Genomic DNA, 230686 nt, shown 5'->3' with positions numbered 1-230686 from the left:
TCTGGCAGCATCGTAACGGTTTAATTGACCCCGCTACCCGCGCGCGCCTGCAAAACGGCGGCGAGGCGCAGGCGCAATGGATCCTCTCACAGCTCTATTCGGCATTTTCCGGCGTCAGCGGCAAAGAACTGCAAAACGATCCGCTGATGCTGATGCGCGGCTCGCAGCTGGCGATGGCGAAAGGCGGCCAGCGGATGCAACTGCAGGATGGCTGGCTGGTGACCAAAGATGCCCAGGGCAACCTCTGGTATCTGTTGCATGGCGAACTGGCGGGTTCCTCATTCGATATGCAGCAGACGCACCGGCTGGTCACTACGCTCGGCGAGCTGGAGAAGCAGTGGAAAACGCAGCATCCGCAGGCGCAGCTGCTGTCGCGCGGCACCGTGTTCTATAGCGATTACGCCAGTCAGCAGGCGAAGCACGATATTTCTACACTCGGCGCGGCGACGCTGTTCGGCGTGATCCTGCTGATCGTCGTGACGTTTCGTTCGCTGCGCCCGCTGCTGCTGTGCCTGATTTCCATCGCCATCGGCGCGCTGGCCGGCACCGTCGTCACGCTGCTGCTATTTGGCGAACTGCATCTGATGACCCTGGTGATGAGCATGAGCATCATCGGCATCTCCGCCGACTATACGCTCTATTATCTGACCGAACGGATGGTGCATGGCGCGGAATCAACCCCGTGGCAAAGCCTCGCCAAAGTGCGTCATGCGTTGCTGCTGGCGCTACTTACTACCGTGGCGGCTTATCTGATTATGATGCTGGCCCCCTTTCCGGCGATTCGCCAGATGGCGCTCTTCGCGGCGGTCGGCCTGAGCGCCTCGTGTCTGACGGTAATTTTCTGGCATCCATGGTTGTGCCGTGGACTTCCCGTGCGCCCGGTTCCGGCGATGGCATTGTTGTTACGCTGGCTTGCCGCCTGGCGACGCCATAAAAAGCTGTCCATCGGCCTCCCCGTCGCGCTGGCCCTGTTCTCGCTGGCGGGTCTCGCGACGCTGCGGGTGGATGATGATATTTCGCAGCTCCAGGCGTTGCCGCAGGATATCCTGGCCCAGGAAAAAGCCATCACCGCGCTCACCGGGCAAAGCGTCGATCAAAAGTGGTTTGTGATTTACGGCAAAACGGCCCAGCAGACGCTGCAGCGCCTGGAGGCATTTATGCCCGCGCTGACGCAGGCGCAAAGCGACGGCCTGCTCGGCGGATATCGCGCTATCCCCCTGAATTCACTCGCTCGCCAACAGCAGGATCTTGCCCTGCTGCAACGCGCCGCGCCCACCGTCAGTAACGTGCTGAACCACGCCGGACTGGCAACGATCAATCCCGATCTCAACCCGATGCCAGTGACCGTCGACGTCTGGCTTGCCAGCCCGGCCAGCGAAGGTTGGCGACTGCTGTGGCTGACGCTGCCGGATGGTGAAAGCGGCGTACTGGTCCCGGTGAGCGGCGTGAAAGACAGCGCGGCGCTAAAAACGCTTAGTACACAACAGGCTGGCGTTGCGTGGGTCGATCGCAAAAACGATTTCGACCAGTTGTTCGCGCTCTACCGCCACATTCTAACCGGCCTGCTGGGCGTTGCGCTGGCGGTGATTGCCTGCGGCGCTATGCTCCGCCTTGGCTGGCGCAAAGGGCTGGTTAGCCTGGTGCCGTCGGTATTGTCGCTGGGATGCGGGCTGGCGATGCTGGCATTTAGCGGCCACGCGGTTAACCTGTTCTCCTTGCTGGCGCTGGTGCTGGTACTGGGCATCGGCATTAACTACACGCTGTTTTTCAGCAACCCGCGCGGTACGCCGCTGACATCGCTGCTGGCGGTCACCCTGGCGATGATGACCACCTTATTGACGCTCGGCATGCTGGTATTTAGCGCCACGCAGGCCATTAGCAGTTTTGGTATTGTTTTGGTAAGCGGCATTTTCGCCGCCTTCCTGCTTTCGCCGTTAGCGATGCCGACCAAAAAAGAGAAAAAAAGACGATGAGAAGACCATCATTCTGGCGCGCCTTCGCGCTACTCGCCGCCTTATTGCTGGCCGGCTGCAGCCGTTCGCAGCCGGAGCCGCAAGGCCGCCCGCAGGCGTGGCTGGAACCGGGTACCCGCGTCACGTTACCGCCGCCTGGTATCTCGCCGGCTATCAGCTCGCAACAGTTGCTCACCGGCAGCTTCAACGGCCAAACCCAGTCGCTGCTGGTCATGCTCAATGCCGATGATAAAAAGCTCACGCTGGCGGGTCTGTCGTCCGTCGGTATCCGCCTGTTCCTGGTGACCTATGATGAAAGAGGGCTGCGCGCTGAACAGTCGATGGTGGTTCCGCAACTGCCGCCAGCCAGCCAGGTGCTGGCCGATGTGATGCTCAGCCACTGGCCGGTTAGCGCATGGCTGCCGCAGTTGCCAAAAAGGTGGACGTTGACCGAGCGCGGCGACAAACGCGAACTACGTAACGCGCGCGGGAAGCTGGTCACCGAAATCACCTATATCAACCGCAAAGGCCAGCGCGTGCCGATCAGCATCGAACAGCACGTCTTTAAATACCACATCACCATTCAATACCTGGGTGACTGAGATGATCTACATTTCCGCCGTCGGCATGATTAACGCGCTGGGCCGCGATAACGATGAAATCGCCGCCAATTTGGCTCGCGGTATTGCGCCCGGCATGCGTCCGCGCGAGGGGTGGCTACAGGGGCATCCGCAGGCGGTGTTCGCGGGCGTGGACGGCGAATTGCCCGCCATTCCCGATACCTTTAGCGCCCATCGTTCGCGCAATAATCAGCTGCTGCTGGCGGCGCTGGCGCAAATTCAGCCGCAGGTGGATCGCGCCATCGCCCAATACGGACGAGAGCGCGTGGCCGTAGTGCTCGGCACCAGCACCTCGGGGCTGGATGAGGGTGACGCGCATGTCACCCTGACGCTTGGCGGCAAGGAAAGCGCGGCCTGGCAATATCCGCAACAGGAGCTGGGCGACCCATCGCGTTTTCTCAGCCACTGGCTGGCGCTGGATGGCCCGGCATTTACGCTGTCAACCGCCTGCTCCTCCAGTGCCAGAGCGATTATCAGCGGACGCCGACTAATTGAAGCCGGTCTGGCGGATGTGGCGATCGTCGGCGGCGCGGACACCCTCAGCCGAATGCCGATCAACGGCTTTCACAGTCTGGAATCGCTCTCCACGACGCAGTGCCAGCCATTTGCCCGCGACCGTAACGGTATCACTATCGGCGAAGGGGCGGCGCTGATGCTGTTGACCCGCGAACCGCAGCCAGTCGCGCTACTGGGTATCGGCGAGTCCAGCGACGCCTGGCATATTTCCGCCCCGCATCCTGAAGGAGAGGGGGCGATCCGCGCCATCCAGCAGGCGCTGGGGGATGCGGGCATCGCCCCTGAACAAGTGGGTTATATCAACCTGCACGGCACCGCCACGCCGCTTAACGATAGAATAGAGTCTCACGTCATCAACGCGCTATTTGGCGTTCGGGTACCCTGTAGTTCAACGAAACACCTGACCGGACACACGCTGGGCGCCGCGGGGATCACCGAAGCCGCCATCGGCATGCTGATTCTGCAGCGAAACCTGCCGCTGCCAGCGCAGGATTTCAGCCAGTCGCCGCGCGATGAAACACTACCGCCATGCGGGATCATCGAACATCTCCAGCCGCTGCCGCGACCGATTATCCTGTCGAACTCTTTTGCTTTTGGCGGTAACAACGCCAGCATCCTGCTCGGGAGCATTCAATGAACCACTATTTATCGCCCGGCGACTATCTACCGCACGATGCACCGATGCTGCTGCTGGAAGAGGTCGTCAATGTGACCGACGAAACCGCGACCTGCCGGGTCACGGTCTCGCCCCATAGCGTCCTGGCGCCATTTCTCGATGCCGAGGGCAATCTCCCCGGTTGGTTCGCCCTTGAATTAATGGCGCAAACCGTCGGCGTCTGGTCCGGCTGGCACCGCCTGCAAAAAGGGCAAGCGTCCATCTCATTAGGTATGGTGCTTGGCGCGCGAGAATTAGTCTGCGCGGCCGGCTCCCTGCCGCGCGGCAAAGCACTGTCCATTACCGTTAAACTGCTCATGCAGGACGAGCGTTTCGCTAGCTTCGAAGGCGCCGTGATGGCGGACGATGACCTGCTGGCCAGCGGAAGGGTTAATACCTTCCAGCCAACGCCAACAGAACTTAACACCCTATTTCAACAAGGAGCGTCAGAATGAGTCGTTCAGTTTTGGTTACCGGCGCCAGCAAAGGTATCGGTCGCGCCATTGCCTGCCAGCTGGCGGCGGACGGTTTTATGGTAGGCGTCCACTATCATCGCGACACGTCAGGCGCGCAGCAGACGCTGGAGGCGATTACCGCCGCCGGCGGCGCGGGGCGTCTGCTGAGCTTTGACGTCGCCAATCGCACGCAGTGCCGCGAAGTCCTTGAGCAAGATATGGCCGAACACGGCGCGTGGTACGGCATTGTCAGCAACGCCGGCATCGCCCGCGACGGCGCCTTCCCGGCGCTCGGCGAAGACGACTGGGACGCGGTGATCCACACCAACCTCGACAGCTTCTACAACGTCATTCACCCATGCATCATGCCGATGATTAGCGCACGCCAGGGCGGGCGCATCATCACGCTCTCTTCCGTTTCCGGCGTGATGGGCAACCGCGGTCAGGTCAACTATAGCGCCGCCAAGGCGGGGATCATCGGCGCCACCAAAGCGCTGGCGATTGAACTGGCGAAGCGCAAAATCACCGTGAACTGCATCGCCCCCGGGCTTATCGACACCGGGATGATCGAAATGGAAGAGGCCGCGTTGAAAGAGGCGATGTCGATGATCCCAATGAAACGCATGGGACAGGCGGAAGAAGTGGCGGGGCTGGCGAGTTATTTAATGTCGGATGTGGCGGGTTATGTCACCCGGCAGGTCATTTCCATCAATGGAGGGATGTTATGACACGCCGTGTGGTCATTACCGGGATGGGTGGCGTCACCGCATTTGGCGAAAAATGGCAGGATGTCTCGGCGGGGCTGAAGAGATATAAAAACGCCGTACGCGCCATGCCGGAGTGGCGTATTTACGACGGGCTGCATACGCTGCTGGGCGCGCCGATCGATGATTTCACCCTGCCCGACCACTATACCCGCAAGCGCATTCGCGCGATGGGGCGCGTATCGTTGCTCTCCACCCGCGCCACTGAACTGGCGCTGGAGCAGGCCGGGCTAATCGACGATGCCATACTGAGTAACGGCGAAACCGGCATCGCCTACGGTTCATCAACCGGCAGTACCGCCCCGATGAGCGAATTCGCCACCATGTTGACGGAAAAGCACACCAATAATATTACTGCTACCACCTACGTGCAGATGATGCCGCATACCACCGCCGTCAATACGGGCCTGTTTTTTGGCCTGCGCGGCCGCGTGATCCCGACGTCCAGCGCCTGTACCTCCGGAAGCCAGGCGATTGGTTACGCCTGGGAAGCGATTCGCCACGGCTATCAAACGGTGATGGTCGCCGGCGGCGCGGAAGAGCTTTGCCCGTCGGAGGCCGCGGTATTCGATACTCTGTTTGCCACCAGCCAGCGCAATGAGCAGCCCGACATTACCCCCTCCCCCTTTGATGTGCTGCGCGATGGGCTGGTGATTGGCGAAGGGGCCGGTACTCTCATTCTGGAAGAACTGGAGCACGCCAAAGCACGCGGGGCGACCATTTACGGCGAAATCATCGGCTTCGCCACCAACTGCGATGCTGCGCATATCACTCAACCGCAGCGTGAAACCATGCAGATCTGCATGGAACAATCATTAAAAATAGCGGGCCTGAGCGCCCGGGATATCGGCTACATTTCGGCCCACGGCACCGCGACCGACCGCGGCGATATCGCCGAAAGCCAGGCGACGGCGGCGATTTACGGCGATAGCGTGCCGATCTCCTCGCTGAAAAGCTATTTCGGCCATACCCTTGGCGCCTGCGGGGCGCTGGAAGCGTGGATGAGTCTGCAGATGATGCGCGAGGGCTGGTTCGCGCCAACGCTGAATTTGCATAATCCGGACGCCAATTGCGGAGAACTGGATTACATCATGGGCGAAGCGCGCCAGATTGATTGTGAATTCCTGCAGAGTAACAACTTCGCCTTCGGCGGTATTAACACCTCAATGATTATTCAGCGCTGGTCCTGAAATGTATCAGCTTATCCTTGGCCAAATCTCAACGCTTAGCGCCCTGCCGTTACCGACTGGGTTAGCGGCCCAGGCCCCTGATGGCCCGCGGCGGGCAAGCTGGCTTGCCGGGCGCGCGCTGCTGGCGCATGCGGTGGCCCCGCTGGTGGATATTGCGTATGGCGAGCAGGGCAAACCGGCCTTCCCGCCCGGCTGCGGGCGGTGGTTTAACCTTAGCCACAGCGGCGACCAAATTGCCCTGCTGCTGAGCGATGAAGGCGAGGTTGGCTGCGATATCGAAGTCATTCGCCCGCGCAACGGCTGGCAGCGGTTGGCTAACGCCCTGTTTAGCGAGGGCGAGCATCAGGAACTGGAGCGCGAACCGCCGGAGGGGCAGCTAGCCGCCTTTTGGCGAATCTGGACGCGCAAAGAAGCGCTGGTAAAGCAACGCGGCGGCAGCGCCTGGCAGATGGCCTCTGTTGACAGCGCCTTTCGCGGCGCGCTGTCATTAAGCCAGATTCAGTATCAAGGGTTAAGTATTGCGGTCTGTACGCCAACGCCGTTCTCGCTGACGGCGGCGCACATTCAATGTTTCAACGGCGCGGCTTGAACGGCCAGAAGATAGTCAGCACGCCGGCGATAATAATCAGCACGCCCAGCAGCGATTGCCAGTAAAACGGCTCGTGCCAGCCGGGCAGCCAGATGGCGGCGGCCCACACCAGAATGTAGCTCAGGCTGAGCAGCGCGTAAGCTTTGGCCAGCGGTAAGCGGTGTAGCGCGAAATACCAGCAGACCATCGACAGCAGATAGCCAACCAGGCCGAAACCCAGGCTGAAGGTACCGGTGCGCAAATGCAGTAGATGATTGAGAAAGGTCAGGATATCGGTCAATGGCGGCAGCTCGACCATCGCGCTGCGCAGTAACAGCTGCGCGCCGCTGACCAGCCCGACGCTCAATAACGCCCAGATTAACCCCATCAGACGCTACTCCCCAGAACGGCGATGCCGACGACGATCAGCCCGACGCCAAGCCAGTGGCGGCGCGCCACCGGCTCGCGCCAGATACCCCATGCCGCCAGCGTTACCCAGACAAAATTGAGGCTCAGCATCGGATAAGCGATACCGACCGGGATCGCCTGCAGCACCCCCAGCCACAGCAGCATACCGCCGCCGAGCGCCAACAGGGCTAAGCCCAGCCACAGCAAAATATGCCGCCCGCGCCGCCCGCTACGGGACGGCCGGGTCGCCTGCTTCTGGCACAGCTGACCGGCGCAGCTAAGCAGGCTGGCGAGTATCAGACAGAACCAGACACTCATTGCGGCAGATACTGAATAAACACCACGCGCCCCAGCTCGTAGGAGTTATCAGGTTTCGGTAACGCCAGTTCGTTCATCGTTTCACCTTTATCCATCCGCAGCACCAGTGAGATCGGTCCCTGCTGGCGGTGCGCCGCCAGCCAATCAGCAAAAGCTTGAGTCGCCACGAATTTGCTCTGCGCATCCGGCCATCCGAGGCCATATTTTAGCTCCCCCTGCCTTTCATACAGGATGATGTCGTCACGCTTGAGCTCCCACGCCAGCCCCGCGCCGATACCGACGCTGTTGGTCAGTACATAGCGGCTTGGCGCCAGCGATTCGCTAACAATATCCACCAGAAACTGCGGCTGTTTGCTGTCGATAACCCGATCCGGGATAGCGAAGCCCACCAGCAGCGCCACTCCCAGCGGACAGATAGCGGCCAGCGTCCAGCGACGACCGTTGTCTTTTATCGCCAGCCAGCCCATCAGCGCCCATACGGCAAAGGCAATCGCCGCCAGCAGACATTTATACAACTCTATCCTGGTCCACACCGGCTTATGCATGACGCCCAACGGTGAGACCACCAGCACGGCGACCAGGCCGACCAGACCAAAACCGAGGTTGATCATGCCGTTGATGCGCAGCGCTTTCGCCCCCGCCTTCGCGGCATCCAGCGCGTAGCGGGCCATCAAAATCGACAGCGGCATAAAGCACGGCAGAATGTAGGTCGGCAGTTTTCCCTTGGCGATGCTGAAGAACAGGAACGGCATCGCTATCCAGCCTAACAGATACAGCGCGCCTCGGGCATCATCGCGCTCGCTCCAGCCGCGCTTCAGCGCGCCCGGTAACAGCGCCAACCACGGCAGGCTGCCGGCAATCAGGAACGGAATGTAGTACCAGAACGGCGCTTTATGCTGCGCGTCTTTCTCAGCGAAACGCTGAATATGCTCGACCCAGAAGAAATAGCGCCAGAAATCGGGTTCGCGATTGGCAATAGCCAATCCCCACGGCAGCACCACCAACGTACAGACCGCCACCGCCAGCCAGCCGTAGGTCAGCACTTCGCGCCAGCGTTTACGCGCCATCACCCACGGCAGCACGCCAACCACCGGTACCGCCAGCGCGAGGAAGCCCTTGGTCATCACCCCCATACCGCAGGCGACTCCCAGCAGGACATAACCCAACATCTTCCCGCTGCGGCTCTGCGCCTGGGAGGCTCCCCAGAAGCTGCACATCGCCAGCGCCAGCCACATGGTGATCATCGGATCCAGCACCGCATAGGTTCCAATACCGTATACCAGCATCGCGGTCAGGAAGATAACCGGCGACAGGATCGCCACGCGTTTATCGCGGAAAATACGCCACGCCAGCCACGCCACCAGCAACGCGCTGACGGTAATGGCGAAGACCGAACCGAAACGCACGCCAAAGTTATTATGACCAAATAGCCACTGGCCAATACTGTTAATCCAGTAACCGGCAATCGGCTTTTCAAAGTAACGCAGGCCCAGCAGATGCGGCACCACCCAGTCGCCGGAGGCCAGCATTTCACGACTGATCTCGGCATAGCGGGTTTCATCAGGCTGCCACAGCAAACGGAAATTTAACGGCAATAAGTAATACAGCGCAAAGAGTACAACCAGAGAGATGCCATAACGAATGCTTTTCATACACCCGAGCCCAGTAATTGTTCACGTCCAAGCCAACCTTCCCGGCCAGCCAGCTCACCACGGACCACTTTGCCTGACGGCAGCTCGCTAAAGTCAGCGGGCAGCAGCTGGCTCAGTGGGCAAAATTGTATTTCTTCTTCCTCCGCCATGGTCAGCAGCGCATCGAACTGATCGGCACAGGCAATGCCTTCCACTTCGGCGTGGATGGTATAGACCGGCGTTCCCTTGTCACGATGAATGCAGTCCAGCAGATAGCGGTTGAAGCCAGCGGTATCGACGGCGCTACCGACGACTTCATCCCAGGTGGGAAGCGTCACCGGAATTTGTACGGTGCCGGAGGCCCCGCCGCCAAGCTGCGGCAGGAATGGCCGCGTGCCGCGACAATCGCTGTTGTAGAGGAAATCGAAGGATTCTTTCGCTTTTACCACCCGCTGGTCGGCACGCCAGCCGGCGACGGCGGAGCAGGTCACCGGGCGGCCGATAATGCGTTCCAGTTCGAGCAGACCGCGTTCAATTTCCAGCGTCAGACGTTCCTGCGGCCAGACGCCGCTCCACGCTTGCCAGCTGTAGTGGTCCCAGGCGTGCAGGCCCACTTCATGGATGTGCGCGGCGGCGCGAATAACCTCTTCGTTACCCGCGCCAATCCTGCGCCCCGGCCACGCGGTGCCGGCCAGCAGAATATCCCAGCCATACAGCGAGGCCGCGTTGGAGCGCAGCATTTTCCACAGAAACTTCGGTTTTACCAGGCGCCATAAATGGCGCCCCATATTGTCCGGCCCGACGCTGAAAAAGAAGCTTGCCTGAATCCCGTGCTTGCCCAGCAGGGCCAGCAGCCGTGGTACGCCATCACGCGTCCCGCGAAAGGTATCGACATCTATGCGTAAGCCGACTTGTTTCATGAGTTTTTATCGTCCGTGAGCTCAACGGTGCGCAGGAAGAAGTCCAGAGTGTGTTCAACGGTCTCTTCCATCTCGACGGTCGGTTCCCAGTTCAGGCAGCGTTTCGCGTTGCGAATGCTCGGTTTACGATGCTCAACGTCCTGGTAGCCTTTACCGTAGTAATCGCTGCTTTCCACTTCGCGGAAGCCGGCGAACGGCGGGAAGCGATCGCGCAGCGGATGGCGCTCGAAGCAGGCGAGCAGCATTTCCGCCAGCTCTTTGATGCTAGCTTCGTTTTCCGGGTTACCGATGTTGATGATCTGACCATCGCAGCGACCATCTTTGTTCTCAATGATGCGGAACAACGCTTCGATACCGTCGCTGATATCGGTGAAGCAGCGCTTCTGTTTGCCGCCTTCGATAAGCTTAATCGGCGAACCTTCCACCAGGTTGAGGATCAGCTGAGTGATGGCGCGGGAGCTACCGATACGTGCGGCATTAAGGTTATCCAGACGCGGCCCCATCCAGTTGAACGGACGGAACAGGGTGAACTTGAGGCCGTTCTTATCGCCATAGGCCCAGATCACGCGGTCCAGCAGCTGTTTAGAAACCGAGTAGATCCAACGCTGTTTGTTGATCGGCCCGACCACCAGATTGGAATTATCTTCGTCGAAGTTTTTGTCGGTGCACATGCCGTACACTTCCGAGGTCGACGGGAAGATAATGCGCTTATTGTATTTCACGCAGTCACGGATGATCTTCAGGTTCTCTTCGAAATCCAGTTCGAACACGCGCAGCGGGTTACGGGTGTATTCGATAGGCGTCGCGATAGCGACCAGCGGCAGTACCACGTCGCATTTCTTAATATGGTATTCGATCCACTCGGAGTGAATGCTGATATCGCCTTCAACAAAGTGGAAACGCGGGCAGTCAAGGAAACGGCTGATGGCGTCGGAGCCGATATCCAGGCCGTAAATCTCATAGTTGTCGTCCTGCAACAGGCGCTCGGTCAGGTGGTTACCGATAAAGCCGTTAACGCCGAGGATCAGCACGCGGGTACGGCGCTTCACCGCCACCACCGGTTTGCTGCTCAGCACCGCGCTGGTCACCAGCCCCAGCGCCTGCGCCAGCTGGGCGCCCTGCATGTAAACGCCGCGTTCGGTCTGGCCGGTGACGATTTCCAGCGCCCCCTGCTGACAGGCAACCACTAGCGGCGCGGCGGAGATAACGGTGCCGGGCTTCGCCGCCGGCAGATCGGCGCGCACGCGGGATTTCCAGACGATAAATTTGTTCGCGCCGGCATAGGCGAAGGCGCCCGGCCACGGATCGGATACCGCGCGCACCAGGTTGTGCAGAGTCTGCGCCGGTTTATCCCAATCGAGACGTCCGTCTTCCGGGGTACGACGGCCAACGTAGGTCGCCTGGCTGTGGTCCTGCGCCCGCTCCTCAGTCTTACCCTCACGAATAGCCGGCAGCGCCTGGCCAAGCAGATCGGAGGCGGCGGCGCACAGCTTACGGTGCAGCGCCAGCGCCGCGTCATCCGGGCCGATAGCCACAGCTTGTTGAGCGACGATATCGCCCGCGTCGGCGCGGTTAACCATTCGGTGCAGGGTCACGCCGGTTTCGCTTTCGCCGTTGACCAGTACCCAATTCAGCGGCGCGCGACCGCGGTATTTCGGCAGCAGAGAACCATGCAGGTTGAAAGCCCCCTTCGGCGCGATATTCAGGATCTCATCGCACAGCAGGTTGCGGTAGTAGAACGAGAACAGCACATCCGGCTTCATCTCGCGAATACGTTCAATCCACAGCGGATGGTTAACATCTTCCGGCGCCCATACCGGGATACCTTGCTCGGCGGCAATACGGGCTACGGAACCAAAGAATTGGTTTTCGCCAGGGTTATCCGGATGGGTGAAAATAGCGGCGATGTCATACCCGGCATCCAGCAGTGACTGAATACCTGCGCAACCCATATCGTGATAAGCGAAGACTACTGCTTTCATGAACGATCTTCCTCTTGAGACGCCGTTTCCGGCTGGCGAACAACACGTTGAATAAAGTAACGGGGACGGGCGCGAACATCGTTATAGATGCGGCCGATATACTCCCCGAGCAGGCCCATACCGACAAACTGGGCGCCGATGAACATGAACAGCACGGCGAAGAGCATAAACACCCCTTCCGCCGCCCATTGCGGACCGAAGGCCAGACGCAGCACCACCAGCAGCAGGCCGAAGGCGAAGCCCAACAGGGCTATCACGCTGCCGAAAATACTCAGTAAACGCAGCGGGGTGGTGGTCAGACAGGTCACCAGGTCATACATCAGGTTAATCAGACGCATGAAGCTATATTTGGAGTCGCCGAATTCGCGCTCGGCGTGCATCACCGGGATCTCGACCGCCCGGCGGGCGAAGGTATTCGCCAGAATCGGGATAAAGGTGCTGCGCTCATGGCAGTTGAGCATGGCGTCGATGATATGGCGGCGATAGGCACGCAACATGCAGCCGTAATCGCCCATGGCTTTACCGGTGGTTCGCTGAATCAGGCGGTTAATCATCTTCGAGGCAGATTTACGGAAGATGCTGTCCTGACGGTTCTGGCGCACGGTACCGACCACGTCATAGCCTTCATCGGCTTTTGCCACCAGCCGCGGGATCTCTTCCGGCGGGTTTTGCAAGTCGGCATCGAGGGTGATGATCAGATCGCCGGTGACATGGCTGAAACCGGCCATAATCGCCGAGTGCTGGCCGTAGTTGCGGTTCAACAGCACCGCCACCACGTGGCTGCCTTCGGCTTCGGCGGCCTCGGTCAGCATGCGCGCGGAATCGTCGCTGCTGCCGTCGTCGATTAGCAGAATTTCATATTGGCGCCCTAGCGTCGCACAGGCGGCGTCGGTCCGACGCAGCAGCTCCGGCAGACTATCCTGTTCGTTATAAACCGGGATCACCACCGAGACTTTTTTTACGGGAGGATAAGTAAGCATATCAACGTCCTGACAACTGATGCAGCGCGGTAATGACGCGGGTGACATCGTCGTCGGTCATATCCGGGAACAGCGGGATAGAACAAATGCGCGCGCTGTTCCATTCGGTATTCGGTAACGAAACTTCAGGAAAACGCTCGCGGTAATACTTTTGCGTATGGGCCGCGCGGAAGTGCAGACCGGTGCCTATGCCCATGGCTTTGAGTTTTTCCATCAGGACATCGCGGCTGATGCCGCAGGCCGCTTCATCAACGCGGATAATAAACAGGTGCCAGGCGTGTTGGTGATCCCATGCCGGAATGGTCAGCGGCTTAAAGGGGGTATCCGCCAGCTCGCGCAGGTAGCGTTGGGCGATTTCAGCGCGACGTTGATTCGCCTGCGCCAGCTTATCCAGCTGCACCAGCGCCAGCGCGGCGTTGATATCGGCCAGATTGTATTTGAAGCCGGGGGTAATCACTTCCGCCTGCGGTGCGCGGCCGTGGGTCTGGCGGTCGTAGGCGTCAACGCCCAGGCCGTGGAATTTGAGGCTGCGGATGCGGGAAGCCAGCTCGTCATCATCGGTGACGATAAGCCCCCCTTCGGCGCAGGTCATATTTTTGATCGCGTGGAACGAGAAAATCGCGGTGCCGCGCCAGCCGACGTGGCGGCCTTTATAGTGCGTCCCCGCGGCATGCGCGGCATCTTCGATAACCGGAATACCGTGGCGCTCGCCAACGGCGCGGATCGCGTCGATATCCGCAGGCGCGCCCGCGTAGTGGACGGGTATAATCGCTTTCGTCCGCGAAGTGATCGCTGCTTCCACCGCCTCAGGGGTAATCATCAAATTGTCGTGGTCGACATCGATCATCACCGGCGTAGCGCCCAGCAGACAGATCATATTCAGCGTCGAGACCCAGGTTTGCGAAGGGGTGATCACTTCGTCGCCAGGGCCAATGCCCATCGCCATTAGCGTAACGTGCATACCGCCGGTAGCGGAGCTGACGGCGATGGCGTGGCGGTTGCCGGTCAGTTGGCAAAACGCCTCTTCCAGCACCTGGTTTTTAGGACCGGTAGTGATCCATCCTGATTGCAAAACTTCACGCAGCGCAGCCAGCTCTGCGTCGCCCATCGACGGGCGCGAAAACGGCAGAAATTCGCTCATCTTTTTCCTGTTCTATTAATAGCCCACTAAAAAAGGGGGCCGGTAGAAAGAAATATCCTGCGCCAGCAGACTTAAACAAAATGAAAATGAAGTCGGTTCACCGCCACATTTCATTCCAGGGTATTTCGACGGTTTTAAATCTAGTCGCTGTTGCTTAGGATAATATTAAGAAATTAATATTTTTCGTGAGAATAGTAATATATCCATGAAAATCATATAGATATAATTCATTATAGCAGGAGATAACAGCAAGAAGCCCCAGTTTCATAGAGAAAACTGGGGCTTAACGGATGAAAGTAAACGAATCGTCAACCATCCCGTAATAAATATTTTTTTACGTTTTAATCTAGCGGAAAAATTAGCGTTAGATCACAGAATTATTTCTGCTGTATTACAAGTTTGCAGGAAAATCTGCGGGTAATTCATTAGCCGGGCAATTAATTACATCGTTATTATCCGCGCCGCAATCACGAACAAAAGTGATAGTCGCGAATTCATCAATCACTTCGGTCGGGTAGGCCGGGCCGGCGTCACGATAGGCGTTCATTAACGGAATATGATCGTTCTGGAAGCAGACGGTTTTTTCCGGGTTATTCATGATCCAGCGGGGGAAGAAAATGGTGCCGTGGAACAGTTTGTCGCCCAGGTTGACGATCAGGCTGACGTCGGTACCGGTTGGTTCAGTCCAGGAAATTTTATAAATGCTTTCGCCTACCCGCACGATGTACGCATGCTGGTCTTTCACCCAACGATTAGCAACGATACCGCTGTGAATACGATAGTCCAGAGTGGTGCCATTTTTAACGTAAATTTCGTAGTTCCAGCCGTTGTCGTAGGTATAAACCAGATGTTTACCGATAAAGCCGCTGAGGTCATGTTTGTCAAAAGTGCTCATTATTTATTCTCCTCTGTTTCGTTGAGGTAAGAATACGGCTTTAAAAATTGAATGAATAACGCTATGTTTGGATGAAAATAATCTAATTTTTAGATGAATTATGCACAAGACCACGCTGGAACAATGGGCGCTATTGGAAAAGGTGATTGAGCTGGGCAGCTTTGCCAAAGCCGCGGAAGAGACCAACCGCAGCCAGTCTTCGGTGAGCTATAACCTGGCGCTGCTGCAGGAACGTTTAGGGGTGGCGCTGCTGGCGCCGTCCGGGCGACGGGCGGTGCTGACGCCCGCTGGCGAACTGCTGCTTAATCAGGTGAAACCGCTACTGAAGGCCTTTTCGTGGGTTGAGACCCACGCCGCGACGCTGCGCAACGGCGCGCGCACCCGCCTGGATCTGGTCGTCGACAGCATTTTTCCCCGCCAGCGGCTCTTCGCCATTCTGCGTCAGTTTCAGCAACGCTACCCGCAAACTCAGGTTCGGCTGACCGAAGTGCTGGAAAACGTCGATGAGGCTACCGCCGCCCGCAGCGAGGCCGATGTGATGGTCTTAACCCGTCGCCAGGATATTACCGGACGCGGCGAATGGCTGATGAATATCGATTTTATTGCGGTCGCCCATCGCGACCATCCGCTGTCGCAATTGGAAGAACCGCTGGACGACAACGCGCTGGCCCCCTGGCCGCTGATCCGCATTGCCGACCGTAGCGGCGACGCCTCATCCACCCGAGATGCCTGGACCTTTTCTACCATTGATGCCGCCATTGATGCGGTGCTGTATCAGGTGGGATTCGGCTGGTTGCCGGAAGAGCGGATACGCGCACACCTGGAACAGGGCGTGCTGAAAGCGCTGCCGCTGAGCCATGGCGCTCGCCGCGCCACGCCGCTGCATTTGATAGTGAAGCGGGACCTGGCGCCGCTCGATGAACAGGTCACCACCCTGCTGGATTTGTTCAGACAATCGTAATCTTACGCTACATATGATTTTGTTATGGTTTTCTCCCATCATATTGATCCAGGTTACTCCTTAAGTATGACAAATTATTAAAATCGTCATACTTTTCGTTCCTTCTGGATGTAAACCTTGTCTATTTTCCGCACCACCTTGCTGGCGCTCTGCGCCTGCATTCCTCTGCTCGCGCCCGCCGCCATGCATGAAATCGCCATCGCCTGGCCGGTTAACGTCGGTCCTCTCAATCCACATCTGTATACGCCGAACCAAATGTTCGCCCAAAGTATGGTGTATGAGCCGTTAGTCAAATATCAGGCCGATGGCCGGGTTACACCCTGGCTGGCTACCCGCTGGCTTCACTCAGCCGATGGTAAAATCTGGCGTTTCACCCTGCGCGATGATGTCTACTTCTCCAACGGCGAACCGTTTAACGCCCAGGCCGCAGTGGCCAATTTCCAGGCGGTGCTGGCCAACCGCCAGCGGCACGCCTGGCTGGAGTTGACCAATCAGATAACCGACGTTCAAGCGCTCAGCGATAACGAACTACAAATCACCCTGAAAAGCGCCTACTACCCGTTCCTGCAGGAACTCGCCCTTCCCCGCCCGTTTCGTTTTATCGCCCCCTCGCAGTTTGTTGACGGTAGTACGCAGCGAGGCATCAAAGCGCCCATCGGCACCGGTCCGTGGATGCTGTCCAGTTCGCAGCTTAATCAGCAGGATGTGCTGGTACGCAACCCGCGCTACTGGGGCAAAAAACCGGCGCTTGAGAAAGTCACCGTGAAAGTGATCCCCGACGCCACCAGCCGGGCGGTCGCCTTTGAAACCGGTGAAGTTGATCTGCTGTACGGTGATGAAGGGCTACTACCGCTGGATACGTTCGCCCGTTTTCGCCAGCAGGACGAGTATCGCACGCGTCTTTCCGCCCCGACGCAAACCGTGATGCTGGCGCTCAATACGCTGCAAGCGCCCACGAATGATTTAGCGGTACGCGAGGCGCTTAACTATGCCGTCAATAAACAGGCGCTTATTGACGGCGTGCTGTACGGCACCCAACAGGTCGCCGACACGCTTTTCGCGCCCTCGGTACCTTACGCGCCGGATGACCTGCCGCCGCGCCACTTCAATCCGGATAAGGCCCGTACTCTGCTGGAAAACGCCGGCTGGACGCTAACGCCCGGCAAGGATATTCGTGAAAAAGACGGGCGCCCGTTGCGACTTGAACTGGCTTTTATCGGCACCGATGCGCTGGCTAAGTCGATGGCGGAAATCATCCAGGCCGATCTGCGCCAGGTAGGTATCGATGTCGGGCTGGTCGGCGAAGAGGAGAGCAGTATCTATGCCCGCCAGCACGATGGCCGCTTCACGATGATCTTCAACCATACCTGGGGCGCGCCGTTCGACCCGCACGCGTTTATGAGCTCAATGCGCGTCGCTTCGCACGCCGACTATCAGGCGCAGCGCGGACTGCCGGATAAAGCAGAGATTGATAAAGAGATCGGCGAGGTCCTGACTACCACCGACGAGGGCCGCCGTCGCGAACTGTATCGCGATATCCTCACCCGTCTGCACAACGAAGCGGTCTATCTGCCGATAAGCTACGTCTCGCTGATGTCCGTCGCCCGCAAAACGCTGGGCGAAGTGCCCTTCGCGCCGGTGACCACCGATCTGCCGTTAGAGCTGATTACGCCGGTGGCGCCATGATGCTGAAATATCTCCTTCGCCGCCTGCTCCCGCTGCCGTTGATGCTGCTTGCCGCCTCGGCGATCATCTTCCTGTTATTACGTCTTGGCGCCGGCGACCCGGCGCTGGACTATCTGCGTCTCTCCAACGTGCCGCCCACCAGCGAAATGATTGCCGCTACCCGCGAGCAGCTCGGGCTCAATCAGCCGCTGGCGCTGCAGTATCTACACTGGCTGTGGCGCGCGCTGCATCTCGATTTTGGCGTCTCCTACGCCAGCCAGCGCCCGGTGCTGGACGACCTGCTGCATTTTCTGCCCGCGACGCTGCAGCTCACCGGCGCGGCGCTGGTGATTATTCTGCTGACCTCGCTACCGCTGGGGATCTGGGCGGCGCGCCATCGCGACCGATTACCCGATTTCGCCGTACGATTGATTGCCTTCCTCGGCGTCTCAATGCCCAACTTCTGGCTGGCCTTTTTACTGGTAATGCTCTTTTCCGTCCATCTGCGCTGGCTACCGGCGATGGGCTACGGCGGCTGGCGACATCTGCTGCTACCGGCGTTTTCCATCGCCCTGATGTCGCTGGCGATCAATGCCCGTCTGCTGCGCGCCAGCATGCTGGAAGTGTCCAGCCAGCGCCACGTGGTCTGGGCGCGTCTGCGCGGGCTGAGCGAGGGTCAGGTGGAGCGGCGACACGTGCTGCGTAACGCGACGTTGCCGGTAGTGACGGCGCTGGGTATGCACATCGGCGAGCTGATCGGCGGGACGATGATCATCGAAAATATCTTCGCCTGGCCCGGCGTCGGTCGCTATGCGGTTTCCGCGATATTCAATCGCGACTACCCGGTGATCCAGTGCTTTACCCTGATGATGGTGGCGGTGTTCGTGCTGGCCAATCTGGCGGTCGACCTGCTTAACGCCGCGCTCGATCCGCGCCTGCGCCGCCATGAGGAGGCCGCCGTATGACGCTGTTCGCGACCTTCCGCTGGCCGGTAAAACTGGCGCTACTCATTATTGCGCTGCTGGCGGCAATCGCCATGAGCAGCGGCTGGTGGCTGCCCTATGACCCGGCGGCCATCGATCTCCATCAACGTCTGCTCTCTCCGGGCGACGCCCACTGGCTCGGCACCGATCATCTCGGGCGGGATATTTTCTCGCGCCTTCTCGCCGCCACCCGCGTCTCGCTGGGCGCGGTGATGGCCTGCCTGCTGCTGGTGCTGCTGATCGGCCTTACGGTGGGCGGCGCCGCCGGGATGGTGGGCGGACGTGTCGATCGCGGCCTGATGCGCCTGGCCGAGCTGTTTATGACCTTCCCGACTTCAATACTGTCATTCTTTATGGTCGGTGTACTCGGTACCGGTCTTAGCAACGTGATTATCGCCATTGCGCTGTCGCACTGGGCCTGGTACGCAAGGATGGTGCGCAATCTGGTGGTCTCTCTGCGCCAGCGCGAGTTTATTCTCGCCGCGCGCCTGAGCGGCGCGGGACATTGGCCATTGTTTCGTGACCATCTGGCCGGCGCGGTGATCCCTTCGTTGCTGGTGCTCGCCTCGCTGGATATCGGTCATATGATGCTCCACGTAGCCGGGATGTCATTCCTCGGCCTCGGCGTCAGCGCGCCGACGGCGGAATGGGGAGTGATGATCAACGACGCCCGCCAGTACATCTGGACGCAGCCGCTGCAAATGGTCTGGCCCGGACTGGCGCTGTTTATCAGCGTGATGGCTTTTAATCTGGTGGGCGACGCGCTGCGCGATCGTCTCGATCCTCAGCTGATCGCGGAGCATAACCACTGATGCCGCAAAAGATCCAACTGGAACAACTTTCGCTCGTCGCCGACCGTCCGCTGGTCAGCGACGTTTCCCTAACCCTGCGTCGCGGTCAGGTACTGGCGCTGCTCGGCAGTAGCGGCAGCGGTAAATCGCTGACCTGCGCCGCCACGCTCGGCATTTTACCGCCCGGCGTCAGGCAAACCACTGGCCGGGTGCTGCTCGACGGTATCCCGGTGTACGGCGAACAGCTGCGCGGCGCGACCATCGCCACCATTATGCAAAACCCGCGCAGCGCCTTTAATCCGCTGCACACCATGGCGGCGCATGCGCGGGAAACCTGCCGGGCAGCGGGCCACGAGGCTAATAACGTCGCGCTGCTGGCGGCGATGGAAGAGGTGGGGCTGGAAAATCCGCTCTCGCTACTCAAGCGCTATCCCTTCGAGATGAGCGGGGGCATGCTGCAAAGGATGATGGTGGCCCTGGCCCTGCTCAGTCGCGCGCCGTTTATCATCGCCGACGAGCCGACCACCGACCTTGATGCCGTCGCCCAGGCGCGCATTCTCGACCTGCTGGCGGATATCGTCGCCAACCGCGGGCAGGGGCTGCTGCTGGTGACCCATGATATGGGCGTTGTCGCCCGGCTGGCGCATGACGTGGCGGTGATGGAAAACGGTCGTCTTGTTGAACGCTGCGACGTTAACACGCTATTTAGCGCCCCACAGCACCCGCTCAGCCAGCGCCTGCTGGCCGCCCATCTGGCGCTATATGGCCTGGAGAAAACACCATGAATTTACTCAGCGTGAACGCAGTGAGCCACGATTATCCCCACCACGGTGCGGTATTGCGCGATATCCAGTTCGACATCGCCCTCGGTGAAACGGTGGCACTGCTCGGGCGCAGCGGCTGCGGCAAAAGTACCCTGGCGCGGATGCTGGTCGGTCTCGAAACGCCGCGGTATGGCGATGTCGCCTGGCGCGGCGCATCGCTGACCTCCCTGAAGGGGGAGGCGATCGGCGCCTTTCGCCGCGATATTCAGCTGGTGTTTCAGGATGCCATTAGCGCGGTGAATCCGCGCAAAACGGTGCGCGAAATTATCAGCGAGCCGCTGCGGCACCTGTTTAGTTTATCGCGTGAAGAGCGTACGCAGCGGGTGGAGGAGATGCTGCTGGCGGTTGACCTCGCCCCGGCACTGCTCGACAAGCGTCCGGCGCAGCTCAGCGGCGGACAGCTGCAGCGCGTGTGCCTGGCGCGGGCGCTGGTGGTCCGGCCGCAGCTATTAATTCTCGACGAAGCGGTATCGAATCTCGATCTGATGCTTCAGGCGGATATTATCGCCCTGCTCAAACGCCTGCAGGCGCAGTTCGCCACCGCCTGCCTGTTTATCACCCACGACCTGCGGCTGGTGGAGCGTTTTTGCCAACGGGTACTGGTGATGGATAGCGGACGCATCGTCGAAACCGCCGCGGTTAGTCTGCCGCTGCGCCTTACATCCGCTGCCGGACAGGCGCTACAACGCGCGGTACTCCCGCCCTTTCCCCGCACTCTGCTTAACGAGGCCATGCTATGCAGCGCGTAACCCTGACTCTGGATGATGATCTGCTGGCCGCGCTCGACGCGCACAGCGCCCACCGCGGGTACCACAACCGTTCGGAAGCGGTGCGCGATATTCTGCGTGACGCGCTCCACCACAATCCGCTACAGCAGCCGGCGCAACGCGGCTATGCGGTTCTGTCGTACGTGTATGAGCATGAAAAACGCGAACTGGCGAGCCGGCTGGTCGCCTCTTCGCATCAGCATCACGATCTCTCGGTCGCCACGTTACATGTCCACATCAATCATGATGACTGTCTGGAGATCGCGGTGCTAAAAGGCAACATGGACGAAGTACAGCATTTTGCCGACGAGGTGATTGCCCAGCGCGGCGTGCGGCATGGGCATTTGCAGTGTTTAGCGGATGATAATTAAAACGATGGCAATTTGATGCAGATTGTTTTAAGCCTGTTTGAGACGTTCATTGAGCGTCTCAAGGATCCAGGTATTTACGGAAACCTGCTCCTCTGCAGCGGCGGAGCTAAGACGCTCACCAAATGATTCAGGATAGCGCAATGTGAAGGTTTTCAGCTTTTCCGGCTGAGCATAAGGCTCGATGCCCGCTTCACGACAATCAGCAAGATATTCCTGTAATGATATCTCGCCCTCCTGTTGTAACCCTTGAATGCTATCGGAAACAAAATCGCAATATCCTGATAATCCCAGGAACTTACCGCGGAATGCATTGAGTTCAGGCACGTAGTTAATAACAGCAGGCTGCCCGGCAATCTCCATTGAATTTGGCGTTTTAGGTTTGATCATGGTTTTACCCCTATAGTGATTAACCAATCGCGCACGCTCTCCACGGCGCCTTTGTCAGTATCCGGCGAAGGGTGAGGCCTGTGAAAGCTGGCAATGCTGTGGTTCAACAAAAATTTACAGCGCGAGCCGCGTCCTTCTTTAATCTCCCCACCTAACGCTTTAATTAGCGATTCAATGTCGGCCCATTTAATACCCTGCGGCACGGGGGTTTTAAACAGCTGCTCCAGCGTGTTGCGCTGTTTTTTACGTAAAGATAAAACCTGCTGCTCCATCGCCTTGCTCCATGACTTCATCCATTGAAGTCAATATCATGATAGCACAAGATGAAGTCAAGCTGTGTCCTGATGAAGTTTGTTTATCAACAGTTGATAAACCACATAAACTATACGCTTTGTTAATTATCCCTGTTCGCCAATAATGGCGCCTCATTTAACGATCTCGTTATGGCGAGGCTCCTGCATAAATACAAGTTACCGCCCTGTTGGTATCGAGAGAGACCACTCAGGGAAATACAGGCTTCCATCGAATCAAGGTGTTGCCAAGGTAACTTCTGGCGGTATTAACCGTTCAGATACGTTATGCAGTGCTAAAACCAGGACGTAGGGATCTGCCTGCGCTAACCCTGTCTTGTTCGCCCCTATGAGTGATTTTTTATAGGGATTTTAATCATGTCTTCCATTCAACTCTGCGCCGCGCATCAGGCGACCTCTGGCTTCGACGGCGATGCGATCGCCCAGTACATGCGTACCGACTTTATTACGCTGCAGGAACATTTCAGCGTCCATGAGGCGCGTGAACACTTTATCTCGCAGCTCGCCAGCGACGATATTCCCGGCCAGGTATTTGTCGTCGCCGGTAACAAGCTGCGCGGCAGCTTATCAGTCAAAAAACTTTTGCAGGAGGCAGAGGTAGGCCAGTCTATTCGCTACCTGATGGACAGCTGTCTGTTTCGCGTCAAACCCGACGATGAGCGCCCTCAGGTGATTGCCGAACTCACCGAGCGCGGCCTCGATCTGGTGCCGGTTGTCGATAAAGGCGAGCTGGTCGGCTGCCTGATGGAAAAAGAAATTGCCCATCTGCTGGAGGATGACGTCACCGAAGACGCCCAGCTGCAGGGGGCGACGCTACCGCTGGAAAAACCGTATCTGGAAATCAGTCCGTGGACGCTGTGGAAGAAACGCTCGGTCTGGCTGCTACTGTTATTTGTTGCCGAAGCCTACACCAGCAGCGTGCTGCAGCATTTTGAAGAGGCGCTGGAATCGGCCATCGCACTGGCCTTCTTCATCCCGTTACTGATCGGCACCGGCGGCAACAGCGGAACTCAGATCACCTCAACGCTGGTGCGTTCGATGGCGCTGGGTGAAGTCCGTTTACGTGACATGGGACGGGTTATCCGCAAAGAGGTGTCGACCTCGTTTCTGATTGCCCTGACCCTGGGTCTGGCGGGCTGCCTGCGCGCCTGGATGATGGGGATTGGCATGGAAATCACGCTGATCGTCAGCCTGACGCTGGTCTGCATTACTTTGTGGAGCGCGGTGGTGTCTTCGGTTATTCCGATGCTGCTTAAGCGGATCGGTATCGACCCGGCGGTGGTTTCCGCGCCGTTTATCGCCACGCTGATAGATGGCACCGGGCTGATTATCTATTTCAAAATCGCCCAGTATTTTCTTGGGTTGAACTGATCGAAACAGCCCGGGCGCCAGGGTGCCCCGGGCTCTCTGATTAAGCTTCCGCCAGCGCCTGCGCGCAGGCCCAGGCGCTTGACCACGCCCACTGGAAGTTATAGCCGCCAAGCCAGCCGGTGACGTCCATCACTTCACCGATAAAGTAAAGCCCCGGCGCTTTGCGCGCCTCCATGGTGCGTGACGAAAGCTCATTGGTATCCACGCCGCCGAGGGTCACTTCCGCGGTACGATAACCTTCAGTTCCGTTCGGCTGCACGCGCCACGCGGTTAGCGTCTCCACCAGCGCCTGCTGATCGCGAACGTTCAGTTGCTTCAGTGTCACATCAGGTATCTGCCCAAGCTGCTGTAAACATTCGACCAGCCGCTTCGGCAGCTGCATCGCGAGGGTGTTTTTCAGGCTTTGGTTGGGATGAGCGCCCCGCTGCTCGTTGAAGAACGCCTCAAGATCGCAGTCCGGCAGCAGGTTGACGGTGACAAACTCGCCGGGCTGCCAGTAGCTGGAAATCTGCAGCACCGCCGGGCCGGAAAGGCCACGATGGGTAAATAGCAGGTTTTCGCGAAACAGCGTACCGTTCTCGGCTGTAATCGTAGAGGGCACCGAAACGCCGGAAAGCACCTGCAGCTGCTCAAGCAGCGGTTTATGCAGGGTAAACGGCACCAGACCCGCGCGGGTCGGCAGCACCTTCAGACCAAACTGTTCGGCCACCTTGTAACCAAACGGCGATGCTCCCAGCCCCGGCATCGACAGGCCGCCGGAAGCGATCACCAGCTTCTTCGCCGTCAGCATTTCGCCGTTCACCTGTAGCCGGTAGCCTTGTTCATCGCGTTCGACGATGAGAATTTCGCTGCGCAGACGGATCTGTACGCCGCCTTTTTCACATTCCGACAGCAGCAGATTGACGATTTGCTCCGCGGAATCATCGCAAAACAGCTGACCTAAGGTCTTCTCATGCCAGGCAATACCATATTTGCCAACCAGCTCGATAAAGTCCCACTGGGTATAGCGCGCCAGCGCAGATTTGCAAAAATGCGGGTTTTGGCTGAGATATGCCGCGGGTTCGACATACATGTTAGTAAAGTTGCAGCGGCCGCCGCCGGACATCAGGATTTTGCGCCCCGGCTTTTTGCCATTATCGAGCAGCAGCACCCGGCAGCCCAACTGCCCCGCCTGCGCCGCACAAAACATTCCCGCCGCACCGGCGCCGATCACAATGGCATCAAACCTTTCCACTCAACTTTCCTCATTCCCCAATTGTCGGGAATTGTAAATATTTCACTCTGGTCACACCAGCACGAAAAAAACAACATTCAGTTACGTCTTTGAAAGATATAGGATTACTCCCAACCGGGTAGAAACCAAACAGGAAGAAAATCAAAAAAAGTCTATATTTCACTTTGCCCGCGCCGCTAAAGTCACTGATAATGCGCCGCGTTCATGTCCTCAAAATGGCGTAACGTCCTATGCTACATTTATTTGCCGGTCTGGATTTACATACCGGACTATTATTATTGCTTGCTTTAGCTTTTGTACTGTTTTACGAAGCGATTAACGGTTTTCATGATACCGCAAACGCAGTTGCAACGGTGATTTACACTCGCGCAATGCGGTCGCAGCTTGCTGTTGCGATGGCGGCACTCTTCAACTTTTTCGGCGTTCTGCTGGGCGGTCTCAGCGTAGCCTATGCCATCGTGCATATGCTGCCAACGGACCTGCTGCTTAACATGGGTTCCGCACATGGCCTCGCCATGGTGTTCTCTATGCTGCTGGCGGCAATCATCTGGAACCTCGGAACCTGGTATTTCGGCCTACCGGCCTCCAGTTCTCACACCCTGATTGGCGCCATCATCGGTATTGGTTTAACCAATGCGCTGATGACCGGTACTTCAGTGGTGGATGCGCTGAATATCCCGAAAGTCATCGGCATTTTTGCCTCGCTTATCGTCTCGCCGATTGTTGGCCTGGTGGTAGCGGGCGGCCTGATTTTCATTCTGCGTCGTTACTGGAGCGGTACCAAAAAACGCGCTCGTATACACCTGACCCCAGCGGAACGCGAAAAGAAAGACGGTAAGAAAAAACCGCCGTTCTGGACCCGTATTGCGCTGATCCTGTCCGCTATCGGCGTGTCGTTCTCGCACGGCGCCAACGATGGGCAGAAAGGCATTGGTCTGGTCATGCTGGTACTGATTGGCGTCGCGCCGGCGGGCTTCGTGGTCAACATGAACGCGTCTGGTTACGAAATCACTCGTACCCGCGATGCAGTCAACAACGTGGAAACCTTCTTCCAACAGCGCCCTGAGCTGCTGAAGAAAGCCACCGGCGTTGATCAACTGGTTCCGTCACCGGAAACCAATACCGCGGCCAACGGCGAGTTTCACTGCCATCCGGCGAACACCATCAACGCGCTTGACCGCGTGAAGACAATGCTCACCGGTACGGAAAGCTACGATACGCTGTCAGTGGATCAGCGCGGCCAGCTGCGTCGCATTATGCTCTGCATCTCCGACACCACCGACAAAGTGGCCAAACTGCCGGATGTGAGCACTGACGACCAGCGCCTGCTGAAGAAACTGAAAACCGATATGCTGAGCACCATCGAGTACGCGCCAATCTGGATCATTATGGCGGTCGCGCTGGCGCTGGGTATTGGCACCATGATCGGCTGGCGCCGCGTGGCGACCACTATCGGCGAGAAGATTGGTAAGAAGGGTATGACCTACGCGCAAGGTATGTCCGCCCAGATGACCGCCGCGGTTTCTATCGGCCTTGCCAGCTACACCGGCATGCCGGTTTCCACCACCCACGTGCTCTCTTCCTCGGTTGCGGGGACGATGCTCGTTGATGGCGGCGGTCTGCAGAAGAAAACCGTCACCAGCATCCTGATGGCATGGGTACTCACCCTGCCGGCAGCCATTTTGCTGTCAGGCGTGCTGTACTGGCTGGCTCTGAAGCTTATCTAAGCAATAGCCATGCGAAAAATGGGTCAGGAAACTGGCCCATTTTTTTTGCACTCAATTCAGGCAGCTCAATGCCAGATAAGCAGTGCTATCATACTCACCAGCACCAGACCACACAGCGCGCTGGTCAGGATGAACTGCCGGCGAACACGCTCACAGCGACGAATAAACTCGTCATCATGATGATCGCGATATCGTTGGGCATAGATATACCAAACCAGCCGCATTTGTTTACTGGGCTGCCCATGCGAGGTGAAAAAACCTCCGCCATCAACATATTGATAGAGCAAGGGATCGCAACCACGTAGCACAACCAATAATGCACGCAACGATGAGAAGTAACGTGCCATATTCACCACACAAACGATACACAGGGCCCAAAACAGCGCAACAGTGCTGATCATACTTCCTCCCCGGCGACCCATCCACGGAGATCCCTCCGGGACTACCGCTCCCCAATATCATCCAACCCACCGTACAGTAAAAGAGTGCGATTCCGGTCACGTTTATTTATCCGACCGGCTCATTAAATAGTGTAGGAGATCAGTTAATTTTTTTACCACAAGGTTAATCGTTATCAATACGTAAGACGGAATAATTTGTTTAACTAACAGTGAACCAGGTGCATTGACGGAGTGCGAGGGGCGCTATATTGTAGAAATTATCTTCTACAATTAAGTCCTTAAAGGCTTACCCCCCGCGAATCTAGCTTGCAGGACGCGGGCGAATCGACAGCACAGGCTGTCTGGTCCAACGGTCATCGACAACTTATGGAAGGAGTAACACTATGGCTTACAAACACATTCTTATTGCAGTAGACCTTTCACCGGAAAGCAAAGTGCTGGTAGAGAAAGCGGTTTCTATGGCGCGTCCCTACAATGCGAAAGTTTCCCTGATTCACGTGGATGTGAATTACTCCGACCTCTACACCGGTCTTATCGATGTTAATCTGGGCGACATGCAGAAACGCATCTCTGAAGAGACGCACCACGCGCTGACCGAGCTTTCCACTAACGCTGGCTACCCGATTACCGAAACCCTGAGCGGCAGCGGCGATCTGGGACAGGTGCTGGTCGATGCGATTAAAAAATATGATATGGACCTGGTGGTCTGCGGTCACCATCAGGACTTCTGGAGCAAGCTGATGTCCTCCGCGCGTCAGCTGATCAACACCGTTCACGTTGATATGCTGATCGTACCGCTGCGCGACGAAGAAGACGAATAATCGCTTTTCCTCGCCAGCCAACGCCCGCGCCTGCGGGCGTTTTTGTTTTTATGCTGTATCCCGCCTGAAGCGCACCGACCCCATCAGGATATCAATCCAGATAATTAATATCGGTTAGTGTGATCAACCATTTATTAGAATTAATATCTATATAATAATCTATACATTCAGCCAATGGCCGAATCATTATGGGCCATCAGACTTTTTCGGCGCGTTTTGGCAGACGCGTTCATACTTTTTGGGATAGCACTAAAAGGCGAAGGAATATGAAAACAACTGCACCTACGGGTTTGCTACAGCAACCCCGTCCGTTCTTCATGATTTTTTTTGTAGAGTTATGGGAGCGTTTTGGCTATTACGGCGTCCAGGGCATCCTGGCGGTGTTCTTTGTTAAACAGCTTGGTTTCTCTCAGGAACAGGCATTTATCACCTTTGGCGCCTTTGCGGCGCTGGTCTACGGCCTCATTTCCATCGGCGGCTATGTCGGTGACCATCTGCTTGGAACCAAACGCACGCTGGTGCTCGGCGCCATCGTGTTGGCAATCGGCTATTTTATGACCGGCCTGTCGCTGCTCAAACCCGACCTTATCTTTATCGCGCTTGGCACTATCGCCGTCGGCAACGGGCTGTTTAAAGCCAATCCCGCGAGCCTGCTATCAAAATGCTATCCGCCTAAAGATGCCCGTCTCGACGGCGCCTTCACCCTGTTTTATATGTCGATTAACATCGGTTCGCTGCTCTCGCTGTCGCTGGCGCCGGTTATTGCCGATAAGTTCGGCTATGCGGTGACCTACAATCTGTGCGGCGCCGGGCTTATCGTCGCGCTGCTGGTCTACTTCGCCTGCCGCGGAATGGTGAAAGATATCGGTTCAACCCCGGATCATCAGCCGCTGAGTTTCCGTAATCTGCTGTACGTGCTGGTCGGCACCGTGGTGATGATTTTCCTCTGCGCCTGGCTGATGCATAACGTTAAAATCGCCAACCTGGTGCTGATCGTGCTGTCCATCGTGGTGACGATTTTCTTCTTCCGCGAAGCTTTCCGCCTCGATAAAACCGGCCGCAACAAGATGTTCGTCGCCTTCATCCTGATGCTCGAAGCGGTGGTGTTTTATATCCTGTATGCCCAGATGCCAACCTCGCTGAACTTCTTCGCCATCAATAACGTGCATCACGACATTCTCGGCATCGCAATTAACCCGGTGAGTTTCCAGGCATTGAACCCGTTCTGGGTGGTGGTCGCCAGCCCGGTACTGGCGGCTATCTACACCCGTCTTGGCAACAAAGGTAAAGACCTGACCATGCCGATGAAATTCACTCTCGGCATGTTCCTCTGCGCGCTGGGCTTCCTGACCGCCGCGGCGGCCGGGATGTGGTTTGCCGACCCGCAGGGGCTCACCTCGCCGTGGTTTATCGTGCTGGTTTATCTGTTCCAGAGTCTCGGCGAACTGCTGATTAGCGCCCTGGGCCTGGCGATGGTTGCCGCGCTGGTTCCGCAGCGGCTGATGGGCTTTATTCTGGGGATGTGGTTCCTGACTCAGGCCGCCGCGTTCCTGATGGGCGGCTATGTCGCGACCTTCACCGCGGTACCAGAAAATATAACCGACCCGCTGCAGACGCTGCCGATCTACACCAACGTGTTTAGTAAAATTGGCCTCGTGACCCTGGCGGTGACGGTGGTGATGGCCTTTATGGTGCCGTGGCTGAACCGGATGATTAATACCCCGACCAGCGCCGAGTAACCGTTTGAGATGGCCGATCCGCTGGCGCCGTTTGTTTAAATATTGCGGTTCCCGGCTCGCGCTACAATTTGGTAGCCCGGATAAGGCGCTTTGCGCCGCTATCCGGGTGATATCACAACGGCGAAAAATTACGCCGGCGTACCGGCGTAAATATCAAACCGATGTCCTTTGGTCACCACCGCGTTAGGCGTGGCGACATCCGCCAGCGGCGGCGCATAATCCGGGCGCTTGACCACCACTCGTTTGGTCGCCAGCTGTCGAGCCGGTGCCAACAGACCATCGGCGTCTAAATCCGGCCCCACCAGCGACTGAAATACCCGCATCTCTTTTTTGACCAGCGCGCTTTTCTGCTTATGGGGAAACATCGGATCCAGATACACCACCTGCGGGCGCGGGGTGATATCGGTCAACGCATTGAGGCTGGAGGCATGAATCAACTGTAAGCGCTCCTGCAGCCAGCCGCCGATCTCCGCATCGGCATAGCCACGTTTCAAACCATCGTCGAGCAGCGCGGCGACCACCGGGTTACGCTCAAGCATCCGCACGCGGCAGCCGACCGACGCCAGCACGAAGGCATCGCGCCCCAGGCCGGCGGTGGCGTCAACCACATCCGGCAGATAATCGCCTTTAATACCCACCGCTTTGGCTACCGCTTCACCGCGGCCGCCGCCAAACTTGCGGCGATGAGCCATCGCGCCGCCGACGAAATCGACAAAGATGCCGCCAAGTTTTGGCTCATCGCGCTTACGCAGCTCCAGATGCTCGTCCGTCAGCACCAGCGCCATCGGATTCTCTGCATCATGCTCCAGCCCCCAACGGGCGGCCAAAACAGATAAGGCGCCGTCACCGGCGCCTGTTTCATCAATTAAGCAGATTTTCACGTAGCAATCAGCCTTTGATCCCGTAATGCTCAAGCATCGCGTCCAGCTGCGGCTCGCGCCCGCGGAAGCGTTTGAACAGCTCCATCGGCTCTTCGGAACCGCCGCGGCTCAGGATATTGTCGAGGAATGATTGACCGGTTTCACGGTTGAAAATTCCCTCTTCTTCGAAGCGCGAGAAGGCATCCGCTGCCAACACATCGGCCCACAGGTAGCTGTAGTAGCCCGCCGCGTAACCACCCGCAAAGATGTGGCTGAACGCATGCGGGAAGCGGCCCCAGGTTGGGCCCGGCACCACGGCGACCTGCTTTTTAATCTCGGCCAGAGTCTCGAGGATTTTCGCCCCCTGCTCCGGCGAGTATTCCGCGTGTAGACGGAAATCGAACAGACCGAACTCCAGCTGGCGGAGAATAAACATCGCCGCCTGGTAGTTTTTCGCCGCCAGCATTTTCTCCAGCAGTTCCTGCGGCAGCGGTTCACCGGTTTCGTAATGCCCGGAGATAAACGCCAGCGCTTCCGGCTCCCAGCACCAGTTTTCCATAAACTGGCTCGGCAGCTCGACCGCATCCCACGGCACCCCGCTGATGCCGGAAACGCCAGCAGTATCAATGCGGGTCAGCATGTGGTGCAGACCATGGCCAAACTCGTGGAACAGGGTAATCACTTCATCGTGCGTGAACAGCGCCGGTTTGCCGTTTACCGGGCGGTTGAAGTTACAGGTCAGATAAGCGACCGGTTTTTGCAGGGAACCATCCAGCTTACGCATCTGGCCGACGCAGTCGTCCATCCACGCCCCGCCGCGTTTATGTTCGCGGGCATACAGGTCAAGATAGAAGCTGCCGCGCAGCTCATTATTTTCGTCATACAGCTCGAAGAAACGCACTTCCGGATGCCACACATCGACATCGGTACGCTCTTTGGCGGTAATGCCATAAATACGCTTAACCACTTCAAACAGGCCGTTAACGGCTTTGTTTTCCGGGAAATACGGGCGCAGTTGCTCATCGCTAATGCTGTAGAGATGCTGTTTCTGTTTTTCGCTGTAGTAAGCGATATCCCACGGCTGCAGTTCATCGACGCCAAACTCGGCTTTGGCGAAAGCACGCAGCTGAGCCAGCTCTTTTTCGCCCTGCGGACGCGCGCGTTTTGCCAGGTCGGTCAGGAAATCGAGGACCTGCTGCGGATTTTCAGCCATTTTGGTGGCCAGAGATTTAAAGGCGTAGCTGTCAAAGCCCAGTAGTTGCGCCAGCTCGTGACGCAGCGCGAGGATCTCCGCCATCACCGGGCTGTTATCCCATTTCCCGGCGTTCGGGCCCTGATCGGAGGCGCGGGTGGAATAGGCGCGATACATCTCTTCGCGCAGCGCCTGATTGTCGCAGTAGGTCATCACCGGCAGATAGCTCGGAATATCCAGCGTCAGCAGATATCCTTCCTGCTCTTTCGCCTGCGCCTGGGCCTGAGCGGCGGCCAGCGCGCTTTCCGGCATGCCTGCGAGATCGGCGACGTCGGTCACCAGCTTGTTCCAGCCCATGGTGGCATCAAGCACGTTGTTGCTGTACAGATTGCCAAGCTCAGAGAGGCGCGCGGCGATTTCACCGTAGCGTTTCTGCGCTTCTGCCGGCAGGCCAATCCCGGATAATTCAAAATCGCGCAGCGCGTTATCGACCGCCTTTTTCTGCGCGGTGTTCAACGTGGCGTAGTTATCGCCGTCGCGCAGGTCGCGGTAGGCTTTATACAGGCCTTCATGCTGGCCGACCCAGGTGCTGTACTCGGAGAGCAGCGGCAGCGTCTGTTCGTAGGCTTCACGCAGCTCCGGGCTGTTTTTTACCGAATTCAAATGGCTGATTGGCGAGAAGATGCGTCCCAGCACATCGTCCACTTCCGCCAGCGGCTGGCAAAGATTTTCCCAGCTATACGGCGCGCCGTGCGCCACCGCGCTTTCCACCGCGGCCCGGCAATCATCCAGCGCTTTGGTGACCGCAGGGACCACGTGCTCCGGTTTGATTGCAGAAAATGGCGGCAATGAAAAAGGCGTCAGTAATGGATTGGTCATATGCGCTGTCCTGTTGAAGAGGGTGAATGAAGCGCGCGTTCCGGCGCTTTTGCATGAGATCTAGAATGGGGGATAGTTGCGGGAATTTCAATGACAGGCGGTGCGACAGCGGCAATCCTGGGCGAACTGCGGTAAACTGTCGGTTAACTTGTTTATTTCCGGAATCTCTGCATCCATGCTCAGTTATCGCCACAGCTTTCACGCAGGCAACCACGCCGACGTCCTTAAACACACCGTTCAGAGTTTGATCATTGAATCGCTGAAAGAGAAAGAAAAACCGTTTCTCTACCTGGACACTCACGCCGGCGCGGGCCGCTATCAGCTGAGCGGCGAGCACGCCGAACGTACCGGCGAATACCTTGAAGGCATCGCCCGTATCTGGCAGCAGGACGATCTACCGACCGAGCTGGAGCCGTATATTTCGGTCGTCGAACACTTCAACCGCAGCGGCCAACTGCGTTACTACCCTGGTTCGCCGCTTATCGCGCGCCAACTGCTGCGCGAGCAGGACAGCCTGCAGATGACCGAACTGCACCCGAGCGATTTCCCGCTGCTGCGCGCCGAGTTCCAGAAAGACAGCCGCGCGCGCGTCGATAAAGCCGATGGCTATCAGCAGCTGAAGGCCAAGCTGCCGCCGGTTTCCCGTCGCGGTCTGATTCTTATCGACCCGCCGTACGAAATTAAAACCGATTATCAGGCGGTGGTCACCGGGATCAACGAAGGTTATAAACGCTTCGCCACCGGCACCTACGCGCTGTGGTATCCGGTGGTGCTGCGCGCGCAAATCAAACGCATGATCAAAGATTTAGAAGCCACAGGTATCCGCAAAATTCTGCAAATCGAGCTGGCGGTGCGTCCGGACAGCGACCAGCGCGGCATGACCGCCTCCGGGATGATCGTCATCAACCCGCCGTGGAAGCTGGAACAGCAGATGAATAACGTGCTGCCGTGGCTGCACAGCAAACTGGTTCCAGCCGGTACCGGTCACGCGACCGTGAGTTGGATCGTACCGGAGTAATCGCAACCATCGGTGGAACCTTTTAAGCCTCGCGCTACAATCGCGGCAATTAACGATTAAGGACATATGGGCATGAGCAAACATTATGATTACCTCGCCATCGGCGGCGGCAGCGGCGGTATCGCCTCGATTAACCGTGCGGCGATGTACGGCCAGAAGTGCGCGCTGATTGAAGCCAAAGAGCTGGGCGGCACCTGCGTTAACGTCGGCTGCGTGCCGAAAAAAGTGATGTGGCATGCGGCGCAGATCCGCGAAGCAATCCACCTGTATGGCCCGGATTACGGTTTCGATACCACCATCAACCATTTCGACTGGGATAAGCTGGTTGCCAGCCGCAGCGCCTATATCGACCGTATTCATACCTCTTACGACAACGTGCTGGGTAAGAATAAAGTTGATGTTATCAAAGGGTTCGCGCGCTTTGTCGATGCCCATACCGTGGAAGTCAACGGCGAGACCATTACCGCCGATCATATCCTAATCGCCACCGGCGGCCGCCCGAGCCACCCGAACATTCCAGGTGTGGAATACGGTATTGATTCCGACGGTTTCTTCGAACTGCCGGCGCTGCCGAAGCGCGTAGCGGTAGTCGGCGCGGGCTATATTGCCGTTGAACTGGCCGGCGTGATTAACGGCCTCGGCGCGGAAACCCACCTGTTCGTGCGTAAACACGCGCCGCTGCGCAGCTTCGATCCGCTGATCGTTGAGACTCTGGTGGAAGTGATGAACGCCGAAGGCCCACAGCTGCACACGAACGCAATTCCGAAGGCGGTAGTCAAGAATGCCGACGGCAGCCTGACTCTGGAGCTGGAAGATGGCCGCAGCCAGACCGTAGATTGCCTGATTTGGGCGATTGGCCGCGAACCGGCGACCGATAACTTCAACCTGGCGGTAACGGGCGTTAAAACCAACGATAAAGGCTACATCATCGTTGATAAGTTCCAGAACACCAACGTGCCGGGCATCTACGCGGTGGGCGATAATACCGGCGCCGTCGAGCTGACGCCGGTCGCCGTGGCCGCAGGCCGTCGTCTGTCCGAACGCCTGTTTAACAACAAGCCGGAAGAGCACCTCGACTACAGCAATATCCCGACCGTGGTCTTCAGCCACCCGCCAATCGGCACCGTCGGCTTAACCGAGCCGCAGGCGCGCGAGCAGTACGGCGATGACGCCGTGAAAGTGTACAAATCGTCCTTCACCGCAATGTATACCGCCGTGACCTCTCACCGCCAGCCGTGCCGCATGAAGCTGGTCTGCGTCGGCCCGGAAGAGAAGATTGTCGGTATTCACGGTATCGGCTTCGGAATGGATGAAATGCTGCAGGGCTTTGCGGTAGCGCTGAAAATGGGCGCCACCAAAAAAGACTTCGACAATACCGTCGCCATTCACCCGACCGCAGCGGAAGAGTTCGTCACCATGCGTTAATCCGTGCAGCCCCGTCTCAGGACGGGGCTTCATTTTGACTCCGTCACCAGATTACGTAGGATCTGATGGCCGATGTAGTTACTCCAGTTAAAGCTGTTTTGCAGCACCACCACCGCATTCTGATTCGCTTTATCGAAGCCGATATAGCTCGAATAGCCGCCGATGTATCCCACCTGATAAGTTAATCGCTGCCGACCAAATGTGTCGGTCACCCAGGCAATGTTCGCCGCTTCGACCCGCCGCGGATAATAATCAACGCTAACGTCTTTAAACGCCCGATCCAGTGCCGCCTGCCCCGTGGGGGCGAAGTGAGCGCGGGCATAGTTAATCAGATCGCCGGCGTCGCTGTACAGACTCGCCGCGCCAACCATATTATTCGTGAACTGCCAGTCCGGCGTCAGCGCGCCGCGCGGTTTAAACTTCGGCTGATCGCCTGCGTGTCCCAGCGCCCGCCACGGATATTCATGCAGCGTTTGCGGCAGGAAGCTGGTATTCCCCATCGCCAATGGCCGGAAGATCATCCGTGACGCCAGCGTCTCAATCGATTCGCCGGTTTGGTATTTGAGAAGATACCCAAGTATCGCAAAGCCCAGGTTGGAGTAACTCGGCTCGCGCTCCAGCGGCGCATTGAAGTTGCTCAGATAGCTCAGCACCCCGTCGGCGTCGAGCTCATGATAGAAATTCTCACCGTCGTTGAGATAGGCCAACAGATGCTCAAGCGACAGCATGTTCATCGGCTGACGCGGCAGCCCGGAGGTATGGGTGACCAGTTGCAGCAAGGTTATCTTGCGGGCGTCGTCGCTGAGCACGGTCCCCGGCGGCAGCAGGGTTTGCAGCGTATCGTTCCAGTGCAAACGCCCCTCGTTGACCAGCATCGTCACCACTTCAGCGGTAACACCTTTACTTAACGAACCGAGGGCAAAAAGCGTTTGCGGAGTTATCGGGTAGCGCTGCTTATCATCCGTCACGCCGAAGCAGTGAAACTCCGCCGGGCCGTTGTGATGAATAATCGCCACCACCACGCCGCTGACCTGCTTCTCGCGCATGTATTGGCTGACGAAAGTATCGACGGAAAGCCGCTGCCCGTTATGCCCCACCTGGCTGGTTTCATTGCTGGGAGGGCTCATTTGCGACAGCGTGCCGGCGCAGCCTGAAACCAACAGTAATGCCAATAGCACAAGGCCTAACCGCCTGTTCAAACTCCACCTACCTGCCGCGCGTTTTTGGGATGAGATAAAAAATAGACGCGGATCGTAGCGGCATTACCCCGCCGGCGCAAAGCGAATACGCTGAAAAATAAATAAGGCCGTCGGCACAGATAGCCGACGGCCCGGGCTTTATACCAGTCCGGTGGCGTAGTAAACGCCGATAATGAAAAAGGCACCGAGGATTTTAAACAACGTGATGCCGAGAATCGGTTTATAGGCCTGGCGATGCGTCAGTCCGGTCACCGCCAGCAAAGTGATAATCGCCCCATTGTGCGGCAATGTATCCATGCCGCCCGCCGCCATCGACGCCACACGGTGCATCACTTCCAGCGGGATCCCCGCAGCATGGGCCGACTCCACAAAGCGATCCGCCATCGCCGCCAGGGCAATACTCATTCCACCGGAGGATGAACCGGTGATCCCGGACAAAATATTGATCGTAATCGCCTGATTGAGTAAAGGGTTTGGGATCGCTTTTAGCGCATCGGCCACCTGAACAAAGCCCGGCAGCGCGGCAATCACCCCGCCAAAACCATACTCTGATGCAGTATTCAACGCCGCCAGCATCGCGCCGCCAACGGCGACTTTGCTACCGTCGGCCAGCTTACCCTTCAGGCTACGCCCGGCAAACAAGAAGATAGTGATAATTCCGCACAATAACGCCGCCATCACCGCCCAAATCGCCACCATCTTCTTCACGTCGCTTTCCATCGGCGCTTTCAGTCCCGGCAGGTCAATCAGGAAATGGCTACCGTACGCCTGAGGGATAAGCCAGGTAAACAGCAGGTTGGCGACGCCGACGATAATCAACGGCAGCAGCGCGATCACCGGGTGCGGCAAGTTAAGGTCTGCCGGGGTTTCAGGTTCATTTACCAACTCGCTTCCATAACCTTCTCCCCTGCGCTGCGCTTTACGGCGCATCGCCTCCAGATATAACCAGCCGCCAATAGCCACAAATGCGGAACCCAGTACCCCAAGCCAGGGCGCTGCCCAGGAGGTCGTACCGTAAAAAGTAGTCGGAATAATATTCTGAATCTGTGGCGAACCCGGTAGCGCATCCATCGTAAAAGTGAAGGCACCCAGCGCGATAGTCGCAGGCATTAGCCGTTTCGGAATTTGGCTCTGGCGGAACATCTCAGCGGCGAAGGGATAGACCGCAAATACCACCACGAATAGCGAAACCCCGCCATAGGTTAACAACGCGCAGACCAGAATAATCACCGGCATCGCCTTGTTTTGCCCCATCAGCCGGGTAACAGCACTCACGATTGACCGGGAGAATCCGGAAAACTCAATTAATTTCCCGAAGACCGCGCCCAGTAAAAATACCGGGAAATAGAGTTTTACGAACCCGACCAGCTTATCCATGAAAATATCGCTGAATACCGGGGCAACGGCGGCTGGCTGGGTGAGTAATACGGCGCCGAGCGCAACCAAAGGGGCAAAAAGGATCACGCTATAGCCGCGATAGGCGGCGAGCATCAGCAATCCTAACGCCAGTAAGGCAATCAATACGTCCATAGGGTTATCCGTCAGCATGGCCGCCGCTTATTTCCTTGTTATCGGGCGGCCGATGTTAAGTTGGGGAGCGTATCCCGCTTCCCGTTTCAGACCTTACGGGTTATTCAGGAATCCCAGCGTAAGGAACGTCTTTATTGCCGTAGCGGCGCACGCGGACGTTGGCCTGTTCACCATGGCCGGAGAAACCTTCGAGGGCGCACAGACGCGAACAGTACTCGCCGATCTGCGCGGAGGCGCTATCGGTAAGAACCTTTTGATAGGTGCAGGTTTTGATGAACTTCCCAACCCACAGCCCCCCGGTATAACGCGCGGCTTTACGCGTCGGCAGGGTATGGTTGGTGCCGATGACTTTATCGCCGTAGGCCACGTTAGTACGAGGTCCCAGGAACAATGCGCCAAAGTTCTGCATATTTTCGAGGAACCAGTCCGGGTCGCGGGTCATTACCTGCACATGTTCGAACGCCAGCTCATTGGCGATTTTCAGCATTTCTTCCCGGTCTTCAGCCACAATGATTTCGCCAAACTTCGCCCACGACTGGCGCGCGATTTCCGCGGTGGGCAGCACCGCCAGCAGACGATCGATTTCCGCCAGCGTTTCGCGCGCCAGCGTTTCCGAGGTCGTCAACAAAATCGCCGGGGAATCAGGACCATGCTCAGCCTGACCTAACAGGTCAGTGGCGCAGATTTCACCATCCACGCTTTCATCGGCAATGACCAGGGTCTCCGTCGGCCCGGCGAACAGATCGATACCGACGCGGCCAAACAGCTGACGTTTGGCTTCAGCGACAAAGGCGTTGCCCGGCCCCACCAGCATATCAACCGGTGCGATGCTCTCGGTACCGACGGCCATCGCCGCCACGGCCTGAATACCCCCCAGGCAGTAGATTTCGTCGGCCCCCGCCATATGCTGCGCCACCACAATCGCCGGCGCCGGTTTACCGTTAAACGGCGGCGCACAGGTGACAATGCGCGGCACACCTGCGACTTTCGCGGTGATAATCGACATATGCGCCGACGCCAGCAGCGGGTATTTCCCGCCCGGCACGTAGCAACCCGCCGCGCTGACCGGAATATTTTTGTGTCCCAGAATGACGCCCGGCAGCGTTTCAACCTCGATATCTTTCAGGCTGTCGCGCTGGTGCTGAGCGAAGTTACGCACCTGCTCCTGCGCAAAGCGGATATCAGCAATATCGCGATCCGACAGCTGAGCATAGCAGTCATCGATTTCCTGCTGCGACAGGCGGAAGTTTGCGCGATCGAGCTTATCGAACTTAATCGACAGCTCGCGCACCGCTGCGTCACCGCGCGCTTCAATATCCGCCAGGATTTTCTCTACCGCTTCACGAACCGTACGGTCGTGAGATTTCACTGCTTCAGATTCCGCACCGCGCTTGAGCCAGATAGCCATAACTTGCCTCACTATGATGTTAATGAAATGCTAATGCATTCGAATTCACTTGCATCCTGGCGTGAATAAAATGTTATGTGAAGCAGCAATGCATTCGAATGCAACGGAGATCGCAAAATTAGTGACAGGGGGGAAGATTCACGCATAATGGCGGGGCATGGGTCAGGAGAGGCAACGGAATGGCAGGTCAAAACAAACGAGCAGTCACCAGTTACGATGTCGCGAAAGCGGCTGGCGTCTCGCAATCTGCGGTATCCCGCGCCTTTACCGAAGGAGCGAAAATTTCGCCAGCCACCAAAGAAAAGGTGCGTAAGATCGCCGCCGAGCTGGGCTATCGTCCGAGCTTTATCGCCCAGTCGCTGATCACCCGCCGCTCAACGCTTATTGGTGTTGTCGTTCCGGGGTTGGTGAATCCCTTCTACGCCGCGGTTCTGGATGAACTGTCACAGGCGTTGAACCTGATGGGATACCGGGTACTGTTGTTTTCGATGTACCGCGATGATGACACTACCCCCATCATGGAAGAGATTCTGCGTCATCGTGTTGAAGCGCTAGTGCTGGTGTCCAGCAGCCTTTCTTCACACTTTGCTCATGAATGCCAGCAGCTCGGCCTGCCGGTGCTGCTGCTCAACCGCAAAAACGACAGCCGGTCGGTTTCCAGCGTCACCAGCGATAACCTGGCTGGCGGCGCCGCGATTGCCGATTTCCTGCTGGATCTCGGCCATCAGCAGCTGGCATTTGTTGCCGGTAGAGATACCTCCTCTACCAGCCGCGACCGTGAGACAGGCTTTCGACAGCGTCTGGAGGCCCGCGGCGCCCGCCCGATGCTGCGCGATAGCGGAATGTGGTCGATAGAAGAAGCGATGAACGCCACCCGCAGGCTGATGGCGCTACCAACGCCGCCGGACGCGCTATTTTGCGCCAACGATATGATGGCCATCGCCGCCCTCAATGTGGTTGTCGGCGAAATGGGCATGAAGGCGGGCGAAGATATCTCCATCGTCGGGTTCGATGATATCGCCATGGCCAGCTGGCCGCTGATAAATTTAACCACTTGGGTCCAGCCGCTATCGGAAATGGTGGATACCGCCATCGCCGTGCTGAAAACGCAGCTAGGCGCGGCTGAAACCAGCGCCGTTCAGCATGTCCTGCAAGGGAAGCTTATCGTCAGGGGCAGTACCCGCCCGCAACGCTAAATCAGCGGCTACGCCACACCGTTATTGCCGTGGCGTATAAATGCCGGGCGCTGGTTAAGGGCCATATACCAGCGTTCGACGTTTGCCATCTCCGGATGGGCGAACGGCGTCATTTTCCAGCGATGAACCGAAAGCCCCAGCACGATATCCGCCAGCGTAAACGTCTCGCCGGTCAGCCACGCGCCGGTGCGCTGTAGCTGGTTGTCGACAATCTGTACGCAGCGCGTCCACGCGGCAATACTCTCTTTAATTGCCGCCGGATCCTGAAAACGCGGATCTTTACGCACCAGCCCCGTGAACGCGTAGCGCCACGCGCTGTTAAACTCCGTCGCCTGCCAGTCCATCCAGTGTTCTACCTGCGCCGCGGCACGTAACTCAGAGGGCAGCAAATCGTCACGTCCGACCTTACGCGCCAGATAGCGGCAGATGCTGTTCGACTCCCAAAGGACAAAATCGTCATCCACCAGCACCGGCACTAACGCATTTGGATTCAGCGCCAAAAATTCCGGCGTATCAAGCGGGCTATAGCCGCTGCCATAATCTTCCTGCTGATACTCGATACCCGCCTCTTCGCAGGTCCAGAGGACTTTACGCACGTTAATAGACGAGCGTTTACCCAAGATTCTTATCATCGTCCGCAACCCTTTTTCGTAATATGGCAGACATGAAGCTTGCCGGATAATGTGTATAGTGGATTGCAGAATAATTATCCACTACAGGTACCCTTACACATGGTCACTCCCTTCAACATTTTAACGCCCGGCAATATCCGCTTTGGCCGCGGGCAGGCCCGCAGCGCCGCGCCGTGGCTGGCACAATATGATGCCCCGGTGCTGCTGGTTCACGGCGCGACCAAAAATCGCGCCCAATTTTTACTGAACGAACTGACCGCATTGCATCTTCAGGTCAGCACTGTTGCTATCGCCAATGAACCCACGCTGGACGATATTGAACGCGGCGTACGGCTGGCGCGCGAGCGCGGCGTCGGCGCGGTGGTCAGCCTCGGCGGCGGCGCGGTCATTGATGCCGGTAAAGCCATTGCCGCGCTGGTCCCGGCAAGCGGGCCTGCCATCGACTATCTGGAAGTCGTCGGAACGGGGAGAATACTGGAAGCCAGCCCGCTACCGTTTGTCGCTATTCCCACAACGTCCGGCACCGGCGCGGAGGTTACTAAAAACGCGGTCATCAACGTCCCCCAGCAGCAGCGCAAAGTCAGCCTGCGCGACGATCGCATGCTGCCGCAACTGGCGATTGTCGATCCGGCGTTAACGGATAACGCCCCCCGCGCCGTCACCCTCGGCTCCGGCCTTGATGCCTTAACTCAGGTTATCGAACCCTGGCTGTGCACCCGGGCGACGCCCTTCACCGATGCCCTGTGCCGGGAGGCGATCCCCCGCGGCATCGCCGCGTTAAAAACGCTGATGGAAAAAGAGTGTGCCGACAGCCGCGACGAGCTGGCCTGGGTCAGCCTGTGCGGCGGGCTGGCGCTCGCCAATGCCGGGCTGGGTGTGGTTCACGGTCTTGCGGGGCCGCTTGGCGGGCTAAGCGATGCCTCCCACGGCGCGCTCTGCGGCTGCCTGCTACCTTTTGGGCTGGAACTCAATGAGTCGCAGGTAACCAATCCGGCGCTGCGCCAGCGTTTCCTCGACGTGCGCCAGTGGATCGCCGCCGGACTCGGCGTCTCGCCGGATGACGCCTGGCAAAGCCTGCGCGAATGGAGCCAGCGCTCAGGGCTCGGCAATTTACGCGACCTCGGCGTGCCGCGTGAAGCGCTGGAACCCGCCGCGCTGGCGGCCAGTAGTTCATCATCGATGAAAGCCAATCCGGTCACGCTGGAGTCAGAGCAACTGCTGGAGATGCTGGAAGCCGCCTGGGAGTAAACGAACCAACCGCCTGCGTTTACCGGGGCGGTTCAAATTTTGTTGCATAATGAATGCTCCGAATTTCGTTTTCGCGCATCCACCACAGCGGTAAATATTCACCCTTTAATTTCAAATACCTGCTCGTCTTACCTGCCATTTTTATGCACTGAAAAGCGTGACCTGACGCACAGTTTATCTTCCGCAGACCGAAGCGAGTGTCTACGCTTATTAGAGAGCCCGGGCATGCCCGGCCCCTAAACTCACGCTATCCGGAGGCCTGTATCGCTATGTTCAGCCAGAAACTACGCAACGTTGATGACGACGAGTTGAGGATCGAAAACGATCCGTGCTACGAAGCCGATCCGTATGAGTTAAAACTGGATGAAATGTTCGACGCCGAACCGGAGCCGGAGATCATCGAAGGGCTACCGGCGTCTGACGCCCTGACCCCCGCCGACCGCTATCTCGAGTTGTTTACTAACGTACAAAAGTCGCGCATTTTTCTTGATAGCAAAACCTTTCCCGACTGCGCGCCGAAACACGATCCGCTGGATATCCTGATGCACTACCGGCGGGTTAAGCGTACGCCGGAGTTCGATTTGCGTCAGTTTGTGGAAGACAACTTCTGGCTACCGGATAGCCACGCCGATGATTACACCTCTGACCCGAAACTGACGCTAAAAGAGCATATTGATAAGCTATGGCCGGTGCTCACCCGTGAACCGCAGGATCATATTCCGTGGTCATCGCTGCTGGCGCTACCGCAGTCGTACATCGTCCCCGGCGGGCGTTTTAGCGAGACCTACTACTGGGATTCCTACTTCACCATGCTGGGTCTGGCGGAAAGCGGCCGTGAAGATTTGCTCAAATGTATGGCCGACAACTTCGCCTGGATGATTGAAACCTACGGTCACATTCCCAACGGCAACCGCACCTACTATCTCAGTCGCTCCCAGCCGCCGGTATTCGCCCTGATGGTGGAGCTGTTTGAGGAAGATGGCGTTCGCGGCGCGCGCCGCTATCTCGACCATCTCAAATTAGAGCACGCCTTCTGGATGGACGGCGCGGAATCGCTGATCCCTAACCAGGCCTACCGTCACGTGGTGCGTATGCCTGATGGTTCACTGCTTAACCGCTACTGGGACGACCGTGATACGCCGCGCGATGAATCCTGGCGAGAAGATGTCGAAACGGCGAAGCATTCCGGCCGGCCGCCAAACGAGGTCTATCGTGACCTGCGCGCCGGCGCGGCTTCCGGCTGGGACTACTCCAGCCGCTGGCTGCGCGATATCACCAGGCTGGCGAGTATCCGCACCACCCAGTTTATTCCCATCGACCTCAACGCTTTTCTGTTTAAGCTGGAAAATACCATCGCCAATCTTTCCGGCCTGAAGGGCGATCGCGAGGCTGAAGCCGAATTTCGCCGTAAAGCTAACGCTCGCCGGGAGGCGGTTACCCGCTACCTGTGGGATGAAGAGTGCGGCTGTTTTCGCGATTACGATTGGCGCCGTGAGCAGTTGGCCTTATTCTCCGCCGCCAGCATCGTCACGCTGTATGTCGGGATGGCGACCCACGCCCAGGCCGAACGGCTGGCGGATGCCGTACGCGCGCGTCTGCTCACCCCTGGCGGCATCATGGCGACGGAATATGAAAGCGGCGAACAGTGGGATAAACCCAACGGCTGGGCGCCGCTGCAGTGGATGGCGGTACAGGGATTCAAAATGTACGGCCACGACCCGCTTGGCGATGAAATCGCCCAGAGCTGGCTGCAGACGGTGAATCAATTTTATCTCAAACACCACAAGCTGATTGAGAAATATCATATCGCCAGCGGCGTACCACATGAGGGCGGCGGCGGGGAATATCCGCTGCAGGATGGCTTCGGCTGGACCAACGGCGTGGTGCGGCGGCTTATCAGCCTGTACGGCGAGCCGAGGTCTTCGTAAGGCACTTTCCGTCGGCAGGCTGTGCTGCTAAGGTTTTATTTTCCCTTTGCCAGAGCCGACAACATGCCCGAACTGCTTACGCCGCGGCTGCGCTGCTCGCCGCTGCAGCTTGACGACTGGTCTTTTTTTCTCAGCCTGCAACAGGATCCGCAGGTGATGCTCTATGTTGCGGATAACCGGCCCATCGCCGATATCCGCGCCGCGTTTGATGCACGCCTGCCGCTCTGGTCGCCTAAGTCCTCGCACTGGCTATGCCTGGTGGTTCGCGATCGGCAAAGCCATACGCCCCTTGGCCTGACCGGCTATTGCCATCACGATGATGATATCGCCGAAGTGGGCTTTCTCTTCGCCCCACAGGCGCAGGGGCTAGGCTATGGATATGAATCACTGTGTGCGCTATGTGATTGCGCATTTTCTACAGGCGGCATTCGTCGTCTTACCGCCAGCGTCACCGCCGGAAACCAGGCCTCAAGACAGCTGCTGCTAAAAACAGGATTTATACAGGAAGGAGAGCTACGCGAGAGCTACTGGTTACATGGCCGTTGGCACAATGACTGGCTGTTTGGCCTGATGCGCCACGATTATCAATAAGGCCCTGGGCCATCCGGCGAATGGGGGCGACCCCGCTTTTCCTCTACACTGCCGCCAACAATAGAGGAAAAGACCATGACTATCACCACGCTAAGCCTGGCGGGACTGCGATTTATTCAACAAACGCAAGGGCTGGCGCTACTGCCGTATCAGGACCAGTTTGGCCAATGGCGGGTCGGCTATGGCCACGCTATTGATGAAGATGAGAAAGAGACGCCCATCACCGCTGAACTGGCGATGATGCTATTGACGGTAGACCTGCTGCAGTGCCAACAGATTCTACAGCGCAGGTTGGTCGTGGAACTGACTCAGCCGCAGTACGATGCCCTGCTGGCGCTGGTATTCAGTTTAGATGGCAGCGCCCAGCCGCAGCTGGACGCTATTTTGCATTATCTTAACGGCCACAACATGACGCAGGCGCTGACGATATGGCGGAAAATTGACCGCGATAACGCCTTCCGCCTGCAGGAGTGCGAGTGGTTTTGTCAGGCCAGTTAGTTTTCACCGACGTTGTTAAACGCCATCGCCGCCTGGGTCCTGTTTTTCACATCCAGCCGCCGATATAACGACTCAAGATGCGCTTTCACGGTCCCGGCGCTGATATTTAACGTACGGCTAATTTCCTTATTAGAGCTGCCTTCCGCCAGCAGTTTTAAAATTTCCTGCTGGCGACGACTTAAATGTACAGCGTGCTTTCCGCGCTCCGCCGAAGTCATTAACCAGGTGCCAGGCAGACACATCATGCCCAACATGATGCTATTAATGATCTGGGCAAACATATCGGCGCTATCCTCACGCTGGGCAATGGCGCACACGTTCCACGCCAGCGCCCGTTGCAGCCAGCTTTTATTATCATCCGAAACCACTAATAATACTTTGGCATGCGGAAAACGCTGCTGCTTCTCCTGGAGCAACCAGCAACAAAATTCACAATTCAGGTCGCCATCAAGCATGAGGAGCGCCTGCGGATGAGCCGTGAGCAGTTGCCACAGCTGTTCTGCCTGACAGGTGCTATGAATATTAATTTCAGGAATACGTTGTTGTAAGCCGACCTTCATTCCATGAATAAATATTGACTGCCTGTCAAACATGATTACTTGCATGGACTGCTCTCCATCGAAAATACCCCTTTTAAAAGTGGGTGAAGGGTAATATCAGCCGACAAAAATAAGAACTCGCCGTATGACCTAAGCCATTTTACCGATGGAGGAGATGATATAAACATCATGATGATGAATAGTTACACGCCAGCGCGGAACGATTACTCATTCATAATATTTATTACATTTGATGTGAGGAATTCCTTAATTAAGCGGATAGATAACAGGATAATAATATTATTTATTCCAGTGTAATCGAGTCGCTGAAAATCAGCGATACGCATGATGCAAAAGAGTGTTACGGAATAATAAAAAGCACAATATGAAGGCGCCCTACGCTATTATGCGCAGGGCGTGATCATTATAAAAACATGCCGCCGGAAACCTCAACGCGCTGGGCGTTCATCCAGCCGAGCTCGTCACTCAGCAACGCGGCGATAGCATCGCCGATATCATCCGGCAGGCCGACGCGGCCTAGCGCCGTCTGGGCGGCAATATGCTGGTTAAGCGGGGCATTATCGCGCACCGCGCCGCCGCCAAAGTCGGTTTCAATTGCGCCGGGGGCAATGATATTAACCGATATTCCGCGAGCGCCGAGCTCCTTCGCCTGATAACGGGTTAACACCTCCATGGCACCTTTCATCGCCGCATAAGCGGAATAGCCCGGTAGTGCAAAGCGTGCCAGCCCGCTGGAGACGTTCAGAATGCGCCCACCGTCTTTAAGCAAAGGCAGCAGCTGCTGGGTAAGGAAGAACGGTCCCTTAAAGTGGATGTTCATCAACTCGTCAAACTGCCCTTCGCTGGTCTCGCTAAACGGCGCGGTCAACCCGATGCCGGCATTGTTCAATAAATAATCGAAGCTGTCGCGCTGCCACTTCTCCTTCAGACATTGCGTCAGCTGTTGTACAAAGCCTGCAAAACTGGCGGTATCGCCGACGTTCAGCGGCAATGCTGCCGCTTTCGCTCCTGTTTGCTCAATTTCGCGCACCACTTCCCGCGCCGCCTGCTGGTTGCTGTGGTAAGTAAGAATAATATCGGTTCCCTTCGCCGCCAGCTTCAGCGCCGCGTTTTTTCCCAGACCGCGGCTGCCGCCGGTTACTAAAGCGATACGTTGTGTCATCAGAAACCCCTTCGTCATTACGTGTGTGTGAATAAAGAGCTTATTAGCAGACGTATTAACAATAAATGGGCTAAATTACGTTTTACTGTTTCAGTATCAACAACAATAGGCAGTAAGCATGGATAAAATTCACGCAATGCAACTCTTTATTCGTGTCGCGGAACTGGAGAGTTTCTCTCGCGCCGCCGATACCCTTGGGTTGCCCAAAGGTAGCGTATCGCGACAGATCCAGGCGCTGGAGAGCCATCTCGGCGCTCGCCTGCTGCACCGCACCACCCGCCGGGTGCAGTTGACGCAGGACGGCATGGTCTATTACGAACGCGCCAAAGACCTGTTAAGTAATCTCGAAGAACTGGATGGTATGTTTCAGGGCGATCCGTCAAGCATTAGCGGCCGCCTGCGTGTCGATATGCCGATCAGCGTCGCCAAAAAACTGGTCATCCCGAAACTTCCCGCGTTTTTACAACAGTATCCCGGCATTGAAATCGAACTGAGCAGTAGCGACCGGCTGGTCGATGTGGTGCGCGAAGGCTTCGACTGCGTGATCCGGGTGGGTACGCTTAAAGACTCGGGACTCATCGCCCGCCCGCTCGGCAAACTCACGCAAATTAACTGCGCCAGTCCGCATTATCTGGCGCGCTTCGGCTACCCGGAAAGCCTCGACGATCTGGCGGATCATGCCTTGATCCACTACGCCAGCAACTTCGGCGCGCGGCAGTCAGGCTTTGAAGTCGTCAGCGACGGCGCCGTGCGCTGGGTGAAAACCGGCGGCGTGTTGACCGTCAATAGCACCGAAACCTACCAGGCCGCCTGCCAGGCCGGGCTCGGCATTATTCAGGTCCCGCGCATTGCCGTACGTGAACCGCTGCGTACCGGCGAGCTGGTTGAGATCCTGCCGCAGTACCGCGCCGAACCGATGCCGGTGTCGATTATCTATCCACATCGGCGCAATCTCTCCCGCCGCGTGCATCTCTTTATGGAGTGGCTGGGCGGATTGATGAAAGGTTATGTCGATTAATCGGCGCGGGTCGTCAACGCCCGTCGGGCCGATGGGCACCTGCAAGATGCGTCGTTTAAGGTATACTTTTGGCTGAATATCGCTGTAAAGAAAGGAAGAAATCACTTATGACGCCGGAAAACGACGATCGCCAACCGCCACAGGAAACGGGCCAGCAGCCGGAGAAAAACAAAAGTACGCTCGCCGCCATCAACGATTCCGCCGTTGGGCAGAAAGCTAACCAGGCGCTGAAAACGGTCACCGGAACGGCGGCCAAAGTTCAGCGCAATCCGGTAATAGCCCACCTGCTGCGCGCCGCCGAGCGGTTCAATGACAGGCTTGGCAATCAGTTTGGCGCAGCCATCACCTACTTCTCATTTTTGTCGATGATCCCCATTCTGATGGTCTCATTTGCTGCCGCTGGTTTCGTACTGGCCTGGCATCCGACCCTGCTGCAGGACATCTTCGATAAAATTCTGCAAAACGTCAGCGACCCGACGCTGGCGGCAACGCTTAAAAACACCATCAACACCGCCGTACAGCAGCGTACCGCCGTCGGACTGGTCGGCCTGTTGGTCGCGCTCTACTCCGGTATTAACTGGATGGGCAACCTGCGTGAAGCGATTCGCGCCCAGTCGCGCGACGTGTGGGAACGTACGCCGCAGGATCAGGAAAAAATCTGGGTAAAATACTTCCGCGATCTGATCTCGCTGATTGGCCTGCTGGTCGCGCTGGTTATCACGCTGTCGATTACCTCCGTTGCCGGATCCGCACAGCAGATGATCATCTCCGCGCTGTATCTCGATTATATAGAATGGCTGAAACCCGCATGGCGCCTGATTGGCCTGGCGATTTCCATCTTCGCGAACTATCTACTGTTTTTCTGGATCTTCTGGCGACTGCCGCGCCACCGTCCACGCCGCAAAGCGCTGTTCCGCGGTACGCTAATTGCGGCGATTGGCTTCGAGATTATTAAAATCGTGATGACCTGGACGCTGCCGGCGCTGGTGAAATCTCCATCCGGCGCCGCCTTTGGTTCCGTACTCGGGCTAATGGCCTTCTTCTACTTCTTCGCCCGTCTGACCCTCTTCTGCGCCGCATGGATTGCGACCGCGGAGTACAAAGACGATAAGCGGATGCCGGGCAAAGCCCACGATTAAAGTCATTATCGGGCTGAATAAAGACGCAAAATTCAGCCCGACCTATCATTTCAGCAGATAAATCCAGTGCGTAACTTTTATTTAACCTAAAACTGGTTTTATTCTCTAATATTTTAATTATGTGAAGCATTTCATAGAAGATATTTTCTCAGGGCGAAAATTATCCGCTTTTTGCCTGTTTTTTGCGCGATAGCGAGTTTTGTTACAGATTGAAATGTCTCTTTTGCTGTGGCTATATGGCTTTTCGTTCGCTCAAAAATAAGAAAGATCTATGCAAGCCACAGCCACTACTATCGACAACGCGCAAGACGCCACGCCGGTTAACTCGCGTAATAAAGTCGTCGTCGCCTCACTCATCGGCACCGCCATTGAGTTCTTCGACTTCTATATTTACGCCACCGCCGCGGTTATCGTCTTCCCCCATATCTTTTTCCCACAGGGTGATGCCGCCGCCGCGACGCTCCAGTCGCTGGCGACGTTCGCCATCGCCTTTGTCGCGCGCCCGATTGGCTCAGCGCTATTCGGCCACTTTGGCGACCGCGTAGGCCGTAAAGTCACACTCGTCGCCTCGCTGCTGACCATGGGCATCTCCACCGTGGTCATCGGCCTGCTGCCGGGCTATGAAAGCATTGGCATTCTGGCGCCGATGCTGCTGGCGCTGGCGCGCTTTGGTCAGGGTCTCGGCCTTGGTGGCGAATGGGGCGGGGCGGCCCTGCTGGCGACGGAAAACGCTCCGCCGCGCAAACGCGCGCTATATGGCTCCTTCCCACAACTGGGGGCGCCAATCGGCTTCTTCTTCGCCAACGGCACCTTCCTGTTGCTGTCGTGGCTGTTGAGCGACCAGCAGTTCATGGAATGGGGCTGGCGCGTGCCGTTCATCTTCTCTGCGGTACTGGTCATTATCGGTCTGTATGTTCGCGTGTCGCTGCATGAAACCCCGGTGTTCGCTAAGGTGGCGGCGGCGAAAAAACAGGTCAAAATCCCGCTTGGCACGCTGCTGACTAAGCACGTGCGCGTGACCGTGCTCGGCACCTTCATCATGCTGGCGACCTATACCCTGTTCTATATCATGACCGTTTACTCCATGACCTTCAGTACCGCTGCCGCGCCGATTGGCTTAGGTTTGCCGCGTAACGAAGTGCTGTGGATGCTGATGATGGCGGTCATTGGTTTTGGTGTGATGGTGCCGGTGGCGGGCCTGCTGGCGGATGCCTTTGGCCGTCGTAAAAGCATGATTATCATCACCACGATGATTATTCTGTTCGCGCTGTTCGCCTTTAAACCGCTGCTCGGTTCCGGCAACCCGATTCTGGTCTTCGCCTTCCTGCTGCTGGGCCTCAGCCTGATGGGGCTGACATTCGGCCCGATGGGCGCACTGCTGCCGGAGCTGTTCCCGACGGAAGTTCGTTATACTGGCGCCTCTTTCTCCTATAACGTGTCGTCGATCCTTGGCGCGTCGGTCGCACCGTATATTGCCGCCTGGCTGCAGGGCAATTACGGCCTGCCGGCTGTCGGTATCTACCTGGCGGCGATGGCGGCGCTGACGCTGATCGCCCTGCTGTTGACCCACGAAACCCGCCATCAATCGCTGTAAGTTGCAGGCCCTGACGCTGTTGCCGTCAGGGCCATCGCTCATCTCATCCTTACTTTTTCATCTGCGACAAAATCGTCCGGCACTGATTCGCCTCGCCTTCCGCCGGCGAGATCAGCGCCAGTAAAGCAGCCGCCGGCGTGACCAGCGTCGCTAACGCTGCCGCCACCGCGCCGCGGGCAATCAGCGGCCCGGCTTTCACCCCGGCATCCGGCGATTTAAAGGTACCGCGCACGTACAGCGGAGAACGCAGAGTAATCACCCGCAGGCCCTTACTTTCCGGGTCAACGGTCAGATCCAGCTGTTCAGAGGCAAAGCTGGCGGTGCCGGTAATGTTAATCAGCGCGTTCTCGGTATCGAAGGCGAAAATTTGCGGTCGCGCCACGCCGTTGACCACATCAATATTGGCCGCCGCGCAGTTCACCCGAACCTCCTCATCGCCAAAAATCTGCCCGATGATAAAGTTACCGACGTTTAAGCCGAGGATTTCCATCAGGTTGCGGCTAATCAGACCATCATTCATCAGCAGCTTAAGGTTGCCGTTGCTGTTGCCGAGCAGCGCCGCCACCGAATTACCGCTGCCGCGCAGTTGTACATCGCCGCTCATCTCACCGAGCGTTTTCTGCATCATTTCAACGTTCGGCATCAGCGCCTTAAGCTTGAGCCGCCGCGCCTGCAAATTGGCTTCGCCCTGTAGCGGTTTTTTATCGCCCTGCAGATGCACGCTGCCGGCAATCGAACCGTTGGCCAGGCCAAAGCGCACCGGTTGCAGACGCAGGTCGCCGCGTTCAAGAATAATGTGGGTCGCCAGGTCGCTGATGGGCAGAGTACCGCCGTGTTCGATTCGCCGCCCCTTGAAGCGCACATCGGCGTCCATCACCTGCCATTTATCCGTCTCAAAGCGATCGGCCGGCAGGACTTTTCCCGCTGGCTGTACGGCATCTCCCGCTTTACGTGATGAGGATTTCTTCGCCCCGCCGCCGGAATCAACGCCAATCAGCGGGCCGAGGTCCGCCAGCCGCAGCTGTTTAGACTCCAGATCGCCGGTGAGCTTCGGTCGCGGTTTGCCGGTGGTATAGGTCAACGAACCGTGGATATCGCTGTCGCCAATCCGGCCGTTAAAATCGCGATAGTCAAAACGCATGCCGTTTTTATGTTTAAAGTCGGCGCGCAGGCGGCCATCGGTGGAAAAGGACGGCGTTTCCGGCAGCAGAACGCCGGTCAGGTCGTAGAGGTCGCGCAACGAGTCGCCGGCGAATTTCAGCCGCAGATCGAGCCCGCCGACATTAAGCGGATCGCTGACCGTGCCGCTAAACGCTATCCGGGTATTACCAGAGTGAAAATCGCCTTGTAGCGGGAACGGGGTACTATCGCTACGTAGCGCCAGCATGCCGCCAATTTTTCCGCTGCCGCTCAGCGGCTGGCCTTTGTAGCGCCCCTTCACCGACAGGCCAAAGATATAATCGCCGGCTTTTGTCGCCTGCGCTTTGTTGCCCGCACCGGTGACTTCGCTAAACGGCAGCGCTTTGCCAAGCGGATCGACCACGATCGCGATATCGCTGCGGGTTACCTTATCGTCAATGCCGATGTTGCCGCGATCGAAGAGAATATTATCAAGGCGGAAAGACCAGGCCGATGGCGGGTTGGCTTTTTCGGATGCCGGGTCAGAAGCTAATTTAAAGGTCCAGTTATTGCTGTTTTCCGTCAGCCTTATCAGCCGGACGTCGGGCTGTTCGAGCTTAATCCACGGCAAGTAGACCGTTTTGCTCAGCAGCGCCAGCGGAGCCAGCGTCGCTTCCACGCGCGGCAGATGTACCATCGTCACTTGCGGAATGTCGGGCGGGTTGCCCAACACGATATCTTCGGCATGCACATGCGGCCACGGGATCCAGCTGCGCCAGCCGCGCTCCTCAGGCTGTCGCTCCCACACTACGCCCAGGTCGCCGCGAATGGCGAATGGCCGATTGAGCTCGGCGGAAACTTTCTGATTGATCGTCGGCTTGAGCCGGTTCCAGTCAAAGGTCGCCAACACGATGAAAAAAAGAACGATTAACAGCACAATCGTTCCCGAGATAATAGCAATCGTTTTACGGGTTCTGGTCATCCCCTCTCCGCTCCTTTTGCGTCTCGTCACTCCTCACTATAGTTGAAGAGCGCGGATTCATCCGCCAAATGCGCTTTTCGTCACATTTTGCGCGTCAGGTCAAAAAATAATGGAACGATGTTTTAATATGGTTGACCCTGCCGGGTGCCCAGCGCAAACTACCGTTAATTTCGATTCAATTTCAGGTCAGCACTATGTCTAAGAAAATTGCCGTGATTGGCGAATGCATGATTGAACTGTCAGAAAAAAACGCGGCGGTGAACCGCGGTTTCGGCGGCGATACCTTAAACACATCCGTCTACATCGCGCGCCAGACCAGCGCGGATGCCCTTAGCGTGCACTACGTGACCGCGCTGGGCACCGACACCTTCAGCCAGCAGATGCTGGAGTCCTGGCAGGGCGAACAGGTAAAAACCGATCTGATTCAGCGCATGGCTGACCGGCTGCCTGGCCTTTACTACATTGAAACGGACGAGACCGGCGAGCGAACCTTCTACTATTGGCGCAACGAAGCGGCGGCCAAATTCTGGCTCGAAAGCGAGCGCGCAGGCGCCATCTGCGAAGAGCTGGCTACCTTTGATTACCTCTATCTGAGCGGCATCAGCCTCGCCATCATCAGCCCGGCCAGCCGGGAAAAGTTGCTCACCCTGCTACGCGAATGCCGCGCCAACGGCGGGAAAGTGATTTTCGATAACAACTACCGTCCGCGCCTGTGGGCCAGCCAGCAAGAGACTCGCCAGGTGTACCAGCAAATGTTGGAATGTACCGACATCGCTTTTCTGACGCTGGATGATGAAGATGCGCTGTGGGGAGCGGTACCGGTTTCCGAAGTTATCGCCCGCACCCACGCCGCTGGCGTTGAAGAGGTGGTGGTGAAGCGCGGCGCCGACTCCTGCCTGGTGGCGATCGCCGGCCAGCCGCTGCTGGAGGTGCCCGCGGTGAAGCTGCCGAAAGAGAAAGTAGTGGATACCACGGCGGCGGGCGATTCGTTCAGCGCCGGCTATCTGGCGGTGCGCCTGACCGGCGGCGACGCGGAATCCGCGGCGAAACGCGGACATCTCACCGCCAGCACGGTTATCCAATATCGCGGGGCGATTATCCCGCGCGAAGCGATGCCGGACTAAGACCCTATTCCCCCTGCTTGCGCTGCGCTTAGCAGGGCTACCAAATCGTACAGTGCTGTAGCCCCGGTAAGCGGTAGCGCCACCGGGGATTTTGAGGCCACCAACACCGGCTATAAATTAAAGGCAAGTCGTACGAACCGTAGGCCGGATAAGGCGTAGCCGCCATCCGGCGCAAAAGCGGCTCCGCGCCCGCAGCCTGTGTTACTGCGCTGGGGGAATATCCGTCGCCTCGTTATGCGCATCAACCGTATCCGGCGTCGCGCTCACCGCCGCAGCGGGTGCTGGCGCCATCAGCTTTTCCCATGTCGCTTTCAGATCTTTCATGTTGTACTCCGGCTCGCCTTTCGGCTGCTGCAATACCAGCGCCATATCCTGCGACAGCTGCTGGCGCAGATATTGGTTCAACATGTCGACCGTCAGTGAGTTCAGGAACTCCTGGCGCAGTTTCTGATACTGCTCCGGCGCGATATCCACCACCTGATTTTGCAGCGAACGCATACGTTGGCTAATCAGGATATCGGTATCCGTGCGGGCATAGGTGGCGAACAGTTTTTGCAGTTCGAGATTCTTTTGCGCAATCAGTGCATCGAACTCTTCCTGTGGCAGACCATTGTCGCGTACCTTCGCCAGTTCGCGCGATACCGCGCTCAGGTTGGCGTTCAGGCGTTCGCCCGGCGAGTCGATATTGATCGCACACTGAGCGCGCTGGTACAGCACGCGGCAATCAAAACCGAGACCGATGTCTTTTACGTTGCTTTTGCTCAGGTTCTGCTGCACGTGCCAGAACAGCGCTTCCCGAGCCAGGTCATCGCGCCAGTAGCGCTGCAGCGCGGCGGAATCGCGGATTGGCTGCCATGGAGAATCCCACATGATCGACAGCTTATCCTGACGCACGGCATCGGTCATGATACTCACCGGTACAGCTGGCAGAGGCGATAGCGTTGGTACCGCCGCCGGGGTCTCGCGTTTACCTTTTAGTTCGCCGAAGATTTTGTTGATCTGCTCAGCGACGCTGCGGCTATCGACGTTACCGACAACAATCAGCGTCATCGCATCCGGGGTGTACCATTTCTGATAAAATTCTTTCAGCTGTTTAATATCAATCGGTTGCTTCAACGGCGCCGCCGGATCGTGACCGAGCATCGTTGAGCCCTTCAGGCGATAGCGCCACCAGCCTTCCTGGGTATCCAGCGGCCAGGTCGCCACCATATCGCTGCCCTGCAGGGCATGATTGACGGCTTGTTGGGTAATACTCAATTTACCGTTAGCGTCCGCCAGCCAGTTCAACGCCTCTTTAAGCAGGTCGTTGCGGTTGTTCGGCAAACTCAGATTAAACAAGGTGAAATCGTAAGAAACAATCGCCGGCGGCAGAGGACGCTTCGGGTCAATACTCTGCTGCCACAGCGAACGCGCCTGCATCGTCGGGAGGCTGCCGCTTTGGGTCAGCGCCAGGCGCGGAATGAAATGACTGAAGCCGCTCTGCTGAGTGCTTTCGCTCAGCGAGCCAATATTCACAGCCAGGCGGACTTCGACGCGATCGCTAGGGCGCTGCGGCGTGGAAAGTACCTGCCACGAAAAACCGTTCGCCAACGTCCCCTGTTGCCAGGCCGGGTCCGGCTGGAGCGCTTCTGCCTGCACAGAACCGGCCGTCGCTATCATCAGCAAACCACCGGTTAAGAGTCGAATTTTTGTGCCCTGCATGTGAACCCCTGATGAACATTCCTGGTTACATAGGCAACCCATCGCCGGGTTACCGAAAAAGGTGGTGAATCAAATACGTCGGTTAGACCACGCGTAGGCGAAAATGTCACATGAAGACGTAAAATAATCATGAGGTATCATTCCCCCAGAAGGGGAATGATACCTAATTTTGCGCAGGAGCCCATAGTCCATGGGCATAACTTGAGGAATTACGAGGATAATTCTTGCGATTTGTCCGCGGGAACGCGGTTATTCAACACATCATCGAGCTGTTTGGCATCGAGTTCTTTCACCCATTTCGCGACAACCACGGTCGCCACGCCGTTACCCACCAGGTTGGTCAACGCGCGCGCTTCGGACATAAAGCGGTCGATACCGAGAATCAGCGCCAGGCCCGCCACCGGCAGATGCCCTACCGCAGAGATGGTCGCCGCCAGCACGATAAATCCGCTCCCGGTGACGCCCGCGGCCCCTTTCGAAGAGAGCAGCAGCACCACCAGCAGGGTGATCTGATGGAAGATATCCATATGGCTATTGGTGGCCTGGGCGATGAACACTGCCGCCATCGTCAGGTAGATGGAGGTGCCATCGAGGTTAAAGGAGTAGCCGGTCGGTATCACCAGCCCCACCACTGATTTACGGCAACCCAACTTCTCCATCTTATCCAGCATTCGCGGCAGCGCGGATTCGGACGAAGAGGTCCCCAGTACAATCAGCAGCTCTTCGCGGATATAGCGAATGAATTTGAAGATACTAAATCCAGTGGCCCGCGCGATAGAACCCAGTACCAGCACCACGAACAGGATACAGGTGATGTAGAAGCAGATAATCAGTTGGCCCAGCTGTACCAGGGTACCGACGCCGTATTTACCGATGGTGAAGGCCATGGCCCCGAAAGCGCCGATCGGCGCCAGGCGCATAATCATGTTAATGATGCCGAAAATGACCTGCGAGAAGCTCTCAATGACGTTGAAAATCAGCTGGCCTTTGCTGCCTAAACGATGCAGCGCAAAGCCAAACAGGACGGCAAACATCAGCACCTGCAGAATATTACCGCTGGCGAAAGCGCCAATCACGCTGCCCGGAATAATATCGAGTAAGAAGGCGACAACACCCTGATCTTTAGCCTGCTCGGCGTAGACTGCCACCGCGTGCGCGTCCAGCGTCGCGGGATCGACGTTCATGCCCGCGCCGGGTTGCACTACGTTGACGATGATAAGACCGATAATCAACGCAATGGTACTCACCACTTCAAAGTAGAGTAGCGCCACCGCACCGGTACGACCGACGGCCTTCATGCTTTCCATCCCGGCAATCCCTGTTACAACGGTACAGAAGATAACCGGAGCAATGACCATTTTAATCAGTTTTACGAAGGCGTCGCCGAACGGTTTCATCTGCGCGCCAAGTTCCGGGTAGAAATGGCCCAGCAAAATACCGATAGCTATGGCCGATAAAACCTGGACATAGAGGCTTTTGAAGAGAGAGAGTTTCATAGGGTGTCCTTTGGGAATAACCACAGACAATGAAAGGTTATCTGTGTCTGTGGCTTAAAAATAACACCCTGGAAACATTTCAGAAATAAGTAAGCGCGAAGTTGCAACGGAATTGTTAAAATATTTGAGCTGACTCGCACAAACAAATAAAAATGTTACAAACTTGCATCGTCCTTATCGGCCTGCAGGAAGCGCTGCATAAAGCTTTCCAGCGGCAAGGCGCAACCAAACAGGTAACCCTGAGCGACATCCACGCCAGCCGCTTGCAACCATTTCAGCTGTTCTTCTTTTTCAACGCCCTCAGCAACGATCCGCAGCTTGAGCCCGCGTGCGAGTTGAATTATCGCCGGGACCATACTGGTATCATCCGGCAACATATCAATAAACGCCTTGTCGATTTTCAGGATATCAACCGGCAGCGATTTCATATGTTGCAACTGGCGCAACCCGGCATAACCCATGCCGAAATCATCCAGCGCAATACGCGTGCCGGCGTCGCGCAGCGGGCGCAGCAGGTCAATCACCGCCTGCGGATCGTCGAGACGGCAGCTTTCCGTCACCTCCAGCACCAGGGTGCCCGGGGCGATACGATAACGTTCAATGAGTGCCAGCAGCTCAACGCCGCGGTCAGGATGCAGCAACTGCAGTAACGAGACATTCACCGACAACGGCAACATGATCCCCTGCTGCTGCCAGGCTGCCAGCTGGCGGCAGGCTTCTTCCATCACCCAATAGCCTACCGGCACCATCAGCCCGCAGTTTTCAATACGCTCAATCAGATCGCACGGCAGCGACCAACCGCCATCGGCCTGTCGCTGGCGCAGCAGAACTTCCGCACCGCAAATATTGCCGCTGGCAATATCCACCTGCGGTTGAAACCAGATGGCGAACTGCTGATTCTCGAGCGCGGTGAGGATGTCGTGCTCTTCCATTAACCGACGCTGGGCTTTTTCCATCTGCTCGGGGTCAAAGAACTCGATCTGATTTTTGCCCTTGCGCCGCGCCGTCACCGCGGCGGAAACCGCCCGACGATAAAACTGTTCAGCGCTCAGTTCGCTATTAAACATCGCGATACCGACACTGGCGCAGGGCCGCAGCTGGACACCGTGCAGCGGCAATCGCTCGCTAATAGAAGTAAGCACTTGCTTACTTAACGACACCGCTTCCCACGGCTTGCTGAGTCCGGGGGCGAAAATAGCGAAATCGTAACCGCTCACCTGCGTCAGCACCATATTGGGTGGGATAACCGCTTTCAGCTTCTCAACCAGCGTCAGGAGCAGCATCTCGCGCTGGCTCTCTTTCAGGACGCCAGCGGCATCTTGCAAGGTCTCACAGGCTACCACCAGCAGCGTCGAGGGTTGTGGACGGGTTGTGGTCTGCTCCAGCATCGCCATCAAAAAGGCTTTGTTGGGGAGCTCAGACACCGGGAAACGGGTCGATTGCAGCGATAGCTCATCATGCTGACGCAGCAAAGACTGCTGGTTGCGATTGTAGCAACGCACCAGCATGCCGATTTCATCATCCTGGTGCAGTCGCGGCAGGCTCAGCTGATGTCCGAGCCGCTCCTGCGGCGGAATATCGTTAAGCTCGCGGGCGATGGCGCGCAGCGGGCGAACAATCAGCCGGTTAATGCACCAGGTAAGCGCCACCGTCAAAATAAGCACCAAAAGTAAGTAAGTAGTCACTAACGTCGCGAGCGCGCTCATGACGAATTTATACATGCGATAGGAATCCGCCTGCAGCACCAGATAGGCCAGCGGCTGCGGATTTGCCGGGCGTTCAAGCGAGTAAATCGGCAGGGATATCTGCACCGGTAGTTCAAACAGGCGGGTGATCATCACCGGCACCGGGCGTTCGGGAATAAAGCGCATCCGCAGCGCCTGAAATTGATTTGGTAGCACCACATCCGCCCGGCTGACGATCCCAGCAGGCTGAATGCGGCCCAGAATGGCTTCCGCTTCGGGAATATCGGCTTTCAAAATTGCCGCCGACAGGGGCTCGCGAACGGAACGGGCGATACTTTCTAATTGCGTGGCCGTGGTATAGCGACTCTGTTGCACAAAGTGAAACAGCAAAATAGAGCAAAAGACCAGGACAAACGCCATGGACACGCTCGCGACCATCGCCATCTGTTTAATTGTAAGTGAGCGGCTGACGCGCAACTGTGTTCTCCACTGAAACTGAACGACTATCCGGCAAGATCCATCGATACCGGTCGTTTTCAGGCTGATTATATACGCAAATGGTTCGCTCTCGCCCGCAAGGCGGGTTCTTCCCGAAAGCGGCGGGCGAGGTACGGCGAGTATACGCGAACAGCGCGGTGGATTGGCGATTAGCCGTAGAAATCAGGCTAATCTGCTACCAATCCGCATAAGGCACCAACGGCTGCGGCGGCATATCCATGTCGCCCTGCCAGCCGGAAGCAGAATAGCGCACGTACAACAGCGCGTGGCTCGGGGTGTAATCTTTAGCCTGCTGAATATCCACAGCCGCGCCGACAAACCAGTTGCCGGTGACTCGCCGTTCCACCAGAGCCCTTGCGGTATAACCGAAGCCCTGGCTGCTGCCGCCCTCTTCTTTTTGCTGGCTGGCATCGTAGCGATACTGTGAAGGAATCAAATTCAGCAACGGATAGCGCGCATGAGTTTGCGTACGCGAATGGGACCACGACACCGACCCGCCGAGTTCCCACGACCAGTTTTCGGTACGCTGACGCCAGATGACCGGCACCGAGAAGGAGAGATACTCCTGCGGGCTGTAGTAACCGCCCTGGCCCAGCGTGTAACCGCTGAGGTCTTTGTCGTAGTGCCAGATCATATTGGTCAGGCCGACGGTCACCCGGCGATTATTTTCATTGATCGCTTTATAGTAGTAACCGGTCATCCAGCGTACGCGCCAGTTGTCCTCGACGTTTTTGCCGGTGAGTTGGTCAGCCCCCAGCGATGACCAGATGCCGTTAGCCTCGCCTTTATCGTAGCTGAGGCTGATGCCGCCGCCGGCGGCGCGGACGCCGCCCCAGGTAGTGCCGGTATGGCCGTCGTTAGGATTATCTTTTTGCCCGCCGAAGGAGAGCAACGAGCTGGAAATGGGTCGCCGGTGGACGTTAACGGTATAGCCGACCGGGCCGGCATCGCCGCTATAACTCAGTCCCCCCACGACATCCACCACGTTAAAGCCCATCGGCGTGGTGCCGATATCGCCGCTCCAGGTGTCGTTCTTCCAGCCAACCGCTACGCTGGCGCCGCCATCGCTCTGATTTTTACTGCCGCCATAGCAGCTAATTTCACCACAGGTTCCCCAACTCGGCGAATAACCGCCATCGCTATTAGTGGAAAACGACCCGGCGTTCATATTCACCACATCGGTACGGAAGAACATCCGCCCGTCATACAACGGCGCGTCCACCTGCAACATGGTAGTGTGCGCTTTGAGGTCTGAATAACCGCCGGTGCCGCTCGATCCCCAATAGTCGTGCTCAAGGGTAACGTTAAGATCCTGCTGGCGATAAAGATCGGCGGCGTCGCTGCGGATCCCGCGCTTCAGCCAGTCATCCTGGCTATCGTTACGGGTCAGGCGGGTAAAAGTGTCATTATCCTGCGGGCGAACGCGGGTCACGCCAGCGGCCACCATCGCGTCTTTATAGCTTTCCAGGGCCTGCTGTGGTTGCTCGCTTTGCGTCTGGAAACGCGCGGCATCACGCAGCACCAGCGCGCTTTCCATCGACGGCGGCTGGCTTTTCGCCTGCGGCGCGATGCGGTCAAATATTTGTTGCGCGCCCGCGGTATCGTCAAATCCGGCGCGGGCCAGCGCTACCCGGCGCTGCATGTTGATCGATTCCGTATCCGCATCCTTCAACTGCGCGACCTGCGCGCGGGCGGCGTTTTTATCGCCCTCGGCGAGATAGACTTCCGCCAGGCCAAGGCGCGCATCGCCATTATCAGCCTGCTGGCTCAGCACCCGATGGTACTGGGCTATCGCCCCTGCGCTATCGCCGCGCTGCTGCGCCCAATCCGCCAACGCCAGATCGTAGCGGATCGATTCCGGCTGCTGTTTAATCAAGGCAATGGCCTGCGCTTCCTGCCCGCTATCGCGAAGTTGGTTGGCCTCGCGCATCACTTTGTCGCTTTGCAGACGCCCTTCCAGTTCACGAATATTATCGGTCCACTGTCCGCGCGGCAGCGCGTTAATTTGCGCCAGCGCCCTATCACCCTGATTATTACCGGACAAATAGAGGCCGTAGGCGTAAACCCGTTCGGCATCGCCCGGCTTGCGGTTGGCCATGTTACGCATCAGCGCGTCCGCTTCCGGCCGCTGGCCGGCGCTGACCAGATCTTTCGCCAACCGATAGGTTATCCACACGCTTTCAGGATCCAGAGCCAGACGCCGCCGCTGCACCTCCGCGGCCTGCGCCCAACTGCCCTGGCTTTCCAGCGCTTCGGCCTGTTTTTCCAGCCGATCGTTGGTAAGACTGCGTTCGATATCATCAATACTGCGCCGCTGGCTGGCGGGGAGGCTGGCAATATAGGCGCTGGCTTTTTCCGGCGATTCACGACGATAAACATTCGCCAGACCGCGTACGGCGAGATTATTGTCGCGATCCATGCGTAACGCCTGGCGATAGTAGCGCTCGGCGGCGGCGTCATCTTTGCGCGCCGCGGCGACATCGCCTAACCCCAGAACCGCGTAGCTGTCGGTGTTATCCACCCGCTGCGCCTGGGCGTACGCATTTTGCGCCTGCGCCAGTTGGCCTGCTTTCAGCGCGTTATCGCCCTGTTTAATCAACAACCAATAGCGGTTGGTCTTCAGCAAACTGTCCCACTTATCGCGATTCGGGCTTTTCGGATCCATCGCGATCGCTTTATTAAGCTGCGCCACCGCCCGCGCCCGATCGCCGCGCTGTGAGTAGGCGGCGCCCAGCGCGCCGACGGCATCGCTATCGCGGGCATCCGCGCGTACCGCCTGCTGCAGATCGGCCACCGCCTGCGCCGCATTACCGGATTTCACCGCCGCCAGCCCTTCGCTTTTGGCGCGGAAGGTTGGGTCTTGCAGTTGAGTTTGCTGCTGCGCCAGCAGCACCCGGGCGTTAGCGGCGGCGGAACCGGCGGGGAACTGGAGCAGGAATCGCTGTAGTGCCTGAACGCTGCCTCTGCTGACCGGCATACTTTTAATTTCGCCGAGCCACATATCAGCCGCAATTCCGCGGCCTGAAGCCGAACGCGCCATCTGTTCCAGATAGGCGAAGCCCTCCTGCGGCTTGTTATCTGAAAACATCTGCTTCGCCAGCGAGGTCAATAGCGTGACGTTATCCGGAGTACTGGCATTGAGTTTTTTCAGCTGGCTGACGCCTTCGCTATGGCGAGCGGGCAATCGCGCCACCAGCGTCCAGTATTCGATAGCGGCTTCGGTATCCGTTGGGACGCCGCCAAAGAGCTTTTCATAGGCGGCGACGGCTTCATCGACCTTCCCGGCAACGCCGAGCAATCGCGCCTGCTGCAACGCCTGGCGACCGCTACCGGTACTGATCTTCATCTCGTTGCGCGTCGCTTGTAGCGCCGACGATTCCGGGGCCAGCTTTGCCAGCAGATCGAGTTGCTTTTGCGCGCCGGCGGTGTCGCCCTGGCGCAGCAGATAGCGCGTCCGCGCGGCAAGATAATCGGGGTTATTCGGGTCGATCAGTTCCAGCCTATAAAGTGACTGACGCACCAGGTCCTCACGACTGCTGGCCTCGCCGAGACGCACTTGTTCCAGCAGATGCTGCTGCGCAGGGGTATTCTCCGCCTGCGCCAGCGGCAACAGGCCAAGGCCGACAGACAGCGTGATGAAGCTTAGTGAGAACTTGCGCATGCCTGGTTCCAGTCAGGTTGTAATTCGCCACCCGCGGCGAAACGAAAACGATGTTGATCCCACCCCTGGCCGAACAGCGTCAGCACCGCGCTGTAGTAGGCGTCCGCGTCGGGATAATGATCGGCGACCCGTTGGCGTTGTAGCGCGCGGGCGTCGTCATCTTGTAAAAACGGCAGCATGGCGGCGGAAAAGCCAACCGGCCCCTCGCCAGTCGTTTTCCCGCTGGCGATATTGGTTTTTTCCGGCGGTAATCCCTGTTTGATCGTCTGAACCGCCATCGGTTTGAAACGCGCCAATAGCGGCGCTTTTTGTTTATCGGCGTTATTGAGCATTCCGACCCACAGATAGACGCGGATAGCGTCATAGCTGCCAATAATCGGTTTATCGGTTTTCAACTGCCAGCCGCTACCTTTCTCATAGCGCACCCAGTCCGGCGAGAAGCCTTTTGGCGCCGTTTCCAGCAGCAGTCGCAGATTGCTGTCGCGGATCTTCGGCCACGGCGCGCCAAAGCGGGTAAAGTAGGTGGCGAGCTGCGGCGGCAGATAACTTGGATTAAAGCGCCAGCCCTTGTCGTCCGCGAAACCAACTTTCCCCGGCAGTACCGACGGCCCGAGCCCCGGAACATCACCGACTTCTTCATCGGCAATCCGCGCCAGCAGCGCTTTTCCTACCTCAGTATAGTTATCAACCTTCCACAGGCGTCCGGCTTCCAGCAGCGCCCAGGCAATCCACAAATCAGAATCCGCAGCCGAATTGCTGTCCAGCACCGTCCATTCATCCTCGCTCTTTTTCCCCCATAGCCATCCCGGCAGATGGGCGCGCAGATCGCCCTGCGCCAGGTTGTTCTGCGTCCACTGGAACAGCTTATCGAAGCCCTGGCGATCGTTGGCCGCGAGAGCGAAGAACAGCGCGTAGCTTTGCCCTTCGGAGGTGGTGATTTTGCGCGCATCGCTGGGGTCGATGACCCGCCCTTCGGCGCTGACATACGCTTTTTTAAACTGCTCCCAGGCGGGCCACTGGCAGGCGGCGCTAACCTGCCCCGCCGCCAGCATCAATACCGAGAGAAGTACCCCACGAAATGCGTTCATCAGCAATTACTCATCATCAGGGTCAAGACGGCGACGGCTGAGAATACGCAGCATGCGCCACAGCACCCACGCCAGCAGCACAATGCTGACGGCCGCCAGAATCGCCAACAGTATCGGATGGCTGGAGAGCGCAAACCAGATGCGCTCGAACCACGGCAGATGGCCGACATAATAGATATCGCCAACCCGCAGGCTATTGACGCCGGATTCGCGAATCACCGCCACCGAACCGAACATCGCCGCCCGTTTGCCGCTGTCATTTAAGGCGTTTGTAAGCAGCTCGTTGCCGCGTGGGCTATCGGCCATCAGGGCGATCACGCTGCGCTGGTCGTTGTATGGCGACTGGAAGCCGATAATCGCCGCCATTGGCCCGGAAGAGGTGATGTCGGTTCGCGTATGCGGCGTGCGGGCGTCATCGTCCGGGTAGATGCTGGCCAGGTCATAGTGACGCATCGGCGTTTTCACCCAGCTTTTGGTCGCCTCAACCAGCAGATTGATTTTGCTGTCGTCTTTCAGCGATGGCGGAATAGCGCCAATCAGCATCAGGTCGGCATCTTTGCCCTTAATCTGGTTACCGTCATCGGTCATCTGCAAGTTGATAGCCGCCAGCCCGCTCTGCGCGCCGATGCCACCTACCGCCTGCAGTAGCGTCTCCACCTGGCCCGCATCAGGCGTTTTCGGCACCACGATCAGCGTCTGAGAGAGATCGGCCATGCGGGTATACGGGAAACCGGCGTTGGCGAAGACGCGCAGATCCGGCATCGCCAGGAAGTGGTAATACTTCGAAAAATCGATGGTGGAGTCATCGCCGATGACCACGTGATTCTGCACCGGCTGGAAGGTAATGCAGTTATCGATGTTGCCGCCGGGCATCGGGTTCATGTACTGGAAATCGAAGCGCAACTGGTTCATCGCCCCCAGGCGCAGCGCGGGTATGGTCACCTGGTTCTGGCCGTCCAGTAACCCCTGCAGCACCGGCAGGCGTAAAATCAGCTTATTCACATCCTGCGAGCTATTGAGGCTGAACGACTGCAGGAACTGATCGTTTAGGCTGATATCCATCCGCGAGCTATCTTTGATCGGCGGCATGGTATAGCGATACTTCAGGTCCATATCGATGCCGTTAGCGCGCAGCAGATACAGATCCGGCGGCAGATTCAGCGCCACGTTAATCGAATCTGGCACCAGGCCGCTTGATTGCAGTTGCTGTTCATAGGTTTTCAGCTCGCCGAAAGTCACCGGCCTGTCGGTACGAACCCAGTTCGGCGCGTCATAGGGCTGGCGGGCCTTCAACTCTTTCACGCCATCCACGACGACACTATCGCCGCGGAACAAAATATTCCCCTGGGCAATGCCCTTGGCCGCCAACAGCAGGTCTTGATCGTTGCGACCGAAGATCACCAGCAGCTTGACGTACGGGTTGCTCGGATGGTTGACCATTTCGATAGTCGGCGCTTTCACCGGCGGATGGTCGCGCAGGAAGTCCGGACGCTTATCGTTGGTCGCGAAGATGATAGCGTTACGTTCCGGTATCTCATTGAAGTGGACCGGGAACTGCTGGCCGCGCCAGCCAGCCTTGCTGCCAAACCAGGAGGCGACAATCGCCGCCGCCTGCTGTTGTATGACGTCAGGCGCAGCAGCAAAAACCATCGGCAACGTCAGCGGACGGTTGTCGCGCGAGTCGTAGAACGGCACCGGGAAGTGGGAGAGATCGTTACGGACCTGCAGCGACTGATAGGTTAAATCCAGCGAGCTCTCACGACCGATATCAAGCCACAACGTACTGCTCGCCGGGTTTTCGCAAACGTCGCGATAGTGGCCGACGAACTCCAGCCGCACGCGGTTAAAATCGGTGATATACAGCGGATCGACGGGGATCTGGGCGCTCACTTTTTTACCCAGTTGCTCTTTGGTGACCGGCAGTACGCCCATCAGCTCGTCGTTAAGATAAACCTTCAGTTGAGACTGCACCGGCAGCAGCGATGGCGACGGCGTGTAGTCAAGATTGAGCAGCGCTTTGGCGACCACCTCATCGCTGCGCATACCGAACTCTACGGCGCCCTCAGGATGCGAACCGCGCAGCACCATGCTCCCCGGCGGCGGCGCGATTTGCGCAAAAGTCAGCTTCACATCGCGAGAGGGAATGTTGTCCGCCACCACCACCGGCGCGGCGGCAGAATCGATAACCGTCGCCGTTGGCTGGCCATCGTTAACGACCGGCGCTGGCTGAACAGCTCCCGCTGTCGCTGGAACTCCGGCAACCACGGCCTCCGGCGACGTCGCCGGAGCCGAAAATGTTGCGAAGGGGTACCAACTGCTCATTCCCACCGCCACTGCACAAATCAAGGAAAGTTTTCTTTTCATCGCATTATCATCATTGTTGAGCCATTGCCGGTTCTGCCGAAAGCACCGCCGCGGCGCGTTCGGGACGGCGCGGTAAAAACGATACAATCCAGGCCACCAGCGAGGTGAGCGAGCGGAAAATAACCTTCACCGACGGCGGCGAGAACTCCGCCAGGTGACGATATCCACGGAACCCCAGCTTGAGGATATCCAGCAGGCTTTCCATCGGCTTATCTTCCGGGAAGCTATCCTGCCAAAGCGCCCACGTATCAGCGCGGGCAAACGTACACTGCACAAAATCAATATGTTGCTGGTTTGTCAGCGGCAGCAATTGCAGACCGACTTCGCCGCCGTTCACCCGCGCGACGCGTACCGGGAAGTCATATTCTTGCTGTCCGCGTTTGAGCAGCAGATTCACGTGTTGCCCTTCCAGTACCCGCGCTTCACCGTGAATTTTTACCCCCAGGCCGCCGTCCGAGTAGTCATGAACGGTACAGGAGAACAGGTGGCCATCCGGGCGGGCAATCGCCGCCGGCATCGACATCTCTACGCGGTGCGAACGCCGCACCTGTTTGCTCTCCACCGACACCGCCACGGCGCCGCCGAGGATGATTAAGTTATAAAACACCCAGATGATACTGACCCAGACGGTCAAAATTTCGTTCTCGGGCCCGTACATAAAGCGCCAGATGCCGACCGCCACGCCCACCAGATTGAGCAACACCAGATAAATATAGGGGCGGGAGATAACCCAATCGACATACTCATCCTTCACCAGTCCGCCTTTGGCGGTGACGTTAAACTTGCCTTTATGCGGGTTAATCAGCGCGACGAAGGTCGGCGGCGCGATATACCAGGCCAACACCGTTTCGTAGATTTCACTCCAGAAAGAGTGGCGGTACTTGCCCTGGATCTTCGAGTTGGTCAGGCTGGCATGAATCATATGCGGCAGCACGAACAAGGCGATCATCAGCGCCGGCGCATAGATGATATAGGCGTGCAGTAGCAGGAAGGCCAGCGGCGCGGTGAGGAAGATAAGCCGCGGTATACCGGACAAAAAGTGCAACATCGCGTTGACGTAGCAGATACGCTGCGCCAGCTTCAACCCTTTACCGAATAAGGGGTTATCGAGACGGAAAATCTGCACCATCCCGCGCGCCCAGCGAATACGCTGGCCGATATGCGCCGACAAACTTTCCGTCGCCAGCCCCGCCGCCTGCGGGATGCGCATATAGGCGGAGGTATGGCCACGACGATGCAGGCGCAGTGAAGTGTGAGCATCCTCGGTGACCGTTTCAACGGCGATACCGCCGATTTCATCCAGCGGGCCGCGGCGAATTACCGCGCAGGAACCGCAGAAAAAGGTCGCATCCCACATGTCGTTGCCGTCCTGCACCAGGCCGTAAAACAGCGTCCCTTCATTTGGCGTTTTACGAAAACGGCCCAGGTTGCGTTCGAACGGATCCGGCGAGAAAAAGTGGTGCGGCGTCTGCATCATCGCCAGCTTTTTATCCTTCAGGAACCAGCCCATGGTCATCTGCAGAAACGAGCGGGTCGGCACGTGGTCACAGTCGAAAATAGAGACGAACTCGCCTTTCGCATACTTCAGCGCATTGTTGATATTGCCGGCCTTGGCATGTTCGTGACTGGTACGCGCGATGTAATGTACGCCGACATCTTTTGCGAACTGGCGAAACTCTTCGCGCCCGCCGTCATCAAGGATCCAGATATTGAGCTTATCCTTCGGCCAGTCGATACCCTGAGAAGCGTAGATGGTATTTTTTACTACGCTGAGATCTTCGTTGTAGGTCGGGACGAAGATATCCACCGTCGGCCATTCGTTCATATCTTCCGGTAGCGGCACCGGCTGGCGATTCAGCGGCCACACCACCTGGAAATAGCCCAGTACCAGCACAATCCAGGCGTAGGTTTCGGCAAACAGCAAAATCAGCCCGCACACCAGACTGACCGGATCGTTCCAGTTCAGCGTGGAGGTATAGCGCCACCAGATATAGCGACAAGAAACGGTCAATGACAACACGATCAACATCAGGGCGGAGAAACGCCCCGGAATACGCCGCACCAGCAGCGCGACGCCCCACAGTAACAGCAGGAAGATAAACTGCGACAGCGGGTTAAACGGCTGGGTGATACACAACAGCGCCAGAATCAGCGAGAAGAAGGTAATGGTGCCAAGCACCAGCCGCCGCAGCTGCGGATGCAGATGTTCAAGCTCTTTCTGTTTATCGAGGTGGCCGGTACGGGTGTTGACCTTCTCCGGTAATTTTTCCAGCCACTGCGCGTAGCGCCCGTGAACCCCTTCCAGCGCCGCCAGCGAGCGCCAGTTAATTTTTTTATCCGCTTCCGGCACCCGGGTCGCCAGCAGCCAGAGCGACTGCAGCAAATAGCGCAGCGGATCTAACGGGCGTGGGCGATGCGGATTAATATGCGGAAAATAGTCGCCATGGTGTTCGCGAATAGCTTGCCAGCGCGGCGTCTCAAGCGGCATGAATGCCCACGCCAGCGACGCCCACAGACAACCGAGAAAAGCCGAAAGCACCGACGCGCCATGCTGACGATAGTCATCATAACGTTCGCTCAAGCGCTCGCCCACCGGCGGCGCCAGCAGCAACGTACTCAGGCGGATCATGCCGCCCCCTCTCTGGCATAGTGCAGCAGGCACCAGTTGGCCAGCGTCAGCACCTCTTCCGCCGCCAGCGAATCCTGGCGATATTCGCCAAGCGGCTGTTTCGCCGCCAGACACTCCGCCATCGCTTCATCGCGGTGAATCGTGACCGGCAAAATACGCCGCTGGCTTTCCAGCCACAGTTGATAGAGATCCTCCTGCAGCTGGCTGCCGACGCGCAGGTCGTTAATCAAAATATCCGCGTTGGCAGGCAGCGCCTGCTGATGCAGACGTATATGGCTGTTGCCGTCGGGGTGCACAACCTGCAGCGCACGATCGCAGATGCTTAGCAATTCGCGGCTAAGCGGAGAGTAGCCTTCCGGAATATCAAGCAGCAGCCAGCGGTGGCTCCCCTGCTGATCGAGCAATTTGATTTGTTCCGCGATGGGTTCCAGGGTCGGGCTCAGTTTATCAACGTGTTCGCGTTCGCCGGGGGTCAGGCGGCCAAACGGCAGAAGATCGATATGCGCGGTGTAGCGCAGTCCGGCGTCGCGCCAGTCGCGACCGTCAATCAACGAGCGCGCCCAGCCGTTGCGATGGTCGAAATCAACGTTGAAAAAAAAGCGCAGCATATTGTCCGGGCTGGCATCGACCACCAGCACCGTTTCGCCGAGCAGCTGTAGCGCCCAGGCCAGTGCGGCGGTAATGGAGGTGGTGCCTACGCCGCCGCGTATGCCTTGTAATCCCAGAATCGCCATCGACGGCTTCCTTACTTTTTCTCTGCTAATTCGGCCAACAGCGGCCAGCGTTGCAACGCCGCGGCGAGCTGTTCGCGGCGGGAAATGTCGTGGTAATCAATATCCGGCAGGGAAAATGCCCGGCTTAATGCCAGGAAATCATTTTGGAAGGTATATCCCAGCGTCGCATCGCCAGGTACCGCAGGGTCTTTTTCCGGCATTTCTCTGTCCATTCGAAAAACACATTATAAAACCAGGAAGTGTAAACCGCTCATCCCTAAAATTACGTGTACATGCTAAAACTGATGTCCTTTAATTTCAATGTTAGGTTTACTCTCACGCTTTCGCTAGTAAACTAATCATTGTAAATAGGGCGCGCGAGGGACATCGTGGATATTGTATATACGTTGGGTATTTCATCGTTATGGGACGAAGTATGCCATATGCCCGTTGGCGGGGTGTGGTGGCTTAATGTCGACCGCTATGCCGACGCCGTCAGCCTGATGAATCAAACGCTGGAAAGCCAGGCTCAGGACAGCAAAGTCGCCGCCATAGTGATGGGAAAAAACCCTAAAGAAGTCATGTCATTAAAAAAAGATCGCGGCCCTAATAAAATCGCATTATTCACCATGCCCGATCGCCCGGAAGGCCTGAAGGAGTTGCACCGCGACCTACTTTGTTCGATGGAACCTGGCAATTATTTATTTATTCTGCTATGTACAGAAAATTCCTGGCAAAATATAAAAACAGAAGAATTACTCCATTGGGTAGAAAAATCGAATCGATGGGCCAAATATCATAACTGCTCTCTTATGATACTTAATTCTGCTAACGATACCGACAAACAACTTTCCCCGTTATTACGCCAGTATCGAGCCCTTTCCGGGCTGGCCAGCATTCGTTATCAGGGCGATAGCCATCTATTTGATATCGCATGGTGGGGCAGTGAGAAAGGTATTAGCGCGCAGCAGCAGTTGGTTATTTTACACGATGATGAGGGCTGGCGACTGGCGCAAAACGAAGAAGCGGTGGTACAGCCGCGCAGCGACGAAAAAATCGTCCTCAGTAATTTGCGCGTGCTGGAAGGGGCCCCCGCGCTTTCCGAATACTGGACGCTGTTCGAAACCAATGATGCCGTGTTTGAAGCCGGTCGTACCGCGCAAGCGGCCACCTTGCTATTTTCCATCACCCAGAACGAACAAATAGAGCAGCTCGGCCGCTATATCCATACCCTGCGTCGCCAGCGCGGCAGCGCCCTAAAAATCGTGGTACGTGAACAAACGCCGAGCCTGCGCGCCACCGATGAACGCTTGCTGCTAAGCAGCGGCGCCAACATGGTGATCCCCTGCAGCGCCGGGCTTTCACGCTGCCTGACGCTCATTGAAAGCGTGCAAAAGCAGAAATTTACTCGCCACGTTCCGGAAGACTTCAATACGCTGCTGACCTGGAGCCGGCCGCTTAAACTTCGCGGCTATCAAAAGTGGGACGCCTTCTGTGAAGCGGTCGGCAATATCATGGCCAACACGCTGCTGCCGCCGGATAGCAAAGGGGTGATGGTGGCGTTACGCCCTGCGCCGGGGCTACGCGTTGAACAGGCATTAACCCTGTGTAAACCCAACCGCATGGGCGATATCGTGACGATCGGCAATAATCGATTAGTGCTGTTCTTATCGTTTTGCCGGGTAAATGACCTCGACACCGCATTAAACCATATCTTCCCATTACCGACCGGAGACATTTTCTCTAACCGTATGATTTGGTTTGAAGACAAGCAAATTTCAGCGGAAATCCTGTTGATGCGGGGCCTCTCCCCGGACAACTGGAACACGCCGCTGCCAATTACCATAGGCAAAAACGAAGCCCTTAACGTTAAGCACGATGGGCGCCAGTGGCGGCGAATCCCGGAACCCTGGCGGCTCTCCACCGACGGAGAACCGCGGTCATGATGTCTATCGCCGATATCATTCAGCTGATCGTATTGTGCGCCCTGCTGTTTTTCCCGCTGGGATATCTAACGCGCCATTATCAGCGACGTATTCGCACGACATTGCGTTTGATGTTCTTTAAACCCCGTTATGTGAAACCAGCCGGCGTGCTGCGCCGGGATAATGCGACCAGGCAGGGCAAACTGAAAAAATGACCAAAGCAAAAACTACCGCTACGCCGCTTCCGCTATGGCAGTACTGGCGCGGCCTGTCTGGCTGGAACTTCTATTTTCTGGTGAAGTTTGCCCTGCTGTGGGCGGGGTACCTGAACTTCCATCCGATGCTTAACCTGGTGTTCCTCGCCTTTCTGCTGGTGCCGATCCCCCGAGAAAAACTGCACCGGGTACGCCACTGGATAGCGATTCCGCTCGGCTTTGCCCTGTTCTGGCATGATACCTGGTTACCGGGTCCGGAAAGCATCATGAGCCAGGGTTCGCAAATTGCCGGTTTCAGTGCCGATTACATCTGGGATCTGATCACCCGCTTTATTAACTGGAATATGGTCGGCGCCTTCTTTGTGCTGCTGGTGCTGTGGCTATTCATCAGCCAGTGGCTACGCGTTACCGTATTTGTTTCGGCTATCATGGTCTGGCTGGTTATCAGCCCGCTGCTGCCCTCCTTCACCTTATGGCCTGCCGGTCAGCCGACCACGGCAGCGGCCACGCCGGCGGCAACAACCGGTGGAACCACAACAGCCGCGGCATCCACCAGCGCTGCCGCCAGCGGCGATATCCCACCGCAGACCGAACCGCCAACCTCGGCTAACCTCAGCAACTGGCTGAAAACTTTCTATGCTGCTGAACAGAAAAGAAAAACGTCATTCCCCGCTCAGCTTCCTGAGGATGCGCAGCCGTTTGATCTGCTGGTGATCAACATCTGTTCCCTGTCATGGTCGGACATCGAGGCTGCCGGGCTGATGGATCACCCGCTGTGGAAACATTTCGATATTGTCTTCAAAAACTTCAACTCCGCGACCTCCTACAGCGGCCCGGCAGCGGTTCGCCTGCTGCGCGCCAGCTGCGGCCAGCTATCTCATAGCAACCTGTATCAGCCATCGGGCAGCGAGTGCTATCTGTTCGAAAATCTGGCGAAACTGGGCTTTACCCAACAGCTGATGCTGGGGCATAACGGCGTATTCGGCGACTTCCTCAAAGAGGTTCGCTCACTCGGCGGCATGCAAAGTCCATTGATGGATCAGAGCGGTTTGCCGGTTATCCTGCAAGGCTTCGACGGATCGCCGGTTTACGACGACCAGGCGACGCTCGATCGCTGGCTACAGTCCACCGAGAAGCTTAACACGCCGCGTACCGCGACCTTCTACAACACGCTGCCGCTGCACGATGGCAACCATTATCCCGGCCAAAGCAAAACGGCAGACTACAAAGCTCGCGCGCAGAAATTCTTTGATGAGCTGGACGCCTTCTTCACCGAACTGGAAAAATCGGGGCGTAAAGTGATGGTGGTGGTGGTGCCGGAACACGGCGCCGCGCTGAAGGGGGATAAGATGCAGGTTTCCGGGCTGCGCGATATCCCAAGCCCATCGATTACCAACGTCCCTGCGGCGGTGAAATTCTTCGGCATGAAGGCGCCGCACCAGGGCGCCGCGGTGGAAATCACACAGCCTTCCAGCTACCTCGCGGTTTCTGAACTGGTGGTGCGCGCCCTGGACGGCAAGATGTTTACCGAGGATAACGTCAACTGGCAGCAGTACACCGCTAACCTGCCGCAGACCGCGGCGGTATCGGAAAACTCCAACGCTATTGTTATTCAGTATCAGGGCAAACCCTACGTGCAACTCAACGGCGGCAGTTGGGTGCCATATCCGCAGTAAATACGAAAAAGGCCGCAGGAGGATTCCTGCGGCCTGTTCGGGCGCAAATTGCCAACGCAGCAGACTCACGCCCGCCGGTCCGTCACTTCTGGTTATGCATCCAGCTGACGATAATACTGACCACAATGCCAGCGATTATCGGCGCCGCCAGATCGTCCCATAAGATCAGACCCAACTGTGTGAGCGTCATAGAGCCGCCTGTATTGCAATGGCAACCGTTCGCGGCTATCTTTAACTTGTCTGGAGTTGTCGATAGCCCTCGTTCAGTTGCCTGGTTAATACCAGCAACGTGCGAGGGTTTTCTCTTTCCAGCAACTTATTTATGCCGCCGGGGTTCAAGCCCCCGCAACATTGCGCCTCACCGGGCGAACCCGGCTTGGCGTCGATTCTACTGCTCCATGTCATCGCCTTCACCACGCCCTTTGGCAATCTGCGAGGCGCATTCCAGCATCCAACCACATTCTGCGTGCCGCCAGGTAAAGACGAAAAAGGCCGCAGGAGAATTCCTGCGGCCTGTTCGGGCGCAAATTGCCAACGCAGCAGACTCACGCCCGCCGGTCCGTCACTTCTGGTTATGCATCCAGCTGACGATAATACTGACCACGATGCCAGCAATTATCGGCGCCGCCAGATCGTCCCATAAGATCAGACCTAACTGTGTGAGCGTCATAGAGCCGCCTGTATTGCAATGGCAACCGTTCGCGGCTATCTTTAACTTGTCTGGAGTTGTCGATAGCCCTCGTTCAGTTGCCTGGTTAACACCAGCAACGTGCGAGGGTTTTCTCTTTCCAGCAACTTATCTATGCCGCCGGGGTTCAAGCCCCCGCAACATTGCGCCTCACCGGGCGAACCCGGCTTGGCGTCGATTCTACTGCTCCGTGTCATCGCCTTCACCCCGCCCTTTGGCAATCTGCGAGGCGCATTCCAGCCATCTCCCGCCGAAATCATCACGCGACAACCCGCCTCCCATCACGCCCGCGCTTTCTCCGGATTCTCATCCTGATCAACGGCAAAGCAGGCCACCAGTTGGCCGCCGTAATCCTTAAGCTGCGGTTGAAGCTGGGTGCATGGGCCAAAGCGTCGGCGGCAACGCGCATTAAAGGCGCAGCCCGACGGCGGATTCAGCGGGCTCGGCAGTTCGCCGGTCAGCTTGATGCGCTCGCGCCGATCGTCCGGGTTCAGTCGCGGCGTCGCCGACAGCAGCGCCTGAGTATACGGATGACGCGGGTTATTAAAGATCTGATCCTTGGTCCCCTTCTCTACGCAGCGGCCAAGATACATCACCATGACTTCATCAGCGATGTGCTCGACGACCGACAGGTCGTGGGAGATAAACACGTAGGACAGCCCTAAATCCTGCTGCAAATCCATCATCAGGTTCAGCACCTGGGCGCGTACCGAAACATCCAGCGCCGAGACCGGCTCATCGGCAATCACCACATCCGGATCCAGCATCAGCCCGCGGGCAATGGCGATACGCTGGCGCTGACCGCCGGAGAACATATGCGGGTAGCGATCGTAATGCTCCGTTTTCAGGCCCACCTTCGCCATCATCGCCAGCGCCTTTTCACGCCGCTGCTCTTTGCTCAGGCTGCTGTTAATCAACAGCGGCTCTTCCAGAATCTGCCCCACTTTTTTACGCGGGTTCAGCGAACCATACGGGTTCTGGAACACAATCTGGATTTTTTGCCGCCGCAGCTTTTGCGCCTGCGGGTCGTGCTTGAGCAGATCCTGCCCCTGATAATACAACTCGCCGCCAGTGGGAATTTCAATCATCGTCAGCAAACGACCCAGCGTCGATTTACCGCAGCCCGACTCCCCCACTACCGCCAGCGTTTTACCGCGCTCAAGAGTAAAGGAGACGCCGTCCAGCGCTTTCACCAGCCGTTCCGGAGCGAACAGCCCCTTCTTCACCGGATAGTGTTTTTTCAGATCAATGGCCTGCAACAGCGGTTGTTGCGTGGCGGCCTTTTGCGTACTCATAATCCAGGCCTCCCGGCATCATCGAGTGGGTAGTGGCATTTTGACTGACGGTCGCCGTCGAGATCCGCAAGCGCGGGCTCTTCGCTCCGGCATTTATCCGTTGCGTAGGGGCAGCGCGGGTTCAGCAGGCAGCCGTTAGGACGATCGTATTTACCCGGCACCACACCCGGTAGCGAGGCCAGACGCGCCTTATCCTGGGCAAACTCCGGCAGCGCCCGCAGCAACGCTTGGGTGTAAGGATGACGCGGCGCGCGGAAGATATCTTTCGCATCACCGGTCTCCACCACCTGACCCGCGTACATGACGATAATTTTATGCGCGGCTTCCGCCACCAGCGCCAGATCGTGAGTAATCAGCACCAGCGCCATATTCTCTTGCTGCTGCAACTCCAGCAGTAGTTCGATAATCTGCGCCTGAATGGTCACATCCAGCGCGGTGGTCGGCTCATCGGCAATCAGCAGTTTTGGCCGGCAGGCGATCGCCATCGCGATCATCACGCGCTGGCTCATCCCACCGGAAAGCTGGTGCGGATAAACGTCCAGCCGCGAGGCCGGGTCAGGAATACCCACCAGGTTCAGCAGGTCGATCGCCCGCTGGCGGCGGGTTTGCTTATTGCCGCCCTGATGGACCTTAATCGCTTCCATAATCTGGTAGCCGACGGTAAAGCACGGGTTGAGGCTGGTCATCGGATCCTGGAAGATCATCGCCACTTCCGCCCCCACCAGCTGGCGCCGCTCTTTTTCCGAAATTCGCTGCAAATCGCGGCCGTTAAATTCCAGTTTGTCCGCCATCACCCGGCCGGGGTAATCAATCAGCCCCATAATCGCCAGCGAGCTCACCGACTTACCGGAACCCGATTCCCCCACGATGCCGACCACTTCGCCCTGCTTCACGCTATAGCTGATGCGGTCTACGGCACGGAACGGCGCATTCTCATCGCCGAAATGCACCGATAACTTATCTACATTTAATAACGCCATCTCGAACCTCTTACTGCTTCAGTTTGGGATCGAGCGCGTCACGCAGACCGTCACCCATCAGGTTAAATGCCAGCACCGTCATCAGGATCGCCACACCCGGGAAGGTCACTACCCACCAGGCGCTTTGCGCGAACTGCAATACGTCGGAAAGCATAGTGCCCCACTCAGGCGTCGGCGGCTGCGCGCCCATACCGAGGAACCCCAGCGCTGCCATGTCGAGAATGGCGTTAGAGAAGCCCAGCGACGCCTGAACAATCAGCGGCGCAAGACAGTTAGGGAGAATATTAACGAACATCTGGCGCATCGCGCCGGCGCCCGCCACGCGGGAAGCGGTAACGTAATCGCGGTGTACTTCCACCAGCACCGCCGCGCGCGTCAGACGCACATAGTGCGGTAGGGCAACGAAGGTGAGCGCCAGCGAAGCATTGACGATTGATGGTCCGAAGATAGCCACCAGCACCAACGCCAGCAGCAGGCTCGGCAGCGCCAGCATGATATCGACCACGCGCATGATGATGGAGTCCACCACCCCGCCGAAATAGCCTGCAACCAGCCCCAGCACCACGCCGAGGATCAGCGACAGCACCACCACCAGACAGCCCACCAGCAGCGACAGGCGCGCGCCGTACATCAGGCGTGAGAGAATATCGCGACCCACATCATCGGTGCCAAGCAGATGCGCCAGGCTGCCGCCATCCTGCCAGAACGGCGGCGCCAGCAGCGAATCACGGAACTGATCCGCCGGGTTATAAGGGGCGAGAAAGTTGGCAAATACCGCGATGATAATCATCACCGCCACGTACACCAACCCGACGACGGCACCCTTATTGCGTTTGAAATAGTGCCAGAACTCCTGCAGCGGGGTCATTGGCACCGGTGCGGCGACAACTTTATTTTCTGTAATTTGTGACATGATGGCCCCTTACTTCTTATGCCGGATACGCGGGTTCACCACGCCATACAGCAGGTCGACCAGCAGGTTGACGAGAATAATCATCGTCGCCACCAGCAGAACCCCGCCCTGCACAACTGGATAATCGCGGCGCTGTAGCGCATCGATAAGCCAGCGGCCTAAACCTGGCCACGAAAAAATGGTTTCGGTTAGAATGGCGCCCGCCAGCAGCGTGCCCACCTGGAGACCAATCACCGTCACCACCGGCAGCATCGCGTTGCGTAGCGCATGGATGACGATCACCCGCATGCGGGTCAACCCCTTAGCGCGTGCGGTACGGATGTAATCCTCGCCAAGCACTTCCAGCATTGATGAGCGGGTCATACGCACGATCACCGCCAGCGGAATCGTACCCAGCACGATGGCGGGTAGGATCATATGCATTAAGGCATCAATAAAGTCGCCCTGCTCGCCCCAGATGGCGGTGTCAATCAGCATAAAACCGGTCAGCGGCAGGGTATCGTCAAGGAATACCGTATCGCTGATACGCCCGGAGACCGGCGTCAGATTCAGCTGTACCGAAACCAGCATAATCAGCATCATGCCCCACCAGAAGATAGGCATCGAGTAGCCGGTCAGCGCCAGACCCACGGCAGTGTGGTCAAAAATGGAGCCGCGTTTTACCGCAGCCAGCACGCCCACCGGAATACCGACGGCGACGGCGAAAATCATCGCGCAGACGCCCAGTTCGAGGGTGGCCTTGAAGCGTGGCACAAACTCTTGCCACACGGGAATTCGGCTTTTCAGCGAGATCCCTAAATCACCGTGCAGTACGCCCCAAATATAATGGGCATATTGCTGCCACAGCGGCTTATCAAGGCCCATTTCGGCCAGCAACTGCGCGTGACGTTCGGGGGAAATACCACGTTCGCCCGCCATAATCATCACCGGATCGCCGGGGATCATATGAACGAAAGCAAAGGTGAGAAGGGTAATACCGATAAATGTCGGGATGACGAGTCCCAAACGTCGGAGAATAAACTGCAACATAACCCGGATTCTCTATAGTGACGCCAGGCCTGGTGACAAGGCGTCTGTATTGCTCACAAAAGTACTCCCCGAATAGCGGGAATATGCCCCCCGCCTCTCCCGCGCGGGGAGAGGGGGTCAGGCATCGTGCTTATTATTCGACAGAGACGTTATCGAAGTGGTGTTTGCCAAGCGGATCAACCACATAGCCTTTGACTTCTTTACGCACTGGCTCGTAAACGGTGGAGTGAGCAATGATCAGCGCCGGAGCCTGGTCATGCATCACTACCTGAGCCTGTTTGTACAGTTCAATACGCTTGTTGTGGTCGTCGGTGGCGCGTGCCGGTTGAATGAGGTCTTCAAACGGCTTATAGCACCAGCGAGAGTAGTTAGAGCCGTCTTTCGCCGCGGCGCAGCTGAACAGGGTCGCGAAGAAGTTATCCGGATCCCCGTTGTCGCCGGTCCAGCCCATCATCACGGTCTGATGCTCGCCCGCTTTCGCACGTTTCAGGTACTCGCCCCACTCGTAGGTGACTATCTTGGCCTGTACGCCGACTTTCGCCCAGTCGGCCTGGATCATTTCAGCCATACGGCGCGCGTTCGGGTTATACGGACGCTGTACCGGCATTGCCCACAGGTCGATGGTGAAGCCTTTTTCCATGCCCGCTTCTTTCAGCAGCTGCTTCGCCTTCTCAGGATCGTAGGTGTAGTCTTTAACATCATCGTTATAGCCCCACATGGTCGGCGGGATCAGGTTCTTCGCCGACTGGCCTGCGCCCTGGTAAACGGCTTTGATGATCGCTTCTTTGTTCACCGCGTAGGTCAGCGCCTGGCGAACTTTGACGTTATCCAGCGGTTTTTTCTCGGTGTTGAAGGAGAGATAACCCACGTTCAGACCCGGCTGTTCCAGCAGGTTGATGTTTTTATCTTCCTTCATGCGCGCGATGTCAGCTGGATTCGGATACGGCATCACCTGGCACTCGTTTTTCTGCAGCTTAGCGTAGCGTACGGAAGCGTCCGGAGTGATGGAGAAGACCAGACGATCGATCTGCGGCTTGGTGCCCCAGTAGCCCGGGAAGGCTTTATACAGAATGCGCGAGTCTTTCTGATACTGCAGCAGCTGGAATGGACCGGTACCGATTGGGTTAAGGTCTACTTTTTCCGGGGTGCCGGCTTTCAGCATGTTGTCGGCATACTCTTTCGACAGGATAGAAGCAAAGTCCATCGCCAGGTCAGCGAGGAACGGCGCTTCCGGGCGAGTCAGCACGAACTGGACGGTATTATCGTCCACTTTCTTCACTTCGCTAATCAGGTCCTGCAGGCCCATCCCTTCGAAGTACTCATAGCTGCCGCCAGAGACTTTATGGTACGGGTTTTTGTCATTTTTCTGGCGGTCAAAGGAGAACACCACGTCGTCGGCATTCAGCTCGCGCGTTGGTTTAAAGTCTTTATTATCCTGCCACTTCACGCCTTTACGCAGGTGGAAGGTATAGGTTTTACCGTCCTCGCTGACATCCCACTTCTCAGCAAGACCAGGAATAACTTCAGTCGTACCGGTTTTGAATTCAACCAGACGGTTATAAATAGGCACCGAACTGGCGTCATAGGTGGTACCCGAGGTGAAGAGCTGTGGGTTAAAGCCTTCCGGCGAACCTTCAGAACAATAAACCAGGGTTTTAGCTTGTACGCTTGCGGCAACGGTCATGGCGACCAGGCTCAGACCAAGCTTCAGCATCCCTGACTTTTTCAAGGAAATACTCATTATTCTGCTCCAAAACTGTGATGTTGTTTGCATATAGCCGCCAGACCTTTATTTATTTTTTACCCGGTCTGGTCGGTGGTGCCCGAAGGCGTTGAGAGAGATGGGGATTCCGTTCGCTAAAACGACTGAGTTGCAGTACGGATTCTCCATGAAATGCCCCTCATGCCGTACAATCTGTCAACAGAATGGTTAAACGTCAATACAGCTAACCGGGTTTTGCGTCAGGGGTGAGAATCGGTGGGCAAAGATTAAAAAAACTTGGTGGCGCTATTTTCAGCAGAGAAATTTATGCTAGCGGCCATAAGCCAGAATAAACCCCTTAATAGTTTGCAACATCTGGTGATAAACAATTCTTAAAAATGGTGAAAATTTCTTCCTATGTGACCATTATGTGAGCGATTAATAGCGCGAACGTTAAAACGCACAGCGGAAAATGCTGTAGTTAGCCATAAGCTTCGCGAAAAAAGATCTGTTCATCGATAAAAAAATGCAATGGAAGATGTCACAAAACAGCGAACAGCTGGCGAGATACGCGGGGAAATGCGATTTTTGTGATTATGGCGGGGTTTTCGCCCCGGCTTGCGCTGCGCTGAGCCGGGCTACCGAGCGGGCTATGCGCTGTGCGAATGTAGCCCTGATAAGGCGCTTGCGCCGCAATCAGGGAAGCGCTCGAGTCGAACCTCCCCCCCGGAGGTTCTCATCCTCTTCGGGCCGCAGATGCAAAAAAGCCTGCTCATTGAGCAGGCTTTTCGAATTTGGTCGGTGATAGAGGATGACTTGCCACTTCGTGGCTCGCCCTACGGGCCGTTGCTGACGCAACGTTCTCTCGCTACGCTCGAGTCGAACCTCCCCCCCGGAGGTTCTCATCCTCTTCGGGCCGCAGATGCAAAAAAGCCTGCTCGTTGAGCAGGCTTTTCGAATTTGGTCGGTGATAGAGGATTCGAACCTCCGACCCCTTCGTCCCGAACGAAGTGCGCTACCAGGCTGCGCCAATCACCGAATGCGGGGCGCATCTTACTGCTGGGATGCCCCCCCGTCAATGCCTTATTAGCAAAAAATCAATCAAGCGGCGAGAATCTCGCCACTACTGCTATTCCTTCGCCGCTTTCGCCGCTGCCGGCACGCGACACCAGTTGTTGTTCTCATTAATCCCACCATCCGGCGAGGTATAACCAAGACAACCCATAATGGTGTCATACAGCTCAACGTGACGGTGCGGAACCTTCATTGCCGCCTGCTGCTTAAGGCGCGCAAAGGAGGCGGCGTGATCCGGATTCGCCAGATATTTATCCGACATCCAGACCATCATCGGCACGCGGAACTGCTCCGGCGGCGCCATCATACGCGGCGTGCCGTGCAGATGTTCGTGTTCATTAATCGACTCGCCGTGATCGGCGGCGTAGAACACGATAGCCTTTTTATCCCGCAGTTGGTCCAGCACGCTGACGATAAAGTGATCCACATAAGTGACGCTGTTATCGTAGGAGTTAATCAACTCGGCCTTCGAACATTTGCTGTCCACCCCTACACATTCTGGTTTCCACTGCGCAAAGCTGCGTGGATATCGCTGGGTATAGTTAAAATGCGACCCCTTGGTATGGAGAATAATCAGACGCTTGCCGCTCGGGTTTTGCTCCATGCCGCGCTTCATTTCATCGACCAGCAGCATATCATCCACGTTCTTGCCGCGGTTGTGCGGCTCGGCGCCGATCTGCTCGCGATAGGCGATATTGTTGGCCATCGTATTGCTGTAGAACCACATCTCGCTCTGCATCGCGTACAGGTCGCCGGCAAAGCCTAACTGGTGCAGAACAGCAAACACATTCTGCTCTTTCAGCGTCCGCTGCGGATTATCATCCGCCCCGCCCTCGCGCACGAACATACAACGCAACGACAGCTTGGTGGCGGTATCGCAAGAGGTGCCGCGGAAGGCGACAAGATTCTTCTCCTGCGCCAGCTTCGGCGTGGTATTACGGTTATAGCCGAGAATACCCATATGATCCCAGCGGGTGGTCTCGCCGATAATAAACACCACATAAGTATCATCAAGATCCTGCGGCGCTACGTAGGTGAATTTTTTCGCGGGGTTAATCAGCGACTTATTATCGGACGACTCATCCACCTGCGCCCAGGCGTACAGCCCGAGCGCCGACAGCCAGTTAGAAGGCAGGTAAGAGTTGGCAATCACGCCGCCGTAGCTCGGCATATCGACTTCTGAATTGCGCTCGACGTTCTTCTGGCGCACTTCCAGCAGGCGAATCGGCCCCCAGACCATCAGCCCGGCCAGCACGACTATCAGGATATTTTTCGCCCGCTGACCTGGCGTTTTCACCTGCTGTAGCAGCGTCTTACGGCAGCGGTTGCTCCAGATAAGCAGTAGCGGTAAAGCGCTAACCGCGGCCAGCCACAGGATCAGATGCCAGCCAATGACCTCTTTCGACAGGTCAATATCGGTGGTCATCACCGAAGCGATAATACCGTAGCCAATGACCACGTTGAGGAAGGTCATGTAATAGCTTGCCGCCGCGGAAAACAGCACCACCAGCGTCGCTAATATGCGCCATACCCGGCGGCCGAATAACGACAGCAGGCGCAGAAGGAAGAAAGTAACCAGAACCGTCGCTACCAGTTCCACCAACCCGGACAACCCTTTCCAGACGGTAAACTCTTGAGCGTAGCCATCGAAGCGGCGGAAAAACACCGCGGCGTTCATAAACCAGCCGATGTACAGCGCAAGCCAAAAACTTAGCTTCTGCTGCGACATCGTTTTAATGTATTTCATGCAAGCAAACCTGGGAAACGAAGAGATGAAACCGCCCTGTTTAAAACGATATAAACAGGAAGATTAATTAAGTGCGTCTGGGTTGGTTATCGGAAACCTCTACAAAGCGCGCTAAGTAGACCACAGCAAATGGCAAAAGTATCCGGAGAGAATGTGATTCAGCCAGATATTTACAAAATATCTGGCTGGTAAGGCATTATTAGCTTAGGGAGGGCGACGCTATCAGGCGTGTGCTTGATGATAAATTTCGCTTTTCGGCTGGCGAATAGTGGTGGAGAGCGCCAGCGACAAAATCAGCAGAGCGAAGATGACGCAGAAGGTGACATAGAAGCCGCCGAACACGGAGGCAATCAGCGAACCGCAGATACTACCAATACCGAAGCCGAGGTAAATCACGCCATAGTTTTTCGCCAGATTATTGAGGCCGAAGAATTCGCTCACCAGCGACGGGAAGACGGTAATGGTGCCGCCGAAGTTAAAGGCCACGCAGGCAATCGCCGCAAAGAAGGTCATTGCATTCAGCGGGGCGAACAGCAGGGCCGCCATACCGACCAGAGAGACCACCTGACCGATAGTAATCACGCGGATACGGGAGATCTTATCAGACAGGATGCCCAGAACCAGACGGCCGCTCAGGTTGGCGATAGAAATCACGGTAACCGCATTCGCCGCCGTCGCCACGTCGAGATGTACCATGCCCTGCGCGATATCTTTGGCGACGCCAATCACATACAGGCCGCTCATGCAGGCCGTCAGGAACATCACCGCCAGCATCCAGTACTGTGGTTTACGCATGGATTCAGCGAGGGTGAAATCATTTTCGACAACGCCGTTCGCGGTGGTCGTCGCGGGATGATTAGGCGCATCTTTCATCAGCATCGCGCCAAAGACAATCATCACCAGCACGATAGCGCCCCAGATAACAAAGGTTTTTTCCAGCCCGACCGTCGCCAACAGGTGACTATCGATAAATTTAAAACCGAGGCTGCCAAGGCCATAAGCGCCAATCGAGAAGGCGGAAATCAGACCTTTACGCTCCGGGAACCACTTCACGCAGTTCGACAACGTCAGCAGATAGCCTGCGCCGTCCGCCAAACCGACCAGCAGGCCGGCGCTCAGCCACAGCATCATCAGGCTGTTGGCATGGGCAGTGAGGAAAAAGCCGGCGCCCAGCAGAATGCCGGAGGCCATGGTGACGCGTTTCACGCCAAAGCGTTCCTGCAATTTACCGGCAACGGAAGAGGATAATGCCAGCCCGAGACTTAACAGGCCGAAGGAAAATGCCACCTGGCTTACTGGCTCGTCCAGTTTGTTGGCCAGAGAACTATTAAACAAACTCCATGTATAAACCGATCCCAGTGCGAATTGCGTAATGATCGTGCCAATCAGCGTGAGCCAACGGGTATATTGAGTGTTTGCAGCGTTCATAGCAGATGTCCTGAAGGATTAACTGCCGCCACAATACCCAAATCCCCAAATCCGGTGGGGGAAAACGGCATGAACTGCCATCAACGAGGAATGAAATGCATTTATGGCGGAATGAATGGCATTGCAAAACATTCATTCCCTAAATTTTCACCAACAAGTTAGTGTGCGCTATCTCACAGAAACGCGCCGTTACTGAGATTTAACAATAACGACTGCGTTTCAAATGCGTAACAAAATCATTTAGAAATTGGCGCTGACCCCCATCAGATACAGCGTATTTTCCCCCGATGGCACATTATCTGCCTGCGAAAGCGTGGCCCATGCCGCCAGATGCGAACCCAGCGGCATATCGGCGCCCAACGTGACGTCGCCCCAGCTACCGTCTTTTCCGCGGCTAATCGACGCATTGTTATCGACAGAAATAGACTGGTTATAGCTTACCTGCGCCCATGGATGCACGCCCCACAGTTGCTGATAATCCATACGCCAGCCGAGCGTGTTGACGTAAATACCTTCGCCCGCGCGACGCGTCGCTGGCGGCGGATTGAGATCGCTACGCAAGCTGGCAACCGGCCCGGAGGTCACGCCGCTGGCCAGTGAATAGTTCCATCCCACGCTCATGCCGTGACCTAAATCGGGCGGCGACAGCGCCTGATTTAACGCCAGCCCTGCGGGCGCTTCTGACGCTCTCATACGCTCGGCGAGAATATCTTCATAACGCGGTTGGTGATCGCTATCCCATGTATAGCGTTCGGACGTATTACTTTTTGTATCGTTAGCGATATATTCCTGTTGCCAGGCATAAGCACCTGAAACACACGACACCCAGATAGTGATGCACGCCGGGATCAACCCACCCCGGAGGCCATTGCATTTCTTTATTATCATTAATGCGACTCCAAAAGAGCCGAATCGGCAATGTTGCTGTGTTTTTATACTCAAAATAATTCGAGCTGCCGCCCACTTCTACGCAACTTGAAGTATAAGGAGTTGATGGGAAGTGGTTTCCCTGTATTAACTATTATCTTTATCTTTCAGCCGTCAAGGCGGATGAAAAAGTTTTCTGACGAAAGGGAGAGAAACATGCAACGTTGCGGATGGGTAAGCCAGGATCCTCTTTATATCCAGTATCACGATAACGAATGGGGAGTCGCCGAGAGAACGCCGCAAAAGCTGTTTGAAATGATCTGCCTCGAAGGCCAGCAGGCGGGGCTCTCGTGGATCACGGTTCTGAAAAAACGTGAAAACTATCGTCAGGCCTTTCACCAGTTCGACCCGGTTCGCGTAGCGGCCATGGATGAAGCGGACGTCGAGCGCCTGCTGCAGGATGCGGGCATTATCCGCCATCGTGGGAAGATCCAGGCCATCATCGGCAATGCGCGGGCGTTTCTCGCCATGGAAGCCAACGGTGAAGCATTCAGCGATTTCGTCTGGTCGTTTGTCGATAATCAGCCGCAAATTACCCATGCGGCGACGCTCGCCGAAATCCCCACCACCACACCAGCCTCCGATGCGCTATCTAAGGCGCTAAAAAAGCGCGGCTTTAAATTTGTCGGCTCCACTATCTGTTATTCATTTATGCAGGCCTGCGGGTTAGTCAACGATCATGTGACCGGCTGCTGTTGCTACCCCGGGAGACCAGCATGATCCAAAAATGGGATGCCACGGAGACCGGCCCGCTACTCGAGTTATGGCTGGAAAGCACGATTTACGCGCATCCGTTCATTGCTGAAAGCTACTGGCGGGAAAGCCTGGAAGTTGTGCGCGATGTCTATCTTCCCGCCGCCGCCACTTGGGTGTGGCAGGAGAATGACGCACTGAAAGGGTTTATCAGCGTGATGGATTCGCGCTTCGTCGGGGCGCTTTTCGTCGCCCCGCAAGCGATCCGCCACGGTATCGGCCGCGCGCTGCTTGATGAGGTCAAGCAGCACTACGACTGGTTAAGCCTGGAGGTCTATCAGAAAAACGTGCGGGCGGTAAATTTCTACCACGCGCAAGGTTTCCGTATAGAAGACTGCGCATGGCAGGACGATACCCAGCACCCAACCTGGATTATGCATTGGCCGGCGGATCAAATGCGCTAAGCGCCAGCGCGGGCCCGTCATATTTTTCCAGCCATGCCAGCGCCGTATTCCCAGCGCAACCATTGCCCAGACGCGAGGTCGGAATATCTTTCGTCAGCACGTTCACCGCGCCGTTTTTGCATATGCCGGCATCGGGGTCGATATCCGGCCACGCGCCTTCATGCAGGCAAATCACCCCCGGACGAATACCTTCCGTGACCACCGCGCCGGCCAGTACCTGACCACGTGAATTCCACACCCGCACCAGATCGCCGTCGGCGATATTGCGCGCCTGGGCGTCCAGCGGATGGATAGTCAGCGGTTCGCGCCCGGCGACGGCGTAGCGTTCTCGCAGCGAAGTCTGGTTCAACTGGCTATGCAGGCGGTGCGCCGGGTGGGCGGAAAGCACCTGTAGCTGACCCGCCGCGGCGTTGCCGTGCCACTCGTCAGGTTCGAGCCACATCGGGTGCGGCGGACAATCGGCATAGCCAAACCCGGCAATGGTCGGCGAGTGAATTTCAATTTTTCCGCTCGCGGTTTTTAACGGGTTAGCCTGCGGGTCTGCGCGAAATGCCGCGAAGCGGGAGAAACGGGCGTTATCCGGGTTTTCCGGCATTTCAATTAGCTGGTTCGCTTGCCAGAATTCGGCAAACGGCGGCAGCGTCACTTGCTGCTGCGCCCCACGCTGGGCGGCAATCTGGTAGAAGGTCTCCAGCCATTGCAAATCGTTTTTTCCTTCGGTGAAGCGTTCGCGGCCACCCGCCTCCCAGCGTTCGCTCAGATCGGCAAAAACATCGAAATCGTCGCGCGCTTCATCGCGCGGCGCGACCACCCGCTTCATCGGCACCAGATGCTGATTGCTGTAGTCGCCGGTCATGGTCAGATCGTTACGCTCAAACGAAGTGGTCGCCGGTAAGACGATATCAGCATGGCGCGCGGCGGCGGTCCAGAAGCATTCGGAAATCACAATCAGCTCCGGCTTCTGCCAGGCCTGAATCAGGCGGTTGGTATCCTGATGATGGGTAAAGTTGGCGCCGCCCGCCCACCAGATAAAGCGGATGTCGGGAAAGCGCCGCGTCATCCCGTTGTGCTGATAGCTTGCGCCGGGGTTTTCCAGGGCCTCAACGATGCGGGCAACCGGGATTTTTTCCACCGCGTCTACGCCGCCCGCTACACTGCCCTGCATGGAGGCCAGCACTGCGGCGCGGCGCGTGGGGTTGCCGCCGTTGGCAAAGTGGTAAGAAAGACCAAAACCGCCGCCGGGCGTGCCAATCTGCCCCAGCATCGCCGCCAGCGTCACCAGCATCCAGTGTTTTTGCTCGCCAAACTGCTGGCGCTGCATGCCCCAGCCGGACATCAGCATGGTGGTGTTTTCGTGGAAAAGTTTCGCCAGTTCGCGGATTTTATCCGCCGCTACGCCGCAAATTGCCGCCGCCCATTCGGCGGTTTTGGCGACGCCATCGCTTTCACCACTCAAATAGCGGGCGAAAATGTCATAACCGCTGGTACAGCGGGCGAGGAATTCATCGTCCTGCCAGCCATGCTCGACCAGGGTATGGGCGATCCCCAGCATCAACGCGACGTCAGTGCCCATATGTGGCGCGATCCATTCCATCGATTCGCCAAAGAAATCAACGCTTTCCGATCGCATAGGATCGATACAGATCAGCCGCTTGCCGCTCTGGCGCAGGCGATCAAACCAGGGGATCCCTTGTTCATCCGAGGCGTTCCAGGCGATTTTCAGCGTATTCAGCGGATTAGCGCTCCACAACACCACCACCTCGCTGTGCTCCAGGATAAGCGGCCAGCTGGTTTGCTGTTGATAAACTTCATTACCGCCAACCACATAAGGCATGATCGCCTGCGCCGCGCCGGTTGAATAATCGCCGAGGTGTCCGGTATAGCCCCCGGCAAGACTCATATAGCGCTGCAGCAGGGTTGCCGCCTTATGCAACACGCCGTTAGAACGCCAGCCATAGGAACCAGCGAAAATCGACTGCGGGCCGTAGCTTTCGCGGATCCGTCGATGCTGGGCATCAATCAGATCAAGTGCCTGCTCCCAGCTTACCCGCACGAATTCATCCTGGCCGCGTACGCCCTGCGGCTGTTGCGGCGAGGCGAGATAGCCTTTTCGCACCATCGGATAGCGAACGCGAGTTTTACTATGCACCTGTTCGCGCACCGCCGTTTGCAGCGAGTTGGCGAAGGGGGTGTCCAGCGCGCCGCGGGACGAAATCACATTTTCACCATCCGTCTCTACCAGCATTGGCCCCCAGTGGGCCGCGGTTAAGATGGTTTTAGTTGCAGATGAAGTTGGCAAAGCAGGCTCCTGGGTCAGCGAATGCAGGTGTTGTGACGGTTTGTTAGTCAACCGTTCAATGTTACTTACAAAAAGAGATACCCTACGGGGAATTTTCTCCGTATTCGGACGTCATAATCAACCGTCACGCTTGCGGTGGCAAAGAATAAAAAGGATTAAGGAAATAAGATGAAAAAACGCGTACTCATGATTGCTGCTATCGTTAGCGGCACACTGGCTATTTCTGGTTGTACTACCAACCCTTATACCGGCGAACGCGAAGCGGGAAAATCCGGCATCGGCGCGGGTATCGGCTCCTTAGTAGGCGCAGGCGTCGGCGCGCTCTCCTCTTCCAAGCATGACCGCGGCAAAGGCGCGCTGATTGGCGCAGCGGCAGGCGCGGCGCTAGGCGGCGGCATCGGTTACTACATGGACGTGCAGGAAGCGAAACTGCGCGAAAAAATGCAGGGAACCGGAGTCAGCGTGACGCGAAATGGCGATAACATCGTGCTCAACATGCCGAATAACGTCACCTTTGACAGCAGCAGCGCCAACCTGAAACCTGCAGGCGCCAACACCCTGACCGGCGTCGCGATGGTACTGAAAGAGTACGAGAAAACTGCCGTTAACGTCGTCGGCTACACCGACAGCACCGGCAGCAACGATCTGAACATGCGTCTGTCGCAACAGCGTGCCGACAGCGTCGCCAGCGCGCTCATCACTCAGGGCGTAGCGGCCAACCGTATTCGCACTACCGGCATGGGCCCGGCGAACCCGATCGCCAGCAACAGCACGGCGGAAGGCAAAGCGCAGAACCGTCGCGTGGAAATTACCCTCAGCCCGCTGCAGTAATCTTCTCGTTTCCGGCCCGGCAGCCTCCCTGCCGGGCAAAATGCTTGATATCGCTATTTTTCGCGCTAAGGTGTTGGCAGATTTTCAGCAGAGGAAGCCATCATGGCGAAAGCGGCGCGAGCAACCATCAGCGACGTGGCGAAAGCCGCGAAGACCGGTAAAACCAGCATTTCACGCTATCTCAACGGCGAAAAGCATCTGCTTTCCGACGATCTGCTGGCGCGGATTGAAAAAGCGATTGCCGAGCTCAACTACCGTCCCAGCCTGATGGCCCGTGGCCTCAAACATGGCCGTACCCGCCTGATTGGCCTGATCATCGCCGATATCACCAACCCTTACTCCGTGAACGTGTTAAGCGGGATTGAAGCCGCCTGCCGCGAAAAAGGCTTCACCCTGCTGGTGTGTAATACCAACAACGAGGTCGATCAGGAGCTGCATTACCTTGACCTGCTGCGTAGCTATCAGGTTGAAGGGATTGTGGTTAATGCAGTCGGCATGCGCGAAGAAGGCCTCAACCGCCTGCAGCAATCCTCGCTACCGATGGTGCTTATCGACCGTAAAATCCCCGATTTCGCCTGTGATGTCGTGGGGCTGGATAACACTCAGGCCGCCACCACCGCCACCGAACATCTGGTGGAAAAGGGTTTTGAAGCGCTGTTGTTTTTAAGCGAGCCAATCGGCTCCGTAAACACCCGCCGCGAGCGCCTGGACGCCTTTCGCGCGACCCTACAGCGCTATGCTGGCGTGGTGGCGGAAAACGCCGAGGTGCCGCTCAACGACGGCGCCATGATGGATAACGTCCTGCGCCAGTTCCACGCCCGCCACCGCGGAATGCGCAAAGCGGTGATTTCCGCCAATGGCGCCCTGACGTTACAGGTCGCCCGTTCACTGAAGCGCGTTGACCTCATCTGGGGCAGCGATATTGGCCTGCTGGGCTTCGATGAGCTGGAATGGGCGGAGCTGGCGGGCGTCGGTATTACCACCCTCAAACAGCCAACCTGGCAGATTGGCTATGCTTCGGTCGAACAGGTCGTCAGGCGTATCGAAGGCGGCAGCGACCCCATCTGCGAGCGGGTCTTCTCCGGCGAGCTTATTGTCCGGGGATCAACGTCTCGTTAACGATTCATCGTGATGACGATCATAAATTAAACATCCTGGCCTTTTCTTTGGAACCGGTACCATCTAGCGTAATAGGGAGTTAAGCCCCACCACGCCAGGAGTTTGTTCAATGGCCAGAAAAATCATTGTCGTCACCGCCGCTTATGGCAACGACCACGTTAAAGCGCTTGGCGGGCAGTCCGCCGTATTACCCTTTATCGCCGGTTCCGGCGCCGATGGCGTGGAAATTCGCCGCGAGTTGTTCAGCGCGGCGGAACTGAAGCAGTTGCCGACGCTGGCGGCCGACATTGAAAAACAGGGGCTGCTGGCCTGCTACTCCGCGCCACAAGCGCTGTTCACCGACAACGGCGAGCTCAATCCCCATCTCCCGTCGTTACTTGAAGAAGCGCAAACCCTCAACGCCCTGTGGCTGAAGCTCTCCCTCGGTCATTTCATCCATAACCAACAGCTGGAGACGCTGCGCGACATTCTGAGCGCCAGCGGCATGGCGCTGGTGGTGGAAAATGACCAGACCGATTGCGGCCAACTGGCGCCAATGCAGCGCTTCAAAGCCGCCTGCCGGGTCCATCAGATGCCGGTGACGCTGACTTTCGACATGGGAAACTGGCTGTGGGTCGGCGATTCGCCGGAAGAAGCCGCGCGCCATCTCGCCCCCGCTGTCAGCTATATTCATGTGAAGGCGGCGGAGCCTCATCATGAGAAGTATCGCGCCGTCCCACCGGACCAGGCGGACGCTCGCTGGCTGGCGCTGCTCGATAACCTGCCCGCCGACGCGCCGCGCGGTATTGAATTCCCGCTGGTCGGCGACGACCTGACCGCCGTCACCCGCCATTACGTTGATCTGTTACGCGAGGATTAAGCCATGGAAAACTTAGATGTCATTACCATTGGCGAAGCCATGGCGATGTTTGTCGCCACCGAAACCGGCGAACTGGCGGAGGTTGAACGCTTTATCAAACGCGTCGCCGGCGCTGAACTGAACGTGGCGACCGGCCTGGCGCGCCTGGGGCTGAAGGTGGGCTGGGTGAGCCGCGTCGGCAACGATAGCTTTGGCCGCTTCGTGCTGAATTCGCTGGCCAAAGAAGGCATCGACGCGCGCGGCGTGGCCGTTGACGAGCGCTACGCTACCGGCTTCCAGATGAAATCTAAAGTCGAAAATGGAACCGATCCCATCGTGGAATATTTCCGTAAAGGATCGGCTGCCAGCCATCTGTCGACGGAAGATTTCCGCGCTGATTACTTCACCAGCGCCCGCCATTTGCACTTAAGCGGCGTCGCCGCCGCGCTGTCCGACAGCTCGTATGCATTGCTGGAACATGCGGCCAGGGTGATGAAAGCCGAAGGGAAAACCCTCTCATTTGATCCAAACCTGCGCCCGGTACTGTGGAAAAGCGAAGCCGAGATGGTGGAGAAACTGAACCGCCTCGCCTTCCAGGCTGACTGGGTTTTGCCAGGCTTAAAAGAGGGCGTGATTCTTACCGGCCAGCAGACGCCGGAAGGTATCGCTGATTTCTATCTGTCGCGCGGCGTTAAGGCGGTGGTGATTAAAACCGGCTGCGACGGCGCATGGTTCAAGACCGCCAACGGCGAACAGGGCGCCATCGCAGCTATTAAAGTCGACAATGTGGTAGACACCGTCGGCGCGGGTGATGGCTTTGCCGTTGGCGTAATCAGCGCGCTGCTGGAAGGCAAAACGCTGACGCAAGCCGTGAACCGCGGTAACAAAATTGGCTCGCTGGCCATTCAGGTACAGGGCGATAGCGAAGGGCTGCCCACCCGCGAAGCGCTGGGCGAATAATCTTTTCACCTAAAACAGCCGTCCTGTACCCTACATGCAGCGCGGCACAGCAGCGCCCGTCCCGGCGGGCGTATGTCACCTCATTGACAGAGGCAAGCCTATGAACAGTTCAACAAATGCAGCAAAACGTTGGTGGTACATCATGCCTATCGTGTTTATCACGTATAGCCTGGCGTACCTTGACCGCGCCAACTTCAGCTTTGCATCGGCCGCGGGCATTACCGAAGACCTTGGCATCACCAAAGGCATCTCATCGCTGCTTGGCGCCCTTTTCTTTCTTGGATACTTCTTCTTCCAGATCCCAGGAGCGATTTACGCTGAACGCCGCAGCGTGCGTAAACTTATCTTTATCTGCCTTATCCTGTGGGGCGGCTGCGCCTCGCTAACCGGCGTGGTGCATAACATCCCGGCACTGGCGGCCATCCGCTTTATCCTTGGCGTGGTGGAAGCGGCGGTCATGCCGGCGATGCTGATTTACATCAGTAACTGGTTCACCAAATCAGAGCGTTCACGCGCTAACACCTTCCTGATCCTCGGCAACCCGGTCACCGTACTGTGGATGTCGGTCGTATCGGGTTATCTGATCCAGGCCTTTGGCTGGCGTGAAATGTTTATCATTGAAGGGATCCCTGCTGTGATTTGGGCCTTCTGCTGGTGGGTACTGGTGAAAGACAAACCGTCGCAGGTGAACTGGCTGGCGGAAAGTGAAAAAGCGGCGCTGCAGGAACAGCTGGAGCGCGAACAGCAGGGCATCAAAGCGGTACGTAACTATGGCGAAGCCTTCCGTTCACGCAACGTGGTGCTGCTGTGTATGCAATATTTCGCCTGGAGCATCGGCGTGTACGGTTTCGTACTGTGGCTGCCGTCAATCATCCGCAGCGGCGGCGAAAACATGGGGATGGTCGAAGTAGGCTGGCTCTCTTCAGTACCCTATCTGGCGGCAACGATTGCGATGATTGCCGTCTCCTGGGCTTCCGATAAGATGCAGAACCGTAAGCTGTTTGTCTGGCCGCTGCTGCTCATTGGCGGGCTGGCGTTCATCGGCTCCTGGGCCGTCGGCGCCAACCATTTCTGGGTCTCTTATACCCTGTTGGTGATCGCCGGCGCGGCCATGTATGCCCCGTATGGCCCGTTCTTTGCGATTATCCCGGAGATGCTGCCACGCAACGTCGCCGGCGGCGCGATGGCGCTGATCAACAGTATGGGAGCGCTGGGTTCTTTCTTTGGTTCGTGGTTCGTCGGCTATCTCAACGGCGCAACCGGCAGCCCGTCCGCCTCGTACATTTTCATGGGTGTGGCGCTTTTCGCCTCGGTATGGCTTACTTTAATTGTTAAGCCTGCTAAGAATCAAAAACTTCCGCTTGGCGCTCATCACGCCTGAACTACTTACGCTACGGAGATTCGCATGAAGCCGTCTGTCATTCTCTATAAAACGCTCCCCGACGATCTGTTACACCGTCTGGAGGAACACTTTTCCGTCACTCAGGTGAAAAACCTGCGTCCGGAAACCGTTTCGCAGCACGCGGAGGCTTTCGCCCAGGCGGAAGGTTTACTGGGTTCGAGTGAAAAGGTTGACGCCGCGTTACTGGAGAAAATGCCGAAGCTGCGTGCGACCTCTACCGTGTCCGTCGGCTACGACAATTTTGATGTCGATGCGTTGAACGCGCGCAAGATTTTGCTGATGCATACGCCGACCGTGCTGACCGAAACCGTCGCCGATACGGTGATGGCGCTGGTGCTGAGCACCGCGCGTCGGGTGGTTGAGGTCGCTGAACGCGTGAAAGCGGGCGAATGGACCAGGAGCATCGGGCCGGACTGGTTCGGCTGCGATGTACACCATAAAACCCTGGGCATCGTCGGCATGGGCCGCATTGGCATGGCGCTGGCGCAGCGCGCCCACTCCGGTTTCGGCATGCCGATTCTGTATAACGCTCGCCGGCAACATCCGCAGGCGGAAGAGCGCTTCAATGCGCGCTACTGCGATCTCGATACCCTGTTACAGGAAGCGGATTTCGTCTGCCTCATTCTGCCGCTGAGCGAAGAGACCCACCACCTGTTCGGCGAAGCGCAGTTTGCCAAAATGAAATCTTCCGCCATCTTCATTAACGCCGGGCGCGGTCCGGTCGTTGACGAGCAGGCGCTGATTGCGGCGCTGCAGGCCGGTGAGATCCACGCTGCCGGTCTTGACGTCTTTGAACATGAACCACTGGCAAAAGATTCGCCGCTGCTGACGCTGCCGAACGTGGTCGCGCTGCCGCACATTGGTTCCGCCACCCACGAGACCCGCTATAACATGGCGGCCTGCGCGGTAGATAACCTGATTGACGCATTGAACGGCAAGGTTGAGAAGAACTGCGTGAACCCGCAGGTGAAGTAAGCGAGGAAAGCAGAAGCCCGGCCGGCGGCGCTTACGCCGTCAGCCGGGAGAACAGCGATATACCGATTAACGCGTGGCGTTAACCGCCGCCGTCCAGGCCTGATTAAAGGCCTGATGCTGAGCGGCCAGCGGAGCAATCAGCGCATTGTACTGGCTTGCCTGCTGAGACGTCGGGAACTGAATACCGTTAGCCACGAAGCTCACCTGCGTCCCCTGCTGAGCGACAAAATCACCCACCTGGACCAGTTGCTGAGTAAAGACCTGCGCGGCCGGAATCAGCGGCTGCAGCGCATTCGCCGGCGCCGTCACGACTTTATTAAACACCTGGTCATAAACCGGCTTAAGATCGTCAGCCTGCTTCAGCGCGCCATGCGCGGCATCCGCCTGCATTTTAGCGTTTTCCAGCTGCTGGCTCAGCACGCCCAGCGCGCCGTTAGCCTGCCGCAGCGGCTCACGCTGAGTGGTATAATCCTGCGCCACGCGAATGGCGTTAACGCTATCAACCACCGGGCGCAGACCCGCATCCATCGCCTGGCTGACCTGCTGTGAATAAGCGTAAATCACCGCATAATCGGACACGAAGGGGCCGAACTGTTTTTTCTGATCGGCGGTCAGCGTAGGCAGACGTTCGCCACTACGCATCGCCGTATTCTGCAGGAAGTCGATGAACGCTTTGCGCTGATCGCCTTCTTTATCAAAACACCCACTCAGGCTAACCACCATTAATATGGCCGCAACGGCCGCAAACCAGCGAGAGCAGGACTTTCCTGTCGCCATTTTTTTACTCCTTCAGCCAAAAAAAGCGCAAACAGGCACACGCGTGCCAGACGCAGACAAGGATAGTCCAGGACGGCCTTGCAGGATACCCTTTCCTGATAATCTTACCGCGGAAAATACCCTTTTTCCCCTCCCCGGCGCCAGCCAGGCCCGCTGTTAAGTTCATCACATTTAACGCGATAACGTAACCCGCAAAAATAGTAAATATCTTTTTGATTTAATTAAAATTAATAAAATTTTCAGCGAAGTAATTGGACAAAGCGGACGATAATCGCACGCTTCCTGAAGGCGGCGCATTGTCTACAGGCAGGTTCAATGGTTTGATTAATGAGCGATTAACGACGTTGTGTTCGATTATCGCACAAACAACATCAATGACAGCGAGGGAGACTATAACAATACCTCTGTCCCCCGCTCAGCCTGCCAGGAATGCCGTATGAAAAAAACAACCATCGATATTCAGGCTTTTATCAACGAACATCCATTCACCAAGTACCAATGGATGATTCTCGCCTTATGTTTTATTACCGTCGCGATGGACGGATTTGATACCGCGATTATTGGTTTTATCGCCTCAGACCTGGTACAGGAATGGGGTGTTGAAAAATCCGCGCTGGGTCCGGTAATGAGCGCCGCTCTGGTCGGGCTCGCCGTCGGCGCGCTGACGGCCGGGCCGCTCGCCGACCGTATTGGCCGCAAGAAAGTGCTGATTATGTCGATCCTGGTGTTCGGCGGCTTTAGTTTGTTAACCGCGTTTGCCAGCAGCCTTAACCAACTGACATTATTGCGCTTCCTCACCGGATTGGGCTTAGGCGCGGCAATGCCGAATGCCGCGACGCTAATGAGCGAATATGCTCCGGAACGCCGCCGCGCGCTGATGGTAAACCTGATGTTCGTCGGCTTCCCAATGGGGTCATCGCTGGGAGGCTTTCTGTCGGCCTGGATGATCCCGCATTATGGCTGGCAAAGCGTGCTGGTGCTTGGCGGAGTGATGCCGCTGCTGCTGGCCGTGGCGTTAATGTTCCTGCTGCCGGAATCCGCTCGCTATATGGTCGTGAAGCGACAGCCGGCGCAGCGCATCGCCGCTATCCTGAAGCGTATCGCGCCGTTGCCGGATGCGGTTGAATTTGAGCTACGTGAAGCAGGCCAGGTGAAGGAAAAGTCAGCCATTGGCGTGATTTTCTCCCCGCGCTACGCCGTGGGTACCGTGATGCTGTGCCTGACCTATTTTATGGGATTGCTGATTTTCTATCTGCTGACCAGTTGGCTGCCGCTGCTTATCCGCGAGACCGGCGCCTCGATGAGCCAGGCTTCTATCATCACCGCCCTGTTCCCGCTCGGCGGCGGGATTGGCGTGCTGATCCTCGGCGCGCTAATGGATAAGATCAACCCTAACAAAGTGGTTGCCGTCGGCTGGCTGCTCACCGGCGTCTTTGTTTGCCTGGTGGGCTTCTCAACCAGCAATCTGCTGTTGATGGGGGTAATGGTGTTTATCGCTGGCAGCATTATGAACGGCGCGCAATCATCAATGCCGGCGCTGGCTGCCGGGTTCTATCCAACCCAGGGCCGCGCCACCGGCGTTGCCTGGATGCTGGGTATCGGCCGCTTCGGCGGGATCCTCGGCGCCTTCAGCGGCGCTTTCCTGATGCAGGCGCAATTGTCGTTTGAGACCATCTTCACCATGCTGGCGATCCCGGCGTTTTTATCCGCTATCGCTCTGCTGGTGAAATACAAAATGAGCCAGCGCCAGCCAAGCGTCAGCGAAAATGACAGCAAGAATTTACAAAAAGCCTAATCAATCCAGCCAGCGCTCTGCGCTGGCTTTTTCTTGCCGCTAACCATCATTTACATAAATTTTCCAAAGCTGCTGACACTCTTAGTAATCATCCCCTTAGCTTTTACGCACGCCGCTTTTCCAGGTGATTAACGAAACCACGCCGACAAATAATCACTTCGGTTATTATTTTCCTTGCTTTTGCGACTATTCTTAAATGGCTCGATGTATTTTCCTCTCCGCAGTGAGACAGAATAGGAGCTCTCAATGGAATATAAAGATCCCGTATTTGATTTGTTGAGTAACCTGGAACAGATTGTTTTTAAAGACCAGCCGCAAACGGCTACGCACGCCCGTACCCCAAGCGTTTTTAATGAATTCGAACGGCTGCGTAAGGGCACAGGCCTTAAGACAGATGATTTCGCCAATGCTATGGGCGTCAGCGTCGCGATGGTTGAAGAGTGGGAATCGCGACGGGTAAAACCTTCATCCACGGAGCTCAAATTGATGCGCCTGATGATGGCCAATCCCCAGCTCTCAAGGCAGCTAATAGATTGAAAAACTGGTTTACTATCTTCTTTTGGTAACGGTCCTGATGCAGGGCCGTTTTATATCCTGATGAAAAAAAGTTTGCTATCCGACTGAGAACATGCGTTAATGCTCGCAGGTTTGATGTACAGACCACAGAGCAGTCGAATAGAGCAGTCCTTCAAAGGTTATCCATTAGATATCCCCGTAGTGAACTTTCCCTTTATCGCTTTAAATCTGTAGTCCAGACCACTACGCCGCAAGGCTCACTAATTTTTTTAAAGGTAATTCACTATGTCCGGTAAAATGACTGGTATCGTAAAATGGTTCAACGCTGACAAAGGCTTCGGCTTCATCACTCCTGACGATGGCTCTAAAGACGTGTTCGTACACTTCTCTGCTATCCAGAACGATGGCTACAAATCCCTGGACGAAGGTCAGAAAGTTTCCTTCACCATCGAAAGCGGCGCTAAAGGCCCGGCAGCTGGCAACGTAACTTCTCTGTAAGTTCAAGCCGCTAAGAATAATAAATCCCTGCCTTATGGCGGGGATTTTTTTTATCTGTCGTCAACAGGCGCCATCAGCAGATGGCGCCTGTTGTCATTCAGAGGGCGGCAAAATGCCAGCCCGTTTCCCTCCACTCCAGACAATGGGTCAGCTTCAGACCCTGTAAAAATGCCTCGTCATGCGATACCACCAGCATCGCGCCGGGAAACGTCGCCAGCGCGCTTTCAATTGCCTGGGTCGACGCCAGATCGAGGTGATTGGTTGGCTCATCCAGCAGCAGCAATTGAGTTGAGTCCCGCCGCCAGAGCACGCAGGCAAGCGCCGCTTTCAGGCGTTCGCCGCCGCTTAACGCCGCCAGCGGAAGACTGACCTTGTCAGCTCCCAACTGGAGCTGCGCCAGACGGCTACGCAGTACTCCCTCATCCAGTGGGGTATCGCCCAGGTTAAGGTGCGCCATCACCGACAATGATAAATCCAGCTGCGTCAGATGCTGATCGAGATACGCCGCACTCCCCGACAGCCGGACGTCGCCAGCGGTTGCCTGCTCCAGCCCCATCAGGGTTTTCAACAATGTTGTTTTGCCACAGCCGTTTGGCCCCTTTAGCGCGATGCGCATCGGGCCATCCACCCGCCAGTCGAGCGGCGCGGGGGATGAGTGAGCCAACTGCAGCGATTCCAGCACCAGTACCTGCTTGCCGGCAGCCACTTCACTGCCAGGCAGTGTGAACATCACCGGATCATCTTCTTCTACCCGCTCCCGTGCCTGATGCACAGCGGCATTCAGACTACAATTCTGTTCGCGATGCTGACGGCGCAGCGTGCCAGGACGCTCTTTTGCCGCCCCTTTGTACTTCACACGCTCGAAAGAGGCGATATTCAACGTATCGACGGTACGCAGCGTCTGCGCCGAACGCCGCTGGGCCGCATCATGCTCCTTTTGCATCCGCGCCCGGGTGCGCCGCCGTTCGATTGCGGCATGTTCCAGCGCCGAGCGGGCAGCCTGTTGCTCCGCTTCACGTTGCTGCTGATATTCAGCATAATTGCCGCCGTAGTTGCGCAGCGCCGCCGGCGTCAGCTCAATAATCCTCGGCATCAGGGCCAGCAATTCACGGTCATGGCTGGCGATTAAGGCCCCGCCCCGCCAGAGTTTCAGCTGTTGATACAGCCACTCACGGCCCTGACGATCGAGATGGTTGGTGGGTTCATCCAACAGCAGATAGTCCGCGCCAGAAACGAATGCGCCGCACAGTAGCGCCTTCATTCGTTCGCCGCCGCTGAGCGAAAAGGCAGGACGATCGGCGGCGAATGCCGGGAGCCCGGCATCGCAGAAGGCTGAACTCAGGCGGTCGGGCAGATCCCAACGGCCATCTAACAGTCCGAAGTCATCTGCCAGCCCTTTTCCCTGTTCAAGGCGGGACAGGGCGTCGAATAGGGACGCATAACCCAATAGCGAGGCGACGGTTGTCCCGGCGGTGAGGGTCGGCTGCTGCGCCACCCAGGCAACGGTGGCTGACCGTTCAATATGCCCGCCGGAAGGAGAATCAAGGCCCGCCAGCAGACGCAACAGGCGTGTCTTGCCAACGCCATTTCGCCCGACAAGGCCGCAAAGCAACGGTTCCAGCGATAAATTCAGCGGGCCAAAAAGCGTCTGTCCCGTCGCGAACTGACAGGTGACCTGATGTAAAACAAAAGAGGGGGTGTGGGCACAATGAGCCATAAGCACTCCTGAATGAAATCAATACTCCCCTACCCGCAGCGTTTGCGAGGTAAGGCGTGAAATTCATCAGTCGTGTTTGTTCATTTGTCGTGTGCGCTCCAGTGAGACGAGGGATTCGTCGGGGCATAGGATAGCCAGGCCCGAGCCTGGATTTCAAGATTATTTTTTCACCATTGCGATAAGGCAAAAAAAAGCCTGCCGGATGGCAGGCTTTTGACCTTTCTCGAGATAGTTACTGCAGCAGTGAAATATCCGCAACCTGCAGGAACAGCTCGCGCAGTTTGGACAGCAGCGTCAGACGGTTGATGCGGACATCTTTGTCTTCAGCGTTAACCATCACATTTTCGAAGAACTCATCAACCGGCTCGCGCAGCGCAGCCAGCTCAATTAGCGCATCCTGATAACGGCCTTCGGCGAAATAAGGCTGCAGTTTATCACGCAGCACCACCAGATTACCGGCCAGCTTAATTTCCGCCGCTTCTTTCAGCACCGAGGCATGAACGATATCGTTCAGGGTCTCGTCAGATTTCGCCAGGATGTTGGATACGCGCTTGTTTGCCGCCGCCAGGGCGGAGGACTCTTCCAGCGTACGGAAGTGCGACACAGCCTTCATGCGCGCATCGAAATCCGCCGGGCGGGTCGGACGACGCGCCAGTACCGCCTGGATAGTGTCAACACCGTAGCCTTCGTCCTGATACCAGGCACGGAAACGGCCCAGCATGAAGTCGATGACGTCATCAACGACGTTGGCGTTAGTCAGTTTCTCACCATACAGACGCACCGCTTCTTCGGTCAGCGTTTGCAAATCAAGATTCAGGTTCTTCTCAACGATGATACGCAGTACGCCCAGCGCGGCGCGGCGCAGCGCAAACGGGTCTTTATCGCCTTTCGGATGCTGACCGATACCGAAGATACCCGCCAGAGTGTCCATCTTGTCGGCAATAGCCACCGCGCAGGCAACCGGGTTAGACGGCAGCGCATCGCCGGCAAAACGCGGCTGATACTGCTCGTTCAGCGCGACCGCAACATCTTCCGCTTCGCCGTCATGGCGCGCGTAGTGCATCCCCATCACGCCCTGCGTGTCGGTGAACTCGAAAACCATGTTGGTCATCAGGTCGCACTTGGACAGCAGGCCCGCGCGGGTCGCATGGTTAACGTCAGCGCCAATTTGTTCGGCAATCCAGCCCGCCAGCGCCTGAATACGATCGGTCTTATCGCGCAGGGTACCCAGCTGCTGTTGGAACAGCACGGTTTCCAGACGCGGCAGGTTATCTTCCAGACGTTTTTTACGGTCGGTATTGAAGAAGAACTCGGCATCGGCCAGACGCGGACGAACGACCTTCTCGTTACCGGAGATGATCTGCTGTGGATCTTTGGACTCGATATTCGCCACGAAGATGAAGTTCGGCAGCAGTTTGCCGTCGTTTGCATAGACCGGGAAGTACTTCTGGTCGCCCTTCATGGTGTAAACCAGCGCTTCGGATGGCACCGCGAGGAATTTCTCTTCAAACTTCGCCGTCAGCACTACCGGCCATTCGACCAGCGAGGTCACTTCTTCCAGCAGACTTTCGCTCAGGTCAGCATTACCGCCAATCTTACGCGCCGCCGCTTCAGCATCCGCTTTGATTTTGGCTTTACGCTCGGCGTAGTCGGCCATCACTTTACCGCGCTCCAGCAGAATCTGCGGATACTGGTCGGCATTGTCGATGGTGAATTCCGGCTCGCCCATAAAACGGTGCCCGCGGATGATACGGTCGGAAGCGATACCCAGAATGGTCGCCGGGACAACCTGATCGCCCAACAGCAGGGTCACGGTGTGAACCGGACGCACAAAGTGAACGTCAGAAGCGCCCCAGCGCATCAGTTTCGGGATCGGCAGCTTAGCCAGCGAGGTCGCAACCATGTTCGGCAGCAGCGTTTGCGCGCTTTCCCCCTTAACGTGGGCGCGATACAACAGCCATTCGCCTTTATCGGTGGTCAAACGTTCAGCCTGATCGACGGTAATACCACAGCCGCGCGCCCAGCCTTCGGCCGCTTTGCTTGGTTTACCTTCAGCGTCAAACGCCTGGGCAATGGCCGGGCCGCGTTTTTCGACTTCACGATCCGGCTGCGAGGCGGCCAGATTCGCCACTTTCAGCGCCAGACGGCGCGGCGCGGCAAACCATTCGACGGCGCCGTGCGCGAGGCCAGCGTTGTCCAGTTCCGCAGTAAAGTTGGCAGCGAAGGATTCAGCCAGGCTGCGCAGTGCTTTTGGTGGCAGCTCTTCGGTGCCGATCTCCACCAGGAAAGTTTTCTCAGACATGGCCGCCTCTTATTTGTCTTTGTTGCACATCGGGAAGCCAAGGGCCTCACGGGAAGCATAGTAAGCTTCTGCCACTGCTTTAGTCAGGGTGCGGATACGCAGAATATAGCGCTGACGCTCGGTGACGGAGATGGCTTTACGCGCATCCAGCAGGTTAAAGCTATGGGCGGCTTTCAGAATACGCTCGTAGGCTGGCAGCGGCAGCGGAGTTTCCAGCGCCAGCAGTTGCTGCGCTTCTTTCTCGTACTGCTCGAAGCAGGTGAACAGGAAGTCTACGTCCGCATATTCAAAGTTATAGGTGGACTGTTCCACTTCGTTCTGGTGGAAAACGTCGCCGTAAGTGGTTTTACCCAGCGGGCCATCGCTCCAGACCAGATCGTATACGCTGTCCACGCCCTGGATGTACATCGCCAGACGCTCCAGGCCGTAGGTAATTTCGCCGGTGACCGGTTTACACTCCAGCCCGCCAACCTGCTGGAAGTAAGTAAACTGCGTCACTTCCATACCGTTAAGCCACACTTCCCAACCCAATCCCCAGGCGCCCAGAGTCGGGTTTTCCCAGTTATCTTCAACGAAGCGGATGTCGTGGATAGTCGGATCCATACCCAGCTCTTTCAGAGATCCGAGATACAGTTCCTGAATGTTGTCCGGGGACGGCTTAATCACCACCTGGAACTGGTAATAGTGCTGTAAGCGGTTCGGGTTTTCGCCATAGCGGCCATCGGTCGGGCGACGAGAAGGCTGTACGTAGGCGGTCGCCATCGGCTCTGGCCCCAACGCGCGTAAGCAGGTCATTGGGTGGGATGTGCCGGCGCCGACTTCCATGTCCAGTGGTTGAACAATGGTGCAGCCCTGACGAGCCCAGTAATCCTGTAAGGTCAGGATCAGGCCCTGGAAGGTCCTGGTATCAAACTTTTGCATATTATTTCGTGCTGGATACGTGTGGATTTAAAGGAAGGGATCAGTATACCCGCTGGCTGCGAGATATACAGTATGAAACGGCCTTTGTTTAGCGAAATTTGAGCAAAGCGGCGCCATCGTGCGGCGTTTAAGCCGCATTTAGCGCATAGAAAGATGTAAAAACTGGCCGTCTGGATCAAAAGAACAGACAAAGCGTTCATTCCGCGAAGTCAGACCGGAAAGCTCATAGCTTGCCTGGAACTGCTCGAAATGATTGACGTCGACGCGACGGGTGTCGGTGCTGTAACGTAACGCCGCCTGATCCTTGCATAATTTTTCCATATTCAGCGTAGTTTGCGGCGTAATACGTGCTTTTTGCGCTTTTTGAACGGGTTGAGCAGGTGTCTGGCTGCAGCCGACCAGCAGCAGCGCCGCCAGGGCAGATACGAAATATTTCATCACCATTTTTCTCAACCGCCTTGTTAGCCAATTGTTATCGTGCAGACCATGTAAAACTAGCCAAACATTTTGCGAATCTCACTGATGCTCTACAAGAGTGTGGCGAAAAACTCAGAATATTCCATTGTGATGACGACAAACGACGGGAGTCAGACTCTTTTTACGCAGGGGCCAATGAGGTACAGATGCAGGAAAAAATAAGCTGGATTACCAACTTGCGCGGCATAGCATGCCTGATGGTAGTAATGATTCACAGTACCACCTGGTACATTACCCATCCTCATAGCATCAGCTTGTTCGAATGGGATATCGCGAATCTGCTTAACTCGGCATCACGGGTCAGCGTCCCGCTTTTTTTCATGATTTCAGGATATCTGTTTTTTGGCGAACGCAGCGCCCAGCCCCGCCATTATCTGCGCATCGCGCTGTGTATTCTGTTCTATAGCGCGCTGGCGCTGCTCTATATCACCCTTTTTACCCACATCAACGTTGAGCTGTCATTAAAAAATTTACTGCAGAAGCCGGTGTTTTATCACCTGTGGTTTTTCTTTGCCATTGTGGTGATTTATCTGCTCTCGCCGCTGATTCAGGTGAAGCAGGTCAGCGGCAAAATGCTGCTGGCGCTGATGCTGGTGATTGGCCTCATCGCCAACCCCAATATGGTAAGCATCAAGGCGGGCGGCATTGAATGGCTACCGATAAACCTCTATATCAACGGCGATACCTTTTACTACGTACTGTACGGGATACTGGGCCGGGCGATCGGCGCCATGAATACCGACAGAAGAAGACTGACCCTGATGTGCGCGCTACTGTTTACCGCCGCGGTGTGGGTCATTTCACGCGGCACGCTGCATGAACTGCAATGGCGAGGCGATTTTGGCGATACCTGGTATCTGTATTGCGGGCCGGCTGTGTTTATCTGTGCAATCTCGTTATTCACCCTGGGCAAAAACATCCTCAATAGCCGTGAGCTCCCGGGTATCGCGTTAATCTCCAGACATTCATTAGGCATTTATGGCTTTCACGCATTGTTTATTCACGCTCTGCGCGCCAGCGGCCTTGAGCTAAGCCGCTGGCCCTTGCTGGATATTGTGTGGATTTTCGCCGCCGCGCTGTTGGGTAGCCTGGCGCTGTCTACGCTGGTTCAGCGAATTGATCGCCGTCGGTTGGTGAGCTGAAAATCGCCAATCAGCGCAATCCATGAGATCAGATGAAACGCGGGTGAATAGGTCGTCGCTTTTGTTTCCATTGCCGACGACCTCTCTTCACCGTCGGTTGACAGTTTATTCCACTGAGTTATTGCGCGCTTTATCCGCGACTTTAGCGGGATAAGACGTTGCTGACGCACCGTACATACAGACAAACCATGCCATCACGTAAATACTTTTTTCGCGCCACGGCGCCGGAACAAACCAGGCGCCGACCAGCAGCAATCCTGCCGATAGCAACAGAACCAACCGGCACAGGGAGATAAAATCATCATCTCGCTGCGCTTCCTGCTCCGTTCGTTGATGGGTGAGGACAGCAAACATCCCCATCACCAGCACGCCAAGAAAATAGCCTTTACCGCTGAATAGCGGGCACGTTCGCCAGATACCGATGAGGTAAACCAGCGAGCCCAGCAGCATGACTAATCTTGCCGTCGTACGTTTTAATTTCATTGCGCCTCCCTGGCCATGGTAACCCTCATTATGACCGGGGAATCGCCGGTTGCGGCGGTTTCAGCAAGTTGGAATCAACAATTCGGAATAAATAAATATGTGAATTAAATCAATGCGAAGCGAATCATTCAGGAAGGGAATTCGCCCCAATAGATGGGGCGAGAACAGCTTATGACATCAGCGGCTTAAGCTGCTGATAAATCTGGCGGAACGTTTCACGACGCGGCGCATAACGGGCAAACCGTTGAGCATCAGGCAGATGCGCCTGCTCCAGCGGTAGCTGCGGCAGGAGGTCAGAGAAAGCCGCATCATGATGAACGGCCAGTTGCGCCAATCTTGCCGCGCCTAACGCCGGGCCGACATCGCCGCCGGTGCGGAAATCCAGCTGTTGTCCGCTGATATCGGCGAGCATTTGCCGCCAGTATGCGCTGCGCGCGCCGCCGCCGATAAGGGTGACGCTGTCTGGCTTCACACCACAGGAGTGCACAACATCCATGCCGTCGGCCAGCGCGTAACCCACCCCCTCAAGCACCGCCCGCGCCAGTTCGGCGGGACCATGTTGATGGGTAAGGCCGAAGAACACGCCTTTAGCCTGCGGATTGTTGTGCGGCGTACGCTCGCCGGAAAGATAAGGCAAGAACCACACCGGGTCGGCATTGTCATCCGCCGACTGCGCCGCGGCGATCAGCGCCGGTACGCTGCCAAGGCCGGTTAACTTCGCCGCCCAATCCAGACAAGACGCGGCGCTGAGCATCACCGACATCAGGTGCCAGCGGCCCGGCAGGGCGTGGCAGAAACTATGCACCGCGCTTTCCGGTTTACTCAGAAAACCATTGCTGACGGCGAAATAAACGCCGGAGGTCCCCAGCGATAACATCGCCTGCCCCGCATCGGCCATGCCAACGCCGACAGCGCCTGCCGCGTTATCGCCGCCGCCCGCTACCACCAGCGCCCGCGGCATATTCCACGCCTGAGCGACCTCTGCGCGGAGTTGGCCGGTCACCTCGCAGCCTTCAAAGAGGGCCGGCATATTGTCGCGGCTGAGCCCGCAGGCGGCGAGCATTTCATCGCTCCAGTCACGACGCGCGACGTTCATCCACATCGTGCCGGCGGCGTCGGACATATCGCTGGCGTACTCACCGCTCATGCGCAGCCGCAGGTAATCCTTCGGCAACAGGACCTTATCGACCTGTTTAAAGATTTCGGCTTCGTGACGCTGTACCCACAGCAGCTTCGGCGCCGTAAAACCCGGCATCATCAGGTTGCCGGTGATTTGCCGCGAAGTGCCGACTTTTTCTTCCAGCAGCATGCACTCTTCGCCGCAGCGGCCGTCATTCCACAAAATCGCCGGACGCAGGACCCGCTGCTGTTTATCGAGCAGCGTGGCGCCATGCATCTGCCCGGCGATGCCTAAAGCTTTTACCTCGCGCAGGGAGTGTTGCGCGCCCAGCGCTTGCATCGCGGTATTCGTCGCCTGCCACCACTGTTCGGGATCTTGTTCGGACCAGAGCGGATGCGGGCGCGAGACGGTCAGTTTTTCGGTATGCGTCGCCAGTACGTCGCCCTGTTCATTGAGCAGAATGGCTTTTACACCCGAGGTCCCTAAATCAATCCCGATATACATGCAGCGTCTCCTTAACGCGAACGCCACGGCAAAGCGTGGCGCAGCACAAATGGTTTACAGCCAGTGCCCGGTTTTAGCGGGCACTTTTGTCGGTATTACTTATCGAACAGATAATGGTTTACCAGGTTTTCCAACAACTCTTGATGCCCGCTGTGGTGCTGCGGCGCCAGGTTATGCTGAGTCGCATAGTGCGCGATGTCGGTCAGGGTCATCTGGCCTGTGAGGATCTGCTGGCCCAATTCGCCGTTCCAGCCGGCGTAGCGTTTCGCCACGCGTTTATCCAGCTCGCCGTCTTCAATCATGCGCGCCGCAACTTTCAGCGACAGCGCCATAGTGTCCATCGCGCCGATATGGCCGTAGAACAGATCGTATTTGTCGGTGCTCTGGCGACGAACTTTAGCATCAAAGTTCAGGCCGCCGGTGGTGAAGCCGCCCGCCTTGAGAATCTCATACATCACCAGGGCGTTCTCTTCTACGCTGTTCGGGAACTGGTCGGTATCCCAGCCCAGCTGCGCATCGCCGCGGTTCGCGTCCACCGAACCGAACAGGCCCAGCGCAATAGCCGTGGCGATCTCGTGGTGGAAAGAGTGGCCGGCAAGGGTGGCGTGGTTGGCTTCAATATTCAGTTTAATCTCTTTTTCCAGACCAAACTGCTTCAGGAACCCGTAAACCGTGGAGGCATCATAATCATATTGGTGCTTGGTCGGCTCCTGCGGCTTCGGCTCGATCAGCAGGGTGCCCTGGAAACCAATTTTGTGTTTGTGTTCAACCACCAGTTGCATAAAGCGGCCAATCTGCTCGCGCTCCTGACGCAGATCGGTATTAAGCAGGGTTTCGTAGCCTTCGCGACCGCCCCACAGAACGTAGTTTTCACCGCCCAACTTGTGGGTCGCATTCATTGCGGTGACTACCTGAGTCGCCGCCCAACTAAAGACTTCCGGATCGGGGTTTGTCGCCGCCCCTGCGCCATAACGCGGGTTGGTAAAGCAGTTTGCCGTCCCCCACAGCAGTTTAACGCCGCTCTGCTGCTGTTTTTCCGCCAGTACGTCCACCATCTGCGCGAAGTTGTTGCTGTACTCTTTCAGCGAAGCGCCTTCCGGAGAAACGTCGACATCATGGAAGCAGTAATACGGCACATTCAACTTATGGAAAAACTCAAATGCCACTTCGGCTTTACGTTTCGCCATTTCCAGCGCTTCGCCCGGCTGCTGCCATGGACGATCGAAGGACCCCACGCCAAACATATCCGCGCCATTCCAGCAGAAAGTGTGCCAGTAGCAGGCAGCGAAACGCAGGTGGTCTTCCATGCGTTTACCCAGTACTAATTCATCCGGATTGTAGTGACGGAAAGCCAGTGGGTTAGTCGATTTCGGGCCTTCATAACGAACGCGATCGAGTTGATCGAAATAGGTCTGCATAGAGAACTCCATATTCAGGGGTGCGGCGAGTAACAAGTTATACGTCAATATAGAATTCCACTTTCGCCTTCCTCAATTACGTTATTTCACACCGCCATTGAGAGAATCCACAAACGTGCGCCAGCTCGCAAAAATAATTCCTCTCCACATCATTTATGGAATCCTATGATGGATGTGAAATGAAATAACCTGCATACTCTTGAATAAAATACGATCGCGGTCATAAATTACAAAACAAACTAAATTTCATAATGCGAAAATAAGAACAGGTAATTGCCAGTCCTCGCTTCCCCGTTAAGAATCTGCAACGTATCTGCAACCTGAAGTTTATTCCTGTACGCCTTACCTACCCTTTGAAAAGGTATCGTTATTATGAAGATAAAGAACCTTTGCCTTACGCTCTGCGCCTCATCGCTCCTTCTCGCCAGCATGGCGGGCATGGCTAAAGAAGTTAAGATTGGGATGGCCATCGACGACCTTCGTCTGGAACGCTGGCAAAAAGATCGCGATATTTTCGTCAATAAAGCGGAATCATTAGGTGCCAAAGTATTTGTGCAATCCGCCAATGGCAACGAAGAAACGCAAATGTCGCAAATTGAAAATATGATCAATCGCGGCGTCGATGTTTTAGTAATTATTCCTTACAACGGCCAGGTGCTCAGCAACGTTATTAAAGAAGCGAAGCAGGAGGGAATTAAAGTCCTCGCCTACGATCGCATGATTAATAATGCTGACATCGATTTTTATATTTCTTTCGACAATGAAAAAGTCGGTGAAATGCAGGCCCAGAGCCTGGTCGACAAAGTGCCGCAGGGTAATTATTTCCTGATGGGCGGCTCGCCGGTGGATAATAACGCCAAGCTGTTCCGCGCCGGCCAGATGAAGGTGCTCAAACCTTATGTCGATGACGGCAAAATTAAGATCGTCGGCGATCAGTGGGTCGACGGCTGGCTGCCGGAAAATGCGTTAAAAATCATGGAAAACGCGCTGACGGCGAATAACAACAAAATTGACGCGGTAGTGGCTTCCAATGATGCGACCGCCGGCGGCGCTATCCAGGCGCTAAGCGCCCAGGGGCTGGCGGGTAAAGTCGCCATTTCCGGGCAGGATGCCGATCTGGCTGGCGTGAAACGTATTATTTCCGGCACCCAGACAATGACCGTTTATAAACCGATTACCACGCTTGCCACTAGCGCTGCCGAAATCGCCGTTGAATTAGGCAATGACCAGCAACCCAAGGCTGACGCCACGTTGAATAACGGCTTAAAAGATGTCCCCTCGCGCCTGTTAACGCCAATTGAAGTCAATAAAGAGAATATTGACGCCACGGTGATTAAAGACGGTTTCCACAAAAAGAGTGAACTGTAATGGCTGACGCCCCGCCTCGGGGCGTCATTTTCGTCCTGCCGGATATCGCTTTTGCGGAGTCTCTATGTCCTGGTTACTCGAAATGAAGAACATCACCAAAGCCTTCGGCGCGGTTAAGGCCGTGGATAACGTCAGCCTGCGGCTGAATGCCGGGGAAGTGGTGTCGTTATGCGGTGAAAATGGTTCGGGGAAATCAACGCTGATGAAAGTGCTGTGCGGGATCTATCCGCACGGCAGCTACGAAGGTGAAATTATTTTCGCTGGCGAGACGCTGCAGGCGAATCATATTCGCGATACCGAGCGTAAAGGTATCGCCATTATTCACCAGGAGCTGGCGTTGGTGAAACATCTCACGGTGCTGGAAAATATCTTTCTCGGCGCCGAGGTCTCACGCCATGGCCTGCTGGATTACGAAACCATGACCCTGCGCTGCCAGAAGCTATTGGCGCAGGTGAATTTATCGATCTCGCCCGATACCCGCGTTGGCGATTTAGGCCTGGGCCAGCAGCAGCTGGTCGAGATCGCCAAGGCGCTAAATAAACAGGTACGTTTGCTGATCCTCGATGAACCCACGGCATCATTAACCGAACAAGAAACCGCGACGTTGCTGGCAATTATTCGCGATCTGCAAAACCACGGCATCGCCTGTATTTATATTTCGCACAAGCTTAATGAAGTTAAAGCCATCTCCGACACTATCTGCGTAATACGTGACGGCCAGCATATTGGCACCCGCGACGCCAGCGGGATGAATGAAGATGACATCATCACTATGATGGTCGGGCGCGAGCTCACGGCGCTGTACCCAAATGAACCACATAGTCATGGCGATGAGATCTTGCGGGTCGAGCATCTCACCGCCTGGCACCCGGTTAACCGTCATATCAAGCGCGTCAACGACGTGTCGTTTTCCCTCCGCCGCGGTGAAATCCTTGGCATCGCCGGGTTAGTCGGCGCCGGGCGTACCGAGGCGGTGCAGTGTCTGTTTGGCGTCTGGCCGGGGCGCTGGCAGGGAAGCATCTTTATCGACGGACAGCAGGTGACGATTAACAACTGCCAACAGGCGATTGCCCATGGCATCGCCATGGTGCCGGAAGACCGCAAAAAAGACGGCATCGTGCCGGTGATGGCTGTCGGCAAGAACATCACTCTCGCGGCGTTAAACCAGTTCACCGGCCCGGCAAGCAGCCTCAACGACGCCGCGGAGCAGCACTGCATTCAGCAGTCGATTCAGCGGCTGAAAATCAAAACGTCATCGCCGGATCTGGCGATAGGCCGCCTGAGCGGCGGCAATCAACAAAAAGCGATTCTGGCCCGCTGCCTGCTGCTCAATCCGCGCATTTTGATCCTCGATGAACCAACCCGCGGCATCGATATCGGTGCGAAATACGAAATCTACAAGCTTATCAATCAACTGGTGCAGCAAGGCATCGCCGTCATCGTCATCTCATCCGAACTGCCTGAAGTGCTCGGGCTGAGCGACAGAGTGCTGGTGATGCACGAAGGCAAGCTTAAGGCCGATTTGCATAATCAAGGTCTGACCCAGGAACAGGTGATGGAAGCCGCACTGAGGAGCGAACGCCATGTCGAAAAACACGTCGTCTGAAATCAAACTTACGCCATCCGCCCCTGCCGTTTTTCCGGCGCTGAAAGGGCTCAATCTCCAGGTTTTCGTGATGATCGCCGCGATTATCGCCATTATGCTGTTCTTTACCTGGGTTACCGACGGCGCCTATCTGAGCGCGCGTAATATCTCCAACCTCCTGCGGCAAACCGCCATCACCGGCATCCTCGCCGTCGGCATGGTGTTCGTGATCATTTCGGCGGAAATCGATCTGTCCGTCGGCTCGATGATGGGGCTGCTCGGCGGCGCGGCGGCGATTTTCGACGTCTGGCTCGGCTGGCCGCTGCCGCTCACCATCCTCGTTACGTTGGTCATGGGGCTGCTGCTCGGCGCGTGGAACGGATGGTGGGTCGCCTATCGCAAGGTGCCCTCTTTCATTGTTACCCTTGCCGGCATGCTGGCGTTTCGCGGAATTCTGATCGGTATTACCAACGGTACCACCGTCTCGCCCACCACGCCGGCGATGTCGCAAATCGGCCAAAGTTATTTACCGGACGGCATCGGCTTTGGTATCGGCGTTATTGGCATGGCGGCCTTTATCATCTGGCAATGGCGCGGGCGGATGCGCCGGCAGGCGTTAGGGCTGGCGACCACCAGTTCTGGCGGCGCCATTGGCCGTCAGACCATCACCGCAGTTATCGTGCTGGGCGCTATCTGGTTGCTCAATGATTATCGCGGCGTGCCGACGCCGGTGCTCATACTCGCCGCCCTGCTGCTGGCGGGCATGTTTATGGCGACCCGCACCGCTTTTGGCCGTCGTATCTATGCCATTGGCGGCAATCTGGAAGCGGCCCGCCTCTCCGGGATTAACGTCGAGCGCACCAAGCTGGCAGTCTTCGCAATTAACGGCCTGATGGTCGCCATCGCCGGGTTGATCCTCAGTTCGCGACTGGGAGCGGGTTCGCCTTCCGCCGGCAATATCGCCGAACTGGACGCCATCGCCGCCTGCGTGATTGGCGGCACCAGCCTGGCGGGCGGTATCGGCAGCGTGGCAGGGGCCGTAATGGGGGCGTTTATTATGTCGGCGCTGGATAATGGCATGAGCATGATGGACGTCGCCACCTTCTGGCAATACATCGTCAAAGGCGCCATTTTACTGTTGGCGGTCTGGATGGATTCGGCTACCAAGCGGAGAACATAACGGTATCACTATGAAAAATGCCCGAATAACTTGCGCCACCGCCAAACTTCGCCAAAAGGCGCTTGAAATAATTCGGGCATTAGCCGGTATTGTATGACCGGGGTAAGAGCAGGAATATCATCTATGTTTGAAAAGCGTCACCGCATTACGCTGTTATTCAACGCCAACAAAGCCTATGACCGTCAGGTGGTTGAAGGCGTTGGCGAATATCTGCAGGCATCACAGCTGGAATGGGATATCTTTATCGAAGAGGATTTTCGCGCGCGTATCGAAAACATCAAAGAGTGGTTGGGCGATGGCGTTATCGCCGATTACGACGACCCGGAGATAGAAAAGCTGCTGGCGGATGTCAAAGTGCCAATTATCGGCGTCGGCGGCTCCTACCATAAGCCAGAATGCTATCCGCCTGTTCACTATATCGCCACCGATAATGCCGCGCTGGTCGAAAGCGCATTCCTGCATCTGAAAGAAAAAGGCGTGAACCGTTTCGCTTTTTACGGGCTACCGACCTCCAGCGGCAAGCGGTGGGCGATGGAGCGCGAACACGCCTTCAGCCAGCTAGTCGCCAAAGAGAAATACCGCGGCGTGGTCTATCAGGGGCTGGAGACCGCGCCGGAGAACTGGCAGCATGCGCAAAATCGGCTTGCCGACTGGCTGCAAACGCTGCCGCCGCAAACCGGTATTATCGCCGTGACCGATGCCCGCGCCCGTCACATTCTGCAGGCCTGTGAGCTGCTGCATATTCCGGTGCCGGAAAAACTGTGTGTCATTGGCATCGATAACGAAGAACTGACCCGCTACCTCTCCCGCGTCGCGCTCTCTTCCGTGGCGCAGGGTACCCGGCAGATGGGCTACCAGGCGGCGAAACTTCTGCATCGATTACTGGAAAACGAAGCGCTACCGCTACAGCGGCTGCTGGTGCCGCCGATGCGCGTCATTGAGCGACGCTCCACCGATTATCGCTCGCTCACTGACCCTGCGGTGATTCAGGCGATGCATTATATCCGCAATCACGCCTGCAAAGGCATCAAGGTTGAGCAGGTGCTCGACGCCGTCGGCATCTCTCGCTCTAATCTGGAGAAACGCTTTAAAGAAGAGGTCGGCGAGACCATCCACACGGTGATCCACAGCGAAAAGCTGGAAAAAGCGCGCAGCCTGCTGGTCTCCACCACGCTATCGATAAACGAAATTTCGCAGATGTGCGGTTATCCATCGCTGCAGTATTTCTATTCAGTGTTTAAGAAAGAGTACGACGTGACGCCGAAAGAATACCGCGATCGGCACAGTGAAGTGATGATGTAGCAGAAAAGAAAAATGCCCGGGCTTACGCACCGGGCATTGATGATTACATATGAGCGGCAATTAAGCGCTGATTGTCCTGATACATAGCGAAGAGATAGTTGTTATAGCTCGACCCTTTCGTCGAGTACCCCTTCAACTTGTGGATCATCGCGCTGGCAGTCACTTCCTGGTCCGTCTTACGCAGCTGTGCGCGAGACTTACGGAAGGATGAATAAGCCGGATGCGTGTTAAGGTTTCTCACGTAAGCCTGAACCGACTGCTCGACCGATTCAAACTGGGAGTAGCCTTTCATCGCACCGCGACAATTGCCGCCGCCGCACTTCATACCAAACAGGTTGTTGTTCACGCGCGCCAGCTTCGAGGTGCCCCAACCGCTTTCCGCCGCCGCCATGGTCGCCACCATGCTGTTTGGAATAATGTCGACGCGCTCAAGCAACGAGTTCCATGGTATACGGCGAGTATTACCAGACCACTTCACTTTATAACGTGAGGCGATATCTTTCAGACGCGCCTGCTCGCTCGGCGACCAACGGCCGTCGTATTGCTTAGAGACAAGCCAGTTACGATCTGCCGTGATCGCTTGATTTTGCTTTGTAATGTAAGGCATAACCGTCCGGAGAAACGCTTTTTTCCTTGGTGTCCCGGAAGGGTATTTTCGCAAATCAGGAAGTGAACTGCTCTTTACACTATTGCGAGAATACTCTTGTTTACTGCTAACCTTGATACTACTGGGCTTCTTTACTTTCTTAACTACTGAGGCTTTATGACTCTTTGTTGCTGTGTGCGTTGTCGCCAACACACTACCTGAAAATATACAGGTAAGTAACATGAGTATCGCAGCCCCATATCGTCGCATGGGAATCGATATCATTAGGTCTCCTGGTCGGATTTACTCATTCCAACACCTTGTTTTTCGCAAAAAATCGATAGTTGAATCGCGAATAGTATCAAAAATACCCAGAGAGAGCATCAAGAGAAATAGTCCAATTCCGAATTGCTGTCACCTGAAATCGGTTTCTGCACCGTCGCGAATGCGCAGAAATGCTATCTCCGTCTCATTTATAGCTCATTTTTTGAGCTAAATCACTCACCCCTTTTCATCCTCCCCGCAAAATTACCGGCGGGATGATTTCAACCTTATGGCGCGCAGACACACTGTGATAAAAACCACTAACAGGACTCCAGCATGAAACTCGCTGCGCTTGCCTCGCTACTGCTGCCCGGGATGGCCTTTGCCGCCTGGACAACCGCTGACTTCCCCGCCTTCACTGAACAGGATGCAGGCCGTTTCACGACGCAAAATGAGGTGACGAAGGGTACCCGCCCTTTGCGGATAAGTTTTGACCAACAGTGCTGGCAGCCTGCGGGGGCGATAAAACTCAATCAGATGCTGTCGCTGGAACCCTGCCGGGATACGCCGCCGCAGTGGCGCGTGTTCCGTGACGGGCGCTATACGCTGGAAGTCGATACCCGCTCCGGTACGCCAACGCTGATGCTGTCGCTGGCGGAACAGCACACTACCAGTACGCAGCCGCTGCTGCGCCAGTGTCCCAAATGGGATGGTAAACCGCTGACGCTCGACGTCGGCCAAACGTTCGCTGAAGGAAGCCAGGTCCGCGATTTTTATAGCGGTAATATCGCCACGGTGAAAGCGGGCAAAATCACGCTGCGGCCCGCCGCTGGTAGTAATGGGCTCCTGCTGCTTGAACAAGCGAATAGCGCCGCCAGCGCGCCGTTTAACTGGCACAACGCCACGATCTATTTTGTCCTGACCGATCGCTTCGTCAACGGCAATCCGGCCAACGACAACAGCTACGGGCGCCATAAAGACGGTATGCAGGAGATAGGCACCTTCCACGGCGGCGATTTACAAGGGCTGACCAGCAAGCTGGATTATCTTCAACAGCTTGGCGTCAACGCGCTATGGATAAGTTCACCGCTGGAGCAAATTCACGGCTGGGTCGGCGGCGGCACCAAAGGCGACTTTCCCCACTACGCCTATCACGGTTACTACACCCAGGACTGGACCCGTCTTGACGCCAACATGGGCGACGAAGCAGACCTTCGACAACTGGTTGATGAGGCCCATCGGCGCGGTATACGCGTGCTGTTTGATATCGTCATGAATCACGCCGGTTACGCCACGCTCGCCGATATGCAGGAATTTCACTTCGGCTCGCTGTATCTGAAAGGCGATGAACTGAAAAAAACGCTTGGCGAGCGCTGGACCGATTGGAAACCGGCGTCGGGGCAAAGCTGGCACAGCTTCAATGATTACATCAACTTCAGCGATAAAGCAGGCTGGGAACAATGGTGGGGGAAAAAATGGATCCGCACCGATATCGGCGACTACGACAATCCGGGTTTCGACGATTTCACCATGTCGCTGGCGTTCCTGCCGGACCTGAAAACCGAATCGACGATCCCTTCTGGCCTGCCAAATTTCTATCGTCACAAGCCAGATACCGCCGCCAAAGAGATAGCCGGCTACACGCCGCGGGACTATCTGACCCACTGGCTTAGCCAATGGGTACGCGACTACGGGATTGACGGTTTCCGCGTCGATACCGCGAAACACGTCGAACCGGACGCCTGGCAGCAGCTCAAAACGCAGGCCACGGCCGCGCTGGCAGACTGGAAAAAAGCGAATCCGCAGAAAGCGCTGGATGATGCGCCATTCTGGATGACCGGCGAGGCCTGGGGTCACGGCGTAATGCAAAGCGACTACTATCGCCACGGCTTCGACGCGATGATTAATTTCGATTATCAGGATCAAGCGGCGAAAGCGGTGGACTGTCTGGCAGACATGGACGCCACTTGGCAGCAGATGGCGGACAAGCTGCAGGGTTTCAACGTGCTGAGCTATCTCTCCTCGCACGATACCCGCCTGTTCCGCGAAGGCGGCAGCCGGGCGGCGGAACTGTTATTACTCGCGCCAGGCGCCGTGCAACTCTTCTATGGCGATGAATCTTCGCGCCCGTTCGGCCCCACGGGCTCCGACCCGCTGCAGGGTACCCGCTCCGATATGAACTGGCAGGATGTTGCCGGCAGCGCATCCGATAATGTCGCGCACTGGCAAAAAATCGCCCAATTCCGCGCCCGCCATCCGGCCATTGGTATGGGTAAACAACAGACGCTGACGCTAGAGCAGGGCTATGGTTTCGTGCGTGAAAGCAGCGCTGATAAAGTGATGGTTGTCTGGGCCGGACAGCAATAGCAGTCGCTTACCGGGCTCCTTGCCGCTGGCGGGAGCCTTTTCAGCACAAATTACTAAAATTCACCCTATTAGCAGAACAAAAATTAAATCGCTCCTCCCTGTGCCGATTTGCACCGCGTTGACGCTGGCGTTATGGTAATTCCCTTTCCAGAAGACCAACAGAATATCCGCGATGACATTTTCACTTTTCGGCGACAAATTCACCCGTCATTCAGGCATCACCCGCCTGATGGAAGACCTCAATGACGGCCTGCGCACACCGGGCGCGATCATGCTGGGCGGCGGCAACCCCGCGCAAATCCCGGAGATGAATGAATACTTCAATAGCCTGCTGGCCGATATGCTGGATAACGGCAAAGCCCTTGATGCGCTTTGCAATTATGATGGTCCGCAAGGGAAAAGCGAGCTTCTGACCCTGCTTGCGCAAATGCTGCGCGAAGAATTAGGTTGGGAGATCGAACCACAGAATATTGCTCTAACAAATGGCAGCCAGAGCGCGTTTTTCTACTTATTTAACCTGTTTGCCGGCCGCCGTGCCGACGGCACCACCCGCAAGGTGCTGTTCCCGCTGACGCCAGAATATATCGGCTACGCCGATTCCGGGCTGGAAGAGGATCTGTTTGTCGCCACCCGTCCCAACATTGAGCTGCTGCCGGAAGGCCAGTTTAAGTATCACGTGGACTTCGAACATCTGCAGATCACCGAAGAGACGGGGATGATCTGCGTCTCCCGGCCAACCAACCCGACCGGCAACGTCATTACCGACGAAGAGCTTATTAAGCTGGATGCCCTCGCCAATCAGCACGGCGTGCCGCTGGTTATTGATAACGCCTATGGCGTGCCTTTCCCGGGTATTATTTTTAGCGAAGCGCGCCCGCTGTGGAATCCGAACATCGTGCTGTGCATGAGCTTATCCAAGCTCGGCCTGCCGGGCACGCGCTGCGGCATTATCATCGCCAACGAGAAAATCATTACCGCCATCAGCAATATGAACGGCATTATCAGCCTCGCTCCGGGCGGCATTGGTCCGGCAATGATGTGCGAAATGATCAAGCGTAAGGACCTGCTGCGGCTATCGGAGAGGGTGATTAAACCGTTCTATTATCAGCGTGTTCAGGAAACTATCGCTACCATTCGCCGCTATTTGCCGGAAGAACGCTGCCTGATTCATAAACCGGAAGGGGCGATTTTCCTCTGGCTGTGGTTTAAGGATCTGCCGATCTCTACCGAGCTGCTGTATCAGCGCCTGAAACAACGCGGCGTGCTGATGGTGCCGGGCGATTACTTCTTCCCGGGGCTGGACAAGCCGTGGCCGCATACGCATCAGTGCATGCGCATGAACTATGTGCCGGATCCGGAGAAAATCGAGGCGGGAGTGAAAATTCTTGCCGAAGAGATTGAGCGCGCCTGGCAGGAGCAGGACGCCTGATGGTGTTTCCCGGCCATGACTGACCGGGAACATCCGATTACATTGCCTGCGCCGCCCAACGGCGGCGCTCGGCGCTTAATCTTTCCAGCTCGGCGGGCTCAATACAGCGCAGCGCCTGAGTCGGGCAGGCCGCTACGCACGCCGGCCCCGTTTGCCGGTGCGCGCACAGGTCGCACTTCAGCGCCTGCACGCCTTCGTCAGTCAACATCACCGTCATCGCCCCATAAGGGCACGCCACCATACAGCTTTTACAACCAATGCACAGCCGTTGCTCGACTCGCCAGACGTCGCCTTCATGGCGTATTGCCCCTTCCGGGCAGACGTTCGCGCAGGGCGCATCCTCGCACTGACGGCACAGCGTCGCCGTTGATAGTTCATCGCTCTTAACCACCCGAATCCGCGGCGCAAAGCGTCTTGCAGAAACGGTAGAACAATCTTGATCCTGCTGATGCGACACCACGCAGGCCACCTCGCAGGTTCGGCAGCCGATACACTTTTGCGCATCGGCGATAATAAACCGGTTCATCCTCAACTCCATTCGGGATAAAAACGCAGCGTGCCAGAAAAGCCCCGCTACGCGCTTTGATCCTGAATGGAATCAGCAACGTTTTAGGCAAATGCGACATCAAATTTGGGTAAAACCGGGGGGAATGGCGCTTCACCCGGCGGCGTATCGCCGCCGGGGAGTTTTTAGGATTACATCGCGGCGCGGAAAATCGCCATGATTTCTTCGTGAGTCGCCTGAATCGGATTGGTTAAACCGCAGGCATCTTTCAGCGCGTTGCTGGCCAGCAGCGGGATATCCTCTTCTTTAACGTTCAGATCGCGCAGACCGGCCGGGATGCCGACTTTACGCGCCAGCTCGCGGATGGCCGCGATGCAGGCTTCCGCGCCCTGCTTATCGTTCAGCCCGGCAACGTTCACGCCCATTGCCTGCGCGCAGTCACGCAGACGCGCGGCGGCGACGCTGCAGTTGTACTCCTGCACAAACGGCAGCAGTACGGCGTTGCAGACGCCGTGCGGCAGATCGTAGAAGCCGCCCAGCTGGTGCGCCATTGCGTGGACGTAGCCCAGCGACGCGTTGTTGAAGGCCATACCGGCAAGGAACTGCGCATAGGCCATCGCTTCACGCGCCTGTTCATTGCCGCCATCTTCCACTGCGTGAGTTAAATTCTGCGAAATCATGGTCATCGCTTTCAACGCGCAGGCATCGGTGATCGGCGTCGCCGCGATAGAAACATAGGCTTCGATAGCGTGAGTCAGCGCGTCCATACCGGTGGCGGCGGTCAGCGATTTCGGCATCCCCATCATCAGCGAGGAGTCGTTAACCGACAGAACCGGCGTCACGTGCTTATCGACAATCGCCATTTTGATGTGGCGATCGACATCGGTAATGATGCAGAAGCGGGTCATTTCGGAAGCCGTACCGGCGGTGGTATTGATAGCGATCATCGGCAATTGCGGTTTTGCCGAACGGTCCACCCCTTCATAGTCACGGATGTTGCCGCCATTTGCCGCGACCAGCGCGATACCTTTCGCGCAATCGTGCGGGGAACCGCCACCCAGGGAAATCACGCAGTCGCAGTTATTCTCTTTCAGCAGCGCCAGACCGCTTTCGACGTTCAGAGTCGTCGGGTTCGGGTGCACGCCGTCATACACCACGCTGAAAATATCCCGCTCCTGTAACGCCTTTTGTACTTCACCCGCCATACCTAATTTATTCAGCATCGCGTCGGTGACAATTAATGCCCGACGATATCCGTATTGCTGGATAGTATTCATCGCTTCAGTAACAGAACCAGCGCCAATAACGTTTACTGGCGGAATATAAAAAGTCGATGCAGCCATGATGATTCCTTCATTTAGGTGAATATCATGGAAGGGTACGAGGATGTCGAAATAAAAAACATGACCTGAACGCCATTTCTGGCAAGAAATTTGATTAAAAACAGTACGTTAATATTTTCATTTTTAACGTACTGTTAAACATTACCGGCTTAATTTTTCATTTGCGTGATTATTCGCCGTTTTTATTTTCAGGGAATAACAGCGCATCGCGAAGTAGATGATCATTGCCCCGACGGCGGGTAAAGCCAATGCGGTCGAAATATTCGAGAATTTGAATCGCCAGTTTACGGCCAATATTCAGCGTATCGCGAAAATCCGCCGCGCAGGTGGAACCACGCTGCAGATCCAGGCGGCGGATCAATTGCGCAAATTCAACAATCCGATCGTTGCGATAATAACGATCTTTCACGATCGCCGTAATCATCCCCTGCTGCGCCGCCTGGCGCAGCACCGCGCGCATCAACGACTCTTCGACGTTCAGATCGCGCGCCAGATCGCGCACCCACCATGGCTCATCGGCGAAGAGCGATTCCGCACGCTGCCAGATGGCCTGCTGCTCATCGGTAAACCCGGCTTTATGTTCCGGCAGGTGCAGCCAGCCGTGATGGCTTTGAATGACGCCGCTGCTGCGCATCTGTTCAATCAATAACAGCACCAGCGCTTCATCTTCCATCGGCAGCGCAATCCGCCGCAGACGTTCACGCCCCGGCCCCGGCTCATCGCGATGCTGGTCGTGATAACGGGCCAGCGCGTCGAGCAGTTTTTTCTGCCAGCGGGCGGCCAGCGGCGCGCTAAGCAGGCTATTCCCGGCCTGCAGGTAGTCCGGACGGTTAATTAATGCCGTCAGGCCGTCGGCGCTCAGTTGCCGCGCCCAGGCAAAATCGTCAAGACGCACCGCATCGCGCTGCAAATGAATATCCAACGCCTGCGCATCGTCGCCCTGCGCTGCCGCCAGCGCGTAAAGCCATTGCAGATACTCCGGCTTGCGTTTACCGCGGCGCGGCGGATTCAGCGTCACCACCCGCGCGCCGGCCAGCGTCAAGCGAGCGGAGATATCGCGCAACACCAGGCGATCGTTATCCGCCAGCCACAGCGGCGTATCCAGCACCAGCTCGGCCAGATTGCCTTCCAGTAACGAAACGCGGCCGGTGATATGACTGGCGGCATGGTGGATATGCAGCGACTGCCACTGGCTGAGCGGCGCGTGACAGGTGAGCTCGACGATCGCCCGCTCGCAAGGTTCTGCGGGCTGCACCGAGAGCAGCCAGTCGCCGCGGCTGAGATCCTCTTTTTGCGCGTCGCCAACGATGTTCAGCGCGATACGCTGCCCGGCCTGCGCCTGTTCAACCGGCTGATTCTGCGCATGCAGCCCGCGGACGCGCATGGATTTATTGGCACCGGTCAGCCAGAGGGTATCGCCGATTTTTACCTCGCCGGATAACGCCGTCCCGGTCACCACCAGCCCCGCACCCTTAACGGTAAAGGCGCGATCCAGCGCCAGACGAAAACGCTGCTGTTGCGGATGCGCGCGCTCGGTCAGCTGGAGCAAATGGCTGCGCAGTTCGGCAATGCCGAGGTTTTCCGTCGCCGCGGTGGCGAAGAAAGCCACGTCGTCGAACCCCAGCTCGCTCAGCGTGGATTCCACCTGTGCCCGGACTTCGGCAACCCGCGCCGCGTCCACGCGGTCCGTTTTGGTCAACGCAACGGTTAACGTCGGTTTTCCCGTTAACTGCAGAATTGCCAGGTGCTCGCGGGTTTGCGCCATCACGCCGTCATCGCAGGCCACCACCAGCAGCGCGTGATCGATCCCGCCCACGCCGGCCAACATGTTGGACAAAAACTTTTCATGCCCCGGCACATCGATAAAACCCAACACCCGGCCATCAGGCTGCGGCCAATAGGCGTAGCCGAGATCGATAGTCATACCGCGTGATTTCTCTTCCGGCAGACGATCGGCGTTGACGCCGGTAATCGCCTGCAGCAGCGTGGTTTTGCCGTGGTCCACATGTCCGGCGGTGGCAATAATCATCTCAATAACATCTCCATAAACCGGGGTTCATCTTCAAGACAGCGCAGATCCAGCCATAAGCGGCCATCATAAATTCTGCCGATCGTCGGTATCGGCAAGGCGCGCCAGCGGGCGGCCAGCGCTTCCAGCTGGCTGCCGCGACCATCGCGCGGCGTAAAGGTTAACGCGGCGCTGGGCAGTCGGTCGACCGGCAACGAACCGCTGCCGATTTGCGATAAACACGCTTCGACGCGCACGTCAAAATCGCTATAGTGCGCCGCCAGCCCAGGCTGAATGCGCTCGCCCTGCTGGCGGATATCCTCGGCGCAGCGGGTTAGCAGGCGCAGCGTCGGCAGCTCGTCGGCCAGCGCTTCCGGATGCAGATACAGCCGCAGAGTCGCCTCCAGCGCCGCCAGCGTCATTTTATCCGCCCGCAGCGCGCGCTTAAGCGGATGACTCTGTAACTTCGCGATCAGCGCCCGATCGCCGACGATAATCCCCGCCTGCGGTCCGCCGAGCAGCTTATCGCCGGAAAAGCTCACCAGGTTCACGCCCGCCGCAATCAATTCCTGCGGCATCGGTTCTTTCGGCAAACCGTACTGGCTCAAATCCACCAGCGAGCCGCTGCCGAGATCGGCCACCACCGGCACGCCATGTTCGCGGCCAATTTCCGCCAGCTCCGCCTCATCAACCGCTTTGGTAAAGCCTTCAATGCTGTAGTTGCTGGTATGCACTTTCATCAGCAGCGCAGTCTGCTCATTGATAGCCTGACAATAATCTTTGGCGTGGCTGCGGTTAGTGGTGCCCACTTCATGCAGCAAACAACCGGCCTGGCGCATGACGTCGGGGATGCGAAATGCGCCGCCGATCTCGACCAGTTCGCCGCGCGAGACCACCACTTCTTTCCCGCTGGCCGTCGCCGCCAGCATCAGCAGCACCGCCGCCGCGTTGTTATTGACGATACAGGCATCTTCCGCGCCGGTGATCCGGCACAGCAGATCGGCCAGCGCCCGGTCGCGATGACCGCGCCCGGCATCGTCGAGATCGTATTCCAGCGTGACCGGCGCGCGCATCGCCTGCGCCACCGCCTGCACCGCGGCTTCCGCCTGGATAGCGCGCCCCAGATTGGTATGCAGCACGGTGCCCGTCAGGTTGAATACCGGACGCAGCGCGCTCTGCTGACTATGGTTCAGCCGGCTGGCGGTCTCCTGCGGCCAGTCGTCGCACCACTCTGGCAATGCCTGCGCCTGGCGGATATGTTCCCGCGCCTCATCCAACATCTGGCGCAGAAGCGCCACGATTTGCGAATGGCCATGGCGATCGAGCAGTAAAGCAAAAGCGGGATCGCGAAGTAAACGGTCAATGGCCGGAAGCCGGGTATAAAGCGCGCGAGTATCGATAGACATGAGTGAACCTGACGATAAGTTATTTTCCCCCCTCCCGACGGGAGAGGGAGTCAACAATGAGTGGCGATTGTAACGCCTGCGCGAGGAAACTGTTACCTGCCTGGGTCAACTCCCTGGCGGTTCGGTACGGGCAAAACTGGATCGCTGAAACAACGTCTCGACCAGTTTGACCAGTTTTGGCCGCGTCGCGCACCAGCCGGGCGCCACGCGACGAAAATTCAGATAAGCAATAGCGCAGGCGGCAGTAATGGTCGCCAGATTCAGCTCACCGTGACGCAAGGTACCGTCGGCGGCGTACCCTTCCAACATATCAAGGCCGCGAGCGATTTTTTCCCGCTGGCGGAGCAGTTCGGTTTCTGACTGCTGGGCCGCCGGACGCGCTTTTTCCCGCACCAGCGCGATCGCCGCCTCCATGATGCCGTCAGACAAGGCTTCCAGTTGGCGCATCTTCAGCGCCGCCAGAGGTTCCGTGGGCAGCATCGCCGGCGCGACGTTTAGCAGTTCCAGATATTGCGCGATAATGGGCGAATCAAACCAGCACGCGCCGTCATCGGTCAGCAACGCCGGGACTTTTCCCAGCGGGTTGTACTGCGCCACACCGTTGACGTCGTTATAGGGGAATTCGTTCACAAACTCGAAGGGGATCGCCTTTTCCAGCAAGATAACGGAAATTTTGCGTACAAAAGGACTGGTATAGCTGCCGATCAGTTTCATTGCCTGCTCCTTTCGCCAACGAAAAGATCAGTATGGTTCAGGCGCAGGCAAATGGCAGGCGCGACGTTGTCTCAACCTGCCGCCGATCGCATTAATGATCGAGATAGAGGTAGTGCATCCAACTGGTCATGCGCAGCAGCACTTTTCTCATCACCGACACGTGGGTGAAATGGTCGGAATAGACCGCCACCTGGGCGTAGATGCCGTCGGGCAGCGCATCGACCTGCGCATCGGGATCCAGTTCAATTGTCGCCAGCACGCCATCGCTACCCGGCGTGACGCTCAGCGACTGCAGCGAACCCTGCGCCTGATAAGTCCCACCCGGTACCACCGGCAATACGTTGACCAGTTTACCGTGGAATACTTGGCCTGGCAGGGCGTTAAACACCGCTTCGGCATCATCGCCGGCCTCCAGCCTGAGCAACGAGTTCTGGCGGAACTGGGCGACAATTAGCCGTTTCTGTTGCGGAATAAAGACCATCACCGGGCGCAGCGGCAGCGACGCGGCGTAGGTTCCCGGGCGAATCAGCACCTGGGTAATGTAGCCATCGCTCGGCGCCCGGACGATGGTCTGATCGAGGTTATATTTCGCTTCCGCCAACTGCGCGCGCAGGCTCATCACCTGCGACTGTTCGCCATTCAGCGTGCTATCCAGTTGGCTCTGAATCTGCGCCTGCTCGGCAACCGAGGCTTTCACCAACGCATCCTGGGCAAGATAGTTTTGCCGCGCATTATCGATATCGCTTTCCGAAAATGGGTTGACCCGCGCCTGGCTGCCTTTCAAATAGCGCTGATAATCTTTATACAGCCGGTCGCGCTCGGCGGAGACGCGCACAGTATTAGCCTGCGCTTCCTGCAGTTGGGCTTTCAGGGTATTGATACTGTGCAGAGCGGTGACCAGATCGGCCTGCAGCCTGTCGACACGCGCCTGGTAGCGCGCCGGGTCGATAGTAAATAGTACCTCGCCCTTTTTCACCCGCTGGTTGGCTTTATCGGTCACGCTGCTAACAATGCCGGTAACCTGCGGCGTAATAGGAATGGAAATAACCGCTTTCTGCGCAGTAAAAGTATAAGGGTGGTTATAGTTCATTAATAAAATAAGCGCGCTAACAATAAATACGCCGCCCAGGGCCGCGGTCGGGACCGTCCATTTATTTACCGGAATACGGAATATTTTAAATACCGACCACGCAATGGCCACGTACGTCAAAATGATCAACAGGTCCATGATTATTTCTCCGTTGAGGATGGCGGCGCTGTCGGCTGCAGATGCGCGATTTTATGTTCGAGTTCAGCGATACGCTGATTGAGTTGCGCCAGCTCGCTGTCAGCGCCATCAGTCCCTGCTTCATTCGGCTTATGCTGCATTCCCCAGCCGCGCGCCGGCTGATAGAGAGTGGCCCAGATCCATAAAAATGGCCATATTACGTGCAGCGTAAACAGGCTGACCCACCCCGCGACGTGAATCGCATCGGAGTGCGGATGATTACGTTTCTTCGCGATCAGGTACGGAATATCGTGCAAAATAATAATCCCGTAAAAAATAACCAGGAAAACGAAGATTAGAACGCCCAGCGCAAAATAATTGAGAAACATAATTTCCTCGATTCACGCTAATAGATTATTGGAATTGTGAGCGCCGACGAAGCGGCGGCTGGCTGACAATTTGAGCATAATTCACCGTTTTCATTTCCGCCATCAGCGGCAAAAAATGTTCTTCGCGCAGGCGGGTTGCAAAGTTACATCGTTGGCCGCTGGGGAAAGCAGAACCTGCGGCAGATCACACCTGGCGGAATTGAGCGCAAAATATTTTGTGATGCTCATCACAAACAAATAACAAAATCGCAAAGTTATAATGTGATGAATATCACATAAATATGCGATTCAGGAGCTTTCATGGCCTGTTGTTGTTTTTTTACACATCATTTTTGTGATGATGATCACTACATATAAGCACCAGACACCTATATTTATGTGATCAAAATCACATAAAAAGCCGCTCGCTGGACAGCTTAACGATTCAGTGCCAGATTTCGCACTATCAATCAGGGTCCGGCTACCTCTGCCGCCACATTAACAACAAACCTCGGGCGTTCAGCCTGCGCGATAAGCAAAACAGAAGAAGGGGTGTTTTATGTCATCCGATATCAAGATCAAGGTGCAAAGCTTTGGTCGTTTCCTCAGCAATATGGTGATGCCGAATATCGGCGCGTTTATCGCGTGGGGGATTATCACCGCGTTATTTATCCCAACAGGGTGGTTGCCGAACGAGACGCTGGCGAAGCTGGTCGGCCCGATGATCACCTACCTGCTGCCGCTACTGATCGGTTATACCGGCGGTAAGTTGGTTGGCGGTGAACGCGGCGGCGTCGTCGGCGCTATCACCACCATGGGCGTTATCGTCGGCGCGGATATGCCGATGTTCCTCGGCTCAATGATCGCCGGCCCGCTCGGTGGCTACTGCATTAAGAAATTTGACGCCTGGGTAGACGGTAAAATCAAATCCGGTTTCGAAATGCTGGTGAATAACTTCTCCGCCGGCATCATCGGGATGATCCTTGCCATTCTGGCGTTCCTCGGCATCGGCCCGGCGGTTGAAGTGCTGTCAAAACTGCTGGCGGCTGGCGTTAACTTCATGGTGGCGCACGACATGCTGCCGCTGGCGTCTATCTTTGTTGAACCGGCGAAAATCCTGTTCCTCAATAACGCGATTAACCACGGTATCTTCTCGCCGCTGGGTATTCAGCAGTCCCATGAGCTTGGCAAATCCATCTTCTTCCTGATTGAAGCTAACCCGGGTCCGGGGATGGGCGTTCTGCTGGCGTACATGTTCTTTGGCCGCGGCAGCGCGAAGCAGTCTGCGGGCGGTGCGGCAATCATCCACTTCCTGGGCGGTATCCACGAAATTTACTTCCCGTACGTGCTGATGAACCCGCGTCTGATTCTGGCCGTTATCCTCGGCGGTATGACCGGTGTCTTCACCCTGACTATCCTCAACGGCGGCCTGGTCTCCCCGGCTTCCCCGGGTTCCATTCTGGCGGTACTGGCGATGACGCCAAAAGGCGCCTACTTCGCTAACATCGCGGCCATTATTGCGGCGATGGCGGTCTCCTTTATTGTCTCCGCCATTCTGCTGAAAACCAGCAAAGTGAAAGAAGAAGACGATATCGAAGCCGCAACCCGTCGCATGCACGACATGAAAGCCGAGTCCAAAGGCGCGGCGACGCCGCTGGCGGCGGGCGACGTGGCTAACGACCTTAGCCACGTGCGTAAAATCATCGTTGCCTGCGACGCCGGTATGGGTTCCAGCGCCATGGGCGCCGGGGTACTGCGTAAGAAAGTCCAGGATGCCGGACTGAGCAATATCTCTGTCACCAACAGCGCGATTAACAACCTGCCGCCGGATGTCGACCTGGTGATCACCCACCGCGACCTGACCGAGCGCGCCATGCGCCAGGTACCGCAGGCACAGCATATTTCGCTGACCAACTTCCTCGACAGCGGCCTGTATACCAGCCTGACCGAGCGTCTGGTAGCGGCGCAGCGCCACATCGACAACGAAGTGAAAGTCACCGATAGCCTGAAAGACAGCTTTGATAATACTGACAAAAACCTGTTCCAGCTGGGTGCGGATAACATCTTCCTCGGGCGCAAAGCGGCGACCAAAGAAGAGGCCATTCGCTTCGCCGGTGAACAACTAGTGAAAGGCGGATACGTTGAGCCGGAATACGTGCAGGCGATGCTCGACCGCGAGAAGCTGACCTCAACCTATCTTGGCGAATCTATCGCGGTACCGCACGGTACCATTGAAGCGAAAGACCGGGTACTGAAAACCGGCGTCGTCTTCTGCCAGTATCCGGAAGGCGTGCGCTTCGGCGAAGAAGAAGATGAAGTCGCGCGTCTGGTCATCGGTATCGCCGCCCGCAACAACGAACACATTCACGTTATCACCAGCCTGACTAACGCGCTGGATGATGAAACCGTGATTGAGCGGCTGGCGAAAACCACCAGCGTCGAAGAAGTCCTGTCGTTGCTGAATAAATAACCACAACGCTCCATACCCTCTCCCTTTGGGAGAGGGTTGGGGTGAGGGAAAAGCCTCACCCCAGCCCTCTCAGGTAAAAACATTAATTGAAGGTTAATACTATGAAAGCATTACATTTTGGCGCAGGTAATATCGGACGTGGCTTCATTGGCAAACTGCTGGCTGACGCCGGTATCTCCCTTACGTTCGCCGATGTTAATCAGGTGGTCCTTGATGCCCTGAATGCCCGTCATAGCTATCAGGTCCACGTGGTGGGTGAAAACGAACAGGTTGATACCGTCTCCGGCGTGAATGCCGTCAGCAGCATTGGCGATGAGGTGGTGGATCTGATCGCCGATGTCGACCTGGTGACCACCGCGGTCGGCCCCGTCGTTCTGGAGCGTATCGCCCCTGCCATCGCCAAAGGCCTGGTGAAACGTAAAGCGCAGGGTATTGAACGCCCGCTGAATATCATCGCCTGCGAAAACATGGTACGCGGCACCAGCCAGCTGAAAGGCCATGTATTTAACGCGCTGGCGGAAGAGGACAAAGCGTGGGTTGAAGCACATATCGGCTTCGTCGACTCCGCCGTAGACCGCATCGTTCCGCCGTCGGCTTCCGCCACCCACGATCCGCTGGAAGTCACCGTTGAAACCTTCAGCGAATGGATTGTGGATAAAACCCAGTTTAAGGGCGAGCTGCCGAACATCCCAGGAATGGAATTAACCGATAACCTGATGGCATTTGTCGAGCGTAAGCTATTCACCTTAAACACCGGGCATGCTATAACCGCCTACCTCGGGAAACTGGCGGGCCATCAAACGATTCGCGACGCGATTCTCGATGAGCACATTCGCGCCGTCGTGAAAGGCGCAATGGAAGAGAGCGGCGCGGTGCTGATTAAACGCTACAGCTTTGATGCGCAGAAACACGCGGCTTATATCCAGAAGATCCTCGGTCGCTTTGAGAACCCGTATCTGAAAGATGATGTGGAGCGCGTCGGCCGCCAGCCGCTGCGTAAATTGAGCGCGGGCGATCGTTTGATCAAGCCGCTGCTTGGCACGCTGGAATACGGCCTGCCGCACCGGAACCTGGTAAAAGGGATTGCCGCGGCCATGCATTTCCGCAGCGAAGACGATCCGCAGGCTCAGGAACTGGCGGCGCTGATTGCCGAAAAAGGGCCACAGGCCGCGCTGGCGCAGATTTCCGGTCTGGATGCGGCAAGCGCTGTAGTGGCGGAAGCCGTTAACGACTACAACGCGGTAAAATGATGTACAACCTGGCGCGGCCGATGCCGCGCCCAATACCACTCCTGTCAGATATGCAGGCAATAATGGAAGAAACACAGGCATTTGAAAACCGCGTACTTGAGCGTTTAAATGCTGGTAAGACCGTAAGAAGTTTCCTGATAGCCGCCGTCGAACTCCTGACGGAGGCAGTCAATATTCTGGTACTTCAGGTATTCCGCAAAGACGATTACGCGGTGAAATACGCAGTGGAACCATTGCTGGACGGCAGTGGGCCGCTGGGCGATCTTTCCGTACGCCTGAAGCTTATCTACGGCCTTGGGGTGATAAGCCGCGCCGAATACGAAGATGCCGAGCTATTGATGGCCTTGCGTGAAGAGCTCAATCATGACGGAAATGAGTACGCTTTCACCGACGATGAAATTCTCGGGCCGTTAGGCGAGCTGCACTGCGTCGCCGCGCTTCCGCCAACGCCGCTGTTTGATGAGAGCGATAAGGAACTGCTGGCAATGCAGAAACTGCGCTACCAGCAGATGGTACGTTCTACGATGGTGTTGTCTCTGACTGAGCTGATTTCCCGAATCAGCTTAAAAAAAGCCTTCCAGAAATCAACGCTCTGACTCCGCTTCTTGCTGGTCGCACGTCGGCCGGTACAGCTGCCGGTAATACTCCAGACGACTCAGAAATAGCGCTTTTTTATCCTCAGGAATATCGCGCGGTATCCGCTGTAAACGCGGGCATTTTTTCAGATATTCCATAAACGCCTGGCTCGAGGCCATGAAATCTACCGTTTTATCGATGATACGTGGTACGCCGTCGCCGATTTTCGCCATCACGCTCTCCTCTGTTCAGGGGGATCTTATTAAGGATTGGCGAAAAAAAGGGAGCAAGTTGAGGAAAACGTGCTGAATGGTCGTCAGGCTTCACAAAAATGATAAACAGCTTAATTAAAATTACAATATCGCTACTATTCAGATAGTTATAATGTATCAGGTCTCATGCTTACGGCAGCGAAGCCACGAGTATTTCGATAAAAAACTATCAACAAAGGCCCGCCCGGCCCATACTATGTAACGTCGAAGCCCTTTTATTCACAGATAAAATTACCATGAAAGAAGTCGAAAAGAATGAAATCAAGCGTTTGAGCGACCGTCTCGACGCCATCCGCCACCAGCAGGCCGACCTGTCGCTGGTCGAAGCCGCCGATAAATACGCGGAGCTGGAAAAAGAAAAGGCGACCCTGGAAACGGAAATCGAACGCCTGCGTTCCGTTCAGTCGCAGAAGCTGAGCAAAGAAGCGCAGAAACTGATGAGCATGCCGCACCGTCGCGCCATCACCAAAAAAGAGCAGGCCGATATGGGCAAGCTGAAGAAAAGCGTGCGCGGACTGGTTGTCGTCCATCCGATGACCGCGCTGGGCCGCGAAATGGGCCTCAAAGAGATGACCGGCTTCGCGAAGAGCGAGTTTTAATCTTTTGCCCGCTGTGAGGTCATCGTCTATTGCCCGGTAGCCCTACCGGGCCGTGAACTCACAGCCAATTTCCTCTTCCCCACCAAATTGGCCCAACCAATTATTTCTTAAACCGTCAATCGGTTCACATATCCATCACCTTGCATCACAAACACGTTGCTATGCCATAACATTTGATTAACCATCAATTGTCGTTAACCCTACAATCGCAATTTGGCTGGGCCAATTTTACAAACAGTGTGATCGGCAATGGGCGCAGACCCAACCTGATGCATTGGATGTGGCCCGATGGAGACCTGCATGAACCTCTGGCAACAAAATTACGATCCGGCTGGTAATATCTGGCTATCGAGCCTTATCGCCTCACTGCCGATTCTGTTTTTCTTTTTCGCCCTGATTAAGCTCAAGCTTAAAGGCTATATCGCCGCCACCTGGACCGTAGCCATCGCGCTGCTTGTCGCCCTGCTGTTCTATAAAATGCCGGTCGACCGCGCCTTATCGTCGGTGGTATACGGCTTCTTCTACGGCCTGTGGCCTATCGCGTGGATTATCATCGCCGCGGTCTTCGTCTATAAAATCTCGGTGAAGACCGGGCAGTTCGACATTATCCGCTCGTCGATTCTTTCGATTACACCGGACCAGCGCCTGCAGATGCTGATTGTCGGCTTCTCCTTCGGCGCCTTCCTCGAAGGGGCCGCCGGTTTCGGCGCGCCGGTGGCGATCACCGCCGCGCTGCTGGTCGGGCTCGGCTTCAATCCGCTATACGCCGCCGGGCTGTGCCTGATTGTTAACACCGCGCCGGTGGCCTTCGGCGCCATGGGGATCCCGATTCTGGTCGCCGGCCAGGTGACCGGCATCGATAGCTTCGCTATCGGCCAGATGGTTGGCCGCCAGCTACCGTTCCTGACCATTATCGTGCTGTTCTGGATCATGGCGATTATGGACGGCTGGCGCGGGGTGAAAGAGACGTGGCCTGCGGTGATGGTCGCAGGCGGCTCGTTCGCTATCGCGCAGTACCTCAGCTCTAACTTCCTCGGCCCGGAACTGCCGGACATCATCTCTTCGCTGGTGTCGCTGGTATGCCTGACGCTGTTCCTCAAGCGCTGGCAGCCGGTACGTATCTTCCGCTTTGGCGATATGGGCGCCGCGCAGGTTGATCAAACGCTGGCGCGCACGCATTACACCGCCGGTCAGGTCATTCGCGCCTGGTCGCCGTTCCTGTTCCTCACCGCCACCGTCACCCTGTGGAGCGTACCGCCGTTTAAAGCGCTGTTTGCGCCGGGCGGGGCGATGTATGACTTCGTGGTTAACATCCCGGTACCGTTCCTCGACAAAATGGTCGCCCGTATGCCGCCGGTGGTGAGCGCCGCGACGCCGTATGCCGCGGTGTATAAATTCGACTGGCTGTCGGCGACCGGCACCGCCATCCTGTTCGCCGCTATACTGTCTATCGTCTGGCTGCGTATGAAGCCAAAGGATGCGCTGACCACCTTCGCCGGGACGCTGAAAGAGCTGGCGCTGCCGATTTACTCCATCGGCATGGTGCTGGCGTTCGCCTTTATCTCGAACTACTCCGGGCTGTCATCGACGCTGGCGTTGGCGCTGGCGCATACCGGCCACGCGTTTACCTTCTTCTCGCCGTTCCTCGGCTGGCTGGGGGTTTTCCTGACCGGTTCGGATACCTCGTCTAACGCGCTATTCGCCGCGCTGCAGGCGACGGCAGCCCAGCAAATCGGCGTCTCCGATATTCTGCTGGTCGCCGCGAATACCACCGGTGGGGTGACAGGCAAGATGATTTCGCCACAGTCGATCGCCATTGCCTGCGCCGCGGTAGGTCTGGTGGGTAAAGAGTCGGACCTGTTCCGCTTTACCGTCAAGCACAGCCTGATATTCACCTGCATGGTGGGCCTGATTACCACCCTGCAGGCTTATGTCTTAACCTGGATGATTCCGTGAAAGTGATGCCAAAACGCCTGGCTGACGACGTCGCAAATCGCGTCCGGGCGCTGATAGAAGAACAACAGCTGGAGGCGGGCATGCGTTTGCCCGCCGAGCGCCAGCTTGCCGTCCAGCTCGGTGTTTCACGCAATTCGCTGCGTGAAGCGCTGGCGATGCTGGTCAACGAAGGGGTGCTGCTTAGCCGTCGCGGCGGCGGCACCTTCGTGCGCTGGCAGCACGAGCCCTGGTCGGAGCAAAACATCGTCCAGCCGCTGAAAACGCTGCTCGCCGACGACCCCGACTACAGTTTTGATATTCTCGAAGCCCGCCACGCTATTGAAGCCAGCACCGCCTGGCATGCGGCGATGCGGGCCACCGACGCCGAGAAAGAAAAAATCCGCCTCTGTTTTGAAGCCACCCTCAGCGATGACCCGGATCTCGCCTCACAGGCGGATGTTCGCTTCCACCTGGCGATCGCTGAAGCCTCACATAATGTGGTGCTGCTGCAAACCATGCGCGGTTTCTTCGAGCTTCTGCAATCCTCGGTGAAGCAGAGCCGCCAGCGCATGTATCTGGTGCCGCCGGTGTTCGCGCGTCTGACCGAACAACATCAGGCGGTAATGGAAGCGATCTTCGCTGGCGACGCGGAAGGCGCCCGCCAGGCGATGATGGCCCACCTCGGTTTTGTCCACGCCACCATTAAACGTTTTGATGAAGACCAGGCCCGCCAGGCGCGTATTACCCGCCTGCCCGGTGACCACAATGAAAATTCCAGGGAGAACTCGTGATGATTATTTCCGCCGCCAGCGACTATCGCGCCGCCGCACAGCGTATCCTGCCACCATTTCTGTTCCACTATATCGACGGCGGCGCCTACGCCGAACATACCCTGCGCCGCAACGTTGAAGACCTCTCCGACGTGGCGCTACGCCAGCGCATTCTGCGCAATATGTCGGATCTGAGCCTGGAGACCACGTTATTCAACGAAAAGCTGGCGATGCCAACGGCGCTGGCGCCGGTCGGGCTGTGCGGCATGTACGCGCGCCGCGGCGAAGTGCAGGCAGCGGGCGCGGCGGACGACAAAGGCATCCCGTTTACCCTCTCTACCGTTTCCGTTTGCCCGATTGAAGAGGTCGCCCCGACCATCAAACGCCCGATGTGGTTCCAGCTGTATGTCCTGCGCGATCGCGGATTTATGCGCAATGCGCTGGAGCGCGCCAAAGCCGCAGGCTGCTCCACGCTGGTCTTTACCGTGGATATGCCGACCCCCGGCGCGCGCTATCGCGACGCCCATTCTGGCATGAGCGGCCCAAACGCCGCCATGCGCCGCTACTGGCAGGCCGTCACTCATCCGCAGTGGGCATGGGACGTCGGTCTCAACGGCCGCCCGCACGACCTGGGCAATATCTCCGCCTACCTCGGCAAACCGACCGGGCTTGAGGATTACATCGGCTGGCTGGCGAATAATTTCGATCCGTCGATTTCATGGAAAGACCTGGAGTGGATCCGCGACTTCTGGGACGGCCCAATGGTGATCAAAGGGATCCTCGACCCGGAGGACGCCCGCGATGCGGTACGCTTCGGCGCTGACGGCATTGTCGTCTCCAACCACGGCGGCCGCCAGCTTGACGGCGTGCTCTCTTCCGCCCGCGCCCTGCCCGCCATTGCCGATGCGGTTAAAGGCGACATCACTATTCTCGCCGACAGCGGCATCCGCAACGGTCTCGACGTGGTGCGGATGATCGCCCTTGGTGCCGACAGCGTGCTGCTGGGCCGCGCGTATCTGTACGCGCTGGCGACCCACGGCAAGCAGGGGGTGGCGAATCTGCTCAACCTTATCGAGAAAGAGATGAAAGTGGCGATGACGCTGACCGGGGCGAAATCCATTAGCGAAATCAGCCGCGATTCGCTGGTGCAGAATGCCGAAGCGCTGCAGACCTTCGATGCGCTCAAGCCGGGCAACGCCGCGTAATTCCCCGCGTTTTCCCTTACGCCGCCCCTCTCCCTCAGGGTGAGGGGCCCGTCCGGCTGGAATCGGTTTTCTCCTTCTCCCTCTGGGAGAGGGTCGGGGTGAGGGTTCAACAAATATCTGCTATTCTGCCCCCCGCAATTAAGGGGGCAGTATGCTGAACATCGTGTTATTCGAACCAGAAATCCCGCCGAACACCGGCAATATCATCCGCCTGTGCGCCAACACCGGCTTCAATTTACATATCATTGAGCCGATGGGCTTTACCTGGGACGATAAACGCCTGAGACGCGCCGGGTTGGATTATCACGAGTTCACCGCCGTACAGCGCCACGCGGATTACGCGGCGTTTGTCGCCAGCGCGAAGCCGCAACGGTTGTTCGCCCTCACGACTAAAGGCACGCCCGCCCACAGCGCGGTAAGCTATCAGGATGGTGATTTCTTGATGTTTGGTCCGGAAACGCGCGGCCTGCCGGCCAGCATCCTCGATGCCCTGCCGGCGGAGCAAAAAATCCGTATTCCGATGATGCCGGACAGCCGCAGCATGAACCTGTCAAACGCGGTGTCGGTGGTGGTGTATGAAGCCTGGCGTCAGTTGGGATACCCCGGCGCCGTGTTGCGCCGCTAACCTGAGCGGTTCCCGGATTGCGGCGCGCTGCGCCTTATCCGGGCTACTCGCGCTACAACCGCATCAATACTGCCTGAAACTGCCGGTGTTGGTGGCCTCAAAATCGCTGAGGCCTTCCGGGATAAGTCGAAGGTACCACGAAGTGGCGATTTTGGCGGCCAGAGCCCGGGAGTACAGAGGGTGGCGGCGACTGGCCGCCCTCTGTGCGCTCCCTGCGCCATGAAAGACATAACGCAGAAGAAATATCGGGAGCGCAATGTGCTCGGAAACAGCACAGAACAACCGTTTATCCAGGAGCGAAACAGTTGCAAAGTGATAGCTGATATCTACATTTTTGAGCTTCGCGGCGGCAAATGGCAATACATCAAATCCCGTCGCCGTACTCGAAAGTATGGTGAATCCCATTAAAATGCTGATCCATATCCATCGCCGGCTTGTCGCTCTCCGGCTTGCCGACGATGCGCGCCGGTACGCCTGCGGCGGTGGTATGCGGCGGCACAGGTTGTAGCACCACGGAACCGGCGCCAATCTTCGCCCCGCGCCCGACTTCGATATTGCCGAGGATCTTCGCCCCGGCGCCAATCATCACGCCTTCGCGAATTTTCGGGTGACGGTCGCCGCTGGTTTTACCGGTACCGCCGAGGGTCACAGACTGCAGGATGGATACGTCGTCTTCAATCACCGCCGTTTCACCGACCACGATACCGGTGGCGTGGTCGAGCATGATCCCACGGCCAATCTTCGCCGCCGGATGAATATCGACCTGGAACGAGACGGAAACCTGGTTCTGCAGGAAAATAGCCAGCGCGCGGCGACCCTGATTCCACAGCCAGTGGCCGATACGATAGGCCTGCAGCGCATGGAAGCCTTTCAGGTACAACAGCGGCGTTGAGTATTTATCGACCGCAGGGTCACGGGTACGTACCGCCTGGATATCACAGGCGGCGGAAGCGATCATCTCCGGGTCAGCGGCATAGGCCTCTTCCACCACTTCGCGAATAGCGATAGCAGGCATAATCGGCGAGGCCAGCTTATTCGCCAGCATATAGCTCAGGGCGCTGCCCAGATTTTCGTGCTTGAGTAGCGTTGCGTGGTAAAAACTGGCGAGCATCGGCTCACAGTCGGCCAAAGCCCGGGCTTCGGCTTTAATATTGTTCCAGACGATATCCAGTTCTTCACACGGCATTGCATACTCCAGACGATAAGAATTATGACCGGTCAGTTCTTCGCTGACCGGGTCATACAGGTAACAGACTTTCCCTGCGGCTAGTTGGCGCTGCGTTCGTCCTTGCGTGCGCGACCCAATAAGGTCAATGCTGCCTCGCGCGCAATTTTTCCGCAATACAATACCTGATAAATTTCCTCGGTTATTGGCATTTCGACGCCTAAACGCTGCGCCAGAACGCGAACCTCTTTGGTATTGCGATAGCCTTCAACCACCTGGCCAATCTTGTCCTGCGCGCTTTGCACGTCCATGCCCTGTCCGAGCATCATGCCAAAACGGCGGTTTCGCGATTGGTTATCGGTACAAGTCAGTACCAGGTCGCCCAACCCGGCCATGCCCATGAAGGTTTCCGGATCGGCGCCTAGCGCCGCGCCGAGACGGGACATTTCCACCAGCCCACGGGTGATCAACGCCGTACGGGCATTCGCGCCAAAGCCGATGCCGTCAGACATCCCGGCGCCGATGGCGATAACGTTTTTCACCGCGCCGCCCAACTGCACGCCGATAAAATCCGGGTTGATGTAGACGCGGAAGCTTTTACCGCAGTGCAGCAAGCGCTGAAGGTCTTCTGCAAACTGCGGATCCGTCGCCGCCAGCGAAATCGCCGTCGGTAGGCCGGCGGCCAGCTCTTTGGCAAAAGTCGGACCGGAGATGACCGCTAATGGGATGTCATCGCCCAGCGCTTCACGCGCCACGTCCTGCAGCAGACGGCCGGTTTCGGCCTCCAGACCTTTCGTCGCCCACACCAGACGCGCATCGGAACGCATCAGCGGTTTAATCTGGCGCAGAACCTGGCCGAAGACGTGGCTCGGCACCACCACGAGGATATCGCGGCTGGCGGCCAGCGCCGTCGCTAAATCGCTCTCAAGGCGCAGCGTGTCCGGGAAGGGCACATCGGGAAGGAACGCGGCGTTGCAGCGATCGTGTTGCAGCGTCGCGATATGTTTCGGGTCATGACCCCAGAGGACAACCTCGTGGCCATTTCTTGCCAGGGTGATGGCAAGAGCGGTGCCGTAAGAGCCGGCACCGATCACAGTCATTGCAGCATTAAGCGCGTTCATCAGGCATCCTGATGTTGTTCAGCACCTTCGCCAGCCTGCTGTTGCAGATAGTTCATAAACAGCGCGTCAAAGTTCACCGGCGCAAGGTTCAGTTGCGGGAAGGTGCCGCGGGAAACCAGGCTGGTAACGGTCTCGCGAGCGTACGGGAACAGAATGTTCGGGCAGTACGCGCCGAGGCAGTGCGCCATCTGGTTGCCATCGATGCCGTCGATGGAGAAGATACCGCCCTGCTGTACTTCGCACAGGAATGCGGTTTCTTCGCCCAGCGATGCCGTTACGGTGACACGCAGCACCACTTCATAAACGCCTTCAGCCAGTTGGCTGGAAGCGGTATCCAGATCAAGTTTAACTTCCGGCTGCCAATCTTTCTGGAAAACTTGCGGCGCATTTGGCGCTTCGAAGGAAACGTCTTTGGTGTAGATGCGCTGAATCTGGAAAGTCATTTCGGTGCTGTTTTGTTCTGACATAGTAAAACCCTTTCGTGTTGTCCTTAAATACGCGCCCCTGGATGGGGAAAGCGTAAAAATTAGCGCAAGAGGGGATCAAGTCCACCACGTGAATCAAGCGCATACAAGTCGTCACAGCCGCCAATGTGCTGCGCATCAATAAAAATCTGCGGAACCGTCGTCCGGCCGCTGCGCTGGATCATCTCTTCACGCTTTGCGGCATCGCCATCGATAGGCAGTTCGTTGAACGTCACGCCCTTGCTGTTCAGCAGCGCTTTAGCGCGGATGCAAAACGGGCAGGTCGCTTTGGTATAGATCTCAATATTGGCCATGACTCACTCCTGTTTTTACCCCGAGGGATTTTACGCCGCAGAGGCTCCCCGCCGCCTGAGAGGTTATCGGGGGAACCGCTGCGCCATAACGACGCGGGGGTAAATTATTTGCCGCGTACCAGCGGAAGGTTCTCGCCGCTCCAGCCTGCGATACCTTCTTTCAGTACAAAGACTTTTTCGAATCCGGCTTTATTCAGCAGGCTGGCAGGTTCTTGCGCCTGCATGCCGGACCCATCCACAACAATAATGGGTTGTGCTTTGTGTTTTTCCAACTCGCCGACGTTATTTGCTTTGATATCGGCAGGCAGCAGATTGATAGCGCCGGCGATATGGCCTTTACGGAAGTCGTCACGCTGACGCAGGTCGACAACAACGGCTTCTTCTTTGTTGATAAGACGCGTCGCTTCACCACGAGTAATGACTTTAACTTTTGACATCAAGCCTTTAAAGGTGGTGAACAGTACCGCACCCAGCAGCGCGATCCACGCGATGCTCAGGACCGGGTGACGGCCGATGAATTGCATAATTTCTTGCATGGGGGGTTACAACTCCCGACTAAGTGATAAAAAAACCAGGGAAGGAGTATACCTGTGCATTGCGGCAAATACAGCCAGTGAGCGCGATGTAATGTATTTTCTGCGGCCCGTCACGAAAAAAAAACCGACTTCGCCATCGACTGTGGCGTCACCCCTTCCCTTTCTTTGATCTTTTACGGTGATTTGATCGATTCAGCTGTAGTAAAATTACGCAAATTTTCTGTCTTTGAGCATGAGGTTGTCGCAATGTCGGTTACTAAAAAACCTATGGTACTGGTGATTCTGGATGGCTACGGCTACCGTGAAGACCAGCAGGATAACGCCATTTATAGCGCGAAAACGCCGGTAATGGACGCACTGTGGGCAAAACGCCCGCACACCCTGATTGATGCATCCGGTCTGGAAGTCGGCCTGCCTGACCGCCAGATGGGTAACTCCGAAGTGGGCCACGTTAACCTCGGCGCGGGCCGTATCGTGTATCAGGATCTGACCCGTCTGGACGTTGAAATCAAAGAACGCACCTTCTTTGCCAACCCGGTGCTGACCGGCGCGGTCGACAAAGCCGTCGCCGCCGGTAAAGCGGTACACATCATGGGCCTGATGTCGCCTGGCGGCGTTCACAGCCACGAAGACCACATCATGGCGATGGTAGAACTGGCCGCCGAACGCGGCGCAGAGAAAATCTATCTGCACGCTTTCCTCGATGGCCGCGACACGCCGCCGCGCAGCGCTGAAGCCACGCTGGCTAAATTCGAAGCTAAATTCACTGCGCTTGGCAAAGGCCGTATCGCCTCTATCATTGGCCGCTACTACGCCATGGACCGCGACAACCGCTGGGATCGCGTAGAGCAAGCCTATGACCTGATGACGCTGGCCAAAGGCGAATTCCAGGCCGACACCGCCGTGGCGGGCCTGCAGGCAGCCTACGCGCGTGACGAAAACGACGAGTTCGTCAAAGCGACCGTTATCCGCGCTGCCGGCCAGGCCGATGCCGCAATGGAAGACGGCGACGCGCTGATCTTCATGAACTTCCGCGCTGACCGCGCGCGCGAAATCACCCGCGCCTTCGTTAACGCCGACTTCGACGGCTTCGCGCGTAAGAAAGTGGTTAACCTCGATTTCGTGATGCTGACCGAATACGCCGCCGACATCAAAGTCGCTTGCGCTTATCCACCAGCTTCACTGGTGAACACTTTCGGCGAGTGGATGGCGAAGCACGACAAAACCCAGCTGCGCATCTCCGAAACCGAGAAATATGCGCACGTGACCTTCTTCTTTAACGGCGGGGTAGAAAATCCGTTCAAAGGCGAAGACCGTATTCTGATTAACTCGCCGAAGGTCGCCACTTACGACCTGCAGCCGGAAATGAGCTCCGCCGAGCTGACCGAGAAACTGGTTGCGGCCATCAAAGGCGGTCAGTATGACACCATCATCTGCAACTACCCGAACGGCGATATGGTAGGCCATACCGGGGTGATGGAAGCCGCCGTGAAAGCGGTTGAAGCGCTGGATCACTGCATTGAGCAAGTGGCCGCGGCCGTTGAATCCGTCGGCGGCCAGCTGCTGATCACCGCCGACCACGGCAACGCCGAACAGATGCGCGATCCGGCGACCGGACAGGCGCACACCGCGCATACTAACCTGCCGGTTCCGCTGATCTACGTTGGCGACAAAACGGTGAAAGTGGCCGAAGGCGGCAAGCTTTCCGACATCGCGCCAACCATGCTGTCGCTGATGGGAATGGAAATCCCGCAAGAGATGACTGGCAAGCCGCTGTTCATCGTGGAATAATCCTTCCCCATGAGGGGAAAGGCGACTTATTCAAATACATGGATCGCAACGGCTGTTCGATCCGTTCTTTACGCCAGCGCGCTTAGCGCTGGCGTATTGCTGTGCGCCGCATCAGCTCACGCCGATGACCGCGACCAGCTGAAATCCATTCAGGCCGATATCGCCGCCAAACAGCGCGCGATTAAGCAACAGCAGCAGCAACGCGCCTCCCTGCTCGCCCAGTTAAAAGCGCAGGAAGAGGCCATTTCCGCCGCCGCGCGCAAACTGCGTGAAACTCAGGATACCCTCAACCAGCTCAATAAGCAGATTGACGATATGAACGCGTCTATCGCTAAGCTGGAGCGCCAGCGCGCCTCCCAGGAACGGAATCTCGCCGCGCAGCTTGACGCCGCGTTCCGCCAGGGGCCGCACACCGGCATGCAGATGATCCTCAGTGGTGAAGAGGGGCAGCGTAACCAGCGCCTGCAGGCCTATTTTGGTTACTTTAACCAGGCCCGTCAGGAAACCATCGCCCAGCTCAAGCAGACGCGCGAAGAAGTCGCGGTGCAGAAATCGATGCTGGAAGAAAAACAAAGCCAGCAGCAAACGCTGGTTTACGAGCAAAAAGCGCAGCAGGCCAAGCTTGAGCAGGCGCGCAACGAGCGTAAAAAGACGCTCTCCAGCCTCGAATCCTCCATTCAGAAAGGCCAACAGCAGCTCAGCGAACTGCGCGCTAACGAATCGCGCCTGCGCGGCCGCATCGCCCAGGCGGAAGCGGCAGCCAAAGCCCGCGCCGACCGCGAGGCTCGTGATGCCCAGGCGGTACGTGACCGCCAGCAGGAGGCCTCGCGCAAAGGCACCACCTATAAACCAACCGAAAGCGAACGTTCGCTGATGTCGCGAACCGGCGGCCTCGGCGCGCCGCGCGGGCAGGCTTTCTGGCCGGTACGCGGAACAATTCTTCATCGTTATGGCGAACAGCTGCAAGGTGAACTACGTTGGAAAGGGATGGTTATCGCTGCGTCTGAAGGCACCGAAGTCAAAGCCATTGCCGATGGCCGGGTGATCCTCGCCGACTGGCTACAGGGTTACGGCCTGGTGGTGGTCGTTGAACACGGCAAAGGCGACATGAGTCTTTACGGCTATAACCAAAGCGCGCTGGTCAGCGTCGGTACCCAGGTCCGCGCGGGCCAGGCTATCGCGCTGGTAGGCAGTAGCGGCGGTCAGGGTCGTCCGTCGCTCTATTTCGAAATTCGCCGCCAGGGTCAGGCGGTCAATCCACAGCCGTGGTTGGGAAGATAAGTTTTGCTTCAATTTCGCATGATTGCACTTGCTGTAGCCGGTTCGCTGGCTATGGCTGCGCCGGTTTTTGCCGGTAAACTCTCTATCGTTATCGATGATTTCGGCTATCGCCCGCAGACGGAAAATAAGGTGCTGGCGCTGCCGCCCACCATCTCCGTCGCCGTACTGCCGAATGCCCCCCACGCCCGGGAAATGGCCACTAAAGCGCATAATCTGGGCCATGAAGTGCTGATCCATCTGCCGATGGCGCCGCTCAGCAAGCAACCGCTGGAAAAAGACACGCTGCGCCCGGATATGAGCAGCGATGAGATCGAACGTATTATCCGTGAGGCTTACGGGAAAGTGCCTTACGCCGTCGGGCTGAACAACCACATGGGTAGCGCCATGACCTCAAACCTGTTCGGCATGCAGAAGGTGATGCAGGCGCTGGAACGCTACAATCTCTATTTTCTCGATAGCGTGACCATCGGCAACACCCAGGCCATGCGCGCCGCCCAGGGTACAGGCGTGAAGGTGATTAAACGCAAAGTGTTTCTCGACGACACCCAGAACGAGGCGGACATCCGCACTCAGTTCAATCGCGCCATCGCGCTGGCGCGGCGTAATGGTTCGGCAATCGCCATTGGTCACCCACACCCTTCAACGGTACGGGTACTACAGCAAATGGTTTATAACCTGCCGCCGGATATCACGCTGGTGCGCCCGAGCAGCCTGCTGAACGAACCGCAGGTCGACAACTCGACGCCGAACACGCCCGTCCAACCAAACGCGCCGCAACAGCAGAAGCCGCGTAACCCGTTCCACGGTGTGAAGTACTGCAAACCGAAGCGTCCACTGGAGCCGGTGAACGCCAGCCGCTTCTTTAGCATCCTCAGCGAAAGCATCAGCCAGAGCGCGCTGGTCCAGTATTACCAGCTGAAATGGCAGGGCTGGGACAGCCCCACCAACTAATCTTCATCAGGGATCCGTGCGCTTCTCCGTCACGGTTCCCTGCTGCTTACCATTGTAGGCATACCAGGCTTTAAAATACTTCATGAAGCTGTACAAGGTGGCGTACAAACCGGTTACGGCCCCCACCTTGCCGCTACGCCAGGCGCCGCTGAATAAATACCACTTAAAAAACGCACCGATGGCGCTGATAATCCCGCGGCTGAGCGACGGCCTGACCTTCTGCATCTTCACCAGCCGGGTGGTATAGCTGTTGAGCTTGTTAAACACTTCATGCAGTGAATAGAAGGTATCGTGGCGGACAAAGCCCGGCAGCCTGGTCGACGTCAGATGGCCGACCACCTGATCGTCTACCGGACGCTGGTTAAAACTGGCCCGCTGACGGTTGAACAGACGTACCGGGTAATCCGGCGATGAGATGGGATAGATGGTCCGCACCTGTTCGCCAAGCACGAACCAGTAGCGCGGCAAGCGCCACGCACAGCTCGGATCCGGCTCCTCTCCCGCCTTAAGCGCCAGAATCGCCGCAACCACTTCATCATCGAGGATTTCGTCGCTATCCATGCACAGCACCCAGTCATGAGTCGCCAGCGAGGTCGCATAGTTCATCTGCATGCCGTGGGCGGCATAGGGGTGATGGTGAACCGTTAAGCCAAACTGCTGACATATCTGTAGCGTTTCATCCGTACTGCCGGAATCAACGACAATAAACTCATCTGCCACCCGCAACAACGGCGGCAATACTTCCCGTAATAAGCGGGCCGAATTACAGGTCAGCAAGCATACTGAGAGTTTAAACATAGTGTTTATGCGATTAAACGAAGAGTAAACTAACTGTATAAACGAATAGGTAAAAAATCGATGCAGAAATAGTGCGATAGATACGTATTATTTTAGAAATGTTATCCAAATCTAAATAAATCTATCTCGCGATAAATTTTAGCCACTTTCATCTTTTCTTCGGCTATCAATTATCTGGTTTCAGATGACTTACCCTGATGTATCCTCGTTTTTCACTCATACCATCCGTTTTGCTGTCATCGTAAAGGGCGGCATAGATCCAGAACTTGTTGATAGTACGTATTTTAATCACCACGTCATCACGCATAACGGAATATGTATTATTCGCATTATCATCTGGCCACTCTTTAAAAGAATCTTTATTCCATTCATGATGTAAATGGTAAGTCGTTAACCAGGGATAGCGTCCGTCCCCGCCGCAGGAGATCTGCGCATTCATATCGGCCATATTGGATAATGGTTTATCTTGCGAGGGAATAAAAGAAAGCAATAAGGCGCTATAGTTCTCACTGTTGCATTCGGCATACTGCGCGACATTATTAACCAACAGACTGCCCGACTGGTTAACATACCACTCGCGAAACCTGATAAAATTCTCCGGGATCTCACTAAAATTCTGGCGAATAAACGCCAGTTGTTCTTTCATCGTGCCTTTCATATAAATATGGATAACTTTTTTTAAGTTACCCTGGTCATCAAGCCAATAATAGCGAAATCCGAGGGCAGGAACATTAATGGTAGCATTATCACTCCATTGCGCTTTCCAGTAGGCTTGCAGCACGCCATGCTCAAGCCTTTGTTCAGCCAAAATGCCAAAGCTCATAAAAAGCAGTAGCACCGGTAAGATAATATTCTTCAATCGCCAAAGACGGCTAATAAAAATAGAGAGGGCCATATATCTCATCCTTGTTATATGAAGATATGGCAGAATATAAATAAACCCGACACCAGTTCAATAGTGACCGTAGTAATAACAATAACTTTATTATCGATATATATGAAAAGGATAAGCTGCCCATGATTCATGGGCAGCAAGAATGCTTATTATCGTCATCCTGACGATAATTCGCTTAATCCCAGCTCAGTACCACTTTGCCAGACTGGCCGGAGCGCATCGCGTCAAAGCCTTTCTGGAAGTCATCAATACCGAAACGGTGGGTGATAATCGGCGAAAGATCGAGGCCAGACTGGATCAGCGCCGCCATCTTATACCAGGTTTCAAACATTTCGCGGCCGTAAATCCCTTTGATAAACAGCCCCTTGAAGATGACCTTGGTCCAGTCGATAGACATATCCGACGGAGGAATACCCAGCATCGCAATACGTCCACCGTGGTTCATGGTATCGAGCATGGTACGAAACGCCGGCGGCGCGCCGGACATCTCCAGACCCACGTCGAAGCCTTCGGTCATCCCCAGCTCGGCCATCACGTCGTTAAGATTCTCTTTAGCGACGTTAACCGCGCGGGTGACGCCCATTTTACGCGCCAGCTCCAGACGATATTCGTTAACATCGGTAATCACCACGTTACGCGCGCCGACATGTTTCGCCACCGCCGCGGCCATCACGCCGATCGGGCCAGCGCCGGAAACCAGAACATCTTCACCGACCAGGTCGAAGGAAAGCGCGGTATGCACAGCGTTGCCGAACGGGTCGAAGATGGATGCCAGGTCGTCGGAGATATTATCCGGGATTTTGAAAGCGTTGAAGGCCGGGATCACCAGATATTCAGCGAAACAGCCCGGGCGGTTTACCCCGACGCCGATGGTATTACGGCACAGATGGGTACGACCGCCACGGCAGTTGCGGCAATGTCCGCAGGTGATGTGCCCTTCGCCGGAAACGCGATCGCCAAGCTTAAAGCCGCGAACTTCCTGACCGATACCCACGACTTCGCCAACGTACTCATGCCCCACCACCATCGGAACCGGAATGGTTTTCTGCGACCATTCGTCCCAGTTATAGATGTGCACGTCGGTACCGCAAATCGCGGTCTTACGGATTTTAATCAGCAGATCGTTATGGCCGACTTCCGGTTCCGGTACGTCGGTCATCCAGATGCCTTCTTCCGCTTTCAGTTTGGATAACGCTTTCATCTCACACCCTTATTAGGCGATGACGCCCAGTTGTTTGCCGATGCGGGTAAAGGCTTCCACCGCACGTTCAATTTGTTCAGGGGTATGCGCCGCCGACATCTGGGTGCGAATACGCGCCTGGCCTTTTGGAACCACCGGATAGAAGAAACCGGTGACGTAAATACCTTCTTTCTGCAGTTCGCGCGCGAATTCCTGCGCGATGGTGGCTTCACCGAGCATCACCGGGATGATCGCGTGGTCGGCGCCTGCGAGGGTAAAGCCTGCGGCGGTCATTTTTTCGCGGAACAGGCGCGCGTTAGCCCACAGGCGATCGCGCAGTTCGCTGCCCGCTTCCACCATCTCCAGCACCTTGATGGAAGCGGCGACAATGGCCGGCGCCAGGGAGTTGGAGAACAGATAAGGACGGGAACGCTGGCGCAGCCACTCAACGACTTCTTTGCGCGCGGCGGTGTAACCGCCTGACGCGCCGCCCAGCGCTTTACCCAACGTACCGGTGATGATGTCGACGCGGCCCATCACGTCGCAATATTCATGGGAACCGCGGCCATTTTCGCCGACAAAGCCCACGGCGTGAGAATCATCGACCATCACCAGCGCATCATATTTATCCGCCAGGTCGCAGACGCCTTTCAGGTTGGCGATCACCCCGTCCATGGAGAAAACGCCATCGGTGGCGATCAGCACGTGGCGAGCGCCAGCTTCGCGCGCTTCTTTCAGACGCGCTTCCAGCTCCTGCATATCGTTGTTGGCATAGCGGAAACGCTTCGCTTTACACAGGCGCACGCCGTCGATGATCGACGCATGGTTCAGCGCATCAGAGATAATAGCGTCTTCCGGCCCCAGCAGCGTTTCAAACAGGCCGCCGTTGGCATCAAAGCAAGAGGAGTAGAGAATCGCGTCTTCCATACCGAGGAAATCCGCCAGTTTTTTCTCAAGCTGCTTATGCGTGTCCTGGGTACCGCAGATGAAACGCACCGAGGCCATCCCGAAGCCGTGGCTGTCCATACCGGATTTCGCCGCGGCGATCAGTTCCGGGTGGTTCGCCAGGCCCAGATAGTTGTTGGCGCAGAAGTTAATGACGTGGCTGTCGCCGACGGTGATGTCCGCCTGCTGAGCCGAAGTAATGATACGCTCTTCTTTAAACAACCCTTCCGCGCGCGCGGTATCCAGGTCATTGGTTAACTGTTTGTAGAAATCACCACGCATTGCAACTCTCCAGATTCGGCAAAATTTGGCACATATTACCCAAAGCTATACGTTGATACGAGATGATGCATGTCTGAATGAATTATTTGCAGCATAAATCACGCGCGGCCAGCACCTTTTCGGCGAATGGCTGAAGCCTTTCGGATGTAGTGATATGATATGAGTATTCGTGTCCGGATTGTCTCCGGACCCTCTACTTCAAAGGTACAGTTATGATCATCGTAACCGGCGGCGCAGGCTTTATCGGCAGCAACATCGTTAAAGCCCTGAATGACAAAGGCATCACCGATATTCTGGTTGTAGACAATCTGAAAGACGGCACCAAATTCGTAAACCTGGTGGATCTGGACATCGCTGACTACATGGATAAAGAAGATTTTCTGATCCAGATTATGGCTGGCGAAGAGTTCGGCGAGGTCGAAGCGGTATTCCACGAAGGCGCCTGCTCTTCCACCACCGAGTGGGACGGCAAGTATGTGATGGATAACAACTATCAGTACTCCAAAGAGGTGCTGCACTACTGCCTGGAGCGCGAAATCCCGTTCCTGTACGCCTCTTCCGCCGCCACCTACGGCGGACGCACCAGCGACTTTATCGAGTCCCGCGAATTCGAAAAACCGCTGAACGTCTACGGCTATTCAAAATTCCTGTTCGACGAATACGTCCGTCAGATCCTGCCGGAAGCGGATTCGCAGATCGTCGGCTTCCGTTATTTCAACGTCTACGGGCCGCGCGAAGGCCACAAAGGCAGCATGGCGAGCGTGGCCTTCCACCTCAATACCCAGTTGAATAATGGCGAAAATCCGAAACTGTTCGAAGGCAGCGATGGATTCAAACGCGACTTCGTCTATGTCGGCGACGTCGCCGCGGTAAACCTGTGGTTCTGGGAAAATGGCGTTTCCGGTATCTTCAACCTCGGTACTGGCCGCGCGGAATCCTTCCAGGCCGTCGCCGATGCGACCCTGGCGTACCATAAGAAAGGCAGCATTGAGTACATCCCGTTCCCGGACAAACTGAAAGGCCGCTACCAGGCATTCACGCAGGCCGATCTGACTAACCTGCGTAAAGCGGGCTATGACAAACCGTTCAAAACCGTTGCCGAAGGCGTAACGGAATATATGGCCTGGCTCAACCGCGACGCGTAAGAAACAAGCATGAAAATATTGGTGATAGGCCCGTCTTGGGTGGGCGACATGATGATGTCGCAAAGTCTTTATCGTACGCTCAGGGCGCGCTATCCCCAGGCGATTATCGACGTGATGGCGCCGGCATGGTGCCGTCCGTTGTTATCGCGCATGCCGGAAGTCAATGAAGCGATCGCCATGCCGCTGGGCCACGGCGCGCTGGCTATCGGCGAACGCCGCAAACTCGGCCACAGCCTGCGCGATCGTCGTTACGATCGTGCTTATGTGCTGCCGAATTCGTTTAAATCGGCATTGGTGCCTTTCTTTGCCAACATCCCGCTGCGCACCGGCTGGCGCGGCGAAATGCGCTACGGCCTGCTCAACGACGCCCGCGTGCTGGATAAAGACGCCTGGCCGCTGATGGTGGAGCGCTACGTGGCGCTGGCCTACGATAACGGCGTCATGCGCTGCGCTAAAGACCTTCCACAGCCGCTGCTGTGGCCGCACCTGCAGGTCAACGACGGCGAAAAATCACAGGCCTGCAACGCCTTTAATCTCTCAAACGATCGGCCAATTATCGGCTTCTGCCCCGGCGCAGAATTCGGCCCTGCAAAACGCTGGCCGCATTATCACTACGCCGCGCTGGCGAAAAAGCTCATTGACGATGGTTATCAGATAGCGCTCTTCGGCTCAGCAAAAGATAACGATGCCGGCAAAGAGATCATCGCCGCGCTCAGCAGCGAGCAGCAGGCCTGGTGCCGTAATCTGGCTGGCGAAACCCAGCTGGAACAGGCCGTGATTCTGATTGCCGCCTGTCAGGCCGTGGTCAGCAACGATTCGGGGCTGATGCACGTCGCCGCCGCCCTGGACCGCCCGCTGGTGGCGCTGTACGGCCCGAGCAGCCCGGACTTTACCCCGCCGCTGTCGCACAAAGCACGGGTTATTCGCCTGATTAGCGGCTACCACAAAGTGCGCAAAGGGGATGCCGCTGAAGGTTATCATCAGAGCCTGATCGACATCACTCCAGAACGCGTCTTGCAGGAGCTGAACGAACTGTTAGCGGAAAAAACCGAGCACGAGGAAGCGTAACGGATGCGGGTATTGATCGTAAAAACCTCATCCATGGGCGACGTACTACACACGCTGCCCGCGCTAACCGATGCTGTGCAGGCCATTCCCGGCATCCGCTTTGATTGGGTGGTTGAAGAGGGCTTCGCACAGATCCCTTCATGGCATGAGACCGTCGAGCGGGTGATTCCGGTGGCGATTCGCCGCTGGCGCAAAGCCTGGTTTTCCGCGCCTATCAAAGCGGAAAGAAAAGCCTTTCGCGAGGCCGTAAAGGCCGTCAACTACGATGCTATTATCGATGCCCAGGGGCTGGTGAAAAGCGCCGCGCTGGTGACGCGTCTGGCGCATGGCATTAAACATGGCATGGACTGGCAGTCCGCCCGCGAGTCGCTGGCGAGCCTGTTTTATAACCGTCGCCACCATATTGCCGTTCAACAGCACGCGGTAGAGCGTACGCGCGAACTGTTCGCCAAAAGCCTGGGCTATGCCCGGCCGCAGACGCAGGGTGATTACGCCATCGCGCGCCACTTTATTCGCCCCGACTCACCGGTAGCAGAGCCGTATCTGGTCTTCCTGCACGCCACTACCCGCGATGATAAACACTGGCCGGAAGCGCGCTGGCAAGAGCTTCTCGATCTGCTGGCAGATAGCGCCGTACGGATCAAACTGCCGTGGGGCGCGCCGCATGAAGAGGCACGGGCAAAACGGCTGGCGGAAGGGTGCAAGAACGTCGACGTATTGCCGCGCATGAGTCTTGAGCAGGTCGCCCAGATTCTGGCTGGCGCACGCGGCGTGGTTTCCGTCGATACTGGCCTGAGCCATTTGACCGCCGCGCTCGATAAACCCAATTTCACGCTCTACGGCCCAACCGATCCGGGACTGATTGGCGGATATGGTAAAAATCAGCATATTATCCGCCCGGTTAACTCATCGCAGCTTGCCGATTTAGACGCTGCTGCGGTTTTTGCACAAATAGAGCCATTGCTGGTAGCAGAGAAAGCCTATGTCTGATTTTTTTTCAGAGCAACGTCCGCCTAAACGCGTGCTGATCATCAAGCTTCGCCACCATGGCGATGTACTTTTAACATCTCCAGTCTTTACGGTAATGAAAAAAAACTGGCCAGACGCCGAAGTGGATGCCCTGGTGTATGACGATACTCAGGCGATGTTGACCAGTCATCCGTATATTAATCAGGTGCATACGATTGGCCGCCAGTGGCGAAAAAAAGGCTGGCTCGCGCAGTTTCGCTTATATCGCGAACTGCTCAATACGCTAAAAGCGCGTCAGTATGACGTGTTGATTAACCTGACCGAACACTGGCACGGCGCGCGTCTGGCGCGTCGCCTGAAGCCCCGCGTGTCGGTCGGTTTCAAACCCGATAAGCGCAGCGGCCTGGCGCGTCGTCGTTGGGTAAAATCATTTACCACGCTGTATCCGGCGATTCAGGATAACTCTCGTCATATGGTTGAGGTGAATCTCGATGCGTTGCGCCGTATCGGTATCCACCCGCAAAACGCGGCGGACAAAAATACGCTCTTTGTACCAGGAGAGGCGGCAGAGAAATCGATCGCTGAAAAACTCGACGCCTTCGGCCTTAGCAGTAAATCCTATATTCTGGTGCACCCGACCTCGCGCTGGATGTTTAAGGCCTGGCAAATCGACAAACTGGCAAGGACCATTGACACCCTGGCCGCTCGCGGATTGCCTGTTATTCTTTCTGCCGCGCCGTCGAAAGAAGAAACGGCCTACATGAACGAGTTACGCGCCGCTCTCACCCAGCCGGTTTTCGATTTGAGCGGACAGTTAAATCTGAAAGAGCTTGGCGCCTTGATGAAGCACGCCCGTCTCTACTTCGGCGTTGATTCAATGCCGATGCATTTAGCCAGCGCGGTCGGAACGCCGACGGTGGCCATTTTCGGCCCAACCGGCGCTATCAAGTGGTCGCCGTGGGGCGTGCCATATCGTGTGATTACCGCCGGGTTTACCTGCCAGCCGTGCGGCAAAGCCGGCTGCGGCGACAGTCAGGTTTCGGACTGCATCACTGCTATTACTCCGCAGCAAGTCCTGAGCGCGATTGACACTCTGTTACTGGAATCTCCATGATGAAACTGGCTATCGTTCGCCAAACCTGGAACCCTAACGGCGGCGCAGAGCGTTTTGTCTCGCGCGCGCTTAACGTGTTAGCGCAGGATTCCGCGCTGGACGTCACGCTGATCGCCCGCTCATGGGAGGAGTCGGCAAACTGGAAAACGTTGACGGTAAATCCTCCTTTCCGTAACCGCACGGTACGTGAACGCGGCTTCGCTCAGGCCGCTGCCGCTCATTTCGCAGACTTTGATATCGTACAGTGCCATGAGCGCATCCCCGGTGCGACGATCTTCCGCGCTGGCGATGGCGTGCACGCGGCCTGGCTTGAGCAATATAACCGCATCCTTTCGCCGCTCTCTCGTCTGGCGCAGTCCTTTAGCCATTACCATCGCTATATTCTCAGCGCTGAGCGGGAGATGTTCACACACCCCGCGTTACGCAAAGTTATCTGTAATTCAAAAATGGTTCGCGATGATATCGCGCGCCGCTTTCAACTCGCCGACGATCGGCTAACCGTTATCTACAACGGTGTCGATACCGCGCATTTTCATCCGGACGTTAAAGCGTTGTCCCTGCGTAGCTCACTGGGGATCCCCGAGTCAGCGCCGGTACTGGCCTATGTCGGATCAGGATTTTCGCGGAAAGGCGTCGCGACAGCGCTGCGCGCCGTCGCCGCTCATGCTGACGTTTGGTTGCTGATCGCCGGGCGCGATAAACATGCGCATCGTTTTAGCGCGCTGGCGAAGCGGTTGAAGATTACCGATCGCGTCAAATTTCTCGGTCCGGTTTCCGATGTACGCCAGGTATATGGTTCGGCCGACGCTCTGATCTTACCTACGTTGTACGATCCATTCCCTAACGTCTGCGTCGAGGCTATGGCCTGCGGACTACCGCTGCTAACCAGTTTCGGCTGTGGCGCAGCGGAGTGGATTGAACAAGGCATCAACGGCTGGGTATGCGATGCGCTCGACGTCATTGGCTATCAGGATGCCATCGGCGAATGGTTAAAGGGCCGCGAGCGCAACGTTGATTTTGCGGCCAACGCACGCGCCACCGCCGCCCCCTATACGCTTGAACGCATGGCGGAAGAACTGCAGGCGCTTTATCGCGATCTTTTACGCTGAGCCGCCGAGCGGAAAACGCTTTCCATCGCCTCTAACATACATTCGCGAGTAAAATGGGTTGTGAGATACTCATAGCCCTGCTCCGCTAACTGGCGGTGCAGTGATGCGTCCTGATAGAGAGTAACGATCGCTTCCCGTAGCGCATCAACATCATTCTGCGCAATAAGTAACCCCGTCCGGCGGTCGATAACCGCATCACCAGTACCACCAGCATCAGTAGCAATCGTCGCTATCCGCGAAGCCAGAGACTGTAAGACCCCCTGCGGCACGCCTTCCATATCATGAGAAGGACTAATTGCCACATCAAAAGCCGGGAACCAGCGCTGCGGGTCAGGGCGATGTCCTGCCATCACCACACGAGATAGCAGATTGAGCTGAATAATCTGCTCCTCCAGGGCCTCGCGGTGCGGCCCCTCACCGACAATCGCCAGCTTCACCGTGGGATCGTTTATTTGCGCTAACGCTTTCAGCAACACGCTGTGGCCTTTGTTAGGGCGCAGATGCGATACGACACCTAGCCAAAAATCGTTCTGCGAGAGCTCGCAATACGCTCGAGCATCATTTTTGTCATCAGGATAGAAACGCTGCGTATCCACACCGCTCGGTACTGAAGTGGTTTGTTCAAGCGGTACGCCCAGCGCCGTCATTTGATGACGAAGCGCTTCGCCAGTCGTAACGATGTGCGCACAGGCGGTGCGAAATAGCCAACGCGTTGTCCAGTTATTACGCGGAACGCCGGAGGCATGGCGCGTACGCACTAACGGAATAGGATTTGCCAGAGTCAAGTTAGCCAACGCCACCAGCCAGGTATCGGCTGAGTTATGGCTGTTAATAACATCAATATTATTACCCTGTTCCAACAGCCAGCGCCGCAGCCGCATCAGATTACTCAGATTTTTACGCTTTAATGGCATCGTGACGACGGTTAATCCTGCCGCCTGCGCCATCTGATGCAACGGCGCAGATTCCGGGCACAGTATGGTCACGGTGTGACCCCGGGCCACCATACCTAACGATTCATTAATGATGCGCAGAGGCTGGCCGCCCTTGCCGCCATCGGCTTCAGTGTGAACGATGTGCATACTTTTCCAGTTCCTGACAGTGGAGCGATAGTATATACATCGAGAGCGGAGATGTGCATGGTCTGTGAGGAACGCAAAGAGGAATGTGCGACCGCTTACAATTATCCCTCTTCTTCATAAGTACGATGTATGTTAGTTTTCCCATCCACGGATTATTGACGGTGGCTGGCATTTCAGCTGCTGTCATATTGTTAACTCACGCTGCCGGAAAGCTGGTTTGTCAAACCCGCCTCTAAACTATGACTAAAACCCGTAATTTTTTTGCAGGACTGACGTTTTTGTACGTCCTGTCATTATGTTTTGTCTGGCCGATTCCTAACGACCAACTCCTTTTCAACCGCAATGGTTTTATCTACACCATTATTTTATGCAGTTTCGGCCTATTCTTTACCAGCCGCACCGCTCGCCAGAAGATTGATACACACCAAATAAAGTTTGTATTGATTACCCTCTGGCTACTAACGCTTTATATCTTGCTCAACGGCCTGTTCGTCGCCCCGGATCTAAAAGAAATGGTCGGTACCTGGGATGGACAATGGCTGCGCCCGGTCCTGCTGTTTTGTTCCGGTCTGATTCTGATGCCGGTACTGCAGACCCAGTTCCCTTCCTTAACCAGCGCACGGCTGTTCACACTGATCGTGCTGTGTTTCTGGGGCGTGATTTGTATTCATCTCCTGGATTCCGCCTGGCTGTACTGGCGCGATGGCTATATCCACTGGGGCGAAACGCGGATTGTTTATAACCGCACCCGTATGAGCTTCCAGGTCAATATGATAACTGGGTTCCTGCTGGCGGAATTACTGGCCCGAGCGTTAATCAAAAAACGCTTTCTGTGTCTGAATACCCCGATCGTTACGCTGTTGTTGATCTCTAACCTCATCTGTACCGCACTGGTTGATACGCGCTGGGGCACAATAGGGCTGGTCGGCAGCCTGTTCTCGACCTTTATCCTGCTTAGCCTGAACGCCCAGCGCCGCAGCCGCGTCGTACTTACTTTAGGCCTGTTAGTCGCTCTGTTCTGCTCCGCGATTTTCCTCGGTTACGCCTCCTGGAAAACCGATCCGCGCTGGCAGAGTCTGGAAAGCGATGCGGTCGCTGGCTGGAACGCGCCATTTACCAGCTTCTGCTATAACCGCGTTGACGGCACTATCCCGCTCAACGCCCAGGGTAAAGAGATCGATCACTCTAACGGCTGCCGAGCCAGCTTCTTCCATCAAGGCTGGAAGCTTGTTGGCGAGCACCCGGCAGGAATTGGCCCTCGCAAAGAGGCGTTTCGCTATATTCTGCGTCGCGATACTCAGGATATGCATATTACGATTCCGCACAGCCATTATGGGCTAATCGAATTTGGCCTGCAGAACGGCGTGGTCGGGATTGCCGGCTGGCTTATCTTACTGGCGGGCTGCTGGTATATCGGCTGGCGTGAATTCCGCCATGGTAAAACTATGGTTGGGTTATTCCTGCTGCTGTTTACCATCGGCTTCTTCTCGCGAACCATGGTCGACCACAATCTCAAAGACCATTATCTCGAGCAATATATGATGTTGACTGGTTTGCTCATCGGCATCGCCGCGCTGCGACCGCGTGAGAATTATTCGCCAAACGACTAACCATACCTCCGCGCCAGTGGCTTTCTTTATCGCATCATAGATAATAGAGAGCGCTGGCGCAGTTCATATCCGAACTCTGCAACACAAACAGTGTCCAAGCGTAGCACTAGACGTCCCGCTTTTATCACGGAGTAAGCATGTCAGACATTCCTGTCCTGAGCCTTATCGTCGCGGTTTATAACGGTGAGAAATTCCTGAGCGCATTTTTTGACAGCATAAAAGCTCAGCAAATTAGCGGCCTTGAAATCATCGTCGTTAATGACGGTTCAACGGACAACTCTGCTTCTGTTATCAACCACTACGCCGGTGAGTTTGCCCAGTTCCACGTCATCGATCAGGCCAACGGCGGCGTGTCCGCGGCACGTAATAGCGGTCTTGCGGTAGCGCGGGGAGAGTATGTCGCCTTCCCCGATATCGATGACGTAATCTACCCGGGGATGTATTCCCGTTTACTGGAGATCGCCCACCAGAACAACCTTGACGTCGCTACCTGTAACGGTAATTACATTTATGATGATGGGCGTCCCAGCAAAAAAATATTCCCTTCAGACCGTCTTGCGTCCACTGGCGTCCTTGAGGGGCCGGATTGGCTAAATATGGCGCTGGAGTCGCGCAAGTTTTTGCACGTCACCTGGCTAAATATTTATCGCCACGCGCTGATTAAAGAAAATAATTTTTCTTTCGAACCGGGGCTACGCCATCAGGATATTCCCTGGACGACCGAAATACTGCTGGTAGCCAAACGCGTGCAGTACATCGATGAAGTCTTTTATGATTACCTGATCCACTCAGCTTCGGTATCCCATACCCCTGGTACCGACGATACGCGGATGCGCTCTTCACGTCACTATATGAAAATACTGACAATGCTGGATGCCATTAATCAGCGCTACCCGGAACAGGTGAAACGCGTTCCCGGCTGTCATTGGCAAATCGCTAAAGAGGGATTAGGCATTCTGCATAGCATCAATAATATCGAAGACCTCGCCAAAAAAAGGGAAATTACGCAAGAACTCTTTGACCGCGGCATCTGGTCGATGATCTGGAAAAATGCGCGTGGATTACGCCTCCGCTGGCGTCTGGGACGTCGTTATTTTCGTTTAAAAAAACTGGTCAAATAAACCGAACCTATGAATAAGCTTAAATTGCACGCCGTTTCTCGCAGCGATTTTATCGCTAAAAATTATGCTGACTTCCAGACGCTGCTCGATAACCGGGTCGATCCCAACACCATTCCAGAGCGTTTTTATTGCGGCGGACGCGGTGGCTGGACATTCCAGACGACGCTGGCCCTCAATTATTATTATGGCGACGCGATAGAATGCTCTTTCGGCTCTGAATGCCGCCCCGATGCTATCAATCTGATGCATAACGATGATTTCGGTTCTCGCGTCAAGCCCTGGCGAGGTGTCACCGTCGTCGCGCGCGCTGACCGACCACCGGTTATCGGCGCGGATTATGTCGTTGACCAAAATCCGGAAGTTGACGGTCACAGTAATCGTATCTTCGTCCCTTATTGGCCGCAGCCGGGTGTTCAGCCGCGCGAGCGCACGGATAACACTATTCAAACCGTGGCTTATTTCGGGCGCGTCGATAGCTTCCCAGCGGAATATCAAAGCGATGAATTTAAACAACGCCTGGCTGAACAAGGTATTGCCTTGCGTATCTCGTTCAACAACTGGACAGACTACCGCGATGTCGATATTTGTGTGAGTTTCCGTAAATCACACGACCATAAGCTAGCGCGCAAACCGGCCAGCAAGCTTATCAATAACTGGTTGGGCAAAACGGTAATGATTTGCGACGATGAACAATCGTTCCGGGCAATTCGCGAAAGCGAACTCGACTATCTGATAGCTAAGAATCCGGACGAAGCCTTCGCAGCGATCATGAAGTTAAAGAACGACCCCGAGCTCTATCAAAAGATGCGCGAACAAGGGGAGAAACGGCTTCAGGTCTATTCAAGGGAAGCCGTTGCCGCCCGTTGGATGGCGCTTTTTGAAGATATCTGGCGCAAGGGTTTGAATGCACGTTCAATGCCGGTCCGCGCCCTCCGCTTTGGTTTTGGCAAAGCGATTCGTCCTTTGACCAAAAAGTACTGAGTTACGATGATGACTTTACACCGCAATCTTATACGTACATTACTGCTGACGGTCGCTTTTGCCGTGCTGTTCGCGCTGCCAGAAATCATTATCCTGTTAAAGGACCACGTCTATAGCCCGAAGGCTGGAGACCTCTCGCTTTATCTGATTATTTCGCTGCTGGCGGCGGTAAGTATACGCTTCTTAATCACCCGCTTGCTGTTGGCGATTACCTTCATCGTGCAAATTAGCGAAGCGATTTACTATCAGTTTTATGGCCAGTTCTATGGCCCAAGCGAGGTATGGCTGGCGTTCGTCGAAACCAAAGATATCGCCAGCGGCATTACCGACAGCCTCGGCACGTTGGGAATTTACTTCGTTATCATGTTTATCGCTGTTGTTTTTGCCCTGTTCTTTACGCGCCGTTTTGCGCCGCAGTGGCCTAAACTGCTGGCCGTGCCATGTCTGGTAGCGATTCTGGTGATGTTTGTCGGCCAGTTTTACAAAGCGATCAACGGCCAGATGTATAAGTTCAACCCGGATCTGCGTCACTCGCTTCTGCGTAACGGCCTTTCGGCCATGAGCTACAGCGCTATTCGCCTGATACCAGAGGCGATTTCCGGTGATAACCAGAAACTAACAACCTACGAGCCGTATAAAGTCACGCCGATCCCGCAAAGCCAGGTCGGCCGCTACTCTATTATTCTCGCTATCGGTGAAAGCCTGAACCCGCACCACATTAGCGCGTTGGGTTATGAACGAGATACCACCCCTGAATTGAAAGCGCTTATGGAGCAATATCAGGGAACCGGACGGCTAATCGTCTCCAATGCCGTCTCTACTCGCGTGGCTATTCCGATGTTGGTCAATAACCTGCGCGAGCCTGACAACTACGCCGCCTACAAGAATAAATCAGCGAACATTTTTGTTAATGCGCAGAAGCGTGGTTATCAAACGGCATTTATCTCTGCCCAAGGGCTGGAAGGCTTAAGTAACTGGATTGGCATCCACGCGCTCAACCTGTGGGAAGATACACAGGTGCGACCGGCGCCAGAAATCGGCGCTGATGTGGTTCTTACCCCCTCAGTAGAAAAAGCCGATATTAACTGGGCGAAACCGTTCCTGATGGTTCTTAACAGCCGGGCGCCACATATCCCTTACGACCGCAACATTCCGCAGGGATTTGCCCGCTTCTCAACACCGGAAGCCGGCGATGAAGTCACCCAGAAGAAAAACGAGTATGATGACGCGGTTCGCCTTTACGATCGTGAACTGGCCTCGGCGATTCGCGCGGTTATGGCCAAGTCGAAATTACCCGTCCTGGTCTTCGTCACCTCCGATCACGGTGAACGCGTCGGCGATGGCGGCTTATTTGGCCACTCTATCGTTTCAATGCCAATCGCGCAGGTTCCGTTCCTCTACTTTAGTAACGACCCGGCCTATTCAATGCACAATATTGCGCCTCAGATGCCGTTGAACCACTATCAACTGGCAACGCTGATCAACAAAATGTTAGGGTACACCATTGAAAACCCTAATCAGAAAGATGACAGTTACTTTATTACTGGCGGCGATATTCGCGGTCTTTCTGAGCGTGTAACCTATCATTTGAATGCACTCCCTCCTGCGGAACAATAATTCTGCGGCGTATAGAAGGTGGGCAATCATTGCCCACCTTTGCCAACATCGGGTATGGAAGACAACAAAAGGACTGGGAAAGCGCCAAAGAGATAGCTTTACGCGGGTTAAATGCTTAGAATTTGCCCGCAAAAAACCTAAAACGGATAAATAGTTTGGAATTGCTTTATACCACCCTACTCTACCTCATTCAGCCGCTGGTGTGGCTGCGACTGCTGCTGCGCAGCCGTAAGGCGCCGGCCTACCGAAAACGCTGGGCTGAACGTTATGGCTTCTGTCAAAACAAGGTAGTGCCGGATGGCATTCTGCTGCACTCCGTCTCCGTCGGTGAAACGCTGGCGGCGATCCCGTTAGTACGCGCGCTACGCCATCGCTATCCCTCACTGCCCATCACCGTCACGACCATGACGCCAACCGGCTCAGAGCGAGCGATGTCTGCCTTCGGTAAAGATGTTCATCACGTGTATCTGCCGTATGACCTACCCTGCGCCATGAACCGTTTCCTCAACAGCGTACAGCCGAAACTGGTCATCGTGATGGAAACCGAGCTGTGGCCGAACATGGTCGCCGCGCTGCACAAACGTAAAATCCCGCTGGTTATCGCCAACGCACGCCTGTCAGAGCGTTCCGCGAAAGGCTATGCCAAACTCGGCGGCTTCATGCGCCGCCTGTTAAGCCGTATTACGCTTATCGCCGCGCAAAATGAAGAGGACGGCAACCGCTTCCTCGCGCTTGGCCTCAAACGTAACCAACTGGCGGTGACCGGCAGCCTGAAATTCGATATTTCCGTCACCCCGGAACTGGCGGCCCGCGCCGTTACCCTGCGTCGCCAGTGGGCGCCGCACCGTAAAGTGTGGATCGCCACCAGCACTCACGACGGCGAAGAACAAATCATCCTGCAGGCACATAAAAAACTGCTGGAAACCTTCCCCGACCTGCTGCTGATCCTCGTGCCGCGCCATCCGGAACGCTTCGGCGACGCTCGCGATATGGTGCAAAAGGCCGGGATGAGCTTCACCATGCGCAGCACCGGTGAAATTCCGTCGAACAGCACCCAGGTGGTGATTGGCGATACCATGGGCGAATTGATGCTGCTCTACGGCATTGCCGACCTGGCGTTCGTCGGCGGCAGCCTGGTTGAACGTGGCGGGCATAACCCGCTCGAACCCGCCGCCCATGCTATTCCGGTGCTGATGGGCCCGCATACCTTCAACTTTAAAGATATCTGCGCCAAGCTGCAGCAGGATGATGGCCTGATCACCGTCACGGATGCCGACTCGCTGGTCAGAGAGGTTTCTACCCTGCTGACGGACGAAGATTATCGACTGTGGTACGGCCGCCACGCGGTGGAAGTGCTGCACCAAAACCAGGGCGCGCTGTCGCGTCTGCTACAGTTACTGCAACCCTACCTGCCGCAGCGGAGCCACTAATGTCGACCCGACTCTCCGTCGTGATGATCGCCAAAAACGCCGCCGACCTGCTCGCCGATTGCCTGGCGTCGGTAAGCTGGGCGGATGAAGTGGTGGTGCTGGACTCCGGCAGTACCGACAATACCGTCGAACTGGCCCGTAGCCTCGGCGCGCGGGTCTATAGCAATACCGACTGGCGAGGCTATGGCATTCAGCGCCAGCGCGCACAGGATTACGCCACTCACGACTGGGTGCTGATGATTGATACCGACGAGCGCGTTACGCCTGAACTGAAAGCGGCTATTCTCAAGGTACTGGACGCGCCGCAGCGCGGCGTTATCTACAGTATCGCCCGGCGTAACTACTTCCTCGGGCGTTTTATGCGCCACAGCGGTTGGTATCCCGATCGGGTGATGCGCCTGTACGAACGCGCGCGTTACCGCTATAACGATAATCTGGTGCATGAATCTCTGGATAGCCTCGGCGCCGAAGTCGTGCCGCTCAGCGGCGATCTGCTGCACCTGACCTGCCGCGACTTCTCCGGCTTCCAGCAGAAACAGCTGGCGTATGCCGCAGCCTGGGCGCTTGAGCGCCATCAGAAGGGCAAGAAAACCTCGATGGCGGGGATTTTCAGCCATACGCTGGGCGCCTTCGTGAAAACGCTTCTGCTGCGCGGCGGCGTGCTGGATGGAAAACAGGGTTGGCTGCTGGCGGTAGTCAATGCGCAATACACGTTTAATAAATACACCGAGCTGTGGGCACTCAGCCGCGGCTACTCGGAGAAAGTGTAATTATGGGCACAAAAGCGATCTATCCGGGCACCTTTGACCCTATCACCAACGGCCATATCGATATCGTTACCCGCGCGGCGGGCATGTTTGATAAGGTTTTGCTGGCCATCGCCGCCAGCCCGAGCAAAAAACCGATGTTCAGCCTCGATGAACGCATTGCGCTGGCGGAGCAGGCAACAGCGCATCTGGTCAACGTTGAGGTGATTGGCTTTAGCGATTTGATGGCCAATTTCGCCCGCGCGCAGCAGGCGAATATTTTAATTCGCGGCCTGCGGGCAGTGGCGGATTTCGAATATGAAATGCAGCTGGCGCACATGAACCGCCATTTGATGCCCACGCTGGAAAGCGTGTTCCTGATGCCGTGCAAAGAGTGGTCGTTTATCTCTTCATCGCTGGTTAAGGAAGTGGCGCGCCACCAGGGCGACGTCTCCCACTTCCTGCCGCCTAACGTACATCAGGCGCTGTTAAATAAGCTGAAGTAGGCGCTTCCTGCCCCCGCTCGCGCTGCGCGTAGCGGGGCTACCAGCTTACCCGGCCTGGCATAATCCCCAATCCTCTCCACTACTTCTGACACTGGCGGCAATAAAAGGTCGCGCGCTGAGCGTGTTTGCTGGCGATAATCGGCGTGCCGCAGATCCGGCACGGCTCGCCTTTGCGGCCATATACCTGCAGTTCCTGGGCGAAATATCCCGGTTTACCGTCGCTTTGCAGGAAATCCTTCAGCGTCGTTCCACCCTGCTCAATCGAGCGCAGCAGCACCAGCTTAATCATCTTCACTAACCACTCGCATTCCTGATGCGAGAGCGACGAGGCCAGCCGATCGGGATGGATCCCGGCGGAAAACAGCGATTCGCTGGCGTAGATATTGCCCACGCCCACCACCAGCTTGTTATCCATCAGCCAGGGTTTAATGGCGGTTTTCTTCTTCGCGCAACGCTGCTGGAGATAGTCGGCGTTGAATTCATCGCTTAGCGGCTCCGGGCCGAGATGCGCCAGCACCGGATGACCATCCAGCTCTTTAGTCCATAACCAGGCGCCAAAGCGGCGAGGATCGGTATAGCGCAGCACTTTACCGTTACTCAGCACCAGGTCGACGTGGTCGTGTTTTTCAGCCGGCTGCTCTTCACTGAGGATGCGCAGGCTGCCGGACATGCCAAGATGAATAATGATCCAGCCGTGACGCAGCTCCAGCAGCAGGTATTTGGCGCGTCGGCGCACGCTCAGCACCGGTTCGTCGCTGAGGCGGTAAATCTCTTCGGATACTGGCCAACGCAGGCGCCCGTTGCGCACTACGGCATGCAGGATGTTAGCGCCCACCAGATGCGGCTCAATGCCGCGACGGCTGGTTTCGACTTCGGGTAATTCAGGCATTTTTTTCCTCTTAACCACACAGTTTCGGGTGACAGGGAGGCAGCGGGAAGAGAGGCCGGAAGGCTTAATAAAGCAAGCGGCCAGACTGAACGCATGCAGCCAACGCACCTGTAGCTCGAAGGATGAAGCATAAAACAAAAAACCCCGCCGGGGCGGGGTTTTAGTACAAGGAGACTAAAATTATTTGATTTTAGCTTCTTTGTAGATAACGTGCTGACGTACAACCGGATCGTACTTTTTCAGTTCCATTTTTTCCGGTTTGGTACGCTTGTTCTTCGTGGTGGTATAGAAGTGACCAGTACCAGCGGAAGAAACCAGCTTGATTTTCTCACGAATACCTTTAGCCATGATTTATTTCCTCTAAGTACTTAGTACTTTTCGCCACGGGCACGCAGTTCAGACAGAACTGTATCGATGCCTTTTTTATCGATTACACGCATACCTTTAGCAGATACGCGCAGGGTGACAAAACGCTTCTCGCTCTCAACCCAGAAACGGTGAGAGTGCAGGTTCGGCAGGAAACGGCGTTTAGTCGCGTTCAGTGCGTGGGAACGGTTGTTACCGGTCACCGGACGCTTGCCAGTAACTTGGCAGACTCGGGACATGTCTATTCTCCAAAAATCAAATTAGCTCGAGCTTCGTATGGGGTATTGGCGCCTCGTCAGGCTTTACAGCCCGGTCATCGCATAGTTCTATTGAACTCTCGATTGCCAGGCCCAAATGCCAAACCCGAGATTCTCAAAGGTGGCGTAGTATACGCTGACTCGGCGGTGTGCTCAAGTCCCGAACAGACAAAGATCCCGATAGATCGCATGATCGGGGCTAAATCCAGCCACGTTCGGCAAAAGAGACGTACGCGCCGCGGCCAATAATCAGATGATCAAGCACGCGTATCTCCATGAATCTACAACACTTAACCACCCTGTCGGTCATCAACTTATCCGACTTACTCGGTTCAGGACTACCGGAAGGATGATTATGGGCAAGGATCACCGCGGCGGCGTTCACTTTGATTGCTTCGCGTACAATTTCTCGCGGATGCACCTCTACGTGGCTAAGAGTACCAGAAAAAAGGCGGCTATGTTTCAATACCCGGTTCTGATTATCTAAAAAGATCGCCATAAAGATCTCCCGCTCTTCATCGGCGAGCTGGCTTTGTAAAAATTCTCGCGTCATGAGCGGCGTGACCAGCGACGGTTCCTCTCTCATCCGCAGGCTAAAATAACGCCGCGCCAGCTCGGCAATACCTTTAAGTTGCGCATATTTCGCAATGCCGATACCGTCGATATCTGCAAATTGTTCTATCTCAGCCGATAACAGCCCGTACAGCGAACCGAAGCGCTGTAGCAAGCTGTGTGAAAATGTCAGTACATCCTGGGTACGCGTACCGGTACGCAAAAACAACGCCAGCAGCTCAACGTCGCTCAACGTTTCAATACCGTCGCGCAGCATTTTTTCCCGCGGCATCAATGATTCCTGTATATCCATTACCCTGTCTCCTTTCCCGTTCCTCGCCCATCCTGGCATACCCTTTTCGCGCTGCCGACCGGTGATTTCAAGGCCTGCGTAGCCCCTCACAAAGTGAGTGTCCGGCATACGCACGATGCCACCGGGATTGTGATAAGATGCGCGGATTCTGGTGTATTTCAACAGGACAAAATCATGATGAGTCTGGCTGGTAAAAAGATCGTTCTCGGCGTGAGCGGCGGCATCGCCGCCTATAAAACGCCGGAACTGGTGCGCCGACTGCGAGAACGCGGCGCCGATGTACGCGTCGCCATGACGGAAGCCGCCAAGGCCTTTATTACCCCGTTGAGCCTGCAGGCGGTTTCCGGTTATCCGGTCTCCGATAGCCTGCTGGATCCGGCTGCCGAAGCGGCAATGGGCCATATTGAACTGGGCAAGTGGGCCGATCTGGTTATCCTTGCCCCGGCAACCGCCGATTTAATCGCCCGCGTCGCCGCCGGTATGGCGAACGATCTGGTCTCCACGATTTGCCTGGCTACGCCCTCGCCGGTGGCCGTCGTCCCGGCGATGAACCAACAGATGTATCGCGCCGCCGCCACCCAGCACAACCTTGCCACTATTGCCTCACGCGGCCTGTTGGTATGGGGCCCGGATAGCGGCAGCCAGGCCTGCGGTGACGTTGGCCCGGGCCGCATGCTCGATCCGCTGACTATCGTGGAGATGGCGGCGCAGTATTTCTCGCCTGTCAAAGATTTGCAACATCTCAACATCATGATTACCGCGGGCCCAACCCGCGAGCCGCTGGACCCAGTGCGCTACATCACCAACCATAGCTCCGGCAAAATGGGCTTCGCGATTGCCGCCGCCGCCGCACAACGCGGTGCGAACGTCACGCTGGTTAGCGGCCCGGTGTCGCTGCCGACGCCGCCGTTTGTGCAGCGCATCGATGTTGGCAGCGCGCTGGAAATGGAAGCGGCGGTGCAGAATGGCGTGCAACAGCAGCATATTTTCATCGGCTGCGCCGCCGTTGCCGACTACCGCGCAGCAATCGTCGCCGACGAGAAAATCAAAAAACAAGGTGATGAATTAACAATAAAAATGGTCAAAAATCCGGACATCGTCGCCGGGGTGGCCGCACTAAAAAATCACCGCCCGTACGTTGTTGGATTTGCCGCCGAAACAAATAATGTGGAAGAATACGCCCGGCAAAAACGTGCCCGTAAAAATCTCGACCTGATTTGCGCCAATGATGTTTCTCAGCCAAATCAAGGTTTTAATAGCGATAACAACGCATTACACCTTTTCTGGCAGGATGGGGATAAGCGCTTACCACTTGAGCGCAAGGAATTCCTGGGCCAATTATTACTCGACGAGATCGTTACCCGTTATGATGAAAAAAATCGACGTTAAGATTCTGGACCCGCGTGTTGGCAAGCAATTTCCGTTGCCAACCTATGCCACCTCCGGCTCAGCCGGACTTGACCTGCGTGCCTGTCTTGACGACGCCGTAGAGCTGGCGCCGGGCGCAACCACCCTGCTGCCGACTGGCCTTGCGATTCATATCGCCGATCCGTCTCTGGCGGCGGTGATTCTGCCGCGTTCCGGCCTGGGCCATAAACATGGCGTCGTGCTGGGCAACCTGGTCGGACTTATCGACTCCGACTACCAGGGCCAGCTGATGGTGTCCGTCTGGAACCGCGGCCAGCAGAGCTTTACTATCGAGCCGGGCGAGCGCATCGCGCAGATGGTCTTTGTGCCGGTGGTACAGGCGGAGTTTAATCTGGTGGAAGAATTTGACGCCACCGACCGCGGCGAAGGCGGATTCGGCCACTCAGGGCGCAAATAAGCCCGGCTATACGGAACCCGCATCCCAAAGCGCATAATGCAATAACATCACCGCAAACTAAGGTTTGCGGTCGCTTTGTGGATGCCTGCCTGACAAGTGCTTATTTTCAGGGGTATTTTAAAACATGGCAGAAAAACAAACTGCGAAAAGGAATCGTCGCGAAGAAATACTTCAATCTCTGGCGCTGATGCTTGAATCCAGCGATGGTAGTCAACGTATTACCACAGCGAAGCTGGCGGCCTCCGTCGGTGTTTCCGAAGCGGCGTTATACCGTCATTTTCCCAGTAAAACCCGCATGTTTGACAGCCTGATCGAGTTCATTGAAGACAGTCTGATTACGCGCATCAATTTGATTTTGAAAGATGAAAAGGACACCACGGCTCGTCTGCGCCTGATTGTTCTGCTGATTCTTGGGTTTGGCGAGCGTAATCCAGGGCTGACGCGTATCCTCACCGGCCACGCCTTAATGTTCGAACAGGACCGTCTGCAGGGTCGTATCAACCAGCTATTTGAACGTATCGAAGTTCAATTGCGTCAGGTGATGCGTGAAAAGAAAATGCGTGAGGGAGAAGGCTACACCCTCGACGAGACGCTACTGGCAAGCCAGCTGCTGGCATTTTGCGAAGGCATGCTGTCGCGTTTTGTACGTAGCGAGTTCAAGTACCGCCCTACGGATGATTTCGATGCCCGCTGGCCGCTGGTCGCCGCGCAACTGCAATAAATCTCAATATGCAGCCGCAAGGCTGCATGACTCATGCATTCACCTTCTTAGCGTGCTCTGGCTATACCGGCAGCCAGGCTGCCGGTTTCTGCATCAGACGCCGTAGGCTTCGCGGTAAGCGCGTACCGATGCCAAATGCTCAGCCATCTCAGGCTTTTCTTCCAGATAGGCGATAAGATCTTTCAGAGTGACGATAGAAATCACTTTGCAGCCATAATCACGTTCCACCTCCTGAATCGCGGAGATCTCACCGCGGCCGCGTTCCTGGCGGTCAAGCGAGATCAGCACGCCGGCCAACTCAGCGCCATTAGCCTGAATAATTTCCATCGATTCACGGATAGCTGTACCGGCGGTAATCACGTCGTCCACCAGCATCACGCGGCCTTGTAGCGGGCTACCGACCAGGTTGCCGCCTTCACCGTGGGTCTTCGCTTCTTTACGGTTGAAGCAGTACGGCAGGTCACGGTCATGATGTTCAGCCAGTGCGACGGCGGTAGTGGTGGCGATTGGGATGCCTTTATAGGCCGGGCCGAACAGCAGGTCGAACTCGATCCCGGAATCCACCAGCGCCTCGGCGTAGAAACGGCCCAGCAGAGCCAGATCGCGCCCGGTATTAAACAGGCCGGCGTTGAAGAAATAGGGGCTCTTACGCCCGGATTTCAGCGTAAATTCGCCAAACTTAAGAACCTGCTTGCTAAGCGCAAACTCAATAAACTGGCGCTGATACGGCTTCATGGATTCGCTCCTTTTAGTACTGTCATCATTGTCGGACTACGCGCCCTATCCTTCGCAGGTGTAATGAGGGATAAAGCGCAAAAAAAAGGCGACTTCTCAGTCGCCTTAATCATTAATTTTCTAACGCCGCTTTCTGCGTCGCAATAATAGATTCGATTCCCCCTCGTGCTAACGCCAGGAGAGTGAGGAGCTCTTCATGGGTGAACGGCTCGCCTTCCGCCGTGCCCTGCACCTCTATGATGCGACCGTCTTCGGTCATTACCACATTCATATCGGTTTCCGCGGCGGAATCTTCCACGTACTCCAGATCGCAAATGGCTTCGCCATTAACGATACCAACGGAAACGGCGGCCACCATTCCCTTCATTGGGTTGGTTTTGAGTTTACCGGCAGCAACCAGCTTGTTCAGCGCATCGGCCAGCGCAACGCAGGCGCCGGTAATGGACGCGGTACGGGTACCGCCATCGGCCTGCAGCACATCGCAATCGAGCGTAATGGTGAACTCGCCCAGCGCTTTCAGATCCACCGCAGCGCGCAGCGCGCGGGCAATCAAACGCTGAATTTCCATCGTGCGGCCGCCCTGCTTGCCTTTTGCGGCTTCGCGAGCGTTACGGGTATGGGTGGAGCGCGGCAGCATGCCATATTCGGCGGTGATCCAGCCCTGGCCCTGACCTTTCAGGAAGCGCGGCACGCCTTCGTCGATGGAGGCAGTGCACAGCACTTTGGTGTCGCCAAATTCGACCAGCACGGAGCCTTCAGCATGTTTTGTATAGTTACGGGTCAGGGTTACTGGACGCACCTGATTAGCGCTACGGCCTGCTGGACGCATGATTACTCTCCGGCTTGAAACGAATGTGGCTGCGCATTATACACAAATTCGACCAAGTTGCATCGCGACGACGCACGCCTGCCGATGCGGATAATGCGCGCTTATTCCTATCCTGAAAGAGCCTCGAAAGCTATAATCCTCCCCACTCTCCTTAAAAAACAGGAACGTCTATGATCCGCAGTATGACCGCCTATGCCCGGCGTGAAATCAAGGGTGACTGGGGCAGCGCCGCGTGGGAACTGCGCTCGGTAAACCAACGCTATCTGGAAACCTACTTCCGCCTGCCGGAACAGTTCCGGAGCCTGGAACCCGTGGTTCGCGAGCGCATCCGCTCTCGTCTGACTCGCGGCAAAATCGAATGTACCCTGCGTTTTGAGCAGGATCCCAGCGCCCAGGGTGAACTGATCCTCAATGAGAACCTGGCGAAGCAGCTGGTGAACGCCGCGAACTGGGTAAAAATGCAGAGCGATGAAGGCGAGATCAACCCGGTTGATATCCTGCGCTGGCCTGGAGTGATGGCGGCGCAAGAACAGGACCTTGATGCGATTGCCGCTGAAATCCTCAACGCCCTGAACGGCGCGCTGGACGACTTTATCGTCGCCCGTGAAACCGAAGGTCAGGCACTGAAAACGCTGATCGAACAACGCCTGGAAGGCGTCAGCGCCGAAGTCAGCAAAGTCCGCGCCCATATGCCGGAAATCCTGCAGTGGCAGCGCGAGCGCCTGGTCGCCAAGCTTGAAGACGCCGAAGTGCAGCTGGAAAACAACCGTCTCGAGCAAGAGCTGGTGTTGATGGCTCAGCGTATCGACGTCGCCGAAGAGCTCGATCGCCTGGAAGCGCACGTTAAAGAGACCTACAACATTCTGAAGAAGAAAGAAGCCGTGGGTCGCCGCCTTGACTTCATGATGCAGGAGTTCAACCGCGAGTCGAATACTCTGGCGTCAAAATCCATCAATGCCGACGTAACCAATTCAGCGATCGAGCTGAAGGTGCTGATCGAGCAGATGCGCGAGCAGATTCAGAATATCGAGTAATGTCCTCTCCTGCTGGCTCGCCTTACGGGCCAGCATTATTTTTTCTTATCACTTTTAAAAAAGAAAAATATACATAATCCCATATAAGGGGACTACCCCTTCATTTTTGCATTATATTTTTTCATGTAAATGAGCTCGCTTTAGAAAAACTCAATCGTGATCTGCCGCACAAATCGCTACCCTTTGCCCATCATTGTGGGGGATTTATGCTGCTTCATGTTCTTTATCTGATTGGTATTACGGCGGAAGCGATGACTGGCGCTTTAGCAGCCGGGCGTCGCCGTATGGACACCTTTGGGGTGATTATTATCGCCACCGCTACCGCGCTCGGCGGGGGTTCTGTACGCGATATCCTTCTCGGCCATTATCCGCTCGGTTGGGTGAAGCATCCGGAATACGTCATTATTGTGGCGGTAGCCGCCGTCCTCACGACTATCGCCGCGCCGGTAATGCCACACCTGCGCCGCCTGTTTCTGGTGCTGGATGCCCTGGGTCTGATTGTGTTCTCAATTATTGGCGCGCAAATCGCGCTGGATATGGGCGAAGGGCCGATAATCGCGTCTATTGCCGCCGTGATCACCGGCGTCTTTGGCGGCGTACTGCGTGATATGTTCTGTAAGCGCATTCCGCTAGTGTTTCAGAAAGAGCTGTACGCCGGCATCTCCTTTGCCGCGGCTATTCTGTACATCGCCTTACAGCATTACATAAGCGACCATGACGTGGTGGTTATCACAACGCTTCTGTTTGGCTTTACCACCCGGCTGCTGGCTATACGTTTAAAATTAGGTCTACCGGTTTTTTATTACCGACATGGGTCACACTAATTGACGGGAGGGCACATATAGCCCCCACCAACAATCAGAAAAGACTTATAATACCGGCCTTATTTCACTAAAGCCCATGTTAAGCACTAATGTCATTTGCTAAAAGCCTTGCTCTGACCATCAACAGAAAATTTTCTGGGCACTTTATCGCCTTATTGGCGATATCTATCCTCATCCAGCTCTGGCCTGTTTTTTTCACGCAGCCCATCCGATTTGCATTACGCATCGCCATCTGCAACACGCTTTTGTTACTAAGCGTGTCGTGGATTTATCGCTATACATCCGGGAAAGTCATTCTCTTTTTGTTAACCAGCGCCCTGACGCTTAATTTCGCCATCGCTTTCAGTACCTGGGATATCTACAAAAGCGAGTTCAATACCGTTTTCGCCATGAGTATTTTGGCAACTAATTATTCTGAAGCGAAAAGCATAGCCGGTTTGTACCTCTATATTCTGCCAATAGCGGCTTTCTACTTCGTGATTACCTGGTGGGCGGTGAAGTTGCTCAGCGAGAAGCTATCAACGCGAACCAAAGGTATCAGCGTTATTCTACTCGCGCTCTTTATGGGCTATTTCTCCATCTCCAGCATCATCAAAAAGAACCAGGATTTAGAGGTTTATTACCCGCTTAGTTCGCGAATTCTGGTTAACACTCCGTTGTATACTGCTTCTGAATTCGTCATCGCCGATCGCGATAATTCACTAGCCGAACACATTACGCAGTCAACGCCTCACTATCCTGCGCTACAGGCACATGATACGGGCATCGACACTTATGTTGTCATTGTTGGTGAATCCGCACGCAGAAGTAACATGCAGCTCTACGGTTTCTCCCAGCAAACGACACCGGTTGCCAGCGCATTTACCCACAACGCGCTTATTTTTAAACACGCTATCGCACCTGCCTCCGCCACGGTACTTGCTGTACCTATGGTTCTCAGCAAGGCCGATCCGGATAACTTTACCGCCGACTCGATGGCCGATAATATCGTGAATATTTCCCGGCAATCCGGCTTTTATACCGAGTGGATCAGTGCGCAGGGCAACTCAGGAAAAAGTAATAACTATATTGTGGCGATCGCCTCAACCAGCGAAAAGCATCAATGGATACATACCCAATACGATAGTGACCTGCTTCCCGCGCTGGATGAAGCATTAAAAGTGCCGGGCAAAAAAGTCATTTTTTTACATATTAACGGTAGCCATGAAATGGCCTGCGACCGATACCCACAGTCCGCCGCAATTCTCAATACCGGTGATAAATACGAGGATTGCTACAATAACGCCATCCGATTCACCGACTCTTTTATCGGCGAAGTCGTTAAGCGCATACAAAATAGCGCCTCTTCTCTAATTTATTTTTCCGATCATGGTCTGGAAAAAAATCCCGATCTGGCTTCACTGTATATGCACGGTTCCCGTAATCCCAGTAAAGAGGCTTATGACGTGCCACAGTTCATTTGGTATAGCCAAAGCGCCCTGGCCAACCAGAAACGACGTATTGGCTGGGTAAACGAACGCTGGCCAACCACAAACAACTACGCCCTGATGTTAAGTTGGTTAGGTATCAGCACCGGTATCGAAAATTGTGATTCTCTCCTCGAGAAGTGCTATCAACCCGAATCGCAAATTTCGGTCATGGACGGCGGACGGCATATATTCAATTATGACCAGTTACGCAATACATTCAGCGCACCGGACCAAAAGACCCCATGGCGTAAAGTAAAAAGAAATTCGCTATAGATTACGAAAAACCATCCACCTCCAGTTGACCAAGTTTTAGTACTATCGACTTGATGACCGGATGGTGAATAAACTCAACAAGCCGTTGAGCATTCTTTGGCCCAACGCCGGGTAACGTTTGCCAGCTCGCGACATCACGCTTCTCAATTAGCCGCCATGAATTATCTTTTAAGACCCGCATGGCAGCGCGCGGAAGCGGCACACCAAGCGCGCTTATCCATCGATGAAAGGGTGCGCGCCGTGTTAGTGCAAAGCGATGCCAAAGTTGCTCTGCGCGGGTTGCCGTTAAGCCAGGAATGTTTTCCAACTGCGACACCGTCAACTCAAGCCAGGAGAAGATATGTTGGAAATGGCGCGACTGAGCAAGCTGTCTCCATCCTGCTTCTCCCAGGCTATCAATGCCTAATCCTTGCTCGGAGCTTATCCAAACCAATCGCGCGATGAACTGCTCCCGGCATTCATCGGAGTTTTCAAAACAGGTAAGAGAGTGATAGCGAGTATCAGGCACCAACGGCTTCGTTCTGTTCAGGCCACGCCATACTACATCATCCAGCCTCGGGATCCCTTGCCCCGCAAGGCTCACCAGGATCTGATCGCCTGGGGCGAGATCTAGCTGCCGCCAGCGGGCCACCGAACCAACATTGACCCGCCGCACGAGCTTGTCGTCCAGCTTTATCGGTTGTAGATGCGCCACAACAGTTATTTTACCGCTACGCCCGATGGCAAACTGGATTGTGCTCACTTCCGCCACTTGTGAAACTGGCTGATATTTCCAGGCCGCCACCCAGAACCCCTGTCCGGGAAGCCAACCGTCACCGGCGGGTTCTCTCTGGGTACGGATTACGATACCGTCGGTGACAAAGGGCAGCGGCGAGGTAAACCAGCGCTCCCGCCAGGCGGCAGCCTGCTGCCAATCTTTAACCGGATGGGAATAGCGCTGCGCTACAGGAAACCCACCGTCAGCAAGCAGCGCCAGACGGGTAGACATACGGGCCGGGCCATCAGGCCAGGCCCAGATAAACACCCCCAGCGTGCTCAACGCCGCCGACGGTGCTTTGCGCATCAGTATCCCGGCCACTCTCGCCCGTGAATTCATACCGCCCATCCCCTTTTGTATATGCCCCTCTCGCCGCTGAAAAATCTCGCCCTGCAGAACGCTATTCGCCAGCGCCCCGGAGGTGGTCAGCGGTACGCCGGGGATCTGGCGCACTTTCGTCGTCCAGTCTTCCCCCGCCAGACCGTCGCCGCGGCTAATCGCCCGTATAAACCTACCGCCGCGATAAACCAGCGTCACCGCGACACCGTCGACTTTCGGTTGTACCCACAGGTCGGTTTTATCGCGCATCCAGTGGCCAACGCTCGTGGCATCAGGCAGTTTGCGCACGCCGGTATGCGCGATAGGATGCTTGACTTCGCCGCGTGGCGGCGGCAGATCGTCTTCAGGCGGCGCCTTCTCACCAAAGCAGCGCCGCCACTGCGCCAACCGGGCCGAGAGCATGTCGTAGACCTCGTCGCTGACCCCGCTGCTGCCCTGCTGCCAGTAGGCCTCTTTCCAGTCGGCAATTTGCCGACTGAGGTGGCCTATCTCCTGCTCTGCGCGTTGCAAAGACCACGCCGGGCAGGCCGCCATTGGGCTTGCCGCCGCCATCCATAACGCTGCCGCTATCAGCCATCTGCGCATGTTTACCTCCTTGTTCTACCTTGCGGCATCGTGCGCTAAAGACCGGAGCCGCGGCGACAGGCAAATCATCACGCTGCGAGCGGCTTTCCAGAATTTACGCATGGTTGCTGCAACCGCTTAAGAAATCAGGAAAGCGGCAGGCAAAATGAAAGAAACAGCGGCAAAAAGTGTGACAATGACTGCGTCACGCAGCGGCGGCGTGTATAATAGGCTCGTATGTAGGATCTCTTTCGACAATCACATACAAAAGACACTCATGGCTCAAGGCACGCTTTATATTGTTTCCGCCCCTAGCGGCGCGGGTAAATCCAGCCTGATTCAGGCTTTATTGAAAACCCAACCGTTGTACGACTCCCAGGTTTCTGTGTCGCATACCACGCGCAATCCGCGCCCGGGTGAAGTTCACGGTGAACACTATTTCTTTGTCGATCATGATAAATTCAGGTCGATGATTAGCGAAGACGCTTTCCTTGAGCACGCTGAGGTTTTTGGCAACTATTACGGTACCTCTCGTGAAGCTATTGAGCAGGTTCTGGCGACCGGCGTCGATGTTTTCCTCGATATCGACTGGCAGGGCGCCCAGCAAATTCGTAATAAAATGCCCGGCGCGCGCAGTATCTTTATTCTGCCGCCGTCAAAAGACGAGCTTGACCGCCGCCTGCGCGGCCGCGGTCAGGACAGCGAGGAAGTCATCGCAAAACGTATGGCGCAGGCAGTTGCAGAAATGAGCCATTACGCGGAATATGATTACCTTATTGTGAATGATGATTTTGATACCGCTTTAGGCGATCTGAAAAACATTATCCGCGCTGAACGTCTGCGCATGAGCCGCCAAAAGCAGCGACATGGCGCTTTAATCACCAAACTATTGGCAGACTGAACCCACATTCAGTATCATGCCCAGTCATTTCTTCACCTGTGGAGCATTTTAAGTATGGCACGCGTAACTGTTCAGGACGCTGTAGAGAAAATTGGTAACCGTTTTGACCTGGTACTGGTCGCCGCGCGTCGCGCTCGTCAGATGCAGGTAGGCGGAAAGGATCCGCTGGTACCGGAAGAAAACGATAAAACCACCGTTATCGCACTGCGCGAAATCGAAGAAGGTCTGATCAACAACCAGATCCTTGACGTACGTGAGCGCCAAGAACAGCAAGAGCAGGAAGCCGCTGAATTACAAGCCGTTACCGCGATTGCTGAAGGTCGTCGTTAATCACACAGCGGGTCGCCCTTGTATCTGTTTGAAAGCCTGAATCAGCTGATTCAAAACTACCTGCCGGAAGAGCAAATCAAGCGCCTTCGGCAGGCGTATCTCGTTGCACGTGACGCTCACGAGGGTCAGACACGTTCAAGCGGTGAACCCTATATCACGCACCCGGTAGCGGTGGCCTGCATTCTGGCCGAGATGAAACTCGACTACGAAACGCTGATGGCCGCGCTGCTGCATGATGTGATTGAAGATACCCCTGCCACCTACCAGGACATGGAACAGCTTTTTGGTAAAAGCGTCGCCGAACTGGTAGAGGGGGTGTCGAAACTTGATAAGCTCAAGTTCCGCGATAAGAAAGAGGCGCAAGCCGAAAACTTCCGCAAAATGATCATGGCGATGGTGCAGGATATCCGCGTCATCCTCATCAAGCTTGCCGACCGCACCCACAACATGCGCACCCTGGGCTCGCTACGCCCGGATAAACGCCGTCGCATCGCCCGCGAAACGCTGGAAATTTATAGCCCTCTGGCGCACCGTTTAGGTATCCATCACATTAAAACCGAGCTCGAAGAGCTGGGCTTTGAAGCGCTGTACCCTAACCGCTACCGCGTCATCAAAGAAGTGGTCAAAGCGGCGCGCGGCAACCGAAAAGAGATGATTCAGAAAATCCTCTCTGAGATCGAAGGGCGTTTACAGGAAGCAGGGATCCCCTGCCGCGTTAGCGGTCGCGAAAAGCATCTGTACTCTATTTACTGCAAAATGGTGCTCAAAGAGCAGCGTTTTCACTCGATTATGGATATTTACGCCTTCCGCGTTATCGTTCACGATCCCGATATCTGCTATCGCGTGCTGGGCCAAATGCACAGCCTCTACAAGCCGCGTCCAGGCCGTTTCAAAGATTACATCGCCATTCCGAAAGCGAACGGCTATCAATCTTTGCACACCTCGATGATTGGCCCCCACGGCGTCCCGGTCGAGGTACAAATCCGTACCGAAGATATGGACCAGATGGCGGAAATGGGGGTTGCGGCGCACTGGGCTTATAAAGAGCACGGCGGCGAAAGCAGCACGACCGCGCAAATCCGCGCTCAGCGCTGGATGCAAAGCCTGCTGGAACTGCAGCAGAGCGCCGGTAGCTCGTTTGAATTTATCGAGAGCGTTAAATCCGATCTGTTCCCGGATGAGATTTACGTTTTCACCCCGGAAGGGCGCATTGTCGAACTGCCTGCCGGCGCCACGCCGGTGGACTTCGCCTATGCGGTGCATACCGATATCGGCCATGCCTGCGTCGGCGCGCGCGTCGACCGTCAGCCCTATCCGCTGTCGCAACCGCTCTCCAGCGGCCAGACTGTCGAAATCATTACCGCGCCGGGCGCACGCCCGAATGCCGCATGGCTGAACTTTGTCGTCAGCTCAAAAGCGCGCGCCAAGATCCGCCAACTGCTGAAGAACCTTAAGCGCGACGATTCCGTCAGCCTTGGCCGCCGGCTGCTTAACCACGCGTTAGGCGGCAGCCGCAAGCTGGCAGAGATCCCGCCGGAGAACATCCAGCGCGAACTTGACCGCATGAAGCTGGCCACGCTTGACGATCTGCTGGCGGAAATCGGTCTCGGTAACGCAATGAGCGTGGTGGTGGCGAAAAACCTGCAGCAGGGCGAAGCCTCTGCCGCACCGGTGCCGGCCAACGCGTCGAATCACGGCCATCTGCCGATCAAGGGCGCCGATGGCGTGCTGATTACTTTCGCCAAGTGCTGTCGTCCGATTCCGGGGGATCCGATCATCGCCCACGTCAGCCCAGGCAAAGGGTTGGTTATCCACCATGAATCCTGTCGTAACATCCGCGGCTACCAGAAAGAGCCTGAGAAGTTTATGGCGGTCGAATGGGATAAAGAAACTGCGCAGGAATTTATCGCCGAAATTAAGGTGGATATGTTCAACCACCAGGGCGCGCTGGCTAACCTGACGGCCGCAATCAACACCGCGTCTTCCAATATTCAGAGCCTGAATACGGAAGAAAAAGATGGCCGCGTTTACAGCGCCTTTATCCGCCTGACCGCGCGCGATCGCGTGCATCTGGCGAATATCATGCGCAAAATTCGCGTCATGCCGGACGTGATTAAAGTCACTCGTAACCGAAATTAGCTTTTACAAAAATCGAATCCCCAGGAAGGTACTGAAGTACGTGACTGGGGTGAGTGAGTGCAGCTAACGCCGAGGCAGTTCGAAGGATTAAGTAGAATGAATTCACAGCGTTATGCGCGTATCTGCGAGATGCTCGCCAGGCGTCAGCCTGATCTGACGGTCTGCATGGAGCAGGTCCATAAACCCCATAACGTCTCTGCGGTCATCCGCACCGCAGACGCCATCGGCGTACACGAAGTACACGCCATCTGGCCTGGCAGCCGTATGCGCACCATGGCCTCTGCCGCAGCCGGCAGCAATAGTTGGGTGCAGGTGAAAACACACCGCACTATCGGCGATGCCGTCAGCCACTTAAAAGGCCGGGGCATGCAAATCCTCGCGACGCACCTTTCCGACAAAGCCATCGATTTTCGCGAAATCGACTATACGCGCCCGACCTGCATCCTGATGGGCCAGGAGAAAACCGGCATCACCCAGGAAGCGCTGGCGCTGGCAGACCAGGACATCATTATCCCTATGGTCGGTATGGTGCAGTCGCTGAACGTCTCCGTCGCCTCCGCGCTGATCCTTTACGAAGCGCAGCGTCAGCGGCAGAACGCTGGAATGTACCAACGCGCCAATAGCATGCTGCCGCCTGAAGAGCAGCAGCGGCTGCTATTTGAAGGCGGTTACCCGGTGCTGGCGCGCGTCGCCAAACAAAAAGGGCTGCCTTATCCCCACGTCAACGAGCAGGGTGAAGTCGAAGCCGATGCCTCGTGGTGGGCAACGATGCAGGCGGCGAGGTAAATCCAATGTCAGGCCGCCTGTTAGATGCCGTCCCGCTCAACTCGCTGACCGGCGTTGGCGCCGCACAGAGCAGCAAACTGGCGAAAATCGGTCTGCATACGGTTCAGGACCTGCTACTTCACCTGCCGCTACGCTATGAGGACCGGACTCACCTGTACCAAATCGGCGAACTGTTGCCGGGCGTCTACGCAACCGTAGAGGGTGAAGTGCTCAACAGCAATATCACCTTCGGCGGCCGCCGGATGATGACCTGTCAGATCAGCGACGGCTCCGGCATCCTGACCATGCGTTTTTTCAACTTCAACGCGGCGATGAAAAACAGCCTGGCGACCGGTCGTCGCGTGCTGGCCTACGGCGAAGCTAAACGCGGCAAGTTTGGCGCCGAGATGATCCACCCGGAATATCGCGTACAGGGCGATATGAGTACCCCGGAGCTGCAGGAAACCCTCACTCCGGTCTACCCAACCACTGAAGGCATTAAGCAGGCGACGCTGCGCAAACTCACCGATCAGGCGCTTGAGCTGCTGGAAACCTGCGCGATTAGCGAACTGCTGCCGCCGGAGTTGGCGCAGGGGATGATGAGCCTGCCGGAGGCGCTGCGTACGCTGCACCGCCCGCCGCCGTCGCTACAGCTCAGCGAGCTGGAGAGCGGTAAACATCCGGCACAGCAGCGTCTTATCCTGGAAGAGTTGCTGGCGCATAATCTCAGCATGCTGGCGCTTCGCGCCGGCGCCCAGCGCTACCATGCGCTGCCGCTCAGCGCCAACGACACGCTGAAAACCCAGCTCCTGGCTTCCCTGCCCTTTAAACCAACGGGCGCGCAGGCGCGCGTCACCGCGGAGATCGAGCGCGATATGGCGCTGGACGTGCCGATGATGCGCCTGGTGCAGGGCGACGTCGGATCCGGTAAAACGCTGGTTGCCGCGCTGGCCGCCTTGCGCGCTATCGCCCATGGTAAGCAGGTGGCGCTGATGGCGCCGACCGAACTGCTGGCCGAGCAGCACGCCAATAATTTCCGCAGCTGGTTCGCGCCGCTGGGCATTGAAGTCGGCTGGCTGGCTGGCAAACAGAAAGGCAAAGCGCGCCAGGCGCAGCAGGAAGCCATCGCCAACGGTGAAGTGCAGATGATTGTCGGCACCCACGCCATTTTTCAGGAGCAGGTGCAGTTTAACGGCCTGGCGCTGGTGATTATCGACGAACAGCACCGCTTTGGCGTTCATCAACGCCTGGCGCTGTGGGAAAAGGGCCAGCAGCAGGGCTTCCACCCGCATCAGCTGATCATGACCGCTACGCCGATTCCGCGCACCCTGGCGATGACCGCTTATGCCGATCTCGATACCTCGGTTATCGATGAGCTGCCGCCGGGCCGTACCCCGGTAACGACCGTCGCTATCCCGGACACGCGCCGCAGCGACATTATCGACCGCGTGCGTAACGCTTGCACCCAGGAAGGTCGCCAGGCCTATTGGGTCTGTACGTTGATTGAAGAGTCCGATCTGCTGGAAGCCCAGGCGGCGGAAGCCACCTGGGAAGAGCTCAAGCTGGCGCTGCCGGAACTGAATATCGGCCTCGTCCACGGGCGGATGAAACCAGCGGAGAAACAGGCCGTGATGCAGGCCTTCAAGCAGGGCGAGATGCACCTGCTGGTCGCCACCACGGTGATTGAAGTCGGCGTTGACGTCCCTAACTCAAGCCTGATGATTATTGAAAACCCGGAGCGTCTTGGTCTGGCGCAGCTGCACCAGCTACGCGGGCGCGTTGGGCGCGGCGCCGTCGCCTCCCACTGCGTGCTACTCTATAAATCGCCGCTTTCCAAAACGGCGCAGAAGCGCCTGCAGGTGCTGCGCGACAGCAACGACGGTTTCGTCATCGCCCAGAAAGACCTGGAAATCCGCGGCCCCGGCGAGCTTCTCGGCACCCGCCAGACCGGCAACGCCGAATTTAAAGTAGCGGACTTGCTGCGCGATCAGGCCATGATCCCCGATGTTCAGCGGATTGCTCGCCATATTCACGAACGCTATCCGCTGCAGGCACAGGCGCTGATTGAGCGCTGGATGCCGGAAACCGAACGCTATTCCAACGCGTAGCGCGTCCTTTTTGCCGCGCTACGGGCAACTTTTCTACACAATGAGTGGATTATGAAACGAGAACTGGCCATCGAATTTTCGCGTGTCACCGAAGCCGCCGCGCTGGCGGGCTATAAATGGCTGGGCCGCGGCGATAAAAATACCGCCGACGGCGCAGCGGTTAACGCCATGCGCATTATGCTTAACCTCGTCAATATCGACGGCACCATCGTCATCGGCGAGGGCGAAATCGATGAAGCGCCGATGCTCTATATCGGCGAAAAAGTGGGTACCGGCAAAGGCGACGCGGTAGATATCGCCGTCGACCCAATTGAAGGCACCCGCATGACGGCCATGGGCCAGGCCAACGCGCTGGCAGTGATGGCGGTCGGCGATAAAGGCTGCTTCCTCAACGCGCCGGATATGTATATGGAAAAGCTGATTGTCGGCCCCGGCGCTAAAGGCGCTATCGATCTCAATCTGCCGCTGGAAGAGAATTTGCGCAACATCGCCCGCGCGTTGAATAAACCGCTCGCTGAACTGACCGTCACCGTGCTGGCGAAACCCCGCCACGACGCGGTCATTGCGCAACTGCAGCAGTTGGGCGTGCGCGTGTTCGCGATCCCCGATGGCGACGTGGCGGCCTCTATCCTTACCTGCATGCCGGATAGCGAAGTCGACGTGCTGTACGGCATCGGCGGCGCGCCGGAAGGCGTGGTTTCGGCGGCGGTGATCCGCGCGCTGGACGGCGATATGCAGGGCCGCCTGCTGGCTCGTCACCACGTGAAGGGCGACAGCGAAGAGAACCGCCGTATCGGTGAAAACGAACTGGCGCGCTGCAAAACCATGGGCATCGAAGCGGGCAAAGTGCTGCGTCTTGATGAAATGGCGCGCAGCGATAACGTCATCTTCTCCGCCACCGGGATTACCAAAGGCGATCTACTGGACGGCATTACCCGCAAGGGCAATATGGCGACTACTGAAACGCTGCTGATCCGCGGTAAATCGCGGACTATCCGCCGTATTCAGTCGATTCATTACCTCGACCGAAAAGACCCGGACGTCCAGCAACACATCCTGTAAAACATTTGATCAATCGAGCTTTCCAGCCTTTTCGGGCTGGAAATCTTCTCCCGTCGCGGTGAAGATAGACTGACGAGATTGAAAGGAGAGACGCAATGGCAAACTGGGTTACAGGTAAAGTTGTAAAAGTGCAAAACTGGACCGATGCACTGTTTAGCCTCACCATTCACGCGCCCGTTGAGCCGTTCACCGCAGGGCAGTTTGCTAAACTGGGCCTGGATGTTGACGGCGAGCGCGTGCAGCGCGCCTACTCCTACGTCAACGCCCCCAGCAATCCCGATCTCGAGTTCTACCTGGTCACCGTTCCGGAGGGTAAACTCAGCCCGCGACTGGCCGCGCTGAAACCCGGCGACGACGTTCAGATTGTCAGCGAAGCCGCCGGTTTCTTTGTGCTGGAAGAGGTGCCGGACTGCGACACGTTGTGGATGCTCGCCACCGGTACGGCGATCGGCCCCTATCTGTCGATTCTGGAAGAAGGGAAAGACCTGGATCGCTTCAAGAATCTGGTGCTGGTGCATGCGGCGCGCTATGCCGCCGACCTCAGCTATTTACCGCAAATGCGCGAGCTGGAGCAGCGCTACGCCGGCAAATTACGTATCCAGACCGTGGTCAGCCGCGAGACAGCGGAAGGTTCGCTGACCGGCCGGGTGCCGTTTCTGATTGAAACCGGCGCGCTGGAAGAGGCGGTCGGCCTGGCTATGACCGCCGATACCAGCCACGTGATGCTGTGCGGTAACCCGCAGATGGTGCGTGATACCCAACAGTTGCTGAAAGAGACCCGGCAGATGACCAAACATCTGCGTCGCCGACCGGGCCATATGACGGCAGAGCACTACTGGTAATCAGGCGTCCGCTTTCCAGCGGACATCCTGCGTCTCTTTGCCAAACTTATTTTCGCCCTGGGTGCCGACGAACGCTCCCAGGTCGATCAACATCATGACGATAATCAGCGTCGGTACAAAGCGCCCGACGCCCCACTGCCAGACCTGCGGCAGTATCGCCCAGTTGCCCGCCAGCAGCATCCACGCCAGAATCATCAGCAGCGCCCAGAGGCCGGATCTCCCGCGATCGTGCAGACGCTTCACCACCACCGCCGCCGTCGGCCAGAGCAGGCAGACGAGAATAAACGCCGCGGTCTGCAAACTCAGCAAATTGCTGCCCGCGAGAGTAAACAGCGCGCTCATGGTCAACACCCAGATAACGATCCAAATCCAGAAATCCCGGCGGCCAATACGGCCTTTAATTGAGAATAACCACTGCTGTAGGGTCATGTTTTATTCCTTATCATCATCATTCGCGTAGTTTACCCTGAAGGCGTCACTTTTTGACAAGCGTGACGGTTCCCGTTTTAATCGTCGGCAGGCAAAAAAAGGAAAGACAGGCATGAAGAAGTGGGCAATCTTAAGTTTGATTGGGCTGACAGCGTTATCTGTCGGCCCGATGGCGTTGTCCGCAGAAACAGAATCCGCCGCCACCGCTCCCTATCTTTTACCCAGCGCGCCGATTTTTGATGTCAGCATCAGCGAGTTCCGCGAAAAATTTAATGCCGATAATCCGAAACTGCCGCTTAACGAGTTTCGTTCTATCGCCTCCAGCCGCGATAAAGCTAACCTGACCCGCGCCGCCACCAAGATTAACGAGAATCTGTATGCCTCTACCGCGCTGGAGCGCGGCACGCTAAAGATTAAATCGATGCAGATAACCTGGCTGCCGATTCAGGGGCCGGAACAAAAAGCGGCGAAAGCGAAAGCGCAGGAGTATATGAGCGCTATTCTTCGCGCTTTTGTACCGACGCTAAGTCCACTGCAGAGCCAGCAAAAGTTGCAAAAACTGCTGACCGCCGGCAAAGGCAAACGCTACTACACCGAAACCGAAGGCGCGGTGCGCTATGTAGTGGCAGATCACGGGGAAAAAGGGCTAACTTTCGCCATTGAACCGATTAAGCTGGCGCTATCTGAAACGCTGGAAGACAACAATAAATGACAAAAAGCAAAGCCTTTCCAGTGACGAGTCTCTATACTGTTTCACAGACCATGCTGCCCTCTGGGGCGGCTATATTCCTTAATTCGCTTAGTAGCGTGGAGAATTAAAATGCGACATCCTTTAGTGATGGGTAACTGGAAACTGAACGGCAGCCGCCACATGGTAAACGAACTGGTTGCTAACCTGCGTACTGAACTGGCCGGCGTAAGCGGCTGTGCAGTGGCAATCGCGCCGCCGGAAATGTATCTCGACCTGGCTAAGCGTGCGGCAGAAGGCAGCCACATCCACCTGGGCGCGCAGAACGTTGACGTGAACCTGTCCGGCGCATTCACCGGTGAAACCTCCGCCGAAATGCTGAAAGATATCGGCGCGCAGTACATCATCATCGGCCACTCCGAACGCCGTACCTACCACAAAGAATCCGACGAGCTGATCGCGAAGAAATTCGCTGTACTGAAAGAGCAGGGGCTGACGCCGGTTCTGTGCATCGGTGAAACCGAAGCTGAAAACGAAGCGGGCAAAACTGAAGAAGTGTGCGCACGTCAGATCGACGCGGTGCTGAAAACTCAGGGCGCAGCCGCTTTTGAAGGCGTGGTTATCGCGTACGAACCAGTATGGGCTATCGGTACCGGTAAATCCGCTACCCCAGCGCAGGCTCAGGCGGTACACAAATTCATCCGTGACCACATTGCTAAAGCTGACGCTAAAATCGCTGAGCAGGTCATCATCCAGTACGGCGGTTCCGTTAACGCCGGCAACGCCGCAGAGCTGTTCACCCAGCCGGACATCGACGGCGCGCTGGTTGGCGGCGCTTCCCTGAAAGCAGACGCTTTCGCGGTGATCGTTAAAGCTGCAGAAGCGGCGAAAAAAGCGTAATTCGCTTTCCCGGTGGTGAAACGCTGCCGGGGTTGCTGACAAATTCGCCAAATGAAAACCCGGCTTAGCGCAGCGCGAGCCGGGTTTTATATTATCGCTACAATTTCCCTAATAGCTGATACCACGCATAATCCAGCGGCAGCAAAATCAAATAGCTCACCGCCGCCAGCGCCAGGCATAGCAACATCCCCGCTTTCGCCGGGACTTTACCTAATCCCATCGCCACCACAATCGGCGACGCCTGGTATGGCAGCAGCGGCGTGGAATAACCCAGCACCTGAATCATAATCACGCTCAGCAGCGGAAAGCCGGTCGCGTCGGCAAAGCTCTGCGCAAAAGTCGTATACAGCGCCGGGACGCCGTTGGCGGTCATAATAAAGTTCAGCGCACTGGTAATTCCGGTCAGCGCCAGGAAGCTGGTGAACGGATTATCTTTATCCAGCGGCATCACCTGCAGCAACGCGTTACCCACCGCGCCGCCAATCCCGGTTTGGGTCACGGTAATCGCCAGTCCCAAAATGCCGGCAACATAAATGCAGGTGCGCATATTCACCCCGCTGGCGAACTCCTCACCGCTGATAAATCCTACTCGCGGCAGCAGCGTGACCACCGCTGCCGCCAGGCCGGTCCACGCCGGGCCGACGCCGTGCCAGCTCTCTGTCACCCATAACGTCAACACCACCGCCAGCAGCCACGCCAGACGCTTTTCGTCACGGCTCATTGGCGCCAGCGGCGCCAGCTCGCGCGGCGGATGCGGCTTGCCGGGAAACAGCCAGCAGATCAGCGCCACCAGCACCGCCCCTTTCAACCAGCCAAGCACTGGCGTATGCAGCAGTAAATAGGGAACGTAATTCAAATGGATCCCGTAAGAGCCTTCCGCCGCCCCGCTCATCACCAGATTTGGCACGTTAGCAGGCAAAATGGTCGCAGATAGCTGGAAGGTGCCAAAGCCCACCGCCAGCGCCAGGCCGTACCAGCCGCGCGTGCCGTCGGCTATCCCCGCGCGCCGGGCCATCGCCGCCACAATCGGCATCAACAGCGCGATGCGCCCCATATTTGATGGCATCACGAACGCCAACGCATAACTCAGTAATACCACGCTGCCGACCATCCGCGGCCAGGAGTCGGTGAGCCGCGCCGATAGCGCCTGCGCCGCTCTATCCGCCAGTCCGGTTTTACGGATGGCGATCCCCAACACAAAGCCGCTGAACACCAGCCAGAACGCGGAGGAAGCAAAACCGCCGAAGATCACCTCCGGCGGAGCGATTTTGGTCATCATCGCCGCCGCGAAGAACAGCAGCGCGGTGATAAATTCCGGTAACAGCGAAGTCGCCCAGAGCACAATGGTGATGCCGACGATCAGCGAAGGGAGGAACAGCGGGTGGGTTAGCCAGAGCGACATGCCTGTCTCCTGTCGTTTTTTTCAGCAAGAATACGACGACAGGAAAGACAGGTAAACGCCAGAACTAGTGGTTTGCGTTAAGAATTGCGCAGCTATGATCCTGAATTTCTTCCGCTGAAGCACGGTTGAGAGTCAGCAGGTTACGCTCTGTCGCCAACAGCACCAGCGAGCCGTCGCTTTGCCGCGCCATCGCTAACGCATAACGCCCCATATGTTCGCGCGCTTCCGGTACCTCTTCCGCCAGCATCAGGAACGGGCTGCGCTGAGCCAGCTCGGCTTCCGTTACCCGACGCGCCAGATATTCATGGCCCTGCAGACCGCCCGGCAAAGGGAGCCAGCGGCTGCTAATTGTCGCCGCATCATTATCTAACTGCGCGCGGACATCGGGACGCAGACAGGAGATATGAATATGAAAATGGTTTTGCGTGCGCCCGCTGCGCGAGTTAATCGCCAGCGATACCGCGTTATCATCAATCGGCGCGCCGCGGCGCTGGCTCATAATTTCGCGCCCCTGCCAGGCCTGCCAGAAGAAATTCGGCGTTAGCGGATCCAACAGCAGCGGACTTTCGGTACCGTTAATACGGTAGGTCGGCATCAGCAGATATTGCAGCGGGCCGTTGCGATCTTTAAACAACACGTAGCCGCCTTTCAGGTTCACTTCCGCGCACGGCGACGGATTTTGATATTGCTGCTGATTGGGTACGCACTGCTGCAGGACAATATGACGTAACGCGTTCGGGTTACCGGAATGCAGCCAATAGTAGCCGCCAGCCAGCGCCGCCAGAATAACCACCAGCAGCGCCCACAAAAGGTATCTTACTCTTCTCATTATTGTTCCCTGTTAAGCCTGAACCGGAAGAGTAACGTAATTTGATGACTAAATAAAAACAGATGGCGGGCGGGGAGTTATCCCGGGTAGCGGCTGTCGCCTAACCCGGGCAACCAAAGGGCGCAGAACTGTAGCCCTGCTAAGCGTAGCGCAAGCAGGGGCAAGAGGATTAACGCTGGCTAATCTGGTCGAAGGTACCGCCGTTGGAGAAGTGCTCCTTCTGCGCTTTCGTCCAGCCGCCGAACTCCTGATCAATGGTAAACAGCTTCAGTTTCGGGAACTCGTTGGCATATTTCTTCGCCACATCAGGATCGCGCGGACGATAGAAGTTCTTCGCCGCAATCTCCTGGCCTTCCGGCGAGTAGAGATACTTCAGGTACGCTTCCGCCACCTGGCGAGTGCCTTTCTTATCCACCACTTTATCGACGACGGAAACCGTCGGCTCGGCCAGAATGGACTCGCTCGGCGTCACGATTTCAAACTTGTCCTTGCCCAGCTCTTTCGTCGCCAGCAGCGCTTCGTTCTCCCAGGCAATCAGCACGTCGCCGATCCCGCGTTCTACGAAGGTGTTGGTGGAACCGCGCGCGCCGGAATCCAGCACTTCAACGTTTTTATACAGCGCTTTCACGAACTCCTGCGCTTTCGCCTGATCGCCGTGATTCTGATGCAGGGCATAGCCCCATGCCGCCAGATAGTTCCAGCGGGCGCCGCCGGAGCTTTTCGGGTTCGGGGTGATGACCGATACGCCGGGTTTAATCAGGTCGTTCCAGTCATGGATCTGTTTTGGGTTGCCCTTACGGACGAGGAACACGATGGTTGAGGTATACGGCGCGGAGTTATCCGGCAGGCGCTTCAGCCAGTTTTTATCGATACGACCACGTTCAGCAATGGCGTCTACGTCGTAGGCCAGCGCCAGGGTGACGACATCCGCTTCAATCCCGTTGATAACCGACGTCGCCTGTTTGCCGGAGCCGCCGTGCGACTGACGAATCACCACGTTATCGCCGGTTTCCTGCTTCCAGTGCGCGCTAAACGCTTTATTGTACTGTTCGTACAGCTCGCGCGTCGGATCGTACGATACGTTTAACAGCTGATAATCTTTTGCCAGCACGCTGGCGGATGCCAGCAACAGAGTTAACCCTACGCCCCACTTATTCATCGCACCGCTCTCTTTATGTCGTGTTGTGATGAACTAAGCGTGCCAGAAAGCGAATCAATGATTAAAGAATAAAAAAAGATTGGCTATAACCTGGAGATATAAAGCGGGGGATAGAGAAAACCCCTTCCCGGGCGGGAAGGGGCGGGAAGCGATTAGACTTCTTCCATGCGGCCCAGCAGCGCCTGCAGACGATCCTGCCAGCCCTGCTGTTGTTCTCTCAGCTGGCTATTTTCACGCTCCAGCTCTTCACGGCCGTGCTGCGCGCTCTGCACTTCCTGCGCCAGCGTGGTGTTCTTTTCTTTCAGCTCTTCGATTTCCATCTGCAACAGAGTGATGGTATCAATCGCCTGCTGAACTTTAGATTCTAATTTCTCAAACACTTCTAATGACATCGTCATACCTCTCCTGATCTTGCAAGGCGTTGATAGAAACTCGTGTTTCGTATACGCGGTCCCGCCTTAACGAATTAGCGCACAATAGCGGTGTTGTCGTCGATTGTATGAATCCCCGCCTCACCTGTCCAGCGACAACCCGCGCAGATTGCGGTTTGCAACACTTTTCAGTCTTTACCTGGTGCGTTCGCGGCAATTGCCCCGAACTTCTCTGGCGATTGTTAATCAATGAGATAACAAAATACGCAGAAAAAGGTGGGTAAATGTGCCGCAACACGCGTTTATGGCGCGAAAACGCTCATTTTCTTGACGAGGGACACAAATTTAAATTTCGATATTTCTCGTTTATGCTCGTTAACGATAAATTAACACTATGCCTACAAGGCACCGTGGTCGTCCGCGACCAACATACTTACAATAATCACTTCGCTTCAGGATCCGATTATGAGCCAGACATCAACATTAAAAGGCCAGTGCATCGCAGAGTTTCTCGGTACCGGGTTGTTGATCTTTTTCGGCGTTGGGTGCGTAGCTGCGCTCAAAGTCGCAGGAGCCAGCTTCGGTCAGTGGGAAATCAGCATCATCTGGGGTCTGGGGGTGGCTATGGCTATCTACCTGACCGCGGGCGTATCCGGCGCGCACCTTAATCCGGCGGTCACCATCGCCTTATGGTTATTCGCCTGCTTTGATGGGCGCAAAGTTGTTCCTTTTATTATTTCGCAATTCGCCGGCGCCTTTTGCGCTGCGGCATTAGTTTACGGGCTTTATTACAATCTTTTCTTCGATTTCGAACACACCCACAACATGGTACGCGGCAGCGTGGAAAGCCTTGAGCTCGCCGGTATCTTCTCGACCTACCCTAACCCGCATATCAATTTTGTGCAGGCCTTCGCGGTAGAAATGGTGATTACCGCTATTCTGATGGGCGTGATTTTAGCGCTGACCGACGACGGCAACGGCGTGCCGCGCGGCCCGCTGGCGCCGCTGCTGATTGGTCTGCTGATTGCCGTTATCGGTGCTTCTATGGGTCCGCTGACCGGCTTCGCGATGAACCCGGCGCGTGATATCGGACCGAAAGCCTTCGCCTGGCTGGCAGGCTGGGGTAACGTCGCCTTCACCGGCGGCAAAGATATTCCTTATTTCCTGGTGCCGCTGTGCGCACCGGTGGTCGGCGCGGCGCTGGGCGCATTCAGCTACCGCAAATTCATTGGCCGCCATCTGCCTTGCGACACCTGCGTCGAGGAAGAAAAAGAATCCGCTTCTTCCGCGTCGCAACAAAAAGCTTCGCTGTAATCTGACTACGGGACACCAATTATGACCGAGAAAAAATATATCGTTGCGCTCGACCAGGGCACTACCAGCTCCCGCGCCGTCGTGATGGATCACGACGCCAATATCGTCAGCGTGTCACAGCGTGAATTCGAACAAATTTATCCGAAGCCAGGCTGGGTTGAGCACGACCCGATGGAGATTTGGGCCTCGCAGAGCTCTACGCTGGTCGAAGTGTTGGCGAAAGCCGATATCAACTCCGACGAAATTGCCGCCATCGGCATCACCAACCAGCGTGAAACCGCCATCGTTTGGGAGCGTGAGACCGGTAAGCCTATTTACAACGCCATCGTCTGGCAGTGCCGCCGCACCGCGGATATCTGCGAGCAGCTCAAGCGCGACGGCATGGAAGAGTACATCCGCAAAGCCACCGGCCTGGTGGTGGACCCGTACTTCTCCGGCACCAAAGTGAAGTGGATCCTTGACCATGTCGAAGGCGCCCGCGAGCGCGCGAAGCGCGGCGAACTGCTGTTCGGTACCGTTGATACCTGGCTTATCTGGAAAATGACCCAGGGGCGCGTGCACGTCACCGACTACACTAACGCCTCACGTACCATGTTGTTCAACATCCATGAACTGGACTGGGACGACAAAATGCTCGACGCGCTGGATATCCCGCGCGCCATGTTGCCGGAAGTACGTAAGTCTTCTGAAGTTTACGGCCAGACCAACATCGGCGGTAAAGGCGGCACCCGTATTCCTATCTCCGGCATCGCCGGCGACCAGCAGGCGGCGCTGTTTGGCCAGCTGTGTGTGAAAGAAGGGATGGCGAAAAACACCTACGGTACCGGCTGCTTCATGTTAATGAACACCGGTGAAAAGGCGGTGACCTCAACCCACGGCCTGCTGACCACCATCGCCTGCGGCCCGACCGGCGAAGTGAACTACGCGCTGGAAGGCGCGGTGTTTATGGCCGGAGCGTCGATTCAGTGGCTGCGTGATGAAATGAAACTCATCAACGATGCTTTCGATTCTGAATACTTCGCCACTAAGGTGAAGGACACCAACGGCGTGTATGTGGTGCCGGCCTTTACCGGTCTTGGCGCGCCATACTGGGATCCGTATGCGCGCGGCGCGATTTTCGGCCTGACCCGCGGAGTGAACGCCAACCATATTATCCGCGCCACGCTGGAATCTATCGCCTATCAGACGCGTGACGTTCTGGAAGCGATGCAGGCCGACTCCGGTATTCGTCTGCACGCCCTGCGCGTGGACGGCGGCGCGGTCGCCAACAACTTCCTGATGCAGTTCCAGTCCGATATTCTCGGCACCCGCGTGGAACGCCCGGAAGTGCGTGAAGTCACGGCGCTGGGCGCCGCCTATCTGGCAGGTCTGGCGGTCGGCTTCTGGCAAAATCTCGACGAGCTGCAGGAGAAAGCGGTGATTGAACGTGAGTTCCGCCCGGGTATTGAAACCACCGAGCGTAATTTCCGCTACAGCGGCTGGAAGAAAGCGGTGAAACGCGCGTTAGCGTGGGAAGAGCACGACGAAGCGTAAGATTGTGGAGGTATTCCCGGCTTGCGGCGTAAACGCCTTAGCCGGGCTACAAAACCCCAAACAGCGCGATCTTGTAGCCCGGACAGGTGCGCAGCACCGCCTCCGGGTTTTTTATCAGCCAAATATCGGCAACAACAGGTACAGCTTAATCACCAGCGCGTTGACGATGTCGATAAAGAACGCCCCCACCATCGGCACCACCAGGAAAGCCATATGCGACGGGCCAAAACGGTCGGTAATCGCCTGCATATTGGCAATCGCCGTCGGCGTCGCGCCAAGCCCGAACCCGCAATGACCGGCTGCCAGCACGGCGGCATCATAGTTCTTACCCATCATCCGGTAAGTCACAAACACCGCATACAGCGCCATCGCCACCGCCTGTACCGCCAGAATAATAATCATCGGCAGCGCCAGCGACGCCAGTTCCCACAGCTTGAGGCTCATCAGCGCCATCGCGAGGAACAGCGACAGGCTGACGTTGCCCAGTACCGATACCGCGCGGTCAAACACGCGATACAGCCCTGCCAGCGCCAGGCCGTTGCTGAGGATCACGCCGATAAACAGCACGCAGACGAAGGTCGGTAATTCAAACACGGTACCCGCCAGCAGTTGCGCAACCACCTTCCCTACGGTCAGGCAGATAGCGATTAACGCAATACTTTCAATCAGCACCAGCGAGGTGATCATGCGGCCCATATCCGGCTTCTCAAACGCCGTCGGCGCCAGCTGGTCGTCCGGCGTACCGTCCGGCGAGGAAGAGTGCTTCACCAGATAACGCGCCACCGGCCCGCCGATCAGGCCGCCGAGCACCAGGCCGAAGGTTGCGCAAGCCATGGCGACCTCGGTGGCGTTGGCAAATCCGTAACGCTCAACGAACAATTTACTCCACGCCGCCCCGGTGCCGTGACCGCCGGAAAGCGTGATAGAACCGGCCAGCAGACCCATCAGCGGATCCAGCCCCAGCAGCTTCGCCATGCCGATACCGAGAGCGTTCTGCAGCAGCAGCAGGCCCACCACCACAATCAGGAAAGTGCCAAGCACTTTGCCGCCCGCCCGCAGACTGGCAAGGTTAGCGTTAAGGCCGATAGTGGCGAAGAACGCCAGCATCAGCGGGTCCTTCAGGCTCATATCGAAATCGATTTCGATATCCATGCTTTTTTTCAAAACCAGCAGCGCCAGCGCCACCAGCAGGCCGCCGGCGACGGGTTCAGGAATGGTATATTTTTTGAGGAATGGGACGTTCTGAACGAGCTTTCGCCCTAAAAGCAACACCATGGTTGCGGCAACGAGCGTCGATAAGGTATCGAGATGCAACATAAAAAAGAGCTCCTTATGGGCGCATGAGTCATTCACACGCGACGGTATTCCCGGTGTCGATTACTTCTCATCTTGAGGAGTCGGAGAGCGATTTTAAGCAGAAGTGCGCAAAAAATGACAGAAAAAGATATTTTGTATTAGCGTTGATGCGATCAAGCATACAAAATGTTAATTAATTTGTTACATCTATTCAGTGAGGATATTTTTTGCGCCAAATCGTGGCAAACGTTTGCTTTTGGTCTACAGTCCGATAAAATTCCCGCTTTGCCACCTTGGGATTGTTTGTGATGTCCGTTACGACCGCAGAGTCAGAAAATGCGCAACCGGTTGCGCATAAACCAGCCAGCGAATTAATCTATCGCCTCGAAGACCGTCCGCCGCTTCCGCAAACGCTGTTTGCCGCATTCCAGCACCTGCTGGCGATGTTTGTTGCGGTCATCACCCCGGCGCTGCTTATCTGTCAGGCGCTCGGCCTCCCGGCCGAAGATACGCAACACATCATCAGCATGTCCCTGTTCGCCTCCGGCGTGGCATCCATTATCCAGATTAAAGCCTGGGGACCAGTTGGCTCCGGCCTGCTCTCCATCCAGGGCACCAGCTTCAACTTCGTCGCCCCGTTGATTATGGGCGGCACCGCGCTGAAAACTGGCGGCGCCGACGTGCCGACGATGATGGCCGCGCTGTTCGGCACCCTGATGCTGGCGAGCTGCACCGAAATGGTCCTCTCGCGGGTTCTGCATCTGGCGCGCCGCATTATTACGCCGCTGGTCTCCGGCGTGGTGGTGATGATTATCGGCCTGTCGCTCATTCAGGTTGGCCTGACTTCTATCGGCGGCGGCTATGCGGCGATGGCCGACCACACCTTCGGCGCGCCGAAAAACCTGCTGCTGGCGGGTATCGTGCTGGCGCTGATTATTATCCTCAACCGCCAGCGCAACCCGTACCTGCGCATCGCCTCGCTGGTGATCGCGATGGCTGCCGGTTATCTGGCGGCGTGGTTCCTCGATATGCTGCCAGCTAACACCGCGCCTACCAACAGCAGCCTGATCACTATCCCTACGCCGCTCTATTACGGCCTGGGCATCGACTGGAGCCTGCTGCTGCCGCTGATGCTGGTCTTTATGATCACCTCGCTGGAAACGATTGGTGATATCACCGCCACCTCCGACGTTTCTGAACAACCGGTCTCCGGCCCGCTGTATATGAAACGCCTGAAAGGCGGCGTACTGGCGAACGGCCTGAACTCATTTGTTTCCGCCGTTTTCAATACCTTCCCGAACTCCTGCTTCGGCCAGAACAACGGCGTGATCCAACTGACCGGCGTCGCCAGCCGCTATGTGGGCTTTGTGGTGGCGCTGATGCTGATTGTGCTCGGCCTGTTCCCGGCGGTAAGCGGCTTTGTGCAGCATATTCCTGAGCCGGTACTTGGCGGCGCGACGCTGGTGATGTTCGGTACCATTGCCGCATCCGGCGTGCGCATCGTCTCCCGCGAGCCGCTGAATCGCCGCGCTATCCTGATTATCGCCCTCTCTCTGGCGGTGGGTCTCGGCGTATCGCAGCAGCCGCTAATCCTGCAATTCGCGCCGGACTGGCTGAAAAACCTGCTCTCTTCCGGAATTGCCGCTGGCGGTATCACGGCGATTGTTCTGAATTTAATCTTCCCGCCTGAGAAGAACTAAAGCATTGAAGTTGCGCTCCCCGGTATCGCCACGGCGACCAGGGAGCGCGCCGGCTGTAACATCTCTTCACCTCACTTCATCTCATTTCACTATTCCCGCCTTGAGGATTGCGCATAAATCGTGCATAACACGGTGATGTGTACTTATCAGGATGGAAGATCATGAAATTTCTTGGAAAGCTGATTCTCTGGCTGCTGATCGCCCTGCTGGTCGTTATCGTCGCCGCTTACTTTGCGCTGCAAACCCGCTGGGGGGCGCGCCAGGCGAGCAGTTGGCTAAGCGAAAGCACCGGCTGGAAAATCGCCTTCGATAAGATGGCGCATGACTTCTCTTCCCCACTGCATCTGCAGTTGCAAAATGTCACCTTTGGCCGCGACGGCAAGCCGCCGACGCTGGTCGCCAAAACGGTGGATATCGGTTTTAGCACCCGCCAGTTCAGCGACCCGCTGCACGCTGATGAAATCGTCCTCAGCGACGGCACGCTGAATCTTTCTCCGGCTTCCGCCTCGATGCCGTTTGCCGCCGACCGCCTGCAGCTACGCGATATGGCTTTTAACAGCCCGGACAGCGAGTGGAACCTGAGCGCGCAGCGGGTGACCGGTGGCGTGATGCCGTGGCAGCCGGAAGCGGGCGACGTGCTGGGCAGAAAAGCGCAAATTCAGATGAGCGCGGGCTCGATGAATATTAACGGCATCGAAGCCAGCAACGTCCTGATCCAGGGGGCAATGGATAACGGCGAGGTGACCCTGAACACCCTTGGCGCCGATATCGCGCGCGGCACGCTGACCGGTAACGCCAAACGCCGCACCGACGGTAGCTGGCTGGTTGATAACCTGCGCCTGAATGAAATTCGTCTGCAGAGCGCCAAACCGCTGAATGAGTTCCTTGCGCCGCTCACCTCGGTGCCGTCGCTGCAGATTGGCCGGCTGGATGTGACCGATGCTCGTTTGCAGGGGCCAGGCTGGGCGGTGACCGACCTCGACCTCAACTTGCGCAATCTGACCTTGAGCCATAACGGCTGGCAGAGCGACGACGGGACGCTATCGATGAACGCCAGCGAGTTTATCTACGGTTCGCTGAATTTCCTCGATCCCATCGTCAATGCCGAATTCTCGCCGCAGGGCATTGCGCTACGCCAGTTCAGCTCCCGCTGGGAGGGCGGCATGGTGCGTACCTCCGGCAACTGGCTGCGCGCCGGTAATGCGCTGGTGCTCGACGATGCCGTCTTCGCCGGGCTGGAATATACGCTACCGTCCAACTGGAAACAGCTGTGGATGGAGCCGATGCCGGGCTGGCTGCAAAGCCTGACGCTGAAGAAATTCAGCGCCAGCCGAAATCTGATTATCGATATCGACCCAGCCTTCCCATGGCAGATCACCGCGCTGGACGGTTACGGCGGCGAATTACAGCTGGTGAAAGATGGTCAGTGGGGTGTGTGGAATGGCAGCGCCACCCTCAATGCCGCCGCCGCGACCTTCAACCGCATCGACGTGCGCCGTCCGTCGCTGAAGCTGAACGCGAACGCTTCTACGGTCAACATCAGCGAGCTGAGCGCCTTTACCGAGCGCGGCATTCTGCAGGCGACCGCCGCGGTGTCACAATTGCCGCAACGCCAGGTCAATTTGAGCTTGAACGGCCGCGGCGTGCCGCTGAATATTCTGCAGGCCTGGGGCTGGCCTGCGCTGCCGATTAGCGGCGACGGCAACTTCCAGCTAACCGCGAACGGTAGCGTGCAGGCCAATGCGCCGCTGAAACCGAGCGTCAACGGCCAGCTCAGCGCCACCAATATGGACAAGCAGCAGGCGGCGCAGGTGATGCGCAACGGCGAGGTTAGCAACGCGCCTGCCGCGTCGGTTCCCGTAACGCCGTAGCCATTTTCCTCTTGCCCTCTTCCCGGCGGAAGAGGGCTAATCCCCCTCCCTGAAACCTGTATGCAATTAGCGGCTATCTGTGCCTATTTCCCGCAACAGGTTCCTTTCAAATATCAGAATTGCTATAACCAAAATACTGGAAGTTGATAAAAATAATGATCCCCTGTACCTACAAAAATAAAAGGAACAACCATGTCTGTAATACGTCAACGTATTCTGGAGAATATGCAAAAATTCTCCAGGGCCATGATCGGCGCAGTATTGTTCTTGCCGGTCATTGGATTAATTCTGGCTCTCAGTTCCGTCTTAACTAACCCGACTCTTATTGCTGAAACTAGTTTCCTTCATCAATTAGGGCAACTGCTTGGTGATACCTTCTGGCCATTATTCGGTAACCTCGGATTATTGTTTTGCGTGGGAATAAGTTACGGCCTGGCAAAAGATAAAAAAACAGAGGTCGCACTTGTCTCGGTGATGTGTTTTATCATGTTTCTCGGCGCCAACCATTCATGGCTGGAACATACTCATGCGGTGGCGGAAAAAATTAACGGCGAATATTACGGTACCGGGCAAACGCAGCTATTAGGCTTTGTGGTCGTCGATATGGGAGTATTCCTCGGAATCATTCTTGGCTGCACCATTGCCTGGGTACATAATAAAGTCTCCAATATTGAGCTGCCCGGCGCGCTATCGATGTACGGCGGGGCGAAGCTGACGCTGGTCGCCATGACGCCAGTCATTATCTGCTATGCCATTGCTTTTACCTGGATTTGGCCTTTTATGACCCACGGCATTAGCGCCCTGACCGGGTTTATGAAGAATGCCGGCGTTGCGGGAGTGTTTGTCTACGGCTTCTTTGAAAAATTCCTTATTCCCACCGGCTTGCACCATTTCGTGTGGTCGCCTTTCCAGCTTACACAAATCGGCGGCACGCTGAATGTCGATGGCCAGGTCGTCTCCGGCACCCAGGCGATTTTCCTCGCCTATATGCGCCATCCCGATCTAACGCCGGTGATGAACGACGCATTACGTTTCTCGCAACAGGGGATGACCACCATCTTTGGCCTGGCGGGCGCATCGCTGGCGTTTTATCACACCGCAAAGCCGGAGAAGAAAGCGATGGCGAAGGCGATTCTGCTGCCGGCGATTATCACCTCGATGCTGACCGGCATCACCGAACCCATTGAATTCACATTCTTATTTGTCTCGCCGCTGCTGTGGGTGATCCATGCGACGTTAACCGCCGCTTCGCAGGCAATTTGCGACATCTTCACCGTGCGGCCGTGGGGCGCCTCCGGCCTAATTGAATTTCTGATCTACAACCTGCCGCTGCCGGTGTCGTTAACCCGCTGGCCGGGGTACGTGCTGATCGGTATTGGCCAATTTATCGTTTATTACGCGATATTCCGCACGCTGGTAGTGAAGTTAAATCTGAAAACGCCGGGCCGCGAGGATGACGATAACGTTAAGTTATACAGTAAGGCGGACTACCGTAAAAAAGTCAGCGGCCCGCAGTCGATGACGGATGAAATTATTAATGGCTTAGGCGGTAAAGCCAATATTATCTCCGTTGATAACTGTTTCACGCGCCTGCGGGTGGTTGTCCATAATATGACATTAGTTGATGATGAATTATTAAAAAGCACTGGCGCAAATGGCGTAGTACGCAATCGTAATGAAGTTCAGGTTATTTATGGCGTCAAAGTCGGGCAAGTCCGTTCCCGGGTTGATAGCTGGCTAGCAGAAAATTAATTGGGAGTGATGTATGAAATTAACCGTATTAGGCGGGGGCGGCGTGCGCTCTGCATTTCTGGCAAAGTCGCTGGCTTATAACGCGCACCGCATTGGTTTAACGGAAGTGGTATTTCAGGATAGCTCAGCGGAGAATTTATCGCTATTTGGTGAAATCGCCCGCTATGTATTTAATACCATTCGACCGGATATTCATTTTACTACCACCAGCGATCCGGTCGCCGCGCTGCAGGGTACCCATTACGTGATTACCACGCTGCGCGTCGGCGGTGATGAGAGCCGCATCCGCGACGAGCGAATCGCGCTGGAGCATAACACGCTGGGTCAGGAGACCACCGGCGCGGGCGGTTTTGCCATGGCGATGCGCTCGATCCCGGCGATCCTGCGCTACTGCCGTCTGATCGAGGAGCACGCCGACAAAGACGCGATCCTGTTTAACTTTACTAATCCGTCCGGGCTGGTCACCGAAGCGATTATCAAATCCGGTTTCAAACGCCGGGTGTACGGGATTTGCGATGCGCCGTCGGAACTCATCCGCGAGCTGCCGGAGATCCTCGGCTGCGATGCGCACGACCTGAGCGTGGAATGCTACGGCTTAAACCACTTTTCCTGGTTTACGCACTTCACCGTGCGCGGGGAAGAGGTTACCGCGCAGCTGGTCGCCAACCCGGATTTATACCGCAAAACGGCGATGCAGTACTTCTCGCCGGAGCTGGTCAAACTGTGCGATAACCAGTTGCTCAACGAATATCTCTATTACTACTACTATCGCGAAGTGGCGCTACGGGCGATTCAACAGGCACCGGAGACCCGCGGCGAGCAGATTGCCCGTATCAACCACGATATGCGTCAGGAGCTCAGCGGCGTGGATGTTAAAGCGGAGCCGCAGGCGGCCTTTACCATCTGGATGAAGCACTACCTACGCCGCGAAAACAGCTATATGCAAAACGAGTCGCAGCAGGAAAAATTCCATACCCGCGAGCCGCTAACGCTGCGGCAGTTTATCGAAGAGCCGGATACCGGAGGCTACGCCGGGGTGGCGCTGGATATTCTGGAGGCGGTCAACAGCACCACCACCAAACGCATCGTGGTGTCGATACAGAATAACGGCACGCTCGATTTTTTACGCCCCGACGATGTAATTGAAATCAGCTGCGATCTGAGCAAAGAGGGTCTTAAGCCGGTGACACCGATAAACGTGCCGACGGCGCAGAAAAATATGATTGCCAGCGTGAAGGAGTATGAGCGGCTGGCGGTGGCGGCAATTCTGCAGCAGGACCAATCGCTGGCGGTAAGGGCGTTAATGGCTCATCCGCTGGTCGGTTCATATTCGCTGGCGAAGAAGCTGGTTGAGGCCTATCTCGACGATGAACAGTTCGCCGGGTGGCGGTAACGAGTCGCCCCCGCTCGATTGAGTAGATACTGTTATCGGTTTGCAACCTTTTAGCTTGAGAAAAGCGTTTATCTCGTTTCGCTCCAGAGGATATTGCGCTCCCGGTTAATTTTTCTGCAATATGTTTTCCGTGGCGCAGGGAACGCACAAAGGGCGGCCAGTCGCCGCCGCCCTCTGTACTCCCGGGCTCTGGCCGCCAAAATCACCGCTACGCGGTCCCCTCGCCTTATCCCGGCAGGCTTCGGGTCGGGCCGAGGCAGCGTCCTTGCAAATCACGGCCCTCAGCCCGCATCCATGCGGGCTGCCCCGGCCTTCCGGGAACGTCTCAGCGATTTTGAGGCCACCAGCACTGGCAGTTTCAGCCAGCGTGGTGAAGACATTAAAGGCAGGTCGCACGGACTGTAGGCCGGGTAAGGCGAAGCCGCCACCCGGCGCAAAAGCGGCTCCTTATCCGCGGATATTGCCCGGCGGCGCTACGCTTAGCGGGGCTACCTATTGCTACGTACGCTGGTAAACCACATTTTTAACAACCGCTCAAAGCCCAATATGCAGTAGCCAAAAAACGGGTTGCTCCAGTAAATATCATCGTCGAACTTCTGCGGGTCGTGAATAATAAACGCCGTATTCGCGGCCTGCGCCAGCGGGCTTTGATAATCGCCGGTAAAGCAGACAAGGTTTATCTCTTTGCCTTCCAGCGCCTTGACCCAATTTAATGCCGAACTGCTGCGTCCGGATTTAGAAATGATCCAGATGGAATCAAAGCGGGCAGCGTTTTTTTGCTCAAGGATTTCGTAATCGGGCCACAGCGCCAGGCTGGCGTTCACGCCGGTAACGAGAAACTTATTATAAATATACTGGGCGATTAGCTGCGAAAAACCGCTGCCGTGGATCAAAATACGCTGCTGCTCAAGGCCTGCCAGCAGCGGCGTCAGCGCTTCTGCCGGTTGAATGCTCATATAATCAATATCGTTGGTGACATCGAGCTTTGGCATGGTGATATTGAACTTGATGAAATAGACCAGCTCCAGCCAGCCGCTGAACTTAAGCTTCTTCGCCAGCCGCACCAGCGAAGAAGGATTACTGTAGCAGCGCTCCGCGACGGTGCGGATCCCTTCGCGGATACATAGCTGCGGGTCATTTTGAATAAAACGCAGCACGGTCATTTCGGTTTTACTCAACTTCACGTCACGAAAGATATTTTCTAAGTCCATTACGGGCTCCTCTCAGCGGCAGATTACGCTACCACCGGAGAGCAAATCGGTCTGTGGGATGGCTCTCAACGTCACTGCCGGTATTCACTGCACAGCAGCCATCTTGCAGGTTCATCTTCCTCAATGGAGGGAAAGCGCCCGCCCGCCTCGAGAAAACGATTATCCGTATGGTCGTCATTAACCATTGAAATTTCCCAACCCATCACTATCCCTTTTTCGGCCCAGAAGCGATGATAGAGGCCCACCGGTAGACAGACGCTCTGCCCCGGATGCAGCACCAGCGTCTCAGCGGGTTTCAGCGTACGCTGGCAGCCATCGATCATCACGCTAACATGGCGCTGCTGGTCTAACTGTTCGTCCTGTGTCGCCCAGGCCAGTTGCATGCAGAGGTCGCCGCCGCCGCGGTTAATGATGTCCTCCATTTTGTGGTAATGGAAATGCCAGGGGGTTTGCTGATCTTGCTGAATCTGTAACATTTTTTCCGCGTAGGGTTTGGTATAACGCGGGTCGGATAAAGAACCGTTGCGTAACGTCAACAGCGTAAGGCCCGTTTCGCGAAAGCAACCACTGGCGAAATCCGTCACATCCCATCCAAGCTGTAGATCCTGGACTTCATGCCAACCTTCATGCCGCTTCTGCGGCCAGCTTGACGCCGTAAAGTGGGCAAATTCCGGCAGGCTGATGCGAAAAGTTTCGGCCATCGCCAGCGCTTTATCTATCGCATAGTTAATCTGGGAACGTTTCATGGTTTAACTCCGCTTCGCACGGCAAGCCAGGCGGCGCCGCGCATACCGCTACTGTCGCCATGCCGCGCAGAAATGATAGGGGTGGAAAAATGGTCGGTGAAGACCAACGGGGCGACCGCCGATGGTAAATCCGCTACCAGCTGCGGCGCGTTGGATAAACCGCCGCCCAACACAATCACGCCGGGGTCGATGATATTGACAATAGTCGCCAGCGTCCGCGCCAGCTGTTGACGAAAGCGGTGGATCTGATGGCAAGCGGCGGATTCTCCCGCCTGCGCGCGGGCGAGAATCTGCTCGCTCGACAAACGCTCTCCGCTGAGCAGTCGATAGCGTTCACGTAGCCCCGTTGCGGAAATAAAAGACTCCACACAGTTAAATCTGCCGCAATAACAACGTGTCGGCGGCCCATCCTCCTCAGGAGAATAGCCGGGCAAGGCGATATGCCCGCACTCTGCGGCAATACCTGAGGCGCCGACGAAAGGCTGCCGCTCCAGGGTAATACCACCTCCGCAGCCGGTCCCTAACGTCATGCCGAAAACAGATGAAAACCCTTCTCCGGCGCCATCGCATGCTTCTGATAAAGCGAAACAATTGCCATCGTTGGCTAACACCACCGGCTGACCGAGCGCCTGTTCAAGCGCATCCTGTAAACGATAGCCGTTAATCACCTGAATGTTGGCGTTACGAATGACGCCATGCTGTGGCGAAACGCTACCCGGCAACGCGATGCCAATAGCCATCGGCGTTCCCGTCCGCGCGCGAATATCGGCAACGAAATCCACGATGCACGACATAAATGCCTGACGGTTTTCTTTCCGTGTTGCGCAGCGGTAACGGCCCTGCTCCCGTCCCTGCTCATCCATCACGACGGCGGCGATTTTCGTCCCACCGACATCCAGTCCGAGGTAATTCATCTTTGCCTCCTGCCGATTGGAAGGCGGGCGTACCCGCCTTCCGACTGGGTCAATACAAGCTTGCTTTGCCGGTGGAACCAAACAACTTCATTTTGTGGCGAATAACTTCACGTGCGGCATTAATCGGTTCCGGATAAATCACATTCGGATCCCACCAGCTCTCTTTACTCAAAATTTCACGTACTTTCAGGAAGTAAGCGTGTTTCATATCGCTGGAGATATTGATTTTCCCGACTCCGAGCGTGACAGACTCGGCAATTTCCGCATCCGGATTGGCGGAGCCGCCGTGCAGTACCAGCGGGATCGACACTCGTCCGGCAATATCGCGCAGGATGTGCATCTGCAGTTCAGGTTGCATCCCTTTTGGATAGATGCCGTGCGCGGTACCAATCGCCACCGCCAGGGTATCGACGCCGGTACGAGTGACAAAATCCTGCGCCTGCGCCGGGTCGGTATAAGTCACTTTCGACACTCCGCCCTCTACCGACGTTCCCGTCTGGCCGATGGTCCCCAGTTCACCTTCGACAGAGACGCCAACCGCATGCGCCAGCCTGACCACTTCCCGCGTTAGAGCGACGTTTTCTTCATAGGGCAGCAGCGACCCATCGATCATCACCGAGGTAAAACCGCACTGGATCGCACGCAGCACATGCTCCACCGAGGCGCCATGATCGAGATGTAATGTAAACGGCACCCGGCTACGCTGGGTGATATCCCGCACGTAGCTAAAAAAGGAATCGCCGACAAAGTCGTGCTCGCTGGGGTGAATTGAAATGATGGCGGGAGTATTTGTCGCTTCCGCCTCTTCCACGACGGCGCGAATAAAGCAGCTGTCCGCAACGTTAAATGCACCGATGGCAAAGCCGTGTTCACGAGTCGGTTTAAGTATTTCTTGCATGGAAACTAACATGGTCTTCTCCAGTTTCAGGGTGTAGTTCGCCCTGCCAGGGCGAATATGCGCTGGCATAAAGGGCGTGACTGATAAGTGAATCAGGCGCGGTTTATCGCGCCGGATGCTTGTAAGTAAGGGACGATAGCTTCAGCGCTGGCGTGTTCCATCACCGCCATGGCATCGGCCAGTTCAATAGAGCTGTCATGGCAAAGGGTATGGAGTAGTGCGGCTTTACCTGCCTCAAACACCGCCGCGCCGACATTAATCTTCGCCACGCCAAATGCCGGGCAGCAGGCAAGCTGATCAAATGGCGTGCCGCTGCCGCCGTGCAGGGCCAGGGGCACCGAAGAGGCTCGCTGCACCAGCGCCAGACGGTCAAAGTCCAGCGCGGGCGTGACCCCAGGCGCATACATGCCGTGGGCCGTGCCGACGGAGACCGCCAGTAAGTCGATACCGGTTTGCTCGATAAACGGGGCGACGTCCTCAGGTTGCGTCATCAGGTCGGCGTTCGTCGCAGAGTCATAGCGCGGAGCATCAGCCAGATGCCCCAATTCCCCTTCAACACACAGCCCGATGCTGGCAGCCAGAGTGGTGACCTCTCGGGTCTGGCGGATATTTTCCGCAAGTGGAAATGCAGAAGCATCAATCATCAACCCGCTGAATCCAGCGCGAAAAGCCTGGCGGATCTTCACCGGTTCTTTCCCATGATCGAGACTCAAGGTCACGGGAACGCTGGCCTCTACGGCAAGGGTCCTGGCCACCGCCATCGCTGTCGCTGGCGGAAAATGCGCCAGATGGCCCTGATAGAGATTGAGAATAATCGGCGCGCGGTATTTTTCCGCCACGCGTACCGCGGCGCGGGCGCTCTCCAGATTCATACAGTTAATCGCCAGCAGGGCATACTGTTCACGCCAGGCTTTCTCAACCATCTGCTTCATATCGGCAAACATAGGGCCTCCGTTTACTCAAGGGTAAAGGTGATTTCATCATCGGCGACTTTTTGGTCGCTCAGTTCATCAAACTCTTCATCACGCTCCGTGACCGGTTTTTTCCATAGCGACAACATCACGCCGCAGATAACCGTCCCAATCGCCAGCGCCAGACAAAACAGCAGTGGATGGGTGAATAGCGGCACCACAAACATACCGCCATGTGGCACCGGGCTTTCCACACCCCAGGTCATAATCAAGCCGCCTGCCACCGCTGAAGCCACGACGCAGGATCCCACCACCCGCAGCAGATCGCGGGCCGCGATAGGGATCACCCCTTCGGTGATCATGCAAATACCCATCGGGAAGGCGGCCTTTAACGCTTCACTTTCGGCACGGGTATATTTATGGCGGGTCAGCAGGAAGGACAACGTAATACCGAACGGTGGGATCATGGAGCCGACAAACTTGACCGCCTCCGGCCCATAGACCCCGCTCACCAGCAAGCCATCGGCGAATAACGACATGGTTTTATTCACCGGCCCGCCAAAATCAAAGGTGGCCATCGCGCCAAGAATGGCCCCCAACAGGAATCGTGAACCGCCCTGCATCGACTCCAACAGATGAATCAAGGCCTCCTGCAGCCAGGCAATCGGCTTGCCTATCAGGGTCATCATCAACAGACCGCTGATAATGGTGCTTAATACCGGCAGCACCATAATGGGCATCAGCCCTTGCATCGATTTTGGCAACCGCACGTAATGCTTTAACAGCAGCACCGTATAGCCCACCAGGAAACCGCCCAGCATTCCGCCGATGAAACCGGTGTGGATTTGCCCGCAGACAAACCCAACAATCAGTCCAGGGGCAAAACCAGGTCTGTCGGCAATAGAATAGGCAATCGCCGCACAGATGAGCGGGACGATGAGCCCCATCCCCCAGCCGCCGATTTGATTCAACATCCATGGAATGGTGCCGACTTTCTCGGCGACATTGGTACCGCCCAGAACCTGACCGAGGGCAATGCAGATCCCGGCGGCAACAATCAGCGGTATCATCCATGAAATACCCGTTAACAAATGCTTTTTAATTTCCTGCGAGACAGGTGGTTTATTCTCACTCATGGTAGATCCCTCCAGAATAAGGATCAGGCATTAGCTAAGGATTTCTCGACCTTTTCGATAAACTGAATCGGTGACTTAATAACGACCTCCGTTTTCACACGGACAATTCGTTTGTTTTTAAAACGCTCTTCGCCTTTAATTTTCACATCAACGGCAAGAATAACGACATCGGCGGCAGCGATATCTTCGGTTGTCAGTTCATTCTCAGTACCTATTGTTCCCTGAGTTTCAACTTTGACATTGTGGCCCAGCGCTTTCGCGCCTTTCATTAACTTCTCACGTGCGATATAAGTATGAGCAATACCCGCCGTACAGGCGGCAATACAGACAATATTCATCTCAGACTCCACTAGTTATTGTTAGTAAACATCCGATTCAGCATATTGACTAAAGAGATCAATAATCTTCTGCGGACTGGTTTCTTCGAGCAATTGCGCAATAATGTCATCATCGGCCAACGCTCCAGCGACCTGGGAGAGTAAGCGGATATGGGTGGTATTTTGATCTTCCAGACGGACGGCAAATAAAATAATGCAACGAACCTGGCTTCCATCAAGCGTTTCCCAGGCAATATCCTGACGAGTACGGCCAATGGCGAGCGTAGTATTCAGCACCGCGGATGATTTTCCATGAGGAATAGCGATGTGGTTTTCAAATCCGGTCGAACCTTCCGACTCACGCTGCCAAACGTCCTGAATAAACGTTTCGCGACAGCTTATGGCCCCATCTTTCTGCAGCAGGTCGGTTAATTCTTCAATAACTTCCGCTTTAGTCGTGGCCTTCATATCCAGCAATACACGCTTAGTATTTAAAATCCGGCTGATGTCCATATTATTTACCTCATGGATATAAAATTTCATTGCTGGCAGTTGACGTTGCAGCATGGTGTAATTTCTCGGTGATAACTTTTTCTGTTACCCGCTTAATATCGGCATCGTTAAAAAAAGCCGTGACATAGACTACCGGTAACGCAATCTCCGGCAGATGAATGGTTGAAATGACCAGTTCAATATCATCCTGTCGCTGTAGCGTATGTAGACTACCCGCAGGCAGTACGCCGACGATGGTCCAGTCAGGAAAGGCCCTGAGGACCCGGCTTTTCAACAGATGCGAGGTACCAATCCCGGTCGAACACACCAGCAGTACCCGCTTTCTGGCCACCTGCCTCTCCATCGCGGCCTGGAAATGCACGGTTAAATAACCCACTTCATCTTCCGAAACCGCGTTCTCGCCCCAGGCGGCAAATACCTGATTCACCACCCGCAGAGTTAATGGCCACACCTCTGTTAATTCGCCCTTGATATCTTCCAGCAGCGGATTACGGATATAGATACGATAATTCAGCCGGTTGAGCAGCGGCTTGATATGAATGAGCAACCCTTCATATAACGCGGTGTCATGCGTCAGATCGATATCAACCACCGAGGAAAACAGGGCGATCAGCCGGGAGGTGATTTGCCGGGCCTCATCGCTGGAGCGTATATTGCGCAGCATGCTGACATCATCACGCTCTTCCACCAGCATGCCGGACGAAATAATGTATTGATAAATAAACCAGCTTTCGTCCTCTGGTAAAGGGTGGGCAATGCGGGCCTCAATTTTTTGCAGCATATTCTGCGCGATACGAAAGATGGACTCATCAAATAATGGATGTCCCTGCTCCCGGCGCGGTAGTGCATTGCCGCGGGTGATGCGATACATCATAATCAGAATATGGGTGAAGATATTGACGTAATACGGCTCGCCCAGCGACCAACTTAATTTTCGTTCCATATCCTGAAGAAGCGACTGCACAAAGATGACATCTTCTTCACCGAAATAATGCACCAGGGCTTTATAGCTACCGCTATCCAGACGGGAGTGAATAATATTTCCTGGTTCATTATGGTTAATAACACCATTAATTAATAAGGCCATAGCCTGGCGAACATGGGATTCACTCCCCTCAATATGAGTGCCGCTCTGGCTACGAATGAGCATCAGACCCAGTGGCCTAATCCATGATTCGATCACTTTTAAATCATTCACAATTGAGGCGCTGCTAATAAAGTAACGTTCAGACAATTTACTGATCGATGTTTCGCGCGGCGTTTCACTTAATAACTGAGAAGCAATTTTCACACGCCGGGAATTATTCATCATGGCATCTGTATCATCGCTTTCGCTACTGAGTAACTGGTCTAATTGCAACAGATCGGCGACGTTATCAGCCAATAGCATGACGCCCGCGCCGGCACGTTTATCAATACTGATTTTCCAGTCAGAAAGCCATTGTTCAAGAAAACGTAAGTCACGCTGAACTGTTTTTTCTGAAACATTTAAGTATTCAGCCATTTTTAACAACGTAACGTATTCTCGTTTAGGCAAGAGAAATTTTAATAATCTGTTCTGTCGCGAGGTAACCATTTGCATTATTTACCCTTATTGCATAGCAGATTAATGCCAATAAGATATCGCTATACGACGCGATCTCTATGAAAATCATTGAGGATAAATATAGGGAGGCGGGGAGTAAACAACAATACTAAATCGTGTCCGGATATCCGGACAGAAATAAGACAAGACAGAGAAAGGACCGATATTTATACGTCAGATCACATTTCAGTCATTAATATACGTGATAACGATCTCAAATTCGCAGAAAGAATAACTCCCGCGATATGCTGCGGGAGTTGTTATTTACAGCGTAATCGTCAGCGCATTACCCTGGGCGCTCACCACCACGCCCAGTTCGCTGCCCGCCTGAGTCCCACCCTCCACGCCCGCTATCTGCGGGATATTGCGCAGACACAGCGTCCAGCCGCGGGCTTCGCCTTCGCCGCTCACGGTGATGGTGTTGCCCTGGCGCTTCGCCTTCAGGGTGAAAATCACGGAACCATCGGCAGCCGGAACCTGGCACAGAGCTTCGCGGCCATCGTCGAGCTGGAACAGCTGGAAGGCGGTGCCTTCATGCCAGGCATAATCGGGTTTCTGATCGTTGTTGCCCAGCGCCAGCAGGGTGTTGTCACGAACGTAGACCGGCAGGCTCAGCGCATCGTGACGCTGCTTATGCCAGCGGCTACCCGGCAATTCATCGTTATGCCACAGGTGCGTCCAGCGCCCCTCCGGCAGATAAAACTGCACCTCGCCCGCTTCGGAGAACACCGGCGCCACCAGGACAGAATCGCCGAGCATATACTGACGGTCGAGATAGTCGCAGGCCGGATCGTCCGGGAATTCGAGCATCATCGCACGCAACATCGGAGTGCCGAACTCGTTGGCCAGCGCCGCCTGGCGATAGAGATACGGCATCATGCGGCATTTCAGCTGCGTGAAGTGGCGCACTACGTCACAGGACTCTTCGTCGTAGGCCCACGGCACACGATAGGATTTGCTGCCGTGCAGGCGGCTGTGGCTGGAGAGCAGGCCAAAGGCGCACCAGCGCTTATAAACGTGGGCCGGCGCGGTGTTTTCGAAACCGCCGATATCGTGGCTCCAGAAACCGAAGCCGGACATGCCGATCGACAGCCCGCCGCGCAGGCTTTCCGCCATCGATTCGTAGTTGGCGTAGCAGTCGCCGCCCCAGTGCACCGGGAACTGCTGCGCGCCCACCGAGGCGGAACGGGCGAACAGCACCGCCTCCTGCTCGCCGACGGTCTCTTTCAGCACCTTCCACACCAGCTCGTTATAGATGAATGCGTAGTGGTTGTGCATTTTCTGCGGATCGGAACCGTCAAACCACTGCACGTCGGTCGGGATACGCTCGCCGAAGTCGGTCTTGAAGCAATCGACCCCCATCGCTACCAGACCTTTTAACTTGTCGGCGTACCACTGGCAGGCTTCCGGGTTGGTGAAGTCATAAATCGCCAGCCCCGGCTGCCACTTATCCCACTGCCACAGCGAACCGTCCGGGCGCTTAAGCAGATAGCCCTTCTCTTTCAGCTCCTTGAACACCGGCGAGCGCTGGCCGATGTACGGGTTGATCCACACGCAGACCTTCAGCCCTTTCGCCTTCAGGCGCTTGATCATCCCTTCCGGGTCCGGGAAAGTTAGCGGATCCCATTCAAAATCGCACCACTGGAAGGCCTTCATCCAGAAGCAGTCGAAGTGGAAGACGTGCAGCGGCAGATGGCGCTCGGCCATGCCGTCGATAAAGCTATTTACCGTCGCTTCGTCATAGTTGGTAGTGAACGAGGTCGTCAGCCACAGACCGAACGACCATGCCGGCGGCAGCGCCGGGCGGCCGGTGAACTGCGTATAGCGGTTAAGCACCGCTTTCGGCGTCGGGCCGTCGATCACGAAGTACTCGAGATATTCGCCTTCAACGCTGAACTGGACTTTAGAGACTTTCTCCGAGCCCACCTCGAAGGAGACGCGCTGCGGGTGATTCACCAGCACGCCGTAGCCGCGGTTGGTCAGGTAGAACGGAATGTTTTTGTAGGATTGCTCAGTGCTGGTGCCGCCGTCTTCGTTCCAGGTTTCTACCGTCTGGCCGTTGCGCACCAGCGCGGTAAAGCGCTCGCCGAGGCCGTAGACGGTTTCGCCGACGCCGAGGTCGAGGCGCTCAAACATGTAGTTGCGCTGGGTCTTACTATCCTGCACGTAGCCGTTGTTTTTCAGTTGGCTACCGGTGATACGCACGCCGTCGCGCAGAAAATCCAGCGCCCAGAATTCACCTTTAGTCACCCGCACGCTGAGGCTGCCGCTTTTCAGCTCGGCGAACTCGGCCGTATTTTCTATTTCGACATGGACGTCTTTCTGCACGTTCAGCGGATAGTGCGGGCCGTTATCCAGCGCGCCATGGAAGTGCTCCATGCGCACGCCGATTATCCCTTCCTGAGGCGAGAAAAAGCGCAGGGTGAACAATGGCGTATCCAGCTGCCAGGCGCGTTCGCGGACATCGCGCGGTGCGGCATAGACCACCATTTCATTCCCCTGCTGCTCCACCTCGTAAACCTGTACGGGTTGGATCAGGTTGAGCCCTGGTTGAATGAGCCAGTTTCCATCACTGATTTTCATTAAAACGTCCTCTTAGTTTTGCCATTCTTTTTCGATCGGGGCTGCCGTGAACTCTTGTTCGTTGCGACGCGCGCCCTCGGCCAGCTCGGCCATCATTTTTTTCAGGAACGGCGTTTTTAGCGTGTAGTAGCGTTTGGCGATTACCGCGCTCAGCAGGTAGCACACCGCCGGAACGAGGGTGAACAAGGCGATAATGATGGTGAGGGTGGCGCTGTTCTGGGTTTTAGCGGCGGCGTCATAGCCGCCGCCGGCCAGCATCCAGCCGATCAGCGCGCCGCCCAGCGCCAGCCCCAACTTAAGCACAAACAGGGTGCCGGCGAAGCTGATGCCGGTCAGGCGTTTGCCGTTGCACCATTCGCCGTAGTCGACAGTGTCGGACATCATCACCCACTGGATTGGCGTCACCAGCTGGTGCAGTACGCCAATGATGAAGATAAAGACGAACATGGTGATTTCGGCGTCCATCGGTACGAAGAACATCGCCACGCTGAGCACCGCCAGGAGGGCGTTGGTCCACCAGAAGACGCTGACTTTACATTTCCAGTCGGTCAGCGGCTTCGCCAGCGCCGAGCCAATCAGGTTGCCGACGCAGTAGGTGGTGAGGAAGACGGTGAACAACGCCGCCGAGCCCATGATCCAGGTGGTGTAGTACATCATCGCGCCACCGCGAACGCAGACCGCGAGGATATTGAGGATGGTGAGCACGCCGACCACCCGCCACTGGTCATTACGCCAGATATCGCGCAGGTCTTCACGCATCGAGGTACTGCTCGGCGGCGCTTCGACACGCTCTTTGGTGGTGAAAAAACAGAAGGCCAGCATCAGGAAGGCGACCACCGAGAGCACCGCAATGCCGCCCTGGAAGCCCAGCGCTTTATTTTCGCCGCCGATAAAGTTGACCAGCGGCATCATCAGCACGGTGGAGAGCATGCCCCCCGCCGTCGCCAGCACGAAGCGCCAGGACTGCAGCGAGATGCGCTGCGTCGGGTTGTCGGTGATCACGCCGCCGAGCGCGCAGTAGGGGATATTCACTACGGTGTAGAGCAGGGTCAGCAGCGTGTAGGTCATGGCGGCGTAGATCAGCTTGCCGTTGTGGCTTAAATCCGGCGAGCTGTAAGCCAGCACGCAGACGAGGCCGAACGGGATAGCGCCGAAGAGGATCCACGGGCGGAACTTACCCCAACGGCTGCGGGTACGGTCGGCAAGCAGGCCCATGCACGGGTCGGAAATCGCATCCAGCGCCCGCGCCAGCAGGAACATGGTGCCGACAAAGCCGGCGGGGATACCGAAAATATCGGTGTAGAAAAACATCATGTATAACATGACGTTATCAAAAATGATGTGGCTGGCGGCGTCACCCATACCGTAGCCAATTTTCTCTTTGACGGACAGAATATGATCTTTCATTTGCGCACTATTCCCTTAGCGGCACCGCGGATTGGTACCGGTTACGGTTTTTTTAAACCTTTGGCGCAGTAAGATGAATTGCGATATCTCGTTATCAAATTACGTTTCTTGTTTTCTGTGATCGCGGTAGCCCGAAAGAGTGTGAAAAAGTGTAACCCATGGATTTTGAACGGATTTGTCTCAGACTGTTCTGCAAAGTCCAGTTTTAACAGTAAAAAAGTGCGTTTAGGTATGTGGTAAATGCCTGAAAGTAGCTATAATGCGCCCGCCTCCATGTAGCAATCGAGGCGCGGAAGATCGTCATCTCCGGTGAGGTGGCTGGACTTCAAATCCAGTTGGGGCCGCCAGCGGTCCCGGGCAGGTTCAACTCCTGTGATCTTCCGCCAAAGTTTCTCACCCTCTATCGGCCATTCGGCATGTATTCAATATCTTACAGTTAGCCTATCCTATTGAATTCTTTTTTTTATTCTAACTTTATATCTTATAAAAATATGGATTCTAAAATGAGTTTAATGCTATCGATCACAACGGTAATAGTGACTTTAATCAGCCCTGTTGTTGCCGTTCAAGTTCAGAAATTTATTAAAAGATATACTGATAGAAAGACACTCAAAATAGATATTTTTAAACAATTGATGGCCACCAGCTCGCAGAACGCAAGGCTATCAAATGAACATGTCAGAGCACTTAATATGATCGATATTGCTTTTTATGGTCGGGTAAGGAAAGGTCTGACATCAATATTCACTGATGAAGGGGTTATAAAAATGGAGATTGTTGGTGTTCCCAGCCGAGTGGAGAGTTAAATTAATCGACCCCATCAGGTACTCGCAATACCTGATGAAAGCTAACCTCACCAACTATCAAGGAGTTGATTATGGCTGATTTGCATTCTACCCCCAGATATCATCGTTAGCGGAACCGAACGTCAGCTGCTGGTTGGCTATCGGCCCAATGGCCGGGATACCAGTACACCAAGTCTTACCCTTTCCGGCAAGTGGCTACGCGAAGCGGGATTCGATACCGGGAAGCCGGTCACGGTTAAGGTGATGAATGGCTGCATTGTATTGCTGCCGCTCAGCGATAAAGAAGAGAAGCTAACAGCCGAATTACGGCATATTCAACAATCGCTGAAAAGCGTCAACGGCACGCTGCAACATACCTGATAGCGCGAGCAAGAAAAATTCCCGGGTGGCGGCTAACGCCTTACCCGGGTTACCAGACGGCGCAGAACCGTAGCCCTGCTGAGCGCAGCGCGAGCAGGGAAATTCCTCGGATTACGGCTGCCTTAACACCCGCAAACACGCCAGATTAATCGTTCGTCTAATGAAATTTATGCCCCGCTTCTGACATACTCTACCGTTGTGAACAGGTTGACCCGGAGACCAAATGGCAAAGGAAAATATAACGTCGTCCCCAGCAGGTGAGTTCATTATGTTTGCCAGCGGTGATGGGAAAGTGCGCGTTGAATGCCGCTTTGAGTCAGACACAATCTGGTTATCCCAGGCGACAATGGCTGAACTGTACGATAAAGACGTTCGGACTATTAATGAGCATTTAATCAATATCTTCTCTGAAGGTGAACTTGCTCAAAATTCAACTATCCGGAAATTCCGGATAGTTCGCCAGGAAGGAAAACGCCAGGTTTCCAGAGAGATAGGCCATTACAACCTTGAAGCCATACTCGCTGTTGGCTATCGCGTTCGCTCCTCTCGCGGCACGCAGTTCCGCCAGTGGGCAACCCAGACGCTCCAGGAATACCTGATCAAAGGTTTTGTGATGGACGATGAGCGGCTGAAGAATCCGCCTGTGGGTTCATCGGCAGTACCCGACTATTTCGATGAGATGCTGGAGCGTATCCGCGATATTCGCGCCAGCGAACGCCGCGTTTATTTGCGGGTGCGAGAGATTTTTGAATTAGCGGCTGACTATCAACCATCGCTAAAAGAAACCACGCAGTTTTTTCAAACAATCCAGAACAAGTTACATTTTGCCTGTACCGGGCATACCGCCGCTGAACTCATTCATCAACGTGCTGACGCCAGTCAGCTGTATATGGGGCTGACCAACTATAAAGGTGAAGAGGTGCATAAGGGTGATGTGACGGTGGCAAAAAATTATCTCACTCAGGATGAAGTCAATGAGCTTAACCGCGTAGTTAACATGTGGCTGGATTTTGCCGAGGATCAGGCCCGTCGTCGTCAGCAGGTCTTTTTACGCGACTGGCAGGATAAGCTGGATCAGTTCCTGCAATTTAACGACCGTGAGGTTTTGCAAGGCGCAGGTAAAGTCAGTAAGAAAATGGCCGATGAAAAAGCGCAGGCGGAATATAGTCAGTTTGCTGAGCAACAGCGGCGCTTAAAGGAAGCCGAAGGTGAAAAGGATATCGCCGGTTTGCTACAGTGGAAAATAGAGCCTAAAAAGTAGCTCAGGATGCCTGATAGCGCGAGCTAGCCCCTCGGGTGGCAGCTAACGCCTCATCCGGACTACGCCCGGCATGTGATCTGTAGGCCCGCGCAAGCGTAGCGCCGCCGGGCAATAACCGCGGGTAAAGAGCCACTTTTGCGCCGGATGGCGGCTGGGCCTTATCCGGCCTACGGTCTGATAGCGCGATCAACCCCCCGGGTGGCGGCTAGCGCCTTACCCGGGCTACCAGACGGCGCAGAACCGTAGCCCTGCTGAGCGCAGCGCGAGCAGGGAAAATTCCCGCCTCAGAAGTAATAGCCAATATTAACGTTAGTGCGAAAGTACCATTTGCCGCTGCCCTCGGACTGGGTGCTGGTCCAGCCGGTGGCGTTCAGCGCGCCGCCCCACGGATTAACATTCTTCGCCCAGCTGAGATCGACCCAGAACATTACCGGCAGCGCAAAGACCTGTACGCCAAGGGTGTTCATCTGCGAATCGCTCCAGCCGCTTTTATCTTTCCACAGCACGCTGTAGTCGTTGTAAAAACGCAGCTTCGATACGCCGCCCCACTTCACGTCGACATCGCGGGCGACGTTAAGCGACGCGGTCGTCGCTTTCGCCGGGATCAGGTAGGCCGGCGTCAGGCCGTTGCCGCCCATCAGAATCGTATCGTCGCTGACGCCCGCCGGGTTCTTCGGATCGTATTGGTAGCGAATCAGCTGTGAGGTCAGCTGCCACGGCCCGTTATGCAACATGCCGTGCACGCCTGCCGCCCAGAAGGTGCCGTCGTCGTCGGTCTCGCGGTTGTGCAACCGCGCCAACGCCAGTGAGCCGCCCAGCTCGTTATTCCAGCCGCCGCCGTGAAAATCCCGCGCAATACGCACATTCACCTGGTCCCGCTTTTCATTATGCTGCTGATGCTGAGTCGGATAGATAGTGTTTTTCAGCCGATCGTAATCGCCAACGTCCGGCGCATAGCGCAAATTCTCCGGCTCCATCCACGGGAAATAGGCCACATCCAGCGACCAGTTATTATCATGATATTGATAGTTCACGCCGCTACCGGCGCTCACGCCAAAGCCTAAATAAAACGGAATACCATAGGACCAGCCAAATTGCGGATAAGGTTCAAGGCCAAATGGTTTGCCGGGGATCCCCAGCTGGATATTATTATTATTGTCGAAGCGATACCCTACGTAAGCGCGGTCGATGGCGTATTTACGGTGATCCTGGAACCAGAACCCGGCATCAAAGAAATAATTATCATAGAAGCCGCTGCTGTCGATACGGAAGGTATCAAAACGCAGATGCGGCGGGTTGCGATAATTACTGCCTTTCCAGTCTTCATAGCGATAATTTGCCCGCAGCGCGCCGCCGAAATCCAGCCCGGCGAGATTATCCGCGCTGCGCCAGCCGATATGCGGGAACGGCTTGCCGTCGTCCGCCAGCGCCAGCCCGCTGGTCACGGCAGCCAGCAGCAGCGAAAGGAGTATTTTACGCATAGCACATCCCTCACTTTATTTTTATAAGCGATAAAAGACCGTCGATTAATATCGACTTATTATTTTGTCTCAGTGGTGAAACTCTTAATTAAATAGCACGATGGTTTTATTTTTGTTCCAAATATGAAACTCTGTTTATTATTTGATAGAAGAAAAATCGCACGCAGGATGTCGGGAGTCAAGGTATAAACCTTGAGCCATAACGCAATATTATTATTCTGCCGGAGTGATATTAATATTTGCGACATGGAAAGGAAAAGGGTCTCAAATATGAAACCATTATACTTCCGGGTGATGACCATCGCTATATGGCGTACTGGTAATTGGCTAACTCTTTTACCGTCATCGGCAAGCCCTGCTTTAGCAGCATCTCCAGGAACTCATCGACGGTCATTGGAGGATGCTTGAGAGACTGCCGCTGCCTTCTCACCGCCTCCAACGCCAGAGCATGATTAAGGTCAAACAGGTCCGATATGAATACATCAGGATGAAGTGTTTCAATTTCAAATGGAAGCAATGATTCTGCTGGAAAGTCTTTATGATTTAACGTAACGATAATTTCAGCCTTCGCTCTGATTGCCGCAGCAAGGACATGCCGATCGTCAGGGTCGGGTAAAACTAGTCCGTTAATTAATCCTGCAAAACCCGTTACATTAGCATCCGGTAAAGCTGCATTCATGAGATCAACGGTACGACGCAGCGCTTCAGGTGCTATATCAGGCCGATTTATAAGAAGATTCCTGCACCATTCATCGTGAATGAAGCGGCTCCATTTTGGTTGATAAAGTCCAGCGATCCCTAAGTGCATTAATAAATCCCTGAGCCGTGCTGGATATAATACACAAGCATCTAAAATCACCGGATAAGGTGAATGTCGCATTAATACATCCCTAAGTCCTGCGCCTGATCCGCCAGCGCTTGCATCGCGTCCAGGCTTTCCTGTTCCCTACGTTTTTTATACTCCATCAGATCGGCAAACAGAACCCGGCGATGGCGTCCAGTTTTATGAAATGGAAGCTTCCTCGCTTCCAGCAGTTTAACCATATGCGGACGAGAAACATTGAGGATATTCGCTGCTTCCTGGGTGGTGAGTTCAGCATGAACAGGAACAATCTGCACCGCGTTGCCACAAGCCAATTCCCCAAGGATCTCCATCAGCATAGTCAGAGCGCTGGTTGGCAACTCAATGGTATGAGTTTTGTCATCTTCACCCACAATCGCAATACGCTGCGTTTCAAGATGAGTAGAAAGGTATGCCGCCAGCTCACGCTGCCCGCGCTGGGCAAGTTCACTCTCCAGCGGGTCCGGAAGGTTCAGTTTAGTCATGCGCTTGTCTCCAATGGCCATGTAAAAATTATAATCGCAATATTCGAAACCCACAATATTCGAAATAAACGAAACTTGCCAATGTCGCATTCGCCGATTTTCACTTTTTTTATATAACTGTTATCGCCGCCGGGCCGTTTTTCCCGATGGTAGAGCGGTCTATCCTCGATGCATTCACACCATGAATCCTTTTTGTAGACCGGAGAACCTATGAAAGCCATTGCTATTACCCAGGCCGCCGCCGACGGCAACAACATTCCCTTTTTACGCGATATCGATTTGCCGGATCCGCAGGCGCAGGGCCACGATCTGCTGGTCGAGGTCAAAGCCATTTCGGTGAACCCGGTCGACACCAAAGTGCGCGCCGGGTTTAATGCCGATACCCCGCGGGTGCTGGGCTGGGATGCGGTTGGCGTGGTGAAAGCCGTTGGCGATGCGGTGGCGCTATTCATGCCGGGCGATGAAGTGTGGTACGCCGGCGCGCTGGGCCGTCCCGGCAGTAACAGCGAACTGCAGCTGGTTGATGAACGCATCGTGGCGCTGAAGCCGCGCTCGCTGGAGAATGCCGCCGCCGCCGCGCTGCCTCTGACCGCTATCACCGCCTGGGAATTGCTGTTCCACCGCCTTGGCGTGCAGGAAGGCGGTAACGCCGGCGATACGCTGCTGATTGTCGGCGCGGCGGGCGGCGTTGGCTCTATCCTCACCCAGTTGGCCAGCAAACTCACCAACATGACGGTGATTGGTACCGCATCGCGCCCGGAAAGCCAGAAGTGGGTACGCGAGGCCGGGGCGCATCACGTCATTGACCACAGCAAGCCGCTCGGTGAAGAACTGGCGAAAATCGGCATTCATGCCGTGACCCACGTCGCCAGCCTGACCAATACCGATCAGCATTTTAACGAACTGATCGCCGCGCTCGCCCCGCAGGGTAAGCTGGCGCTAATTGATGACCCGGAGAGCCTGGACGTGGTGCCGCTGAAAGCGAAAAGCATTTCGCTGCACTGGGAATTTATGTTCACCCGCTCAATGTTTGAGACGGATGATATGATCGCCCAACATCAGCTACTGACCCGCGTCGCCGCGTTGATTGACGATAACACGCTGCGCACTACCCTTGGCGAACACTACGGCACTATCAACGCCGCCAATCTGCAAAAAGCCCACGCTAAGTTGGAAACCGGGCGCTCGGTCGGCAAAATCGTGCTGGAGGGTTTCTAAATGCGCGACGACACTATTGCGCTTATCGCGGTTCTGAAGGCGAAAGCCGGGCAAACCGAGGCCCTGCGCGACGCGCTGCAGGCGCTGCTGCTGCCAACCCGCGAGGAGCAGGGTAATCTCGACTACGCGCTGTTTCAGCTGCGCGACGCGCCGGATACCTTCTACATGCGTGAGTCCTGGCGCGACCAGCAGGCGCTGGATGAGCATATCGCCCAGCCCTACTTCCAGGCCTTTATCGGCCAGATGGAGATCTTGCTCGCCGAGCCGCTGCGGCTGGATTATCTGACGCCGATCGCGCCTTGATATCACGAGCGCCTCATCTCGGTGAGGCGCCTTTTTTAACCCTTCGAGCTGCGCTTTTCTCATCCTGCCTTAGCCAGGCTACGCTTACCCTTGCCGCGCAAAAAACGCTCACTCCCTTCCGCTTGATTTATCACGCTATTGCACAAGAGGTAATGCTATGCAGATCAACGCTATAGGTACGTACTCCGCCAGCCAGCCGCTCGAATCGATGTCTATCACCCGCCGCGAACCCGGCCCACAGGATGTGCAGATCGCCATTGCATACTGCGGCGTTTGCCATTCCGATCTCCATCAGGCGCGAGCGGAATGGGCCGGGACGCTGTATCCCTGCGTGCCGGGCCATGAAATCGTTGGCCGGGTGACGGCGGTCGGCGATGCCGTCTCAGGTTACGCCGTTGGCGATCTGGTGGGCGTCGGCTGTATGGTGGATAGCTGTAAACAGTGCGAGGAGTGCGCTGAAGGGCTGGAGAACTACTGTGACCATATGGTGCTGACCTATAACGGGCCGACCCAGGACGCGCCAGGGCATACGCTGGGCGGTTATTCACAGCAGATCGTGGTCAATGAACGCTACGTACTGCGGATAAACCATCCCGAAGCGCAGCTCGCCGCCGTCGCGCCGCTGTTGTGCGCCGGGATCACGACCTATTCGCCGCTACGCCACTGGCACGCCGGGCCGGGCAAAAAAGTCGGCATCGTCGGCATCGGCGGTCTGGGACATATGGGGATCAAGTTGGCCCACGCCATGGGGGCCCACGTGGTGGCCTTTACCACCTCCGAATCCAAGCGCGACGCGGCCAGAGCGTTGGGCGCGGATGAGGTCGTGGTGTCGCGCAACGAAGACGAAATGGCGGCCCACGTCAAAAGCTTCGATTTCATCCTCAACACCGTGGCGGCGCCGCACAATCTCGATGCCTTCACCACGTTGCTGAAACGCGATGGCACTATGACGTTGGTTGGCGCCCCGGCCACGCCGCATCCATCGCCGGAAGTGTTCAATCTGATCTTCCGCCGCCGCTCGATTGCCGGCTCGATGATCGGCGGTATCCCGGAAACCCAGGAGATGCTCGACTTCTGCGCCGAACACGGCATCGTCGCCGATATTGAGCTGATTCGCGCCGATCAGATCAACGAAGCCTGGGAAAGAATGGTCAAGGGCGACGTGAAATATCGCTTCGTGATCGACAGTTCGACTCTCGCCGGCTAAACGCCGCGGCGGAAAGTCCGCCGCCACTCCGTCGGGCTAACGCCAAAACGCGCTTTAAACTGCTGGCGCCAGGTCACGGCGGAGAGATAGCCCACTGCTTCCGCCACCTGCTCGACCGGCAAATCCCCCGCTTCGAGCAGGCTCTGGCTGCGGCGCAGGCGCTCGGCGGTCAACCAGTCGGCAATGCTCATCCCGGTCGCCCTGGCGAATTGGCGGGTCAGGGTACGGCGGCTCATCGCCACCACCTCGGCCAGCGAATCAAGATTATGCGGCTCGGCAATGTGCTGCTGCAGATAATCCAGTAGACAATTAATCCGCGCATCGCGGGTGTTGCGCGGCACCGGCTGGGCGATAAACTGCGCCTGGCCGCCCTCGCGGTGCGGCGGTACGATCATCCGCCGGGCGATCTGGTTGGCGGCGAGGCTGCCAAAACGCTGGCGAATGATATACAGGCAGCAATCCAGCGCCGCGGCGGTCCCCGCCGAGGTAATCACCTTCTGGTCATCGACGTACAGGGCGTTGATATCAAGCTGAACCTGCGGAAACAGGCGCTGGAAATCCTGCTCGAACTCCCAGTGGGTCGCCGCCCGCTTACCGTCGAGCAGCCCGGCGTAGCCAAGGACAAACGCGCCGAGGCACAGGCCGACGATTTCCGCGCCGTTATCGCGCGCCCGAATCAGACTCGCGATCAGCGCCTGCGGCGGGCACTGGTTGACCTCGCCCCAGTAGGGCACCACCACGATATCGGCCTGTTCCATCGCGGTAAAATCGCCGCTGGCGTACAGCGCAAAGCCGTCGCGGGCGCTGAGTAATCCCGGCTGCTCGGCGCAAATCTGCAGATTAAAACGTTTGGTTTCCGAGACCGTATCGCCAAACAGCATGCAGGGGACGGCATAATGAAACGGGCTAAAGCCTTCTACGGCGACAATCGCCACGTCGGTTAATGTCATCATCCCTTCCCCTTGAGCAGGTTAATAAACAACGGTTTCCCCATCCTGCGGAATACTGACTACCCCGGCAATCTGATTATCCGCGACGTACTGGCACATCTCTTCGCGGCTCACCAGACAATGGTTGACCGCCTCCAGGTGGATGGCCATGATTTTCGCTTCCGGCAGGGCGAAATGCGCCTTCAGCAGGTCCTCTTTGCCCATGATGATCGGGCCAAAGCCGATAACGTGAGCGTAGCCGGCGTTCAGCACCACCACATCCGGGCGCAGCTTCAGCATGTCGGCTTCAATCTCATCGCGCCAGATGGTATCGCCAACCAGCCACAGCGTCTTCTCCTGCGGATGACGGAACACCACGCCGCAAGCCTCGCCCAGACGTTCAGCCATCGCCGGTACCGCATAGGTACGGTCGCTGCCATGTTGCCCGGAAGTGGTTTTCTGCAGATTTACGCCGGCAAATTCACTGTTTGCCGACAGCAGGCGGATATCCTGAAATCCCTGGCTGCGCAGCAGCGCGGCGTCGGCCTCATGCTGGACGAAAACCGGAAGGATTTTCGGGATCGCCGCGATCGCCGCCTCGTCCCAATGATCGTCATGGGTATGGGTGACGATTACCGCATCGACGTCGATAATTTTTTCGCGGGGAAACGGCAGCGCCACCAGCGGATTGCGCAGTTCGCTGCGCGCGGTTCCTGGAAATCCCGGCCAGGCGCCTTTGTCCGCCAGCATCGGGTCGATCAGGAATTTTTTACCTGCGTATTCAATAACCTGTGTAGCATTACGGATATGAGTGATGTTCATGTTAGCGTTCCTCTGTGGGGTAATCTGACGAACATCGTATTGCGTACCAGCCTGGCGCAATATGGGCATTTGGGCAATGATCGATGGAATCGGGCCAACCTGCGACGGTTGCCAATCGCAGCCGGCTATGTTGTTCTGAAGATTAAACTTTCTACAGGAATGGCAGGATGAAAAAGAAACTAACCGCCGCCGATATGCATAATCCGCAGATCATCGCCGAAACGCCATGGTTCAGCATGCGCAAGGTAGGTATTGATGTCGCCCCCGGCGAGCGGCGCGACTTTTATTCCATTCACTACCCACGCCCGGCGGTCGGGATTGTGGCGCTCCAGGATGACAAAGTGCTGCTGATTCGCCACTACCGCTATCTGATCGATAAGGTGGTGTGGGCTATCCCGTCAGGCGGCGTCGATGAAGGCGAAGAACCCGCCGTCGCCGCGCTGCGCGAACTACGCGAAGAGACCGGCTGGCAAGCGCAACACGCTGAGGAAATCATCCGCTACAACCCGTCATACGGCAGCAGCGACCAGCTGTTTATCACCTGGCTCGCCACCGATTTAAGCTGGGTTGGCATGGACGCAGATCAGGATGAAGTGATGGAAACCGGCTGGTTTACCTTCGAGGAGATAAACCAGCTGATCGCCCGCGGCGAAATGCCGGACGGGCTGTCTCTGGTGCCGCTGCTGCACCTGATGGCGCAGCATAGATGATTACCAGCCCGGTACCGCGCCGCCGTTGAAGATGGTTTCTGCCGCCTTCACCACTTCCGGCGACTGGTACGACTGCATAAACTCTTTCACGCTTTCGGCGTCTTTATTGTCTTCACGCGCCACAATGATGTTCACGTACGGCGAGTTTTTGTCTTCAATAAAGATGCCGTCGCGCACCGGCGATAACCCGGTTTGCTGCAGGTAGGTGGTACTGATAATGGCGACATCAACCTTCGGATCGTCCAGCACCCGCGGCAGCTGCGCGCCCTCCAGCTCCATAATTTTCAGGTTTCGCGGGTTGCTGGTGATATCCACCGCCGTCGGCAGCAGGCCGGTACCCGCTTTGAGGGTAATCAGCTGCTCTTTTTGCAATAACAATAGCGCGCGGCCGAGGTTGGTCGGGTCATTGGGAATGGCGATGGTCGCGCCATCTTTAATATCGGCAACGGATTTAATCTTGCGCGAATAGCCGGCCATGGGAAAGACGAAAGTATTGCCGATGGCCACCAGGTGGTAGCCGTGCGCTTTGTTGTCTTGTTCCAGATAGGGACGATGCTGGAAGACGTTGGCATCCAGCTCCCCGGCGTTGGTAGCATCGTTCGGCAACAGCGAGCCGCTAAAGCCCACTAGCTCGACGTCGAGGCCATACTTTTCTTTCGCCACCTTCTTCGCCACTTCCGCCACATCCTGTTCCGCGCCGTTAATCACGCCGACTTTTATGTGTTTGGCATTGTCATTCTTCTGGTCACAGCCCGCTAACAGCAGGCCAGCCAGCATCACTGCCGCCGCCGTGCGTAAACGCAATTTCATCATCACTACCCCATCAGTCCATGGAAAATCATTATTATTTTTCGAGCAAAACTATAACGATTTTGTGCTCGATTTTTAAACACGAAAAGGTATCAATAAGATGAAAATCGTCTAAGCGCCTTCCCCGGTAGCGCTTACGCTTACCGGGCTATCGGCCGAATGCCCAATCGTAGCCCGGATGAGGCGTTAGCCGACATCCGGGACCCTTCCCCGGTGGCGCTTACGCTTACCGGGGCTACCGACCGAATGCCCAACCGTAGCCCGGATGAGGCGTTAGCCGACATCCGGGACCCTTCCCCGGTAGCGCTTACGCTTACCGGGCTACCGGCCGAATGCCCAATCGTAGCCCGGATGAGGCGTTAGCCGACATCCGGGACCCTTCCCCGGTAGCGCTTACGCTTACCGGGGCTACCGGCCGAATGCCTAACCATATCCGGGGAAATACGCTTAACTCAGGTCAACGTTTTTACTGGCGAACAGCCAGGTGAGGACAAAACCGCATAAATACGAAACCGCCAGACCGCCGGCGTACACCGCCATCCCGGCATAAATTCCGCTACCGGAGGTCATCAGCGGCAGCGCCACCAGCCCGGACGGGCCAAACACCGTGTTCAGGCCCACCGGCAGCCCCAGCCAGGCAATCAGGCCCACGAAGAAACCGCCGCAGGCGCCGCCGATACAGGCGGTGATAAACGGTTTCATACGCGGCAGGGTTACGCCGTAAATCAGCGGTTCGCCAATGCCGAGAAAGCCTGGAATGATCGCCCCTTTGATTTGGGTTCGCAGCAGCGAATCGCTCTTCGCGCGCCAGAACAGCGCCAGCGCCGCACCCACCTGCCCGGCCCCGGCCATCGCCAGGATAGGAAACAGCGAGTTAAAGCCCTGCGCATCCACCAGCGCAAAATAGACCGGCACAAACCCCTGATGCACGCCGAACATCACCGCCAGCAGGAACAGCCCGGCCAGCACCGCCGAGCCAAACGGATTGCCGTTAAGATGCAGGAACAGCCACGACATACCGGTGAACAGCCAGCCGCCAATCGGCATAATCACCGTAAAGGTCACCGCGCCCATAATCAGCAGCGTCATCGCCGAGGTAAGGATCATATCGAGGTTAGCGGGCATTATCCGCCGCACCTGACGCTCCACCCACGCGCCAAGAATCGAGGCGATTAGCACGCCGATAATATTGCCGCGCGGGTCGATACCATGACCGAAGAAGGTCGAAATTCCGGCGTAAAATCCGCTGGTCGCTTCCGGGTTGTAGCCCAGCACGAACAGCGAGGCGATAATCGCGCCGTTCACGCCCGAACCGCCGAAGGCTTTCTGAGCGTTATAGCCAATCAGGATACTCAGGAAGGTAAACATCCCTTTGCTGAATACCTTCATATAACCAATCAGCGCCACCAGACTGGCGTTAGGATGCGCGTTCTCCAGCACGAAGATTTGTTCCGCCAGCGTGGCGAAGCCTAACAACAGCCCGACGGCGATAAAGCCGGGGATCAGCGGCGTAAAAATAGTGGCGAACTTCGCGAGAAATTTCTGTACCCCGCTGGTCTGCTTGCTCTTTAACGCCTGCTTTTTCTCCGCTGCCACATCCGCCAGCGAGGTGGCTGCCTGCGGCGCCGCTTCCATCAGGCCGTTCATCATTTCCGCGGCGGTCTGCGCCTTGCCGGGCCCTAATACCACCTGGAACTGTTCATCGCTGACGATAACCCCCATCACGCCGTCAATCTGGCGAATGGCGGCGCTATCGGCCAGGCTTTCATCGCGCAGGGTCAAGCGCAGGCGCGTCATGCAGTTACCCGCCTGCGCCACGTTTGCGGCCCCGCCGACGTGAGCCAGGATCCGCGCTATCATCTCTTTAGTTATTTTTGCCATTGCCTGTTACCTGTCTGTCGGCGCTCAGGTGTTGCTTAGCGCCTTGCGGATATAACCGTTGTTTTTCGCCAGCAGCGACTGCGCTTCTGCGGCGCTTAAGTCTGCCAACACCATCACAATCGCCGTCTTACAGTGGCGGCCGCAGGCATCCAGCGCATTCTGCGCGGTGGCGCGATCGCAGTCGGTCGCTTCCATCACGATAGACACCTGGCGCTCAATCAGCTTGGCGTTGGTCGCTTCGACATCCACCATCAGGTTGCTGTAGACCTTGCCGATGCGGATCATCGCCCCGGTGGAGATCATGTTTAGCACCAGCTTCTGCGCGGTGCCGGCTTTCAGGCGGGTCGATCCGGTAACCACTTCCGGGCCGACCACCGGGGTAATCGCCACGTCCGCCAGCTGCGCCATTTCACCGTGCGGGTTACAGCTGACGATAGCGACAAACGCATTTTGGCTATGGGCGTATTCCATCGCGCCAATGACGTACGGCGTACGCCCGCTGGCCGCCAGCCCCACCAGCACATCACGGTTGCTGAAGTTTAGGTTTTGCAGATCCATCGCCCCTTGCGCTTTATTGTCTTCCACGTTTTCCACGGCGCTCAGAATCGCTTTATGTCCGCCGGCGATAATCCCCACCACCTGCTCCGGACGGGTGCCAAAGGTCGGCGGGCATTCGCTGGCGTCCAGAATACCCAAACGCCCCGACGTGCCGGCGCCGATGTAAATCAGCCGTCCCCCGGCCCGCAGCGCCGCCGCCACTTTATCCACGACTTCCGCTATCTGCGGCAAGTAAGGCGTTATCGCCTGCGCCACTTGCTGATCTTCCTGGTTTATCACCGTCAGCATGTCGACAGTGGAGAGGGTGTCAATGTTGGCGCTGTTGGCGTTGCGTCGCTCGGTCAGCAGTTTGCTCAGGTCGATACTCATAAAAACCTCGTTATTCTCAGTTGCGCGCAGTATAAGGAATTTTTTATTCCATTCATGTGAAGAGTATCACGATTAATACGCTTGGGATAATAGGATAATTGTAGGTATAGCCAGAGATATTGCGGTAATAAAGGTGGAATATTTTATTACCGCAATCTGGAGTTAACGCATGTGCCAGGAGTGATTAAGGTGCTATAACGCGTCCGAAGAGGAACATTAACTGGCGCCGCCGCCCAGCGATTGCCAGAGCGTAATGCGGTTATTGAGGTCGGTCTGCTGCAGCGACAGCAGCGTCGCCTTCGCCGACCACAGCGTCCGCTGGGCGGTCAGCACCGACAGATAGTCGCCGACCCCGGCCTGATAACTCTTCATCGCGATATCCAGCGACTTCTGCTCGGCGGCAACATACTGCTGCTGGGCATCGAGCTGTTCACTCAGCGTTTCCCGGCGCGCCAGCGCATCGGCAACGTCCTTAAAGGCGCTCTGAATGGATTTCTCGTAGGTGGCAATCAGCCCCTTTTTCTCAGCCTGCGCATAGCGTAGCTGCGCCAGATTACTGCCGCCGGTGAACAGCGGCAGGCTGATGGACGGGGCGAACGACCACACCTGCATGCCATGGCTAAACAGCGACGATAGCGAGTCGCTGCCGACCCCGGCGCTGGCGGTCAGCGAAATGGACGGGAAAAAGTTCGCTCGCGCCGCACCGATATCGGCATTAGCGCTCTTGAGATTATGTTCCGCCTCTTGAATATCCGGCCGGCGCAACAGTACCGATGATGATACCCCCGCCGGCACCAGCGCGATGCTGTTATCCCCCAGGCTCTCCAGCGTACCGGGCAGCAGGCTCTCCGGTACGGTTTCCCCCGCCAGTAGGTTAATGGCGTTTTTATCCTGCGCCACCAGCGTACGATAGCTGGCGACGCTGGCTCGCGCCTGCTGATAGACGCTTTCCGCCGAACTTAAATCACCGGCGGAGGCGGTGCCCACCGCCATCTGGCGAGCGACGATTTTACGCGAGTTCTCCGCGCTATCCATCGTCTGCTGCGCCAGCGCCAGATTGCTATTATCCGTCGCCAGCGTCACCCAGGCGGTGGTCAAATCGGCAATCATCGTCAGTCGGGTATTTTGCGCGGTGAATTCGCTGGCAAGCCAGCTTTCTCGCGCCGCGCGCGACAGGCTCTGGTTCTTGCCGAACAAGTCCAGTTCGAAGCTCGAGACCGCGCCGTCAGCCTGCGAGGTAGAACTTAGGCCGCTGGCGATCGTTTTGCTGCGGGTATGGCTCAGCTCGGCATCGACGGTGGGAAACAACGATGCGCGCGTTTCGCCATACTGGGCGCGAGCGGCTTCAATATCGGCCAATGCCTTTTGCACATCGCGGTTGCTATTAAGCGCGATGCTGACCACTTTTTTTAACCGCGCATCATTGACCACTTTTTGCCAGTCGCCGACCACCGCCGTTGATTCGCCGTGCGCGCCGGGAAGGGTCGCCGGCACCGGCGCGGCCGGGCGCTCGTAGTGCGGGTCAAGAGAGACACAGCCCGCGGTCAGGAGCGCGATAAACATTAAACTCAAACGAAACATAACTTACTCCTGAGAAGGACGTGGGCGGGTAAAGAGACGCTTCACCAGCACAAAGAACAGCGGGACGAAGAACACCGCCAGCAGCGTCGCCGTCAGGGTGCCGCCGATAATCCCGGTACCAATCGCCACGCGGCTGTTGGCCCCGGCGCCGGTAGCAATGGCCAGCGGCAGTACTCCGGCGATAAATGCCAGCGAGGTCATGACAATCGGGCGCAGACGGGTCTGCGCGGCGCGGATCGCCGCCCGCGAGAGCGAATAGCCCTCATCCACCGCGGATTCAGCGAATTCAACGATAAGGATGGCGTTCTTCGACGACAGGCCAATAGTCGTCAACAGCGCCACCTGGAAATAGACGTCGTTACTTAAGCCGCGCAGCGTGGCCGCCAGCGCCGCGCCAAGCAGGCCTAACGGGATGACCATGATCACCGAGAACGGCACCGACCAGCTTTCATACAGCGCCGCCAGGCACAGGAACACCACCAGAATCGAAATGGCGTACAGGCTCATCGCCTGGCCGCTGGCTAGTTTTTCCTGTAGCGAAATACCGCTCCATGCCCAGGTGGAACCCGCCGGCAGGCTATCGGCCAGTTTTTCCATTTTGTCCATTGCCGCACCTGAGCTGAAGCCCGCGGCGTTTTCCCCCTGGATCTCAAAGGCGGCCGAGCCGTTGTAACGTACCAGGCTTTCCGGGCCGTATTCCCAATGGGTGGTGGCGAACGCGGTGAACGGCGTCATGCTGTTATCGCTGCCGCGGACAAACCATTTACCAAGATCGGACGGCACGGCGCGCGCGTCGCTCTCGCCCTGGATATAGACCTTTTTCACCCGGCCGCGATCGATAAAGTCGTTGACGTACGTGCCGCCCCAGGCGCTGGAGAGCGTATCGGTCACATCGCTGAGCGACAGCCCCAGCGAGACGGCTTTATTGTTATCGATATCCACCTGCAGCTGTGGCATTTGTGGCAGATCGTTGGCGCGAACCGACTGCAGTTCGCCGCTCTGATTGGCTGCGGCCAGCAGTTGGCTGCGCAGCTTCATCAGGCTATCGCGATCGGTACCCCCGCTGGCCATCAGCTCGAAAGTGAAGCCGTTACTTTGCCCAAGGCCGTCCACCGATGGCGGCGTCATGGCGAACAGGGTGGCGTCGCGGATCGCGCCCAGCTCTTTGTTGGCGCGCAGCGCAATGGCTTGCGCGGTATTTTCGTCGCCTTTGCGCTGCGACCAGTTTTTCAATGAGACGAAGGCCATTCCGGCGTTCTGACCGCTGCCGCTGAAACTGAAGCCGTCGACGGTGAAGATAACCTCGGTATTGGCTTTCTCTTTGGTGAGGAACCAGTCGGTCACCTGACGGCGCACCTCGGCGGTACGCACCGCCGTCGCCCCGGCAGGCAAGGTGTACTGGACCATGATTTCGCCCTGATCCTCCACCGGCAGAAAGCTGCCCGGCAGTTTCCACATCGCCAACGCCATCGCCCCGCAAATCAAGGCGTAAGCGCCCATCATCACCGCGCCGCGGCGTAGGCCGCCGAGTACGCGACGCTGGTAGCCATCTTCCGTACGCCCCCACAGGCGATTAAAGGCGCCGAAGAAACCTTTGTCATGAGGTTTGGAGTGGCTTAGCAGCGCGCCGCACAGCGCCGGAGTGAGGGTTAACGCTACGACCACCGACAGCATCATCGCCGAGATAATCGTCACCGAGAACTGGCGATAGATTACCCCGGTCGAACCGCCGAAAAAGGCCATTGGCAGGAATACCGCCGACAGCACCAGGGCGATCGCCACCAGCGCGCCGGAGATTTCGCCCATCGATTTTTCGGTGGCTTCGCGGGCGGGCAGCCCTTCGTCGCGCATAATCCGTTCGACGTTTTCCACCACCACAATGGCATCATCCACCAGCAGGCCGATCGCCAGCACCATGGCGAACAGCGTCAGGGTGTTAATCGAGTAGCCGAACAGCGCCAGCACCCCAAAGGTGCCAAGTAACACGACCGGTACCGCTACCGCCGGAATGAGCGTCGCGCGGAAGTTCTGCAGGAACAGATACATTACGCAGACCACGAGGATAATCGCCTCAAACAGGGTCTGAATGACGTCCTCGACCGAGATTTTGATGAACTCGGTGCTGTCTTTCGGGTAGGCGATATCGTAGCCCTGCGGCATCTGACGCTGGAATTCAGCGATTTTGCTTTTCACCAGCGTCGCGGTATCCAGCGCGTTGGCGCCGGGCGCCATCATCACCGCAATCCCGGCGGCGGGGTGGCCGTTCAGATTAGCGGTGGCGGTGTAATCCTCGCTGCCCATTTCCACCCGCGCGACATCGCTCAGGCGCACCACTGAACCGTCGGACTGGCTCTTTACAATGATCGCTTTGAACTGGTCAGGAGTTTGCAGCCGCGACTGCGCGCGCACGGTAGCAGTCAATTGCTGGGCATTGGACGACGGTAGCGCGCCGATTTTACCCGCGGAGACCTGCACGTTCTGCGCCTCAATCGCCGACTGTACGTCGGAAGGCATCAACGAGTAAGAGGCGAGTTTGGTCGGATCCATCCAGATGCGCATCGCGTATTCGGCGCCGAATACCTGCAGGCTGCCGACGCCCTCCACGCGCGCCAGCGGGTCCTGCATATTGCTGACCAGCCAGTCGGAGATATCGGAACTGGTGGCACGGTTGGTTTTGTCATACACCGCGAGGATTAACAGGAAGCTGCTTTGCGATTTTTCTACCGTTACGCCAGATTGCTGTACTTCACTCGGCAGACGCGATTCCGCCTGCTGCACTTTGTTTTGCACCTGTACCTGAGCGGTATCCGGATCGGTTCCCTGCTCAAAGGTGACGGTAATACTTACCGTACCATCCGAACTGCTGGTGGAGGTGAAATAAAGTAAGTTATCCAGCCCGGTGAGCTGCTGCTCGATAACCTGGGTGACGCTGTTTTCCAGGGTTTCTGCGGAAGCTCCAGTATAGGTCGCGGATATTTTTACCGCCGGCGGGGCGACGTCCGGATATTGTCCCACCGGCAGCGTGCGGATCGCCAGCGCCCCGGCAAGCATGATAAGGATAGCGATCACCCAGGCAAAGACCGGGCGACGCACGAAGAAACGGGAGAACATCAGGCATTGCCTCCGTTATTTTTGACGGCAACGGCCTTCACCGCTTGTCCGGGGGACACTTTACCGGTGCCTTCGACAATCAGCTTGTCGCCCGCTTTCAGACCGCTCAGCACCAGCCATTTATCGCCGTAGGTATCGCCGGTTTGCACGGTACGCTGCTCAACGTTGTTGTCGGCATCGACAACCAGCGCCGTGGCGTCGCCTTTGGCATCGCGGGTGATACCCTGCTGCGGCGCGAGGATCGCGTCGTTCATGATGCCTTCATCGATACGCGCGCGGACAAACATTCCCGGCAGCAGGACGTGCTGCGGGTTGGGGAAGATGGCGCGCAGAGTCACCGAGCCAGTGGATTCATCGACGGCGACTTCGGTGAGCGCCAGACGCCCTTTTTCGGGATAGGTACTGCCATCTTCAAGGGTTAACGTCACGCTGAGGGTATCGCTGTTGCTGGCCAGGCTCTGCCTGCGTAAACGCAGGAGATCGACACTGGATCGCGTCAGATCGACATACATGGTGTCGAGGCCGCGGATCGTCGCCAGCGCGGTATCCTGATCGGCAGAGACCAGCGCGCCCGGCGTAACCGAGGAGATGCCGATGCGCCCGGCGATCGGCGCGGTGACGGTGGTCCAGTTCAGGTTGATGCGCGCGCTCTCGAGCGCCGCTTTTTTCGACTCCACGCTGGCCTTGTCCTGGGCGCAGGCGGAGGCAGCGTCGTCGGCATCCTGGCGAGAGACGCCGTTATCTCTGACCAACGACGCGTAGCGCTGGGCTTTCTGGCAATCAGAGACCACCAGCGCCTGCGCCTGCTTCAACGCGGCCGCCGCTTCGTTCCAGGTGGCGCGATAACTGGAGGGATCGATCTGGTAAAGGGCCTGCCCGGCCTTCACCATATCGCCTTCGGTAAACAGGCGCTTCTGAATGATACCGCCGACCTGCGGGCGCACTTCGGCGCTGAGCGAGGCGGTAGTGCGGCCAGTCAGTTGGCTGACCACCGGCACCGGCTGGGCTTGCAGCGTAACAATTCCCACCTCCGGCGTGGGTTGTTGCGGCGCAGTTGTCTGCACATTATCGCATCCGCTCAGGAGAAATAATGCTGTCGCGATGGGGGCTATGATGTGTTTCATTTTATTTTCTCAAGATGTAAGACGTCCCCCCGTGAATTAAATCGCGAGGAAAAGAGGGGCGCTGTGACATTTCGTCTCAATGGAAATATCGCAATGGAGCTCAGATGTTCCTTAACACTATTATTATTGTGGGGATTCTCAGCCCGCCCTTTCGAAAGTCATGGAAAGGTTATTTCGCTTACTTTGA

General features: G+C 56.3%; 203 protein-coding genes, 2 tRNA genes, 1 other RNA gene, 2 pseudogenes and 1 riboswitch (1 of these 209 running past the window's edge). Of the genes and pseudogenes, 102 read left to right on the top strand and 106 right to left on the bottom strand.

What is annotated here, in order from left to right; translation table 11 throughout:
* The 7 genes in view from AC2CGP_RS08605 to acpT are tightly spaced (at most 1 nt apart) and all read left to right on the top strand, a layout consistent with a single transcriptional unit that may run on beyond the window.
* Positions 1 to 1973, top strand: the 3' portion of a protein-coding gene (locus tag AC2CGP_RS08605) for an MMPL family transporter (protein WP_020077755.1). It extends 346 nt beyond the left edge of the window; only the last 1973 of its 2319 coding nucleotides appear in the window; its start codon lies beyond the left edge, outside the window; it ends in the stop codon at positions 1971 to 1973.
* Entirely contained in the window at positions 1970 to 2554 is a 585-nt protein-coding gene (locus AC2CGP_RS08600) for a DUF3261 domain-containing protein (protein WP_045386481.1), read from the top strand. Before AC2CGP_RS08605 ends, AC2CGP_RS08600 begins: the two co-directional genes overlap by 4 nt.
* Before the next feature lies 1 nt (position 2555).
* Entirely contained in the window at positions 2556 to 3725 is a 1170-nt protein-coding gene (locus AC2CGP_RS08595) for a beta-ketoacyl-ACP synthase (RefSeq protein WP_475702429.1), read from the top strand.
* On the top strand, positions 3722 to 4198 hold the full coding sequence (locus AC2CGP_RS08590) for a hotdog family protein (RefSeq protein WP_015369293.1): 477 nt from the start codon (positions 3722 to 3724) through the stop codon (positions 4196 to 4198). Before AC2CGP_RS08595 ends, AC2CGP_RS08590 begins: the two co-directional genes overlap by 4 nt.
* The gene (locus AC2CGP_RS08585) at positions 4195 to 4926 is read left to right on the top strand and encodes a 3-ketoacyl-ACP reductase FabG2 (RefSeq protein ID WP_020077752.1); all 732 of its coding nucleotides are present in this window, start codon (positions 4195 to 4197) and stop codon (positions 4924 to 4926) included. The genes AC2CGP_RS08590 and AC2CGP_RS08585 overlap by 4 nt, the downstream gene beginning before the upstream one ends.
* Complete coding sequence (locus AC2CGP_RS08580; RefSeq protein ID WP_015703725.1) at positions 4923 to 6152, top strand: beta-ketoacyl-ACP synthase; 1230 nt, start codon at positions 4923 to 4925, stop codon at positions 6150 to 6152. The genes AC2CGP_RS08585 and AC2CGP_RS08580 overlap by 4 nt, the downstream gene beginning before the upstream one ends.
* 1 nt (position 6153) lies before the next feature.
* Positions 6154 to 6741 carry a 4'-phosphopantetheinyl transferase AcpT gene (gene acpT, locus AC2CGP_RS08575; protein WP_032713144.1) on the top strand — a complete coding sequence of 196 codons (588 nt, stop codon included), beginning with the start codon at positions 6154 to 6156 and terminating at the stop codon, positions 6739 to 6741.
* Here the strand turns inward: acpT and arnF are convergent.
* The 8 genes from arnF to AC2CGP_RS08535 form a co-directional block, all read right to left on the bottom strand.
* Positions 6725 to 7108: a 4-amino-4-deoxy-L-arabinose-phosphoundecaprenol flippase subunit ArnF gene (arnF, locus tag AC2CGP_RS08570; RefSeq protein ID WP_063421621.1), complete on the bottom strand. Its 384-nt coding sequence runs from the start codon at positions 7106 to 7108 to the stop codon at positions 6725 to 6727. The two genes, acpT and arnF, sit on opposite strands and share 17 nt — an antisense overlap.
* A complete protein-coding gene (arnE, locus tag AC2CGP_RS08565) occupies positions 7108 to 7446 on the bottom strand; it encodes a 4-amino-4-deoxy-L-arabinose-phosphoundecaprenol flippase subunit ArnE (RefSeq protein WP_015369288.1) in 339 nt (112 codons plus the stop codon). The genes arnF and arnE overlap by 1 nt, the downstream gene beginning before the upstream one ends.
* The gene (gene arnT / locus AC2CGP_RS08560) at positions 7443 to 9098 is read right to left on the bottom strand and encodes a lipid IV(A) 4-amino-4-deoxy-L-arabinosyltransferase (RefSeq protein ID WP_020077750.1); all 1656 of its coding nucleotides are present in this window, start codon (positions 9096 to 9098) and stop codon (positions 7443 to 7445) included. Before arnT ends, arnE begins: the two co-directional genes overlap by 4 nt.
* The gene (gene arnD, locus AC2CGP_RS08555) at positions 9095 to 9997 is read right to left on the bottom strand and encodes a 4-deoxy-4-formamido-L-arabinose-phosphoundecaprenol deformylase (RefSeq protein WP_213759454.1); all 903 of its coding nucleotides are present in this window, start codon (positions 9995 to 9997) and stop codon (positions 9095 to 9097) included. The genes arnT and arnD overlap by 4 nt, the downstream gene beginning before the upstream one ends.
* On the bottom strand, positions 9994 to 11979 hold the full coding sequence (gene arnA / locus AC2CGP_RS08550; protein WP_484502325.1) for a bifunctional UDP-4-amino-4-deoxy-L-arabinose formyltransferase/UDP-glucuronic acid oxidase ArnA: 1986 nt from the start codon (positions 11977 to 11979) through the stop codon (positions 9994 to 9996). Before arnA ends, arnD begins: the two co-directional genes overlap by 4 nt.
* Complete coding sequence (gene arnC / locus AC2CGP_RS08545; RefSeq protein ID WP_015369284.1) at positions 11976 to 12959, bottom strand: undecaprenyl-phosphate 4-deoxy-4-formamido-L-arabinose transferase; 984 nt, start codon at positions 12957 to 12959, stop codon at positions 11976 to 11978. The genes arnA and arnC overlap by 4 nt, the downstream gene beginning before the upstream one ends.
* Before the next feature lies 1 nt (position 12960).
* Entirely contained in the window at positions 12961 to 14100 is a 1140-nt protein-coding gene (gene arnB / locus AC2CGP_RS08540) for a UDP-4-amino-4-deoxy-L-arabinose aminotransferase (protein WP_484502324.1), read from the bottom strand.
* Between the two features lie 391 nt (positions 14101 to 14491).
* Positions 14492 to 14998, bottom strand: coding sequence for a phenolic acid decarboxylase (locus AC2CGP_RS08535; RefSeq protein ID WP_026612202.1), 507 nt, complete (start codon positions 14996 to 14998; stop codon positions 14492 to 14494).
* 97 nt (positions 14999 to 15095) lie between these two features.
* On the opposite strand from AC2CGP_RS08535, the gene AC2CGP_RS08530 reads away from it, so the two are divergent.
* The 7 genes from AC2CGP_RS08530 to nikR all read left to right on the top strand — a co-directional run bounded on the left by AC2CGP_RS08530 (position 15096) and on the right by nikR (position 21357).
* Positions 15096 to 15956: a LysR family transcriptional regulator gene (locus AC2CGP_RS08530; RefSeq protein ID WP_484502323.1), complete on the top strand. Its 861-nt coding sequence runs from the start codon at positions 15096 to 15098 to the stop codon at positions 15954 to 15956.
* Positions 15957 to 16073: 117 nt separating this feature from the next.
* Entirely contained in the window at positions 16074 to 17642 is a 1569-nt protein-coding gene (nikA, locus tag AC2CGP_RS08525; protein ID WP_484502322.1) for a nickel ABC transporter substrate-binding protein, read from the top strand.
* Positions 17642 to 18586, top strand: coding sequence for a nickel ABC transporter permease subunit NikB (nikB, locus tag AC2CGP_RS08520; protein ID WP_015703735.1), 945 nt, complete (start codon positions 17642 to 17644; stop codon positions 18584 to 18586). Before nikA ends, nikB begins: the two co-directional genes overlap by 1 nt.
* Positions 18583 to 19416, top strand: coding sequence for a nickel ABC transporter permease subunit NikC (gene nikC, locus AC2CGP_RS08515; RefSeq protein ID WP_032713130.1), 834 nt, complete (start codon positions 18583 to 18585; stop codon positions 19414 to 19416). Before nikB ends, nikC begins: the two co-directional genes overlap by 4 nt.
* A complete protein-coding gene (locus tag AC2CGP_RS08510; RefSeq protein ID WP_047466602.1) occupies positions 19416 to 20180 on the top strand; it encodes a nickel import ATP-binding protein NikD in 765 nt (254 codons plus the stop codon). The genes nikC and AC2CGP_RS08510 overlap by 1 nt, the downstream gene beginning before the upstream one ends.
* The gene (nikE, locus tag AC2CGP_RS08505) at positions 20177 to 20968 is read left to right on the top strand and encodes a nickel import ATP-binding protein NikE (RefSeq protein WP_045359194.1); all 792 of its coding nucleotides are present in this window, start codon (positions 20177 to 20179) and stop codon (positions 20966 to 20968) included. The genes AC2CGP_RS08510 and nikE overlap by 4 nt, the downstream gene beginning before the upstream one ends.
* Positions 20956 to 21357 (top strand): nickel-responsive transcriptional regulator NikR, encoded by a 402-nt coding sequence (gene nikR / locus AC2CGP_RS08500; protein WP_020077744.1) that lies wholly within the window; start codon positions 20956 to 20958, stop codon positions 21355 to 21357. The genes nikE and nikR overlap by 13 nt, the downstream gene beginning before the upstream one ends.
* 27 nt (positions 21358 to 21384) lie before the next feature.
* On the opposite strand, the gene AC2CGP_RS08495 is transcribed toward nikR, so the two are convergent.
* Both AC2CGP_RS08495 and AC2CGP_RS08490 read right to left on the bottom strand, forming a co-directional pair.
* The gene (locus AC2CGP_RS08495) at positions 21385 to 21744 is read right to left on the bottom strand and encodes a type II toxin-antitoxin system HicB family antitoxin (protein ID WP_015703740.1); all 360 of its coding nucleotides are present in this window, start codon (positions 21742 to 21744) and stop codon (positions 21385 to 21387) included.
* Positions 21741 to 22016: a type II toxin-antitoxin system HicA family toxin gene (locus AC2CGP_RS08490; protein WP_015703741.1), complete on the bottom strand. Its 276-nt coding sequence runs from the start codon at positions 22014 to 22016 to the stop codon at positions 21741 to 21743. Before AC2CGP_RS08490 ends, AC2CGP_RS08495 begins: the two co-directional genes overlap by 4 nt.
* Positions 22017 to 22174: 158 nt before the next feature.
* Positions 22175 to 22356, top strand: a riboswitch (M-box (ykoK) riboswitch).
* Positions 22357 to 22412: 56 nt separating this feature from the next.
* Between AC2CGP_RS08490 and AC2CGP_RS08485 the strand changes: the two genes are divergently transcribed.
* Entirely contained in the window at positions 22413 to 23426 is a 1014-nt protein-coding gene (locus AC2CGP_RS08485; RefSeq protein ID WP_015369274.1) for a magnesium transporter, read from the top strand.
* Between the two features lie 40 nt (positions 23427 to 23466).
* On the opposite strand, the gene AC2CGP_RS08480 is transcribed toward AC2CGP_RS08485, so the two are convergent.
* Positions 23467 to 24660 (bottom strand): BaiN/RdsA family NAD(P)/FAD-dependent oxidoreductase, encoded by a 1194-nt coding sequence (locus AC2CGP_RS08480; protein WP_015703742.1) that lies wholly within the window; start codon positions 24658 to 24660, stop codon positions 23467 to 23469.
* Between the two features lie 230 nt (positions 24661 to 24890).
* Between AC2CGP_RS08480 and pitA the strand changes: the two genes are divergently transcribed.
* Positions 24891 to 26387: an inorganic phosphate transporter PitA gene (gene pitA, locus AC2CGP_RS08475; RefSeq protein ID WP_015369272.1), complete on the top strand. Its 1497-nt coding sequence runs from the start codon at positions 24891 to 24893 to the stop codon at positions 26385 to 26387.
* A 65-nt stretch (positions 26388 to 26452) separates the two neighbouring features.
* Here the strand turns inward: pitA and uspB are convergent, their stop codons facing one another.
* Complete coding sequence (gene uspB / locus AC2CGP_RS08470) at positions 26453 to 26788, bottom strand: universal stress protein UspB (RefSeq protein WP_015703743.1); 336 nt, start codon at positions 26786 to 26788, stop codon at positions 26453 to 26455.
* A 383-nt stretch (positions 26789 to 27171) separates the two neighbouring features.
* Here uspB and uspA point away from each other — a divergent pair, with 383 nt between their 5' ends.
* Together uspA and dtpB are read left to right on the top strand one after the other, a co-directional pair.
* The gene (gene uspA / locus AC2CGP_RS08465; RefSeq protein WP_004145166.1) at positions 27172 to 27609 is read left to right on the top strand and encodes a universal stress protein UspA; all 438 of its coding nucleotides are present in this window, start codon (positions 27172 to 27174) and stop codon (positions 27607 to 27609) included.
* Positions 27610 to 27875: 266 nt separating this feature from the next.
* Entirely contained in the window at positions 27876 to 29348 is a 1473-nt protein-coding gene (gene dtpB / locus AC2CGP_RS08460) for a dipeptide/tripeptide permease DtpB (protein WP_047048332.1), read from the top strand.
* Positions 29349 to 29476: 128 nt separating this feature from the next.
* Here dtpB and rsmJ read toward each other — a convergent pair whose 3' ends face one another.
* Positions 29477 to 30229 carry a 16S rRNA (guanine(1516)-N(2))-methyltransferase RsmJ gene (gene rsmJ, locus AC2CGP_RS08455; protein ID WP_015369267.1) on the bottom strand — a complete coding sequence of 251 codons (753 nt, stop codon included), beginning with the start codon at positions 30227 to 30229 and terminating at the stop codon, positions 29477 to 29479.
* 7 nt (positions 30230 to 30236) lie between these two features.
* Positions 30237 to 32279, bottom strand: coding sequence for an oligopeptidase A (gene prlC / locus AC2CGP_RS08450; protein ID WP_015369266.1), 2043 nt, complete (start codon positions 32277 to 32279; stop codon positions 30237 to 30239).
* Positions 32280 to 32454: 175 nt separating this feature from the next.
* Between prlC and AC2CGP_RS08445 the strand changes: the two genes are divergently transcribed.
* Together AC2CGP_RS08445 and gorA are read left to right on the top strand one after the other, a co-directional pair.
* Complete coding sequence (locus AC2CGP_RS08445) at positions 32455 to 33297, top strand: 23S rRNA (adenine(2030)-N(6))-methyltransferase RlmJ (protein WP_015703746.1); 843 nt, start codon at positions 32455 to 32457, stop codon at positions 33295 to 33297.
* A gap of 72 nt (positions 33298 to 33369) precedes the next feature.
* On the top strand, positions 33370 to 34722 hold the full coding sequence (gene gorA / locus AC2CGP_RS08440) for a glutathione-disulfide reductase (RefSeq protein ID WP_020077741.1): 1353 nt from the start codon (positions 33370 to 33372) through the stop codon (positions 34720 to 34722).
* Between the two features lie 29 nt (positions 34723 to 34751).
* Here gorA and AC2CGP_RS08435 read toward each other — a convergent pair whose 3' ends face one another.
* From AC2CGP_RS08435 to hisD, 3 genes and pseudogenes are all read right to left on the bottom strand, one after another.
* Positions 34752 to 35849: a serine hydrolase domain-containing protein gene (locus AC2CGP_RS08435; RefSeq protein WP_046883671.1), complete on the bottom strand. Its 1098-nt coding sequence runs from the start codon at positions 35847 to 35849 to the stop codon at positions 34752 to 34754.
* A gap of 1236 nt (positions 35850 to 37085) precedes the next feature.
* Positions 37086 to 37451, bottom strand: a pseudogene (locus tag AC2CGP_RS08430) (GntP family permease); the annotation flags it as partial.
* A 100-nt stretch (positions 37452 to 37551) separates the two neighbouring features.
* Positions 37552 to 38859, bottom strand: coding sequence for a histidinol dehydrogenase (gene hisD, locus AC2CGP_RS08425; protein WP_015369260.1), 1308 nt, complete (start codon positions 38857 to 38859; stop codon positions 37552 to 37554).
* Between the two features lie 179 nt (positions 38860 to 39038).
* Here hisD and AC2CGP_RS08420 point away from each other — a divergent pair, with 179 nt between their 5' ends.
* Entirely contained in the window at positions 39039 to 40055 is a 1017-nt protein-coding gene (locus tag AC2CGP_RS08420) for a LacI family DNA-binding transcriptional regulator (RefSeq protein ID WP_032713121.1), read from the top strand.
* An 8-nt stretch (positions 40056 to 40063) separates the two neighbouring features.
* Here AC2CGP_RS08420 and AC2CGP_RS08415 read toward each other — a convergent pair whose 3' ends face one another.
* Positions 40064 to 40687 (bottom strand): glutathione S-transferase family protein, encoded by a 624-nt coding sequence (locus AC2CGP_RS08415; RefSeq protein WP_020077739.1) that lies wholly within the window; start codon positions 40685 to 40687, stop codon positions 40064 to 40066.
* 99 nt (positions 40688 to 40786) lie between these two features.
* Here AC2CGP_RS08415 and AC2CGP_RS08410 point away from each other — a divergent pair, with 99 nt between their 5' ends.
* The 4 genes from AC2CGP_RS08410 (at position 40787) to AC2CGP_RS08395 (ending at position 44952) form a co-directional block, all read left to right on the top strand.
* Positions 40787 to 41935 (top strand): iron-containing alcohol dehydrogenase, encoded by a 1149-nt coding sequence (locus AC2CGP_RS08410; RefSeq protein ID WP_015369257.1) that lies wholly within the window; start codon positions 40787 to 40789, stop codon positions 41933 to 41935.
* Between the two features lie 269 nt (positions 41936 to 42204).
* On the top strand, positions 42205 to 43863 hold the full coding sequence (locus tag AC2CGP_RS08405; protein WP_015369256.1) for an alpha,alpha-trehalase: 1659 nt from the start codon (positions 42205 to 42207) through the stop codon (positions 43861 to 43863).
* A gap of 63 nt (positions 43864 to 43926) precedes the next feature.
* Positions 43927 to 44454, top strand: a complete 528-nt coding sequence (locus AC2CGP_RS08400) for a GNAT family N-acetyltransferase (RefSeq protein ID WP_213759459.1) — start codon at positions 43927 to 43929, stop codon at positions 44452 to 44454.
* A 75-nt stretch (positions 44455 to 44529) separates the two neighbouring features.
* Complete coding sequence (locus AC2CGP_RS08395; protein ID WP_045365100.1) at positions 44530 to 44952, top strand: glycoside hydrolase family protein; 423 nt, start codon at positions 44530 to 44532, stop codon at positions 44950 to 44952.
* On the opposite strand, the gene AC2CGP_RS08390 is transcribed toward AC2CGP_RS08395, so the two are convergent.
* Positions 44949 to 45557: a response regulator transcription factor gene (locus AC2CGP_RS08390; RefSeq protein ID WP_100279347.1), complete on the bottom strand. Its 609-nt coding sequence runs from the start codon at positions 45555 to 45557 to the stop codon at positions 44949 to 44951. The genes AC2CGP_RS08395 and AC2CGP_RS08390 overlap by 4 nt on opposite strands.
* A gap of 358 nt (positions 45558 to 45915) precedes the next feature.
* A complete protein-coding gene (locus AC2CGP_RS08385) occupies positions 45916 to 46674 on the bottom strand; it encodes an SDR family NAD(P)-dependent oxidoreductase (protein ID WP_015369251.1) in 759 nt (252 codons plus the stop codon).
* A 118-nt stretch (positions 46675 to 46792) separates the two neighbouring features.
* Between AC2CGP_RS08385 and AC2CGP_RS08380 the strand changes: the two genes are divergently transcribed.
* The 3 genes from AC2CGP_RS08380 (at position 46793) to AC2CGP_RS08370 (ending at position 50425) form a co-directional block, all read left to right on the top strand.
* Complete coding sequence (locus AC2CGP_RS08380; protein WP_015369250.1) at positions 46793 to 47692, top strand: LysR family transcriptional regulator; 900 nt, start codon at positions 46793 to 46795, stop codon at positions 47690 to 47692.
* A gap of 107 nt (positions 47693 to 47799) precedes the next feature.
* Positions 47800 to 48831 (top strand): inner membrane protein YhjD, encoded by a 1032-nt coding sequence (gene yhjD, locus AC2CGP_RS08375; RefSeq protein ID WP_020077734.1) that lies wholly within the window; start codon positions 47800 to 47802, stop codon positions 48829 to 48831.
* 271 nt (positions 48832 to 49102) lie between these two features.
* Entirely contained in the window at positions 49103 to 50425 is a 1323-nt protein-coding gene (locus tag AC2CGP_RS08370; protein WP_015703754.1) for an MFS transporter, read from the top strand.
* 49 nt (positions 50426 to 50474) lie between these two features.
* Here AC2CGP_RS08370 and AC2CGP_RS08365 read toward each other — a convergent pair whose 3' ends face one another.
* Positions 50475 to 52526 (bottom strand): AsmA family protein, encoded by a 2052-nt coding sequence (locus AC2CGP_RS08365; RefSeq protein WP_063443094.1) that lies wholly within the window; start codon positions 52524 to 52526, stop codon positions 50475 to 50477.
* A gap of 194 nt (positions 52527 to 52720) precedes the next feature.
* Between AC2CGP_RS08365 and kdgK the strand changes: the two genes are divergently transcribed.
* Positions 52721 to 53650, top strand: coding sequence for a 2-dehydro-3-deoxygluconokinase (gene kdgK / locus AC2CGP_RS08360; RefSeq protein ID WP_213759460.1), 930 nt, complete (start codon positions 52721 to 52723; stop codon positions 53648 to 53650).
* A 201-nt stretch (positions 53651 to 53851) separates the two neighbouring features.
* Here kdgK and AC2CGP_RS08355 read toward each other — a convergent pair whose 3' ends face one another.
* From AC2CGP_RS08355 to bcsR, 9 genes are all read right to left on the bottom strand, one after another.
* Positions 53852 to 55351, bottom strand: coding sequence for a M16 family metallopeptidase (locus AC2CGP_RS08355; RefSeq protein ID WP_015703757.1), 1500 nt, complete (start codon positions 55349 to 55351; stop codon positions 53852 to 53854).
* Between the two features lie 209 nt (positions 55352 to 55560).
* Positions 55561 to 56847: a dicarboxylate/amino acid:cation symporter gene (locus AC2CGP_RS08350; protein ID WP_015369244.1), complete on the bottom strand. Its 1287-nt coding sequence runs from the start codon at positions 56845 to 56847 to the stop codon at positions 55561 to 55563.
* A 155-nt stretch (positions 56848 to 57002) separates the two neighbouring features.
* Positions 57003 to 59009: a biofilm formation regulator HmsP gene (hmsP, locus tag AC2CGP_RS08345; RefSeq protein ID WP_213759461.1), complete on the bottom strand. Its 2007-nt coding sequence runs from the start codon at positions 59007 to 59009 to the stop codon at positions 57003 to 57005.
* A 196-nt stretch (positions 59010 to 59205) separates the two neighbouring features.
* Positions 59206 to 62691: a cellulose synthase complex outer membrane protein BcsC gene (gene bcsC, locus AC2CGP_RS08340; RefSeq protein ID WP_213759462.1), complete on the bottom strand. Its 3486-nt coding sequence runs from the start codon at positions 62689 to 62691 to the stop codon at positions 59206 to 59208.
* Positions 62673 to 63779 (bottom strand): cellulose synthase complex periplasmic endoglucanase BcsZ, encoded by a 1107-nt coding sequence (gene bcsZ, locus AC2CGP_RS08335; RefSeq protein WP_213759463.1) that lies wholly within the window; start codon positions 63777 to 63779, stop codon positions 62673 to 62675. The genes bcsC and bcsZ overlap by 19 nt, the downstream gene beginning before the upstream one ends.
* 6 nt (positions 63780 to 63785) lie before the next feature.
* Positions 63786 to 66143 (bottom strand): cellulose biosynthesis cyclic di-GMP-binding regulatory protein BcsB, encoded by a 2358-nt coding sequence (gene bcsB, locus AC2CGP_RS08330; RefSeq protein ID WP_032706518.1) that lies wholly within the window; start codon positions 66141 to 66143, stop codon positions 63786 to 63788.
* Between the two features lie 10 nt (positions 66144 to 66153).
* Positions 66154 to 68772, bottom strand: a complete 2619-nt coding sequence (gene bcsA / locus AC2CGP_RS08325; protein ID WP_063445034.1) for a UDP-forming cellulose synthase catalytic subunit — start codon at positions 68770 to 68772, stop codon at positions 66154 to 66156.
* On the bottom strand, positions 68769 to 69506 hold the full coding sequence (bcsQ, locus tag AC2CGP_RS08320) for a cellulose biosynthesis protein BcsQ (protein WP_045411445.1): 738 nt from the start codon (positions 69504 to 69506) through the stop codon (positions 68769 to 68771). Before bcsQ ends, bcsA begins: the two co-directional genes overlap by 4 nt.
* 11 nt (positions 69507 to 69517) lie before the next feature.
* Positions 69518 to 69706, bottom strand: a complete 189-nt coding sequence (bcsR, locus tag AC2CGP_RS08315; protein WP_015369237.1) for a cellulose biosynthesis protein BcsR — start codon at positions 69704 to 69706, stop codon at positions 69518 to 69520.
* Between the two features lie 168 nt (positions 69707 to 69874).
* Here bcsR and bcsE point away from each other — a divergent pair, with 168 nt between their 5' ends.
* From bcsE to bcsG, 3 genes are read left to right on the top strand one after another with little or no spacing between them, the layout of a single operon-like run.
* Positions 69875 to 71431 carry a cellulose biosynthesis protein BcsE gene (gene bcsE, locus AC2CGP_RS08310; RefSeq protein ID WP_045365119.1) on the top strand — a complete coding sequence of 519 codons (1557 nt, stop codon included), beginning with the start codon at positions 69875 to 69877 and terminating at the stop codon, positions 71429 to 71431.
* A complete protein-coding gene (gene bcsF / locus AC2CGP_RS08305; RefSeq protein ID WP_015369235.1) occupies positions 71428 to 71625 on the top strand; it encodes a cellulose biosynthesis protein BcsF in 198 nt (65 codons plus the stop codon). Before bcsE ends, bcsF begins: the two co-directional genes overlap by 4 nt.
* Positions 71622 to 73301 carry a cellulose biosynthesis protein BcsG gene (gene bcsG, locus AC2CGP_RS08300; RefSeq protein WP_213759464.1) on the top strand — a complete coding sequence of 560 codons (1680 nt, stop codon included), beginning with the start codon at positions 71622 to 71624 and terminating at the stop codon, positions 73299 to 73301. The genes bcsF and bcsG overlap by 4 nt, the downstream gene beginning before the upstream one ends.
* An 82-nt stretch (positions 73302 to 73383) precedes the next feature.
* Here bcsG and AC2CGP_RS08295 read toward each other — a convergent pair whose 3' ends face one another.
* The 13 genes from AC2CGP_RS08295 to AC2CGP_RS08235 all read right to left on the bottom strand — a co-directional run bounded on the left by AC2CGP_RS08295 (position 73384) and on the right by AC2CGP_RS08235 (position 84982).
* Positions 73384 to 73491, bottom strand: coding sequence for a type I toxin-antitoxin system toxin Ldr family protein (locus AC2CGP_RS08295; RefSeq protein WP_015703763.1), 108 nt, complete (start codon positions 73489 to 73491; stop codon positions 73384 to 73386).
* 41 nt (positions 73492 to 73532) lie between these two features.
* Positions 73533 to 73850 carry a hypothetical protein gene (locus tag AC2CGP_RS08290; protein ID WP_213759465.1) on the bottom strand — a complete coding sequence of 106 codons (318 nt, stop codon included), beginning with the start codon at positions 73848 to 73850 and terminating at the stop codon, positions 73533 to 73535.
* A gap of 13 nt (positions 73851 to 73863) precedes the next feature.
* Complete coding sequence (locus tag AC2CGP_RS08285; protein ID WP_015703763.1) at positions 73864 to 73971, bottom strand: type I toxin-antitoxin system toxin Ldr family protein; 108 nt, start codon at positions 73969 to 73971, stop codon at positions 73864 to 73866.
* A gap of 299 nt (positions 73972 to 74270) precedes the next feature.
* Positions 74271 to 75284 carry a dipeptide ABC transporter ATP-binding subunit DppF gene (gene dppF, locus AC2CGP_RS08280; protein WP_045411440.1) on the bottom strand — a complete coding sequence of 338 codons (1014 nt, stop codon included), beginning with the start codon at positions 75282 to 75284 and terminating at the stop codon, positions 74271 to 74273.
* Positions 75281 to 76264 carry a dipeptide ABC transporter ATP-binding protein gene (gene dppD / locus AC2CGP_RS08275; protein WP_015369232.1) on the bottom strand — a complete coding sequence of 328 codons (984 nt, stop codon included), beginning with the start codon at positions 76262 to 76264 and terminating at the stop codon, positions 75281 to 75283. The genes dppF and dppD overlap by 4 nt, the downstream gene beginning before the upstream one ends.
* Before the next feature lie 10 nt (positions 76265 to 76274).
* Positions 76275 to 77177, bottom strand: a complete 903-nt coding sequence (gene dppC / locus AC2CGP_RS08270; RefSeq protein ID WP_117026043.1) for a dipeptide ABC transporter permease DppC — start codon at positions 77175 to 77177, stop codon at positions 76275 to 76277.
* 9 nt (positions 77178 to 77186) lie between these two features.
* Positions 77187 to 78206 carry a dipeptide ABC transporter permease DppB gene (dppB, locus tag AC2CGP_RS08265; protein WP_002921786.1) on the bottom strand — a complete coding sequence of 340 codons (1020 nt, stop codon included), beginning with the start codon at positions 78204 to 78206 and terminating at the stop codon, positions 77187 to 77189.
* A gap of 133 nt (positions 78207 to 78339) precedes the next feature.
* Complete coding sequence (dppA, locus tag AC2CGP_RS08260; protein ID WP_015369230.1) at positions 78340 to 79947, bottom strand: dipeptide ABC transporter periplasmic-binding protein DppA; 1608 nt, start codon at positions 79945 to 79947, stop codon at positions 78340 to 78342.
* 756 nt (positions 79948 to 80703) lie between these two features.
* Positions 80704 to 80835, bottom strand: a non-coding RNA gene (locus AC2CGP_RS08255) — RtT sRNA.
* A 34-nt stretch (positions 80836 to 80869) separates the two neighbouring features.
* Positions 80870 to 80946 (bottom strand) — tRNA-Pro (locus tag AC2CGP_RS08250).
* A 91-nt stretch (positions 80947 to 81037) separates the two neighbouring features.
* Entirely contained in the window at positions 81038 to 82729 is a 1692-nt protein-coding gene (gene eptB, locus AC2CGP_RS08245; RefSeq protein ID WP_047038023.1) for a kdo(2)-lipid A phosphoethanolamine 7''-transferase, read from the bottom strand.
* Positions 82730 to 82951: 222 nt separating this feature from the next.
* Positions 82952 to 84157, bottom strand: a complete 1206-nt coding sequence (locus AC2CGP_RS08240) for an L-lactate MFS transporter (RefSeq protein WP_015369227.1) — start codon at positions 84155 to 84157, stop codon at positions 82952 to 82954.
* Between the two features lie 240 nt (positions 84158 to 84397).
* On the bottom strand, positions 84398 to 84982 hold the full coding sequence (locus AC2CGP_RS08235) for an autotransporter outer membrane beta-barrel domain-containing protein (protein ID WP_163359247.1): 585 nt from the start codon (positions 84980 to 84982) through the stop codon (positions 84398 to 84400).
* A gap of 258 nt (positions 84983 to 85240) precedes the next feature.
* On the opposite strand from AC2CGP_RS08235, the gene tag reads away from it, so the two are divergent.
* Together tag and AC2CGP_RS08225 are read left to right on the top strand one after the other, a co-directional pair.
* Positions 85241 to 85804, top strand: coding sequence for a DNA-3-methyladenine glycosylase I (gene tag, locus AC2CGP_RS08230; protein WP_042893598.1), 564 nt, complete (start codon positions 85241 to 85243; stop codon positions 85802 to 85804).
* On the top strand, positions 85801 to 86241 hold the full coding sequence (locus AC2CGP_RS08225) for an N-acetyltransferase (protein WP_015369224.1): 441 nt from the start codon (positions 85801 to 85803) through the stop codon (positions 86239 to 86241). The genes tag and AC2CGP_RS08225 overlap by 4 nt, the downstream gene beginning before the upstream one ends.
* Here AC2CGP_RS08225 and AC2CGP_RS08220 read toward each other — a convergent pair.
* Complete coding sequence (locus AC2CGP_RS08220; RefSeq protein WP_045359246.1) at positions 86210 to 88540, bottom strand: molybdopterin guanine dinucleotide-containing S/N-oxide reductase; 2331 nt, start codon at positions 88538 to 88540, stop codon at positions 86210 to 86212. The two genes, AC2CGP_RS08225 and AC2CGP_RS08220, sit on opposite strands and share 32 nt — an antisense overlap.
* Positions 88541 to 88708: 168 nt before the next feature.
* Here AC2CGP_RS08220 and AC2CGP_RS08215 point away from each other — a divergent pair, with 168 nt between their 5' ends.
* From AC2CGP_RS08215 to ghrB, 6 genes are all read left to right on the top strand, one after another.
* Positions 88709 to 89371, top strand: coding sequence for an OmpA family lipoprotein (locus AC2CGP_RS08215; RefSeq protein ID WP_015369222.1), 663 nt, complete (start codon positions 88709 to 88711; stop codon positions 89369 to 89371).
* 102 nt (positions 89372 to 89473) lie between these two features.
* Positions 89474 to 90490, top strand: coding sequence for a LacI family DNA-binding transcriptional regulator (locus AC2CGP_RS08210; protein WP_015369221.1), 1017 nt, complete (start codon positions 89474 to 89476; stop codon positions 90488 to 90490).
* A 109-nt stretch (positions 90491 to 90599) separates the two neighbouring features.
* On the top strand, positions 90600 to 91349 hold the full coding sequence (locus AC2CGP_RS08205; RefSeq protein ID WP_020077714.1) for a sugar phosphate isomerase/epimerase family protein: 750 nt from the start codon (positions 90600 to 90602) through the stop codon (positions 91347 to 91349).
* A 3-nt stretch (positions 91350 to 91352) separates the two neighbouring features.
* Complete coding sequence (locus AC2CGP_RS08200; protein ID WP_032715299.1) at positions 91353 to 92288, top strand: sugar kinase; 936 nt, start codon at positions 91353 to 91355, stop codon at positions 92286 to 92288.
* Positions 92289 to 92388: 100 nt separating this feature from the next.
* Complete coding sequence (locus AC2CGP_RS08195) at positions 92389 to 93669, top strand: MFS transporter (protein ID WP_015369218.1); 1281 nt, start codon at positions 92389 to 92391, stop codon at positions 93667 to 93669.
* A gap of 24 nt (positions 93670 to 93693) precedes the next feature.
* Positions 93694 to 94665 carry a glyoxylate/hydroxypyruvate reductase GhrB gene (gene ghrB, locus AC2CGP_RS08190; protein ID WP_213759468.1) on the top strand — a complete coding sequence of 324 codons (972 nt, stop codon included), beginning with the start codon at positions 93694 to 93696 and terminating at the stop codon, positions 94663 to 94665.
* A gap of 66 nt (positions 94666 to 94731) precedes the next feature.
* On the opposite strand, the gene AC2CGP_RS08185 is transcribed toward ghrB, so the two are convergent.
* Positions 94732 to 95442 (bottom strand): DUF3053 domain-containing protein, encoded by a 711-nt coding sequence (locus AC2CGP_RS08185; RefSeq protein WP_015369216.1) that lies wholly within the window; start codon positions 95440 to 95442, stop codon positions 94732 to 94734.
* Positions 95443 to 95878: 436 nt separating this feature from the next.
* On the opposite strand from AC2CGP_RS08185, the gene AC2CGP_RS08180 reads away from it, so the two are divergent.
* The 3 genes from AC2CGP_RS08180 (at position 95879) to cspE (ending at position 98251) form a co-directional block, all read left to right on the top strand.
* On the top strand, positions 95879 to 97237 hold the full coding sequence (locus AC2CGP_RS08180; protein WP_142689342.1) for an MFS transporter: 1359 nt from the start codon (positions 95879 to 95881) through the stop codon (positions 97235 to 97237).
* A gap of 246 nt (positions 97238 to 97483) precedes the next feature.
* The gene (locus AC2CGP_RS08175; protein ID WP_015369214.1) at positions 97484 to 97774 is read left to right on the top strand and encodes an HTH-type transcriptional regulator; all 291 of its coding nucleotides are present in this window, start codon (positions 97484 to 97486) and stop codon (positions 97772 to 97774) included.
* A gap of 264 nt (positions 97775 to 98038) precedes the next feature.
* Entirely contained in the window at positions 98039 to 98251 is a 213-nt protein-coding gene (gene cspE / locus AC2CGP_RS08170) for a transcription antiterminator/RNA stability regulator CspE (RefSeq protein WP_000014594.1), read from the top strand.
* A 97-nt stretch (positions 98252 to 98348) separates the two neighbouring features.
* On the opposite strand, the gene AC2CGP_RS08165 is transcribed toward cspE, so the two are convergent.
* From AC2CGP_RS08165 to AC2CGP_RS08150, 4 genes are all read right to left on the bottom strand, one after another.
* Positions 98349 to 99968, bottom strand: a complete 1620-nt coding sequence (locus tag AC2CGP_RS08165; RefSeq protein ID WP_213759469.1) for an ABC-F family ATP-binding cassette domain-containing protein — start codon at positions 99966 to 99968, stop codon at positions 98349 to 98351.
* A 232-nt stretch (positions 99969 to 100200) separates the two neighbouring features.
* Complete coding sequence (gene glyS, locus AC2CGP_RS08160; protein ID WP_015703776.1) at positions 100201 to 102270, bottom strand: glycine--tRNA ligase subunit beta; 2070 nt, start codon at positions 102268 to 102270, stop codon at positions 100201 to 100203.
* Between the two features lie 9 nt (positions 102271 to 102279).
* Positions 102280 to 103191: a glycine--tRNA ligase subunit alpha gene (glyQ, locus tag AC2CGP_RS08155; protein WP_015369211.1), complete on the bottom strand. Its 912-nt coding sequence runs from the start codon at positions 103189 to 103191 to the stop codon at positions 102280 to 102282.
* Between the two features lie 138 nt (positions 103192 to 103329).
* Positions 103330 to 103635, bottom strand: coding sequence for a YsaB family lipoprotein (locus AC2CGP_RS08150; protein WP_015369210.1), 306 nt, complete (start codon positions 103633 to 103635; stop codon positions 103330 to 103332).
* A 179-nt stretch (positions 103636 to 103814) separates the two neighbouring features.
* Here AC2CGP_RS08150 and AC2CGP_RS08145 point away from each other — a divergent pair, with 179 nt between their 5' ends.
* A complete protein-coding gene (locus tag AC2CGP_RS08145; RefSeq protein WP_015369209.1) occupies positions 103815 to 104810 on the top strand; it encodes an acyltransferase in 996 nt (331 codons plus the stop codon).
* Between the two features lie 105 nt (positions 104811 to 104915).
* Here the strand turns inward: AC2CGP_RS08145 and yiaB are convergent, their stop codons facing one another.
* The 3 genes from yiaB to xylA all read right to left on the bottom strand — a co-directional run bounded on the left by yiaB (position 104916) and on the right by xylA (position 108335).
* On the bottom strand, positions 104916 to 105293 hold the full coding sequence (gene yiaB, locus AC2CGP_RS08140) for an inner membrane protein YiaB (RefSeq protein ID WP_015703778.1): 378 nt from the start codon (positions 105291 to 105293) through the stop codon (positions 104916 to 104918).
* A 169-nt stretch (positions 105294 to 105462) separates the two neighbouring features.
* Positions 105463 to 106917: a xylulokinase gene (gene xylB / locus AC2CGP_RS08135; RefSeq protein WP_048229899.1), complete on the bottom strand. Its 1455-nt coding sequence runs from the start codon at positions 106915 to 106917 to the stop codon at positions 105463 to 105465.
* 95 nt (positions 106918 to 107012) lie between these two features.
* Complete coding sequence (xylA, locus tag AC2CGP_RS08130; protein ID WP_015703780.1) at positions 107013 to 108335, bottom strand: xylose isomerase; 1323 nt, start codon at positions 108333 to 108335, stop codon at positions 107013 to 107015.
* A gap of 372 nt (positions 108336 to 108707) precedes the next feature.
* On the opposite strand from xylA, the gene xylF reads away from it, so the two are divergent.
* The 4 genes from xylF (at position 108708) to xylR (ending at position 113770) form a co-directional block, all read left to right on the top strand.
* Positions 108708 to 109703, top strand: coding sequence for a D-xylose ABC transporter substrate-binding protein (gene xylF, locus AC2CGP_RS08125; protein ID WP_015703782.1), 996 nt, complete (start codon positions 108708 to 108710; stop codon positions 109701 to 109703).
* A gap of 64 nt (positions 109704 to 109767) precedes the next feature.
* Entirely contained in the window at positions 109768 to 111309 is a 1542-nt protein-coding gene (locus AC2CGP_RS08120) for a xylose ABC transporter ATP-binding protein (protein ID WP_063410257.1), read from the top strand.
* Positions 111287 to 112468, top strand: coding sequence for a xylose ABC transporter permease XylH (xylH, locus tag AC2CGP_RS08115; protein ID WP_213759470.1), 1182 nt, complete (start codon positions 111287 to 111289; stop codon positions 112466 to 112468). Before AC2CGP_RS08120 ends, xylH begins: the two co-directional genes overlap by 23 nt.
* A 123-nt stretch (positions 112469 to 112591) precedes the next feature.
* Positions 112592 to 113770, top strand: a complete 1179-nt coding sequence (gene xylR, locus AC2CGP_RS08110) for a D-xylose utilization transcriptional activator XylR (protein WP_032709379.1) — start codon at positions 112592 to 112594, stop codon at positions 113768 to 113770.
* Between the two features lie 43 nt (positions 113771 to 113813).
* Here xylR and AC2CGP_RS08105 read toward each other — a convergent pair whose 3' ends face one another.
* A complete protein-coding gene (locus AC2CGP_RS08105; RefSeq protein WP_020077703.1) occupies positions 113814 to 114641 on the bottom strand; it encodes a protein bax in 828 nt (275 codons plus the stop codon).
* A gap of 315 nt (positions 114642 to 114956) precedes the next feature.
* Between AC2CGP_RS08105 and AC2CGP_RS08100 the strand changes: the two genes are divergently transcribed.
* Both AC2CGP_RS08100 and avtA read left to right on the top strand, forming a co-directional pair.
* Positions 114957 to 116987, top strand: a complete 2031-nt coding sequence (locus tag AC2CGP_RS08100) for an alpha-amylase (protein WP_063410253.1) — start codon at positions 114957 to 114959, stop codon at positions 116985 to 116987.
* 172 nt (positions 116988 to 117159) lie between these two features.
* Positions 117160 to 118416, top strand: coding sequence for a valine--pyruvate transaminase (avtA, locus tag AC2CGP_RS08095; RefSeq protein ID WP_048231425.1), 1257 nt, complete (start codon positions 117160 to 117162; stop codon positions 118414 to 118416).
* A 37-nt stretch (positions 118417 to 118453) separates the two neighbouring features.
* On the opposite strand, the gene AC2CGP_RS08090 is transcribed toward avtA, so the two are convergent.
* From AC2CGP_RS08090 to AC2CGP_RS08060, 7 genes are all read right to left on the bottom strand, one after another.
* Positions 118454 to 118942: a 4Fe-4S dicluster domain-containing protein gene (locus tag AC2CGP_RS08090; protein ID WP_032709382.1), complete on the bottom strand. Its 489-nt coding sequence runs from the start codon at positions 118940 to 118942 to the stop codon at positions 118454 to 118456.
* Between the two features lie 170 nt (positions 118943 to 119112).
* Positions 119113 to 120264: an L-threonine dehydrogenase gene (gene yiaY, locus AC2CGP_RS08085; RefSeq protein WP_015369197.1), complete on the bottom strand. Its 1152-nt coding sequence runs from the start codon at positions 120262 to 120264 to the stop codon at positions 119113 to 119115.
* Positions 120265 to 120433: 169 nt separating this feature from the next.
* Positions 120434 to 122293, bottom strand: coding sequence for a selenocysteine-specific translation elongation factor (gene selB / locus AC2CGP_RS08080; protein WP_213759472.1), 1860 nt, complete (start codon positions 122291 to 122293; stop codon positions 120434 to 120436).
* Entirely contained in the window at positions 122290 to 123678 is a 1389-nt protein-coding gene (gene selA / locus AC2CGP_RS08075) for an L-seryl-tRNA(Sec) selenium transferase (RefSeq protein ID WP_213759473.1), read from the bottom strand. The genes selB and selA overlap by 4 nt, the downstream gene beginning before the upstream one ends.
* 105 nt (positions 123679 to 123783) lie before the next feature.
* The gene (locus AC2CGP_RS08070; RefSeq protein ID WP_020077697.1) at positions 123784 to 124392 is read right to left on the bottom strand and encodes a glutathione S-transferase; all 609 of its coding nucleotides are present in this window, start codon (positions 124390 to 124392) and stop codon (positions 123784 to 123786) included.
* A gap of 91 nt (positions 124393 to 124483) precedes the next feature.
* The gene (locus AC2CGP_RS08065) at positions 124484 to 125620 is read right to left on the bottom strand and encodes an HlyD family secretion protein (protein ID WP_087867842.1); all 1137 of its coding nucleotides are present in this window, start codon (positions 125618 to 125620) and stop codon (positions 124484 to 124486) included.
* 2 nt (positions 125621 to 125622) lie between these two features.
* Positions 125623 to 125988, bottom strand: a complete 366-nt coding sequence (locus AC2CGP_RS08060; RefSeq protein ID WP_015369192.1) for a DUF3302 domain-containing protein — start codon at positions 125986 to 125988, stop codon at positions 125623 to 125625.
* Positions 125989 to 126526: 538 nt separating this feature from the next.
* Here AC2CGP_RS08060 and mtlA point away from each other — a divergent pair.
* The 3 genes from mtlA (at position 126527) to mtlR (ending at position 130283) form a co-directional block, all read left to right on the top strand.
* Positions 126527 to 128437 (top strand): PTS mannitol transporter subunit IICBA, encoded by a 1911-nt coding sequence (mtlA, locus tag AC2CGP_RS08055; protein WP_015369190.1) that lies wholly within the window; start codon positions 126527 to 126529, stop codon positions 128435 to 128437.
* A gap of 101 nt (positions 128438 to 128538) precedes the next feature.
* Positions 128539 to 129687 (top strand): mannitol-1-phosphate 5-dehydrogenase, encoded by a 1149-nt coding sequence (gene mtlD / locus AC2CGP_RS08050; RefSeq protein WP_015703789.1) that lies wholly within the window; start codon positions 128539 to 128541, stop codon positions 129685 to 129687.
* The gene (gene mtlR, locus AC2CGP_RS08045; protein ID WP_020077694.1) at positions 129687 to 130283 is read left to right on the top strand and encodes a mannitol operon repressor MtlR; all 597 of its coding nucleotides are present in this window, start codon (positions 129687 to 129689) and stop codon (positions 130281 to 130283) included. Before mtlD ends, mtlR begins: the two co-directional genes overlap by 1 nt.
* Here the strand turns inward: mtlR and AC2CGP_RS08040 are convergent.
* The gene (locus AC2CGP_RS08040; protein WP_015369187.1) at positions 130272 to 130496 is read right to left on the bottom strand and encodes a hypothetical protein; all 225 of its coding nucleotides are present in this window, start codon (positions 130494 to 130496) and stop codon (positions 130272 to 130274) included. The two genes, mtlR and AC2CGP_RS08040, sit on opposite strands and share 12 nt — an antisense overlap.
* A gap of 275 nt (positions 130497 to 130771) precedes the next feature.
* On the opposite strand from AC2CGP_RS08040, the gene AC2CGP_RS08035 reads away from it, so the two are divergent.
* From AC2CGP_RS08035 to trmL, 5 genes are all read left to right on the top strand, one after another.
* Positions 130772 to 131134: a YibL family ribosome-associated protein gene (locus AC2CGP_RS08035; RefSeq protein ID WP_015369186.1), complete on the top strand. Its 363-nt coding sequence runs from the start codon at positions 130772 to 130774 to the stop codon at positions 131132 to 131134.
* A 300-nt stretch (positions 131135 to 131434) separates the two neighbouring features.
* Positions 131435 to 133090, top strand: a complete 1656-nt coding sequence (lldP, locus tag AC2CGP_RS08030; protein WP_015369185.1) for an L-lactate permease — start codon at positions 131435 to 131437, stop codon at positions 133088 to 133090.
* Complete coding sequence (gene lldR / locus AC2CGP_RS08025; RefSeq protein WP_015369184.1) at positions 133087 to 133860, top strand: transcriptional regulator LldR; 774 nt, start codon at positions 133087 to 133089, stop codon at positions 133858 to 133860. Before lldP ends, lldR begins: the two co-directional genes overlap by 4 nt.
* On the top strand, positions 133860 to 135044 hold the full coding sequence (lldD, locus tag AC2CGP_RS08020; protein ID WP_047077363.1) for an FMN-dependent L-lactate dehydrogenase LldD: 1185 nt from the start codon (positions 133860 to 133862) through the stop codon (positions 135042 to 135044). Before lldR ends, lldD begins: the two co-directional genes overlap by 1 nt.
* 151 nt (positions 135045 to 135195) lie before the next feature.
* Positions 135196 to 135669 (top strand): tRNA (uridine(34)/cytosine(34)/5-carboxymethylaminomethyluridine(34)-2'-O)-methyltransferase TrmL, encoded by a 474-nt coding sequence (trmL, locus tag AC2CGP_RS08015; protein WP_015703791.1) that lies wholly within the window; start codon positions 135196 to 135198, stop codon positions 135667 to 135669.
* Positions 135670 to 136033: 364 nt separating this feature from the next.
* Here trmL and cysE read toward each other — a convergent pair whose 3' ends face one another.
* The 5 genes from cysE to AC2CGP_RS07990 all read right to left on the bottom strand — a co-directional run bounded on the left by cysE (position 136034) and on the right by AC2CGP_RS07990 (position 139269).
* Positions 136034 to 136855 (bottom strand): serine O-acetyltransferase, encoded by an 822-nt coding sequence (cysE, locus tag AC2CGP_RS08010; RefSeq protein WP_004106845.1) that lies wholly within the window; start codon positions 136853 to 136855, stop codon positions 136034 to 136036.
* Positions 136856 to 136935: 80 nt separating this feature from the next.
* Entirely contained in the window at positions 136936 to 137955 is a 1020-nt protein-coding gene (gpsA, locus tag AC2CGP_RS08005; protein WP_015369181.1) for an NAD(P)H-dependent glycerol-3-phosphate dehydrogenase, read from the bottom strand.
* Entirely contained in the window at positions 137955 to 138422 is a 468-nt protein-coding gene (gene secB, locus AC2CGP_RS08000; RefSeq protein WP_015369180.1) for a protein-export chaperone SecB, read from the bottom strand. Before secB ends, gpsA begins: the two co-directional genes overlap by 1 nt.
* A gap of 59 nt (positions 138423 to 138481) precedes the next feature.
* Positions 138482 to 138733, bottom strand: coding sequence for a glutaredoxin 3 (grxC, locus tag AC2CGP_RS07995; protein WP_015369179.1), 252 nt, complete (start codon positions 138731 to 138733; stop codon positions 138482 to 138484).
* 104 nt (positions 138734 to 138837) lie between these two features.
* The gene (locus AC2CGP_RS07990; RefSeq protein WP_015369178.1) at positions 138838 to 139269 is read right to left on the bottom strand and encodes a rhodanese-like domain-containing protein; all 432 of its coding nucleotides are present in this window, start codon (positions 139267 to 139269) and stop codon (positions 138838 to 138840) included.
* A gap of 246 nt (positions 139270 to 139515) precedes the next feature.
* Between AC2CGP_RS07990 and gpmM the strand changes: the two genes are divergently transcribed.
* Genes gpmM through AC2CGP_RS07975 form a run of 3 tightly spaced genes read left to right on the top strand, consistent with a single transcriptional unit; the run spans position 139516 to position 143292 of the window.
* Complete coding sequence (gene gpmM / locus AC2CGP_RS07985) at positions 139516 to 141060, top strand: 2,3-bisphosphoglycerate-independent phosphoglycerate mutase (protein WP_015703792.1); 1545 nt, start codon at positions 139516 to 139518, stop codon at positions 141058 to 141060.
* Positions 141061 to 141069: 9 nt separating this feature from the next.
* Complete coding sequence (gene envC, locus AC2CGP_RS07980) at positions 141070 to 142341, top strand: murein hydrolase activator EnvC (RefSeq protein ID WP_032706535.1); 1272 nt, start codon at positions 141070 to 141072, stop codon at positions 142339 to 142341.
* Positions 142342 to 142344: 3 nt separating this feature from the next.
* Entirely contained in the window at positions 142345 to 143292 is a 948-nt protein-coding gene (locus tag AC2CGP_RS07975; protein ID WP_032713082.1) for a divergent polysaccharide deacetylase family protein, read from the top strand.
* A gap of 6 nt (positions 143293 to 143298) precedes the next feature.
* Here AC2CGP_RS07975 and AC2CGP_RS07970 read toward each other — a convergent pair whose 3' ends face one another.
* From AC2CGP_RS07970 to kbl, 4 genes are all read right to left on the bottom strand, one after another.
* Positions 143299 to 144090 (bottom strand): glycosyltransferase family 2 protein, encoded by a 792-nt coding sequence (locus AC2CGP_RS07970; protein ID WP_032715316.1) that lies wholly within the window; start codon positions 144088 to 144090, stop codon positions 143299 to 143301.
* Positions 144091 to 144256: 166 nt separating this feature from the next.
* A complete protein-coding gene (locus AC2CGP_RS07965; RefSeq protein ID WP_047079849.1) occupies positions 144257 to 144985 on the bottom strand; it encodes a hypothetical protein in 729 nt (242 codons plus the stop codon).
* A 175-nt stretch (positions 144986 to 145160) separates the two neighbouring features.
* Positions 145161 to 146186: an L-threonine 3-dehydrogenase gene (tdh, locus tag AC2CGP_RS07960; protein WP_015369171.1), complete on the bottom strand. Its 1026-nt coding sequence runs from the start codon at positions 146184 to 146186 to the stop codon at positions 145161 to 145163.
* A 12-nt stretch (positions 146187 to 146198) separates the two neighbouring features.
* Positions 146199 to 147392, bottom strand: coding sequence for a glycine C-acetyltransferase (gene kbl, locus AC2CGP_RS07955; RefSeq protein ID WP_015703795.1), 1194 nt, complete (start codon positions 147390 to 147392; stop codon positions 146199 to 146201).
* 212 nt (positions 147393 to 147604) lie between these two features.
* On the opposite strand from kbl, the gene rfaD reads away from it, so the two are divergent.
* Genes rfaD through AC2CGP_RS07930 form a run of 5 tightly spaced genes read left to right on the top strand, consistent with a single transcriptional unit; the run spans position 147605 to position 152797 of the window.
* Positions 147605 to 148537, top strand: coding sequence for an ADP-glyceromanno-heptose 6-epimerase (gene rfaD, locus AC2CGP_RS07950; RefSeq protein ID WP_015369169.1), 933 nt, complete (start codon positions 147605 to 147607; stop codon positions 148535 to 148537).
* A gap of 9 nt (positions 148538 to 148546) precedes the next feature.
* Positions 148547 to 149605: an ADP-heptose--LPS heptosyltransferase RfaF gene (gene rfaF, locus AC2CGP_RS07945; protein WP_020077687.1), complete on the top strand. Its 1059-nt coding sequence runs from the start codon at positions 148547 to 148549 to the stop codon at positions 149603 to 149605.
* Positions 149606 to 149608: 3 nt separating this feature from the next.
* Positions 149609 to 150595 carry a lipopolysaccharide heptosyltransferase RfaC gene (gene rfaC, locus AC2CGP_RS07940; protein ID WP_047038001.1) on the top strand — a complete coding sequence of 329 codons (987 nt, stop codon included), beginning with the start codon at positions 149609 to 149611 and terminating at the stop codon, positions 150593 to 150595.
* Entirely contained in the window at positions 150588 to 151688 is a 1101-nt protein-coding gene (gene rfaQ / locus AC2CGP_RS07935) for a putative lipopolysaccharide heptosyltransferase III (RefSeq protein WP_015369166.1), read from the top strand. Before rfaC ends, rfaQ begins: the two co-directional genes overlap by 8 nt.
* Positions 151688 to 152797: a glycosyltransferase family 4 protein gene (locus AC2CGP_RS07930; RefSeq protein WP_026612195.1), complete on the top strand. Its 1110-nt coding sequence runs from the start codon at positions 151688 to 151690 to the stop codon at positions 152795 to 152797. Before rfaQ ends, AC2CGP_RS07930 begins: the two co-directional genes overlap by 1 nt.
* Here the strand turns inward: AC2CGP_RS07930 and AC2CGP_RS07925 are convergent.
* The gene (locus AC2CGP_RS07925; RefSeq protein ID WP_484502321.1) at positions 152776 to 153879 is read right to left on the bottom strand and encodes a glycosyltransferase family 4 protein; all 1104 of its coding nucleotides are present in this window, start codon (positions 153877 to 153879) and stop codon (positions 152776 to 152778) included. The genes AC2CGP_RS07930 and AC2CGP_RS07925 overlap by 22 nt on opposite strands.
* 239 nt (positions 153880 to 154118) lie before the next feature.
* On the opposite strand from AC2CGP_RS07925, the gene AC2CGP_RS07920 reads away from it, so the two are divergent.
* The 7 genes from AC2CGP_RS07920 to coaD all read left to right on the top strand — a co-directional run bounded on the left by AC2CGP_RS07920 (position 154119) and on the right by coaD (position 161890).
* Entirely contained in the window at positions 154119 to 155489 is a 1371-nt protein-coding gene (locus tag AC2CGP_RS07920; RefSeq protein WP_213759475.1) for an O-antigen ligase family protein, read from the top strand.
* A 137-nt stretch (positions 155490 to 155626) separates the two neighbouring features.
* Entirely contained in the window at positions 155627 to 156610 is a 984-nt protein-coding gene (locus tag AC2CGP_RS07915) for a glycosyltransferase (protein WP_015369162.1), read from the top strand.
* 9 nt (positions 156611 to 156619) lie between these two features.
* Positions 156620 to 157591: a glycosyltransferase gene (locus AC2CGP_RS07910; RefSeq protein ID WP_015369161.1), complete on the top strand. Its 972-nt coding sequence runs from the start codon at positions 156620 to 156622 to the stop codon at positions 157589 to 157591.
* Positions 157592 to 157597: 6 nt separating this feature from the next.
* Positions 157598 to 159208 (top strand): sulfatase-like hydrolase/transferase, encoded by a 1611-nt coding sequence (locus AC2CGP_RS07905; protein ID WP_042893625.1) that lies wholly within the window; start codon positions 157598 to 157600, stop codon positions 159206 to 159208.
* Between the two features lie 155 nt (positions 159209 to 159363).
* Complete coding sequence (waaA, locus tag AC2CGP_RS07900) at positions 159364 to 160638, top strand: lipid IV(A) 3-deoxy-D-manno-octulosonic acid transferase (RefSeq protein ID WP_015369159.1); 1275 nt, start codon at positions 159364 to 159366, stop codon at positions 160636 to 160638.
* Positions 160638 to 161408 carry a glycosyltransferase family 2 protein gene (locus AC2CGP_RS07895; protein WP_020077684.1) on the top strand — a complete coding sequence of 257 codons (771 nt, stop codon included), beginning with the start codon at positions 160638 to 160640 and terminating at the stop codon, positions 161406 to 161408. The genes waaA and AC2CGP_RS07895 overlap by 1 nt, the downstream gene beginning before the upstream one ends.
* 2 nt (positions 161409 to 161410) lie before the next feature.
* On the top strand, positions 161411 to 161890 hold the full coding sequence (gene coaD, locus AC2CGP_RS07890) for a pantetheine-phosphate adenylyltransferase (protein WP_015703808.1): 480 nt from the start codon (positions 161411 to 161413) through the stop codon (positions 161888 to 161890).
* A 79-nt stretch (positions 161891 to 161969) separates the two neighbouring features.
* Here the strand turns inward: coaD and mutM are convergent, their stop codons facing one another.
* From mutM to radC, 4 genes are all read right to left on the bottom strand, one after another.
* Positions 161970 to 162779: a bifunctional DNA-formamidopyrimidine glycosylase/DNA-(apurinic or apyrimidinic site) lyase gene (gene mutM, locus AC2CGP_RS07885; RefSeq protein WP_015369156.1), complete on the bottom strand. Its 810-nt coding sequence runs from the start codon at positions 162777 to 162779 to the stop codon at positions 161970 to 161972.
* Positions 162780 to 162959: 180 nt separating this feature from the next.
* Positions 162960 to 163127: a 50S ribosomal protein L33 gene (gene rpmG / locus AC2CGP_RS07880; protein ID WP_002922510.1), complete on the bottom strand. Its 168-nt coding sequence runs from the start codon at positions 163125 to 163127 to the stop codon at positions 162960 to 162962.
* 20 nt (positions 163128 to 163147) lie between these two features.
* Positions 163148 to 163384 carry a 50S ribosomal protein L28 gene (gene rpmB, locus AC2CGP_RS07875; RefSeq protein ID WP_002436699.1) on the bottom strand — a complete coding sequence of 79 codons (237 nt, stop codon included), beginning with the start codon at positions 163382 to 163384 and terminating at the stop codon, positions 163148 to 163150.
* A 217-nt stretch (positions 163385 to 163601) separates the two neighbouring features.
* The gene (gene radC, locus AC2CGP_RS07870) at positions 163602 to 164267 is read right to left on the bottom strand and encodes a RadC family protein (protein WP_015369154.1); all 666 of its coding nucleotides are present in this window, start codon (positions 164265 to 164267) and stop codon (positions 163602 to 163604) included.
* Between the two features lie 177 nt (positions 164268 to 164444).
* On the opposite strand from radC, the gene coaBC reads away from it, so the two are divergent.
* The 3 genes from coaBC (at position 164445) to slmA (ending at position 166813) form a co-directional block, all read left to right on the top strand.
* Positions 164445 to 165656, top strand: coding sequence for a bifunctional phosphopantothenoylcysteine decarboxylase/phosphopantothenate--cysteine ligase CoaBC (gene coaBC, locus AC2CGP_RS07865; RefSeq protein WP_213759487.1), 1212 nt, complete (start codon positions 164445 to 164447; stop codon positions 165654 to 165656).
* Complete coding sequence (gene dut, locus AC2CGP_RS07860) at positions 165634 to 166092, top strand: dUTP diphosphatase (RefSeq protein WP_020077682.1); 459 nt, start codon at positions 165634 to 165636, stop codon at positions 166090 to 166092. Before coaBC ends, dut begins: the two co-directional genes overlap by 23 nt.
* 124 nt (positions 166093 to 166216) lie before the next feature.
* A complete protein-coding gene (slmA, locus tag AC2CGP_RS07855) occupies positions 166217 to 166813 on the top strand; it encodes a nucleoid occlusion factor SlmA (protein WP_015369151.1) in 597 nt (198 codons plus the stop codon).
* Positions 166814 to 166906: 93 nt separating this feature from the next.
* Here slmA and pyrE read toward each other — a convergent pair whose 3' ends face one another.
* Positions 166907 to 167548, bottom strand: coding sequence for an orotate phosphoribosyltransferase (gene pyrE / locus AC2CGP_RS07850; RefSeq protein ID WP_015703811.1), 642 nt, complete (start codon positions 167546 to 167548; stop codon positions 166907 to 166909).
* A 112-nt stretch (positions 167549 to 167660) separates the two neighbouring features.
* Positions 167661 to 168377: a ribonuclease PH gene (gene rph / locus AC2CGP_RS07845; RefSeq protein WP_015369149.1), complete on the bottom strand. Its 717-nt coding sequence runs from the start codon at positions 168375 to 168377 to the stop codon at positions 167661 to 167663.
* Between the two features lie 170 nt (positions 168378 to 168547).
* Here rph and AC2CGP_RS07840 point away from each other — a divergent pair, with 170 nt between their 5' ends.
* The 3 genes from AC2CGP_RS07840 (at position 168548) to AC2CGP_RS07830 (ending at position 171977) form a co-directional block, all read left to right on the top strand.
* Positions 168548 to 169411 (top strand): YicC/YloC family endoribonuclease, encoded by an 864-nt coding sequence (locus AC2CGP_RS07840; RefSeq protein ID WP_015369148.1) that lies wholly within the window; start codon positions 168548 to 168550, stop codon positions 169409 to 169411.
* Between the two features lie 206 nt (positions 169412 to 169617).
* Positions 169618 to 170235, top strand: coding sequence for a trimeric intracellular cation channel family protein (locus AC2CGP_RS07835; RefSeq protein WP_015369147.1), 618 nt, complete (start codon positions 169618 to 169620; stop codon positions 170233 to 170235).
* Positions 170236 to 170324: 89 nt separating this feature from the next.
* On the top strand, positions 170325 to 171977 hold the full coding sequence (locus AC2CGP_RS07830) for a phosphoethanolamine transferase (protein ID WP_015369146.1): 1653 nt from the start codon (positions 170325 to 170327) through the stop codon (positions 171975 to 171977).
* Between the two features lies 1 nt (position 171978).
* On the opposite strand, the gene ligB is transcribed toward AC2CGP_RS07830, so the two are convergent.
* Complete coding sequence (gene ligB / locus AC2CGP_RS07825; RefSeq protein ID WP_213759478.1) at positions 171979 to 173658, bottom strand: NAD-dependent DNA ligase LigB; 1680 nt, start codon at positions 173656 to 173658, stop codon at positions 171979 to 171981.
* Between the two features lie 256 nt (positions 173659 to 173914).
* On the opposite strand from ligB, the gene gmk reads away from it, so the two are divergent.
* From gmk to fpr, 7 genes are all read left to right on the top strand, one after another.
* The gene (gene gmk, locus AC2CGP_RS07820) at positions 173915 to 174538 is read left to right on the top strand and encodes a guanylate kinase (protein ID WP_015369144.1); all 624 of its coding nucleotides are present in this window, start codon (positions 173915 to 173917) and stop codon (positions 174536 to 174538) included.
* Between the two features lie 54 nt (positions 174539 to 174592).
* Positions 174593 to 174868, top strand: coding sequence for a DNA-directed RNA polymerase subunit omega (rpoZ, locus tag AC2CGP_RS07815; RefSeq protein ID WP_000135058.1), 276 nt, complete (start codon positions 174593 to 174595; stop codon positions 174866 to 174868).
* 18 nt (positions 174869 to 174886) lie between these two features.
* Positions 174887 to 177007, top strand: a complete 2121-nt coding sequence (spoT, locus tag AC2CGP_RS07810; RefSeq protein ID WP_015369143.1) for a bifunctional GTP diphosphokinase/guanosine-3',5'-bis pyrophosphate 3'-pyrophosphohydrolase — start codon at positions 174887 to 174889, stop codon at positions 177005 to 177007.
* Between the two features lie 96 nt (positions 177008 to 177103).
* Positions 177104 to 177793, top strand: coding sequence for a tRNA (guanosine(18)-2'-O)-methyltransferase TrmH (gene trmH / locus AC2CGP_RS07805; protein WP_015369142.1), 690 nt, complete (start codon positions 177104 to 177106; stop codon positions 177791 to 177793).
* A gap of 5 nt (positions 177794 to 177798) precedes the next feature.
* Entirely contained in the window at positions 177799 to 179880 is a 2082-nt protein-coding gene (gene recG, locus AC2CGP_RS07800) for an ATP-dependent DNA helicase RecG (protein ID WP_015703814.1), read from the top strand.
* Positions 179881 to 179931: 51 nt separating this feature from the next.
* Positions 179932 to 180942, top strand: coding sequence for a class II fructose-bisphosphatase (gene glpX, locus AC2CGP_RS07795; RefSeq protein WP_015703815.1), 1011 nt, complete (start codon positions 179932 to 179934; stop codon positions 180940 to 180942).
* A 95-nt stretch (positions 180943 to 181037) separates the two neighbouring features.
* Complete coding sequence (gene fpr / locus AC2CGP_RS07790) at positions 181038 to 181784, top strand: ferredoxin--NADP(+) reductase (protein WP_015369139.1); 747 nt, start codon at positions 181038 to 181040, stop codon at positions 181782 to 181784.
* On the opposite strand, the gene AC2CGP_RS07785 is transcribed toward fpr, so the two are convergent.
* Positions 181785 to 182213 carry a DUF805 domain-containing protein gene (locus AC2CGP_RS07785; protein ID WP_015703816.1) on the bottom strand — a complete coding sequence of 143 codons (429 nt, stop codon included), beginning with the start codon at positions 182211 to 182213 and terminating at the stop codon, positions 181785 to 181787.
* Between the two features lie 112 nt (positions 182214 to 182325).
* Here AC2CGP_RS07785 and AC2CGP_RS07780 point away from each other — a divergent pair, with 112 nt between their 5' ends.
* Together AC2CGP_RS07780 and tpiA are read left to right on the top strand one after the other, a co-directional pair.
* Positions 182326 to 182925, top strand: a complete 600-nt coding sequence (locus tag AC2CGP_RS07780; protein ID WP_015369137.1) for a DUF1454 family protein — start codon at positions 182326 to 182328, stop codon at positions 182923 to 182925.
* A 108-nt stretch (positions 182926 to 183033) separates the two neighbouring features.
* Positions 183034 to 183801, top strand: a complete 768-nt coding sequence (tpiA, locus tag AC2CGP_RS07775; RefSeq protein ID WP_002922909.1) for a triose-phosphate isomerase — start codon at positions 183034 to 183036, stop codon at positions 183799 to 183801.
* Between the two features lie 97 nt (positions 183802 to 183898).
* Here the strand turns inward: tpiA and AC2CGP_RS07770 are convergent, their stop codons facing one another.
* From AC2CGP_RS07770 to zapB, 4 genes are all read right to left on the bottom strand, one after another.
* Positions 183899 to 185203 carry an SLC13 family permease gene (locus AC2CGP_RS07770; protein ID WP_015703817.1) on the bottom strand — a complete coding sequence of 435 codons (1305 nt, stop codon included), beginning with the start codon at positions 185201 to 185203 and terminating at the stop codon, positions 183899 to 183901.
* 64 nt (positions 185204 to 185267) lie between these two features.
* Positions 185268 to 186032 (bottom strand): CDP-diacylglycerol diphosphatase, encoded by a 765-nt coding sequence (locus AC2CGP_RS07765; RefSeq protein WP_262853272.1) that lies wholly within the window; start codon positions 186030 to 186032, stop codon positions 185268 to 185270.
* Positions 186033 to 186201: 169 nt separating this feature from the next.
* Positions 186202 to 187191 carry a sulfate ABC transporter substrate-binding protein gene (locus AC2CGP_RS07760; protein ID WP_015369134.1) on the bottom strand — a complete coding sequence of 330 codons (990 nt, stop codon included), beginning with the start codon at positions 187189 to 187191 and terminating at the stop codon, positions 186202 to 186204.
* 152 nt (positions 187192 to 187343) lie between these two features.
* Positions 187344 to 187589, bottom strand: coding sequence for a septal ring assembly protein ZapB (gene zapB / locus AC2CGP_RS07755; protein ID WP_020077673.1), 246 nt, complete (start codon positions 187587 to 187589; stop codon positions 187344 to 187346).
* A gap of 438 nt (positions 187590 to 188027) precedes the next feature.
* On the opposite strand from zapB, the gene AC2CGP_RS07750 reads away from it, so the two are divergent.
* Positions 188028 to 188876: an MIP/aquaporin family protein gene (locus AC2CGP_RS07750; RefSeq protein ID WP_015369132.1), complete on the top strand. Its 849-nt coding sequence runs from the start codon at positions 188028 to 188030 to the stop codon at positions 188874 to 188876.
* Between the two features lie 21 nt (positions 188877 to 188897).
* Positions 188898 to 190409 (top strand): glycerol kinase GlpK, encoded by a 1512-nt coding sequence (gene glpK, locus AC2CGP_RS07745; RefSeq protein WP_015369131.1) that lies wholly within the window; start codon positions 188898 to 188900, stop codon positions 190407 to 190409.
* A 114-nt stretch (positions 190410 to 190523) separates the two neighbouring features.
* Here glpK and gltS read toward each other — a convergent pair whose 3' ends face one another.
* Positions 190524 to 191726, bottom strand: coding sequence for a sodium/glutamate symporter (gene gltS / locus AC2CGP_RS07740; RefSeq protein ID WP_015703819.1), 1203 nt, complete (start codon positions 191724 to 191726; stop codon positions 190524 to 190526).
* Between the two features lie 287 nt (positions 191727 to 192013).
* Between gltS and AC2CGP_RS07735 the strand changes: the two genes are divergently transcribed.
* The 4 genes from AC2CGP_RS07735 (at position 192014) to AC2CGP_RS07720 (ending at position 198421) form a co-directional block, all read left to right on the top strand.
* On the top strand, positions 192014 to 193405 hold the full coding sequence (locus AC2CGP_RS07735; protein ID WP_015369129.1) for a nucleobase:cation symporter-2 family protein: 1392 nt from the start codon (positions 192014 to 192016) through the stop codon (positions 193403 to 193405).
* Positions 193406 to 193566: 161 nt separating this feature from the next.
* A complete protein-coding gene (locus AC2CGP_RS07730; RefSeq protein WP_411303084.1) occupies positions 193567 to 195276 on the top strand; it encodes an AsmA family protein in 1710 nt (569 codons plus the stop codon).
* A 192-nt stretch (positions 195277 to 195468) separates the two neighbouring features.
* On the top strand, positions 195469 to 197028 hold the full coding sequence (locus tag AC2CGP_RS07725) for a PTS transporter subunit EIIC (RefSeq protein WP_045359309.1): 1560 nt from the start codon (positions 195469 to 195471) through the stop codon (positions 197026 to 197028).
* 13 nt (positions 197029 to 197041) lie between these two features.
* Positions 197042 to 198421 carry a family 4 glycosyl hydrolase gene (locus tag AC2CGP_RS07720; protein WP_045375250.1) on the top strand — a complete coding sequence of 460 codons (1380 nt, stop codon included), beginning with the start codon at positions 197042 to 197044 and terminating at the stop codon, positions 198419 to 198421.
* A 488-nt stretch (positions 198422 to 198909) separates the two neighbouring features.
* On the opposite strand, the gene AC2CGP_RS07715 is transcribed toward AC2CGP_RS07720, so the two are convergent.
* The 11 genes from AC2CGP_RS07715 to AC2CGP_RS07665 form a co-directional block, all read right to left on the bottom strand.
* Entirely contained in the window at positions 198910 to 199632 is a 723-nt protein-coding gene (locus AC2CGP_RS07715) for a MurR/RpiR family transcriptional regulator (protein WP_015369125.1), read from the bottom strand.
* 71 nt (positions 199633 to 199703) lie between these two features.
* The gene (locus tag AC2CGP_RS07710; RefSeq protein ID WP_015369124.1) at positions 199704 to 200378 is read right to left on the bottom strand and encodes a D-lyxose/D-mannose family sugar isomerase; all 675 of its coding nucleotides are present in this window, start codon (positions 200376 to 200378) and stop codon (positions 199704 to 199706) included.
* The gene (locus AC2CGP_RS07705) at positions 200375 to 201292 is read right to left on the bottom strand and encodes an ROK family protein (protein ID WP_063443277.1); all 918 of its coding nucleotides are present in this window, start codon (positions 201290 to 201292) and stop codon (positions 200375 to 200377) included. The genes AC2CGP_RS07710 and AC2CGP_RS07705 overlap by 4 nt, the downstream gene beginning before the upstream one ends.
* Positions 201293 to 201341: 49 nt before the next feature.
* Positions 201342 to 202202 carry a ketose-bisphosphate aldolase gene (locus AC2CGP_RS07700; protein ID WP_015369122.1) on the bottom strand — a complete coding sequence of 287 codons (861 nt, stop codon included), beginning with the start codon at positions 202200 to 202202 and terminating at the stop codon, positions 201342 to 201344.
* 80 nt (positions 202203 to 202282) lie between these two features.
* Positions 202283 to 203134, bottom strand: coding sequence for a class II fructose-bisphosphate aldolase (locus AC2CGP_RS07695; RefSeq protein ID WP_063443276.1), 852 nt, complete (start codon positions 203132 to 203134; stop codon positions 202283 to 202285).
* A gap of 11 nt (positions 203135 to 203145) precedes the next feature.
* Positions 203146 to 204237 carry a PTS fructose transporter subunit IIC gene (locus AC2CGP_RS07690; protein ID WP_015369120.1) on the bottom strand — a complete coding sequence of 364 codons (1092 nt, stop codon included), beginning with the start codon at positions 204235 to 204237 and terminating at the stop codon, positions 203146 to 203148.
* Between the two features lie 23 nt (positions 204238 to 204260).
* A complete protein-coding gene (locus AC2CGP_RS07685; protein WP_032713053.1) occupies positions 204261 to 204575 on the bottom strand; it encodes a PTS fructose transporter subunit IIB in 315 nt (104 codons plus the stop codon).
* Between the two features lie 21 nt (positions 204576 to 204596).
* Positions 204597 to 205067 (bottom strand): PTS sugar transporter subunit IIA, encoded by a 471-nt coding sequence (locus AC2CGP_RS07680; RefSeq protein WP_015369118.1) that lies wholly within the window; start codon positions 205065 to 205067, stop codon positions 204597 to 204599.
* 10 nt (positions 205068 to 205077) lie between these two features.
* On the bottom strand, positions 205078 to 206649 hold the full coding sequence (locus AC2CGP_RS07675) for a BglG family transcription antiterminator (protein ID WP_032715329.1): 1572 nt from the start codon (positions 206647 to 206649) through the stop codon (positions 205078 to 205080).
* Positions 206650 to 206916: 267 nt separating this feature from the next.
* Positions 206917 to 209235 carry an alpha-xylosidase gene (gene yicI, locus AC2CGP_RS07670; RefSeq protein WP_370611425.1) on the bottom strand — a complete coding sequence of 773 codons (2319 nt, stop codon included), beginning with the start codon at positions 209233 to 209235 and terminating at the stop codon, positions 206917 to 206919.
* Between the two features lie 12 nt (positions 209236 to 209247).
* Positions 209248 to 210642: a glycoside-pentoside-hexuronide family transporter gene (locus tag AC2CGP_RS07665; protein ID WP_015703825.1), complete on the bottom strand. Its 1395-nt coding sequence runs from the start codon at positions 210640 to 210642 to the stop codon at positions 209248 to 209250.
* A gap of 291 nt (positions 210643 to 210933) precedes the next feature.
* Between AC2CGP_RS07665 and AC2CGP_RS07660 the strand changes: the two genes are divergently transcribed.
* The 4 genes and pseudogenes from AC2CGP_RS07660 (at position 210934) to AC2CGP_RS07645 (ending at position 213069) form a co-directional block, all read left to right on the top strand.
* A tRNA-Sec gene (locus tag AC2CGP_RS07660) sits at positions 210934 to 211028 on the top strand.
* Positions 211029 to 211145: 117 nt separating this feature from the next.
* Positions 211146 to 211448 (top strand): DUF6680 family protein, encoded by a 303-nt coding sequence (locus tag AC2CGP_RS07655; RefSeq protein WP_157195129.1) that lies wholly within the window; start codon positions 211146 to 211148, stop codon positions 211446 to 211448.
* Positions 211449 to 211519: 71 nt separating this feature from the next.
* Positions 211520 to 211808, top strand: a pseudogene (locus tag AC2CGP_RS07650) (SymE family type I addiction module toxin).
* A 223-nt stretch (positions 211809 to 212031) separates the two neighbouring features.
* Positions 212032 to 213069: a virulence RhuM family protein gene (locus AC2CGP_RS07645; protein ID WP_157195128.1), complete on the top strand. Its 1038-nt coding sequence runs from the start codon at positions 212032 to 212034 to the stop codon at positions 213067 to 213069.
* Between the two features lie 284 nt (positions 213070 to 213353).
* Here AC2CGP_RS07645 and AC2CGP_RS07640 read toward each other — a convergent pair whose 3' ends face one another.
* The 3 genes from AC2CGP_RS07640 to AC2CGP_RS07630 form a co-directional block, all read right to left on the bottom strand.
* A complete protein-coding gene (locus AC2CGP_RS07640) occupies positions 213354 to 214550 on the bottom strand; it encodes a porin family protein (RefSeq protein WP_042893658.1) in 1197 nt (398 codons plus the stop codon).
* Between the two features lie 304 nt (positions 214551 to 214854).
* Positions 214855 to 215430 (bottom strand): PIN domain-containing protein, encoded by a 576-nt coding sequence (locus AC2CGP_RS07635; protein WP_032706547.1) that lies wholly within the window; start codon positions 215428 to 215430, stop codon positions 214855 to 214857.
* A complete protein-coding gene (locus AC2CGP_RS07630; protein ID WP_015369110.1) occupies positions 215430 to 215876 on the bottom strand; it encodes a helix-turn-helix domain-containing protein in 447 nt (148 codons plus the stop codon). The genes AC2CGP_RS07635 and AC2CGP_RS07630 overlap by 1 nt, the downstream gene beginning before the upstream one ends.
* A gap of 210 nt (positions 215877 to 216086) precedes the next feature.
* On the opposite strand from AC2CGP_RS07630, the gene AC2CGP_RS07625 reads away from it, so the two are divergent.
* The 3 genes from AC2CGP_RS07625 to AC2CGP_RS07615 all read left to right on the top strand — a co-directional run bounded on the left by AC2CGP_RS07625 (position 216087) and on the right by AC2CGP_RS07615 (position 218604).
* Positions 216087 to 217094 carry a zinc-binding alcohol dehydrogenase family protein gene (locus AC2CGP_RS07625; RefSeq protein ID WP_411303090.1) on the top strand — a complete coding sequence of 336 codons (1008 nt, stop codon included), beginning with the start codon at positions 216087 to 216089 and terminating at the stop codon, positions 217092 to 217094.
* Positions 217095 to 217397: a putative quinol monooxygenase gene (locus AC2CGP_RS07620; protein ID WP_238984208.1), complete on the top strand. Its 303-nt coding sequence runs from the start codon at positions 217095 to 217097 to the stop codon at positions 217395 to 217397. It begins immediately after the preceding gene.
* A 157-nt stretch (positions 217398 to 217554) separates the two neighbouring features.
* On the top strand, positions 217555 to 218604 hold the full coding sequence (locus AC2CGP_RS07615) for an NAD(P)-dependent alcohol dehydrogenase (protein WP_032709443.1): 1050 nt from the start codon (positions 217555 to 217557) through the stop codon (positions 218602 to 218604).
* Here the strand turns inward: AC2CGP_RS07615 and AC2CGP_RS07610 are convergent.
* Together AC2CGP_RS07610 and AC2CGP_RS07605 are read right to left on the bottom strand one after the other, a co-directional pair.
* Positions 218601 to 219554 (bottom strand): GlxA family transcriptional regulator, encoded by a 954-nt coding sequence (locus AC2CGP_RS07610; protein ID WP_108684468.1) that lies wholly within the window; start codon positions 219552 to 219554, stop codon positions 218601 to 218603. The two genes, AC2CGP_RS07615 and AC2CGP_RS07610, sit on opposite strands and share 4 nt — an antisense overlap.
* A gap of 21 nt (positions 219555 to 219575) precedes the next feature.
* Positions 219576 to 220355, bottom strand: coding sequence for an MBL fold metallo-hydrolase (locus AC2CGP_RS07605; RefSeq protein ID WP_108683989.1), 780 nt, complete (start codon positions 220353 to 220355; stop codon positions 219576 to 219578).
* A 167-nt stretch (positions 220356 to 220522) separates the two neighbouring features.
* On the opposite strand from AC2CGP_RS07605, the gene AC2CGP_RS07600 reads away from it, so the two are divergent.
* Positions 220523 to 221065 carry an NUDIX domain-containing protein gene (locus AC2CGP_RS07600; protein WP_058676321.1) on the top strand — a complete coding sequence of 181 codons (543 nt, stop codon included), beginning with the start codon at positions 220523 to 220525 and terminating at the stop codon, positions 221063 to 221065.
* Here AC2CGP_RS07600 and nlpA read toward each other — a convergent pair whose 3' ends face one another.
* The 6 genes from nlpA to eefA all read right to left on the bottom strand — a co-directional run bounded on the left by nlpA (position 221066) and on the right by eefA (position 230499).
* The gene (gene nlpA, locus AC2CGP_RS07595; RefSeq protein ID WP_047064506.1) at positions 221066 to 221875 is read right to left on the bottom strand and encodes a lipoprotein NlpA; all 810 of its coding nucleotides are present in this window, start codon (positions 221873 to 221875) and stop codon (positions 221066 to 221068) included. It abuts the gene before it with no gap.
* Between the two features lie 447 nt (positions 221876 to 222322).
* Positions 222323 to 223756 (bottom strand): PTS N-acetylmuramic acid transporter subunit IIBC, encoded by a 1434-nt coding sequence (murP, locus tag AC2CGP_RS07590; protein WP_411303093.1) that lies wholly within the window; start codon positions 223754 to 223756, stop codon positions 222323 to 222325.
* Between the two features lie 24 nt (positions 223757 to 223780).
* Entirely contained in the window at positions 223781 to 224683 is a 903-nt protein-coding gene (gene murQ, locus AC2CGP_RS07585; RefSeq protein WP_015369100.1) for an N-acetylmuramic acid 6-phosphate etherase, read from the bottom strand.
* Between the two features lie 216 nt (positions 224684 to 224899).
* Positions 224900 to 226264: a multidrug efflux RND transporter outer membrane subunit EefC gene (gene eefC / locus AC2CGP_RS07580; protein WP_032715335.1), complete on the bottom strand. Its 1365-nt coding sequence runs from the start codon at positions 226262 to 226264 to the stop codon at positions 224900 to 224902.
* Positions 226265 to 226267: 3 nt separating this feature from the next.
* Positions 226268 to 229375 carry a multidrug efflux RND transporter permease subunit EefB gene (gene eefB, locus AC2CGP_RS07575; protein ID WP_032713037.1) on the bottom strand — a complete coding sequence of 1036 codons (3108 nt, stop codon included), beginning with the start codon at positions 229373 to 229375 and terminating at the stop codon, positions 226268 to 226270.
* Positions 229375 to 230499 carry a multidrug efflux RND transporter periplasmic adaptor subunit EefA gene (eefA, locus tag AC2CGP_RS07570; RefSeq protein ID WP_020077652.1) on the bottom strand — a complete coding sequence of 375 codons (1125 nt, stop codon included), beginning with the start codon at positions 230497 to 230499 and terminating at the stop codon, positions 229375 to 229377. The genes eefB and eefA overlap by 1 nt, the downstream gene beginning before the upstream one ends.
* Between the last annotated feature and the right edge of the window lie 187 nt (positions 230500 to 230686).

It is taken from the genome of Klebsiella sp. SYXHC3, assembly GCF_057196925.1.
This window is presented reverse-complemented; position numbering and strand designations above follow the sequence as displayed.

What these genes read in the sequence shown, in the direction of transcription:
- AC2CGP_RS08600 (WP_045386481.1), top strand. Translation starts at nt 1,970, where the DNA reads ATGAGAAGACCATCATTCTGGCGCGCCTTCGCGCTACTCGCCGCCTTA.
- AC2CGP_RS08595 (WP_475702429.1), top strand. Translation starts at nt 2,556, where the DNA reads ATGATCTACATTTCCGCCGTCGGCATGATTAACGCGCTGGGCCGCGAT.
- AC2CGP_RS08590 (WP_015369293.1), top strand. Translation starts at nt 3,722, where the DNA reads ATGAACCACTATTTATCGCCCGGCGACTATCTACCGCACGATGCACCG.
- AC2CGP_RS08585 (WP_020077752.1), top strand. Translation starts at nt 4,195, where the DNA reads ATGAGTCGTTCAGTTTTGGTTACCGGCGCCAGCAAAGGTATCGGTCGC.
- AC2CGP_RS08580 (WP_015703725.1), top strand. Translation starts at nt 4,923, where the DNA reads ATGACACGCCGTGTGGTCATTACCGGGATGGGTGGCGTCACCGCATTT.
- acpT (WP_032713144.1), top strand. Translation starts at nt 6,154, where the DNA reads ATGTATCAGCTTATCCTTGGCCAAATCTCAACGCTTAGCGCCCTGCCG.
- arnF (WP_063421621.1), bottom strand. Translation starts at nt 7,108, where the DNA reads ATGGGGTTAATCTGGGCGTTATTGAGCGTCGGGCTGGTCAGCGGCGCG.
- arnE (WP_015369288.1), bottom strand. Translation starts at nt 7,446, where the DNA reads ATGAGTGTCTGGTTCTGTCTGATACTCGCCAGCCTGCTTAGCTGCGCC.
- arnT (WP_020077750.1), bottom strand. Translation starts at nt 9,098, where the DNA reads ATGAAAAGCATTCGTTATGGCATCTCTCTGGTTGTACTCTTTGCGCTG.
- arnD (WP_213759454.1), bottom strand. Translation starts at nt 9,997, where the DNA reads ATGAAACAAGTCGGCTTACGCATAGATGTCGATACCTTTCGCGGGACG.
- arnA (WP_484502325.1), bottom strand. Translation starts at nt 11,979, where the DNA reads ATGAAAGCAGTAGTCTTCGCTTATCACGATATGGGTTGCGCAGGTATT.
- arnC (WP_015369284.1), bottom strand. Translation starts at nt 12,959, where the DNA reads ATGCTTACTTATCCTCCCGTAAAAAAAGTCTCGGTGGTGATCCCGGTT.
- arnB (WP_484502324.1), bottom strand. Translation starts at nt 14,100, where the DNA reads ATGAGCGAATTTCTGCCGTTTTCGCGCCCGTCGATGGGCGACGCAGAG.
- AC2CGP_RS08530 (WP_484502323.1), top strand. Translation starts at nt 15,096, where the DNA reads ATGCACAAGACCACGCTGGAACAATGGGCGCTATTGGAAAAGGTGATT.
- nikB (WP_015703735.1), top strand. Translation starts at nt 17,642, where the DNA reads ATGCTGAAATATCTCCTTCGCCGCCTGCTCCCGCTGCCGTTGATGCTG.
- nikC (WP_032713130.1), top strand. Translation starts at nt 18,583, where the DNA reads ATGACGCTGTTCGCGACCTTCCGCTGGCCGGTAAAACTGGCGCTACTC.
- AC2CGP_RS08510 (WP_047466602.1), top strand. Translation starts at nt 19,416, where the DNA reads ATGCCGCAAAAGATCCAACTGGAACAACTTTCGCTCGTCGCCGACCGT.
- nikE (WP_045359194.1), top strand. Translation starts at nt 20,177, where the DNA reads ATGAATTTACTCAGCGTGAACGCAGTGAGCCACGATTATCCCCACCAC.
- nikR (WP_020077744.1), top strand. Translation starts at nt 20,956, where the DNA reads ATGCAGCGCGTAACCCTGACTCTGGATGATGATCTGCTGGCCGCGCTC.
- AC2CGP_RS08495 (WP_015703740.1), bottom strand. Translation starts at nt 21,744, where the DNA reads ATGATCAAACCTAAAACGCCAAATTCAATGGAGATTGCCGGGCAGCCT.
- AC2CGP_RS08490 (WP_015703741.1), bottom strand. Translation starts at nt 22,016, where the DNA reads ATGGAGCAGCAGGTTTTATCTTTACGTAAAAAACAGCGCAACACGCTG.
- AC2CGP_RS08485 (WP_015369274.1), top strand. Translation starts at nt 22,413, where the DNA reads ATGTCTTCCATTCAACTCTGCGCCGCGCATCAGGCGACCTCTGGCTTC.
- pitA (WP_015369272.1), top strand. Translation starts at nt 24,891, where the DNA reads ATGCTACATTTATTTGCCGGTCTGGATTTACATACCGGACTATTATTA.
- uspB (WP_015703743.1), bottom strand. Translation starts at nt 26,788, where the DNA reads ATGATCAGCACTGTTGCGCTGTTTTGGGCCCTGTGTATCGTTTGTGTG.
- uspA (WP_004145166.1), top strand. Translation starts at nt 27,172, where the DNA reads ATGGCTTACAAACACATTCTTATTGCAGTAGACCTTTCACCGGAAAGC.
- dtpB (WP_047048332.1), top strand. Translation starts at nt 27,876, where the DNA reads ATGAAAACAACTGCACCTACGGGTTTGCTACAGCAACCCCGTCCGTTC.
- prlC (WP_015369266.1), bottom strand. Translation starts at nt 32,279, where the DNA reads ATGACCAATCCATTACTGACGCCTTTTTCATTGCCGCCATTTTCTGCA.
- AC2CGP_RS08445 (WP_015703746.1), top strand. Translation starts at nt 32,455, where the DNA reads ATGCTCAGTTATCGCCACAGCTTTCACGCAGGCAACCACGCCGACGTC.
- gorA (WP_020077741.1), top strand. Translation starts at nt 33,370, where the DNA reads ATGAGCAAACATTATGATTACCTCGCCATCGGCGGCGGCAGCGGCGGT.
- AC2CGP_RS08435 (WP_046883671.1), bottom strand. Translation starts at nt 35,849, where the DNA reads ATGAGCCCTCCCAGCAATGAAACCAGCCAGGTGGGGCATAACGGGCAG.
- hisD (WP_015369260.1), bottom strand. Translation starts at nt 38,859, where the DNA reads ATGGCTATCTGGCTCAAGCGCGGTGCGGAATCTGAAGCAGTGAAATCT.
- AC2CGP_RS08420 (WP_032713121.1), top strand. Translation starts at nt 39,039, where the DNA reads ATGGCAGGTCAAAACAAACGAGCAGTCACCAGTTACGATGTCGCGAAA.
- AC2CGP_RS08415 (WP_020077739.1), bottom strand. Translation starts at nt 40,687, where the DNA reads ATGATAAGAATCTTGGGTAAACGCTCGTCTATTAACGTGCGTAAAGTC.
- AC2CGP_RS08410 (WP_015369257.1), top strand. Translation starts at nt 40,787, where the DNA reads ATGGTCACTCCCTTCAACATTTTAACGCCCGGCAATATCCGCTTTGGC.
- AC2CGP_RS08405 (WP_015369256.1), top strand. Translation starts at nt 42,205, where the DNA reads ATGTTCAGCCAGAAACTACGCAACGTTGATGACGACGAGTTGAGGATC.
- AC2CGP_RS08400 (WP_213759459.1), top strand. Translation starts at nt 43,927, where the DNA reads ATGCCCGAACTGCTTACGCCGCGGCTGCGCTGCTCGCCGCTGCAGCTT.
- AC2CGP_RS08395 (WP_045365100.1), top strand. Translation starts at nt 44,530, where the DNA reads ATGACTATCACCACGCTAAGCCTGGCGGGACTGCGATTTATTCAACAA.
- AC2CGP_RS08390 (WP_100279347.1), bottom strand. Translation starts at nt 45,557, where the DNA reads ATGCAAGTAATCATGTTTGACAGGCAGTCAATATTTATTCATGGAATG.
- AC2CGP_RS08385 (WP_015369251.1), bottom strand. Translation starts at nt 46,674, where the DNA reads ATGACACAACGTATCGCTTTAGTAACCGGCGGCAGCCGCGGTCTGGGA.
- AC2CGP_RS08380 (WP_015369250.1), top strand. Translation starts at nt 46,793, where the DNA reads ATGGATAAAATTCACGCAATGCAACTCTTTATTCGTGTCGCGGAACTG.
- yhjD (WP_020077734.1), top strand. Translation starts at nt 47,800, where the DNA reads ATGACGCCGGAAAACGACGATCGCCAACCGCCACAGGAAACGGGCCAG.
- AC2CGP_RS08370 (WP_015703754.1), top strand. Translation starts at nt 49,103, where the DNA reads ATGCAAGCCACAGCCACTACTATCGACAACGCGCAAGACGCCACGCCG.
- AC2CGP_RS08365 (WP_063443094.1), bottom strand. Translation starts at nt 52,526, where the DNA reads ATGACCAGAACCCGTAAAACGATTGCTATTATCTCGGGAACGATTGTG.
- kdgK (WP_213759460.1), top strand. Translation starts at nt 52,721, where the DNA reads ATGTCTAAGAAAATTGCCGTGATTGGCGAATGCATGATTGAACTGTCA.
- AC2CGP_RS08355 (WP_015703757.1), bottom strand. Translation starts at nt 55,351, where the DNA reads ATGCAGGGCACAAAAATTCGACTCTTAACCGGTGGTTTGCTGATGATA.
- AC2CGP_RS08350 (WP_015369244.1), bottom strand. Translation starts at nt 56,847, where the DNA reads ATGAAACTCTCTCTCTTCAAAAGCCTCTATGTCCAGGTTTTATCGGCC.
- bcsC (WP_213759462.1), bottom strand. Translation starts at nt 62,691, where the DNA reads ATGCGCAAGTTCTCACTAAGCTTCATCACGCTGTCTGTCGGCCTTGGC.
- bcsZ (WP_213759463.1), bottom strand. Translation starts at nt 63,779, where the DNA reads ATGAACGCATTTCGTGGGGTACTTCTCTCGGTATTGATGCTGGCGGCG.
- bcsB (WP_032706518.1), bottom strand. Translation starts at nt 66,143, where the DNA reads ATGAAAAGAAAACTTTCCTTGATTTGTGCAGTGGCGGTGGGAATGAGC.
- bcsA (WP_063445034.1), bottom strand. Translation starts at nt 68,772, where the DNA reads ATGATCCGCCTGAGTACGTTGCTGCTGGCGCCGCCGGTGGGCGAGCGC.
- bcsQ (WP_045411445.1), bottom strand. Translation starts at nt 69,506, where the DNA reads ATGGCGATTCTGGGATTACAAGGCATACGCGGCGGCGTAGGCACCACC.
- bcsR (WP_015369237.1), bottom strand. Translation starts at nt 69,706, where the DNA reads ATGCCGGAAAAAGACCCTGCGGTACCTGGCGATGCGACGCTGGGATAT.
- bcsF (WP_015369235.1), top strand. Translation starts at nt 71,428, where the DNA reads ATGATGTCTATCGCCGATATCATTCAGCTGATCGTATTGTGCGCCCTG.
- bcsG (WP_213759464.1), top strand. Translation starts at nt 71,622, where the DNA reads ATGACCAAAGCAAAAACTACCGCTACGCCGCTTCCGCTATGGCAGTAC.
- AC2CGP_RS08295 (WP_015703763.1), bottom strand. Translation starts at nt 73,491, where the DNA reads ATGACGCTCACACAGTTGGGTCTGATCTTATGGGACGATCTGGCGGCG.
- AC2CGP_RS08285 (WP_015703763.1), bottom strand. Translation starts at nt 73,971, where the DNA reads ATGACGCTCACACAGTTAGGTCTGATCTTATGGGACGATCTGGCGGCG.
- dppF (WP_045411440.1), bottom strand. Translation starts at nt 75,284, where the DNA reads ATGAGTACGCAAAAGGCCGCCACGCAACAACCGCTGTTGCAGGCCATT.
- dppD (WP_015369232.1), bottom strand. Translation starts at nt 76,264, where the DNA reads ATGGCGTTATTAAATGTAGATAAGTTATCGGTGCATTTCGGCGATGAG.
- dppC (WP_117026043.1), bottom strand. Translation starts at nt 77,177, where the DNA reads ATGTCACAAATTACAGAAAATAAAGTTGTCGCCGCACCGGTGCCAATG.
- dppB (WP_002921786.1), bottom strand. Translation starts at nt 78,206, where the DNA reads ATGTTGCAGTTTATTCTCCGACGTTTGGGACTCGTCATCCCGACATTT.
- dppA (WP_015369230.1), bottom strand. Translation starts at nt 79,947, where the DNA reads ATGAGTATTTCCTTGAAAAAGTCAGGGATGCTGAAGCTTGGTCTGAGC.
- eptB (WP_047038023.1), bottom strand. Translation starts at nt 82,729, where the DNA reads ATGAAATACATTAAAACGATGTCGCAGCAGAAGCTAAGTTTTTGGCTT.
- AC2CGP_RS08240 (WP_015369227.1), bottom strand. Translation starts at nt 84,157, where the DNA reads ATGAACGCTGCAAACACTCAATATACCCGTTGGCTCACGCTGATTGGC.
- tag (WP_042893598.1), top strand. Translation starts at nt 85,241, where the DNA reads ATGCAACGTTGCGGATGGGTAAGCCAGGATCCTCTTTATATCCAGTAT.
- AC2CGP_RS08225 (WP_015369224.1), top strand. Translation starts at nt 85,801, where the DNA reads ATGATCCAAAAATGGGATGCCACGGAGACCGGCCCGCTACTCGAGTTA.
- AC2CGP_RS08215 (WP_015369222.1), top strand. Translation starts at nt 88,709, where the DNA reads ATGAAAAAACGCGTACTCATGATTGCTGCTATCGTTAGCGGCACACTG.
- AC2CGP_RS08210 (WP_015369221.1), top strand. Translation starts at nt 89,474, where the DNA reads ATGGCGAAAGCGGCGCGAGCAACCATCAGCGACGTGGCGAAAGCCGCG.
- AC2CGP_RS08205 (WP_020077714.1), top strand. Translation starts at nt 90,600, where the DNA reads ATGGCCAGAAAAATCATTGTCGTCACCGCCGCTTATGGCAACGACCAC.
- AC2CGP_RS08200 (WP_032715299.1), top strand. Translation starts at nt 91,353, where the DNA reads ATGGAAAACTTAGATGTCATTACCATTGGCGAAGCCATGGCGATGTTT.
- AC2CGP_RS08195 (WP_015369218.1), top strand. Translation starts at nt 92,389, where the DNA reads ATGAACAGTTCAACAAATGCAGCAAAACGTTGGTGGTACATCATGCCT.
- ghrB (WP_213759468.1), top strand. Translation starts at nt 93,694, where the DNA reads ATGAAGCCGTCTGTCATTCTCTATAAAACGCTCCCCGACGATCTGTTA.
- AC2CGP_RS08185 (WP_015369216.1), bottom strand. Translation starts at nt 95,442, where the DNA reads ATGGCGACAGGAAAGTCCTGCTCTCGCTGGTTTGCGGCCGTTGCGGCC.
- AC2CGP_RS08180 (WP_142689342.1), top strand. Translation starts at nt 95,879, where the DNA reads ATGAAAAAAACAACCATCGATATTCAGGCTTTTATCAACGAACATCCA.
- AC2CGP_RS08175 (WP_015369214.1), top strand. Translation starts at nt 97,484, where the DNA reads ATGGAATATAAAGATCCCGTATTTGATTTGTTGAGTAACCTGGAACAG.
- cspE (WP_000014594.1), top strand. Translation starts at nt 98,039, where the DNA reads ATGTCCGGTAAAATGACTGGTATCGTAAAATGGTTCAACGCTGACAAA.
- AC2CGP_RS08165 (WP_213759469.1), bottom strand. Translation starts at nt 99,968, where the DNA reads ATGGCTCATTGTGCCCACACCCCCTCTTTTGTTTTACATCAGGTCACC.
- glyS (WP_015703776.1), bottom strand. Translation starts at nt 102,270, where the DNA reads ATGTCTGAGAAAACTTTCCTGGTGGAGATCGGCACCGAAGAGCTGCCA.
- glyQ (WP_015369211.1), bottom strand. Translation starts at nt 103,191, where the DNA reads ATGCAAAAGTTTGATACCAGGACCTTCCAGGGCCTGATCCTGACCTTA.
- AC2CGP_RS08150 (WP_015369210.1), bottom strand. Translation starts at nt 103,635, where the DNA reads ATGGTGATGAAATATTTCGTATCTGCCCTGGCGGCGCTGCTGCTGGTC.
- AC2CGP_RS08145 (WP_015369209.1), top strand. Translation starts at nt 103,815, where the DNA reads ATGCAGGAAAAAATAAGCTGGATTACCAACTTGCGCGGCATAGCATGC.
- yiaB (WP_015703778.1), bottom strand. Translation starts at nt 105,293, where the DNA reads ATGAAATTAAAACGTACGACGGCAAGATTAGTCATGCTGCTGGGCTCG.
- xylB (WP_048229899.1), bottom strand. Translation starts at nt 106,917, where the DNA reads ATGTATATCGGGATTGATTTAGGGACCTCGGGTGTAAAAGCCATTCTG.
- xylA (WP_015703780.1), bottom strand. Translation starts at nt 108,335, where the DNA reads ATGCAGACCTATTTCGATCAACTCGATCGCGTTCGTTATGAAGGCCCG.
- xylF (WP_015703782.1), top strand. Translation starts at nt 108,708, where the DNA reads ATGAAGATAAAGAACCTTTGCCTTACGCTCTGCGCCTCATCGCTCCTT.
- AC2CGP_RS08120 (WP_063410257.1), top strand. Translation starts at nt 109,768, where the DNA reads ATGTCCTGGTTACTCGAAATGAAGAACATCACCAAAGCCTTCGGCGCG.
- xylH (WP_213759470.1), top strand. Translation starts at nt 111,287, where the DNA reads ATGTCGAAAAACACGTCGTCTGAAATCAAACTTACGCCATCCGCCCCT.
- xylR (WP_032709379.1), top strand. Translation starts at nt 112,592, where the DNA reads ATGTTTGAAAAGCGTCACCGCATTACGCTGTTATTCAACGCCAACAAA.
- AC2CGP_RS08105 (WP_020077703.1), bottom strand. Translation starts at nt 114,641, where the DNA reads ATGATATCGATTCCCATGCGACGATATGGGGCTGCGATACTCATGTTA.
- AC2CGP_RS08100 (WP_063410253.1), top strand. Translation starts at nt 114,957, where the DNA reads ATGAAACTCGCTGCGCTTGCCTCGCTACTGCTGCCCGGGATGGCCTTT.
- avtA (WP_048231425.1), top strand. Translation starts at nt 117,160, where the DNA reads ATGACATTTTCACTTTTCGGCGACAAATTCACCCGTCATTCAGGCATC.
- AC2CGP_RS08090 (WP_032709382.1), bottom strand. Translation starts at nt 118,942, where the DNA reads ATGAACCGGTTTATTATCGCCGATGCGCAAAAGTGTATCGGCTGCCGA.
- yiaY (WP_015369197.1), bottom strand. Translation starts at nt 120,264, where the DNA reads ATGGCTGCATCGACTTTTTATATTCCGCCAGTAAACGTTATTGGCGCT.
- selB (WP_213759472.1), bottom strand. Translation starts at nt 122,293, where the DNA reads ATGATTATTGCCACCGCCGGACATGTGGACCACGGCAAAACCACGCTG.
- selA (WP_213759473.1), bottom strand. Translation starts at nt 123,678, where the DNA reads ATGTCTATCGATACTCGCGCGCTTTATACCCGGCTTCCGGCCATTGAC.
- AC2CGP_RS08070 (WP_020077697.1), bottom strand. Translation starts at nt 124,392, where the DNA reads ATGAAACTGATCGGCAGCTATACCAGTCCTTTTGTACGCAAAATTTCC.
- AC2CGP_RS08065 (WP_087867842.1), bottom strand. Translation starts at nt 125,620, where the DNA reads ATGGACCTGTTGATCATTTTGACGTACGTGGCCATTGCGTGGTCGGTA.
- AC2CGP_RS08060 (WP_015369192.1), bottom strand. Translation starts at nt 125,988, where the DNA reads ATGTTTCTCAATTATTTTGCGCTGGGCGTTCTAATCTTCGTTTTCCTG.
- mtlA (WP_015369190.1), top strand. Translation starts at nt 126,527, where the DNA reads ATGTCATCCGATATCAAGATCAAGGTGCAAAGCTTTGGTCGTTTCCTC.
- mtlD (WP_015703789.1), top strand. Translation starts at nt 128,539, where the DNA reads ATGAAAGCATTACATTTTGGCGCAGGTAATATCGGACGTGGCTTCATT.
- mtlR (WP_020077694.1), top strand. Translation starts at nt 129,687, where the DNA reads ATGTACAACCTGGCGCGGCCGATGCCGCGCCCAATACCACTCCTGTCA.
- AC2CGP_RS08040 (WP_015369187.1), bottom strand. Translation starts at nt 130,496, where the DNA reads ATGGCGAAAATCGGCGACGGCGTACCACGTATCATCGATAAAACGGTA.
- AC2CGP_RS08035 (WP_015369186.1), top strand. Translation starts at nt 130,772, where the DNA reads ATGAAAGAAGTCGAAAAGAATGAAATCAAGCGTTTGAGCGACCGTCTC.
- lldP (WP_015369185.1), top strand. Translation starts at nt 131,435, where the DNA reads ATGAACCTCTGGCAACAAAATTACGATCCGGCTGGTAATATCTGGCTA.
- lldD (WP_047077363.1), top strand. Translation starts at nt 133,860, where the DNA reads ATGATTATTTCCGCCGCCAGCGACTATCGCGCCGCCGCACAGCGTATC.
- trmL (WP_015703791.1), top strand. Translation starts at nt 135,196, where the DNA reads ATGCTGAACATCGTGTTATTCGAACCAGAAATCCCGCCGAACACCGGC.
- cysE (WP_004106845.1), bottom strand. Translation starts at nt 136,855, where the DNA reads ATGCCGTGTGAAGAACTGGATATCGTCTGGAACAATATTAAAGCCGAA.
- gpsA (WP_015369181.1), bottom strand. Translation starts at nt 137,955, where the DNA reads ATGAACGCGCTTAATGCTGCAATGACTGTGATCGGTGCCGGCTCTTAC.
- secB (WP_015369180.1), bottom strand. Translation starts at nt 138,422, where the DNA reads ATGTCAGAACAAAACAGCACCGAAATGACTTTCCAGATTCAGCGCATC.
- grxC (WP_015369179.1), bottom strand. Translation starts at nt 138,733, where the DNA reads ATGGCCAATATTGAGATCTATACCAAAGCGACCTGCCCGTTTTGCATC.
- AC2CGP_RS07990 (WP_015369178.1), bottom strand. Translation starts at nt 139,269, where the DNA reads ATGCAAGAAATTATGCAATTCATCGGCCGTCACCCGGTCCTGAGCATC.
- gpmM (WP_015703792.1), top strand. Translation starts at nt 139,516, where the DNA reads ATGTCGGTTACTAAAAAACCTATGGTACTGGTGATTCTGGATGGCTAC.
- envC (WP_032706535.1), top strand. Translation starts at nt 141,070, where the DNA reads ATGAGGGGAAAGGCGACTTATTCAAATACATGGATCGCAACGGCTGTT.
- AC2CGP_RS07970 (WP_032715316.1), bottom strand. Translation starts at nt 144,090, where the DNA reads ATGTTTAAACTCTCAGTATGCTTGCTGACCTGTAATTCGGCCCGCTTA.
- AC2CGP_RS07965 (WP_047079849.1), bottom strand. Translation starts at nt 144,985, where the DNA reads ATGGCCCTCTCTATTTTTATTAGCCGTCTTTGGCGATTGAAGAATATT.
- tdh (WP_015369171.1), bottom strand. Translation starts at nt 146,186, where the DNA reads ATGAAAGCGTTATCCAAACTGAAAGCGGAAGAAGGCATCTGGATGACC.
- kbl (WP_015703795.1), bottom strand. Translation starts at nt 147,392, where the DNA reads ATGCGTGGTGATTTCTACAAACAGTTAACCAATGACCTGGATACCGCG.
- rfaD (WP_015369169.1), top strand. Translation starts at nt 147,605, where the DNA reads ATGATCATCGTAACCGGCGGCGCAGGCTTTATCGGCAGCAACATCGTT.
- rfaF (WP_020077687.1), top strand. Translation starts at nt 148,547, where the DNA reads ATGAAAATATTGGTGATAGGCCCGTCTTGGGTGGGCGACATGATGATG.
- rfaC (WP_047038001.1), top strand. Translation starts at nt 149,609, where the DNA reads ATGCGGGTATTGATCGTAAAAACCTCATCCATGGGCGACGTACTACAC.
- rfaQ (WP_015369166.1), top strand. Translation starts at nt 150,588, where the DNA reads ATGTCTGATTTTTTTTCAGAGCAACGTCCGCCTAAACGCGTGCTGATC.
- AC2CGP_RS07930 (WP_026612195.1), top strand. Translation starts at nt 151,688, where the DNA reads ATGAAACTGGCTATCGTTCGCCAAACCTGGAACCCTAACGGCGGCGCA.
- AC2CGP_RS07925 (WP_484502321.1), bottom strand. Translation starts at nt 153,879, where the DNA reads ATGCACATCGTTCACACTGAAGCCGATGGCGGCAAGGGCGGCCAGCCT.
- AC2CGP_RS07920 (WP_213759475.1), top strand. Translation starts at nt 154,119, where the DNA reads ATGACTAAAACCCGTAATTTTTTTGCAGGACTGACGTTTTTGTACGTC.
- AC2CGP_RS07915 (WP_015369162.1), top strand. Translation starts at nt 155,627, where the DNA reads ATGTCAGACATTCCTGTCCTGAGCCTTATCGTCGCGGTTTATAACGGT.
- AC2CGP_RS07910 (WP_015369161.1), top strand. Translation starts at nt 156,620, where the DNA reads ATGAATAAGCTTAAATTGCACGCCGTTTCTCGCAGCGATTTTATCGCT.
- AC2CGP_RS07905 (WP_042893625.1), top strand. Translation starts at nt 157,598, where the DNA reads ATGATGACTTTACACCGCAATCTTATACGTACATTACTGCTGACGGTC.
- AC2CGP_RS07895 (WP_020077684.1), top strand. Translation starts at nt 160,638, where the DNA reads ATGTCGACCCGACTCTCCGTCGTGATGATCGCCAAAAACGCCGCCGAC.
- coaD (WP_015703808.1), top strand. Translation starts at nt 161,411, where the DNA reads ATGGGCACAAAAGCGATCTATCCGGGCACCTTTGACCCTATCACCAAC.
- mutM (WP_015369156.1), bottom strand. Translation starts at nt 162,779, where the DNA reads ATGCCTGAATTACCCGAAGTCGAAACCAGCCGTCGCGGCATTGAGCCG.
- rpmG (WP_002922510.1), bottom strand. Translation starts at nt 163,127, where the DNA reads ATGGCTAAAGGTATTCGTGAGAAAATCAAGCTGGTTTCTTCCGCTGGT.
- rpmB (WP_002436699.1), bottom strand. Translation starts at nt 163,384, where the DNA reads ATGTCCCGAGTCTGCCAAGTTACTGGCAAGCGTCCGGTGACCGGTAAC.
- radC (WP_015369154.1), bottom strand. Translation starts at nt 164,267, where the DNA reads ATGGATATACAGGAATCATTGATGCCGCGGGAAAAAATGCTGCGCGAC.
- coaBC (WP_213759487.1), top strand. Translation starts at nt 164,445, where the DNA reads ATGAGTCTGGCTGGTAAAAAGATCGTTCTCGGCGTGAGCGGCGGCATC.
- dut (WP_020077682.1), top strand. Translation starts at nt 165,634, where the DNA reads ATGATGAAAAAAATCGACGTTAAGATTCTGGACCCGCGTGTTGGCAAG.
- slmA (WP_015369151.1), top strand. Translation starts at nt 166,217, where the DNA reads ATGGCAGAAAAACAAACTGCGAAAAGGAATCGTCGCGAAGAAATACTT.
- pyrE (WP_015703811.1), bottom strand. Translation starts at nt 167,548, where the DNA reads ATGAAGCCGTATCAGCGCCAGTTTATTGAGTTTGCGCTTAGCAAGCAG.
- rph (WP_015369149.1), bottom strand. Translation starts at nt 168,377, where the DNA reads ATGCGTCCAGCAGGCCGTAGCGCTAATCAGGTGCGTCCAGTAACCCTG.
- AC2CGP_RS07840 (WP_015369148.1), top strand. Translation starts at nt 168,548, where the DNA reads ATGATCCGCAGTATGACCGCCTATGCCCGGCGTGAAATCAAGGGTGAC.
- AC2CGP_RS07835 (WP_015369147.1), top strand. Translation starts at nt 169,618, where the DNA reads ATGCTGCTTCATGTTCTTTATCTGATTGGTATTACGGCGGAAGCGATG.
- AC2CGP_RS07830 (WP_015369146.1), top strand. Translation starts at nt 170,325, where the DNA reads ATGTCATTTGCTAAAAGCCTTGCTCTGACCATCAACAGAAAATTTTCT.
- ligB (WP_213759478.1), bottom strand. Translation starts at nt 173,658, where the DNA reads ATGCGCAGATGGCTGATAGCGGCAGCGTTATGGATGGCGGCGGCAAGC.
- gmk (WP_015369144.1), top strand. Translation starts at nt 173,915, where the DNA reads ATGGCTCAAGGCACGCTTTATATTGTTTCCGCCCCTAGCGGCGCGGGT.
- rpoZ (WP_000135058.1), top strand. Translation starts at nt 174,593, where the DNA reads ATGGCACGCGTAACTGTTCAGGACGCTGTAGAGAAAATTGGTAACCGT.
- trmH (WP_015369142.1), top strand. Translation starts at nt 177,104, where the DNA reads ATGAATTCACAGCGTTATGCGCGTATCTGCGAGATGCTCGCCAGGCGT.
- recG (WP_015703814.1), top strand. Translation starts at nt 177,799, where the DNA reads ATGTCAGGCCGCCTGTTAGATGCCGTCCCGCTCAACTCGCTGACCGGC.
- glpX (WP_015703815.1), top strand. Translation starts at nt 179,932, where the DNA reads ATGAAACGAGAACTGGCCATCGAATTTTCGCGTGTCACCGAAGCCGCC.
- fpr (WP_015369139.1), top strand. Translation starts at nt 181,038, where the DNA reads ATGGCAAACTGGGTTACAGGTAAAGTTGTAAAAGTGCAAAACTGGACC.
- AC2CGP_RS07785 (WP_015703816.1), bottom strand. Translation starts at nt 182,213, where the DNA reads ATGACCCTACAGCAGTGGTTATTCTCAATTAAAGGCCGTATTGGCCGC.
- AC2CGP_RS07780 (WP_015369137.1), top strand. Translation starts at nt 182,326, where the DNA reads ATGAAGAAGTGGGCAATCTTAAGTTTGATTGGGCTGACAGCGTTATCT.
- tpiA (WP_002922909.1), top strand. Translation starts at nt 183,034, where the DNA reads ATGCGACATCCTTTAGTGATGGGTAACTGGAAACTGAACGGCAGCCGC.
- AC2CGP_RS07770 (WP_015703817.1), bottom strand. Translation starts at nt 185,203, where the DNA reads ATGTCGCTCTGGCTAACCCACCCGCTGTTCCTCCCTTCGCTGATCGTC.
- AC2CGP_RS07765 (WP_262853272.1), bottom strand. Translation starts at nt 186,032, where the DNA reads ATGAGAAGAGTAAGATACCTTTTGTGGGCGCTGCTGGTGGTTATTCTG.
- AC2CGP_RS07760 (WP_015369134.1), bottom strand. Translation starts at nt 187,191, where the DNA reads ATGAATAAGTGGGGCGTAGGGTTAACTCTGTTGCTGGCATCCGCCAGC.
- zapB (WP_020077673.1), bottom strand. Translation starts at nt 187,589, where the DNA reads ATGACGATGTCATTAGAAGTGTTTGAGAAATTAGAATCTAAAGTTCAG.
- AC2CGP_RS07750 (WP_015369132.1), top strand. Translation starts at nt 188,028, where the DNA reads ATGAGCCAGACATCAACATTAAAAGGCCAGTGCATCGCAGAGTTTCTC.
- glpK (WP_015369131.1), top strand. Translation starts at nt 188,898, where the DNA reads ATGACCGAGAAAAAATATATCGTTGCGCTCGACCAGGGCACTACCAGC.
- gltS (WP_015703819.1), bottom strand. Translation starts at nt 191,726, where the DNA reads ATGTTGCATCTCGATACCTTATCGACGCTCGTTGCCGCAACCATGGTG.
- AC2CGP_RS07735 (WP_015369129.1), top strand. Translation starts at nt 192,014, where the DNA reads ATGTCCGTTACGACCGCAGAGTCAGAAAATGCGCAACCGGTTGCGCAT.
- AC2CGP_RS07730 (WP_411303084.1), top strand. Translation starts at nt 193,567, where the DNA reads ATGAAATTTCTTGGAAAGCTGATTCTCTGGCTGCTGATCGCCCTGCTG.
- AC2CGP_RS07725 (WP_045359309.1), top strand. Translation starts at nt 195,469, where the DNA reads ATGTCTGTAATACGTCAACGTATTCTGGAGAATATGCAAAAATTCTCC.
- AC2CGP_RS07720 (WP_045375250.1), top strand. Translation starts at nt 197,042, where the DNA reads ATGAAATTAACCGTATTAGGCGGGGGCGGCGTGCGCTCTGCATTTCTG.
- AC2CGP_RS07715 (WP_015369125.1), bottom strand. Translation starts at nt 199,632, where the DNA reads ATGGACTTAGAAAATATCTTTCGTGACGTGAAGTTGAGTAAAACCGAA.
- AC2CGP_RS07710 (WP_015369124.1), bottom strand. Translation starts at nt 200,378, where the DNA reads ATGAAACGTTCCCAGATTAACTATGCGATAGATAAAGCGCTGGCGATG.
- AC2CGP_RS07705 (WP_063443277.1), bottom strand. Translation starts at nt 201,292, where the DNA reads ATGAATTACCTCGGACTGGATGTCGGTGGGACGAAAATCGCCGCCGTC.
- AC2CGP_RS07700 (WP_015369122.1), bottom strand. Translation starts at nt 202,202, where the DNA reads ATGTTAGTTTCCATGCAAGAAATACTTAAACCGACTCGTGAACACGGC.
- AC2CGP_RS07695 (WP_063443276.1), bottom strand. Translation starts at nt 203,134, where the DNA reads ATGTTTGCCGATATGAAGCAGATGGTTGAGAAAGCCTGGCGTGAACAG.
- AC2CGP_RS07690 (WP_015369120.1), bottom strand. Translation starts at nt 204,237, where the DNA reads ATGAGTGAGAATAAACCACCTGTCTCGCAGGAAATTAAAAAGCATTTG.
- AC2CGP_RS07685 (WP_032713053.1), bottom strand. Translation starts at nt 204,575, where the DNA reads ATGAATATTGTCTGTATTGCCGCCTGTACGGCGGGTATTGCTCATACT.
- AC2CGP_RS07680 (WP_015369118.1), bottom strand. Translation starts at nt 205,067, where the DNA reads ATGGACATCAGCCGGATTTTAAATACTAAGCGTGTATTGCTGGATATG.
- AC2CGP_RS07675 (WP_032715329.1), bottom strand. Translation starts at nt 206,649, where the DNA reads ATGCAAATGGTTACCTCGCGACAGAACAGATTATTAAAATTTCTCTTG.
- yicI (WP_370611425.1), bottom strand. Translation starts at nt 209,235, where the DNA reads ATGAAAATCAGTGATGGAAACTGGCTCATTCAACCAGGGCTCAACCTG.
- AC2CGP_RS07665 (WP_015703825.1), bottom strand. Translation starts at nt 210,642, where the DNA reads ATGAAAGATCATATTCTGTCCGTCAAAGAGAAAATTGGCTACGGTATG.
- AC2CGP_RS07655 (WP_157195129.1), top strand. Translation starts at nt 211,146, where the DNA reads ATGAGTTTAATGCTATCGATCACAACGGTAATAGTGACTTTAATCAGC.
- AC2CGP_RS07645 (WP_157195128.1), top strand. Translation starts at nt 212,032, where the DNA reads ATGGCAAAGGAAAATATAACGTCGTCCCCAGCAGGTGAGTTCATTATG.
- AC2CGP_RS07640 (WP_042893658.1), bottom strand. Translation starts at nt 214,550, where the DNA reads ATGCGTAAAATACTCCTTTCGCTGCTGCTGGCTGCCGTGACCAGCGGG.
- AC2CGP_RS07635 (WP_032706547.1), bottom strand. Translation starts at nt 215,430, where the DNA reads ATGCGACATTCACCTTATCCGGTGATTTTAGATGCTTGTGTATTATAT.
- AC2CGP_RS07630 (WP_015369110.1), bottom strand. Translation starts at nt 215,876, where the DNA reads ATGACTAAACTGAACCTTCCGGACCCGCTGGAGAGTGAACTTGCCCAG.
- AC2CGP_RS07625 (WP_411303090.1), top strand. Translation starts at nt 216,087, where the DNA reads ATGAAAGCCATTGCTATTACCCAGGCCGCCGCCGACGGCAACAACATT.
- AC2CGP_RS07620 (WP_238984208.1), top strand. Translation starts at nt 217,095, where the DNA reads ATGCGCGACGACACTATTGCGCTTATCGCGGTTCTGAAGGCGAAAGCC.
- AC2CGP_RS07615 (WP_032709443.1), top strand. Translation starts at nt 217,555, where the DNA reads ATGCAGATCAACGCTATAGGTACGTACTCCGCCAGCCAGCCGCTCGAA.
- AC2CGP_RS07610 (WP_108684468.1), bottom strand. Translation starts at nt 219,554, where the DNA reads ATGACATTAACCGACGTGGCGATTGTCGCCGTAGAAGGCTTTAGCCCG.
- AC2CGP_RS07605 (WP_108683989.1), bottom strand. Translation starts at nt 220,355, where the DNA reads ATGAACATCACTCATATCCGTAATGCTACACAGGTTATTGAATACGCA.
- AC2CGP_RS07600 (WP_058676321.1), top strand. Translation starts at nt 220,523, where the DNA reads ATGAAAAAGAAACTAACCGCCGCCGATATGCATAATCCGCAGATCATC.
- nlpA (WP_047064506.1), bottom strand. Translation starts at nt 221,875, where the DNA reads ATGAAATTGCGTTTACGCACGGCGGCGGCAGTGATGCTGGCTGGCCTG.
- murP (WP_411303093.1), bottom strand. Translation starts at nt 223,756, where the DNA reads ATGGCAAAAATAACTAAAGAGATGATAGCGCGGATCCTGGCTCACGTC.
- murQ (WP_015369100.1), bottom strand. Translation starts at nt 224,683, where the DNA reads ATGAGTATCGACCTGAGCAAACTGCTGACCGAGCGACGCAACGCCAAC.
- eefC (WP_032715335.1), bottom strand. Translation starts at nt 226,264, where the DNA reads ATGTTTCGTTTGAGTTTAATGTTTATCGCGCTCCTGACCGCGGGCTGT.
- eefB (WP_032713037.1), bottom strand. Translation starts at nt 229,375, where the DNA reads ATGTTCTCCCGTTTCTTCGTGCGTCGCCCGGTCTTTGCCTGGGTGATC.
- eefA (WP_020077652.1), bottom strand. Translation starts at nt 230,499, where the DNA reads ATGAAACACATCATAGCCCCCATCGCGACAGCATTATTTCTCCTGAGC.